Origin of the sequence: Streptomyces kaniharaensis (assembly GCF_009569385.1) — a bacterium.
Taxonomy (GTDB): Bacteria; Actinomycetota; Actinomycetes; order Streptomycetales; family Streptomycetaceae; genus Kitasatospora; species Kitasatospora kaniharaensis.
Genome location: NZ_WBOF01000001.1, coordinates 1,870,001 through 2,098,764, shown reverse-complemented (window position 1 = coordinate 2,098,764; position 228,764 = coordinate 1,870,001). Strand labels below are relative to the sequence as shown.

The 228,764-nt window shown below is 72.6% G+C and carries 185 protein-coding genes, 7 tRNA genes, 3 rRNA genes, 1 other RNA gene and 5 pseudogenes (1 of these 201 cut by a window edge); 116 read left to right on the top strand and 85 right to left on the bottom strand.

Features of this window, described 5'->3' with window-relative positions; genetic code table 11:
* From F7Q99_RS09470 to F7Q99_RS09460, 3 genes are all read right to left on the bottom strand, one after another.
* Positions 1-760, bottom strand: the 5' portion of a protein-coding gene (locus F7Q99_RS09470; RefSeq protein ID WP_326846465.1) for a coenzyme F420-0:L-glutamate ligase. Its footprint begins 533 nt before the window's first position; 760 of the gene's 1,293 nt are visible here — the first part of the coding sequence; the start codon lies at positions 758-760; its stop codon lies beyond the left edge, outside the window.
* Positions 757-1,767 carry a 2-phospho-L-lactate transferase gene (gene cofD / locus F7Q99_RS09465; RefSeq protein WP_153460860.1) on the bottom strand — a complete coding sequence of 337 codons (1,011 nt, stop codon included), beginning with the start codon at positions 1,765-1,767 and terminating at the stop codon, positions 757-759. The genes F7Q99_RS09470 and cofD overlap by 4 nt, the downstream gene beginning before the upstream one ends.
* A gap of 76 nt (positions 1,768-1,843) precedes the next feature.
* Complete coding sequence (locus F7Q99_RS09460) at positions 1,844-2,521, bottom strand: cysteine dioxygenase (RefSeq protein ID WP_326846464.1); 678 nt, start codon at positions 2,519-2,521, stop codon at positions 1,844-1,846.
* Between the two features lie 623 nt (positions 2,522-3,144).
* Between F7Q99_RS09460 and F7Q99_RS09455 the strand changes: the two genes are divergently transcribed.
* The 3 genes from F7Q99_RS09455 (at position 3,145) to F7Q99_RS09445 (ending at position 9,265) form a co-directional block, all read left to right on the top strand.
* A complete protein-coding gene (locus F7Q99_RS09455) occupies positions 3,145-3,417 on the top strand; it encodes a WhiB family transcriptional regulator (RefSeq protein WP_030062195.1) in 273 nt (90 codons plus the stop codon).
* Between the two features lie 256 nt (positions 3,418-3,673).
* A complete protein-coding gene (locus tag F7Q99_RS09450; RefSeq protein ID WP_153460859.1) occupies positions 3,674-7,543 on the top strand; it encodes a glycosyltransferase family 2 protein in 3,870 nt (1,289 codons plus the stop codon).
* Positions 7,544-7,549: 6 nt separating this feature from the next.
* Positions 7,550-9,265, top strand: a complete 1,716-nt coding sequence (locus F7Q99_RS09445; RefSeq protein ID WP_230210180.1) for a DUF5719 family protein — start codon at positions 7,550-7,552, stop codon at positions 9,263-9,265.
* Between the two features lie 53 nt (positions 9,266-9,318).
* On the opposite strand, the gene F7Q99_RS09440 is transcribed toward F7Q99_RS09445, so the two are convergent.
* Entirely contained in the window at positions 9,319-9,771 is a 453-nt protein-coding gene (locus F7Q99_RS09440; RefSeq protein ID WP_153460858.1) for a metallopeptidase family protein, read from the bottom strand.
* A gap of 231 nt (positions 9,772-10,002) precedes the next feature.
* Between F7Q99_RS09440 and F7Q99_RS09435 the strand changes: the two genes are divergently transcribed.
* From F7Q99_RS09435 to ahcY, 6 genes are all read left to right on the top strand, one after another.
* A complete protein-coding gene (locus F7Q99_RS09435; protein WP_280686050.1) occupies positions 10,003-10,368 on the top strand; it encodes a DUF3499 domain-containing protein in 366 nt (121 codons plus the stop codon).
* A 165-nt stretch (positions 10,369-10,533) separates the two neighbouring features.
* Positions 10,534-11,919 (top strand): phosphomannomutase/phosphoglucomutase, encoded by a 1,386-nt coding sequence (locus tag F7Q99_RS09430; protein WP_326846463.1) that lies wholly within the window; start codon positions 10,534-10,536, stop codon positions 11,917-11,919.
* 100 nt (positions 11,920-12,019) lie between these two features.
* The gene (locus tag F7Q99_RS09425; protein ID WP_153460857.1) at positions 12,020-12,202 is read left to right on the top strand and encodes a Trm112 family protein; all 183 of its coding nucleotides are present in this window, start codon (positions 12,020-12,022) and stop codon (positions 12,200-12,202) included.
* Positions 12,203-12,288: 86 nt separating this feature from the next.
* Positions 12,289-13,536, top strand: coding sequence for an SIS domain-containing protein (locus tag F7Q99_RS09420; RefSeq protein WP_153460856.1), 1,248 nt, complete (start codon positions 12,289-12,291; stop codon positions 13,534-13,536).
* A 76-nt stretch (positions 13,537-13,612) separates the two neighbouring features.
* Positions 13,613-14,590, top strand: a complete 978-nt coding sequence (locus tag F7Q99_RS09415; protein ID WP_153460855.1) for a cation diffusion facilitator family transporter — start codon at positions 13,613-13,615, stop codon at positions 14,588-14,590.
* 264 nt (positions 14,591-14,854) lie between these two features.
* Positions 14,855-16,303 carry an adenosylhomocysteinase gene (gene ahcY, locus F7Q99_RS09410; RefSeq protein ID WP_153460854.1) on the top strand — a complete coding sequence of 483 codons (1,449 nt, stop codon included), beginning with the start codon at positions 14,855-14,857 and terminating at the stop codon, positions 16,301-16,303.
* A 78-nt stretch (positions 16,304-16,381) separates the two neighbouring features.
* Here ahcY and F7Q99_RS09405 read toward each other — a convergent pair whose 3' ends face one another.
* The gene (locus tag F7Q99_RS09405; protein WP_153460853.1) at positions 16,382-17,458 is read right to left on the bottom strand and encodes a hypothetical protein; all 1,077 of its coding nucleotides are present in this window, start codon (positions 17,456-17,458) and stop codon (positions 16,382-16,384) included.
* Complete coding sequence (locus F7Q99_RS09400) at positions 17,455-17,970, bottom strand: SigE family RNA polymerase sigma factor (protein WP_153460852.1); 516 nt, start codon at positions 17,968-17,970, stop codon at positions 17,455-17,457. The genes F7Q99_RS09405 and F7Q99_RS09400 overlap by 4 nt, the downstream gene beginning before the upstream one ends.
* Before the next feature lie 118 nt (positions 17,971-18,088).
* Here F7Q99_RS09400 and F7Q99_RS09395 point away from each other — a divergent pair, with 118 nt between their 5' ends.
* Positions 18,089-18,739: a hypothetical protein gene (locus tag F7Q99_RS09395; protein ID WP_153460851.1), complete on the top strand. Its 651-nt coding sequence runs from the start codon at positions 18,089-18,091 to the stop codon at positions 18,737-18,739.
* Positions 18,740-18,757: 18 nt separating this feature from the next.
* Here F7Q99_RS09395 and F7Q99_RS09390 read toward each other — a convergent pair whose 3' ends face one another.
* Complete coding sequence (locus tag F7Q99_RS09390) at positions 18,758-19,726, bottom strand: RDD family protein (RefSeq protein WP_153460850.1); 969 nt, start codon at positions 19,724-19,726, stop codon at positions 18,758-18,760.
* Between the two features lie 264 nt (positions 19,727-19,990).
* Here F7Q99_RS09390 and F7Q99_RS09385 point away from each other — a divergent pair, with 264 nt between their 5' ends.
* From F7Q99_RS09385 to rrf, 4 genes are all read left to right on the top strand, one after another.
* Positions 19,991-20,995 carry a stage II sporulation protein M gene (locus F7Q99_RS09385; protein WP_153460849.1) on the top strand — a complete coding sequence of 335 codons (1,005 nt, stop codon included), beginning with the start codon at positions 19,991-19,993 and terminating at the stop codon, positions 20,993-20,995.
* Positions 20,996-21,583: 588 nt separating this feature from the next.
* Positions 21,584-23,107, top strand: a 16S ribosomal RNA gene (locus F7Q99_RS09380).
* Positions 23,108-23,384: 277 nt separating this feature from the next.
* Positions 23,385-26,504 (top strand): 23S ribosomal RNA (locus F7Q99_RS09375).
* Between the two features lie 72 nt (positions 26,505-26,576).
* Positions 26,577-26,693, top strand: a 5S ribosomal RNA gene (gene rrf, locus F7Q99_RS09370).
* Together the 16S, 23S and 5S rRNA genes form the textbook arrangement of a ribosomal RNA operon.
* A 260-nt stretch (positions 26,694-26,953) precedes the next feature.
* Here the strand turns inward: rrf and F7Q99_RS42495 are convergent.
* The 6 genes from F7Q99_RS42495 to F7Q99_RS09340 all read right to left on the bottom strand — a co-directional run bounded on the left by F7Q99_RS42495 (position 26,954) and on the right by F7Q99_RS09340 (position 32,567).
* Positions 26,954-27,082: a hypothetical protein gene (locus F7Q99_RS42495; protein ID WP_268267538.1), complete on the bottom strand. Its 129-nt coding sequence runs from the start codon at positions 27,080-27,082 to the stop codon at positions 26,954-26,956.
* 30 nt (positions 27,083-27,112) lie between these two features.
* Positions 27,113-28,423, bottom strand: a complete 1,311-nt coding sequence (locus F7Q99_RS09360) for a DUF58 domain-containing protein (RefSeq protein WP_153460848.1) — start codon at positions 28,421-28,423, stop codon at positions 27,113-27,115.
* Positions 28,424-28,463: 40 nt separating this feature from the next.
* A complete protein-coding gene (locus F7Q99_RS09355; protein WP_153465991.1) occupies positions 28,464-29,384 on the bottom strand; it encodes an AAA family ATPase in 921 nt (306 codons plus the stop codon).
* A gap of 92 nt (positions 29,385-29,476) precedes the next feature.
* Positions 29,477-30,697 carry a DUF4350 domain-containing protein gene (locus F7Q99_RS09350; RefSeq protein WP_153460847.1) on the bottom strand — a complete coding sequence of 407 codons (1,221 nt, stop codon included), beginning with the start codon at positions 30,695-30,697 and terminating at the stop codon, positions 29,477-29,479.
* Complete coding sequence (locus F7Q99_RS09345) at positions 30,694-31,365, bottom strand: DUF4129 domain-containing protein (protein ID WP_153460846.1); 672 nt, start codon at positions 31,363-31,365, stop codon at positions 30,694-30,696. Before F7Q99_RS09345 ends, F7Q99_RS09350 begins: the two co-directional genes overlap by 4 nt.
* Before the next feature lie 5 nt (positions 31,366-31,370).
* Positions 31,371-32,567, bottom strand: a complete 1,197-nt coding sequence (locus tag F7Q99_RS09340; protein WP_153460845.1) for a glycerophosphoryl diester phosphodiesterase membrane domain-containing protein — start codon at positions 32,565-32,567, stop codon at positions 31,371-31,373.
* Positions 32,568-32,853: 286 nt separating this feature from the next.
* On the opposite strand from F7Q99_RS09340, the gene mtrA reads away from it, so the two are divergent.
* From mtrA to F7Q99_RS09325, 3 genes are read left to right on the top strand one after another with little or no spacing between them, the layout of a single operon-like run.
* Positions 32,854-33,531: an MtrAB system response regulator MtrA gene (gene mtrA, locus F7Q99_RS09335; protein WP_030061806.1), complete on the top strand. Its 678-nt coding sequence runs from the start codon at positions 32,854-32,856 to the stop codon at positions 33,529-33,531.
* A 1-nt stretch (position 33,532) separates the two neighbouring features.
* Positions 33,533-35,644, top strand: coding sequence for an MtrAB system histidine kinase MtrB (mtrB, locus tag F7Q99_RS09330; protein WP_407697761.1), 2,112 nt, complete (start codon positions 33,533-33,535; stop codon positions 35,642-35,644).
* Entirely contained in the window at positions 35,622-37,478 is a 1,857-nt protein-coding gene (locus F7Q99_RS09325) for an LpqB family beta-propeller domain-containing protein (protein ID WP_153460844.1), read from the top strand. Before mtrB ends, F7Q99_RS09325 begins: the two co-directional genes overlap by 23 nt.
* 7 nt (positions 37,479-37,485) lie before the next feature.
* Here F7Q99_RS09325 and F7Q99_RS09320 read toward each other — a convergent pair whose 3' ends face one another.
* Positions 37,486-38,208 carry a ComF family protein gene (locus tag F7Q99_RS09320; RefSeq protein ID WP_326846462.1) on the bottom strand — a complete coding sequence of 241 codons (723 nt, stop codon included), beginning with the start codon at positions 38,206-38,208 and terminating at the stop codon, positions 37,486-37,488.
* 370 nt (positions 38,209-38,578) lie between these two features.
* On the opposite strand from F7Q99_RS09320, the gene hpf reads away from it, so the two are divergent.
* Positions 38,579-39,271, top strand: coding sequence for a ribosome hibernation-promoting factor, HPF/YfiA family (gene hpf / locus F7Q99_RS09315; protein WP_326846461.1), 693 nt, complete (start codon positions 38,579-38,581; stop codon positions 39,269-39,271).
* Positions 39,272-39,485: 214 nt separating this feature from the next.
* Entirely contained in the window at positions 39,486-40,244 is a 759-nt protein-coding gene (locus tag F7Q99_RS09310) for a response regulator (protein WP_407697760.1), read from the top strand.
* A 13-nt stretch (positions 40,245-40,257) separates the two neighbouring features.
* On the opposite strand, the gene F7Q99_RS09305 is transcribed toward F7Q99_RS09310, so the two are convergent.
* Together F7Q99_RS09305 and F7Q99_RS09300 are read right to left on the bottom strand one after the other, a co-directional pair.
* Positions 40,258-41,463, bottom strand: coding sequence for a winged helix-turn-helix domain-containing protein (locus tag F7Q99_RS09305; protein WP_153460842.1), 1,206 nt, complete (start codon positions 41,461-41,463; stop codon positions 40,258-40,260).
* A gap of 74 nt (positions 41,464-41,537) precedes the next feature.
* Entirely contained in the window at positions 41,538-42,095 is a 558-nt protein-coding gene (locus F7Q99_RS09300) for a GNAT family N-acetyltransferase (protein ID WP_153460841.1), read from the bottom strand.
* Positions 42,096-42,337: 242 nt separating this feature from the next.
* On the opposite strand from F7Q99_RS09300, the gene secA reads away from it, so the two are divergent.
* Complete coding sequence (gene secA / locus F7Q99_RS09295) at positions 42,338-45,100, top strand: preprotein translocase subunit SecA (protein WP_326846460.1); 2,763 nt, start codon at positions 42,338-42,340, stop codon at positions 45,098-45,100.
* A gap of 80 nt (positions 45,101-45,180) precedes the next feature.
* Here secA and F7Q99_RS40975 read toward each other — a convergent pair whose 3' ends face one another.
* Positions 45,181-45,774 carry an Rv3235 family protein gene (locus tag F7Q99_RS40975; RefSeq protein ID WP_153460840.1) on the bottom strand — a complete coding sequence of 198 codons (594 nt, stop codon included), beginning with the start codon at positions 45,772-45,774 and terminating at the stop codon, positions 45,181-45,183.
* A gap of 342 nt (positions 45,775-46,116) precedes the next feature.
* Between F7Q99_RS40975 and F7Q99_RS09285 the strand changes: the two genes are divergently transcribed.
* The 5 genes from F7Q99_RS09285 (at position 46,117) to F7Q99_RS09265 (ending at position 55,508) form a co-directional block, all read left to right on the top strand.
* Positions 46,117-47,178 carry a patatin-like phospholipase family protein gene (locus F7Q99_RS09285; protein WP_153460839.1) on the top strand — a complete coding sequence of 354 codons (1,062 nt, stop codon included), beginning with the start codon at positions 46,117-46,119 and terminating at the stop codon, positions 47,176-47,178.
* Between the two features lie 106 nt (positions 47,179-47,284).
* Positions 47,285-47,794 (top strand): DUF6912 family protein, encoded by a 510-nt coding sequence (locus F7Q99_RS09280; RefSeq protein ID WP_153460838.1) that lies wholly within the window; start codon positions 47,285-47,287, stop codon positions 47,792-47,794.
* Between the two features lie 70 nt (positions 47,795-47,864).
* Positions 47,865-48,521: an HAD family hydrolase gene (locus tag F7Q99_RS09275; RefSeq protein ID WP_326846459.1), complete on the top strand. Its 657-nt coding sequence runs from the start codon at positions 47,865-47,867 to the stop codon at positions 48,519-48,521.
* A 127-nt stretch (positions 48,522-48,648) separates the two neighbouring features.
* On the top strand, positions 48,649-50,274 hold the full coding sequence (gene pruA / locus F7Q99_RS09270; RefSeq protein ID WP_326847184.1) for an L-glutamate gamma-semialdehyde dehydrogenase: 1,626 nt from the start codon (positions 48,649-48,651) through the stop codon (positions 50,272-50,274).
* A gap of 287 nt (positions 50,275-50,561) precedes the next feature.
* The gene (locus F7Q99_RS09265) at positions 50,562-55,508 is read left to right on the top strand and encodes an NAD-glutamate dehydrogenase (RefSeq protein ID WP_153460835.1); all 4,947 of its coding nucleotides are present in this window, start codon (positions 50,562-50,564) and stop codon (positions 55,506-55,508) included.
* A gap of 604 nt (positions 55,509-56,112) precedes the next feature.
* Here the strand turns inward: F7Q99_RS09265 and F7Q99_RS09260 are convergent.
* On the bottom strand, positions 56,113-58,923 hold the full coding sequence (locus F7Q99_RS09260) for an FtsK/SpoIIIE domain-containing protein (protein ID WP_153460834.1): 2,811 nt from the start codon (positions 58,921-58,923) through the stop codon (positions 56,113-56,115).
* A 380-nt stretch (positions 58,924-59,303) separates the two neighbouring features.
* On the opposite strand from F7Q99_RS09260, the gene F7Q99_RS09255 reads away from it, so the two are divergent.
* From F7Q99_RS09255 to prfB, 3 genes are all read left to right on the top strand, one after another.
* Positions 59,304-61,169, top strand: coding sequence for a serine/threonine-protein kinase (locus F7Q99_RS09255; RefSeq protein ID WP_326846458.1), 1,866 nt, complete (start codon positions 59,304-59,306; stop codon positions 61,167-61,169).
* A gap of 218 nt (positions 61,170-61,387) precedes the next feature.
* A complete protein-coding gene (locus tag F7Q99_RS09250) occupies positions 61,388-62,647 on the top strand; it encodes a serine/threonine-protein kinase (protein WP_153460833.1) in 1,260 nt (419 codons plus the stop codon).
* A 79-nt stretch (positions 62,648-62,726) separates the two neighbouring features.
* Complete coding sequence (prfB, locus tag F7Q99_RS09245) at positions 62,727-63,842, top strand: peptide chain release factor 2 (RefSeq protein WP_326846457.1); 1,116 nt, start codon at positions 62,727-62,729, stop codon at positions 63,840-63,842.
* Between the two features lie 202 nt (positions 63,843-64,044).
* On the opposite strand, the gene F7Q99_RS09240 is transcribed toward prfB, so the two are convergent.
* Complete coding sequence (locus F7Q99_RS09240) at positions 64,045-64,239, bottom strand: hypothetical protein (RefSeq protein ID WP_153460832.1); 195 nt, start codon at positions 64,237-64,239, stop codon at positions 64,045-64,047.
* Positions 64,240-64,588: 349 nt separating this feature from the next.
* Here F7Q99_RS09240 and ftsE point away from each other — a divergent pair, with 349 nt between their 5' ends.
* The 8 genes from ftsE (at position 64,589) to F7Q99_RS09200 (ending at position 73,609) form a co-directional block, all read left to right on the top strand.
* Positions 64,589-65,278: a cell division ATP-binding protein FtsE gene (gene ftsE / locus F7Q99_RS09235; RefSeq protein ID WP_063349173.1), complete on the top strand. Its 690-nt coding sequence runs from the start codon at positions 64,589-64,591 to the stop codon at positions 65,276-65,278.
* A 77-nt stretch (positions 65,279-65,355) separates the two neighbouring features.
* Complete coding sequence (ftsX, locus tag F7Q99_RS09230) at positions 65,356-66,267, top strand: permease-like cell division protein FtsX (RefSeq protein ID WP_153460831.1); 912 nt, start codon at positions 65,356-65,358, stop codon at positions 66,265-66,267.
* 129 nt (positions 66,268-66,396) lie between these two features.
* On the top strand, positions 66,397-67,542 hold the full coding sequence (locus F7Q99_RS09225; protein ID WP_153460830.1) for a S41 family peptidase: 1,146 nt from the start codon (positions 66,397-66,399) through the stop codon (positions 67,540-67,542).
* A gap of 43 nt (positions 67,543-67,585) precedes the next feature.
* Positions 67,586-68,062, top strand: a complete 477-nt coding sequence (gene smpB / locus F7Q99_RS09220; RefSeq protein WP_153460829.1) for an SsrA-binding protein SmpB — start codon at positions 67,586-67,588, stop codon at positions 68,060-68,062.
* A gap of 86 nt (positions 68,063-68,148) precedes the next feature.
* Positions 68,149-68,530: a transfer-messenger RNA gene (gene ssrA, locus F7Q99_RS09215) on the top strand.
* Between the two features lie 150 nt (positions 68,531-68,680).
* A complete protein-coding gene (locus F7Q99_RS09210; protein ID WP_153460828.1) occupies positions 68,681-70,984 on the top strand; it encodes a HelD family protein in 2,304 nt (767 codons plus the stop codon).
* 355 nt (positions 70,985-71,339) lie between these two features.
* Entirely contained in the window at positions 71,340-72,812 is a 1,473-nt protein-coding gene (locus F7Q99_RS09205) for an NAD-dependent malic enzyme (RefSeq protein WP_153460827.1), read from the top strand.
* A 512-nt stretch (positions 72,813-73,324) separates the two neighbouring features.
* Positions 73,325-73,609 (top strand): HU family DNA-binding protein, encoded by a 285-nt coding sequence (locus F7Q99_RS09200; protein ID WP_030242980.1) that lies wholly within the window; start codon positions 73,325-73,327, stop codon positions 73,607-73,609.
* 90 nt (positions 73,610-73,699) lie between these two features.
* On the opposite strand, the gene murA is transcribed toward F7Q99_RS09200, so the two are convergent.
* Positions 73,700-75,040: a UDP-N-acetylglucosamine 1-carboxyvinyltransferase gene (murA, locus tag F7Q99_RS09195; protein WP_153460826.1), complete on the bottom strand. Its 1,341-nt coding sequence runs from the start codon at positions 75,038-75,040 to the stop codon at positions 73,700-73,702.
* 290 nt (positions 75,041-75,330) lie between these two features.
* On the opposite strand from murA, the gene F7Q99_RS09190 reads away from it, so the two are divergent.
* The 5 genes and pseudogenes from F7Q99_RS09190 (at position 75,331) to F7Q99_RS09170 (ending at position 81,038) form a co-directional block, all read left to right on the top strand.
* On the top strand, positions 75,331-75,921 hold the full coding sequence (locus F7Q99_RS09190) for a YqgE/AlgH family protein (RefSeq protein ID WP_407697759.1): 591 nt from the start codon (positions 75,331-75,333) through the stop codon (positions 75,919-75,921).
* Between the two features lie 61 nt (positions 75,922-75,982).
* Entirely contained in the window at positions 75,983-76,258 is a 276-nt protein-coding gene (locus F7Q99_RS09185) for a DUF3039 domain-containing protein (RefSeq protein ID WP_153460824.1), read from the top strand.
* 414 nt (positions 76,259-76,672) lie between these two features.
* Complete coding sequence (locus F7Q99_RS09180; protein WP_153465985.1) at positions 76,673-77,539, top strand: FAD binding domain-containing protein; 867 nt, start codon at positions 76,673-76,675, stop codon at positions 77,537-77,539.
* Positions 77,540-77,610: 71 nt separating this feature from the next.
* Positions 77,611-78,064 (top strand): annotated as a pseudogene (locus tag F7Q99_RS09175) ((2Fe-2S)-binding protein); the annotation flags it as partial.
* Positions 78,065-78,710: 646 nt separating this feature from the next.
* Complete coding sequence (locus tag F7Q99_RS09170; protein ID WP_153460823.1) at positions 78,711-81,038, top strand: xanthine dehydrogenase family protein molybdopterin-binding subunit; 2,328 nt, start codon at positions 78,711-78,713, stop codon at positions 81,036-81,038.
* 151 nt (positions 81,039-81,189) lie between these two features.
* Here F7Q99_RS09170 and F7Q99_RS09165 read toward each other — a convergent pair whose 3' ends face one another.
* Together F7Q99_RS09165 and F7Q99_RS09160 are read right to left on the bottom strand one after the other, a co-directional pair.
* A complete protein-coding gene (locus tag F7Q99_RS09165; RefSeq protein ID WP_153460822.1) occupies positions 81,190-81,681 on the bottom strand; it encodes a hypothetical protein in 492 nt (163 codons plus the stop codon).
* Positions 81,682-81,880: 199 nt separating this feature from the next.
* A tRNA-Cys gene (locus F7Q99_RS09160) sits at positions 81,881-81,955 on the bottom strand.
* Between the two features lie 179 nt (positions 81,956-82,134).
* Here F7Q99_RS09160 and F7Q99_RS09155 point away from each other — a divergent pair.
* Positions 82,135-83,571, top strand: coding sequence for an MFS transporter (locus F7Q99_RS09155; RefSeq protein ID WP_153460821.1), 1,437 nt, complete (start codon positions 82,135-82,137; stop codon positions 83,569-83,571).
* A gap of 3 nt (positions 83,572-83,574) precedes the next feature.
* Here the strand turns inward: F7Q99_RS09155 and F7Q99_RS09150 are convergent, their stop codons facing one another.
* Positions 83,575-84,873, bottom strand: coding sequence for a polysaccharide deacetylase family protein (locus F7Q99_RS09150; protein WP_153460820.1), 1,299 nt, complete (start codon positions 84,871-84,873; stop codon positions 83,575-83,577).
* Positions 84,874-85,291: 418 nt separating this feature from the next.
* Between F7Q99_RS09150 and F7Q99_RS09145 the strand changes: the two genes are divergently transcribed.
* The 8 genes from F7Q99_RS09145 to F7Q99_RS09110 all read left to right on the top strand — a co-directional run bounded on the left by F7Q99_RS09145 (position 85,292) and on the right by F7Q99_RS09110 (position 94,791).
* Positions 85,292-85,936 carry a class F sortase gene (locus F7Q99_RS09145; RefSeq protein ID WP_326846456.1) on the top strand — a complete coding sequence of 215 codons (645 nt, stop codon included), beginning with the start codon at positions 85,292-85,294 and terminating at the stop codon, positions 85,934-85,936.
* Positions 85,933-87,258: an alpha/beta hydrolase gene (locus F7Q99_RS09140; RefSeq protein WP_153460819.1), complete on the top strand. Its 1,326-nt coding sequence runs from the start codon at positions 85,933-85,935 to the stop codon at positions 87,256-87,258. The genes F7Q99_RS09145 and F7Q99_RS09140 overlap by 4 nt, the downstream gene beginning before the upstream one ends.
* Positions 87,255-89,804, top strand: coding sequence for a bifunctional lysylphosphatidylglycerol flippase/synthetase MprF (locus tag F7Q99_RS09135; RefSeq protein ID WP_153460818.1), 2,550 nt, complete (start codon positions 87,255-87,257; stop codon positions 89,802-89,804). The genes F7Q99_RS09140 and F7Q99_RS09135 overlap by 4 nt, the downstream gene beginning before the upstream one ends.
* 266 nt (positions 89,805-90,070) lie before the next feature.
* Positions 90,071-91,903 (top strand): DEAD/DEAH box helicase, encoded by a 1,833-nt coding sequence (locus tag F7Q99_RS09130; RefSeq protein WP_153465983.1) that lies wholly within the window; start codon positions 90,071-90,073, stop codon positions 91,901-91,903.
* A gap of 267 nt (positions 91,904-92,170) precedes the next feature.
* Positions 92,171-92,461: a TM2 domain-containing protein gene (locus tag F7Q99_RS43095; RefSeq protein ID WP_407697758.1), complete on the top strand. Its 291-nt coding sequence runs from the start codon at positions 92,171-92,173 to the stop codon at positions 92,459-92,461.
* Between the two features lie 2 nt (positions 92,462-92,463).
* Positions 92,464-92,901, top strand: a complete 438-nt coding sequence (locus F7Q99_RS09120) for a DUF2752 domain-containing protein (RefSeq protein WP_153460817.1) — start codon at positions 92,464-92,466, stop codon at positions 92,899-92,901.
* 394 nt (positions 92,902-93,295) lie between these two features.
* A complete protein-coding gene (locus tag F7Q99_RS09115) occupies positions 93,296-93,946 on the top strand; it encodes an IclR family transcriptional regulator (protein WP_326846454.1) in 651 nt (216 codons plus the stop codon).
* Positions 93,947-93,984: 38 nt separating this feature from the next.
* Positions 93,985-94,791 (top strand): hypothetical protein, encoded by an 807-nt coding sequence (locus F7Q99_RS09110; RefSeq protein WP_326846453.1) that lies wholly within the window; start codon positions 93,985-93,987, stop codon positions 94,789-94,791.
* Between the two features lie 43 nt (positions 94,792-94,834).
* Here F7Q99_RS09110 and F7Q99_RS09105 read toward each other — a convergent pair whose 3' ends face one another.
* Entirely contained in the window at positions 94,835-95,395 is a 561-nt protein-coding gene (locus F7Q99_RS09105; protein ID WP_230210179.1) for an Lrp/AsnC family transcriptional regulator, read from the bottom strand.
* 173 nt (positions 95,396-95,568) lie between these two features.
* Positions 95,569-96,093, bottom strand: coding sequence for a hypothetical protein (locus tag F7Q99_RS09100; protein WP_153460815.1), 525 nt, complete (start codon positions 96,091-96,093; stop codon positions 95,569-95,571).
* 130 nt (positions 96,094-96,223) lie between these two features.
* On the opposite strand from F7Q99_RS09100, the gene F7Q99_RS09095 reads away from it, so the two are divergent.
* The 4 genes from F7Q99_RS09095 to F7Q99_RS09080 all read left to right on the top strand — a co-directional run bounded on the left by F7Q99_RS09095 (position 96,224) and on the right by F7Q99_RS09080 (position 101,755).
* Positions 96,224-96,928: a response regulator transcription factor gene (locus tag F7Q99_RS09095; protein ID WP_153460814.1), complete on the top strand. Its 705-nt coding sequence runs from the start codon at positions 96,224-96,226 to the stop codon at positions 96,926-96,928.
* Positions 96,929-96,945: 17 nt separating this feature from the next.
* Positions 96,946-98,361, top strand: coding sequence for a sensor histidine kinase (locus F7Q99_RS09090; RefSeq protein WP_153465979.1), 1,416 nt, complete (start codon positions 96,946-96,948; stop codon positions 98,359-98,361).
* Positions 98,362-98,571: 210 nt separating this feature from the next.
* Positions 98,572-100,176 carry a cellulose binding domain-containing protein gene (locus F7Q99_RS09085; protein WP_153460813.1) on the top strand — a complete coding sequence of 535 codons (1,605 nt, stop codon included), beginning with the start codon at positions 98,572-98,574 and terminating at the stop codon, positions 100,174-100,176.
* A gap of 178 nt (positions 100,177-100,354) precedes the next feature.
* Positions 100,355-101,755, top strand: coding sequence for a glycosyltransferase 87 family protein (locus F7Q99_RS09080; RefSeq protein WP_326846452.1), 1,401 nt, complete (start codon positions 100,355-100,357; stop codon positions 101,753-101,755).
* Between the two features lie 50 nt (positions 101,756-101,805).
* Here F7Q99_RS09080 and F7Q99_RS09075 read toward each other — a convergent pair whose 3' ends face one another.
* A complete protein-coding gene (locus F7Q99_RS09075) occupies positions 101,806-102,249 on the bottom strand; it encodes an SsgA family sporulation/cell division regulator (RefSeq protein WP_153460812.1) in 444 nt (147 codons plus the stop codon).
* Positions 102,250-102,684: 435 nt separating this feature from the next.
* Here F7Q99_RS09075 and F7Q99_RS09070 point away from each other — a divergent pair, with 435 nt between their 5' ends.
* Complete coding sequence (locus F7Q99_RS09070; RefSeq protein ID WP_153460811.1) at positions 102,685-104,001, top strand: RDD family protein; 1,317 nt, start codon at positions 102,685-102,687, stop codon at positions 103,999-104,001.
* 90 nt (positions 104,002-104,091) lie between these two features.
* Positions 104,092-104,787, top strand: a complete 696-nt coding sequence (locus F7Q99_RS09065; protein WP_153460810.1) for an RDD family protein — start codon at positions 104,092-104,094, stop codon at positions 104,785-104,787.
* A gap of 31 nt (positions 104,788-104,818) precedes the next feature.
* On the opposite strand, the gene F7Q99_RS09060 is transcribed toward F7Q99_RS09065, so the two are convergent.
* Entirely contained in the window at positions 104,819-105,049 is a 231-nt protein-coding gene (locus F7Q99_RS09060) for a hypothetical protein (RefSeq protein ID WP_153460809.1), read from the bottom strand.
* A gap of 203 nt (positions 105,050-105,252) precedes the next feature.
* Here F7Q99_RS09060 and F7Q99_RS09055 point away from each other — a divergent pair, with 203 nt between their 5' ends.
* Both F7Q99_RS09055 and F7Q99_RS09050 read left to right on the top strand, forming a co-directional pair.
* The gene (locus tag F7Q99_RS09055) at positions 105,253-105,957 is read left to right on the top strand and encodes an endonuclease V (protein WP_326846451.1); all 705 of its coding nucleotides are present in this window, start codon (positions 105,253-105,255) and stop codon (positions 105,955-105,957) included.
* 109 nt (positions 105,958-106,066) lie between these two features.
* Complete coding sequence (locus tag F7Q99_RS09050; RefSeq protein WP_153460808.1) at positions 106,067-106,639, top strand: DinB family protein; 573 nt, start codon at positions 106,067-106,069, stop codon at positions 106,637-106,639.
* A gap of 16 nt (positions 106,640-106,655) precedes the next feature.
* Here F7Q99_RS09050 and F7Q99_RS09045 read toward each other — a convergent pair whose 3' ends face one another.
* The gene (locus tag F7Q99_RS09045; RefSeq protein WP_153460807.1) at positions 106,656-107,111 is read right to left on the bottom strand and encodes a hypothetical protein; all 456 of its coding nucleotides are present in this window, start codon (positions 107,109-107,111) and stop codon (positions 106,656-106,658) included.
* 430 nt (positions 107,112-107,541) lie between these two features.
* Positions 107,542-108,156 carry a hypothetical protein gene (locus F7Q99_RS09040; protein ID WP_153460806.1) on the bottom strand — a complete coding sequence of 205 codons (615 nt, stop codon included), beginning with the start codon at positions 108,154-108,156 and terminating at the stop codon, positions 107,542-107,544.
* Positions 108,157-108,412: 256 nt separating this feature from the next.
* On the opposite strand from F7Q99_RS09040, the gene F7Q99_RS09035 reads away from it, so the two are divergent.
* A complete protein-coding gene (locus F7Q99_RS09035; RefSeq protein ID WP_153460805.1) occupies positions 108,413-109,417 on the top strand; it encodes a hypothetical protein in 1,005 nt (334 codons plus the stop codon).
* 15 nt (positions 109,418-109,432) lie between these two features.
* Here the strand turns inward: F7Q99_RS09035 and F7Q99_RS09030 are convergent, their stop codons facing one another.
* Complete coding sequence (locus F7Q99_RS09030) at positions 109,433-110,023, bottom strand: isochorismatase family protein (protein ID WP_153460804.1); 591 nt, start codon at positions 110,021-110,023, stop codon at positions 109,433-109,435.
* 172 nt (positions 110,024-110,195) lie between these two features.
* On the bottom strand, positions 110,196-111,512 hold the full coding sequence (locus F7Q99_RS09025) for a nicotinate phosphoribosyltransferase (RefSeq protein WP_153460803.1): 1,317 nt from the start codon (positions 111,510-111,512) through the stop codon (positions 110,196-110,198).
* 152 nt (positions 111,513-111,664) lie between these two features.
* Between F7Q99_RS09025 and clpS the strand changes: the two genes are divergently transcribed.
* The 7 genes from clpS to F7Q99_RS08995 all read left to right on the top strand — a co-directional run bounded on the left by clpS (position 111,665) and on the right by F7Q99_RS08995 (position 116,487).
* A complete protein-coding gene (clpS, locus tag F7Q99_RS09020; protein WP_326846450.1) occupies positions 111,665-111,958 on the top strand; it encodes an ATP-dependent Clp protease adapter ClpS in 294 nt (97 codons plus the stop codon).
* Positions 111,959-112,016: 58 nt separating this feature from the next.
* A complete protein-coding gene (locus F7Q99_RS09015; RefSeq protein WP_153460801.1) occupies positions 112,017-112,589 on the top strand; it encodes a DUF2017 domain-containing protein in 573 nt (190 codons plus the stop codon).
* 221 nt (positions 112,590-112,810) lie between these two features.
* A complete protein-coding gene (locus tag F7Q99_RS09010; RefSeq protein WP_153460800.1) occupies positions 112,811-114,289 on the top strand; it encodes an amino acid permease in 1,479 nt (492 codons plus the stop codon).
* A gap of 54 nt (positions 114,290-114,343) precedes the next feature.
* Positions 114,344-114,775 carry a Mov34/MPN/PAD-1 family protein gene (locus F7Q99_RS09005; RefSeq protein ID WP_153460799.1) on the top strand — a complete coding sequence of 144 codons (432 nt, stop codon included), beginning with the start codon at positions 114,344-114,346 and terminating at the stop codon, positions 114,773-114,775.
* A 139-nt stretch (positions 114,776-114,914) separates the two neighbouring features.
* Complete coding sequence (locus F7Q99_RS43090) at positions 114,915-115,034, top strand: putative leader peptide (RefSeq protein ID WP_326846449.1); 120 nt, start codon at positions 114,915-114,917, stop codon at positions 115,032-115,034.
* 115 nt (positions 115,035-115,149) lie between these two features.
* Positions 115,150-115,428 (top strand): MoaD/ThiS family protein, encoded by a 279-nt coding sequence (locus tag F7Q99_RS09000; protein WP_153460798.1) that lies wholly within the window; start codon positions 115,150-115,152, stop codon positions 115,426-115,428.
* Between the two features lie 90 nt (positions 115,429-115,518).
* The gene (locus F7Q99_RS08995; RefSeq protein ID WP_153460797.1) at positions 115,519-116,487 is read left to right on the top strand and encodes a PLP-dependent cysteine synthase family protein; all 969 of its coding nucleotides are present in this window, start codon (positions 115,519-115,521) and stop codon (positions 116,485-116,487) included.
* Positions 116,488-116,493: 6 nt separating this feature from the next.
* Here the strand turns inward: F7Q99_RS08995 and F7Q99_RS08990 are convergent, their stop codons facing one another.
* Positions 116,494-116,961: a type II toxin-antitoxin system PemK/MazF family toxin gene (locus F7Q99_RS08990; RefSeq protein WP_153460796.1), complete on the bottom strand. Its 468-nt coding sequence runs from the start codon at positions 116,959-116,961 to the stop codon at positions 116,494-116,496.
* 290 nt (positions 116,962-117,251) lie between these two features.
* Here F7Q99_RS08990 and F7Q99_RS08985 point away from each other — a divergent pair, with 290 nt between their 5' ends.
* Together F7Q99_RS08985 and F7Q99_RS08980 are read left to right on the top strand one after the other, a co-directional pair.
* Positions 117,252-117,998: an MBL fold metallo-hydrolase gene (locus tag F7Q99_RS08985; RefSeq protein ID WP_153460795.1), complete on the top strand. Its 747-nt coding sequence runs from the start codon at positions 117,252-117,254 to the stop codon at positions 117,996-117,998.
* A 216-nt stretch (positions 117,999-118,214) separates the two neighbouring features.
* Positions 118,215-118,679 carry a hypothetical protein gene (locus tag F7Q99_RS08980; RefSeq protein WP_153460794.1) on the top strand — a complete coding sequence of 155 codons (465 nt, stop codon included), beginning with the start codon at positions 118,215-118,217 and terminating at the stop codon, positions 118,677-118,679.
* A 170-nt stretch (positions 118,680-118,849) separates the two neighbouring features.
* On the opposite strand, the gene F7Q99_RS08975 is transcribed toward F7Q99_RS08980, so the two are convergent.
* Both F7Q99_RS08975 and F7Q99_RS08970 read right to left on the bottom strand, forming a co-directional pair.
* The gene (locus F7Q99_RS08975) at positions 118,850-120,127 is read right to left on the bottom strand and encodes a PTS transporter subunit EIIC (RefSeq protein ID WP_153460793.1); all 1,278 of its coding nucleotides are present in this window, start codon (positions 120,125-120,127) and stop codon (positions 118,850-118,852) included.
* Positions 120,128-120,481: 354 nt separating this feature from the next.
* A pseudogene (locus F7Q99_RS08970) lies at positions 120,482-121,329 on the bottom strand (PTS transporter subunit EIIC); the annotation flags it as partial.
* Positions 121,330-121,690: 361 nt separating this feature from the next.
* Between F7Q99_RS08970 and F7Q99_RS08965 the strand changes: the two are divergent.
* The 4 genes from F7Q99_RS08965 (at position 121,691) to rdgB (ending at position 123,973) form a co-directional block, all read left to right on the top strand.
* Positions 121,691-121,924 carry a glucose PTS transporter subunit EIIB gene (locus tag F7Q99_RS08965; protein ID WP_030284095.1) on the top strand — a complete coding sequence of 78 codons (234 nt, stop codon included), beginning with the start codon at positions 121,691-121,693 and terminating at the stop codon, positions 121,922-121,924.
* A 106-nt stretch (positions 121,925-122,030) separates the two neighbouring features.
* A complete protein-coding gene (gene rph / locus F7Q99_RS08960; RefSeq protein WP_153460792.1) occupies positions 122,031-122,756 on the top strand; it encodes a ribonuclease PH in 726 nt (241 codons plus the stop codon).
* A gap of 134 nt (positions 122,757-122,890) precedes the next feature.
* Entirely contained in the window at positions 122,891-123,280 is a 390-nt protein-coding gene (locus F7Q99_RS08955; protein ID WP_153460791.1) for a hypothetical protein, read from the top strand.
* 87 nt (positions 123,281-123,367) lie between these two features.
* On the top strand, positions 123,368-123,973 hold the full coding sequence (rdgB, locus tag F7Q99_RS08950) for an RdgB/HAM1 family non-canonical purine NTP pyrophosphatase (protein WP_153460790.1): 606 nt from the start codon (positions 123,368-123,370) through the stop codon (positions 123,971-123,973).
* 66 nt (positions 123,974-124,039) lie between these two features.
* Here the strand turns inward: rdgB and F7Q99_RS08945 are convergent.
* The 3 genes from F7Q99_RS08945 to bcp all read right to left on the bottom strand — a co-directional run bounded on the left by F7Q99_RS08945 (position 124,040) and on the right by bcp (position 125,679).
* A tRNA-Leu gene (locus tag F7Q99_RS08945) sits at positions 124,040-124,114 on the bottom strand.
* A gap of 62 nt (positions 124,115-124,176) precedes the next feature.
* Entirely contained in the window at positions 124,177-125,049 is an 873-nt protein-coding gene (locus F7Q99_RS08940) for an HNH endonuclease (protein WP_153460789.1), read from the bottom strand.
* A gap of 153 nt (positions 125,050-125,202) precedes the next feature.
* Complete coding sequence (bcp, locus tag F7Q99_RS08935; RefSeq protein ID WP_326846448.1) at positions 125,203-125,679, bottom strand: thioredoxin-dependent thiol peroxidase; 477 nt, start codon at positions 125,677-125,679, stop codon at positions 125,203-125,205.
* Positions 125,680-125,846: 167 nt separating this feature from the next.
* Here bcp and F7Q99_RS08930 point away from each other — a divergent pair, with 167 nt between their 5' ends.
* The 4 genes from F7Q99_RS08930 (at position 125,847) to F7Q99_RS08915 (ending at position 128,216) form a co-directional block, all read left to right on the top strand.
* Positions 125,847-126,164 carry a DUF3618 domain-containing protein gene (locus F7Q99_RS08930; protein WP_153465976.1) on the top strand — a complete coding sequence of 106 codons (318 nt, stop codon included), beginning with the start codon at positions 125,847-125,849 and terminating at the stop codon, positions 126,162-126,164.
* A gap of 182 nt (positions 126,165-126,346) precedes the next feature.
* A complete protein-coding gene (locus tag F7Q99_RS08925; RefSeq protein WP_153465975.1) occupies positions 126,347-126,649 on the top strand; it encodes a GroES family chaperonin in 303 nt (100 codons plus the stop codon).
* A 2-nt stretch (positions 126,650-126,651) separates the two neighbouring features.
* On the top strand, positions 126,652-126,966 hold the full coding sequence (locus tag F7Q99_RS08920; protein ID WP_326846447.1) for a hypothetical protein: 315 nt from the start codon (positions 126,652-126,654) through the stop codon (positions 126,964-126,966).
* A gap of 71 nt (positions 126,967-127,037) precedes the next feature.
* The gene (locus tag F7Q99_RS08915) at positions 127,038-128,216 is read left to right on the top strand and encodes a winged helix DNA-binding domain-containing protein (RefSeq protein ID WP_153460787.1); all 1,179 of its coding nucleotides are present in this window, start codon (positions 127,038-127,040) and stop codon (positions 128,214-128,216) included.
* A gap of 64 nt (positions 128,217-128,280) precedes the next feature.
* Here F7Q99_RS08915 and F7Q99_RS08910 read toward each other — a convergent pair whose 3' ends face one another.
* Positions 128,281-130,614 carry a transglycosylase domain-containing protein gene (locus F7Q99_RS08910; protein ID WP_195911026.1) on the bottom strand — a complete coding sequence of 778 codons (2,334 nt, stop codon included), beginning with the start codon at positions 130,612-130,614 and terminating at the stop codon, positions 128,281-128,283.
* Between the two features lie 243 nt (positions 130,615-130,857).
* Between F7Q99_RS08910 and F7Q99_RS08905 the strand changes: the two genes are divergently transcribed.
* From F7Q99_RS08905 to F7Q99_RS08865, 9 genes are all read left to right on the top strand, one after another.
* Entirely contained in the window at positions 130,858-131,670 is an 813-nt protein-coding gene (locus F7Q99_RS08905) for an ABC transporter permease (protein ID WP_153460785.1), read from the top strand.
* The gene (locus F7Q99_RS08900) at positions 131,663-132,490 is read left to right on the top strand and encodes an ABC transporter permease (RefSeq protein WP_407697757.1); all 828 of its coding nucleotides are present in this window, start codon (positions 131,663-131,665) and stop codon (positions 132,488-132,490) included. Before F7Q99_RS08905 ends, F7Q99_RS08900 begins: the two co-directional genes overlap by 8 nt.
* Positions 132,491-132,517: 27 nt before the next feature.
* Positions 132,518-133,477: an ABC transporter ATP-binding protein gene (locus F7Q99_RS08895; RefSeq protein WP_153460784.1), complete on the top strand. Its 960-nt coding sequence runs from the start codon at positions 132,518-132,520 to the stop codon at positions 133,475-133,477.
* 67 nt (positions 133,478-133,544) lie between these two features.
* Positions 133,545-135,050, top strand: coding sequence for a DUF445 domain-containing protein (locus tag F7Q99_RS08890; protein ID WP_407697844.1), 1,506 nt, complete (start codon positions 133,545-133,547; stop codon positions 135,048-135,050).
* Positions 135,051-135,135: 85 nt separating this feature from the next.
* Entirely contained in the window at positions 135,136-136,197 is a 1,062-nt protein-coding gene (locus F7Q99_RS08885) for an adenosine deaminase (protein WP_326847183.1), read from the top strand.
* A 147-nt stretch (positions 136,198-136,344) separates the two neighbouring features.
* Positions 136,345-136,890 (top strand): toxin-antitoxin system HicB family antitoxin, encoded by a 546-nt coding sequence (locus F7Q99_RS08880; protein WP_153460783.1) that lies wholly within the window; start codon positions 136,345-136,347, stop codon positions 136,888-136,890.
* 87 nt (positions 136,891-136,977) lie between these two features.
* Entirely contained in the window at positions 136,978-137,814 is an 837-nt protein-coding gene (locus tag F7Q99_RS08875; RefSeq protein ID WP_153460782.1) for a DUF4097 family beta strand repeat-containing protein, read from the top strand.
* On the top strand, positions 137,814-138,740 hold the full coding sequence (locus tag F7Q99_RS08870; protein WP_153460781.1) for an ATP-binding cassette domain-containing protein: 927 nt from the start codon (positions 137,814-137,816) through the stop codon (positions 138,738-138,740). Before F7Q99_RS08875 ends, F7Q99_RS08870 begins: the two co-directional genes overlap by 1 nt.
* Positions 138,737-139,507, top strand: coding sequence for an ABC transporter permease (locus F7Q99_RS08865; protein WP_153460780.1), 771 nt, complete (start codon positions 138,737-138,739; stop codon positions 139,505-139,507). Before F7Q99_RS08870 ends, F7Q99_RS08865 begins: the two co-directional genes overlap by 4 nt.
* A 138-nt stretch (positions 139,508-139,645) precedes the next feature.
* On the opposite strand, the gene F7Q99_RS40345 is transcribed toward F7Q99_RS08865, so the two are convergent.
* From F7Q99_RS40345 to F7Q99_RS08845, 4 genes are all read right to left on the bottom strand, one after another.
* On the bottom strand, positions 139,646-140,035 hold the full coding sequence (locus F7Q99_RS40345) for a hypothetical protein (protein WP_195911025.1): 390 nt from the start codon (positions 140,033-140,035) through the stop codon (positions 139,646-139,648).
* A 175-nt stretch (positions 140,036-140,210) separates the two neighbouring features.
* Positions 140,211-140,603 carry a hypothetical protein gene (locus tag F7Q99_RS08855; protein ID WP_153460779.1) on the bottom strand — a complete coding sequence of 131 codons (393 nt, stop codon included), beginning with the start codon at positions 140,601-140,603 and terminating at the stop codon, positions 140,211-140,213.
* A 107-nt stretch (positions 140,604-140,710) separates the two neighbouring features.
* Entirely contained in the window at positions 140,711-142,489 is a 1,779-nt protein-coding gene (locus F7Q99_RS08850; RefSeq protein WP_153460778.1) for a hypothetical protein, read from the bottom strand.
* A 231-nt stretch (positions 142,490-142,720) separates the two neighbouring features.
* Positions 142,721-143,488: a CDP-alcohol phosphatidyltransferase family protein gene (locus F7Q99_RS08845; RefSeq protein WP_153460777.1), complete on the bottom strand. Its 768-nt coding sequence runs from the start codon at positions 143,486-143,488 to the stop codon at positions 142,721-142,723.
* Positions 143,489-143,624: 136 nt separating this feature from the next.
* Between F7Q99_RS08845 and F7Q99_RS08840 the strand changes: the two genes are divergently transcribed.
* Positions 143,625-144,047: a GNAT family N-acetyltransferase gene (locus F7Q99_RS08840; RefSeq protein WP_153460776.1), complete on the top strand. Its 423-nt coding sequence runs from the start codon at positions 143,625-143,627 to the stop codon at positions 144,045-144,047.
* Positions 144,048-144,137: 90 nt separating this feature from the next.
* Here the strand turns inward: F7Q99_RS08840 and F7Q99_RS08835 are convergent, their stop codons facing one another.
* From F7Q99_RS08835 to F7Q99_RS08815, 5 genes are all read right to left on the bottom strand, one after another.
* Positions 144,138-144,827, bottom strand: coding sequence for a YidC/Oxa1 family membrane protein insertase (locus F7Q99_RS08835; protein ID WP_153460775.1), 690 nt, complete (start codon positions 144,825-144,827; stop codon positions 144,138-144,140).
* 79 nt (positions 144,828-144,906) lie between these two features.
* Positions 144,907-145,200, bottom strand: a complete 294-nt coding sequence (locus tag F7Q99_RS08830; RefSeq protein ID WP_153460774.1) for a DUF6412 domain-containing protein — start codon at positions 145,198-145,200, stop codon at positions 144,907-144,909.
* 98 nt (positions 145,201-145,298) lie between these two features.
* Positions 145,299-145,664, bottom strand: coding sequence for a hypothetical protein (locus F7Q99_RS08825; protein WP_153460773.1), 366 nt, complete (start codon positions 145,662-145,664; stop codon positions 145,299-145,301).
* Between the two features lie 164 nt (positions 145,665-145,828).
* Complete coding sequence (locus F7Q99_RS08820; protein WP_153460772.1) at positions 145,829-147,298, bottom strand: hypothetical protein; 1,470 nt, start codon at positions 147,296-147,298, stop codon at positions 145,829-145,831.
* 4 nt (positions 147,299-147,302) lie between these two features.
* The gene (locus tag F7Q99_RS08815; RefSeq protein ID WP_153460771.1) at positions 147,303-147,722 is read right to left on the bottom strand and encodes a WXG100 family type VII secretion target; all 420 of its coding nucleotides are present in this window, start codon (positions 147,720-147,722) and stop codon (positions 147,303-147,305) included.
* A gap of 122 nt (positions 147,723-147,844) precedes the next feature.
* On the opposite strand from F7Q99_RS08815, the gene F7Q99_RS42490 reads away from it, so the two are divergent.
* Positions 147,845-148,129 (top strand): type II toxin-antitoxin system Phd/YefM family antitoxin, encoded by a 285-nt coding sequence (locus F7Q99_RS42490; RefSeq protein ID WP_063349249.1) that lies wholly within the window; start codon positions 147,845-147,847, stop codon positions 148,127-148,129.
* Positions 148,122-148,544 carry a type II toxin-antitoxin system VapC family toxin gene (locus tag F7Q99_RS08805; protein WP_326846445.1) on the top strand — a complete coding sequence of 141 codons (423 nt, stop codon included), beginning with the start codon at positions 148,122-148,124 and terminating at the stop codon, positions 148,542-148,544. Before F7Q99_RS42490 ends, F7Q99_RS08805 begins: the two co-directional genes overlap by 8 nt.
* Before the next feature lie 25 nt (positions 148,545-148,569).
* On the opposite strand, the gene F7Q99_RS08800 is transcribed toward F7Q99_RS08805, so the two are convergent.
* Positions 148,570-149,637, bottom strand: coding sequence for a Gfo/Idh/MocA family oxidoreductase (locus F7Q99_RS08800; protein ID WP_195911024.1), 1,068 nt, complete (start codon positions 149,635-149,637; stop codon positions 148,570-148,572).
* Positions 149,638-149,846: 209 nt separating this feature from the next.
* Between F7Q99_RS08800 and F7Q99_RS08795 the strand changes: the two genes are divergently transcribed.
* From F7Q99_RS08795 to F7Q99_RS08785, 3 genes are all read left to right on the top strand, one after another.
* The gene (locus F7Q99_RS08795) at positions 149,847-150,626 is read left to right on the top strand and encodes an HAD-IIA family hydrolase (protein ID WP_326846444.1); all 780 of its coding nucleotides are present in this window, start codon (positions 149,847-149,849) and stop codon (positions 150,624-150,626) included.
* 211 nt (positions 150,627-150,837) lie between these two features.
* A complete protein-coding gene (locus tag F7Q99_RS08790; RefSeq protein ID WP_326846443.1) occupies positions 150,838-151,566 on the top strand; it encodes a uracil-DNA glycosylase in 729 nt (242 codons plus the stop codon).
* A 300-nt stretch (positions 151,567-151,866) separates the two neighbouring features.
* On the top strand, positions 151,867-152,799 hold the full coding sequence (locus F7Q99_RS08785; RefSeq protein WP_230210178.1) for a glycoside hydrolase family 6 protein: 933 nt from the start codon (positions 151,867-151,869) through the stop codon (positions 152,797-152,799).
* A gap of 27 nt (positions 152,800-152,826) precedes the next feature.
* Here the strand turns inward: F7Q99_RS08785 and glxA are convergent, their stop codons facing one another.
* The 4 genes from glxA to F7Q99_RS08765 all read right to left on the bottom strand — a co-directional run bounded on the left by glxA (position 152,827) and on the right by F7Q99_RS08765 (position 159,394).
* Positions 152,827-154,758 carry a radical copper oxidase GlxA gene (gene glxA, locus F7Q99_RS08780; protein ID WP_456114930.1) on the bottom strand — a complete coding sequence of 644 codons (1,932 nt, stop codon included), beginning with the start codon at positions 154,756-154,758 and terminating at the stop codon, positions 152,827-152,829.
* Between the two features lie 27 nt (positions 154,759-154,785).
* On the bottom strand, positions 154,786-156,831 hold the full coding sequence (locus F7Q99_RS08775; protein ID WP_153460769.1) for a glycosyltransferase family 2 protein: 2,046 nt from the start codon (positions 156,829-156,831) through the stop codon (positions 154,786-154,788).
* Positions 156,832-157,263: 432 nt separating this feature from the next.
* The gene (locus tag F7Q99_RS08770) at positions 157,264-158,538 is read right to left on the bottom strand and encodes a polysaccharide deacetylase family protein (protein ID WP_153460768.1); all 1,275 of its coding nucleotides are present in this window, start codon (positions 158,536-158,538) and stop codon (positions 157,264-157,266) included.
* A gap of 268 nt (positions 158,539-158,806) precedes the next feature.
* On the bottom strand, positions 158,807-159,394 hold the full coding sequence (locus tag F7Q99_RS08765; protein WP_326847182.1) for a DedA family protein: 588 nt from the start codon (positions 159,392-159,394) through the stop codon (positions 158,807-158,809).
* Between the two features lie 567 nt (positions 159,395-159,961).
* On the opposite strand from F7Q99_RS08765, the gene F7Q99_RS08760 reads away from it, so the two are divergent.
* Positions 159,962-161,053, top strand: coding sequence for an LLM class flavin-dependent oxidoreductase (locus tag F7Q99_RS08760; protein ID WP_153460766.1), 1,092 nt, complete (start codon positions 159,962-159,964; stop codon positions 161,051-161,053).
* Between the two features lie 30 nt (positions 161,054-161,083).
* Here F7Q99_RS08760 and F7Q99_RS08755 read toward each other — a convergent pair whose 3' ends face one another.
* The gene (locus F7Q99_RS08755) at positions 161,084-163,021 is read right to left on the bottom strand and encodes a putative bifunctional diguanylate cyclase/phosphodiesterase (RefSeq protein ID WP_326846442.1); all 1,938 of its coding nucleotides are present in this window, start codon (positions 163,019-163,021) and stop codon (positions 161,084-161,086) included.
* A gap of 397 nt (positions 163,022-163,418) precedes the next feature.
* The gene (locus F7Q99_RS08750) at positions 163,419-163,844 is read right to left on the bottom strand and encodes an OsmC family protein (RefSeq protein ID WP_326846441.1); all 426 of its coding nucleotides are present in this window, start codon (positions 163,842-163,844) and stop codon (positions 163,419-163,421) included.
* A 247-nt stretch (positions 163,845-164,091) separates the two neighbouring features.
* Between F7Q99_RS08750 and F7Q99_RS08745 the strand changes: the two genes are divergently transcribed.
* Together F7Q99_RS08745 and lepB are read left to right on the top strand one after the other, a co-directional pair.
* Positions 164,092-164,427: a chorismate mutase gene (locus F7Q99_RS08745; protein WP_153460765.1), complete on the top strand. Its 336-nt coding sequence runs from the start codon at positions 164,092-164,094 to the stop codon at positions 164,425-164,427.
* Between the two features lie 120 nt (positions 164,428-164,547).
* A complete protein-coding gene (gene lepB / locus F7Q99_RS08740; protein WP_153460764.1) occupies positions 164,548-165,315 on the top strand; it encodes a signal peptidase I in 768 nt (255 codons plus the stop codon).
* Here the strand turns inward: lepB and F7Q99_RS08735 are convergent.
* From F7Q99_RS08735 to F7Q99_RS08725, 3 genes are all read right to left on the bottom strand, one after another.
* Positions 165,278-166,336 carry an EamA family transporter gene (locus F7Q99_RS08735; protein ID WP_326846440.1) on the bottom strand — a complete coding sequence of 353 codons (1,059 nt, stop codon included), beginning with the start codon at positions 166,334-166,336 and terminating at the stop codon, positions 165,278-165,280. The genes lepB and F7Q99_RS08735 overlap by 38 nt on opposite strands.
* 109 nt (positions 166,337-166,445) lie before the next feature.
* Positions 166,446-168,752, bottom strand: coding sequence for a transglycosylase domain-containing protein (locus F7Q99_RS08730; RefSeq protein ID WP_195911023.1), 2,307 nt, complete (start codon positions 168,750-168,752; stop codon positions 166,446-166,448).
* A gap of 402 nt (positions 168,753-169,154) precedes the next feature.
* A tRNA-Lys gene (locus F7Q99_RS08725) sits at positions 169,155-169,228 on the bottom strand.
* Positions 169,229-169,409: 181 nt separating this feature from the next.
* Between F7Q99_RS08725 and F7Q99_RS08720 the strand changes: the two genes are divergently transcribed.
* Complete coding sequence (locus F7Q99_RS08720) at positions 169,410-170,291, top strand: alpha/beta fold hydrolase (protein WP_153460762.1); 882 nt, start codon at positions 169,410-169,412, stop codon at positions 170,289-170,291.
* 64 nt (positions 170,292-170,355) lie between these two features.
* Here F7Q99_RS08720 and F7Q99_RS08715 read toward each other — a convergent pair.
* From F7Q99_RS08715 to F7Q99_RS08700, 4 genes are all read right to left on the bottom strand, one after another.
* A tRNA-Lys gene (locus F7Q99_RS08715) sits at positions 170,356-170,429 on the bottom strand.
* Positions 170,430-170,494: 65 nt separating this feature from the next.
* Entirely contained in the window at positions 170,495-172,582 is a 2,088-nt protein-coding gene (locus tag F7Q99_RS08710; RefSeq protein ID WP_326846439.1) for an ABC transporter ATP-binding protein, read from the bottom strand.
* The gene (locus tag F7Q99_RS08705; protein WP_326846438.1) at positions 172,579-173,493 is read right to left on the bottom strand and encodes an ABC transporter permease; all 915 of its coding nucleotides are present in this window, start codon (positions 173,491-173,493) and stop codon (positions 172,579-172,581) included. Before F7Q99_RS08705 ends, F7Q99_RS08710 begins: the two co-directional genes overlap by 4 nt.
* 16 nt (positions 173,494-173,509) lie before the next feature.
* On the bottom strand, positions 173,510-174,490 hold the full coding sequence (locus tag F7Q99_RS08700; protein WP_153460760.1) for an ABC transporter permease: 981 nt from the start codon (positions 174,488-174,490) through the stop codon (positions 173,510-173,512).
* A gap of 326 nt (positions 174,491-174,816) precedes the next feature.
* Here F7Q99_RS08700 and F7Q99_RS08695 point away from each other — a divergent pair, with 326 nt between their 5' ends.
* Both F7Q99_RS08695 and F7Q99_RS08690 read left to right on the top strand, forming a co-directional pair.
* Complete coding sequence (locus F7Q99_RS08695) at positions 174,817-176,520, top strand: ABC transporter family substrate-binding protein (RefSeq protein ID WP_153460759.1); 1,704 nt, start codon at positions 174,817-174,819, stop codon at positions 176,518-176,520.
* A gap of 454 nt (positions 176,521-176,974) precedes the next feature.
* Entirely contained in the window at positions 176,975-178,177 is a 1,203-nt protein-coding gene (locus F7Q99_RS08690; protein WP_153460758.1) for a low temperature requirement protein A, read from the top strand.
* A gap of 152 nt (positions 178,178-178,329) precedes the next feature.
* On the opposite strand, the pseudogene F7Q99_RS08685 reads toward F7Q99_RS08690, so the two are convergent.
* Positions 178,330-179,202, bottom strand: a pseudogene (locus F7Q99_RS08685) (LysR family transcriptional regulator); the annotation flags it as partial.
* A gap of 217 nt (positions 179,203-179,419) precedes the next feature.
* Between F7Q99_RS08685 and snpA (F7Q99_RS08680) the strand changes: the two are divergent.
* From snpA (F7Q99_RS08680) to F7Q99_RS08665, 4 genes are all read left to right on the top strand, one after another.
* Positions 179,420-180,046: a snapalysin gene (gene snpA / locus F7Q99_RS08680; RefSeq protein WP_153460757.1), complete on the top strand. Its 627-nt coding sequence runs from the start codon at positions 179,420-179,422 to the stop codon at positions 180,044-180,046.
* A gap of 311 nt (positions 180,047-180,357) precedes the next feature.
* Positions 180,358-180,978 carry a snapalysin gene (gene snpA, locus F7Q99_RS08675; RefSeq protein ID WP_153460756.1) on the top strand — a complete coding sequence of 207 codons (621 nt, stop codon included), beginning with the start codon at positions 180,358-180,360 and terminating at the stop codon, positions 180,976-180,978.
* Positions 180,979-181,095: 117 nt separating this feature from the next.
* Positions 181,096-181,755 carry a pentapeptide repeat-containing protein gene (locus F7Q99_RS08670; RefSeq protein ID WP_153460755.1) on the top strand — a complete coding sequence of 220 codons (660 nt, stop codon included), beginning with the start codon at positions 181,096-181,098 and terminating at the stop codon, positions 181,753-181,755.
* A gap of 195 nt (positions 181,756-181,950) precedes the next feature.
* The gene (locus F7Q99_RS08665; protein WP_153460754.1) at positions 181,951-184,038 is read left to right on the top strand and encodes a phosphocholine-specific phospholipase C; all 2,088 of its coding nucleotides are present in this window, start codon (positions 181,951-181,953) and stop codon (positions 184,036-184,038) included.
* Positions 184,039-184,047: 9 nt separating this feature from the next.
* On the opposite strand, the gene F7Q99_RS08660 is transcribed toward F7Q99_RS08665, so the two are convergent.
* Complete coding sequence (locus F7Q99_RS08660; RefSeq protein WP_195911022.1) at positions 184,048-184,857, bottom strand: phosphoribosyl-dephospho-CoA transferase MdcG domain-containing protein; 810 nt, start codon at positions 184,855-184,857, stop codon at positions 184,048-184,050.
* Between the two features lie 172 nt (positions 184,858-185,029).
* Between F7Q99_RS08660 and F7Q99_RS40340 the strand changes: the two genes are divergently transcribed.
* Positions 185,030-185,242 carry a hypothetical protein gene (locus F7Q99_RS40340; protein WP_195911021.1) on the top strand — a complete coding sequence of 71 codons (213 nt, stop codon included), beginning with the start codon at positions 185,030-185,032 and terminating at the stop codon, positions 185,240-185,242.
* Positions 185,243-185,315: 73 nt separating this feature from the next.
* Here F7Q99_RS40340 and F7Q99_RS08655 read toward each other — a convergent pair whose 3' ends face one another.
* From F7Q99_RS08655 to F7Q99_RS08645, 3 genes and pseudogenes are all read right to left on the bottom strand, one after another.
* Positions 185,316-188,552: a S41 family peptidase gene (locus F7Q99_RS08655; RefSeq protein WP_326846437.1), complete on the bottom strand. Its 3,237-nt coding sequence runs from the start codon at positions 188,550-188,552 to the stop codon at positions 185,316-185,318.
* Positions 188,553-188,658: 106 nt separating this feature from the next.
* Positions 188,659-188,732, bottom strand: a tRNA-Lys gene (locus tag F7Q99_RS08650).
* Between the two features lie 73 nt (positions 188,733-188,805).
* A pseudogene (locus F7Q99_RS08645) lies at positions 188,806-188,985 on the bottom strand (zinc-binding dehydrogenase); the annotation flags it as partial.
* A gap of 397 nt (positions 188,986-189,382) precedes the next feature.
* Between F7Q99_RS08645 and pgi the strand changes: the two are divergent.
* Positions 189,383-191,044 carry a glucose-6-phosphate isomerase gene (gene pgi, locus F7Q99_RS08640; RefSeq protein ID WP_153460752.1) on the top strand — a complete coding sequence of 554 codons (1,662 nt, stop codon included), beginning with the start codon at positions 189,383-189,385 and terminating at the stop codon, positions 191,042-191,044.
* A 160-nt stretch (positions 191,045-191,204) separates the two neighbouring features.
* Here pgi and F7Q99_RS08635 read toward each other — a convergent pair.
* From F7Q99_RS08635 to F7Q99_RS08625, 3 genes are all read right to left on the bottom strand, one after another.
* Positions 191,205-191,278 (bottom strand) — tRNA-Lys (locus tag F7Q99_RS08635).
* 68 nt (positions 191,279-191,346) lie between these two features.
* Positions 191,347-192,009, bottom strand: coding sequence for a bifunctional DNA primase/polymerase (locus F7Q99_RS08630; protein ID WP_153460751.1), 663 nt, complete (start codon positions 192,007-192,009; stop codon positions 191,347-191,349).
* A 58-nt stretch (positions 192,010-192,067) separates the two neighbouring features.
* Positions 192,068-192,442 carry a hypothetical protein gene (locus F7Q99_RS08625; protein WP_195911020.1) on the bottom strand — a complete coding sequence of 125 codons (375 nt, stop codon included), beginning with the start codon at positions 192,440-192,442 and terminating at the stop codon, positions 192,068-192,070.
* 268 nt (positions 192,443-192,710) lie between these two features.
* Here F7Q99_RS08625 and F7Q99_RS08620 point away from each other — a divergent pair, with 268 nt between their 5' ends.
* Positions 192,711-193,025, top strand: coding sequence for a hypothetical protein (locus tag F7Q99_RS08620; protein ID WP_153460750.1), 315 nt, complete (start codon positions 192,711-192,713; stop codon positions 193,023-193,025).
* A 34-nt stretch (positions 193,026-193,059) separates the two neighbouring features.
* Here F7Q99_RS08620 and F7Q99_RS08615 read toward each other — a convergent pair whose 3' ends face one another.
* From F7Q99_RS08615 to F7Q99_RS08605, 3 genes are read right to left on the bottom strand one after another with little or no spacing between them, the layout of a single operon-like run.
* Positions 193,060-194,412, bottom strand: coding sequence for an AAA family ATPase (locus tag F7Q99_RS08615; protein ID WP_153460749.1), 1,353 nt, complete (start codon positions 194,410-194,412; stop codon positions 193,060-193,062).
* Between the two features lie 8 nt (positions 194,413-194,420).
* Positions 194,421-196,052: an ATP synthase subunit B family protein gene (locus F7Q99_RS08610; RefSeq protein WP_153460748.1), complete on the bottom strand. Its 1,632-nt coding sequence runs from the start codon at positions 196,050-196,052 to the stop codon at positions 194,421-194,423.
* Entirely contained in the window at positions 196,049-197,233 is a 1,185-nt protein-coding gene (locus F7Q99_RS08605) for a hypothetical protein (protein WP_153460747.1), read from the bottom strand. Before F7Q99_RS08605 ends, F7Q99_RS08610 begins: the two co-directional genes overlap by 4 nt.
* 224 nt (positions 197,234-197,457) lie before the next feature.
* Between F7Q99_RS08605 and F7Q99_RS08600 the strand changes: the two genes are divergently transcribed.
* The gene (locus F7Q99_RS08600) at positions 197,458-198,114 is read left to right on the top strand and encodes a histidine phosphatase family protein (protein ID WP_153460746.1); all 657 of its coding nucleotides are present in this window, start codon (positions 197,458-197,460) and stop codon (positions 198,112-198,114) included.
* Between the two features lie 60 nt (positions 198,115-198,174).
* Here the strand turns inward: F7Q99_RS08600 and F7Q99_RS08595 are convergent, their stop codons facing one another.
* Positions 198,175-199,773, bottom strand: a complete 1,599-nt coding sequence (locus F7Q99_RS08595; protein WP_153460745.1) for a tetratricopeptide repeat protein — start codon at positions 199,771-199,773, stop codon at positions 198,175-198,177.
* A gap of 380 nt (positions 199,774-200,153) precedes the next feature.
* Between F7Q99_RS08595 and F7Q99_RS40965 the strand changes: the two genes are divergently transcribed.
* From F7Q99_RS40965 to F7Q99_RS08580, 3 genes are all read left to right on the top strand, one after another.
* Positions 200,154-200,669: a hypothetical protein gene (locus F7Q99_RS40965; RefSeq protein WP_230210177.1), complete on the top strand. Its 516-nt coding sequence runs from the start codon at positions 200,154-200,156 to the stop codon at positions 200,667-200,669.
* A 112-nt stretch (positions 200,670-200,781) separates the two neighbouring features.
* Positions 200,782-201,711 (top strand): spermidine synthase, encoded by a 930-nt coding sequence (locus tag F7Q99_RS08585; RefSeq protein ID WP_195911019.1) that lies wholly within the window; start codon positions 200,782-200,784, stop codon positions 201,709-201,711.
* 154 nt (positions 201,712-201,865) lie between these two features.
* Positions 201,866-202,330: a GNAT family N-acetyltransferase gene (locus F7Q99_RS08580; protein WP_153460743.1), complete on the top strand. Its 465-nt coding sequence runs from the start codon at positions 201,866-201,868 to the stop codon at positions 202,328-202,330.
* Positions 202,331-202,337: 7 nt separating this feature from the next.
* Here F7Q99_RS08580 and F7Q99_RS08575 read toward each other — a convergent pair whose 3' ends face one another.
* The 5 genes and pseudogenes from F7Q99_RS08575 to F7Q99_RS43085 all read right to left on the bottom strand — a co-directional run.
* On the bottom strand, positions 202,338-203,201 hold the full coding sequence (locus tag F7Q99_RS08575; protein WP_153460742.1) for a hypothetical protein: 864 nt from the start codon (positions 203,199-203,201) through the stop codon (positions 202,338-202,340).
* A 109-nt stretch (positions 203,202-203,310) separates the two neighbouring features.
* On the bottom strand, positions 203,311-203,757 hold the full coding sequence (locus F7Q99_RS08570; RefSeq protein ID WP_153460741.1) for a DUF4442 domain-containing protein: 447 nt from the start codon (positions 203,755-203,757) through the stop codon (positions 203,311-203,313).
* 210 nt (positions 203,758-203,967) lie between these two features.
* Positions 203,968-204,043 (bottom strand) — tRNA-His (locus F7Q99_RS08565).
* 142 nt (positions 204,044-204,185) lie between these two features.
* Positions 204,186-204,788 (bottom strand): oligoribonuclease, encoded by a 603-nt coding sequence (orn, locus tag F7Q99_RS08560; RefSeq protein ID WP_326846436.1) that lies wholly within the window; start codon positions 204,786-204,788, stop codon positions 204,186-204,188.
* An 872-nt stretch (positions 204,789-205,660) separates the two neighbouring features.
* Positions 205,661-206,656 (bottom strand): annotated as a pseudogene (locus F7Q99_RS43085) (helix-turn-helix domain-containing protein); the annotation flags it as partial.
* A 956-nt stretch (positions 206,657-207,612) separates the two neighbouring features.
* On the opposite strand from F7Q99_RS43085, the gene F7Q99_RS43080 reads away from it, so the two are divergent.
* Positions 207,613-208,413, top strand: a complete 801-nt coding sequence (locus F7Q99_RS43080) for a GNAT family N-acetyltransferase (protein ID WP_153460739.1) — start codon at positions 207,613-207,615, stop codon at positions 208,411-208,413.
* Between the two features lie 44 nt (positions 208,414-208,457).
* Here the strand turns inward: F7Q99_RS43080 and F7Q99_RS08545 are convergent, their stop codons facing one another.
* Positions 208,458-209,630, bottom strand: coding sequence for an HAD family hydrolase (locus tag F7Q99_RS08545; protein ID WP_195911018.1), 1,173 nt, complete (start codon positions 209,628-209,630; stop codon positions 208,458-208,460).
* A 792-nt stretch (positions 209,631-210,422) separates the two neighbouring features.
* On the opposite strand from F7Q99_RS08545, the gene F7Q99_RS08540 reads away from it, so the two are divergent.
* Positions 210,423-210,950: a universal stress protein gene (locus F7Q99_RS08540; protein WP_407697756.1), complete on the top strand. Its 528-nt coding sequence runs from the start codon at positions 210,423-210,425 to the stop codon at positions 210,948-210,950.
* A 166-nt stretch (positions 210,951-211,116) separates the two neighbouring features.
* Here F7Q99_RS08540 and F7Q99_RS08535 read toward each other — a convergent pair whose 3' ends face one another.
* The 4 genes from F7Q99_RS08535 to F7Q99_RS08520 form a co-directional block, all read right to left on the bottom strand.
* A complete protein-coding gene (locus F7Q99_RS08535; RefSeq protein ID WP_326846435.1) occupies positions 211,117-212,307 on the bottom strand; it encodes an acyl-CoA dehydrogenase family protein in 1,191 nt (396 codons plus the stop codon).
* A 138-nt stretch (positions 212,308-212,445) separates the two neighbouring features.
* Positions 212,446-213,396: a hydroxymethylglutaryl-CoA lyase gene (locus F7Q99_RS08530; RefSeq protein WP_153465958.1), complete on the bottom strand. Its 951-nt coding sequence runs from the start codon at positions 213,394-213,396 to the stop codon at positions 212,446-212,448.
* 38 nt (positions 213,397-213,434) lie between these two features.
* Entirely contained in the window at positions 213,435-215,708 is a 2,274-nt protein-coding gene (locus F7Q99_RS08525; protein ID WP_153460737.1) for an acetyl/propionyl/methylcrotonyl-CoA carboxylase subunit alpha, read from the bottom strand.
* 160 nt (positions 215,709-215,868) lie between these two features.
* Positions 215,869-217,578 (bottom strand): carboxyl transferase domain-containing protein, encoded by a 1,710-nt coding sequence (locus F7Q99_RS08520; RefSeq protein ID WP_230210176.1) that lies wholly within the window; start codon positions 217,576-217,578, stop codon positions 215,869-215,871.
* A gap of 133 nt (positions 217,579-217,711) precedes the next feature.
* Here F7Q99_RS08520 and F7Q99_RS08515 point away from each other — a divergent pair, with 133 nt between their 5' ends.
* Both F7Q99_RS08515 and F7Q99_RS08510 read left to right on the top strand, forming a co-directional pair.
* Entirely contained in the window at positions 217,712-218,353 is a 642-nt protein-coding gene (locus tag F7Q99_RS08515) for an SACE_7040 family transcriptional regulator (protein WP_153460736.1), read from the top strand.
* A 339-nt stretch (positions 218,354-218,692) separates the two neighbouring features.
* On the top strand, positions 218,693-222,616 hold the full coding sequence (locus F7Q99_RS08510; RefSeq protein WP_153460735.1) for an ABC transporter ATP-binding protein: 3,924 nt from the start codon (positions 218,693-218,695) through the stop codon (positions 222,614-222,616).
* 29 nt (positions 222,617-222,645) lie between these two features.
* Here F7Q99_RS08510 and F7Q99_RS08505 read toward each other — a convergent pair whose 3' ends face one another.
* Positions 222,646-223,548: an ATP-grasp domain-containing protein gene (locus F7Q99_RS08505; RefSeq protein ID WP_153460734.1), complete on the bottom strand. Its 903-nt coding sequence runs from the start codon at positions 223,546-223,548 to the stop codon at positions 222,646-222,648.
* 124 nt (positions 223,549-223,672) lie between these two features.
* On the opposite strand from F7Q99_RS08505, the gene F7Q99_RS08500 reads away from it, so the two are divergent.
* Entirely contained in the window at positions 223,673-224,206 is a 534-nt protein-coding gene (locus F7Q99_RS08500) for an NUDIX hydrolase (protein WP_230210175.1), read from the top strand.
* A gap of 21 nt (positions 224,207-224,227) precedes the next feature.
* Here the strand turns inward: F7Q99_RS08500 and F7Q99_RS08495 are convergent, their stop codons facing one another.
* Entirely contained in the window at positions 224,228-225,163 is a 936-nt protein-coding gene (locus F7Q99_RS08495) for a hypothetical protein (RefSeq protein WP_153460732.1), read from the bottom strand.
* A gap of 420 nt (positions 225,164-225,583) precedes the next feature.
* Between F7Q99_RS08495 and trpS the strand changes: the two genes are divergently transcribed.
* The 3 genes from trpS to F7Q99_RS08480 all read left to right on the top strand — a co-directional run bounded on the left by trpS (position 225,584) and on the right by F7Q99_RS08480 (position 228,464).
* Positions 225,584-226,648: a tryptophan--tRNA ligase gene (gene trpS, locus F7Q99_RS08490; RefSeq protein WP_153460731.1), complete on the top strand. Its 1,065-nt coding sequence runs from the start codon at positions 225,584-225,586 to the stop codon at positions 226,646-226,648.
* A gap of 153 nt (positions 226,649-226,801) precedes the next feature.
* A complete protein-coding gene (locus F7Q99_RS08485; protein ID WP_153460730.1) occupies positions 226,802-227,758 on the top strand; it encodes a S66 peptidase family protein in 957 nt (318 codons plus the stop codon).
* Between the two features lie 31 nt (positions 227,759-227,789).
* Positions 227,790-228,464 carry a nucleoside/nucleotide kinase family protein gene (locus F7Q99_RS08480; protein ID WP_153460729.1) on the top strand — a complete coding sequence of 225 codons (675 nt, stop codon included), beginning with the start codon at positions 227,790-227,792 and terminating at the stop codon, positions 228,462-228,464.
* Positions 228,465-228,764 lie beyond the last annotated feature (300 nt).

The window sequence follows — 228,764 nt, the reverse complement described above, 5'->3', positions numbered from 1 at the left end:
GGTCGACGGGTTCGGCCGTGAAGGAGCGGACGGTGCGCCGCAGGGTGACGGCCTGCCGGAGGGCCTCCGAGGTGCCGAGCCGGAACATGTCGTCGGCGGCGGGGCGGACCAGCGGCCGGGTGCCCTCGCCGTCCTCGGTGGTGACGAGGTGGCCGAGGCCGCGCACGACGGCGACCGGCACTCCGGTGGTCTTGCCCTTCACCAAGTCGGCGGCGGCGGCGAGTTCGTCGGCGGTGGCGGTGACGGTGAGGGCGAGTCCGTTGCCGTGGCTGTCGGTGCGGCCCCGGTGGTCCGCCAGGGCGGGGAGCCCGGCCGCGCCGATGGCGACGTCGGTGAGCCCGTTGCGCCACGGCCGGCCGAAGGTGTCGGTGACGACGACGGCGAGCCGCCGCCCGGTGAGCCGCTGGAGCCGGGCGCGCAGGGCGCGGGCGGAGGCGTCGGGGTCCTCGGGCAGCAGCAGGACGGTGCCGGGGGCGGTGTTGGAGGCGTCGACGCCGGCGGCGGCCATGACGAAGCCGTTTCGGTTCTCGACGATCCGGGCGGGGCCGCGCCGGGCGACGACCCGGACGGTCTCGGCGTCGATCGCGGCCTCGCGGTCGGCGGCGTGCAGCAGCCGGCCCTCGGCCTTGCTGACGATCTTCGAGGTGACGAGCAGGATGTCGCCGTCCTCGTAGCTGCCCGCCTTGGCGAGCAGCGCGGCGAGGTCGTCCCCGGCGTCGATCTCCGGCAGCCCCTCCACCGGCAGGATGTGCAGCGTCACTTCCGTACCTGCTCCGCCAGGGAGAGCGCGGCCCGCGCCATCTCGGCGGTGGCCTCGACGTCGGTCATCAGCAGTGGGACGGCCCGGCAGGCGATCCCGGCGGCCTCGACGGCGGCGACGGCGCCCTCGTCCGCCGTGTCGACCAGCCACCCGTCCAGCAAGCCCTCCTGTCGCCCACCACCACCGTTGCCCGAGCTGCTTCGCAGCGCTGTCCTGTTTCCGTAGTGGAGCGCGACCGCCTCGGCGGTGGCCTCGACGCCGACGGCGGCGAGCACCTTGTCGGCCATGCCCCGCACCGGCGCCCCGCCGATGATCGGGGAGAGCCCGACGACCGGCGCGGGGGCGGCGGCGACGGCCTCCCGGATGCCGGGCACGGCGAGGATGGTGCCGATCGAGACGACCGGGTTGGACGGCGGGAAGAGGATGACGTCGGCCCCGGCGAGGGCCTCCAGCACGCCGGGCGCGGGCTTGGCGGTGTCGGCGCCGATCGGGATGATCGCCTCGGCGTCGACGGCGGCGTGCAGCTTGACCCAGTACTCCTGGAAGTGGATCGCCCGGCTGCCCTGTTCGTCGGTGATCCGCACGTGGGTCTCGACCCGGTCGTCACTCATCGGCAGCAGCCGCACGCCGGGCTTCCAGCGCACGCACAGTGCCTCGGTGACCTGGCTGAGGGTGTACCCGGCGGTGAGCATCTGGCTGCGGACGAGGTGGGTGGCGAAGTCGCGGTCGCCCAGCCCGAACCACTCGGGGCCGATGCCGTACTCCTTCATCTCGGCCTTGATCGACCAGGTCTCGTCGGCCCGGCCCCAGCCCTGTTCCTCGTGGATGCCGCCGCCGAGGGTGTACATCACGGTGTCGAGGTCGGGGCAGACCTTCAGGCCGTAGAGGTGGATGTCGTCGCCGGTGTTGCCGATGACGGTGATCTCGTCCTGCGGGCCGACCGCCGCGAGGAGTCCGCGCAGGAAGCGCGCTCCGCCGATTCCGCCTGCCAGTGCCACGATGCGCATACGCCCATCCTGCCACGGTCCGACTGCCCGTCAGCCCGGCCGTCAACCGCGTGACGGCCGGATGACGGGTGTGCGCTCAGTGCGTCCGGGCGCGGTCGTGCGGGTGCTGCTCGGGGACGGCGACGGCGCCGCCGTACTGGTTCATCTCGGTGAGGCCCGGGCTGTAGAGGTGGATGGAGACGGCGGGCTCCAGCGTGCCGTTGACCATCTCGTGCAGGTAGCCGGGGGAGAAGACCCTCCCCCAGCCTCCGGCCTGGGGGACCCCCGTGCCCCCCGAGCGCAGGATTCGGGAGGACTCGCCCGCGCCGGTGAGGGAGCGCTCGATGAGTTCACCCTGGACGACGGTCATCACGCCGGAGGAGGCGCCGTGGTCGTGGAAGCCGCTGCTCTGGCCGGGCAGCCAGCTGAGCAGCCAGACCTCGTAGCCGGGGCCGGTCTCCAGCCGGGCGTACCAGCGGGTCAGCGCGTCGTAGCGGACGAGCGGCTCCCAGCGGGCGCGGTCGGCGGCGATCTCGCGGACCAGCCGGGCGTAGTCGGCGACGGTGGTGGGGTGGCCGGGCAGGTCGGTGCGGGCGAGGTGCGGGAAGGCGAGCGGGTCGCCGGCGATGGAGACGTCGCTGAGGCCGTCGGCCCAGCCGCCGGTGCGGGCGGTGGCGGTTGTGAGGCTCCCCAGGCCTTGCGGCTGGGAGGTACCTGCACGGCGGGCGAGCTTGTTGCGGTCGCGGTTCCGCTTGCGGATGCGGGTCATGCGCACGGGAGTCGTCCTCGGAGTGGAGGCTGGTTCGTCAGGGGATCAGCCGGATCCGGGATGTCCTGGGGCGGGACTCGCGGGCGGCCTCTGTGCTTCCTTGGGGCGGCGCGCGGTGGGACGCGGGCGCCTAGATACAGCAGGAACAGAGGCGACAACAGGAGTTCGCGGCACGGCGGAGCGCGGAACCGCTCCGGGGGCTGGCGAACTCTGACATGGGTGAAAGGAGAACGCATCGGTGGGGGCGGTGTCAAACCAGGAGATGCGGCATTCGGGTGGGTTAGATCCAGAAGTACCGGATGGGGTGATTAATCACGCTCTATGTTTCGATGAGAAGATCGCCGGGAAGGGACGGCGATGACCGGCCTGTGACAGTGATCGAGCGTCACACGGCCGATGGTTGCGGATGGTTCGACGCTGTCCGATGCATCCGGGCGAAAAGTCCGATGTGTCCGGATATGTACACTATTCGTAACGGCTTGGTGCCGAGGAGTGAATCCTGGCCCCAATACCAGAGCTCGGCTTGACTGAGCCAGAGTGACGCAACTGTAATTTCACTCGTGTCGTCGGCTGCACGAGGCGACGACACCCACGGGGACGCCAAGTACGGGGCAGAGGAGGCGCGCCACATGAGCGAGCTCTTTGAGCTGTTGATCGGTGACGGCATCGCGGAGGACGAGGAGGAACTCGGCTGGCAGGAGCGCGCGTTGTGCGCCCAGACCGACCCCGAGTCCTTCTTCCCCGAGAAGGGCGGCTCCACCCGCGAGGCCAAGAAGGTCTGCCTCGCCTGCGAGGTCCGCTCAGAGTGCCTGGAATACGCCCTCGCCAACGACGAGCGCTTCGGGATCTGGGGCGGCCTCTCCGAACGCGAGCGCCGTCGGCTCAAGAAGAGCGCGGTCTGACAGTGGCCCCCGATCCCCGCTGACCCTCCGGCAGCGACGGACGACCACGGACGGACAACCACACAGCTGTACGGGCGCCTCACCGCGGTGGTGGGGCGCTTTCGCGCTCCCGGCCCCTCTTCACCGGTTCTGCACGCGCTCACCGGCCCCGCGCGGACTCCGCGGACGAAGGCGCCACCCGGAGCCGTTAGTGTGGTGCGCCATCCGGTTGCCGTTCACCGGCTGTGTCCACCGAGAACTGGGGCCCGCGCACTCGATGACCGTCTACAGCCACCAGAGCGGCTTCACCGCTGCCAGGCCGCCCGCCTATCCGCGCCATCTGGTCACCGCCGTGATCGTCTCGCACGACGGCGCCCGCTGGCTGCCGCAGGCCATGGCCGGCCTGCTCGGTCAGGACCGCCAGGTCCAGCGGGTGCTCGCCGTCGACACCGGATCCACCGACGACTCCCCCCAGCTGCTCGCCGACACCCTCGCCGACTGGCTGCCCGACAGCGGCCCGCTGATCCTCGGCCGCCGGGCGGGCTTCGGCACCGCCGTCGCCGAGGCCGTCCTCAACAGCCCGCCGCTGCGTGCCGAGGACCTGCCCTACCGGCTCGACCCCTCCGGCTACGACCCGGTCACCGGCGGCTGGGACGACTTCGGCGACCCGCTCGCCCAGGAGGACGACCTCGTCCGCGGCGGCCCGCGCGAGACCCAGCCGGTCGAGTGGCTGTGGCTGCTGCACGACGACTGCGAGCCGCAGACCGACGCACTGCGCCGGCTGCTCCAGGTCGCCGACTCCACCCCCAGCGCCGCCGTCGTCGGCCCCAAGCTGCGCAGCTGGTACGACCGCCGACAGCTGCTGGAGGTCGGCGTCACCATCGCGCGCTCCGGCCGCCGCTGGACCGGGCTGGACCGACGGGAGCAGGACCAGGGCCAGCACGACCAGGTCCGCCCGGTCCTCGCGGTCTCGTCCGCGGGCATGCTGGTGCGCCGGGACGTCTTCGAGGAGCTCGGCGGCTTCGACAAGGCGCTGCCGCTGATGCGCGACGACGCCGACTTCTGCTGGCGGGTCAACGCCGCCGGCCACCGCGTGGTGATCGCCCCCGACGCCGTGCTGCGGCACGCCGAGGCGGCCAGCCGCGAGCGCCGCGCCATCGACTGCGGCTCCTCCCACCCGCACCGGGTGGACAAGGCCGGCGCCGTCTACACCCTGCTCGCCAACTGCAAGGGCGCGCTCTTCCCGTACGTCCTGCTGCGCCTGGTGCTCGGCACCCTGCTGCGTGCCCTCATCAACCTGCTGGGCAAGGACCCGCGGCAGGCCTTCGACGAACTCGCCGGCCTCGGCCACGAACTCGTCCGCTTCCCCCGGCTGCTGCTCGCGCGCAAACGACGCGCCCGCACCCGGGCCGCCGACGCCCTGGACGACCGCTCGCTCTTCCCGGCGCCCGGCGCCACCACCCGGCTCGCCGTCGAGGGCGTCGTCAGCTCGCTGGGCATAGGCGGCGGGGACGACTCCGGCGGCCGGCACGGTTCGGCCGAGGCCGGCGGCGACGAGGACTCCGAGGACCTGGTCGTCGAGCAGTTCGCGCTGGTCAAGAAGCTGGCCCGGCGCCCGGCGCCCGTCCTGTTCGCGGCCCTGCTGGTGTTCGCGCTGGTCGCCTGCCGCAGCCTGCTCGGCAGCGGCGAGCTGTTCGGCGGCGCCCTGCTGCCGGCCGCCGACGGCGCCCGCGGCCTCTGGTCGATGTACGCCGACGCCTGGCACCCGGTCGGCACCGGCTCGACCGCCGCCGGACCGCCCTACCTCGGCGTGCTCGCCGTCCTGTCCTGGATGTTGTTCGACCACGCCGACCTGGCGATCACCCTGCTGCTCGTCCTGACGGTGCCGCTCTCCGCGGTCAGCGCCTACCTGGTCTCCCGGCCGCTGCTGGACTCCAAGCTGGTCCGTGCCTGGGCCAGCGCCACCTACGCGCTGCTGCCCGCCGCGACCGGCGCGCTCGCCCAAGGCCGGATCGGCACGGCCGTACTCGCCGTCCTGCTGCCACCGCTGGCCCGTGCCGCCGCGATCACCGCAGGCCTCGGCATCCGCGACGAGAGCGCCGCCAAGGGCGCCCGGCCCGGCTGGCGGCCGGTCTGGATGACCGTCCTGCTGCTCGCCCTGGCCACCGCCTTCGTCCCGCTGACCTGGGCGCTCGCCGTGCCGCTCTGCCTGGCGACGCTGGTCGTCGCGGTCGTCCGCGGCGGGGCCTTCGGCTCCGGCGGCGCGGCGCTGCGAGGGCTCGGCCTGCGCGTCCTGGTGGTCCTCGCGGTGCCGGTCGCGGTGCTCGCGCCGTGGTCGCTGAAGGTGTTGTCGCACCCGCAGTCGCTGCTGCTGGAGGCCGGTCTGCCGGGCCTGAACGGCGGCGGCGCGAGTGCGCTCGGCCTCGTCCTGGTCAACCCGGGCGGCGCCGGGGTGCCGCCGGTCTGGCTGTCGGCCGGTGTGGTGCTCGCCGCGCTCGCCGCGCTGCTGCGCGCCGACCGTCGCCGCGCGGTGCTCGCCGCCTGGGGCGCGGCCGGCGCGGGCATGGTCTTCGCCGTCGTCGTCGCCGGCACCTCCGTCACCCCCGCCTCGGGCGGCCCGACCGTGCCCGCCTGGGCCGGCCCGGCCTCCCTGATCGGCGGGATCGCCCTGCTGGCCGCCGCCGCGATCGGCGCCGACGGCGCCAACGCCCGCGTGGCCGGCATCGCCTTCGGCTGGCGCCAGCCGGTCGCCGCCCTGGTGGTGGCCGCCGCGGTGCTCGCCCCGCTGGGCACCGGCCTCTGGTGGGCCGTCACCGGCGCGGACGGGCCGCTGCACCGTGGCCAGATGGGCCAGGTGCCCGCGTTCATTGCCGAGGAGGCCGGGACGACCGACCGCGCCCGCACCCTGGTCGTCACCGGTCAGGCGAGCGGCGGCGCGGTCCGCTACACCGTCGTCCGCGGCGCCGGTCTGACGCTCGGCCAGGCCGAGTCCACCGTCGACCCGGCGACCGGCACCGAGGACGGCCTGAACAAGGTGGTCGGCAGCCTGCTGGCCGGTTCGGGCGCGGACCAGGCCGGTGCGCTGTCCGGTTACGGCATCGCCTACGTGGTGGTCGAGCAGCCGGTGATCGCCACGTTCAAGGACGTCCTGGACACCACCCCCGGCCTGGTCAAGGCCAACCAGGACGGTGCGGCCGCGCTGTGGCAGGTCAACGGCACCCCCGCGGTCCGCGCGGTGATCACCGCCCCGGGCGCCACCCCGGTGGTCGTCCCGTCCGGCGTCCGCGACCTCGACACGACCGTCCCGGCCGGTGCCGACGGCCGGGTGCTGCGGCTCGCCGAGCCCGCCGCCCCCCAGTGGAAGGCCACCCTGGACGGCACCGCGCTGGAGCCGACCACCGTGGACGGCTGGGCGCAGGGCTTCAAGCTCCCGTCGAGCGGCGGCAAGCTGGCCGTCACCCGCGAGGGCAGCCTGGTGCACACCGGCTGGATCTGGGCGCAGGCGCTGCTCGGCCTCACCATCCTGGTGCTCGCCCTGCCCGGCCGCCGCAGCCACAAGGACGACGACCTGCCCGAGGAGGTGGTGGCCGCCGCGCAGGTCGCCGCGGCCCAGGCCCCCGCCCCCGGCAGCCGCCGGGCGCGCCGGATGGCCGAGCGCGGCGAGGGCGGAGAGCCGGGCGCCGAGGAGGCCGGAGTGTACGAGGGGCGGCCGGGCGCGATCCCGCCGCAGCCGGCCGGCGAGCCGGCGACCGGGGCCGTCGAGGCGGCGGCCGCCGTCCAGGAGGCCGAGCCGTACGCCGACCCATACCAGACGTATCAGCAGGCCGACCCGTACAGCTACGACGCTTCCTCGGGCTTCGGCCTGGGGGCACCTCCCGGCCGCCAGGCTGGGGGCGGGTACCCGCAGCAGGCGCCGACGACCGAGCCCTACGGCGGCCAGGGTTACGACGGCTACCAACAGGCGTACCCCCAGCAGGACTACGACCAGCAGTACCCGCAGGACCCGCAGTACGGCTACGGCGCCTACCAGCAGACGGAGCACCAGCAGCCGTGGGCGCCGGGGCAGCCGCAGGCCGAGCCCTACTACGACCCCAACGACCCCAACGGGACGGGCCGGTACCCGCACCACCACGGATCGGGGAGCTGACCCGCGATGAAGAAGCCCGCTTTCAGGAAGAAGTCCGCGCCCGAGGCCTTCGAGCCGACCGAGGCCTACGAGGCCGAGGAGACCGGGTACGCCCCGGCCGAACCGCTCGCAGCGGCAGGGCCCGCCGCGCGCTCCGGCGGCAGCCGGCCCACGAAGTCCCTGCTGGCCGCCGTCGCCGTGCTCGCGGTGGTGTTCGGGATCGCCGAGGTCCGCCCGCCGGCCGCCCCGGCCACCGGCGAGCAGGGCGCCGCGGCGACCGTCGCGCAGGTCGAGCGGACGGCGGCGGTCTGCCCGCAGCCGCTCCAGGGCCTGACCGGCTCGACCAGCCTCACCGCCTACACCCCGCCCGGTGCCGGCACTCCCACCGGCGGTGCCGGCTGGCTCTCCGACGCCGCCGCGCCCGCGACGCCCCCGACCACGGCTCCTTCGGCCACCCCGGCCCCGACCGCGTCCGCCACCCCGGCGCCTACCGGCTCGGCCGCCCCCGGCAAGGGCACGGACAAGGGCGCTGCGCCCGCCGACGCCCGGCTGACCGTGGCCAAGCCCGGCACCCCGGTGACCGCCCCCGCCGCCAACGGCGATACCGCGCCCGGCACCGGCGCCGTTGCCAACGGCGCGCTCGCCCCCGGCTTCACCGTCACCCAGACCACCGTCGTCACCGAGCAGCGCGGCCTCGGCATGTCCGGCCTCACCTGCACCCCGGCCGGCACCAGCTTCTGGTTCGCCGGTGCCAGCACCGCCGGCGACCGGGTCGACTACCTCAGCCTGGTGAACACCGAGTCCTCCGCCGCCGTGGTCGACATCAAGCTGTACGGCGACAAGGGCCTGATCGAGAACGACGCCGCCAACGGCATCACCGTCGCGCCCGGCAGCTCCCAGTCCGTCCTGTTGTCGACCCTCACCAAGGGCGCCGTCACCGACCTCGCCGTGCACGTCGTCGCCCGCAGCGGACGGCTCGGCGCCGCCCTGCACGCCGCCGACGGCAACAAGGGAGCCGACTGGGTCCCGGCCTCCGTCGAGCCCGCCCCCACCCAGGTGCTGCCCGGTCTGCCCGCCGACACCTCGGCCGCCCGGCTGGTGGTGTGGGCGCCGCCGGAGGACGACGCCGACCTGAAGATCCAGCTCGCCGGCAAGAACGGCTGGTTCACCCCGGCCGGCAACGAGTCCATCCACGTCAAGGCGGGCCTGGTGGCCGCCGTCGACCTCGGCAAGATCACCCGCGACGAGGTCGCGGGGCTGCGGCTGTCACCCAGCGACGACAAGCACGCCACCCCGGTCGTCGCCGGCCTGCGGGTCGACCGGGCCGGGTCGAACGGCAAGAGCGACGCGGCCTGGCTCACCGGCAGCGCGCCGGTCGGCACCCGCGCCACCGTGGCCGACAACCGGGCCGGCGCGTCCACCCTGTTCCTGACCTCCACCGGCGACGCCGCGAGTGTCAAGGTCACCGCCTCGGCGGGCACCGGCGGCGGCACGCCGGTGACCAAGGAGGTCCAGGTGCCGGCCGGCGCCACGGTCGCCCTCCCGGCGCCCGAGCCCGGCGGGCTGAACGGCAGCTTCGCGCTCACCGTGGAGACCGTCTCCGGCGGCCCGGTGGTGGCCGCCCGGATGCTCGCCGTCACCACCAAGGACGTGCCGATGTTCACCGTCCAGGCGCTGCGCGACGACCACAGCAGCGTCAAGGTGCCGCGGGCCGCCCAGGACCCGGGCGTCGTCCAGCGCTGACCGGCCGTGGGAGGCGGCACCCGGAGGCCCGGGTGCCGCATCCCGGCACGGCGTCAGTCCTCGTCGTAGCGCGGGTCGATGGCGTCCGGCGACAGCCCCAGCAGCTCCGCCACCTGCTCGATCAGGATCTCGTGCACCAGCGCCGCCCGGTCCTCCCGGGTCTTCGCCCGGATCTCCACCGGCCGCCGGTACACCACGATCTGGCTCTTGCGCCCCTGCTTGCCCGGCGACACCCGGCCCAGCGGCACCCCGTCCTCGCTGCGCGCGCCGTCCGGCTCGTGCAGCGGCACCTCCTGGACGGCGAACTCCACCTCGATCAGCTGCGGCCAGCGCCGCTCGAGGCGCTCCACCGACTCGCGCACGTAGTCGTCGAACAGTTCGGAGCGGGTGAGCGAGATCGGCACCTGGGGCGGCGCCAGCGGGCCGCGCAGGCCCCTGCCGTGCCGGTCGCGGTGCCGGGGACGGCGCGAGGGTCCCGTCGATGACTGCGGTGCAGAGCTGTCCATATCACTGCCGAGGGTAGTCCTTGGACGGTGGGAAGTGGACCATTCCGGTGGGGAATCACCCGGGGCGGCAGGGGCGCACCCGAGCGACCGGAGCAGAGCGGGGCGCGCCTCGCGAAGCGCCCGCCGGGTGCGGCGAAGGACGGTGTCAGGAGCGCGCGGACGGCGACACGGCACACCCGCCGGGCAGGCGGTCTTCGCTCCCCGGCGAGGAGTGCGGTACCGTCCACCCTCGTGAGCTCTGTACGTCGTTGTTCGCGGACCGCGTGCGGCCGGCCGGCCGTCGCGACGCTGACGTACGTCTACGCGGACTCCACCGCCGTCCTGGGCCCGCTCGCCACCTACGCCGAGCCGCACTGCTACGACCTGTGCGCCGAGCACGCCGAGCGCCTCACCGCGCCGCGCGGCTGGGAGGTCGTCCGGCTCGCCGCCGAGGCCGGACCGCTGCGCCGCAGCAGCGACGACCTGGAGGCCCTGGCCAACGCCGTCCGCGAGGCCGCCCGCCCGCAGACGCCCCGTCAGGGCCGCGCCCCCGAGGGCGAGTCCACCGAGGGCGGCCGCCGCGGCCACCTCCGGGTCCTCCGCTCGCCCGACAACTGACGCCTCACCCGGCGCAGGACGTTTCCCCGGCCCGGGTACGCTGCCCGTCGGCCGTCACCGCACACCGTCGACCGGACGGGTGGTGACCCGACGTATCGTGACCGGGGGCGGACAGCCGCCGATCACACGCACACCGATCAGTACAGAGACCAGGGTGGAGCCGCAGTGCGCGACCTCAAGCAGCTCGTGAAGGCGTACGACGTCCGAGGCGTCGTCCCGGACCAGTGGGACGAGAGCCTGTCCCGGGCCTTCGGCGCCGCGTTCGTGCAGGTCACCGGCGCGTCCGCGATCGTGGTCGGCCATGACATGCGCCCCTCCTCCCCGTCGCTCAGCCGGGCCTTCGCCGAGGGCGCCGCGGCCTACGGCGCCGACGTGGTCCTGATCGGCCTCTGCTCGACCGACCAGCTCTACTACGCCAGCGGCAAGCTCGACCTGCCCGGCGCGATGTTCACCGCCAGCCACAACCCGGCCCAGTACAACGGCATCAAGCTGTGCCGGGCCGGTGCCGCCCCGGTCGGCCAGGACACCGGCCTCGCCGAGATCCGCGAGCTGGTCGAGTCCTGGACCGCCGAGGACGACACCGTCACCGTCCCCGCTAAGGACGTGAAGCCCGGCGAGCTGTCCGTCCAGGACACCCTGCGCGGCTACGCCGACCACCTGCTGGGCCTGGTCGACCTCTCCGCGATCCGCCCGCTCAAGGTCGCCGTCGACGCCGGCAACGGCATGGGCGGCCACACCGTGCCGACCGTCTTCGCCGGCCTGCCGATCGAGCTCGTCCCGATGTACTTCGAGCTGGACGGCACCTTCCCCAACCACGAGGCCAACCCGCTCGACCCGAAGAACATCGTCGACCTGCAGGCCAAGGTCCGCGAGGTCGGCGCCGACCTCGGCCTCGCCTTCGACGGCGACGCCGACCGCTGCTTCGTCGTCGACGAGCGCGGCGAGCCCGTCTCCCCGTCCGCCATCACCGCCCTGGTCGCCGCCCGCGAGATCGCCCGCGCCCGGGCCGCCGGCGAGGCCGAGCCGACCATCATCCACAACCTGATCACCTCCTGGACCGTCCCCGAGGTGGTCCGCGAGCTCGGCGGCACCCCGGTGCGCACCCGGGTCGGCCACTCCTTCATCAAGCAGGAGATGGCCGTAACCGACGCCGTCTTCGGCGGCGAGCACTCCGCCCACTACTACTTCCGCGACTTCTGGCGCGCCGACACCGGCATGCTCGCCGCCCTGCACGTGCTGGCCGCCCTCGGCGGGCAGCCGGGCGCGCTGTCCGAGCTCACCGCCGAGTACGACCGCTATGCCGCCTCCGGCGAGATCAACAGCACCGTCGCCGACCAGGCCGACCGCACCGCCGCCGTCCGCGCCGCCTACGCCGGCCTGGAGGGCGCCGCCGTCGACGAGCTGGACGGCCTCACCGTGGCCGGCTCGGACTGGTGGTTCAACCTGCGCGCCTCCAACACCGAGCCGCTGCTGCGCCTCAACGTCGAGGCCAAGGACCCGGCGAAGATGGCCGAGCTGCGCGACGGCGTCCTCGCGATCGTCCGCGCCTGAGCGGCCGTCCGCGCCTGAACGGAACGGCCGGTGCCCCGGCCGGTAGGGTTGCCTATCGGCCGGGGCACCGCCGTGCCACCCCCGACGTCTGGAGTCCGCCATGAAGCTCGAATCCTTCCTGCTGGAGATCCTGGTCTGCCCGCAGTGCCGGGCCGCGCTCACCGAGGGCGGCAGCGAGGAGCGGCCCGAGCTGGTCTGCACCGGCACGGACTGCGGCCTCGCGTACCCTGTCCGCGACGGCATTCCGGTCCTTCTGGTGGACGAGGCCCGCCGCCCGGCCTGATCCTTGGGGCAAAGCCCCACATCCCTGGGGGCGAAGCCCCACCCGCCAGCCCAGCGCTCCCCGGACAGCCGTCGGAGGCCCGCCGCATGCTCGACGACACCCTGCTCGACGACCCGGCCGCCCTCCAGCGCGCCGACCGCGACCGCGCCCTGCTCTCCCTGGCCGGCTCCGGCGCCCGGGTCCGCACCGCGCTGCGGCTCGCCGACGCGGCCGGCCTCGACCGGCTGCGCCCGGACGGCCGTCCGCGCGCCGTCCTGGTCGCCGGGCACGGCAGCGCGCTGACGGCGGGCGACATCCTCGCCGCGCTGGCCGGCACGGGCAGCCTGGTCACGCCGCTGCCGCCCACCGAGGCCACCGCCCCGCACGCCGACCGGGCCGGCATGCCACCCGCCTTCACCGCCGGGCTCGGCTGGCAGCTGCCCGGCTGGGCCGGCCCGCTCGACCTGCTGGTGATCAGCTCCGCCGACGGCGACGAGCGGGGCCTGATCGGCCTCGCCGAGCAGGCCTACGCGCGCGGCTGCCCCATCGTCGTGACCGCTCCTGCGGGCAGCGCGCTCGCCGATGCCGCCCTCCAGGTGCGGGCGTTGCCGCTGCCGTACGTGTCGTCCGCGCTGCCCGAGGGCGAGGCACCGGCCGCCGCCGCCGAACCGGACCTGCCCGCCGAGGACCCGGCCGCGCTCTGGTCCCACCTCGCCCCGCTGCTGGCGCTCGCCCAGAAGATCGGCCTCACCCAGCTGCCGTACGACGCGTTGCCGGCCACCGCCGACCTGCTGGACGCGAGCGCCGTCCGCTGCCGCCCCGACGCCGCCGCGTACACCAACCCGGCCAAGGGCCTGGCCGCCCGGCTGGCCGGGACCGTCCCGCTGCTGTGGGCCGAGGGGCCGGTCGCCGGGGCCGTCGCCGCCCGCTTCGCCGCCCAGCTCGCCGACCGGGCGGGCCGCCCGGCGCTGGCCGGGCTGCTGCCGCAGGCGCTCACCGCGCACCGCGGCATGTTCACCGGCCAACTGGGCGCGGGCGCGGACCCGGACGACTTCTTCCGCGACCGCGTCGAGGAGCCGGACCCGCTGCACCTCCAGGTGCTCCTGCTGCGGCACACCCCGGGCACGGCCGGCGGCCCCCTCGACGAGGACCAGGGCCCGGCCGAGGTGCCGGAGGGCGACGAGGGCCCGCGCAGCTTCGGCGCCGCCCGGGCGCACCGGCTCGCCGCCGCCCACGACGTCCGGCTCACCGAGTACGCCAGCGCGCGGCCCGACCCGCTGCACGCGCTGGCCGACCTGGTCGCGCTGACCGACTTCGCCGCCGTCTACCTGGGGCTCGCCGCCGCCCAGTCCTGAGGCCCCCGGTTCCGAGGCCCCGAGGGCCCTGAGGCGGAATGTGTGCCGGGGTGTGCGGGGCCGCTACGGTGTGGCCATGAGCGCTGAAGGCGGTACCAAAGCCCTGGTCGCGGCCCTGTCCGCGAATCTCGCGATCGCGGCGGCCAAGTTCACCGCCTTCGGGTTCACCGGGTCCTCGTCGATGCTGGCCGAGGGGGTGCACTCGGTCGCCGACTCCGGCAACCAGGTGCTGCTGCTGGTCGGCGGCAAGCGGGCGCGCCGGGCGGCCGACGAGGAGCACCCCTTCGGGTACGGCCGCGAGCGCTACGTCTACGGCTTTCTGGTGGCCATCGTGCTGTTCAGCGTCGGCGGCCTGTTCGCGATCTACGAGGGCTGGCACAAGGTCAGCCACCCGGAGAAGCTCGACTCCTGGTACTGGGCGGTCGGCGTGCTGCTGTTCGCGATCGTGATGGAGGGCTGGTCCTTCCTCACCGCGATGCGCGAGTCGGCGAAGGAGAAGGGCGGTCAGGGCTGGGTGCAGTTCATCCGTACCGCGAAGGCGCCCGAACTGCCGGTGGTGCTGCTGGAGGACACCGGCGCGCTGATCGGCCTGGTGCTCGCGCTGCTCGGCGTCTCACTGACCGTCATCACCGGCGACGGCGTCTGGGACGGGGTCGCCACCCTGTGCATCGGGGTCCTGCTGGTGGTGATCGCCGTGGTGCTCGCGCTGGAGACCAAGTCGCTGCTGCTCGGCGAGTCCGCCGACCGCGAGTCGGTGCGGCGGATCCGCGAGGCCCTGGTCGACGGGGACGCCGTCACCGGCGTGATCCACATGCGCACCCTGCACCTGGGCCCGGAGGAACTGCTGATCGCCGCCAAGATCGCCGTCAACGCGGAGGACAGCGCGGCCCGGGTTGCGGCGGCGATCGACGCGGCGGAGGTCCGGGTGCGGGCGGCCGTCCCGATCGCCCGGGCGATCTACCTGGAGCCGGACGTCTACAGCGCCGAGAAGGCGGCGGCCGGCGAGGACCCGGCGGCCACCCCGGGCGGGCCCGGGCCCGAAAACCCCCGTTAGGGACCGGCGGATGGGCCATCGGTGTAGATTCGTCACAGAGCCAGAACGTCGCTGCTGATGGCGGTCGATCGGCGGTCCGCACCCGTAGGGTGTGCTCCGGTCGAGGGAGAGAGGTCCTCCGACGGTTTGTGCCGAGCACAGGGAGCCTGGTCCGCTACGGGCCTGGTAGCCCCGGCGTAGTCGTCCACCCGTACGGCGCCGCCGCGCTGCGACGCACATCCAGGACCTTGGCCGTGCCCCACCCCATCAGCGAGGAGCAGACGCATGTCGACCGACATCACCGGTGACTTCAAGGTCGCCGACCTTTCCCTGGCGCCGTTCGGCCGCAAGGAGATCCAGCTGGCCGAGCACGAGATGCCCGGCCTCATGTCGATCCGCGCCGAGTACGCGCAGTCGCAGCCGCTGGCCGGCGCCCGGATCACCGGCTCGCTGCACATGACCGTGCAGACCGCGGTGCTGATCGAGACCCTGACGGCGCTGGGCGCCGAGGTCCGCTGGTGCTCGTGCAACATCTTCTCGACCCAGGACCACGCGGCCGCGGCGATCGCGGTCGGTCCGGAGGGCACCCCGGAGAACCCGCAGGGTGTGCCGGTGTTCGCCTGGAAGGGCGAGACGCTGGAGGAGTACTGGTGGTGCACCGAGCAGGCGCTGACCTGGCCGGACGGCAAGACCCCGAACATGATCCTGGACGACGGCGGTGACGCCACGCTGCTGATCCACAAGGGCGTCGAGTTCGAGAAGGCCGGCGCCGCGCCGGACCCGTCGACCGCGGACAACGACGAGTTCCGGATCATCCTGGAGCTGCTGAACCGCACCCTGAAGGACACGCCGAACAAGTGGACCGAGGTCGCCGCCACCATCAAGGGCGTGACCGAGGAGACCACCACCGGTGTCCACCGCCTGTACGAGATGCACCGTGACGGCAAGCTGCTGTTCCCGGCGATCAACGTCAACGACTCGGTGACCAAGTCGAAGTTCGACAACAAGTACGGCTGCCGGCACTCGCTGATCGACGGCATCAACCGCGCCACCGACGTGCTGATCGGCGGCAAGGTCGCGGTCGTCTGCGGCTACGGTGACGTGGGCAAGGGCTGCGCGGAGTCGCTGCGCGGCCAGGGCGCGCGCGTGATCGTCACCGAGATCGACCCGATCTGCGCGCTGCAGGCGGCGATGGACGGTTACCAGGTCACCACCCTGGAGGAGGTCGTCGAGACCGCCGACATCTTCATCACCACCACGGGCAACAAGGACATCATCCTGGCCTCCCACATGGAGCGGATGAAGCACCAGGCGATCGTGGGCAACATCGGCCACTTCGACAACGAGATCGACATGGCCGGTCTGGCGAAGCTGCCGGGTGTGGTGAAGACCGAGGTCAAGCCGCAGGTGCACGAGTGGCGCAAGGCCGACGGCCGCACGATCATCGTGCTGTCGGAGGGTCGTCTGCTGAATCTGGGCAACGCGACCGGCCACCCGTCGTTCGTGATGTCGAACTCGTTCGCGAACCAGACGATCGCGCAGATCGAGCTGTTCACGAAGACCGAGCAGTACCCGATCGGCGTGTACGTGCTGCCGAAGCACCTGGACGAGAAGGTCGCCCGTCTGCACCTGGACGCGCTGGGCGTGAAGCTGACCACGCTGACCCAGGACCAGGCCGACTACATCGGCGTGGCGGTCGAGGGCCCGTACAAGCCGGAGCAGTACCGCTACTGATGCGGTGACAGGCGAACGCCGGTGGCCGGCACCCCCCGTGGGTGCCGGCCACCGGCGCGTTCGGGTGAGTCGGGTGACTCAGGGGACGACGACGTTCGTCGTCCAGTTGGCGTCGTCCGGGCCGAGGGACTTGATGTGGGAGAGCAGCCAGGGGAGGCCGCCGAGCTGTTCCAGACTGGCGGGCACGCCGGAACCAGCGCCGACGGAGATGTTCAGCCCGTTCTGGACGGTGGTCAGCGGCGGGTGCGGGTCGATGTAGGGGGACCCAGCCGTGTCGGTGTAGGTGGGGGTGGGGAGGGACCCGTCGAACTGCACGCCGACCGAGACGGTCTTGTCGCCGTCCCGCAACATCAGCCACAGGCTCCAGCCGTTCGACCCGTTCGTGTCCGGCCGTGTGAACTCCGCGTCGGTGACCTTGAACGCCTCGGGCAGGCCGGTGATCTGCACCGGCAGGGGGACGTTCCACTGACCGAAGTGCACGTCGGCGGCCGCCTTGTGGAGGACCTCCTGGGTGACGTCCTCGGGATCGCTGCCGTAGCCGGTGATCTCGGCCCAGCGACCCGACGCCGTCTGCCAGCGCAGCGTGGGCTGGGAGTGCCAGGATCCGTCGGGGACCACCCAGTAGGCCGTCCGACCGTCGATCGGGTCGGCATCGACCTTGACGAGCTTCCCGTTGGCCGTCGTGGTCATCGGCGGCTCGGAGCCGGCCGGGTACTGCCGGACGATGATGCGCGAAGGGTTGTCGCGGCCGACTGCGCGGGCCTGCGCCTCGTGGCCGTGGTAGCTCTCGATGTAACCGACCCCCTTCTCGCCGCCCGCCCAGTCGGGCAGCCAGCCGAAGTGGACCTCGGTGGTCAGCGGGTCGATTCCGGCCCGGGTCGGGGTGGGGGTGGCGGACGGGGACGGTGAGGTGGTCGCCGTGGGTGCGGCGGGCGGTGCGGGGGTCGCGGAAGTGCCCCCGGGGGCCAGCAGGGCGGTGGTCGCCACCACCGCGACCGTCACGGCGGCGATGGCCCCGACCGTGGCGCGCTTGCGGCGGCGCAGCCGGGTGGTGCCCTCGGTGATGGACGTGGCGGTGGTGAAGCGGGGCGGCGGCGCCGACTCGTCGGCGAGAGCCGCCAGCCGGGCGGCGAGGTCGTGATCGTTGGTGGTCATGGCGTCCTCTCTGCGGCGGCGGGACGGGGGGTGAGCCTGCTGCGCAGGGAGTCCAGGGCACGGGAGCTCTGGCTCTTCACGTTGCCGGAGGAGCAGCCCAGAGCCTCAGCGGCCTGTTCGACCGTCAGGTCGCAGTAGTAGCGCAGCACGACGGTGGCGCGCTGGCGCGGCGGCAGGGTGGCCAGGGCGCGGCGCAGGTCGAGGGAGGTGTCCAGGTCGGTGCCGGTGACCTCGGCGACGTCCGGTTCGGTGCCGGTGCGGACGGTCCGGCGCCACCAGGAGGTGCGCTGCTCGCCCAGGAACACGTTGACCAGCGTCCGGCGGGCGTAGCCGTCGAGGTTCTCCATCCTTGCGGCCCTGGACCAGTTCACGTACAGCCTGGTGATCGTCTCCTGGACCAGGTCGTCGGCCCGGTGCCAGTCCCCGCACAGCAGATAGGCGACCTTCCGCAGCCAGCCGCTCCTGGAGGCCACGAATTCCGTGAACTCCGCGTCGCGTGTCTGCTTCGCCATCTGCACCCCCTCTCGTCGTCTCGACGGCGCATCTCCCGCGCCGTCCACCCCCCTAATGCGGGCACCCGGCCCTAACGTTGCATGCGAGTTGTGAGGGCCGTCCACGTAGGCTTCGGGCATGCCCAACGGCCGGTACTCGCTCCACACAGGTACGACCCCTCTTGGCCACGACCACGAACTGCTCGGCGAGGAACGCTTCAGCTGTGCGCCCGGGCCGGCCGGCTGGCGGTACGTCTCGAAGACCTACGCCCCGGACGGCCGGGTGATCGGCACCGTCGACCTCACGCTGGACTCGCGCGCCCGCCCGCTGCGCATGGAACTGCGCGCGGGCGGCTGGCAGGTCCGCGGGGGTGCGGTGGACGGCGTGGCGTGGGTGCGGACGGACGCGGCCGACCCGGGCGGCGAGCACGCGGTGGAGGGGCACGACCGCGCCCACGGGTTCACAGGCCGCTCGCCGGCCTTCCTGGTCGCCACCGCCCGGCTGCTGCGGCTGCGGGAGGGCGCGAGCGCGCGGGTGCGGCTGGTCGCCTTCACCGAGCCCGTGCTGGCGCCGCGCACGTTCGACCAAGGGTGGCTGCTGGAGGGCGTCGACACGCACCAGACGGATTCGGGGCCGCTGGTGGTCGAGCGCTACCAGGTGGCGGACCTGGAGACCGGCGAGCAGCAGGTGGTGCACCTCGCGGGGGACGTGGTGCTGGCGGCCGACGGGATCGAGCTGGAGGAACTGGAGTCGCCGCCGAACCCCTGGCCGGTGGAGTTCGGGGGCTAGGTCCGTCCTGGGGCCGGTCTAGGCGGGCGGGGCGAAGCCCATGTCGGACGGCCGCTGGTCGGCGGGCGGCGTGGGAGGTGCGGGCGGCGCGGTCGGGGTCGAGGTGGCCAGAGTCGGAGGAGCCGGGGCCGGGGTGGGCGGGGCCGTCGGCGTCGGGCCAGGGGCGGCCATCGGGTGGACGGGCGCCGGCTGGACGGGCAGCTGCGGGGTGGCTGTCTGCAGGTACCCCTGGGCCCGCGTCCACTCGCGCCGCTGGCGCTCGGTGAGCACCGCGCCGAGGTACGCCGCCGGGTGCAGTCCGGCCGGCACCGGGTGGCCGGTCCGGGCGGCGAGGTCGGCGGCCAGCCGGGTGGACAGCTGGTGGGCCACGGCCTGGTCCAACTGCGTGATCCTGCCGAGCAGTTGGCGGATGGCCAGCCAGAGCGGCTCCGGGACGGCCGACAGGTCCAGCGCGACCAGCTCGTGGCCCATCGCCTGGAGCAGCTGCGGGTGCACCGGCGGCAACGCGACCGCGGTCCCGCTACCGCCCGGAGCGCGCTCGCGGACGACCAGCGTCCCGGCGAAGATGTCGCCCAGCCGCTTGCCCTCCGAGGACACCACCGAGCAGATCACCGCGGGCGCGCCGCTCAGCGCGATCAGCTCGAAGAAGCCGGTCAGCCCGCGCACCAGCGAGTGCCGGAACCGGACCGGACCGCCGTCGCCGCGCACCACCCGCAGACCGAGCGCGGCCTTGCCGAGCGAACGCCCGTGACTCAGGGTCTCGACCATCACCGGCACGCCGACCAGGAAGAAGACGGTCAGGCCGAGCATGATGGCGGTCATCGCCGCGCCGTCGAGGTCGATCAGGGTGACGCTCAGGACCAGCGTGGTCACCAGCAGAGCGGCGAACTCCACGGCGAGGTCGAGCGCGATCGCCAGCGCCCGGCTCGGAAGCTTCGCCGTGCGCAGGCCGAGGACGACCGCCTCGCCCGTCACCAGGTCGCTCAAGACAGCCGTCCGTTCCCGCTCGTCGAGGTCGCCGGGGTCGTTGACGTCGTGCTGGGACGCATCCCGGACCGGCCCCCCGCGACCCGCTCTGTGCAGTCCGATCCGCAGTCGCCAACATACGGGGCCCAGTGCTCGCACGGGAAGTGAGATCCCGACGGCCGGGGCGTCGGTCCTTCCTGGCATGCTGGGCCCGCACGTGTCCGTACGTACCCGCCAGCCCGCGCGTGCGCGCTCCGCGCCCCGCGCCGACCATGGAGCCGCCGAATGGACCTGGACGTCTTCGTCGCGACCCACCAGGGGGAGTGGAACCGGCTGGACGCCCTCGCCCGGAAGCGCCGGCTCGGCGGGGAGGAGGCGGACGAACTGGTCACCCTCTACCAGCGGGCCACCGGCCACCTCGCCAAGGTGCAGGCCGCCGCACCCGACCCGACGCTGGTGGGCCGGCTGACCGCGCTGGTCTCACGGGCTCGCGCGGCGGTCACCGGCTCCCGCAGCAGCGGCTGGCAGGACGTCGCGCGCTACTACGTGGTGAGCTTCCCGGCCGCGCTGTACCGGTCGCGCCGGTGGTGGCTGCCGGTCGCGGTCGTCTCGCTGATCGCCACCGTGATCGTCGCCTGGTGGATCGCCACCCACCCCGAGGTCCGCAACAGCCTGGCCACGCCGCAGGCGCTGCGGGAGATGACCCGGCCCGGCGGCGAGTACGAGGCCTACTACTCGGACCGCCCGGCCAGCTCCTTCGCGGCGCAGGTCTGGACGAACAACGCCTGGATCGCCGCGCAGTGCCTGCTGTACGGGATAGCCCTGGGCATTCCGGTGCTCTTCGTGATGTGGACGAACGTCCTCAACCTCGGCGTGGGCGTCGGCCTGATGGCCTCCGCCGGGCGGCTCGACGTCTTCCTCGGCCTGCTGATCCCGCACGGCCTGCTGGAGCTCACCGCCGTCTTCGTGGCCGGCGGCCTCGGCCTGCGCCTCGGCTGGACGATCATCGACCCCGGTCCGAGGACTCGCGCCACGGCTCTGGCGGAACAGGGCCGGTCCATCATCGGCATGGCCATCGGCCTGGCGACGGTGCTCGCCGTCTCCGGCATCCTCGAAGCCTTCGTGACCCCGTCGGGCCTGCCCACCTGGGCACGCATCTCGATCGGCGTCGGGGCAGAGGTCGCGTTCCTGCTCTACGCGCTGGTGCTGGGCCGCAAGGCCGCCGGGGACGGCGAGACCGGCGACCTGGACGCGGTCGACCGGGAGGACCTCCAGCCCGTCGCCGCCTGAGCCGATGTGATCAACAGGCCCCTGACCTGCTACTCTTCTCGCATCCCGGCCAAACCATTGACGTGGTGGGGGCGGGCTAGTAGGTTTGAACGGTTGGGACTGACTGGACAACGGTCGGGCCCTGGCGTTAGTGTCTACGACACCGCCGAATCGAGGCGAGCGCGTTTCACGAAATGTGCGCCCTCCGACGAAGCGAATCCCGCGGAACGAGCACAACGAAAGCTTTGATAAGCTTCGTGGCGAAGTCGCAGGAAATCCCGCCAGCGGGAAATTCGGAGAAACAAAGCCGGTAAGAACGGCCGCGAAGATCTGATAAGCTGGAAACACGAAAGAACGAAGCGCCCGGAGGGCCCGCTGGAAGGCGGCCTGAAGGAAGTGTCCGTTCCTTGAGAACTCAACAGCGTGCCAAAAGTCAACGCCAGATATGTTGACATCCCCGGCCTCGGTCATCTGATCGGGGTTGGAGATTCCTTTTGAAATAAACACTAGCGAGGACGCAGTGCGCGGGGCCGCCCTATTCCGGTGGTTGCCGTGCCGCTCAACGCGGGTGTCGACCCGGCGCTTTTAATTGAGCGCTGTGGGTAAACATTCACGGAGAGTTTGATCCTGGCTCAGGACGAACGCTGGCGGCGTGCTTAACACATGCAAGTCGAACGGTGAAGCCCTTCGGGGTGGATCAGTGGCGAACGGGTGAGTAACACGTGGGCAATCTGCCCTGCACTCTGGGACAAGCCCTGGAAACGGGGTCTAATACCGGATATGACCTTCCTCCGCATGGGGGTTGGTGGAAAGCTCCGGCGGTGCAGGATGAGCCCGCGGCCTATCAGCTTGTTGGTGGGGTAATGGCCTACCAAGGCGACGACGGGTAGCCGGCCTGAGAGGGCGACCGGCCACACTGGGACTGAGACACGGCCCAGACTCCTACGGGAGGCAGCAGTGGGGAATATTGCACAATGGGCGAAAGCCTGATGCAGCGACGCCGCGTGAGGGATGACGGCCTTCGGGTTGTAAACCTCTTTCAGCAGGGAAGAAGCGCAAGTGACGGTACCTGCAGAAGAAGCACCGGCTAACTACGTGCCAGCAGCCGCGGTAATACGTAGGGTGCGAGCGTTGTCCGGAATTATTGGGCGTAAAGAGCTCGTAGGCGGCCTGTCGCGTCGGATGTGAAAGCCCGGGGCTTAACCCCGGGTCTGCATTCGATACGGGCAGGCTAGAGTGTGGTAGGGGAGATCGGAATTCCTGGTGTAGCGGTGAAATGCGCAGATATCAGGAGGAACACCGGTGGCGAAGGCGGATCTCTGGGCCATTACTGACGCTGAGGAGCGAAAGCGTGGGGAGCGAACAGGATTAGATACCCTGGTAGTCCACGCCGTAAACGTTGGGAACTAGGTGTTGGCGACATTCCACGTCGTCGGTGCCGCAGCTAACGCATTAAGTTCCCCGCCTGGGGAGTACGGCCGCAAGGCTAAAACTCAAAGGAATTGACGGGGGCCCGCACAAGCAGCGGAGCATGTGGCTTAATTCGACGCAACGCGAAGAACCTTACCAAGGCTTGACATATGCCGGAAAACCGTGGAGACACGGTCCCCCTTGTGGTCGGTATACAGGTGGTGCATGGTTGTCGTCAGCTCGTGTCGTGAGATGTTGGGTTAAGTCCCGCAACGAGCGCAACCCTTGTTCTGTGTTGCCAGCATGCCTTTCGGGGTGATGGGGACTCACAGGAGACTGCCGGGGTCAACTCGGAGGAAGGTGGGGACGACGTCAAATCATCATGCCCCTTATGTCTTGGGCTGCACACGTGCTACAATGGTCGGTACAAAGGGCTGCGATGCCGTGAGGCGGAGCGAATCCCAAAAAGCCGGCCTCAGTTCGGATTGGGGTCTGCAACTCGACCCCATGAAGTTGGAGTTGCTAGTAATCGCAGATCAGCATGCTGCGGTGAATACGTTCCCGGGCCTTGTACACACCGCCCGTCACGTCACGAAAGTCGGTAACACCCGAAGCCGGTGGCCTAACCCGTAAGGGGAGGAGCCGTCGAAGGTGGGACCAGCGATTGGGACGAAGTCGTAACAAGGTAGCCGTACCGGAAGGTGCGGCTGGATCACCTCCTTTCTAAGGAGCATTTATGCCGGTTGCAGGCGAGTGTCCTGCACGGTTGCTCATGGGTGGAACGTTGACTATTCGGCACAGTGAGAGATTGGACGTTAGTACTGCCTTCGGGCGTGGAACGCGGTCCGGGATCGGCTGTGTCGGGCACGTTGTTGGGTCCTGAGGGAACGGAAACGTTGTCTCAGTGGTTGCCGGCCTCACTTGAGGCAGCCCGGTTGGGTTGTTGAGGGTGGGTGACTGGTCGTTGTTTGAGAACTGCACAGTGGACGCGAGCATCTGTGGCCAAGTTTTTAAGGGCGCACGGTGGATGCCTTGGCACTAGGAACCGATGAAGGACGTGGGAGGCCGCGATAGGCCCCGGGGAGCTGTCAACCGAGCTTTGATCCGGGGGTGTCCGAATGGGGAAACCCGGCAGTCGTCATGGGCTGTCACCCGCTGCTGAACACATAGGCAGTGTGGAGGGAACGCGGGGAAGTGAAACATCTCAGTACCCGCAGGAAGAGAAAACAACCGTGATTCCGGGAGTAGTGGCGAGCGAAACTGGATGAGGCTAAACCGTTTTGGTGTGAGACCCGGCAGGGGTTGCCAATGCGGGGTTGTGGGAATGAGCTTCAGTCGTCTGCCGGCGGCTGGGCGAGTCAGAAACCGTATGGGTAGTCGAAGGACATGCGAAAGGTCCGGCGTAGAGGGTAAGACCCCCGTAGACGAAATCTGTACGGCTTGCTTGCTCATCTCCCAAGTAGCACGGGGCCCGAGAAATCCCGTGTGAATCTGGCGGGACCACCCGCTAAGCCTAAATATTCCCTAGTGACCGATAGCGGATAGTACCGTGAGGGAATGGTGAAAAGTACCGCGGGAGCGGAGTGAAATAGTACCTGAAACCGTGTGCCTACAAGCCGTGGGAGCGTCGTTCATCAGCTTGCTGGTGGGCCGTGACTGCGTGCCTTTTGAAGAATGAGCCTGCGAGTTTGCGGTGTGTAGCGAGGTTAACCCGTGTGGGGTAGCCGTAGCGAAAGCGAGTCCGAATAGGGCGTTTGAGTTGCATGCCCAAGACCCGAAGCGGAGTGATCTAGCCATGGGCAGGTTGAAGCGCGGGTAAGACCGTGTGGAGGACCGAACCCACCAGGGTTGAAAACCTGGGGGATGACCTGTGGTTAGGGGTGAAAGGCCAATCAAACTCCGTGATAGCTGGTTCTCCCCGAAATGCATTTAGGTGCAGCGTCACGTGTTTCTTGCCGGAGGTAGAGCACTGGATAGGCGATGGGCCTTACCGGGTTACTGACCTTAGCCAAACTCCGAATGCCGGTAAGTGAGAGCGTGGCAGTGAGACTGTGGGGGATAAGCTCCATGGTCGAGAGGGAAACAGCCCAGAACACCGACTAAGGTCCCTAAGCGTGTGCTAAGTGGGAAAGGATGTGGAGTCGCAGAGACAACCAGGAGGTTGGCTTAGAAGCAGCCACCCTTGAAAGAGTGCGTAATAGCTCACTGGTCAAGTGATTCCGCGCCGACAATGTAGCGGGGCTCAAGCACATCACCGAAGTCGTGTCATTGCAGCATAAGGGCCAACGCCTGCTGTGATGGGTAGGGGAGCGTCGTGTGCCGGGTGAAGCGGCGGTGGAAACCAGTCGTGGACGGTATACGAGTGAGAATGCAGGCATGAGTAGCGATACAAGAGTGGGAAACTCTTGCGCCGATTGACCAAGGGTTCCTGGGTCAAGCTGATCTGCCCAGGGTAAGTCGGGACCTAAGGCGAGGCCGACAGGCGTAGTCGATGGACAACGGGTTGATATTCCCGTACCCGCTTTGAAGCGCCAACGCTGAACCAGGTGATGCTAAGGCCGTGAAGCCGTCCTGGATCCTTCGGGTGAAGGGGAGTGGTGGAGCCGCTGATCCAAGTCTGTAGTAGGTGAGCGATGGGGTGACGCAGGAAGGTAGTCCAGCCCGGGCGGTGGTTGTCCCGGGGTAAGGGTGTAGGGCGTTGCGTAGGCAAATCCGCGCAACACGTAGCCTGAGACCTGATGCCGAGCCGATTGTGGTGAAGTGGATGATCCTATGCTGTCGAGAAAAGCCTCTAGCGAGTTTCATGGCGGCCCGTACCCCAAACCGACTCAGGTGGTCAGGTAGAGAATACCGAGGCGTTCGGGTGAACTATGGTTAAGGAACTCGGCAAAATGCCCCCGTAACTTCGGGAGAAGGGGGGCCATTCCTGGTGATAGCACTTGCTGCTTGAGCTGGGGGTGGCCGCAGAGACCAGCGAGAAGCGACTGTTTACTAAAAACACAGGTCCGTGCGAAGCCGTAAGGCGATGTATACGGACTGACGCCTGCCCGGTGCTGGAACGTTAAGGGGACCGGTTAGCTCCATTTCGGTGGGGCGAAGCTGAGAACTTAAGCGCCAGTAAACGGCGGTGGTAACTATAACCATCCTAAGGTAGCGAAATTCCTTGTCGGGTAAGTTCCGACCTGCACGAATGGCGTAACGACTTCTCGACTGTCTCAACCATAGGCCCGGTGAAATTGCATTACGAGTAAAGATGCTCGTTTCGCGCAGCAGGACGGAAAGACCCCGGGACCTTTACTATAGCTTGATATTGGTGTTCGGTTCGGCTTGTGTAGGATAGGTGGGAGACTGTGAAGCGGCAACGCCAGTTGTTGTGGAGTCGTCGTTGAAATACCACTCTGGTCGTGCTGGATGTCTAACCTGGGTCCGTGATCCGGATCAGGGACAGTGTCTGGTGGGTAGTTTAACTGGGGCGGTTGCCTCCTAAAGGGTAACGGAGGCGCCCAAAGGTTCCCTCAGCCTGGTTGGCAATCAGGTGTTGAGTGTAAGTGCACAAGGGAGCTTGACTGTGAGACTGACGGGTCGAGCAGGTACGAAAGTAGGGACTAGTGATCCGGCGGTGGCTTGTGGAAGCGCCGTCGCTCAACGGATAAAAGGTACCCCGGGGATAACAGGCTGATCTTCCCCAAGAGTCCATATCGACGGGATGGTTTGGCACCTCGATGTCGGCTCGTCGCATCCTGGGGCTGGAGTAGGTCCCAAGGGTTGGGCTGTTCGCCCATTAAAGCGGTACGCGAGCTGGGTTTAGAACGTCGTGAGACAGTTCGGTCCCTATCCGCTGTGCGCGTAGGAGTGTTGAGAAGGGCTGTCCCTAGTACGAGAGGACCGGGACGGACGAACCTCTGGTGTGCCAGTTGTTCTGCCAAGGGCATGGCTGGTTGGCTACGTTCGGGAGGGATAACCGCTGAAAGCATCTAAGCGGGAAGCCTGCTTCGAGATGAGCACTCCCACCTCCTTGAGAGGGTAAGGCTCCCAGTAGACGACTGGGTTGATAGGCCGGATATGGAAGCCCTGTGAGGGGTGGAGTTGACCGGTACTAATAGGCCGAGGGCTTGTCCTCAGTTGCTCGCGTCCACTGTGTTGTTCTGAAACAACGACTGCCCTGTCGGCGGGTCGAATAGTTTCATAGTGTTTCGGTGGTCATAGCGTGAGGGAAACGCCCGGTTACATTCCGAACCCGGAAGCTAAGCCTTACAGCGCCGATGGTACTGCAGGGGGGACCCTGTGGGAGAGTAGGACGCCGCCGAACAATTATTCAGAAGAACCCCCATCCGATTCCGGATGGGGGTTCTTCGCGTTTCCTGCTGTGCGACATGCTGCCGTGCGTCAGCATGTCGCGAGGACGGGTGAATTACAGGGCCCTGAGAAGGGCCTACAGGGCCCCTCTCCGACGTCCGAACAGGGCTGGGGAGGGGGGGTGCAGGCCTGATTCCCGCAGCTCCTCAGGAGCGTTTCACGCCACGACAAAGGGCACCTCACATGAGGTGCCCTTTCGTCTTTCAGGGGAGCTCAGAGGCGGCCGGCGGCCTTGAGGGCGAGGTAGGTGTCGGCAAGAGCGGGGGCGAGCTTCGCGGGTGGGGCGTCGAGGACGGTGACGCCGCAGCCGGTGAGGCGGTCGGCGGTGTAAGGGCACCTCACATGAGGTGCCCTTTCGTCTTTCAGGGGAGCTCAGAGGCGGCCGGCGGCCTTGAGGGCGAGGTAGGTGTCGGCAAGAGCGGGGGCGAGCTTCGCGGGTGGGGCGTCGAGGACGGTGACGCCGCAGCCGGTGAGGCGGTCGGCGGTGTGGCGACGGTCGGCGCGGGTCTGCTCGGCTGCGGCGGCGCCGTAGACGGCCTCGACGGTGCCGCGGCCGGCGGCGAGAACGTCGAGGTGCGGATCGGCGACGGAGGCCAGGACGACCTCGTGACGCTTGACGAGCTGCGGGAGCAGCGGGAGCAGGCCCTCTTCGACGGGGCCCGCGTCGAGACCGGTGAGCAGGACGATCAGGGAGCGGTGCGGCGCCATCTTCAGGGCGGTGGCGACCAGCGAGCGCATGTCGGTCTCGTGGAGCGCGGGCTCCAGGAGGGCCATCGCGTTGGTGAAGGCGGGCAGGATCTCGCTGGGGGAGCGGCCCGCTACCGAGGCGCGCTGGCGGAGGTCGTGGGCGAGCAGGTCGACGCGGTCGCCGGCGCGGGTGGCGAGGGCGGTGAGCAGCAGGGCGGCGTCGAGTGCGGCGTCGAGGCGGGGTGCGTCGCCGACTCGGCCGGCGGAGGTGCGGCCGGTGTCGAGGACGATGAGGATGTGCCGGTCGCGTTCGGGCCGCCAGGTGCGGACGGCGACGGTGTGCCGGCGGGCGCTGGCGCGCCAGTCGATGGAGCGGACGTCGTCGCCGGGCAGGTACTCGCGCAGGGAGTCGAACTCGGTGCCCTGGCCGCGGGTCAGCACCGAGGTGCGGCCGTCGAGTTCGCGCAGCCGGGCGAGCCGGGAGGGCAGGTGCTTGCGGCTGGCGAAAGGGGGCAGCGCGCGGACCGTCCAGGGGGCGAGGTGGGAGCCCTGACGGCCGGCCAGGCCGAGCGGGCCGAGGGAACGGATCGTCACCTGGTGGGCGTGGTGGTCGCCGCGGCGGGTCGGGGCGAGGACGGTGGTGGCGCGGCGTCGTTCGCCCCCGGGGATGCGCAGGGTGTGCCGGGAGGCGGCGGTGGCGGTGCCGGGTCGCCAGGCGGACGGGGCCCAGGCGTCTCGGAGTTGGGCGCGGAGGAGGCGTCCGGAGGGGTTGGTGACGGTCAGTTCGACGGTCGCGGGCTCCCCGAGCCGGACGGTGGTGGCGCCGCCCCGGCCGAGCGCGAGGCCGCGGACGGGGGCGGCGAGCACCAGGTCGACGACGACGGCGAGCAGGACGGCGCCGGTGACGGTGCCGATCCCGGCCCAGGACGGCAGCAGCAGGCCCACGACGAGCGCGCCGAGCGCGGCGATCAGGGCGGTTCGCCCGGTGAGGGCCATGTGGTGCGCTCCTTCGGGTACCCGGGACGGGTGCGGTGGGTCAGCGGGGGGCGGGCGTCTGGGCGAGCACGGCCTGGATGACGGAGTCGGCGGTGACGCCCTCCATCTCGGCCTCGGCGCGCAGCGCGACGCGGTGCCGCAGGGTCGGCAGGGCGAGCGCCTTGACGTCGTCCGGGGTGACGTAGTCGCGGCCGGCCAGCCAGGCCCACGCGCGGGAGGCGGCGAGCAGGGCGGTGGCGCCGCGCGGGGAGACGCCGATGGACAGCGACGGGGACTGCCGGGTGGCCCGGCAGAGGTCGACGATGTAGGCGAGGACCTCGGGGGAGACGGTCAGCGCGGCGATCTGCTCGCGGGCGGCGGCGATGTGCTCGGGCCCGGCGACGGGGCGGACGCCGGCGGCGGTGAGGTCGCGGGGGTCGAAGCCGGCGGCGTGCCGGGAGAGGACCTGGAACTCCTGGTCGCGGTCGGGCAGCGGCAGGATCAGCTTGAGCAGGAAGCGGTCGAGCTGGGCCTCGGGCAGCGGGTAGGTGCCCTCGTACTCGACGGGGTTCTGGGTGGCGGCGACCAGGAAGGGGACGGGCAGCGCGCGCGGCTCGCCGTCGACGGTGACCTGGCGCTCCTCCATGGCCTCCAGCAGGGAGGCCTGGGTCTTCGGCGGGGTGCGGTTGATCTCGTCGGCGAGCAGCAGGTTGGTGAAGACCGGGCCGGGCTGGAAGGAGAACTCGGCGGTGCGGGCGTCGTAGACGAGGGAGCCGGTGACGTCGCCGGGCATCAGGTCGGGGGTGAACTGGATGCGCTTGGTCTCCAGGCTGAGCGCGGTGGAGAGGGTGCGGATCAGCAGGGTCTTGGCGACGCCGGGAACGCCCTCCAGCAGCACGTGGCCGCCGCAGAGCAGGGCCACGACGACGCCGGTGACGGCGGCGTCCTGGCCGACCACGGCCTTGCCGATCTCCGCGCGCAGGGCGGTGAGCGCCTCGCGCGGGTCGGTGGTGGTGCCGGGGGTGGCGGGTGCCGTGCCGGGGGTGGTGTGGAGCGGGGCGGTGGCCTGTTCGGTCACGGCTTCCGTACCTGCCTTTCGAGGGCGTCGAGGTCGTCGGCGAGCCGCAGCAGCGCGGCGTCGTCGGTCGGGTCGGGGCCGTACAGGAGGGCCCGTACGTCCGCGGCGGGGCGCGCGGCGAGGCGGTCGGCGACGGCTGCGCAGAGTGCGTCGGGGTCGGCTGCTCCCGCCCTGAGCGGGACGCCCAGGGCGGGGGCGAGGCGGTGGGCGGTGGCGCGGCGCAGGGCCTGGGCGGCGCGGCCGCGGGCCTTGGCGCGGTGGTAGAGCCGGGCGCGGCCTTCGGTGGTCTCGGCGGCGCGGACCACGACGGGCAGGTTCTCGCTGATCACCGGGCCGAGGCGGCGGCCGCGCCAGAGGGCGGCCAGGGCGGCGGCGATCGCGAGTTGGAGGGTGGCCCAGCGCCAGCCGGCCGGGATGTAGTCGGTGGGGTTCTTGCGGTGGGTGTTCTCGGCGATCGGCGAGCCGTAGTCGGGCAGGTGCCAGGTGAGGTGGGGCTGGGAGCCGAGCAGGCCGAGGGCGAGGGAGGCGTTGCCGTCCTTGGCGAGCAGCTGGTTCTGGAGGAGGTCGCCGCTGCCGAGCACGATCACGTCGCCGCCCTGGGTGCGGGTGCTGACCAGCGAGAAGCCGTGGTTGTGCGGGTAGCAGCCCTCGCCGCGGCTGCCGCTGGTGTAGAGCTGCCCGCCGAGGTGGGCGCTGCCGGCCCGGGTGGCTTCGGCGAGCGAGCACTGCGGGGCGGTGCTGCGGACGGAGGCGTACGACGAGGCGGGGTGCTCGTCGGCGGGGCGGATGCCGGGAGCGAGCGCGCTGAGGGCGGCCGGGCCGGGGGCGACGAGGACCAGCCGGGTGTGCCGGGCGGCGGCGACGGCGCGCAGTTCGGCGGCGCTGAGCAGGTCGGGCTCGGGGATGACCAGGGTGTCGGCGCCGGTGGGACGGCCGGTGGCGTCGGTGGTGAGGCTGGTGGTGACGCCGCGCTGTTCGAGCAGCGCGATGACGGCGTGGGCGCCGTCCTGGTCGTATGAGCGCGGGTCGAGCGGCGGGTAGCGGTGCTCCTGGCTGAGGCCGGCCACGACGACGGCGCCGAGCAGGAGGAACGCGACGGCGAGCAGGTACCAGCGGGCGCGGCGCCAGAGGCTGCGCCCGGTGGGCGCCAGGCTGCTGGGGCTGACGATGCCCGAGGGGGCCCGGTCGACGGCGGGGGCGGGGGCGGTGCTGGTCATGCCGCGCCTCCCGGGGCCGGAGCGAGGGTCGGGCGGGTGCGTTCCAGGGCCCGGTCGAGGTCGCGCAGCGACTCGTACGCGGCCTGGTCGGCGGTGCGCTCGCCGAAGGCGATGTCGTCGAAGGTGCGGGCGGCGGCGGCCAGCGCGGTGGCGTGCTCGGGCAGGGCCCGGCCGGCCTCGGCGGCGGCCTCGTCTGCGGTGCGGCCGGGGCGGACGTCGAGCAGGGTGCGTTCCTCCAGGGCGCGGACCAGCGCGCGCATCTGTTCGCGGACGGCGTCGGCCCAGCGGCCGGCGGCGGCGTGCCGGTCGGCGTCGGCGCGGTGCTGGTCGGCGGTGCGCGGTCCGTCGGTGCCGTAGACGCCGAGGACGGTGCGGGCGGCCCGCTTGGGCGCGCCGAGGCGCCACCAGACTCCGGCGGCGATCAGGACGGCCACGACCAGGAAGAAGATCAGGCCGGTGGTGCCGCTGGTGCCGCCGCCGGAGAGGGTGCTGAGCGCGTCGGTGAGGTGCTGGTTCACCCAGTCGAGGACCCGTTGCAGGAGGCTCGGGTCGTGCCGGTGGTAGTCGGCGTTGAGCAGCTCGTCGCGGGCGGCGTCGCGCGCCGGGTCACGTGGGACGGTGACCGGGGCGCCGCCCGCGGCGAGAAGCCTGTCCCCCCAGATAGGCATGCGGCTCAGAGCTTCGTCGGGTTGGGGCCGGACTGGCCGCTCCAGCCGGTGCCGCCGTATTCGGGCAGCCCGGCGGCGCGGGCGAGCTCGATGTCCAGGGCCTCGCGGCGGATGCGCTGGTCGACGTAGAGCAGCACGCCGATGCCGGCGGTGAAGGGGATGGTGAGGGTGGCGGAGATGACCCCGGCGATCGCCGTGGTGATCAGCATCGCCATGGGCAGCCCAGCACCGCCGCTCGCGACCTGCCGCTGGAGGTCGCCGAGGCCGAGCACCAGGCCGACCGTCGTGAACGGGATGGCGATGACGCACGAGACGACGAAGGCGATCAGCTGGCTGAGCAGGGTGATGCCGAAGATCCGCCACCACTCGCCGCGGACCAGCCGGCGGGAGCGGGACAGCGCCGTCATGACGCCCTGCTTCTCCAGCATCAGGGCGGGCGCGGCGAGGCTGAGCCGGATCCAGAGCCAGACGGCGGCCGGGAGGCTCAGCAGGCCGACGATCACCAGCAGGCCGATGATCGCCGGCTGGGCCGCGCCGGCCACGGCGTAGCCGATCAGCGGGGCGAAGCCGAGCAGGGTGACGCCGCCGACGATCAGCGCGGTGAGCAGCGTCAGCCCGAGCAGCTGGAGCATGCGGGGGCGGGCGTCGCGCCAGGCCTCCCGTATGGTCACGGACTGCCCGAGGATGGCGCGGCTGACGACCACGGTCAGCAGCGCGGTCGCGATGACGCCGAGCAGCAGGTCGACGGGCAGGCTGACCAGCGAGACCAGGACCGAGGTGAAGTCGCCGGTCTTGCCGCCGACCAGCAGTTCGGCGCCGATGCCGCCGGCCTGCTGGAGCACGGCGATGCCCAGCGAGAGGCTGAGCGCGGTGCGCCAGTGCTTGCGGATGGTGGCGACGGAGCCGTCGAGGAGTTCGCCGAGGCCGAGCGGGCGCAGCGGGATGATGCCGGGCTTGGGGCTCGGCGGCGGGCCCCAGCCGTACGGGGGCTGGCCGTACGGTCCGTACGGGCCCTGCGGGCCGCCCCAGCCGGGCTGGGCGGGCGGGACGTGCGGGCCGCCCCACCCCGGGGGTGGGACGGGGGCGCCCTGTGGCGGTGCCGACTGCCCGGGCACGGCGGCGGACGCGTCGGCCGGGGGCCGGGTGTCGTCGCGGGGCGGCTCGGACGAGCTGGGCGAGGCCCAGCCCGGAGTGTCGGTCATCACTGCTCCTCGGAGGGCGTCCTGGGGCGCGGTTCCGGGTGATCTTTCACCCGCACGCAGCGCCCATCGTGCCATGGGGCGCGGACAGGCCCCAGGGGTATCCGGTTCCTGAACGGAAACAGGGGTGTCACGGGGGTCGGGGGGTGGCTCCGGGACGGTTCGGGGCGTTCCGTCGGGGAGCATTCGCCCGGTATGGCCTGAATTCGCCGGGGAGTTGAGTTGGCCGTTGTGGAGCAAAGGCACTGCTGTGCGGCAGGTCACAATCCGGTAATGAGAAGATGGACGCATGAAGGGACGCGTCCTCGTCGTTGATGACGACTCCGCACTGGCCGAGATGCTCGGCATCGTGCTGCGTGGTGAGGGTTTTGAGCCGTTTTTCGTCGCGGATGGGGACAAGGCGCTAGCCGCGTTCCGGGAGACCAAGCCCGACCTGGTCCTGCTGGACCTGATGCTGCCCGGCCGGGACGGCATCGACGTCTGCCGCCAGATCCGGGCCGAGTCCGGCATTCCGATCGTCATGCTGACCGCGAAGACCGACACGGTCGACGTCGTGGTGGGCCTGGAGTCGGGTGCCGACGACTACGTCACCAAGCCGTTCAAGCCCAAGGAACTGGTGGCCCGGGTGCGCGCCCGGCTACGCCGCGCCGAGGAGCCGACTCCGGAGCAGCTGACCATCGGCGATCTGGTGATCGACGTGGCCGGCCACTCGGTGAAGCGGGACGGCCGGGGCATCCCGCTGACCCCGCTGGAGTTCGACCTGCTGGTCGCGCTGGCCCGCAAGCCCTGGCAGGTGTTCACCCGCGAGGTGCTGCTGGAGCAGGTCTGGGGCTACCGCCACGCGGCGGACACCCGGCTCGTCAACGTCCACGTGCAGCGCCTGCGGTCCAAGATCGAGAAGGACCCGGAGCGCCCCGAGATCGTGGTGACCGTCCGCGGCGTCGGCTACAAGGCCGGACCCAGCTGACGTGACGCACCGGGCTGACGACTCCCCGTCGGGTTCCGCGACCGACGGGGCGGGCGCCGTGCGCGGGGACGTGCTGAGTTCGACCACCCGCCGCCGGCGCGGGCTCGCGGCCGTGACCACGCTGGCGGCCCGTCAGCTGCGTCGGCCCACGCACCGGGTGACGGCGCTGTACCGCCGCTCGATCCAGCTGCGCGTGGTCGCGGTCTCCCTGCTGGCGTCCATCGCGGTCGTGCTGGTGCTCGGCGTGGTCGTGGTGGCGCAGGTGCGCACCGGCCTGCTGGACACCAAGATGGCCTCCGCGCGCGAGCAGGCCAGGATCGGCTTCCAGGCCGAGCTGAAGAAGATCGACGAGGCCAAGGACCAGCGGTTGCGGGTCGGCGCCACGGCGGACCCGAGCACCGAGGAGATCGGCACCTGGCTGCTGCGGCAGGTCAACGACCTGGCGGCGAGCGGGCAGACGGTCTACTCGGTGATCGCGATGATGCCCGGCACCGGCCAGACCGTGATGCCCGACGCGGTCGGCTTCGGCCCGCGCTACTCGGGCGACATCCTGCCCAACAGCGTCCCCGACAGCCTGCGGGCCAAGCTGTACGCCGAGCCCGGCCAGATGTTCGACCAGCCGACCCGGATCCACCGCTCCGCCGAGAGCGGCGGGCACACCGAACCCGGGCTGGCCCTCGGCATGCAGTTCGTCGGCCCGGCCGGCACCAGCTACCAGCTGTTCTACCTGTTCTCCTTCGGCCAGGAGACGGATACCCTCAACCTGGTCACCGGCACCCTGGCGACAGCCGGCGTGTTCGTGGTGATCCTGATGGGCGGCATCGCCTGGGTCGTGGTGCGTCAGGTGGTCACCCCGGTCCGGATGGCCGCCGGCATCTCCGAGCGGCTGGCCGACGGGCACCTCGAAGAGCGGATGAAGGTCACCGGCACCGACGACATCGCCCGCCTCGGCGAATCGTTCAACCGGATGGCCAACGCGCTCCAGGCGCAGATCCGCCAGCTGGAGGAGCTGTCCCGGGTGCAGCGGCGCTTCGTCTCGGACGTCTCGCACGAGCTGCGGACCCCGTTGACGACGGTCCGGATGGCCGCCGACCTGATCTACGACAGCCGCGAGGACCTGGACCCGATGGCGGCCCGCTCGGCCGAGCTGCTCCAGGGCCAGCTGGACCGCTTCGAGTCGCTGCTCGCCGACCTGCTGGAGATCAGCCGCTTCGACGCCGGCGCCGCGATCCTGGACGCCGAGCCGGTGGACCTGCGCGAGATCGTCGGCCGCGTGGTGGAGGCCGCCGACCCGCTGGCCCAGGCCAAGGGCAGCACCGTGGTGATCCGCGGCGACGGCGAGCCGGTGCTGGCCGAGGTGGACTCCCGCCGGATCGAGCGCATCCTGCGCAACCTGGTGGTCAACGCGCTGGAGCACGGCGAGGGCCGCGACGTCGTGGTCCGGCTCGGTTCGGCCGACGGCGCGGTCGCGGTCGGCGTGCGCGACTACGGCATCGGCCTCAAGCCGGGCGAGGCGTCCCGGGTGTTCCACCGCTTCTGGCGGGCCGACCCGTCCCGGGTGCGGACCACCGGCGGGACCGGCCTCGGCCTGTCCATCGCGGTCGAGGACGCGCACCTGCACGGCGGCTGGCTCCAGGCCTGGGGCGAGCCCGGCGGCGGCTCGCACTTCCGGCTCACCCTGCCGCGCACCCGCGGCGGCGAGATCAGCCGGGCGCCGTTCCGGCTGGAGCCGGAGGACTCGCGCAACAACCGGGGCCTCGGCACCTACGGCATGCCGTACCGGCGGGCGATCAGCCCGGCCGGCGCGACCGCGCTGTCCGTCGCCGAGGAGCAGGCCGAGACGCCGGAGAGCGCCGGCAACGGCTTCGGCAGCGGCCTCGGCGGGGTGCTGAACATCGGTCCCGGCCTCGGCAAGGCGCGGCTGCCCGAGGGCCCGCGCGCGGACCCGTCGGACGTGCGTACCGCGGGCGCCGGGTACGGTGCCACCGGGGCCCAGGTCATGGTGGACCCGACGCCCGGACGGCCGTCGGTGGCACAGCGCACGGCGGAGCCCGACCTGACGGGCGGCACGGACACGGAGGGGTCGCAGCGTGCGAAGGACGACCAGGACTGATCCGCGGGTCGCGACGGTGGCCGGCGGGGTGCTCGGCGCCCTGCTGGTCAGCGGCTGCGCGGCCATGCCGGACTCCGGCGGTGTCAGCAGGGTCGAGCTGTCGCAGGGGTCGTCCGACAAGAACCTCCAGGTGCGGGTCTTCCCCGTGGCGCCGGCCAAGGGCGCCAGACCGCGCGACCTGCTGGCCGGGTTCCTAGACGCGGTGACCGCCGACGAGGGCTACGACACCGCGCGGAAGTACCTCACCGAGGAGGCCGCCGCGGCCTGGAACCCGGACGCGAAGATCCAGGTGCTCTCCGCCACCTCCATGCAGGCCGGCCAGGACGTCTCGGACACGGACACCACGGTGTCGGCGTCCGTCACCGGGCAGGTGGTCGCCACGGTCGACGAGCAGCACTCGTACCGCCTGGAGGAGGGGCAGCACACGATCTCGCCGGTCTTCACCTTCGTCCGGCGCAAGGACGGGGAGTGGCGGATCGACAAGCTGCCCCCCGGTCTGATCATGAACGAGACCAGCTTCCGCAACAGCTACCGGCAGGTGGACCGGTTCTTCTACACCGCGAAGGACCCGTCGGCCGCCGGCGGGGCCGTCGCGCAGTCGGCGCTGATCGCCGACCCGATCTACTTGCGGCGGCGAATAGACCCGCTGACCTCTGCCGCGAAGGCCCTGGTCGGCGGGCCGTCGAGCTGGCTCGCACCGGTCGTCCAGACCGCCTTCCCGAACGGCGTGAACGTCGACAAGGTCACCGTCGACGACAGCCGGGGCGCGCACGTGCAGCTCTCCGGCACCGACCTCACCGAGGCGACGTCCTGCCGGCGGATGGCGACCCAGCTCTTCTACACCCTCGCCGACCAGGGCAAGGGCCAGGTCGAGAGGCTGGAGCTGAAGGGACAGCGCGGCAGCTGCAACGTCAGCCGCAGCGACACGCCGTTCATCGGCCCCGGTGCCCTGGCCGGGTCGGAGGGTGGGCAGCAGTACTTCCAGCGCGCCGACAACGGCGTCCTGATGGAGATCAACGACACGTCGAACAACACCGTCCACGGCGTGCTCGGCAAGCCGCAGCCGGCCGGCCGGCTTCCGCTCGGCACCATCGCGGTCCGCCGGGACGGCGCGCAGGCCGCCGCGATCAGCCGGGACGGCCACCAGCTCTTCTCGGTGCCGCTGTCCGACAGCGCGGTCGCGATGCCCGATCCGGTGCTCACCTCGGCGGCCCGCTCCGGGGACGACGGGCTTACCTCGCCCAGCTGGGACGGCCGCGGCGACCTCTGGGTGGTGGACCGCAACCCGGACGCCCCGCGCGTGGTGATGGTCCGCGGCAACAAGAGCTACACCGTCCCGGTCGACGACCTGGGCGGGCAGAGCGTGCAGATGCTCAAGGTCTCCTCGGACGGCGCCCGGGTCGCGTTGGTGGCGAAGGGCCCGGGCAGCCCCAACCAGTCGCTGATGTTCGGCCTGATCGTGCACGGAGGCACCCCGGAGGCGCCGACGGCCCGGATCGTGGGGTTGCGCCGGACCGCCCCGGCGCTCGCCGACGTGTCCTCGCTGTCCTGGGCGGAGGCCGACCAGCTGCTCGTGCTGGGCAAGGAGGCCGACCGGCCCCACCAGCTGCACTACATCAGCACCGACGGCACCCAGAGCACCGACGCCCCGCTCCAGGTCGGTGAGGGCATGGCCGCCATCGCCGCCTCGGAGGCCCGCGGGGACGTACTGGCCCAGGCTTCGCCGGTGCTCGCGATCCAGGCGTCGGACGGCAAGCTCTACCGGCTGACCGGCGGTCAGTGGCGTGAAGTCACGCTGGCGGACCGGGCCAGCGCGTTCTTCTACCCCGGCTGAGCCGGTTTCAGCCGCTCCGGAGCGGGCCGGCCGCCGCGACGGTGGCCGCCGCCCTGACCGGCAGGCCGGCCGCGGCCAGCGCCCGGGCGGCCTCGGCGAGGCTGGCGCCGGTGGTCACCAGGTCGTCCACCAGGACCGCCTGACGGCCGGCCAGGCCGCGTCGTGCGCGCGGCAGGACGGTGAGCGCGCCGTGCAGGTTGCGGCGGCGCTCGGCCGCGGTCAGTCCGGCCTGGTCGGCGACGGGCCGGGTGTGCCGCAGCAGCGCCGCGGCCCGGGCGTCCAGGCCGGCCCGGCGCAGTGAGCGGACGGCGGCCGCGGCCAGCCGGAGCGTCGGATCGTGGCCGCGGGCGCGGACGGCGGCCGGGGTCGAGGGCATCGGGACCAGCAGGAGCGGCGTGAGCGCGGCGCGCGGTCCCAGCGCGGAGCGGACCGCCCGGCCGAGCGCCTCGCCGAGGGGGCCGGCCAGCCGCAGGGCGCCCCGCTCCTTGTGGGCGAGCAGCAACTGCCGCACCGGGTCGGTGTAAGGAGCGGCGGCGTGCGCCCACGGCAGCACGGTGGGGCCGGGCCGGGCGGTGGCGAGGGTGTGCCGGCACGCCGGGCAGAGCTGGGTGCGGTCGGTGCCGCAGCCGGCGCACCGGGCGGGCAGCAGGACATCCAGCAGATCGGCCAGTGCGTGGCCGAAGGGCCCTTGGGCGCAGGGCGGACGGACGGGGTCGCTGGTGGGCGGCACGGCTGCTCCTGGCGGCGGCAGGCACGAAGAGTGAGCAAAGGATGCGCCGTACGGGGGGTGTTGTCCAGGTATTCACCCGTGCTTCACTCCTAGGAGGGTAGACAGGGTGCAACAGCTTGACCGTTCGCCCACAGCACCGGGTCATACCCACGTCCCTGCCCGGGGAGGCGAAAACCCCGCGTGAGGTGTTCGATAAGGCTCCAGGGGGTTTCAACCGTCCCTGGTGGGGAGGAAGTGAGGTGAGGGCCAGCCGTTTCCTGCCGCTGGCGGCGGGGGCGGGGGGCCGGCAGTGGATGGGCTGGTCCAGCTGGGTCTCAGCCCGATCCGGTAGCACCCGGATCGGCGTCAGCACGAGGGATCGGAGTTCTGCGTGGACATCGTCGTCAAGGGCCGCAAGACCGAGGTGCCCAAGAGGTTCCGGGATCACGTGGCCGAGAAGCTGGAGAAGGTCCAGAAGTTCGACACCAAGGCGATCAGCCTTGATGTCGAGGTGTCCAAGGAACACAACCCGCGGCAGGCCGACCGGTCCGACCGCGTGGAGATCACTCTCCGTACCCGTGGTCCGGTGATCCGGGCCGAGGCCGCCGCCGCCGACCCGTACGCGGCGCTCGACCTGGCCTCGGCGAAGCTCGACGCGCAGTTGCGCAAGTCCGCGGACCGGCGCCGGGTACACAAGGGCGGCAACGGCCGCACCCCCATCAGCGTCGCCGCGGCGACCGCGGCCCTGGCCGGGCTGCAGGAGCCGGCGGAGCGGGAGGGTGAGACCAACGGGTCCGTCCGCAAGACCATGATGGGATCCCTGGAAGTGGAGGGCGAAGGCCCGCTGGTGGTCCGGGAGAAGACGCACCCGGCCGCCCCCATGGCGTTGGACCAGGCGCTCTACGAGATGGAGCTGGTCGGCCACGACTTCTACCTCTTCGTGGAGAAGGACAGCGGCCTGCCGAGTGTCGTCTACCGCCGGCACGGCTACCACTACGGTGTCATCCACCTGCAGACCGACGCTGCCGCCGGTGCGGGCAGTGGTGCGGGCGGTGCGATCGGCGGGCCGGACGACGAGGACTGACCGTCAGAGCAGTGAAAGTCGGTGACCCCGGCGGCCGTTGCCGCCGGGGTCACCGTTTTCGGGGGCCGTCCGTGCCCGAACCCGGGCCGGTCGCGGTGGCGGGCCGTGGCCGAGAGATCACCCGTTGCGGGGGATTCGGCGTCGGAGGGTGACCGTGGCGGAGCCGGGGCGTGGAATGATTGGCGCACGACGTCCCGCGAAGGGGGAGGAGCGGATGGGGGATCACTTCGGGCTGGGGCCCGGTACGGGGCCGGTTTCCGGACTGTCGCCGGGGCCGGGGGAGGAGCCCGCGTACGAGCCGCGCCGGGGTGAGCCGATCCGCGTGCTGGTGGTGGACGACCACGCGCTGTTCCGCCGCGGGCTGGAGATCGTGCTCGCGGAGGAGCCGGACATCAAGGTCGTCGGCGAGGCGGGGGACGGCGCCGAGGCCGTGCTCAAGGCCGCCGACCTGCTGCCCGACATCATCCTGATGGACGTCCGGATGCCGCGCCGCAGCGGCATCGAGGCGTGCACGGCGATCAAGGACGTGGCGCCCAGCACCAAGATCATCATGCTGACGATAAGCGACGAGGAGGCCGACCTCTACGAGGCGATCAAGGCGGGTGCCACCGGCTACCTGCTGAAGGAGATCTCCACCGACGAGGTCGCCACCGCGATCCGCGCCGTCGCCGACGGGCAGTCGCAGATCAGCCCGTCGATGGCGTCCAAGCTGCTCACCGAGTTCAAGTCGATGATCCAGCGCCGCTCCGACGACCGGGACCTGGTGCCCGCACCCCGGCTCACCGACCGGGAGTTGGAGGTGCTCAAGCTGGTGGCCACCGGGATGAACAACCGGGAGATCGCCAAGGAGCTGTTCATCAGCGAGAACACCGTGAAGAACCACGTGCGCAACATCCTGGAGAAGCTCCAACTGCACTCCCGGATGGAGGCCGTGGTGTACGCGATGCGCGAGAAGATCCTCGAAATAGGGTGACCGACGCCGCGCGTCAGTCCGCGAGCAGCTTCTCCAGGGCCGGGCGCAGCCGCTCGTCGTGCAGCGCCTCGACCCGGACACCGTCACAGCCCACCCACGCGGCCGCCTCGCGCAGCGCCGTCGCCAGCGCCTCGACGTGCCTGACGGAGTCCAGCGAGACCTGACGGGCGACCAGGGTGCGCCCCTCGCGGGCCGGGTCGACCCGGCCGACCAGCCTGCCGCCGGTGAGCAGCGGCATCGCGAAGTAGCCGTGCACCCGCTTGTGCCTGGGCGTGTAGGCCTCCAGCCGGTGCGTCATGCCGAAGATCCGCTCGGTGCGCGGGCGGTCCCAGATCAGCGAGTCGAACGGCGAGAGCAGCGTGGTGCGGTGGCGCCCGCGCGGGGGCGCGGCGAGGGCGGCCGGGTCGGCCCAGGCCGGTGCCGCGGTGCCGTCCGGGCCCCAGCCGGCGACCTCGACCGGCACCAGGCCGGAGTCGGCCAGCACCGGGTCCAACTCCTCGGCGCGCAGCCGGTGGTAGTCGAGCAGGTCGGCCCGGGTGGCGACGCCGAGGGCGGCGCCGGCCTGGGAGACCAGTGTGCGCACGCACTCCTCGCCGGACCGGTCCTGGCCGAACAGGGCGTCCGGGACGGCCTGTTCGGCCAGTGCGTAGACGCGCTTCCAGCTCCGGCGCTCGGTGCAGACCACGTCACCGAAGGCCAGCGCCCGTTCGACCGCGATCTTGGTGTCGGACCAGTCCCACCACTCGGCGGTCTTCTTGGCGCCGCCCAGCTCGGTGGAGGTCAACGGCCCCTCGGCGCGCAGCTTGTCGAGCACGTGCCGGTACGTCTCCGGCGAGACCTGGTGCCCCCAGAGGTGGCCGCGGTCGCGGTACCGGCGGCGCCGGAAGGCGAACAGCGGCCACTCCTCGACCGGCAGGATGCAGGCCGCGTGCGACCAGTACTCGAAGCTGGTGCCGTGGCCCCAGTAGGCCGCCTCGATCGCCGGGCGGCCGACCGCGCCGAGCCGGGCGTACGGGACCAGTTCGTGCGAGCGGGCCAGCACCGAGATGGTGTCCAGCTGGACGGCGCCCAGGTGCCGCAGCACCCCGCGCACCCCGGCCCGGCGGTCCGGCGCGCCGAGCAGGCCCTGCGCGCGCAGGGCGATCCGGCGGGCGTCGTCGGCGCCGAGGACGGTGACGGGGGACGGCGCGGGGGAGCTGTCGGCAGGCACGGCGGTCATGCCGGCGAGCGTAGCCGCGGGCACTGACAGTGGTCCCTGAGAGCGGTCGCTGAGCGCGGTCACTGAGCGCGGGATCAGCCCAGGTCGGACGGCAGCAGGGAGGCGACCCAGGAGTCGCGGAAGACGCCGCGCTGCTCGGCGTACGAGCGCAGGGTGCCCTCGAAGCGGTAGCCGACCCGCTCGGCGACCGCGCGCGAGCCGTCGTTGCCGACGTACGCCAGCCACTGGAGACGGCGGATCCCCAGGTCGGTGAGGGCCCAGCGGGCGACCTCGCGGGCCGCCTCGACGGTGTGGCCGCGGCCGCGCTTCTCCTTCACCGTCCACCAGCCGACGGACGCGGCCGTCGGGTCCGCGGCGAAGCGGGTGACGGCCTGGGTGCCGACCAGCTGCCCGGTCGCGCGCTCGGTGACGCACCAGATGAACTCGGTGCCCTTGCGCAGCCCCTCCGGGGCCAGTGTGCGGACGAAGAACTCCGCGTCCTCGCGCCGGTACGGAACCGGCACCACCGTCCAGCGCTGGATCTCCGGGTCCTGGCAGGCGGCGAAGATCGCGTCGATGTCCGACTCCTGCGGAGCCCGCAGGAGGAGGCGCTCGGTCGTGAGGGTGGGGGGCTGGGTGAAGGGTTCTTCCATGCCCGGATTATTCCGGGCGAAGAAGAGGCCGGGCATCCGATTAGCGTGCCAACTCCCCGGGTCGGGGAGCGATTTGCCCCGGTGAGCGGTGCTATCGGGTCATGTGCCCGCACGGGTGACACGGGAATACCGCGCTGACGCACCTCCCGGGGCATTGGACTCCTCGCATACGATGGCCCGTGCGGTGGGGTGGACCTGCCGTGCAGTCGTCCAGTGCCAATACAGGCAAGGAGCCCGCTCAAGTGTCCGTCTTCGACAAGATCCTGCGCGCCGGCGAAGGGAAGATCCTTCGCAAGCTGCAGCGGATTGCTGCCCAGGTCAACTCCATCGAAGAGGACTTCGTCAACCTCACCGACGCCGAGCTGCGCGCGCTGACCGACGAGTACAAGCAGCGGCTCGCCGACGGCGAGACCCTGGACGACATCCTCCCCGAGGCGTTCGCCACCGTCCGCGAGGCCGCCAAGCGCGTGCTCGGCCAGCGGCACTACGACGTCCAGCTCATGGGTGGCGCGGCGCTGCACTTGGGCTACGTCGCCGAGATGCGCACCGGTGAGGGCAAGACCCTCGTCGGTACCCTGCCCGCGTACCTGAACGCGCTCACCGGCAAGGGCGTTCACCTGATCACCGTCAACGACTACCTCGCCGAGCGCGACTCGGAGTGGATGGGCCGGGTGCACCGCTTCCTCGGCCTCGAAGTCGGCGTGATCCTCGGCAACATGACGCCCGCCGAGCGCAAGCACCAGTACGCGATGGACATCACGTACGGCACCAACAACGAGTTCGGCTTCGACTACCTGCGCGACAACATGGCCTGGTCGAAGGACGAACTCGTCCAGCGCGGCCACAACTTCGCGGTCGTCGACGAGGTCGACTCGATCCTCATCGACGAGGCCCGCACCCCGCTCATCATCTCCGGCCCGGCCGACCAGGCGACCAAGTGGTACGCCGACTTCGCCAAGCTGGTGCTGCGCCTGAAGATCGACCGCGACTACGAGGTCGACGAGAAGAAGCGCACCGTCGGCATCCTGGAGGAGGGCGTCACCCGGGTCGAGGACTACCTCGGCATCGACAACCTCTACGAGTCGGTGAACACCCCGCTGGTCGGCTTCCTGAACAACGCCATCAAGGCCAAGGAGCTGTACAAGGCGGACAAGGACTACGTCGTCATGAACGGCGAAGTCATGATCGTCGACGAACACACCGGCCGCATCCTGGCCGGGCGCCGCTACAACGAGGGCATGCACCAGGCGATCGAGGCGAAGGAGGGGGTGGAGGTCCAGAACGAGAACCAGACCCTGGCCACGATCACCCTGCAGAACTTCTTCCGTCTCTACAGCAAGCTCGCCGGCATGACCGGTACCGGCACCACCGAGGCCGCCGAGTTCCACCAGATCTACAAGCTCGGCGTCGTGCCGATCCCGACCAACAAGACGCCGCTGCGCATCGACCAGCCCGACCTGATCTACAAGTCGGAGCCGGCCAAGTTCGCCGCCGTGGTCGAGGACATCGCCGAGAAGCACGAGAAGGGCCAGCCGGTGCTGGTCGGCACCGTGTCGGTCGAGAAGTCCGAGTACCTGTCGCAGGAGCTGCGCAAGCGCGGCATCCCGCACGAGGTGCTGAACGCCAAGCACCACGAGCGCGAGGCGCAGATCGTCGCGCAGGCCGGCCGCAAGGGCGCCGTCACCGTCGCCACCAACATGGCGGGCCGCGGCACCGACATCATGCTGGGCGGCAACGCCGACCACTTGGCCGCCGCCGAGCTGGCCCAGCGCGGGCTCACCCCGACGGACACCCCGGAGGAGTACGAGGCCGCCTTCCCGGCCGCGCTGGAGAAGGCCAAGGCCTCGGTGAAGGCCGAGCAGGACGAGGTCAAGGAGGCCGGTGGCCTCTACGTCCTCGGCACCGAGCGGCACGAGTCCCGCCGGATCGACAACCAGCTGCGCGGCCGCTCCGGCCGTCAGGGCGACCCGGGCGAGTCCCGCTTCTACCTGTCGCTGGGCGACGACCTGATGCGCCTGTTCAAGGCCGGCATGGTCGAGCGCGTGCTCTCGATGGCCAACGTGCCCGAGGACGTGCCGATCGAGTCCAAGATGGTCACCCGCGCGATCGCCTCCGCGCAGACCCAGGTCGAGCAGCAGAACTTCGAGATCCGCAAGAACGTCCTCAAGTACGACGAGGTGCTGAACCGCCAGCGCGAGGTCATCTACGGCGAGCGCCGCCGCGTCCTGGAGGGCGAGGACCTGCAGGAGCAGGTCGGCCACTTCATGGACGACACCGTCGAGGCCTACGTCCGGGCGGCCACCGGTGAGGGCTACGAGGACGACTGGGACCTGGAGAAGCTCTGGTCCGCGTTCAAGCAGCTCTACCCGATCACCGTGGACCTGGAGGACCTGGAGGAGGAGGCCGGCGGTCCCGGCGGCATGACCCCCGACTTCCTGATCAAGGTCATCCAGGAGGACATCCAGGCCCAGTACGGCGCCCGCGAGGACCAGCTCGGCGCCGAGATCATGCGTGAGCTGGAGCGCCGGGTCGTCCTGTCGGTGCTGGACCGCCGCTGGCGCGAGCACCTCTACGAGATGGACTACCTCCAGGAGGGCATCGGCCTGCGGGCCATGGCGCAGCGCGACCCGCTGGTCGAGTACCAGCGCGAGGGCTTCGACATGTTCACCGCGATGATGGAGGGCATCAAGGAGGAGTCCGTCGGCTACCTGTTCAACCTGGAGGTCCAGGTCGAGCAGCAGGTCGAGGAGGTCCCGGTCGAGGACGCCGAGGTGGTGCTCGACAAGCTGGAGAAGGACGCCGCCCGCCCGGAGATCAAGGCCAAGGGCCTGGAGGCCCCGAAGCCGCAGCGGCTGCACTACACGGCCCCCTCGGACGAGGTCGGCGGCGGTGTGGTCGAGGGCGACTTCGACGACCTCGCGCCGGAGGACGAGGGCGACGGCCTGACCCGCGCCGAGCGCCGCAAGGCCGCCAAGTCGGCCAAGGGCCGCCGCCGCAAGAGCTGAGCGACCGCTCGCAGCACGCCGCACAGGGCGCCGTTCCCCGACGGGGGCGGCGCCCTGCGCCGTTGCGTGGCCCGGGGGCGTCATCGGGCCTCCACGGCGGTGCACTGCCACTGCCCGGCCGGGCCGCGCTGCTCCAGCCGGAAGGCCACCATGTGGTGCCGCCGCCCGAGGTCGACGCGGACGCAGGCCTCGACGGCGTCCGGCGAGGGCGAGCGGTCGTGCACCGGGCCGAGCCGCGGCCGCACGGTCGCTCCGCCGCGGCGCAGCGCGCCGGACCGGACCAGGGAGGCGAGCTGGCCGTAGCCGTCGAGGCTGGTGTGCCGCATCAGCTGGCCGGACGGCCGCGCGCCGGTGAGCACCTCGACCAGCCGGTGTGCGAATCGGGCCGCCAGGGCGCGGGAGTCGTGCCCGGTCTGCGCGGCGGTGCAGGCGGCCCGCGGCTGCCGGGGGCTGCGCCCGGCGGGGTGCGGGGCGGTGTTGCTCAGGTGGCGGTGCGGGCGGGCGGTGAGCGGGGCGAGGCCGGGGCTCTCCTCGGCGCGGTGGTACGGATGGGGCCTTCGCACCACCGGATGCGGGGCGGTTCCGCGCAGGTGGCCGTGCGGGCGGGCAGGGGCGGTCCGGGCCGCCTCGGGCCGGCTGTGCGGGCGGGCGGTGAGTGACTCGGGCGTGGTCACGGGTGCCTCCTCGGGGCGGTGGTGCGGGTACGGACGGGTCCTTTGCTAGCGGCGGCGCACGTCGGGCGGCAAGGGCTTTGGGCGGCGGCCGGGAAGGCGCGGGAAGTTCACCTATCCGGGTGAATTGGCCGGTGTGGCGCCGGGTGTCCGGCCGGTCGCCGAGGCGCGCGGTTGACGTGTGGGGACGGGCCGGAGAGTCCGAAAGGGGACGGTCCGGTTCGGCGGACCGGGTGGTGTCGGCCCGGGCAGGCGTTGCGCTGGTCGGCCGTCGGCGCGCAGGATCGGATCCTGACCGGGAACCGCAGGAGCGGGCGCGACGCCCCACGACGACAGGCGGCCGGTATGACGACACGGGTGGCCGCGGCGCAGGCCCCGGCCGAGGCGGGCGCAGCCCCGGGCACGCCCCGGCGCGGCCTGGTGCTGGGCGGCGGAGGAATGCTCGGCGCGGCCTGGACGGTCGGCGCGCTGTGCGCCGTCGAGGAGGCGACCGGTCGGCCGCCGGGCGACGCCGAGGTGCTGCTCGGGACCTCGGCGGGCTCGATCCTCGGCGCGTTGCTGGCCGCCGGGGCGCGTGCCGAGCAGTTGCGCGACCACCAGCGCGGCCTGCCGATCACCGACGGCCCGCTGGCCGAGGTGGCCTTCGACTACGACACGGCCGTCGGCGGCGCCCTGCCGCCGCGCCCGCGGGCCGGGATCGGCTCGCCCGGGCTGCTGCGGGACGCCGTGCGGCACCCGCGCGAGTACCCGTTGCTGACCATGGTGTCGGCGGTGGCACCGCACGGCCGCGGCTCGCTGGCCCCGGTCGGTGAGCTGGTCCGCGGCCTGCTGGGCGCCGACGGCTGGCCGGAGGGCTCCGCGCTGCGGGTGGCGGCGGTGGACTACCGCAGCGGCCGCCGGGTGGTCTTCGGCGACCCGGACGCCCCGGCGGCTGACGTCGCGGAGGCCGTGATGGCCTCCTGCGCGATCCCGGGCTGGTTCGCGCCCGTCCGCCTGAACGGTTCGGCGTACGTGGACGGCGGCTGCTGGTCGGCCACCAACGCCGACCTCCTGCTCGGCCGCGGCCTGGACGAGGTGTACGTGCTCGCCCCGATGGCCCTGCGGCTGCATCCCCGCGCCGAGCGGGCCGAGCGCGGCAGCGTCGCCGCGCTGCGCGAGTGGCGTGCCCGGGACCGCCCGCGCGGGGTGCTGGCCCAGCTGGTCAGCCGCTACCGCCGGGCGGTGACCCGGCAGCTGCTGCGCGAGGCCGCGCTGCTGCGCGCCGAGGGCGTCCGGGTGCGGCTGCTCGCGCCGACGCTCGCGGACCTGGCCGCGATGGGCCCGAACATGATGGACCCGGCCCGCCGGGGCGCGGTGCTGGAGAGCGCCCTGCGCACCAGCCGGGAGGCCCTGGCGGCGGCCCGCTGATCCTGGCGGGCGTGATCACGGCCGGCCGTCCGGCGCTTATTCTTGGGGGCGCTGGAAGCTGTGCCGCTGGACGAACCCCCGCAGGACGAACCGGAGAGTGCCACCGATGCGCGTGTACGTGCCCACCACCCTGAACGGCCTGGCGGCGGCGCACCCGGGCGGCGCCCTGGAGCAGTCCGCGGCCTACGCGGTGACGCCCGCGCTGCGCGAGTGGTACGTCAGCGACGACATCGAGGAGCTGGAGTACGCGGCGCTGAACCGGGCCGCCCAGTCCTCCCTGCGGCTGCTGGCCGCCGACCCGGACGCGCCGCGCCGCCGGGTCGTGGTTGCGCTGGACGTGGCCGACTCCGCGGTCCGGCCCTTCCTCGGCGACGAGTACCAGGACCAGGCCTCGCTGGGCCGGGTGGTGCTGGCCGGCCCGGTGAAGCTGGCCAAGGCGGCGTCGGTGCACGCGGACGTCGCCGACGACGACGTGGTCGCGGACGTGACGGCGGCCGTGGCCGCGGTGGCCGCCGCCGACGCGGGCGACCAGGATGCCCAGTTCACCGTGGACGGCGCCGAGGACCATGACCTGCTCTGGTTCGCCACCCAGGAGATCCCGACGCTACTCGCGTAGCACAGGGGCGGGACGGGCCCGTGAGCTCCGTCCTACCGGCCTGTCGGCGCCCCGAGTTACCGTTCCTTGCGTGCGTAATCACATCGTGTGGGACTGGAACGGCACGCTCTTCCAGGACATGGAGGCGGTGCTCGGGGCGAGCAACGCCGCGTTCGCGACCGTCGGCATCGGGCCGATGACCATGCAGGAGTACCGCGAGCAGTACGAGATCCCGATCCCCCGCTTCTACCAGCGCCTGCTCGGCCGGATGCCGTCCGAGGCCGAGTGGCTGCTGCTGGACGACGCCTTCCACGACCGCTACCGCGAGCTGAGCCCGGCCTGCGGGCTCACCGAGGGCGTGCGCGAGCTGCTGGACGGCTGGCGGGAGGACGGGCACAGCCAGTCCCTGCTGTCGATGTACGTGCACGACAAGCTGGTCCCGCTGGTCGAGGCCTTCGGCCTGACCGGCCAGTTCCTGCGGGTGGACGGGCGCGACGGCCCGTCCGGCGGCCAGAAGGCGGACCTGCTGGCCGCGCACCTGACCGCCCTCGGCGAGCGCGTGGACCCGGCCCGCACGGTCCTGATCGGGGACGCCGCGGACGACGCCCTGGCAGCGCTGAGCGTGGGTGCGCACGCCGTGCTGTACACCGGCGGCTCGCACACCCGGGAGAAGCTGGAGCCGGTCGGCGTGCCGGTCGTGGACAGCCTCGCCGAGGCCGTCGAGCTGGCCGGGCGGATAGCGGGCTGAGCTGCGCCGATTCCGCGCACGTGGCGGGCGCCACGTGCGCGGACGGCGTGTCCGAACGGGCGGATCCGCCGGTTGCTGGTCAGGCTGGACTGACAGCGGACAGCCAGCGGACGGAGTCGCCATGCCCATCGACGCAGTCACCCGGGTGCCGACCCCGGTCAACGAGCCGGTGCGGGCCTATGCGCCCGGCAGTCCGGAGCGGCAGTGCCTGGTGCGGCGGCTGGACGAGCTGGCGGCCGAGCAGATCCCGCTGCCGATGACCATCGGCGGCGAGCAGCGGTTCGGCGGCGGCGACCGGATCGACGTCGTCCAGCCGCACCACCACGCCGCCAAGCTGGGCGTGCTCGGCAACGCCACCCGGGAGGACGCCCAGGCGGCGGTGGACGCGGCGCTGGCCGCCGGGCGGCAGTGGCGTTCGCTCTCCTTCGACGACCGGGCGGCGGTCTTCCTGCGCGCCGCGGACCTGCTGGCCGGGCCCTGGCGGGAGACCCTCAACGCGGCCACCATGCTGGGCCAGTCGAAGACCGTCCAACAGGCGGAGATCGACTCGGCCTGCGAGCTGATCGACTTCTGGCGGTTCAACGTCCAGTTCGCCCGGCAGATCCTGGCCGACCAGCCGATCTCCTCGCCGGGCGTGTGGAACCGGACCGACCACCGCCCGCTGGAAGGTTTCGTCTGTGCGATCACCCCGTTCAACTTCACCTCGATCGCCGGGAACCTGCCCACCGCCCCCGCGCTGATGGGCAACACCGTGGTCTGGAAGCCCGCGCCGACCCAGACCCTGGCCGCCCACCACCTGATGCGGCTGCTGGAGGCGGCCGGCCTGCCGCCCGGGGTGATCAACCTGGTCACCGGCGACGGCCTCCAGCTGTCCGCGGTCGCGCTCGCCGATCCGGCGCTGGCCGGGCTGCACTTCACCGGCTCCACCGCCACCTTCCAGTCGCTCTGGCAGACCATCGGCGCCAACATCGGCACCTACCGGACGTACCCGCGGATCGTCGGCGAGACCGGGGGCAAGGACTTCCTGCTCGCCCACCCCTCGGCCGACCCGGAGATCCTGCGGACGGCGCTGATCCGCGGCGCCTTCGAGTACCAGGGCCAGAAGTGCTCGGCGCTCTCCCGCGCTTACCTGCCGCGCAGCCTCTGGCAGAAGATCAAGGACGAGTTCCTGGCCGAGGTGGACGCCCTCGCGGTCGGCGACGTCACCGACCTCTCGAACTTCATGGGCGCCCTCATCGACCGGCGGGCCTTCCAGAAGAACCGGGACGCCATCGAGCGGGCCAAGCGCGAGCCGGGCGTCGAGCTGGCGGCCGGCGGCCAGTACGACGACGCCATCGGCTGGTTCGTCCGCCCGACCGTGCTGGTCTCCTCCGCCCACCGGGGCGAGATCTTCCGCACCGAGTACTTCGGCCCGATCCTCGCCGTCCACGTCTACGAGGACGCCCGCTGGGAGGACGTGCTCGGCCGGGTCGACTCCGGCGCCCCGTACGGCCTGACCGGCTCCGTCGTCGCACAGGATCGTTACGCGATCGCCCAGGCCGTGGAGGAACTGCGCTTCGCCGCCGGAAACTTCTACATCAACGACAAACCGACCGGCGCGATGGTCGGCCAGCAGCCCTTCGGCGGCGGCCGGGCGTCCGGGACCAACGACAAGGCGGGCGCCGCACAGAACCTGCTCCGCTGGACCTCGGCCCGTTCGATCAAGGAGACGTTCGTCCCACCGACCCAGCACGGTTACCCGCACATGGGCTGATGGCGAACATCGGGGTCCGGTTTGGACATGGTGTCCAGGACCGACCCGTCTTCCTGCAGGTTTGTGCCTCCCTGTCCCTGTCCACCTTCGATTGATCCGGTTAGGCTGGCTGGCGTCGTCGGGTGGCTTCGCAGGCCGAATGACTCGTCCTACCCGCTGCGAAGGACTTTCATGCTTGCCATGAGGCCCTTTCAATCGGATGGTGCGGCAGGATTGCGTGTGACCCGTCGGTGTACATCCACACACCACCGAGTCACGCAACGGCGCGCGACAGGAGCCAAGAAGTCATGCAGACCAAGCTGGACGCAGCCAAGGCCGACCTGCTCAAGAAGGCAGCCGCAGCCGCTGAGAACAGCCAGGTGGGGGGAGCGGCGCCGGGGGAGGGTCTGAGCAACGGCGCTCTGACCGCGTACCTGCACCACTACTACCTCCACACCGCGCCCGAGGACCTCGTCGACCTCGATCCGGTCGACGTCTACGGCGCGGCGGCCTCCCACTACCGGCTGGGCCTCAAGCGCCCGCAGGGCACCGCCGAGGTGCGGGTCCACACCCCCTCGGTCGAGGAGAACGGCTGGTCCTGCGGCCACACCGTGGTCGAGGTCGTCACTGACGACATGCCCTTCCTGGTCGACTCCGTCACCAACGAGCTGTCCCGCCAGGACCGCGCGATCCACATCGTCATCCACCCCCAGCTGGCCGTCCGCCGTGACATCACCGGCAAGCTGCTGGAGATCCTGGACGTCGACGCCTGCTCGCGCAGCCAGGCCGCCGGCGCCGAGTGGCCCGCCGACGCGACCGTCGAGTCGTGGATGCACATCGAGATCGACCGCGAGACCGACCGCGAGGACCTGCGCGCGATCGAGACCGACCTGCGCCGGGTGCTCGGCGACGTCCGCGAGGTCGTCGAGGACTGGGGCAAGATGCGCGAGAGCGCGCTGCGCCTGGCCGACGAGCTGGCCGAGGAGCCCCCGACCGGCCTGCCCGAGCAGGAGGTCGGCGAGGCCTGGGAGCTGATGCGCTGGCTCGCCGACGACCACTTCACCTTCCTCGGCTACCGCGAGTACGACCTGGTCGAGCACGAGGGCGAGGAGGTCCTGAAGGCCGTCGCCGGCACCGGCCTCGGCATCCTGCGCGCCGACCCGCGCAGCCACGACGACCGCCACCACTCGGTCAGCGAGGCCTTCGGCCGGCTCTCCGCACCGGTGCGCGCCAAGGCCCATGAGAAGAAGCTGCTCGTCCTCACCAAGGCCAACAGCCGCGCCACCGTGCACCGCCCGGCCTACCTGGACTACGTCGGCGTGAAGAAGTTCAACGCCGCCGGCGAGCCGGTCGGCGAGCGCCGCTTCCTCGGCCTGTTCTCCTCCGCCGCGTACACCGAGTCCGTCACCCGGATCCCGGTCGTGCGCCGCAAGGTCCAGGCCGTCCTGGACGGGTCCGGCTTCTCCACCGAGAGCCACGACGGCCGCGACCTGCTGCAGATCATGGAGACCTTCCCCCGGGACGAGATGTTCCAGACGGCGGCCTCCGAACTGCTCTCCATCGCCACCAGCGTGCTCTACCTGCAGGAGCGCCGTAAGCTGCGCCTGTTCCTGCGCCAGGACGAGTACGGGCGCTACTACTCGGCGTTCATCTACCTGCCGCGCGACCGGTACACCACCCGCATCCGGCTGCTGCTCACCGACATCCTCAAGGAAGAGCTGAACGGCGACGCCATCGACTACACGGTGTACGCCACCGAGTCGGTGCTGACCCGCCTGCACTTCGTCGTCCGGGTCGCCCCCGGCACCGAGCTGCCGCAGCTCAGCGACACCGACATCGAGCGGATCGAGAACCGCCTGGCCGAGGCCGCCCGGTTCTGGATGGACGGCTTCCACGACCAGCTGCACATCGAGCTGGGCGAGGAGAAGGCCGCCGAGCTCGGCCACAAGTACGCCAACGCCTTCCCCGACGGCTACCGCGCCGACTTCCCGCCGCGCACCGCCGTCTCCGACCTCAAGCAGATCGAGTCGCTGCACGGCGAGGGCGACTTCCGCCTCAACCTGTACCAGCCGGTCGGCGCCGGCGACGACGAGCGCCGCTTCAAGATCTACCGGGTCGGCGGCCCGATCTCGCTCACCGAGGTCCTGCCGGTGCTCCAGCGCCTGGGCGTCGAGGTGCTGGACGAGCACCCCTACGCGCTGCGCCGCTCCGACGGCACCACCGCGTGGGTGTACGACTTCGGCCTGAAGCTGCGCGAGGCCACCGAGCTCACCGACGAGGCGCGCGAGCGCTTCCAGGAGACCTTCGCCGCCACCTGGACCGGCAAGGCCGAGAACGACGGCTTCAACGAGCTGGTGCTCACCGCCGGGCTGACCTGGCGGCAGGCGATGATGCTGCGCGCGTACGCCAAGTACCAGCGCCAGGCGGGCTCCACGTTCTCCCAGGACTACATGGAGGACGCGCTCCGCAACAACACCCACACCACCCGCCTGCTGGTCAACCTGTTCGAGGCCCGGCTGAGCCCGAGCCACCAGCAGGGCGCCGGCGAGCTGACCGACGCCATCCTGGAGGAGCTGTCCGGCGCGCTGGACGAGGTCGTCTCGCTGGACGAGGACCGCATCCTGCGCTCCTTCCTGCACCTCATCAAGGCCACCCTGCGGACCAACTTCTTCCAGCACGACGGCTCCGGCGCGTGGCACTCCTACGTGTCGATGAAGTTCGACCCGAAGGCCATCCCGGACCTGCCGGCCCCGCGCCCGGCGTTCGAGATCTGGGTCTACTCGCCGCAGGTCGAGGGCGTGCACCTGCGCTTCGGCAAGGTCGCCCGCGGCGGTCTGCGCTGGTCCGACCGGCGTGAGGACTTCCGCACCGAGATCCTCGGCCTCGTCAAGGCGCAGATGGTGAAGAACACCGTCATCGTGCCGGTCGGCGCCAAGGGCGGCTTCGTCGCCAAGCAGCTGCCGGACCCGTCGGTGGACCGCGACGCCTGGCTGGCCGAGGGCGTCTCCTCGTACAAGACCTTCATCTCGGCGCTGCTGGACATCACCGACAACCTAGTCGGCGGCGAGGTCGTCCACCCGGCCGACGTCGTCCGCCACGACGAGGACGACACCTACCTCGTCGTCGCCGCCGACAAGGGCACCGCGACCTTCTCCGACATCGCCAACGGCGTCGCCGAGTCGTACGGCTTCTGGTTGGGCGACGCGTTCGCCTCCGGCGGCTCGGCCGGCTACGACCACAAGGGCATGGGCATCACCGCCCGCGGCGCCTGGGAGTCGGTCAAGCGCAACTTCCGCGAGCTCGGCGTCGACACCCAGACCGAGGACTTCACCGTCATCGGCATCGGCGACATGTCCGGCGACGTCTTCGGCAACGGCATGCTGCTCAGCGAGCACATCCGGCTGGTCGCCGCCTTCGACCACCGCCACATCTTCCTCGACCCGAACCCGGACGCGGCCGTCTCGTACGCCGAGCGCCGCCGCCTCTTCGAGCTGCCGCGCAGCTCCTGGGACGACTACGACAAGTCGCTGATCTCGGCGGGCGGCGGCGTGTTCCCGCGCAGCGCCAAGTCGATCCAGCTCAGCGCGCAGGTCCGGGCCGCCCTCGGCATCGAGGTGACCCGTGTCACCCCGGCCGAGCTGATGAAGGCGATCCTCCAGGCGCCGGTCGACCTGTTCTGGAACGGCGGCATCGGCACCTACGTCAAGGCCTCGGCCGAGACCAACGCCGAGGTCGGCGACAAGGCCAACGACGCCATCCGCGTCAACGGCGAGCAGGTCCGCGCCCGGGTCATCGGCGAGGGCGGCAACCTCGGCTGCACCCAGCTCGGCCGGATCGAGTACGCCGCGTCCGGTGGCCCCGAGGCCACCGGTGGCTGGATCAACACCGACGCGATCGACAACTCCGCCGGTGTGGACACCTCGGACCACGAGGTCAACATCAAGATCCTGCTCAACCAGATCGTCGCCGAGGGCGACATGACGGTGAAGCAGCGCAACGTCCTGCTGGCCGAGATGACCGACGAGGTCGGCCACCTGGTGCTGCGCAACAACTACGCGCAGAACGTGGTGCTGGCCAACGCCGTCGCCCAGGCGCACAGCATGGTCAACGTCCACTCGCGGATGATCAACCGGCTGGAGGCGGCCGGCCAGCTCGACCGGGCCCTGGAGTTCCTGCCCACCGAGCGCCAGATCCGCGAGCGCCAGCAGAACGGTCGCGGGCTCTCGCAGCCCGAGCTGTCCGTCCTGCTCGCGTACACCAAGATCACGCTGGCCGACGAGCTGCTCGCCACCGACCTGCCCGACGACCCGTACTTCCGCACCGCGCTGCACGAGTACTTCCCGAGCGCACTGCGGGCCCGGTTCGCCGACGCGATCGACAGCCACGCGCTGCGCCGCGAGATCATCACCACGCTGATCGTCAACGACACGATCAACCGTGGTGGCTGCACCTTCGCCTTCCGCCTGAAGGAGGAGACCGGCGCGACCTACGAGGAGATCGCCCGGACGCACACCGCCGCGCGGGCCGTGTTCGGCCTGGAGGAGATCTGGTCCGAGATCGAGGGCCTGGACAACAAGGTCCCGGCCCGCGGCCAGACCAAGATGCGGCTGCACTCGCGGCGCCTGGTCGAGCGCGCCACCCGGTGGATGCTCAACAACCGCCGCCAGCCGCTCGACATCGCCGGCACCATCGAGTTCTTCCACGACCGGGTCAACCAGGTCTGGGGCTCGCTGCCCAAGCCGCTGCGCGGCGAGGACCTGACCTGGTTCGAGTCCGTCTACGGCGAGCTCGCCGCGGCGGGCGTGCCGGAGGAGCTGGCCACCCGGATCGCGGGCCTGTCCTCGGTCTTCCCGACCCTGGACATCACCGAGGTCGCGGACCGCTCCGGCAAGGACGTCGCGGACGTCGCCGAGCTCTACTACGACCTCGCCGACCGCCTGCAGATCACCCACCTGCTCGACCGCATCATCGAGCTGCCCCGGACCGACCGCTGGTCGTCGATGGCCCGGGCCGCGATCCGCGAGGACCTCTTCGCGGCGCACGCGGCGCTGACCGCCGACATCCTGGCCTGCGGCCCGGAGGGAGCCACCCCGGAGGAGCGCTACAACGCCTGGGCGGACCTCAACGCCACCCTGCTGAACCGCGCCAAGAGCACCCTCGACGACATAAGGGGTTCGGACAACTACGAGCTGTCCAGCCTCTCGGTCGCGATGCGGGTCATCCGCACGCTGCTGCGCACCGGTTCGATGCGCTGAGCGGACGGCTCCTCAGCCGACGGCTCTTCAACGGCGGGCCCGCGTCCATCCCGGACGCGGGCCCGCCGCGTTCGTGCTGTCAACAGGTTGGACCGATCGGGAACTTCGGCCGGGTCGCGGACAGGCGGGGGTGTGGAGTTGTCGACATGGCCCGGGTGCTGGCCGGGGATCAGCCTGGCGACTGCGGGGGAAGTTGCGGGAGGGTGAGGCTGCGCATCAGCAGCCGGGGACCACGGGGAGGGCGCGCCCGCGCAGGGCCGCGCGGGCGCGGGCGACGCCGCTGGGGGTGGCGGCGGCACCCGTGCCGACCATGAGGGTTCTGCTGCCAAGTCCTGCGCAGGGGCGGCAGATTCCCGGTTGGGGCACCGGATCGTGGCAGCGGGCGCACTCGGGGTGGGCGGCCGGCGGGGTTTCTTCACGCGCGGGTGGGAGTTTGCGTTGGAGACGGCTACGGAGGATCGCCGCCGGGGAGTGCAGGGGTGAGGGCAGGCCGGGGATTCACCAGGCTCGGTACCACTACTCCCGCTGAGAAACCCGCCGGGCGGCGTGTTTCCGGGCGGCACGGCCGACAGCGGCCGTGCCGCCCGGGTCTTTGCCCCGGGCTCTACGAGCGGGCCGCGCGTTGGAGGGCGCTGGCGAGGAGGGCGAGGTCGGTGGGGCCGTTGCCGAGTTCGCGGACCGGGCGGCGGGCGGGCGGGGCGCCGAGCTGGAGCGGGTCTATCGCGACCACGGTCGGGCGCAGGGTCGCGGTGCGGGGGATGCGGCCGCTGATCCGGGCGGCCTGGAAGGCGGACACGCCGCCGTCCGGCAGGCGCAGGTAGCCGCGGCCGGGGGTGTCCTCGGGGAGGGCGGCGGCGTCGCCGAGGTGGATCAGCAGGTCGGAGTCGGCCGGGTCCTCGGTGCGCAGGGCGATCCGGAGCAGGGCGGCCTCGTCGACCACGGTGCCGGCACTGTCCTCCGGCCGGCCGGTGGTGACCGCGAGGTGGACGCCGAGCGGCCCGCCGCGGCGGGCGACGGCTGCGAGGGCGCGGGCGAGAGGGCGGCCGGCCGGGGATGTGGGGGCGAGCAGGGCGTCGTAGTCGTCGACGACGACGATCAGGCGGGCGGGGACGGGAGCGGCGGGGGCGCCGCCCGGCCGGGGTTCCTCAGCGCTGCGCTGCGGGACGACCCGGCGCGCCAGGGCCGATGCGGCTCCGACGGTGGCGGGCACCGGCATCTGTGGGCGGTCGGCGTCGACGCCCGCGTCCAGGATGCGGGCGGCGTGCCAGGAGGCGAAGTCCAGGCCGTCGAACAGCCGCTCGCGCAGCGCGAGTTCGTCCTCCAGGGCCTCCGCGGTGAGCAGCGCCTGGCGCGGGTCGGTGGCGGCGTTGACCCGCCCGGTGACGTGCGGCAGCTCGGTGCAGCCGTCCAGCCCTTCCTCGGTGGCCCGGCCCTCGATGATCGTGACGGCCAGCCGTTCGGGCCGCTCGGAGACGGCGAGCGAGGCGACCAGGGTGCGCAGCAGCTCCGTCTTGCCGGAGCCGCGCGCGCCGCCGATCAGCAGGTGCGGGCCGCCCGGGTCGGGGGAGGGGAGGGTGAGTTCGGGGTCGGCGAGGTCGAGCGTGCAGAGCTCGTCGCGGGTGGTGCCGAGCAGTGCGGTGGCGGCGCCGATGCCGCCGGCGTGGGCGTCCCAGCGGGCGGACAGCTTGGCCGGGGTGACGGTGTCGAGCTGGAGCAGGTCGAGCAGCCGCAGGGCGTCGGGCAACGGGCCGCGGGTGGTGGGGGCGGCCTCGCGCAGCGGGGCGAGGACGCGGGCCAGCCGTTCGGCCCAGGCGTCGGAGACGGCGTCCAGCGAGATCTCGTGCAGGCTGTCGCGGCCCCGGGCGCCGGGGCGGTTGAGGGAGAGGTGGGTGCCGACCTCGCCGGTGATCAGGGCGGTGGCGCCGAGGCCGCGGGGGAGCAGTTCGGGCTGCTCGGCGAGGCAGATCGGGAAGATGCCGACCGCCGGGCCCTGGCGCAGCAGCAGGTCGAGCGCCTGCCGGGCGGCGTCGGCGGCCGGGCGGCCGTCGACCACGACGACGGTGGCGGGGTGGCCGCCGAGGCCGATCGGGCCGCTGAGCCGGCTGGTGAGCTCGGTGAGCCGGGCGGTGGCCTGGTCGTCGTCGAGGCCGAGCAGGAGGCGGCAGTCCTGGCTCTCGGTGGGGCGCAGGTGGGGCAGCCAGAGTGCCCAGGCCCAGGTGTCGGCGCGGTCCTGTGCGCTGCGCGCGGGGTCGGCGTCGACGACGACGAGGCTGAGGCCGCTCGGCGGGTGCAGGGCGGCGAGCTGGGCGACGACGGCGCGGGTGAGCGCGTCCAGCCGCTCGCGCGGGCCGCAGAGGCCGAGGCTGCCGGCGGTCTGCAGGTCGAGGGTGACGGGGACGGCGGGCAGCAGCGTGCCGGGCGTGGTGCCGGGGCCGGCGGGGAGGTCGGCGGTGCCCAGCCGCAGGGTGAGCGCGTCGGGGTGGCCGGGGCCGCGCTCCCAGAGCCGGGGGCCGGGGCCGATCGCGTTGAGCAGCAGGGTGGCGAGGTCGGGCCAGCGCTCGCGCTGGGCGGCGGCCTGGCGGATCCGGACGGCGGCGTGGTGGCGCTCGGCGCTCTCCTGGCCGGGCGGTTCGGCGGTGCGGCCGAGCCGCAGCGAGAGCAGCCCGCCTCTGCGGCCGGTGGCGGGCTCGGGGGCGGCGGGCGGCTCGACGACGGGCGGCGCGGGCCGGACCGGGCCGGGGGCGGAGAGCTGGAGGTGGCCGTGGCCGTCGGGCAGGGCGGCCCGGGCGGGCTCGGCGGCGGGCTCGGGGGTGGCGAGCAGCAGGGTGGACTCGCCGATCCGCACCAGCGCGCCGGGGTCGAGCGGGACGGCCTCTTCCGCGGGGCCGGGCGGGACGATCCGGCCGTCCAGGGTGGTGCCGTTGGTGGAGCCGAGGTCGCGGACGCCGACCCGGCCGTCGTCGGCGAGGTGCAGGGACAGGTGCAGCCGGGAGACGTCCGGGTCGTCGAGCGGGACGTCGGCCTCGCCGGAGCGGCCGATCCGGATCTCCCGGCCGTGCAGCCGGTGCACGCCGCCGGCGTCGGGCCCGCCGACCACGCGCAGTTCGGCGGCCGCGGGGGCGTCGTCGGGGTCGTCGGCGGTCGGGTCGGGCTCGTTCAGGCTGAGCACGGCGCCGTCGAGCAGCGGGGGATGGCCGAGCAGGGTGTGCTCGTCGACGCGGTGCGCCCCGGCATAGAGGTGCACGTGGGTGGCGGACCGGGGTCCGCGCACGCCGACGGCTCCGGCGAGGGCCCCGGCGAGGGCGCCGAGCGTGGTGCCGACGGGCGCGGTGACCAGTACGTCCACGTAGGGGATGGCGGTGCCGGCGGCGGTCGGGCCGCTGCGCGGTCGGAGGACGGTCAGCCGGATCTGCATCTCGCCCGCGGGTCCCTTCTGCTGATGTGAAGCCTGGTACCGCTGCAGCCATGCGGCTGCGGCCCTCTTGTAAGAGTGGCGAGTGTCCATCCTGCCATCCGTCACGGACGGTCCGCGCACCGTACCGGATTTGACGATCTTGCGATCATCGCCATGTTGGAGGCGACGGACAGTCAGGTCAACCGGCGCCCCCGAAGGCCCCTTCGACGCATCCCTAGGGGATCTCCCCCAACCCGTCCCCCAGACCGTGCAGACGGCCTGCCGGTCGCCTCTGAAACGGGCACCGGCACCGTTAGAGTGGCCGCAAACAGGGGCCCGGCAGGCTCACCGCACCGGCGGAGGAGCGCCCCGCGCGGGCGGCACGGCGAGGAGTGCGACAGGTGCGGCCAGTCGGCAGCAAGTATCTGCTTGAGGAGACCCTCGGACGGGGGGCCACCGGCACCGTCTGGCGCGGTCGGGTGCGCCCCGATGTCGAGCTGCCCGGCAGCGAGCCCGGGCAGCTCGTGGCGATCAAGGTGCTGCGCGAGGAACTGGCGGCCGACCCGGACGTCGTGATGCGCTTCCTGCGCGAGCGCGCCCTGCTGCTGCGGCTCACCCACCCCAACATCGTCCGGGTCCGCGACCTGGTGGTCGAGGGCGAGCTGCTGGCCCTGGTGATGGACCTCGTCGAGGGCCCCGACCTGGCCCACTACCTGCGCGCCAACGGCCCGTTCAGCCCGATCGCGGGCGCCCTCCTGATGGCCCAGGTCGCGGACGCGCTCGCGGCCAGCCACGCGGACGGGATCGTCCACCGCGACCTCAAGCCGGCCAACGTCCTGCTCGCCTCCACCCTGGTGGACGGCACCGAGCAGATGCACCCGCTGCTGACCGACTTCGGCATCGCCCGCCTCGCCGACTCCCCGGGCATCACCCGCACCCACGAGTTCGTCGGCACCCCGGCCTACGTGGCCCCGGAGTCCGCCGAAGGCCGGGCGCAGACCTCCGCGGTGGACGTGTACGGCGCCGGGATCATGTTGTACGAGCTGGTCACCGGCCGCCAGCCGTTCCAGGGCGACGGCGCGCTCGCGATCCTCCAGGCGCACATGGCGCAGGAGCCGCAGCGGCCCAGCACCATGCCCGAGCCGCTCTGGACGGTGATCGAGCGCTGCCTGCGCAAGGACCCCGCGCAGCGGCCGAGCGCCACCTCGCTGGCGCAGGCGCTGCGGGTGGTCGCGGGCGGCGTCGGCGTGCACGCCTCCCCGGCGGCGGTGGACGCGGCGCTCGCCGTCGGCGCGCTGCTGCTGCCGGACCCGCAGCCGGCGTCGGTGCCGGGCACCGCCCCGGCCGCGCCGGCGGCGAGCGAGGACCGCACCCAGGTGCTCCCGGCCGGCCAGGGCGGCCCGCAGTACGACCCGGCCGCGGCGACCCAGATGATGGGCACCCAGCCGCCGCCGGCCGCCCCGTACGGCGCCGCGGACCGCACCCGGGTGATGCCGCCCACCGCGGTGCCCCCGCCCCCGCCCGGCCCGCCGCAGGAGCAGGCGCCGCACCCCTGGCAGACGCAGCTGCGCGCCGCCCGGGACCGCAACCAGCAGACCCAGGTCGGCTACTTCGGGCCGGAGGACTTCGAGGACCCGCAGGTCGCCCCGCCGCCCTTCCAGGCCGGACAGGGGGGGCAGCACGGGCCGGGGGGCTACCAGCCGCAGCCCCCCGGCGGCTACCGCCAGGCCCCGCCGCCCGGCTACGCCCAGCGCCCGCCGGTCGCCCCGCCGCCCTTCCAGGTCGGGCAGAGCGGCCAGGTCGGGCAGGGGGCCCAGGGCGGCGGCCGTCCGCAGCCGCCGGGCGGTTACCGGCAGGCCCCCGCCGGCTACGGGCAGTCGCAGGCCGGCTACCCGCCGCCGCCCCCGCCCACCCCGGTGCCGCGCCGGGCCGAGCCGCCCGCGCCGCAGCGCCGGGAGCCCCCGCAGCGCCGCGAGGAGCCGCCCGCACCGCCTCGCCGCGAGCCCGCACCGCCTCGCCGCGAGCCCGCGCCGCCCCGCCGTGAGCCGGCCCCGCCGCGCGAGCGCCGCCCGCGCAGCCGCAACCGGATGTACATCCCGGGGCTCGGCTGCCTCAAGGGCTGCCTGATGGTGCTGCTGGTGCTGGCCGTCGCCGCCGTGGCGCTGTGGAACTTCACGCCGCTGCCGCACTACTGGGACAACGTGCAGAGCTGGTACCACACCGCGAGCGACTGGGTGACCAGCATGTTCGCCAGCGCGAAGAAGTGACGCCGCGCCGGGCGGCCGTCCGTTCCCCGGACGGCCACCCGGAATGCAGGATTGACGCTTTGTCGACAATTTCGAAGATTTCTCGCCCGAGAGTGCCGGTCGAGGGCCGTCAGGCGGCCCGCGAGGGGGGCCGGGGCGCGTAGGTTGGTCGCTGTTGTCCCGCCCCACCGAGCGCGCCGGAACCCCCGGAGCGCTCCCGCGCCGCCCACGGAGCAGCATTGGCACGCAAGATCGGCAGCCGGTACACCGTCCACCAGGTGATCGGCCGGGGTTCGGCCGGGACGGTCTGGCGCGGTGAGGGACCGGACGGCCCGGTGGCGGTCAAGCTGCTGCGCGAGGACCTGGCCTCCGACCAGGTGCTGGTCGGCCGCTTCGTGCAGGAACGCGCCGCGCTGACCAGCCTCGACCACCCCCGGGTGGTCGGCGTCCGCGACATGGTCGTCGACGGCAGCGACCTCGCCCTCGTCATGGAACTCGTCCAGGGCACCGACCTGCGCTCCCGGCTCGAACGCGACGGCGCCCTGCCCCCGCAGACCGCCGCCTCGATCATCGCCGACGTCGCCGACGGCCTGGCCGCCGCGCACGCGGCCGGCATCGTCCACCGCGACGTCAAGCCGGAGAACGTCCTGCTCGACCTCGCCGCCGCGCCCGGCCCCGGCGGCGCCCCGCGCGCCAAGCTCACCGACTTCGGCGTGGCCCGCCTGGTCGACGCCCCGCGCCGCACCCGGGCCACCCGGATCATCGGCACCCCCGACTACCTCGCCCCCGAGATCATCGAGGGCCTGGAGCCGCGCGCCGCCGTCGACATCTACGCCCTCGCCACGGTGCTCTACGAGCTGCTGGCCGGCTTCACCCCCTTCGGCGGCGGCCACACCGGCGCCGTGCTGCGCCGCCACGTCACCGAGCAGGTGCCGCCGATCCCCGGCCTGCCGGACGGCCTGTGGCGGATCATCTCCGAGTGCCTGGCCAAGGCCCCCGCCTCCCGGCTGCGGGCCGCCGAACTGGCCGCCCGGCTGCGCGAGCAGCTGCCCGCGCTGGCCGGCCTGCCGGTGATCGCCGTCCCCTCCCAGGGCCGCGCCCCGGCCGAGGAGGCGCTCACCCCCGGCGAGGCCGTCTACGCCGAGGTGGACGCCGGGCCCGGCGTCCACAAGCGCCGCCGCGGCCCGGCCGTCCCGCTGGTGCCCGGCGCCGTCCCGGACTCCACCCGGGACACCCACACCAGTCTGCGCCGCCCCTCCGCGGACGAGCTGGCCGCGTACGCCGCGGAGTCCCGCGCCCAGCGCACCGCCCCCGGCACCGCCCACCGCCGAGACCGGCAGGTCCTGCTGCGCCGCCGCCGGCTGCTCGCCGTCGTGCTCGCCACCGTCCTGCTGCTGGCGGGTGCCGCCGCGGCCTGGACGGCCTTCGCGGCCGCCGCCCCGGACGCCGGTCACCCGGCCCGCCCGGCCGTGCACAGCACCGCCCCACGGGCGCCGTAGCGCCGGATCGGAGCGGGGCGAGAGGCCGGAAGACCCCGGTGTCGTCAGGACCACCCCCGGAACCATTACCCTGGGGGGCGTGGCAGCCGTCGATCCTTCCGAAGAGCTCAAGAACCTCGATACGACCATGGGGTCGATCGAGGCCGTCCTCGACCTGGACAAGATCCGGGCCGACATCGCGGTCCTGGAGGAGGAGGCAGCCGCCCCCACCCTGTGGGACGACGTCGCGAACGCGCAGAAGGTGACCAGCCGGCTCTCCTTCCTCCAGGGCGAACTGCGCCGCGTCGAGGGCCTGCGCGGCCGCATCGACGACCTGGGCGTGCTGTTCGAGCTGGCCGAGGCCGAGGACGACGCGGACACCCGCGCCGAGGCCGAGACCGAGCTCGTCGCCCTCCAGAAGGCCGTCGAGGAGCTGGAGGTCCGCACCCTCCTGTCCGGCGAGTACGACGCCCGCGAGGCGCTGATCAACATCCGCGCCGAGGCCGGTGGCGTCGACGCCGCCGACTTCGCCGAGCAGCTGATGCGCATGTACCTGCGCTGGGCCGAGCGGCACGGCTACCCCACCGAGGTGTACGACACCTCGTACGCCGAAGAGGCCGGCATCAAGTCCGCGACCTTCACCGTCAAGGCGCCGTACGCCTACGGCACGCTCTCGGTCGAGCAGGGCACCCACCGCCTGGTCCGCATCTCGCCGTTCGACAACCAGGGGCGCCGGCAGACCTCCTTCGCCGGTGTCGAGGTGCTCCCGGTCGTCGAGCAGTCCGACCACGTCGACATCGACGAGGGCGACCTGCGGGTGGACGTCTACCGCGCCTCCGGCCCCGGCGGCCAGGGCGTCAACACCACCGACTCGGCGGTGCGCATCACGCACCTCCCGACCGGCATCGTGGTCTCCTGCCAGAACGAGCGCTCGCAGATCCAGAACAAGGCGTCCGCGATGAACGTCCTCCAGGCCAAGCTGCTGGAGCGGCGCCGCCAGGAGGAGAAGGCGGCGATGGACGCGCTCAAGGACAGCGGCAGCTCTTGGGGCAACCAGATGCGCTCCTACGTGCTGCACCCGTACCAGATGGTCAAGGACGTCCGCACCGCGTTCGAGGCCGGCAACCCGCAGGCCGTCCTGGACGGCGACATCGACGGCTTCATCGAGGCCGGTATCCGGTGGAGGAAGCAGCGGGAAACCGCGAACCAGGCGTGAGGACGCCGGCCTCGATGACGATCAAGCACGGCATCGAGGCCGGCATCCGCCGGCGCGAGCAGCGGGAAACCGCCGCGCAGTGAGCACGGTGAGCACCGAAGACTGAGCACCGAAGACGAAGAAGGCCCCCGACCGAAGCGGTCGGGGGCCTTCTCGTATGTCTCGGAGTGTCCCGGGGTGCTCCCGGGGTCGTCCTCGGGCCTCAGGCCAGCGCCTGCCGGGCGATCAGCGCCACTGCGAGCAGTCCGGCGAGCAGGGCCAGCAGCATCGCGGGCGAGAGCGCGGCGAACGGACCGTGCTGCTCCTGCAGCCGGGCCCGGTTGGCTCGGCACACCGGGCAACGGCCATCGCTCACGCGGCCGTTGCAGTTGGCGCACACCAGATGGTCGCAGGTCATGCGATCTCCTCCTCGCTGCTGAGCCAACGCACCGGACGGGGCTTTGGTTCCACTTCTTGCCCTGTGCGGGGGAGCGGCCGGAACGCGGTCGCTTCCTCCACTCTGCCAGGTTCTGAACGTTCCGGCTCCCGCGCTGTGAGAAGCCCCAAAATTTTCAGGGCATAACCGGGCATTCTCCCCCAACTCCCGGCCGATGTCGCGGCCCGGCCCTGCAGGCCGTCGGCGGATTCGCGTATGGTCCCAAGCCGGGAGCGCCCTTTCCGCTCCTTTCGCCCGCCCCCGGACCCGGGCCGCCGGGGCGGATCGACCGAGGACTGGCGCCGCCTAGGATGGCCTCCGTGATGCAGCCGTGATCAGATTCGACAACGTCTCCAAGACCTATCCCAAGCAGAACCGTCCCGCCCTGGACAACGTCTCGCTGGAGATCGAGAAGGGTGAGTTCGTCTTCCTGGTCGGCTCGTCCGGCTCGGGCAAGTCCACCTTCCTGCGCCTGTGCCTGCGCGAGGAGCGCCCCTCGACGGGCGAGGTGCACGTGCTGGGCAAGGACCTGGGCAAGCTGTCCAACTGGAAGGTGCCGCACATGCGCCGCCAGCTGGGCACCGTCTTCCAGGACTTCCGCCTGCTGCCCAACAAGACCGTCGCGCAGAACGTCGCCTTCGCGCTAGAGGTGATCGGCAAGCCCAAGAGCGCCATCAACAAGGTGGTGCCCGAGGTGCTGGAGCTGGTCGGCCTCGGCGGCAAGGAGGACCGCATGCCGGGCGAGCTCTCCGGCGGTGAGCAGCAGCGCGTGGCGATCGCCCGGGCGTTCGTGAACCGTCCGATGCTGCTGATCGCGGACGAGCCCACCGGTAACCTCGACCCGCAGAACTCGGTCGGCATCATGAAGCTGCTCGACCGCATCAACCGCACCGGTACCACGGTGCTGATGGCCACCCACGACCAGGCCATCGTCGACCAGATGCGCAAGCGCGTCATCGAACTCGACAAGGGGCTGCTGGTCCGCGACCAGGCCCGCGGCGTCTACGGATACCAGCACTGATCCACCGGCGCTGAACCGTAGGGCCCGCCGGCCCGAGCCGTCCGACCAGCAGTACCGACCCTGGAGTTGTTACACGCATGCGCGCCCAGTTCGTCCTGTCGGAGATCGGTGTGGGTCTCCGCCGCAACCTGACGATGACCATCGCGGTCGTCGTCAGTGTCGCGCTCTCCCTCGCCCTCGCCGGTTCCTCGCTCCTGGTCCGCGACCAGGTGAACTCCATGAAGGGGTACTGGTACGACAAGGTCGAGGTGAGCATCTACTTCTGCACGAAGTCCGACGCCCGCAACTCGCCGCAGTGCGACAAGGGCGCGGCCACCGACCAGCAGGTCAAGGACATCAAGGACTCCCTGGACAAGATGGACTCGGTGGTCCAGTCGGCGACCTTCGAGAGCTCGCCCGAGGCCTACAAGCACTGGAAGGAGATGAACCCGGACAACCCGCTCATCTCCGTCCTGGGCCCGGACGCGATGCCGCAGTCCTGGCGGGTGAAGCTCAAGGACCCGACCAAGTACGACGTCATCCAGAGCGCCTTCGCCGGCAAGCCGGGCGTCAAGTCGGTCGAGGACCAGCGGAAGATCCTCGAGAACCTGTTCGGCCTGCTGAACGGTCTGCAGACCGCGGCCTTCGTCATCATGGTGCTGATGCTGTTCGTCGCACTGCTGCTGATCGTCAACACGGTCCGCGTGTCGGCGTACAGCCGACGGCGTGAGACCGGGATCATGCGCCTGGTCGGCGCCTCGAACTTCTACGTGCAGATGCCGTTCATCGCCGAGGCCGCGTTCTCCGCGCTGCTCGGCGCCGTCATGGCCTCGGGCCTGCTGCTCGGCGGGCACTTCTTCGTCCAGAACTGGCTGGCCGACCGGGTGCAGTTCATCCACTTCATCGGGCTCAGCTCGGTGCTCGCGGTCATACCGCTGCTGGTCGTGGTCGGTATGGGCATGGCCGGTGTCGCGGCGTTCTTCACGCTGCGCAAGTACCTCAAGGTCTGACCCCGCAGGGTCCAGCGGTCACCAACGACCCGGACGGCCCCGGACGGCACTGCGCCGTCCGGGGCCGTCGCCGTTTCGCACTCGCGTTCCGGCCCGCCGCGGCGCGTCCGGTGTCTACACTCCGATGCCATGCCAGAAACTCCGCGCAGGGCACGTCAGGTGGCCACCCTCAGCCTGGTGTTCGGCGCCGTGGTGCTGGCCGGGGCCGCCACCGGCGCCTGGGGCGACCCCAGCGATCCGCCGCGCCGCCCGTCCACCGAAGCGGCCCCGCCGAGGGCCGTCGCCGCCGGGGTCAGCGCGGACCCGGCCGGCAGCGCACTCTCCGAGCAGCAGGCCGAGCACCTGCTCGGCGCCAACGGCGACCGCTGGGGCGCCTACTACAGCGCCCAGGAGTACGCCGAGTTCAGCCAGGGCCTGGGCGGCCGCTACCTCGGTGTGGGCCTCTCGGTCGGCCGCGGCGAGGACGGCGCCACCGCGGTCTCCCAGGTCGCGCCCGCCGGGCCGGCCGCCGAGGCCGGGATCGCCCCCGGCGACCGGCTGCTGCGGATCGACCAGGACCAGACCGACCACCTGCCGGTCACCGAGGTCGTCGCCCGGCTGCGCGGCCGCGACGGCGAGCGCAGGGTCGGCTCCGAGGTCACCCTCGCCGTCCAGCGCGGCGACGGCGCGGTGCGCGAACTGCGGCTGCGTCGCGCCCTGCTGGACAGCCAGCAGGTCACCGTGGAGCACCTGGACACGGGCGTGCTGCGGATCACCGTGCGGGCCTTCACCAGCGGCGTGGCCGAACAGGTGCGCGCCGCGCTGCGCGCCCCGCACACCGGCGTGGTGCTCGATCTGCGCGGCAACTCCGGCGGGTTGGTCGAGGAGGCCACCGGCACCGCCGGGATCTTCCTGGACGGCGGTTCCGTCGGCTCGTACCAGGAGCGCGGCGGGACCAGGGAGTTGACCGCCCCGCCCGGCGGCGACCAGCGGACGCCCCTGGTGGTGCTGGTGGACGGCGGCACGATGAGTGCCGCCGAACTGCTCACCGGCGCGCTCCAGGACCGCAGCCGCGCCGTCGTCGTGGGCTCCCGCACCTTCGGCAAGGGCACCGTCCAGCAGCCCAGCCGGCTCGCCGACGGCGCCGTGCTGGAGATGACCGTCGGCCGCTACTACACCCCGGCCGGCCGCTCCCCGGACGGCACCGGCCTCACCCCGGACGTCCCCGCGGCTGCTGCCGAGGACGCCGGCGCGCTCGCACTGCGTGTGCTCGCGGGCCTCGGCACGCGCGCCTAAAGGGGCTGCCCCGCCCGCCCCGAAGTGCGACAATGACCGCGCTATGGCAAAGGAAACCGGACAGAAGCTGATCGCGCAGAACAAGAAGGCGCGACACGAGTACACGATCCTCGACACCTACGAGTGCGGCCTCGTGCTCACCGGCACCGAGGTGAAGTCGCTGCGCGAGGGGCGGGCCAACCTGGTCGACGGCTACGCCTACATCCAGAACCACGAGGCCTGGATCGACAACGTCTTCATCCCCGAGTACAGCCAGGGGACGTGGACCAACCACGCCGCGCGCCGCAAGCGCAAGCTGCTGCTGCACAAGCTGGAGATCCGCAAGATCGAGACCAAGGTCCGCGACGCGGGCCACACCCTGGTCCCGCTCTCGCTGTACTTCAAGGACGGCCGGGTGAAGCTCGAACTCGCGCTCGCCGTCGGCAAGAAGCTGTACGACAAGCGGCAGACGCTGCGCGAGAAGCAGGACACCCGCGAGACGGCGCGCGCGGTGGCGGCGGCCCGGCGGCGCCAGGGTTAATCCGCTGGACCCTCGCCCGTCGCCTCGCGTACTATGGCGCCAGCAACACGGACGGTCACCGTCCGAGCTGTTTCTCAACAAAACATGGGGATGATCGGTTTCGACAGGGGATGTTGAAACAGGGGAAGCGAGCCGAGGAACGCGGCAATGATCTCGTTAACCACGTGTCGCAAAAAAATAATCGCCAACTCTAAGCGCGATTCCCAGCAGTTCGCTCTCGCTGCCTAATAAGCACCGATAGCGCTTGGGTGTCAGACCGGGGGGTTCCCGACCCGGACCCTGGCATAATCTAGGGAACTCAACCGTCCGCCCGGGCTGCGAGGGTGGATGGGAAATCAAACAGCAGCTGGGCCTGTTGGCGGCTTGTCCGTGTGACCGCCAGGGCCGAGAAAAGCACAGCGGACTGCGCTCGGAGAAGCCCTGAATTAACTCCACTGGACCCGGGTTCGATTCCCGGCATCTCCACCACCCCATGTTCATACCGAAGGCCGTCCACCGCTCCGCGGAGGGCGGCCTTCGGCTTTCCCGCTCCCGGTGCTCCGCAGCCGCGCCGCCGGGGCGTAGGATCATCTGTCCGCTCGTTTTCCGGAGCCGGATTCCGCCGCAACCACCGAGGCCATGCAGAGCAACACGGACACCACCGCCGCCACCGACCACGAGACCGTCCGCGAACGCGAGATCGCCGGTGAGCAGCAGCACCTCGACACCGTCTACCACCGGCTGGAGGAGAAGCTCGCCGAGGCCGAGTACATCCTGGAGGACGCCGCCAAGCGGGTCCAGGTCGGCACCCCCGGCGCCCTCGCCGAGCGCGACGCCCAGGTCTACCGGGCCGGCGCGCACCTCCAGCGCCTCAACAACGAGTTCGAGGACTTCCTGTTCGGCCGGATCGACCTCCAGCAGGCGGACGCCCCGGAGGAGCACGGCATCCCGTCCAACACCCCGCTCGACCCGGCGGACCCGGCGGTGGCCGAGACCCTGCACATCGGCCGGCTCGGCGTGCTGGACGCCGAGTACGGCCCGCTGGTGATCGACTGGCGGGCGCCCGCCGCCGCGCCGTTCTACCGTGCCACCCCGGTCGAGCCGGGCCGGGTGATCCGCCGCCGGGTGATCCGCTCCAAGGGCCGCAAGGTGATCGGCGTCGAGGACGACCTGCTGCGCCCCGACCTCACCCCCACCCTGGACGGCCGCGAGCTGGCGGTGGTCGGCGACGGCGCGCTGATGGCCTCGCTCGGCCGCGCCCGCAGCCACTCGATGCGCGACATCGTCTCGTCCATCCAGAAGGAGCAGGACGAGGTGATCCGCGCCGCCGCGGGCGGCGCCACCCTCGTCACCGGCGGCCCCGGCACCGGCAAGACCGCCGTCGCCCTGCACCGCGCCGCGTACCTGCTGTACCAGGACCGCCGCCGCTACGCCGGGGGCATCCTGGTGGTCTCGCCGACCCCGCTGCTGGTCTCCTACACCGAGGGCGTGCTGCCCTCGCTCGGCGAGGAGGGGCAGGTCGCCATCCGCGCGGTCGGCTCGCTGGTGGACGGCATCGAGGCGGGCACCTACGACACCCCGGAGGCGGCCCGGGTCAAGGGCTCGGCCCGGATGGTGCAGCTGCTGCGCCGGGCCGCCCGGGCGGCGCTGGAGCTGGGCGCGCCGCAGGAGCTCAAGGTGGTCGCCCGCGGCGAGGTGCTCCGGCTGGACGCGGGCCGGCTCAAGGCCGTCCGGGCCAACGTGGTGGGCTCCGGCGGCACCCCGCTGAACCTGCTGCGCCCGCGCGCCCGCCGGCTGCTGCTGGACGCCCTGTGGCAGGAGGCCACCAGGCACCTGCCCAAGCCCACCGACCACTACGCCCGTGAGCAGCGCCAGGAGGAGAAGGAGTCCTTCGACGAGTACGTCTCGGACGAGGCGCCCTTCCTGGACTTCCTGGACGCCTGGTGGCCGGCCGTGACCCCGCGCCGGGTGCTCGGCACGCTCAAGCAGCCCCGGCACACCAACCGGATCGCCCGCCGCGCGATCACCCCGGACGAGGCGAAGCTGCTGGCCGCCTCCTGGCGCCACCTGTCCCGGGAGGGCGAGGGCGCGCTGTCCGCGCACGACGTGGCGCTGGTGGACGAGCTGCAGGTGCTGCTGGGCGAGCCGGTCCGGCCGAAGGTCCGCGAGGTGGACGCGGTGGACCTGCTGAGCGGCCTGGAGGAGGTCACCACCTTCGCCGACCGCTCCGCCCGCCAGCGCGAGCGTCAGCCGGTCGAGCGGACCGAGTACGCGCACGTGATCGTGGACGAGGCGCAGGACCTCACCCCGATGCAGTGGCGGATGATCGGCCGCCGGGCCCGGATGGCCACCTGGACGATCGTCGGGGACCCGGCGCAGTCCTCCTGGCCGTTCCCGCAGGAGGCGCAGGCCACGTTGGACGAGGTGCTGTCCGGCAAGCAGCGCCGCCGCTTCACGCTGACCGTCAACTACCGCAACCCGGCCGAGATCGCCGAGGTGGCGGCCAAGGTGCTGGCGCTGGCCGCGCCGGGCACGCCGTCGCCGAGCGCGGTGCGCCACGTCGGGGTGGAGCCGCGCTTCGCGGCCGTGGGCGACCCGTCGCCCGAGGCCTTCGGTGCGGCGGCCCGGGCCGAGCTGGAGCGGCTGCTGACCGAGGTGGACGGCACCGTGGCGGTGGTGGTGCCGATGGACCGCCGGGAGGAGGCTGCGGGCTGGGCCGAGGGCCTGGGCGAGCGCGTGGTGGCGCTGGGCAGCCTGGAGGCCAAGGGTCTGGAGTACGACGCGACCGTGGTGGCCGATCCGACCGGCATCGCCGGTGAGTCGGAGGCGGGCCTGCGGGTGCTGTACGTCGCGCTGACCCGGGCGACCCAGCGGCTGACCGTGCTGTCCGGCCCGGACGACCTGCCGGACGCGGCGGGCGTGCCCGCACTGCTGCACGGCTGACGGTCGGTCCGCTGCGTTCGACGCACGAAGAAGGCCCCTCACCGGATGGTGAGGGGCCTTCAGACGTTGGCGACACCGACCCGCCATGCTCGCCTCGCGGCAAGTGGTCCCTCGAAGGGACGAAGGTTGGGCCCGGGGGCTTGGATCGAGCCGGTGTCCCGTCCAATGTAACGCATCGGTCCCGGGAGGCAAGAAGTCCGTGACGCCGCCGTCGGCCCGGTTGTCGGATTCGCACACTCTATGAACGATATTTCTGGCTATCCCTTGGAAGGTGCGACGATCGAGGTCTAGCATGCGCAGGCGATGCCTTCAACAAAATGTTGAGCCTGCCGGAAGAGGGAAGAAGGAAGCGTCGATGGCGACGGTGCCCAGTGTCTCCAACTCGATCACGGTACGGCTGGAGGTCCCGGCCCGGGGCAACGCGGTCAGCGCGATCACCACGGCCGTCGAGTCCTCCGGCGGCTCGGTGACCGGCCTCGACGTCACCGCCTCCGGTCTGGAGGCCCTGCGGATCGACGTGACCGTGGCCGCCGCCTCGGTGGCGCACGGCGAGGAGATCGTCGAGAAGCTGCGGGCGATCGACGGCGTGTCGATCGGCAAGGTCTCGGACCGCACCTTCCTGATGCACCTCGGCGGCAAGATCGAGATGTCGTCCAAGCTGCCGATCCGCAACCGTGACGACCTCAGCATGATCTACACCCCGGGGGTCGCCCGGGTCTGCATGGCGATCGCCGAGAACCCCGAGGACGCCCGCCGCCTCACCATCAAGCGCAACAGCGTCGCCGTGGTCACCGACGGCTCGGCGGTGCTGGGCCTGGGCAACATCGGCCCGGCCGCCGCGCTGCCCGTCATGGAGGGCAAGGCGGCCCTGTTCAAGCGCTTCGCCGGCATCGACGCCTGGCCGATCTGCCTGGACACCCAGGACACCGACGAGATCGTGGCCATCGTCAAGGCGATCGCCCCCGGCTTCGCCGGCATCAACCTGGAGGACATCTCCGCGCCGCGCTGCTTCGAGATCGAGGCCCGGCTGCGCGAGGCCCTGGACATCCCGGTCTTCCACGACGACCAGCACGGCACCGCGATCGTGGTGCTGGCCGCCCTTACCAACGCGCTGAAGGTGGTCGGCAAGGAGATCAGCGACATCCGCGTGGTGATGTCGGGCGCCGGCGCGGCCGGTACCGCGATCCTCAAGCTGCTGATGGCCGCCGGTGTCGAGCACGCCACCGTGGCGGACGTGCGCGGCGTGGTCCACCAGGGCCGGGACGACCTCAACGACAACCTGCGCTGGATCGCCGACCACACCAACCGCTCGGGCCGCACCGGCAGCCTCAAGGAGGCCGTGGCGGACGCGGACGTCTTCATCGGCGTCTCGGCCCCGAACGTCCTGGACGGCGACGACCTGGCCACCATGGCCGACAACGCGATCGTCTTCGCGCTGGCCAACCCGGACCCGGAGGTCGACCCGGCCATCGCCCGGCAGACCGCCGCCGTGGTGGCCACCGGCCGCAGCGACTTCCCGAACCAGATCAACAACGTGCTGGTCTTCCCGGGCGTCTTCCGCGGCCTGCTGGACGCGCAGAGCCGGACCGTCAACACCGAGATGATGATCGCCGCCGCCCGGGCGCTGGCCACCACCGTCGCCGACGACGAGCTGAACGCGAACTACATCATCCCGAGCGTCTTCCACAAGGACGTGGCCAAGACGGTGGCCGCGGCCGTGCGCGAGGCGGCCCTGGCCGGCGCCCAGTCGGCCCCCGCGCCGGCCCGTCCGACTCCGGGCATCGTCGGCACGCTCGACACGGCGTCCTTCCCCACCGTCAAGCTCTGACCGGGGGGCCCGCGGCCGTGTCGCGGATCGGTCAAATGACCGGATAGTGCCCCGTACCCGCCCAAGCTCGCCCCGAACCCTTGCGACACAAGGGCGAGGGGCGTGTTTGGGCTTGTCGGGGCTAGGGCGTACGGTAGCCCTGCACGGGGCAGGCGTGTCCGACAAGTACGGAACGTCCCCCTGGTCTTCCGGCGTGTCGTCCCGACCGCCGCCCGCGCCCGGTCAGCCGGAGCCGACGGAGCGTCACACCTCCAACGGGCGGGCGATGTTCGGGCTGGCTCGGCCGAGGCCCGATTGGCTTTCTCGGGGCCGGTCGGGGCAGGATTCGTATCCAGGCAGGCGGGCGGGCCTTTCGAGGGTTCCGGCGCGCGGCACAGGGTGCGGACCCGGCCTGCGACCACGCATTGCCTGCATGAGCACAGTGTGCGGACCTGCGGCCCATCCGGGGTGCCCCCGGTGGGAGCACCGATGGGCCCCCGCACACCGCAAGCGAACAGACCACAGGAGTACACATGAACCGCAGTGAGCTGGTGGCCGCGCTGTCCGAGCGCGCCGAGGTGACCCGCAAGGACGCCGACGCCGTTCTGGCCGCCTTCGCCGAGATCGTCGGCGAGGTCGTCGCCAAGGGCGACGAGAAGGTCACCATCCCCGGTTTCCTGACCTTCGAGCGCACCCACCGCGCTGCCCGCACCGCCCGCAACCCGCAGACCGGCGAGCCGATCCAGATCGCGGCCGGCTACAGCGCCAAGGTCAGCGCCGGCTCCAAGCTGAAGGAAGCCGCCAAGGGCGCTGCCTGAGCCACCCCTTGAACGCCCGAGAGGCCGGGCTCCCCGCGGGGAGCCCGGCCTCTCGCCGTTTTTCGGTCGCCGGAGAAACCGGCGACCTGGTCAGGCGCGGACCAGCTGCTCGCTGGGCAGCTCGACGTGGGCGCCGAGGTCGCGCAGCTTCTCCATGAAGTTCTCGTAGCCGCGGTTGATCAGGTCGATGCCGTGCACGGTCGAGGTGCCCTCGGCCGCCAGCGCCGCGATCAGGTACGAGAAGCCGCCGCGCAGGTCCGGGATGACCAGCTCGGCGCCGATCAGCTTCGACGGGCCGGAGACGACCGCGGAGTGCAGGAAGTTGCGCGCGCCGAAGCGGCACGGGGTGGCGCCCAGGCACTCGCGGTAGAGCTGGATGTGGGCGCCCATCTGGTTGAGCGCGCCGGTGAAGCCGAGCCGCGACTCGTACACCGTCTCGTGGACGATGGACAGGCCGGTCGCCTGGGTCAGTGCGACCACCAGCGGCTGCTGCCAGTCGGTCTGGAAGCCCGGGTGCACGTCGGTCTCCAGGGCGATCGCCTTGAGCTCGCCGCCCGGGTGCCAGAAGCGGATGCCCTCGTCGTCCACCTCGAAGGCGCCACCGACCTTCCGGAAGGTGTTGAGGAAGGTCATCATCTCCAGCTGGCGGGCGCCGCGGACGTAGATGTCGCCCTTGGTGGCGAGCGCCGCGCAGGCCCAGGAGGCGGCCTCCAGCCGGTCCGGCAGCGCGCGGTGGGTGTAGCCGCCCAGCTCGTCGACGCCGGTGATCAGGATGGTCCGGTCGGTGCCCATCGCGATGATCGCGCCCATCTTCTGCAGCACGCAGATCAGGTCGACGATCTCGGGCTCGATGGCGGCGTTGCGCAGCTCGGTGACGCCCTCGGCGAGCACGGCGGTCAGCAGGACCTGCTCGGTGGCGCCGACCGACGGGTAGGGCAGCTCGATCTTGGTGCCGCGCAGGCGCTGCTGGGCGACCAGGTAGGTGCCCTGCGGGTGCTTCTCGATGGTGGCGCCGAACTGGCGCAGCACCTCGAAGTGGAAGTCGACCGGCCGGCCGCCGATGTCGCAGCCGCCGAGGCCCGGGATGAAGGCGTGGCCGATGCGGTGCAGCAGCGGGCCGCAGAACAGGATCGGGATGCGCGAGGAGCCGGCGTGCGCGTCGATGTCGGCGACGTTGGCGCTCTCCACGTGTGACGGGTCGAGGATCAGCTCGCCGTCCTCGTCGCCGGTGCGCACGGTCACGCCGTGCAACTGGAGCAGCCCGCGGACCACCTTGACGTCGCGGATGTCCGGGACGTTGCGCAGTCTGCTGGGGCCCTGCCCGAGCAGGGCTGCGACCATGGCCTTGGGGACCAGGTTCTTCGCACCGCGGACCCGGACCTCGCCTTCGAGCGGGTTTCCGCCGTGGACCAGCAGGACGTCGTCGGTCATCGTTCTCGCAATCCGGGGTGCCAGAGGAAAAGGGGAAGGGCTCCGGGAGAGCCGCTGGTGGAGCAGTCGTACGGGCGCGTCGGGCCCCCGGCGAAACCGAGTCGGCACCGTGTAAGGGCGTCCACCATCCGTAGATGGTAATAGGCGCGTCGTCGGTTCCTTCGCGCCTCTCCCGTGATGGTGCTCTCTCGGGGTGGAGACGCGCCCGCCGGTGCGGCCGTACGGGTGTTCGCGCGGCGTGGCGAGGTTTCGTGTGTTGCGGTGTCCGCGCCCGGCCGTTCTGCGGGATCATGTGTGGCATGACGGCGGCCCAATCGCACGGAGGCCGGTCCCACACCGGCCGTCTACTCGTCGCGACGCCCATGCTCACCGATCCGAACTTCGCCCGGGCGGTGGTGCTCCTCCTCGACCACGACGTCGAGGGGGCGCTCGGCGTCGTGCTGAACCGGCCGACGCCGGTCGAGGTGGGCAGCGTGCTGGACGGCTGGGGCCGGCTGGTCGGGCAGCCGGCCGTGGTGTTCCAGGGCGGGCCGGTGGCGCTGGACTCGGCGCTCGGCCTCGCGGTGGCGCCGGGGGAGGGCACCGGCGAGCCGATCGGCTGGCGGCGGGTGCACGGCGCGATCGGGCTGGTGGACCTGGAGGCGCCGCCCGAGGTGCTGGCCGGCGAACTGGGCGCGCTGCGGATCTTCGCCGGGTACGCGGGCTGGTCGCCCGGGCAGCTGGAGGCGGAGATCGAGAGCGGCGCCTGGTACCTGGTGGACTGCGAACCCGGGGACATCTCCAGCCCGGAACCGGAACGGCTCTGGCGCTCGGTGCTGCGCCGCCAGCGCGGCCCGCTCGCGCTGCTGGCGACCTACCCGGACGACCCGACACTGAACTGACGGGCGGGCCGCCGGTGCGACACTGGCCCGGTTTCCCGGGGCGCCCATAGACTTGGCACCCATGAGCACTCTTGAGCCCGAGCGCGGCCTCGGCACCGGCACCCTGGTCGAGCCCGTCCCGCAGGTGTCCAACGGGGACGGCGACCACGAGCGCTTCGCGCACTACGTCCAGAAGGACAAGATCATGGAGAGCGCGCTCTCCGGATCCCCCGTGGTGGCGCTCTGCGGCAAGGTGTGGGTGCCCGGACGCGACCCGAAGAAGTACCCGGTCTGCCCGATGTGCAAGGAGATCTACGACGGCATCGGCAAGCCGCAGGGCGGGGACGGCGACAAGTAGTCCGCGGCGTTCCGCGCGACGCCGTTCGCCCGGCGCCGCGTCTCCGCGGTGGTCCCGTCCCGGTCGCGCCGTCGCCCGGCCCGGGCCGCCGTCGGCGCCGTGACGGCCGCGGTCGCGCGCGGTCCGCGGGAACTTCTGAGTGGTCGTCGGACGTCAAGAACTGATGAACATCTGCCCCGGCCCGTTTCGAGTCGGGGCAGATACCGCCCGGTATCAGTCCCAATCGGGCAGTCCCGTTCACCGGTCCGAAATGATCATCGAGCATTGTGTGCCAGAGTTGCCCAACCCGGCCCGATCGCCCGTACCCTACGGGCCAGGCCGGGCTGCTGACGCGGACACCACGGCCGAAGGCCGCGGGCGGCCGCGATCGATGAGCAAGTGGAGCACGGTGGGACCCAGGTGAACCGGACGATCATGCTGCCGGCCTCGCTCGACGAGGCCGTCGACGCGCTGGCCGCCGCCCCGGCCGCGGTACCCGTGGCCGGCGCCACCGACCTGATGGAGGCCGTCAACGCCGGACGGCTGCGCCCCGCCGCCCTGATCGGCCTCGGCCGGATCACCGAACTGCGCGGCTGGCGCTACGAGGACGGCGGCACCGCCGTGCTCGGCGCCGGGCTCACCCACGCCCGGATGGACCGTCCCGACTTCGCCGCGCTGATCCCCGCCCTCGCCGACGCCGCCCGCACCGCCGGCCCTCCGCAGGTCCGCAACGTCGGCACCCTCGGCGGGAACATCGTCACCGCCGCCCCGGCCGGCGACACCCTCCCGGTGCTCGCCGCCCTGGAGGCCAGCGTCACCCTCGCCCGGGCCGGCGCCACCCGGGAGGTGCCGGTCAGCCACCTGCTCACCGGCCTCGACCCGGTGCGCCCCGGCGAACTGCTCACCTGGGTGCGCGTCCCGCTGCTGCACGCGCCGCAGGTCTTCCTCAAGGCCACCGGCCGCAGCGGACCGGCCCGCGCCATCGCCTCCGTCGCCCTCGTCCTCGACCCCGCCCGGCGGGCCGTGCGCTGCGCCGTCGGCGCCGTCGCTCCGGTGCCGCTGAGACCGCTGGAGGCCGAGGCCTGGGTGGCCGGCTGCATCGACTGGGACGGCAGCCGGGAGATCGACCCCGCCGCGGCCGCCGCCTTCGGCGAGTACGTCGCCGCCGCCTGCGTCCCCGACGGCTACGGCGCCGAGGGCGCCTGGGAGGCCGTGACCGAGGGGCCGAGCGCGGCCGCCCTCCGGCTACGGCGTACCGTATCGGTGCTGGCCCGACGGGCACTGGGAAGGGCGCTGAAGTGACCACAGACCCCATCGAGACCCTCGACGCCGACCCGCTCGGCCTCGCCCCGCAGGTCAGCCGCGAGCTGCGCCCCTGCGCCTCCTACACCCTGCGGGTCAACGGTTTCGAACGGCCCGTCACCGACGCCTGGATCGGCGAGAGCCTGCTCTACGTGCTGCGCGAGCGGCTCGGCCTGGCCGGGGCCAAGGACGGCTGCGAGCAGGGCGAGTGCGGGGCCTGCTCGGTGCAGGTGGACGGCCAGCTGGTGGCCGGCTGCCTGGTGCCCGCCGCACTGGCCGCGGACAGCGAGATCAACACCGTCGAGGGCCTGTCGTCGGCGGGCGGCGCGAGCGACGTCCAGCAGGCGCTGGCCGAGTCCGGCGCGGTGCAGTGCGGCTACTGCACCCCCGGCATGGCGATGGCCGTGCACGACCTGCTCCAGCGCAACCACCGGCCCACCGAGGTCGAGGCCCGGCAGGCCCTCTGCGGCAACCTCTGCCGCTGCACCGGCTACCGCGGGGTGCTGGCCGCCGTCCAGAGCGTCGCCGACGCGCGCGCCCTGGAGGCCGAGGAGGCAGCCCTCGCCGAGGAGGTCGCCGCCCCGGCGGCCGAGCAGGCCACCGTGCCGCCGGCCGCGCAGCCCGTCGAGGAGCCCGCGCCGATCGCCGAGCCGCCGGTCTACACCGACGCCGACGCCTGGATCGAACACGTCCCGCAGCCGCCCGCCGAGCAGGCCCCGACCACCGCCGGCACCGGCCTCGGCCTGCCGTACGGCGCCGACGGCCACGGCGGCTACGACACCGGGATGTACGACACCGGAGCCCTCCAGCAGGCTCCGGGCATCCCCGCCCAGGTGGCCGACGACCAGGTCTACTACCCGCCGCAGGGCTACCCCGAACAGTCGTACCAGGCCACCCCCGCGCACGGCACCTACCTGCCCGGCACCGGCTACGACGGCTACCCGCAGCAGCCCGGCCACGACGGCGGTTACGACGCCCCGGTCTACGAGCCCACCCCCGCCCACGGCACGCCACTGCCCGGCGCCGCCTTCGACGGCACGCCCGCGCACGGCACGCCGTACGTCCCCACGCCCCCGCACGGTGTCCCGGCCGAGGGCAGCGCCCCGGCCGGTGTCCCGTACGGCGCCACCCCCGCCCACGGCATCCGGCTCCCCGAGGACGACCACGCATCATGACGTCGCCTACCGACATCGGCGCAGCACCCCAGCAGGACGGCGACGCGGGCGAAGCACCGGAGCCGTTCGGTCTGGGCAGTTCACCGCTGCGCAGTGACGCCCTGCCGAAGGCGCTCGGCATCTACCCGTACGCCGCCGACCTGTGGGCCGAGGGGCTGCTGTGGGGCGCGGTGCTGCGCTCGCCGCACCCGCACGCCCGGATCAGGAACATCGACACCTCCGCCGCGCTCGCCCTGCCAGGCGTGCACGCCGTGGTCACCGCCGCCGACCTGCCGCCCGGCCCGGACGGCACCCCCGACGGCGCCCCGGCCGGGCCGATCGTCGCCGACCGGCCGGTGCTGGCCGCGGGCGTGGTGCGCCACCACGGCGAGCCGGTCGCCGCGGTGGCCGCCGACCACCCGGACACCGCGCGGCTCGCGGTCGGGCTGATCACCGTCGAGTACGAGCCGTTGGAGGCCGTCACCGACCCCGAGCAGTCCTTCACCGCCCCGGAGCTGCACCCGGACGGCAACCTCTTCCGCCACCTGCCGCTGCGCAGCGGGGATCCGGAGGCGGTCGGCGAGATCGTCGTCGAGGGCCTTTACCAGGTCGGCCGGCAGGACCCAGCCCCGCTCGGCACCGAGGCCGGGCTGGCCGTGCCGCGCCCGGACGGCGGAGTCGAACTGCACCTGTCCTCGACCGACCCGCACGGCGACCGCGACCGCACCGCGGCCTGCCTCGGCCTGGAGCCGGACCGGGTGCGGCTGGTGGTCACCGGCGTGCCCGGCGCCACCTCGGACCGCGAGGACCTGTCCTTCCAGGTCACCCTGGCGCTGCTGGCGCTGCGCACCGGCCGCCCGGTGAAGATGACCCTCACCCGCGAGGAGTCCTTCCACACCCACACCTCGCGCCACCCGGCACTCCTGCGCTACCGCCACCACGCCGACGCCGAGGGCACGTTGGTGAAGGTCGAGGCACAGATCCTGCTGGACGGCGGTGCGTACGCGGACGTCTCCGCCGAGGCGCTGGCCGCCGCGACCGCGTTCTCGGCGGGCCCGTACGTCTGCCCGAACGTCTTCGTGGACGCCTGGGCGGTGCGCACCAACAACCCGCCGGCCGGGCGGATGCGCGGCGAGGGCGCGCTGCAGGCCTGCTTCGCCTACGAGTCGCAGATGGACCAGCTGGCCGCCCGGGTGGGCGTGGACCCGATGGAGATCCGCCGCCGCAACGCGATGGCCACCGGCGACCCGCTGCCCACCGGACAGGCCGTCACCTGCCCGGCGCCGGTGGGCGCGCTGCTGGAGGCCGTCGCCGCCGAGCCGCTGCCCGCGCTGCCGGTGGACGACCCGGACGCCGAGTGGCTGCTGCCGGGCGGGCCCGGTGGCGCCGGTGACCCGGCCGCGGTGCGGCGCGGGATCGGCTACGCCGTCGGCATGGTGCACATGCTCGGCGCCGAGGGCGAGGACGAGGTCTCCACCGCGACCGTGCGGGTCAGCGGCGGCCACGCCACGGTGATCTGCGCGGCCGTCGACTCCGGCCAGGGCTTCGCCACGCTGGCCCGGCAGATCGTGCAGTCGGTGCTGGGCGTCGACGAGGTCTACATCGCGCCGGCCGACAGTGACCAGTCGATCGCCGGGCCGTCCGCCCGCGGGCGGCACACCTGGGTCTCCGGCGGTGCGGTCGAGCGGGCCGCGCTGATGGTCCGTCACCAGCTGCTCCAGCCGATCGCCGCCAACTTCGGGATGTCGGTGGAGCTGCTGCAGATCTCCGACGGCAAGATCACCTCCTACGACGGCGTGCTCGGCATGCCGGTCGCCGAGGCGCTGGAGGGCAAGGAGCTCTGGGCCACCGCGCAGTGCCGCCCGCACCCCACCGAGCCGCTGGACGACGCCGGGCAGGGCGACGCCTTCGTCTCCATCGCGTTCTGCGCGATGCGCGCGGTGGTGGACGTGGACATCGAGCTGGGCGCGGTCCGGGTGGTCGAGATGACCGTCGCCCAGGACGTCGGCCGGGCGCTGAACCCGCGGCAGATCGAGGACCGGATCGAGGCGGGCGTGGCCCAGGGCGTCGGCCTGGCGCTGCTGGAGGACCTCCGCACCGAGGGCGGGGTGCTGCAGAACACGTCGCTCACCGGCTACCGGCTGCCGACCGCGCTGGACACCCCGGAGGTGCGGATCGCGGCCCTGCTGGAGGAGCGGGACGTGGTCGCCACCTTCGGCGCCAAGGCGGTCAGCGCCGTCCCCGCCGTGGTCGCCCCGGCGGCCGTCGCCGCCGCCGTCCGGGCCGCCACCGGCCTGCCGGTGGGCCGGCTGCCGATCCGGCCGGAGGACGCCATCGCGATGTGACGGCCGGGCGGCCCCCGGATCGATACGGAGAGTCATCGTGCCGCAGGTCTGCCCCAGGACTGGTCGGCCGCCGACAGTCCTGGAGCCGACCGCGGACAAGGGAAACCCGCGAGCGGTCCGGGGACCGGTCACGGGTCAGTGTTCCCACTGATCAGGCCTGGATCTTGAGGCCAGTGAGGTCGATGTTGAACGGGGTGGCGTTGATGGTGTCGCCGGCCGCACCCGTCAGCGAGATTCCGTCATAGGAGACCGCGACCAGGAACCGAGTCTGTCCGTTGGGGCACTTGAGAGTCGATGTGGGCGGGCCCCCGGAAATGGTGCCGGTGGTCTGTCCGTTGCGCACCGGGAAGGTACCGGTGGTGGTGAGCACTCCCGGCCCCGTCTTGTTGGCGGCCGCGGGGTGGTTGTTGCCGTTGTTGAAGCACTGGTAGACGGCGCTTGCGGAGGCCACGTTGAGGGTGATCGTCTCGGTGGAGACGGTGGTCCCCAGGCCGGTCTCCTTGAAGGAGACGCTGAGCGCACCGGTGGTGCTACTCACGCTGGAATTGGCGAAGTGGAAGTTCGGGCTGTCGGCGAACACCGCTGTAGTGGCCAGCACGAGCCCGAAGAACGCCGATAGGAGGACGGAGATGAGTCGGCGCATGATGAATTTTCCCTTCTGAGCGACGACCCGCTACTTTCTGCTACTCCCTTCCGAGTTGGATTTTCAGGCTCCCTCCAAGTCTGGCCCTGTGACGGCCAATTGCGCCACCTCCTTCAGCTGCACGTAGACATGCCACTACAAGCCGTCACAGCGTCTGGGTAACGGCGTGTCACTTCGCCATTTCCCGTCGGCTCGCGTGTGGAGGCCATGACGCGAATCGAACCCGTGCGCACCGTTTTGCATACGGTTCCCTAAGCCACTCGGGCGCACGGCCGATGACTTTTGGTTGCCCCAGTGGCTCCGGTGAATTCATGGCGGCGAGGGGGCGTCAACGTTCCTTTTGTAAATTCCGTATGGCAGCCGGCACCGACCCCGGTCCTAGGTCTCGCGACCGATCGGGCCACCGACCCTGGTCAGGGGCCATGACGTCTTACGGCTCTTACGATGTTACGTATGACCACTGCCTCCCCCACCTCGGTCGACTCCGCTCCGCCACCTCGTGAGAACGATCCCGGCGGCGGGGTGCTCAGCGGCCGCTACCGCGCGCTGACGCTGGGGATCGTCTCGGTGGTCCTGCTGCTCGCCTTCGAGGCGACGGCCGTCAACACCGCGATGCCGGTGGCGGCCCGCCAGCTGAACGGCATCGGGCTCTACGCCTTCGCCTTCTCCGGCTACTTCACGACCACGCTGTTCGCGCTGGTCGTCTCCGGCCAGTGGTGCGACCGGCGCGGCCCGCTGCAACCGCTGTTCACCGGCATCGTCGTGTTCGGCGCGGGCCTGGTGGTGGCCGGGACGGCGCCGGGGATGTGGCTCTTCGTGGCCGGGCGCGCGATCCAGGGCCTGGGCGGCGGGCTGGTCATCGTCGCGCTGTACGTGGTGGTCGGCCGGGCCTATCCGCAGCGGCTGCGTCCCTCCGTGTTCGCCGCCTTCTCCTCGGCGTGGGTGCTGCCCTCGATCGTCGGCCCGCTGGTCTCCGGGGCGGTCACCCAGCACCTGGGCTGGCGCTGGGTGTTCCTGGCCGTGCCGGTGCTGATACTGCTGCCGCTGGCGGTGATGGGCCCGGCGCTGGCCAGGTCCGAGCGGGAGCACCCGGTGCTCAGGGGCGCGGACATCGACCGGCGGCGGACGGTGCTGGCCGCGGGGGCGGCGCTCGGCGCGGGCCTGCTGCAGTACGCGGGCCAGCGGCGGGACCTGGTCGGGCTGCTCCCGGCGGTGGCCGGGGCGGCGCTGCTGCTGCCCGCCGTGCTGGGGTTGCTGCCCGCCGGGACGCTGCGGGCCGGGCGCGGGCTGCCGACGGTGATCCTGCTGCGCGGGGTGGCCGCGGGGGCGTTCTTCGCGGCGGAGGCGTTCATCCCGCTGATGATGGTCACCCAGCGCGGTCTCTCGCCGACGCTGGCCGGGCTCACGCTGACCAGTGGCGGTCTGTCCTGGGCGCTGGGCTCGACGCTGCAGGGCCGGCCGGGGGCGGAGCGCTACCGCGAGGCGATGATCCGGGGCGGGTTCGTGCTGACCGCGGTGGCGATCGCGGGGGCGGCGCTGGTGCTGGTCCCGGCGGTGCCGGCCTGGGTGGCGGCGGCGGCCTGGGCGGTCGGCGGCATCGGGATGGGGCTGTCGGTGGCGAGCCTCAGCGTGCTGATGATGAAGCTGTCCGCGCCGGAGGACGCCGGGGCCAACTCGGCCTCGCTGCAGATGAGCGACGCGCTGGGGAACGTGCTGCTGGTCGGCCTCGCCGGGGTGCTGTTCTCGGCGCTGGGCGGCGGCTCGCCGGCCGCCGCCCACGAGGGTGCCGAGGCCGCCGGCTCGCCCGCCGCGTTCGCGGTGATCTTCCTGACCATGACCGGGGTGGCCCTGCTGGGAGCGCTGGTCTCCGGCCGGGTCCGCAAGGCCTGACGGTCAGCCGGCGGCGGCGGCCTGGGACGGCACCGGCGCCGCGGCCGGGGTGGCGAGGAAGCTCTCCCAGCCGCCGGCCGGGGCCTGCCCCGGGCCGAGGCTCTGGAGCTTGCGCAGCACCGCCGGGTCCTGCCCGTCCAGCCAGTCCACCAGCTGGCGGAACGAGACCAGCCGGACCTCCGGCTTGCCCGCGATGGCCCTGAACGCGTCCTCGACGGCGTTCATGTAGATGCCGCCGTTCCACTCCTCGAAGTGGTTGCCGATGATGTACGGCGCCCGGTTGCTGTTGTAGGTGCGGTCGAAGCCCATCAGGTAGGCGTCCCGGGCCTGGGTCTGGAAGCCCGGGTGGAGCGCCGGGTCGGCCTTGGTGTTGGGGCCGCACTGGTTGTACATGATGTTGTAGTCCATCGACAGCACCTGGAACGTGTGCCCGGGGAAGGGGATGGACTGCAGCGGCAGGTCCCACAGCGCGCCGCCCTGGATCTTCTGCGGCCACACCTGGGTGCCGTTGCCGCTGCTGTCGTAGCGCCAGCCGCGCTTGACGGCGGTGGGCAGCAGGTTGCGCTGGCCCTCCAGGCACGGGGTGCGGCTGCCGATCAGCTCCTTGCGGTAGTCGAAGGGCAGCGCCGGCAGGTCGGTGTAGCCGGTGTTGGTGCGCCAGTTCGTCACGAACTCCATCGCCTGCTCGATCTCGCTGTCCCACTCCTCCGGGGACCACTTGCCGACGCCGGTGGCGCCGCAGAAGTGGCCGTTGAAGTGGGTGCCGATCTCGTGGCCCTCCAGCCAGGCGGCGTGCACGTTCTCCAGGGTGTCGCGGATGTGCTGGTCGCTGAGGTAGCCGATGTCGGAGGCGCCGGCCTTGTGCTGTGGCGGGCGGTACTGGTCCTTCTTGGACTCGGGCAGCAGGTAGAGGCCGCTGAGGAAGAAGGTCATCGACGCGTCGTGCTCCTGGGCCAGCCGTCGGAACCGGGCGAACAGGCCGTTGTCGAGCTCGCCGGCGCCGTCCCAGGAGAAGACCACGAACTGCGGCGGGCGTTGGCCGGGCCCCAGCCGCTCGGGGGCGGGCTGGCGGGGCTGGGTGCCGGTGTCGGAGGTGGAACCGTCGCCGATCAGGACGACCTGCGGCGCGGGGGCCGGCGGCGCCGGGGTGGCGGTCGGCTCGCGGGCGCTGCCGCCGGCCGGGGTGGCGCCACCGGCCGCCTGCTCCCCGCCGCTGCGGGCCTTGCTGCCGCAGCCGGCCGCCAGGGCGGCCGCGGTGGCCGCGCCGGCGGCCAGCAGGGTGCGGCGGGGGAGAGCGTCCATGGTCATTCCGTTCAGGAGGCGTCCGGCAGGCGGGCAGGCGCGGCGTGCGGGCATGCGAAAGCCCGGTCGGACCAGTGGGGGGACAGAACCCGTGGTCGGGTCAGCATGGCACCGCGAACGCGTTCGGTCGGTGATCCACCACGGACGGTCGCAGGCGATCGCCCGTTTGGTGCAACCGGACCGGTGACGGCTGTCGTCGATGGTCGTGCGGAGCCGGACAGGCAATGCCGGTGCGTGGTTTCCGGCTCTCGCGCTCCGTGACCGGGGACCCACTCGGCGCAGGGAAGGCGGCTGCGGCCCTGCCGATTGGGGGGGATTGGTATGACCATCGTATTGACGTGCCCTAGGGTCCGGTCCGATTGAATTGTTCCCAGGAAACTCCCAGGAACCGGGAAGTCGTCAGCAGAGGGGAGCGCCCGTGGGCGCCCAGCAGAGCAGGAGCCCGTGGCCGGGCACCCTCGCGGCCGGAGCCGCGCTCGTCCTCGGCGCCTGGCTGCTGCACGACGGCGGGCCCGGAGAGCTGCCGCCCCTCCCCGGAGCCGGGCAGGGCCTGTCCGGGTTCGCCCCGGTCTCGGTCGTCCCGCCGCTCGGCCCGTCCGCCCCGACCCGGATCCGCATCCCCGCCGTGAAACTCGACGCCCCCGTCACCGGCCTCGGCCTCGACGCCGACGGCCACCTCCAGGCGCCACCCGCCACCGACCGGAACCTCGCCGGCTGGTACCGCGGCGGCGCCACCCCGGGGCAACGCGGGACCGCTATCATCGCGGGCCACGTGGACAACAGGAGCGGCCCGGCCGTCTTCTACCACCTGGGGGCGCTCCACCGCGGCGACCGGATCGAGATCGCCCGCGCGGACGGCGCCACCGCCGTCTACCAGCTCTACGCCATCGAAGTGCACGACCGAAAGGACTTCCCGGACGACCGGGTCTACCGTCAGGCCGCCGACGCGCAGCTGCGGGTGATCACCTGCGGCGGCACGTACAGCGAGGAACACGGCTACGAGGGCAACGTCGTGGCCTACGGCTTCCTGGCCGACACCACCCGGCCGGGGAAAGCCGCATGACCCCCATCACGCTCGCCACCCACTGGAACCCGATCGACTGGCCGCTCACCACCGGCCCGATCCCGTACGCCGTGCTCGCCGCCGGCTGGGGCGCGCTGCTCGCGCTCGCGATCGGCCGGGGCCGCTCCTGGTGGCGCTTCCGGCTGCCGGCCGCGCTGCTCACCGCCGCGGCGCTCAGCCTGCTGCTCGACGCGGTCGTCGACGGTTGGTGGCACCCCTTCCCCGAGGGCACGCCACGGTACGTCACCTGGTGGACAGCCGTCGCCCTGCTGGGCTTCAGCCTGGTCGGCTACCGGTTCGGCCGGCTGTCGTGGCGGCGCAGGGGGCTCGCGGTCGGCCTGGGCGCGCTCGTCCTGCTGATGGCGGCCTCGCAGGTGAACAGGGGCTTCGGCCAGTTCCCGAGCGGCCGGGTCATGCTCGCGCCCTGGCTGACCAAGACCGATGCGCTGATAGCCCCGAAGGCCAGCCGGACGGCGAGCACGCCGCCGGACAAGGCGCTCTCGGAGGTCTGGGCGCCGCCGGCCGACCTGCCGGCCAAGGGCACCGTGTCGGTGGTGCCGATCCGCGGCGTGAAGTCCGGCTTCGCGGCCCGCGACGCGTACGTCTACCTGCCGCCCGCCTACCAGGCCAACCCGCGTCCGCTGCTGCCGGTCGTCGTCCTGATCACCGGTCAGCCCGGCAACCCGGGGGACTGGGTGCTCGCCGGCCAGGTCAACGAGGCGCTGGACGCCTTCGCGGCCGAGCACGGCGGCCTCGCGCCGATCGTGGTGATGCCCGATCAGCTGGGCTCGACCTGGCGCAACACGCTCTGCCTGGACTCGAAGATCGCCAAGGCGCAGACCTACCTGGCGGTCGACGTCCCCAACTGGATCCACCAGAACCTGCAGACCGCCAGGGGGCGCGGCTCCTGGGCGGTCGGCGGCGCCTCGATGGGCGGCACCTGCGCCCTCCAGCTCGCCGTCAACGCCCCCGACGTCTTCGGCACCGTCCTCGACATGTCCGGGCAGGAGGAACCCACCCTGGGTACCCGAGAACAGACCGTCAAGGCCGCCTTCGGCGGTGACGGGGCGAAGTTCGACGCCGTCGACCCGCTCCAGGTGATGGCCCGCAGGCGCTTCCCGGACACCGCCGCGGCGATCGTCGTCGGCCAGGGCGACGGCGAGTTCCGGCCGCAGATGGAGAAGGTGTTCCAGGCCGTCCAGGCGGCAGGGATGAAGGCCAAGTTCGACCTGATGCCGGGTGGCCACGGCTGGGTCGTGTTCCGCCCCGGCATCGCCGCGCAGATACCGTGGCTGGCCCAGCAGACCGGACTGATCAGGTGATACGGGCCGACACCGCGCCCGCCCTGATCGGCCAGCGGGAACGGGAGCGGGACCGCGGCGCCGACCGCGCGCCGGTCACCCGCACGCCCGAACCCGGGCCGCAGCGGGCCCGGCGGACGGCCCGGCTCGTCGGCGCGTGGCTGCGGTCCGCGCCGCTGACGCTGCTCCTGCTCGTCCTCCTGTGGGGCGTCGGCGCGGCCAGCGGCAGCCTGTCCGGCCCGTCCGAGCGGCTGCTCGACCGGGCCGGGGTCGGCGTGCCGACGCTCGCCGAGGGCCGCTGGTGGACGCCGTTCACCTCGCTGTTCTGGTGCTCCGGGCCCGGCGCGTACGTGTTCACCACCCTGCTGCTGCTCCTGGTCGGCCCGGCCGCGGAGCGCCGGCTCGGCCGCCGGCGGACCCTCGCGGTGCTGGTCGTCGGGCAGCTGGCGGGCACCCTGCTCGGCACCGGGCTGGTCGCGGCCGGCTCCCGGGCCGGCGAGCAGTGGACCGAGTCGGTGGCCGACCAGGTCGCGATCGGCCCCGGCGTCGGCCTGTTCGCCCTGGCCGGGGTGCTCGGCTACCGGCTCACCGTGCTCTGGCGCCGCCGGCTGCACCTGCTGGTGCTGCTCGTCCCGCTGCTCATGACGCTGTACGTCGGGCACCTGCAGAGCGTCCAGCGGTGCGCCGCCGCGCTGCTCGGGCTGGGCGTGGGCGCGCTGCTCTCGCGCGGCCGGCTGCACCTGCGCACCCGCCGCTCCTCGCACACCGAGACCCGGGTGCTGGTGGCGCTGTGCCTGGTCGCCGCCGCGTTCGGCCCGCTGATCGCCTCCTTCTACGACAACGCGACGGGGCCGTTCAACACCTTCTCCGAGCTGTACTTCTCGCACCGGCTCAGCCCGGACGAGGTCGCCGAGTTCTGCGCGATGTCGGCGCACGACTGCGCCCGCGCGCACGCCGTCGAGCGGATCTTCGACACCCCCGGCCGGCTGATGGCGGCACTGTTCCCGGCGCTGCTGCTGGTGCTGGCCGAGGGGCTGCGCCGCGGGCTGCGGTTCGCGTGGCGGATCACCGTCGGCGCCGAACTGCTCTGGGTGGCGCTGCTGGTGTGGCTGTACAACGACGCCGGGCCGGTCTCCGGGGACGTGATCCAGTACTTCGTCGAGGCGCTGCTGCTGCCGCTGCTCACCACGTGCCTGCTGCTGGTCACCCGGCAGCGGTTCCGGCTGCGGCTGCCCGGCCGGACGGTCCGCCGGCTGGCGGCCGTCCTGGGCGGAGCCGCGGTGGCGGCCTCCGCCGCGTACGCCGGCCTCGGGGTGCTCGCCGCCGACCAGTTCGAGCCGGGGGCGACCTTCCGCGGGCTGCTGCACGGGCTGCCCGCGCAGTTCCTGCCGCCCGCCTACAACGACCTGCTGCCGGACTACCCGATCGCGGTCGGCCCGGTGGCCCGCTTCCTGGAGACGTACAGCGGGCTGGCGTTCTGGGCGGTCGCGCTCAGCGCGCTGCTGCTGGCCTTCCGGCGGCCGGTGGTGCACACCGACGCCGCGGCCGCGGCCCGGGCCCGGGCGCTGCTCACCGCCCACGGCGGCGGGACGCTGTCCTTCATCACCACCTGGGACGGCAACCACTACTGGTTCGACGAGGAGGGCCGGGCGGCGGTCGCCTACCGGGTGCTGGGCACGGTGGCGCTGACCACCGGCGACCCGTTCGGTGAACCGGCGGCCCGCGCCCGGGCGGTGGCCGGCTTCGCCCACTACTGCGACGCGCGTGGCTGGACGCCGTGCTTCTACAGCGTCTCCCGGGACACCCGGGCCGCCGCCGCGCAGCTCGGCTGGCGCTCGGTGCAGGTCGCCGAGGACACCGTGGTCGCGTTGCCCGAACTGGCCTTCACCGGCCGCAAGTGGCAGGACATCCGGACGGCCCTGAACAAGGCGGGCCGGCAGGGCATCACCGCCGAGTGGTGGGCCCACCACGAGGCGCCGCTCGCGCTGAAGGACCAGATCCGCTCGATCTCGGAGGAATGGGTCTCCGAGAAGGGCCTGCCCGAGATGGGCTTCACCCTCGGCGGGCTGGAGGAGCTGGACGACCCGGACGTGCGGGTGCTGGTCGCGGTGGACGAGCAGCGCGTCGTACACGGGCTGACCAGCTGGATGCCGGTGTACGAGGACGGCGTGCCGGTCGGCTGGACGCTGGACTTCATGCGCCGGCGCTCGGACGGCTTCCGCGGGGTGAACGAGTTCCTGATCGCCTCGGCCGCGCTGGGCTTCAAGGAGGAGGGGGCGCGCTTCCTGTCGCTGTCCGGCGCGCCGCTGGCCCGTTCGGGCCAGGACGAGGAGCCCACCGGGCTCCAGCGGATGCTGGACTGGATGGGCCGGGTGCTGGAGCCGGTGTACGGCTTCCGGTCGTTGCTCGCGTTCAAGGCGAAGTTCCAGCCGGAGTACCGGCCGATGTACATGGCGTACCCCGACCCCGCCGCGCTGCCCGGCATCACGAGGGCCATCGGCAAGGCCTATCTGCCGCACCTGACGGCCGCCCAGGGCGTCCGGCTGATGCGCCGGCTGTCGGGCTGACGCCACGCGGTCGGCGGGGCCCGGCCCGGACGGTCGCCGGTCCGCGACTGCCCGGTTTCGACGGGTATCCGGTGTGACCCACATCGCATCGATTTCCGGCCGTGGCGGCCCCGCGCGGGGCCGGGTCGGAGCGTCCGAGGGGCGGCCGGACCGGTAGGCTGGGCGGGTTGTCCGATCGCCGCCCGACCGCGGGACGGGGCCGCCAAACCGCCTCTGACCTGCGACGATCCCCTTCGGAGCCCGTGAGTACCGCCGCCGCTTCCTCGATGCCGCTCTTCTCCGACGCGCCCGAGCCGCACGCGCCCAACCGGGCCGCCGGCCACGCCGCACCCACCTCCTCGCACCACCTCTCGCCGGCCTTCCCCGGCCGTGCCCCGTGGGGTACCGCGGGCAAGCTCCGGGCCTGGCAGCAGGGTGCGCTGGACAGGTACATCGAGACGCAGCCGCGCGACTTCCTCGCGGTCGCCACCCCGGGCGCAGGCAAGACGACCTTCGCGCTGACCCTGGCCTCGTACCTGCTGCACAACCACCTGGTGCAGCAGGTGACCGTCGTCGCGCCGACCGAGCACCTGAAGAAGCAGTGGGCCGAGGCCGCCGCGCGGATAGGCATCAAGCTGGACCCGGCGTACTCCTCGGGCCCGCTCTCCCGTGAGTACCACGGCATCGCGATCACCTACGCGGGCGTCGGGGTCAACCCGATGCTGCACCGCAACCGGACCGAGTCCCGCAAGACCCTCGTCATCATGGACGAGATCCACCACGCCGGTGACTCGAAGTCCTGGGGCGAGGCCTGCTTCGAGGCCTTCGAGCCGGCCACCCGCCGGCTGGCGCTGACCGGAACACCGTTCCGCTCGGACACCAACCCGATCCCGTTCGTCCAGTACGAGGCGGGCAGCGACGGCATCCGCAAGTCCGTCGCCGACTACACCTACGGTTACGGTAACGCGCTCGCCGACCACGTCGTCCGGCCGGTGATCTTCCTCAGCTACAGCGGCAACATGCGCTGGCGCACCAAGTCCGGGGACGAACTGGAGGCCCGGCTCGGCGAGCCGATGACCAAGGACCTCATCGCCCAGGCCTGGCGCACCGCGCTGGCCCCGCAGGGCGAGTGGATCCCGGCCGTGCTGCAGGCCGCCGACCGCCGGCTGACCGAGGTCCGCAAGGCCATCCCGGACGCCGGCGGGCTGGTCATCGCCACCGACCAGACCGTGGCCCGCGCGTACGCCAAGATGCTGCGCGAGATCAGCGGCGAGAAGGTCACCCTCGTCCTCTCCGACGAGGCCGAGGCGTCCAAGCGCATCTCCGAGTACTCGGAGGGCACTTCCCGCTGGATGGTCGCTGTCCGGATGGTGTCCGAGGGCGTCGACGTGCCGCGGCTGTGTGTCGGGGTGTACGCGACCTCGATCTCCACCCCGTTGTTCTTCGCCCAGGCCGTCGGCCGCTTCGTGCGCGCCCGCAAGCGCGGCGAGACGGCCTCCGTGTTCCTGCCGACCATCCCGATGCTGCTGGGCTTCGCCAACGAGATGGAACTGCAGCGGGACCACGTCCTGGACCGCCCCAAGAAGGAGGGCGAGGGCCTGTTCGACGAGGAGGACCGGCTGCTCGCCGAGGCCGAGCGGGCCAACGACGGCCCGGACGGCACGGGCGGCGAGGAGTTCTCCTACGAGGCGCTCGGCTCCGACGCGGTCTTCGACCGGGTGCTGTACAACGCCATGGAATTCGGCATGCAGGCCCACCCGGGGAGCGAGGAGGAGGAGGACTACCTCGGCATCCCGGGCCTGTTGGAGCCGGACCAGGTGCAGATGCTGCTGCAGAAGCGTCAGCACCGGCAGATCCAGCGCAGCAAGGGCCGGCCCGCCGACGAGGCCGACCTGCTGGAGCTTCCGGCCGAGCAGCGCCCGGTCGTCACCCACCAGGAACTGCGCGAGCTGCGCAAGGAGTTGAACGCGCTGGTGGCCGCGTGGCACCACCGCACCAGCCAGCCGCACGGCACCATCCACAACGAGCTGCGCCGGCAGTGCGGCGGTCCGCTCACCGCGCAGGCGACCGTGAATCAGCTGAAGGCGCGGATCGCCCGAATCCGGGAATGGGCGAAGTAACGGTATGTCAGTGGATTCCTCCGGCCGGTAAGGGTAATCCGGGATGCAGTAACGTGATATGACATTCCGGTATACATGCGGGAATTGTTGAGACGTCCGATGTGATCATCCGCTAGTGTTCCGCGTGCCGCGCCGCCATCGGACCGCCCGTGCCGCGCGCCGACCCTCCCGGGCCGGCCGCCGGCATCGGTGGGACGGCAGGCGACCTCAACACCCGGCCCGACCGACCGTCGCCGCCGGACCTGTCACACAAGGAGCACAGCGAACGTGTCGTACCCCCCTCAGCCCGGCCAGCAGCCGTACCCGGGCCAGCCGTACCCCGGCCAGCCGTACCCGGGCCAGCCGGAGTACTCCGACAAGTCGAAGATCGTCGCGGGCATCCTGCAGCTTTTCCTCGGCGGGTTCGGCATCGGCCGCTTCTACACCGGTCACATCGGCATGGGCATCGCCCAGCTCCTGACCTGCGGTGGTTTCGGCTTCTGGGCCCTGATCGACGGCATCATGTTCCTGGTCAGCAACGACCGCACGGACGCCCAGGGCCGTCTGCTGCGCGGCTGACCTTGCGCACGCCAAGCGCGGCACGCCGCCCCGGCTCCGGCCGGGGCGGCTTCGCCGTGCCCGCGCGCCTGCGCATCGCGGGCCCGCCGCTGGCGGTGCTCGCCGGCGGCCTGGCCGGCTCGGTCTACCTGTGGTCGCGCAACCCCCACCTGGCCGGGCAGGCACTGCCGTTCTGCCCCTGGCGGCGGATCACCGGCCTTCAGTGCCCCGGCTGCGGCGGCACCCGGATGGCGTACGACCTGATGCACGGCGACCTGGCGGCGGCCTTCCACGACAACGCGCTGCTGCTCATCTCGCTGCCGCTGGTCGTGCTGCTGTACCTGACCTGGCTGCGCGAGGGGCTGGCCGGGCGGAGCTGGCGCCCGCCGCTCGGGCGGCGCGGCACGGCGGTGCTGCTGGGCACGGCCGTGGCCTGGACGGTCGTGCGCAATCTCTGGTGAGGGGCGGGCGGCCGTGTGTGCCGCCGGTAAGGCCCGCACGGCTTGCGACGGCTGACCCCCCTCCGGCCCGAAGCGTCCGGACTTCGGACTGTGTTCGAACTTGCGCCCGGGTTGACCCGTGGGAATGTGGCTATTTGCCCCGATTTGCTCCCGGTCATGCAATCGATCACGACCGAATTTTGGACAACCACTTCCGCAGCGACATTTCCTTCACTACCTTTCCCACACGCTCTTCCGCCGGGTGACCCCCGCGAGACGGGCGCCGCAGGGACCGCACGGCCGTCGAGGGCGACACCGCGTGGCGCCCGAGTGCGGCCACCCCCCACCTGCGTGCGACACGGACCCCTGACCGGCGTCGCCCGGTCCGCGAGCGCCGCGGAAAGGAATGCCCGTCGTGACAGCCGAGACCTCCCAGACCCTGGACCGTGGCGTCCGGGTGCTCAAACTCCTCGCCGACTCCGAGCGGGGCCTCACCGTCACCGAACTGGCTGCCCGGCTGGCCGTCAACCGGACGGTCGTCTACCGGCTGCTGGCCACCCTGGAACAGCACGGGCTGGTCCGCCGCGACATCGGCGGCCGGGCCCGGGTGGGCCTCGGCGTGCTGCGGCTGGCCCACCGGGTGCACCCGCTGCTGCGCGAGGCCGCCCTGCCGGCCCTGCGGAGCCTGGCCGAGGACCTCGGCGCCACCGCCCACCTGACCCTGGTGGACGGCAACGAGGCGCTCGCCGTCGCCGTGGTCGAACCGAGCTGGACGGACTTCCACGTCGCCTACCGCACCGGGCTGCGCCACCCGCTCACCGAGAGCGCCGCCGGCCGGGCGATCCTGGAGGCGCGCACCTTCCCCAGCCAGCGGCGGCCCGAGCAGGGCTTCGTCATCGCCCGGGCGGAGGAGCAGTCCGGGGCCTGCGGCGCCGCCGCCGCGCTGCTCGGGCTGAGCGGCATCGAGGGCAGCGTCGGCGTGGTGATGCTGAACGGGCTGGTACCCGAACGGGTCGGCCCCCGGGTGGTGGAGGCGGCGACCGAGGTGGCCGACGCCCTGCGGTAGTGCCCGCGTCCCGCGTCCGGTGTGTTTGGATTTCCCCTGTGTACGACACCAAGCTGCCCAAGGCCCTGACCTCCCCGCGGACCCGTGCGCTCGCGCTCTGCGGGGCGCTGGTCGTCGCGCTGTTCGCCGTGGCCGCGTTCGTCCCGCTGCCGTACACGCTGACCTGGCCCGGCCTGACCGCGGACACCCTCGGCACCTACCAGGACAAGCCGGTCCTCACCATCACCGGGGCGCCGCTGCGCACCACCCGGGGCGAGCTGCGGATGGTCACCATCTCGGCCACCAACCCGGGAGAGCGGACGACCTTCTGGCGCTCCCTGCAGGCCTGGTTCGACACCGACGAGGCGGTGCGCCCGACCGAGTCGGTGTACCCGCAGAGCAACCCGGCCAAGGCCGAGGAGGTCACGGCGCAGCAGATGGCCGAGTCGCAGAACAGCGCGACCACCGCCGCGCTCGGCTACCTCCACCTGTCGCCGGACCAGGTGAAGGTGAAGGTCGACCTCGGGGACGTGGGCGGCCCGAGCGCCGGCCAGATGCTGGCGCTGGGCATCGTCGAAAAGCTCGCCGGCGACGGCAAGGGCGGCGACCTCACCGGCGGGATGAAGATCGCGGGCACCGGCACCATCGACGACCAGGGCACCATCGGCGCGGTGGGCGGCGTCCCGCTGAAGACGCAGGCGGCCGCCCGGGACGGTGCGACGGTGTTCCTGGTGCCCAGGGGCGAGTGCACGGACGCCAAGGTGAACAAGCCCGCGTCGCTGCGGCTGGTGCCGGTGGGCACGCTCGGCGACGCGGTCTCGGCGCTGGATGCGCTGAAGAGCGGCGGCAGCGTCCCCTCCTGCTGAGCGGGACCTGGACTCGTCGAGCGGTGAGCGTCCGCCCCGGGCCCTATTCGGCGGCGGCCTGGTCCACCAGCGGCAGGATGCGGTACGGCACCGGGTTCTCCAGGGCGATCGCCGTCGACGAGCGGACGATCCCGTCGAAGCCCACCACCCGGTCGATCACCCGTTGCAGGTCGGCGTTGGAGCGGGCCACGATCCGCACCATCATGTCCCCGGCCCCGGTGATCGTGTGCAGCTCCAGCACCTCCGGCACGCTCGCCAGGTGGGCCCGCACGTCGGCGCCCTGGCCCTGGGAGATCTCCAGGGTGGCGAAGGCCGTCACCGGGTAGCCCAGCGCGGCCGGGTCGACCTCCGGGCCGAAGCCGCCGATCACCCCCTTGGCCTGGAGCCGGTCCAGCCGGGCCTGCACGGTGCCCCGGGCCACCTGGAGGCGGCGTGAGCACTCCAGCACGCCGATCCGGGGCTCCTCGGTGAGCAGCCGGATCAGCCGGCCGTCCAGCGCGTCGATCGTGTCGTTCCCGCCGGCGGCCGTGGCGGTGCCGGAACCGCCGTGTGGGGCGGGGGAGTTGGGCGAGCCGGGGGAGCTCGGGGAGTGGGCGGGGGGCATCGCGGCTCCGTCCTCCGGTGGGCATTCTGTACAGCTGTGCCATCGATTCTCCCGCCCCGGTGCACACCTTGACCAGGAGGAGGCGGAACGGTTGCGCGGTGGTCGGCCCGGCGCCAGGTGTGCCCGGCCCCGCACCGGCGGGTGCGTGCCATGCGAGCGGTGGTGAGGGCGCGCTACCGGACGGCGGTCTCGACGATCGGCGGGTGGCCGTTCCAGTAGACGAACACCGAGTTGGCCTGGGTGCCCCTGGTGAAGTCCACCCGCATCCACTGGTCGCCGTTCCACACCTGCATCTGCCAGCCCGGGTCCGGGGTGGCGGAGACGAGCGAGGCCCTGTCCTGGCGGATGTCCAGGGCGACGCGGCCACCGGGCACCGGGTAGCTCTTCACCGAGGAGGTCGTGCCGGTGGGCTCGGGCGCCGGACGGCGGGAGGTCGACGGAGTGGCGGTGGGCGTGTGGGGGGTGGCGGTGGTCGGGGAGGCCGGCTGGGTGGACGCCTCCGCCCGGGTGCTCTCCGGGGGCGGGGTCGCGGACGGTGTCCGCGGTGCGCCGTCGGCGGCCGGGGAGGGCAGCGGCAGCGCGGCGGGCTGCTCGAACGCGGCGCCGGTCAGCACCGCGTGCACGCCGAACCAAGCCAGCGCCACCGCCGCCCCGGTGGCCGCCGCCCAGGCGCCGAGCTGTACCAGTCCGTTCCGCATGTGCGCACATCCTGCCGTACTCCGGACGCCGGCGGGCCGGCACCCCCGTTGCCGGCCAGGGGAGTTGCGCGATGCCCGGAGCCACCCGAGGTACAGACCACTGCCCGCCGATGGCGTACCGTGCAGGCCCATGGCAACAGTGCTCGTGGTCGAGGACGACCCCTTCGTACGGTCCGCGCTCATCCGGCACCTGACCGACACCGGTCACGCCGTCCGCAGTGTGGGCACGGCACTGGAGGCGCTGCGCGAGGTCGCCCAGGTCGGCTGCGACCTGGTGATCCTCGACCTGGGCCTGCCCGACCTGGACGGCGGCGAGGCGCTCAAGATGATCAGAGGGCTGACCGACGTGCCGGTGATCATCTCCACCGCCCGCGACGACGAGGCCGAGATCGTCCGGCTGCTCAACGCGGGCGCCGACGACTACCTGGTGAAACCTTTCTCCGGAGAGCACCTCAGCGCCCGGATGGCCGCCGTCCTGCGCCGGCTCGGCGGCGGCGCCGCGCCCGCCGCCCAGGTGCTCCGGGTCGGCGGGCTGGCCATCGACCTCCAGCGCCGCGAGGCCGTCCTGGACGGGCGACTGCTCGACCTGACCCGCCGTGAGTTCGACCTGCTGGCCTTCCTCGCCGCCCGCCCCGGCGTGGTGGTGCCGCGCAAGGAGATCCTCGCCGAGGTCTGGCGGCAGACCTACGGCGGCGACCAGACCATCGACGTCCACCTCTCCTGGCTGCGCCGCAAGCTCGGCGAGACCGCCTCCAGCCCCCGCTACCTGCACACCGTGCGCGGCGTCGGGGTGCGCCTGGAGGCCCCCGGGGGTGCGGCGGAGCACCGGACGTGAGGCGGTTCGGGCACTCGCTGCGCTGGGCCCTGATCAAGGCCGCCGTCGCCGGGACCACCATGGTCGCGCTGGCCTTCCTCATCCCGCTCGGCCTGATGGTCCAGCAGACGGCCCGGGACCGGGCGTTCACCGCGGCCGAACGGCAGGCCGCGGCGCTCGGGCCGGCCCTCGCCATCACCACCGACCAGGACGCCGTCAACCGCGCCCTGGCCAGCACCGACGCGGGCGCGCAGAACCGGATGGCGGTCCACCTGCCCGTGCCGGCGGCATCCGCGACCGAGCCCGGCGCGGGCGGCGCCGGCGGGCCGACCATCGGCGTGGCCCGCGCGGCCGCCGCCGACGTCGCCACCGCGAGCGGGCAGGGCCGCTCCTTCACCGTCGAGGTGCCCGGCGGCTACACGCTGCTCCAGCCGGTCGCCGTGGACACCGGCCGGACCGCCGTCGTCGAGGTGTTCGTGGCCGACGGCGACCTCACCCGGGGCGTCTCCACCGCCTGGCTGGTGCTCTCCGCGGTCGCGCTCGCCCTGGTCGCCATCTCGGTGCTGGTCGCCGACCGGATGGGCACCCGGATCGTCGCCTCCGCCCGCCGGCTCGCCGCCGCCGCCCGCTCGCTCGGCGCCGGCGACCTCGCCGTCCGGGTGCCGGTCGACGGCCGGGCGGCCGCCGGCAGCCCCGAGGAACTGCGCGAAGCCGCCCACGCGTTCAACACCATGGCCGACCGGGTGGTCCAACTGCTCGCCGCCGAACGGGAACTGGCCGCCGACCTGTCCCACCGGCTGCGCACCCCGCTGACCGTGCTGCGGCTCAACGCCGAGTCGCTCGGCGAGGGCGACGCCGCCGACGCCACCCGGCACGCCGTCTCCCAACTGGAGCGCGAGGTCGACCAGATCATCCGCTCGGCCCGCCGCGCGCCCGAGGACGCGCCCGCCGTCGCCGTCGGCTGCGACGCCGCCGAGGTGATCCGGGAGCGGGTCGGCTTCTGGTCCGCGCTGGCCGAGGACGAGGGCCGGCCCTGGCAGCTGGCCGGGGCCGAGCGGGCCACGCCCGTCCCGGTCCAGCGCGGCGACCTGGCCGCCGCCGTGGACGCGCTGCTCGGCAACGTGTTCCGGCACACCGCCGTCGGCACCGCCTTCTCCGTCGACGTGCTGGCCACCGGCTCCTCGGTGATCGTGCTGGTCGGCGACGCCGGGCCGGGCTTCAGCGACCCGGCCGTGGCCCTCAAGCGCGGCGAGGGCCACGGCGGGGAGGGCTCCACCGGCCTCGGCCTGGACATCGTCCGCAAGTTCGCCGAGGCCACCGGCGGCGACCTCGGGCTCGGCCGCTCCGCCGTGCTCGGCGGCGCCGAGATCCGGCTCCGGCTGCGGACCCGCCCGGACGGCGGGGCCCCGCGCGCGGGCCGGCGCCGCAACCGGGGCGCGCTGTTCCGGAGATGACCGGTGCGGGTGGGGAGTTCGGAGGGATCTTCCTTAACGGCGTCCTAAGGGAGCTTCACCCCTCCCTCAGCAGGCCCGTTCCGGCCCTCCGGCGCCGCTAGCGTCGGTCCCGCCGGTCACCCGACCGAGCCGGCCCGGCCGCCCGGACGTCCGCACGGACCCGCGTCGGCCGCCGGTCTCCCCGTAGGCACCCGCGGAGGTAGCGCACCCATGACGACCCAGCCCGATCGCCGTTCCGGCCACCACAGGCGCAGCCGCAGGGGCGCCCTCATCGGAGCCTCGGCGGTCGCCGCCGCACTGGTCGCGGGCGGTGTCGTCGCCCTCGCCTCCTCGGCCAGCGCAGCCTCGCTCGGCGCCGTCTACAGCCGGACCAGCACCTGGGACTCCGGCTACACCGGCCAGTACCTGGTCACCAACCCGGACGCCAAGGCGATCGACGACTGGACGCTCTCCTTCGACCTCCCGGCCGGGGCGAGGATCGACTCGCTCTGGAACGCCACCTACACCGCCGCCGGCCAGCACATCACCGTCCGGCCGGAGTCGTGGAGCAAGCGGCTGGAGCCCGGCAGAAGCGTGGTGGTCGGCTTCGTCGCGCGGGGCGCCGGCGCCTCCCAGACCGAGCCGGTCAACTGCCTGATCAACAGCGTGTCCTGCAAGGGCGGCGACGGCACCGTGCCCACCCCCTCGGGCCGCCCGACCGCCACCGCGACGGCCACCGGCGCGCCGACCCCGACCAAGGCGCCCACCGGGACGGCCACCGCCACCACCAAGCCCAGCCCGACCGCGACGGCCACCGTCACGACCAAGCCCGACCCGACCAGCCCGGCGCCGACCCTCACGCCCACCCCGACCGCCACCCCCACGGCGACCGGTGTGCCCGTACCCCCGGCCGGCGCCGGGGCCGGCTTCGCCCCGTACGTCGACACCTCGCTCTACCCGCCCTACGACCTGGTCGCCACCGCCGAGGCCACCGGCGTCAAGCACTTCACCCTCGCCTTCGTGGTGTCCGGCGGCGGCTGCACCCCCAAGTGGGGCGGAGTCAGCGACCTCTCCACCGACGCGGTGGCCGTCCAGATCGGCGCGCTGCGGGCGATCGGCGGCGACGTCCGGGTCTCCTTCGGCGGCGCCAACGGCACCGAACTGGCCGTCGCCTGCTCCTCGGCCGCCGACCTGGCCGCCGTCTACCAGAAGGCCGTCGACGCCTACGGCCTCACCAAGCTCGACTTCGACGTCGAGGGCGGCGCGATCGCCGACAGCGCGGCCAACACCCGCCGCGCCCAGGCCATCGCCCAGCTCCAGAAGAACGCCGCCGCCAAGGGCAAGGCCCTCGACGTCTCCTTCACCCTGCCCGCGCTGCCCTCCGGCCTGACCCAGGACGGCGTCAACCTGGTCGCCGACGCCAAGCGGGGCGGCGTCGCGATCGGTGCGGTCAACATCATGGCGATGGACTACGGCGACGGCGTCGCCCCGAACCCGCAGGGCCGGATGGGCACGTACGCGATCGCCGCGGCCACCGCCACCCAGGCCCAGGTCAAGAGCGTGCTCGGGGTGGACGACGCGGCGGCCTGGCGCAAGGTCGCCGTCACCCCGATGATCGGCGTCAACGACGTCGCCACCGAGGTCTTCACCGTCGCCGACGCCAAGCAGCTCGCCGACTTCGCGGCCGGCAAGCACCTGGCCTGGCTGGCCATGTGGTCCGGCACCCGCGACAAGGCCTGCGCCGGCGGTGCCAAGGCCTACGCCGACGCCACCTGCAGCAGCATCGTCCAGCAGCCGCTGGACTTCACCCGGACCCTCGGCGCCTACACCGGCTGACCGGGTGGTCCGTACGGACCCCTTCCCGCCCCCACGCCCCGGCCGGCCGTGCTCCGATCCACGACGGAGCACGGCCGGCCGGGGCTGTTCGTCACTCCGCGTGATCGGTCGTCCCCGGGCCGGGTGGGCGGGCATCCGGTATCGTCGCTGGTTGGCCGAGCGGTGGACGGAGTGAGCGGTGACAGCGGTGCAAGACGAGCGCAGCCCGGTGCGGATCGCACCCGACCCCTCGCCCGCGCCCCTGTCGGACCGGCTGAAGCACACGATCGGCGCACCCGTCCGCGCCCTTCGTGAGGCCCCCCGCCGGCCGCTGCTGGCCGCGTCGGCCCTGGCGTTGTTCTCCCTGCTCGTCTATGCGGTGGTCCGGCACTTCGTCCACACCTCGATGGTGGACATGATCGTCTACCGGGCCGAGGGCGGCGCCGTCGCCGACGGCGGCGACCTCTACGGGCTGCGCGTCACCGAGTGGAACCTGCCCGCGACCTACCCTCCGTTCGCGGCCATGCTGTTCGTCCCGACCACCTGGTTCGCGGTCCCGTTCCTGCGCGTGGCGATCACTCTCGGCAACCTCGGGCTGCTTGCGGTGTTCGCCCACCTGTCCTTCAAGCTCGTCGGCTGGCCGCGCCGCGAACTACGGCCGATCGGCGTGGTCCTGGTGACCGGCTGCGGGGTCTGGCTCGAACCCGTCTTCACCACGCTCCGGTACGGCCAGATCAACCTCGCGCTCGCCTGCCTGATCCTCTGGGACCTGACCCGGTCGGACGCGCTGCGCAGCAAGGGCATGGCGATCGGCATCGCCGCCGGCATCAAGCTCACGCCCGGCCTGTTCGCCGTCTACCTGCTGATCACCGGCCGGATCCGGGCCGCCTTCGTGGCCGGCCTCACCTTCCTCGCCACCTTCCTGATCGGCGCGGTCACCCTGCCCGACGCCACCTGGGGCTTCTGGACCACGTACCTCTACGACTCCTCCCGGGTCGGCAAGACCGAGATCGTCGACAACCAGTCGCTACGCGGCGCCGTCGCCCGCCTCCTGCACACCGCCGACCCCGGCACCGTCGCCACGGTCGCGGCCGGCCTCACCGCCGTCGCCGGGCTCTTCATCGCCGCCTGGGCCGCCCGCAGCTCCCGCTGGCTGCCCCGCGCCGAGGCCTGGGGCGTCTGCTGCGCCGCCATCACGGCGGTGCTGATCTCGCCGATCAGCTGGACCCACCACTGGGTGTGGTGCGTCCCGGTGCTCGTGCTGCTCGCCGCCGAGGCCTCGGTCGAGCACGCCCGCCCGGCGGCCGTCCGCAGGGTCCGCTGGCGGGCCGTCTTCTGGGCCACGCTGCTCGCCTTCTTCTCCTTCGCCATGTGGGCCGCCAAGCCGCACGGCCCGGCCGTCCTCCACATGTCAGCGATGCGCCAGCTGCCGACGTCCGTGTACCCGTGGGTCGGGCTCTGCTTCCTGCTCGCCGCCGCGATCCGGATCCAGGCCCGGCGCAAGGCCGGCGGTGCGCCGGTCGTCCTGCTGCCCGGGCAGCGTGACGGCGGCGGCACCGGCGCCGCGCGCCGGCGTCAGCAGGCCCCCGCGGCCCGCTGAGTCGGCGGGGGCGCCGCTCCCGCTCCCCAGTCGCTCTCCGGGGCGGCCGCTCATGCGAGCAGCTGGGCGAGCGAGCCGTCCATGTCCAGCGCCGCCATCTCGCTGCCCGGCGGGACGAGCCGGTGCGCCCGCTCCAGCCAGGCCGCGACGGCCGGCAGCGGCGCCTCCAGCAGCGCGTCCCCGGCCGGGGAGCTCAGTGCCAGGCACAGCACGCTGCGCCGGCCCTTGGAGGCACCCCCGGCGGAAGGCTGGGGGACGGTCGGCCAGATCCGCACGTCGCCCTGGCCGCACGGGCGGAAGGTGCCCTCGACCAGCAGCTCGCGGGCGAACACCCAGGTCACCGGCGAGCCGGTGTCCAGGTGGAAGGTGATGTGCACCGCGTACGGGTCGTGGCTGCCGTAGGACAGCCGCGCCTGGACGGGGACGCTGTGCTCCGGGGAGAGCACCAGGTTGAGCTCCAGCTCGTGCTCGACCACGCTGACGGGCTGCTCCATGATCGTCTTCCTCTCTGTCGTCGGTTTCGTGCCCGGTTCCGGACCCTGTGACCTTTGAGAGCGCGGTCGGTACCGGCTCTTACTCGTGTTTCCGGAAATTTCTTCGGGCACGTCGTCGAGGGGCGAGGAGGAGCGGCGAGAGAGGGTGGACGGTCGGGGCGGGGCGTGCGGGCGGTCCCGTGCGCCGGGCGGCGCCGTCCGCGCACCGCGAGCTCCCATACCCCGGGCGGCCCCTCGCTGTCCGGGGATTGGCCAACTTCCCGTCACCGACCCGCCGAGGTACTACCCTTTGTGACTGCCCGGCGACCGTCCACCCAGCCGGTGATGCCCCCGCCGAGCCCCTGGCCGCCCGTCTCGCCCCGGGCCGCCCGTGGGACCGCCGGGCGGGCGCACCGCGGCGGCCCCGCCAGGACCTGCCGAGGAAAGAGGACCCCCATGACGGACCGGCCCTTCGCCGGCGGCGCGGAGACGGCCGTCGGGCCCACGCCTGGCTACTACCCCGACCCCTCGATCCCCGGCTTCGTCCGCTACTGGGGCGGTTCGGCCTGGGTACCGGGCACCACCCGGCCCGCGCCGGCCGAGGGGGAGGTGCTGGAGCCGCCCCGCTTCGCGGCCCGGCGGCCCGGGCCTGCGCCCGGGGTGGGGGCGGGGGCGCGGTACGTGCCCCCGCCGGCTCCGGTGCCGGCGGCTCCGGCCGACGGGGGTGGCGGGGCCGATGGTTCCGACGACACCGGGCCGGTGTACCTGGACCAGATGGAGGGCGGGGCGTCGTTCGTGCTCGGGCCCGTGTTCCGGGAGGCGGGAGCGGGGGCCTCCGAGGTTCCGGAGCCCGAGGTGCCCGGGCCTGGTGTGCTCGGATCGCAGGCGCCGGTGCCCGCGGCCCCGGAGATGTCCGACGCGTCCGGGTGGCAGGCGGATCCGGGGGCGCAGCGGGGGCTGATGGAGACGGGCGAGGCGCCGCGCTGGGTTTCGTGGGGGGTGCTGCCGGGGGCGCCCGAGCCAGAGGAGGGGCGCGCGGACGAGAACCGCGCTCCGATTGCCGCGGAGGTGTCCGCGGTCGCGTCGGCGCCTGCTCCGGTGGTCGTGGCACAGGCCGTTGCCGTGGCGGTGGAGGTGCCCAAGCGGGCCGAGCCCGCCCGGCCGGCCGAGCCCGATGCGCGCACCACTGAGCCTGCTGAGCCCGTCCCCGCGCTCGCCCCGGCCCCCGCCGCTCGGCCGCGCCAGTCCGCCGCCCGGAAGCGTCCCGCCCCCGCCGTCCCCGCGGGGCTCGGCCGCCGGCTCGCCGCGCGGGCCGTCGACACGGCCGTCCTGGTGGTCGTCGCCGCCGCGGCCGCGATCCCGCTCGGCCACGCGGCGGCCGACCACGTCCGGCAGAAACTCGACCAGGCCCGGATGGCCAGCGCCCTCAGCCGCCGCCAGGTCCAGGTGTGGCTGGTCGACGACGTCGTGGTCGGCAAGATCGCCGTCCTGATCGGCATCCTCGTCTTCGTCGGTCTCCTCTACGAGGTGCTGCCGACGGCCCGCACCGGCCAGACCTTCGGCAAGCGACTCGCCGGGATCAGGGTGGCCGACGCCGCCTCCCCCCGCGCCGCGGTCCGCACCCGGCTGAGCCTCGGCCGCTCCCTGCTCCGATGGCTCGTCGGACAGCTGGCCGTCCTGTTCCCGATCGGCTTGTTCTGGCCGCTGGTCGACCGCCCGGCCCGGCGCGGCTGGCACGACCGGGCGGCGCGCACCCGGGTCGTCCGGGTCTGAACGCCCGGCCACGGCCCGTTTCGGCCCTCGCCCGGCAAAACGGACCGAATGTCCCGAACCCTATGAATGTGTGATGTTCTACTCAAAGGCATGAGTACCCACGACCCCTCGGGCCCCCAGCCGGAGGGGGGCGGCGAGCAGCCCTCCTTCGACAAGCAGCCCCCGCAACCGGGTGGCGGCACGCCGGAAGACCGGCCGTCCGAGCCGTACGGGCACCCGCCGGCCGACGGCTCCCACGAGCGCCCCGGCGCGTACGGCGGCACCTACGGTGGACCGTCCTACGGCCAGGCGCCGTACGGTCAGAGCCCGTACGGCCAGGACACCACCGGATACGGCACCCCCGGCGGCGGACCCGTCCCCGGGATGCCGCCCCTCGGCAGCTGGCCCAACCGGATCCTCGCCCGGCTCATCGACTACGCCCTGGTCCAGGTCGTCGCCGTCCTCATCGTGCTGCCCTTCGCCAGCCTCGGTGACCGCTCCGGCTCTGCCGGCGCGTTCTGGCTCGCCGGCGCCCTCTACCTGGTCTACGAAGGCCTCATGCTCAGCCGGGACGGCCAGACCCTCGGCAAGAAGGCGATGAAGGTCCGCGTCGCCATGCTCAGCGACGGCAACTCGCCCACCCAGTCCGCCGCCTGGACCCGCGCCGCGGTCTTCGTCCTGCCCGCCGTGCTCTGCTGCGCCGGCTTCTGGTGGCTCGCCGACGGGTTCTTCGGTGTCTTCGACAAGCCCTACCGGCAGTGCATCCACGACAAGGCGGCGAAGACCGTCGTGGTCACCACGGCCTGACCGGGGCGGCGCCGCGACGCCCGGCAGCGGATCAGCGCTGCCGGGCGTACTCGTGCCCGGGCGACGCCGGAGCAGGCACCCGTGAGGACCGGGCCGAGACGGACGAGAGCACCGTCACCAGCGTGCCGAGCGCCAGCGCGAACACCACCAGCACCCCGACCTCCAGGACGCCCTCGGCGCCCGAAACGGCCAGCAGCGCCACGGCGGACGCGACGACGGTGAACGTGCCGAGGCACAACTGAGCAGCGGATGGACGCGGCATGGCGGGGCTCCTTCGCACGTCGGGGGAAACGGGCGGGAATGGTGCCGGTTCCAGGATCCTTACCCGGCAAGGGAGTTCGACAGGTCCAGACTAACCTCCCGGGTCCGGGGCGCAGGGGGCGCACGGGCTCACCCCGAGGTCGTCCGCCCCGCTAGGTACCGTGGCGGGGATCCGACCGTCGAACGCCCCGGAGGGAACCGCCCGTGCCCGTCCCCGCCCACTGGCCCACCACCGAAGCCCAGGCCCTCGCCGAGCAGGAACGCCTCCGGCCCCTCGTCCAGCCCCACGACGACCCCGACCAGCCCGCCGCACAGCTCGTCGCCGGCGTCGACGTCGCCTACGACGACGACCACGACCTCGTCGTCGCGGCCGCCGTCCTGCTCGACGTCGACACCCTCGCCGTCGTCGAGCAGGCCACCGCCGTCGGGCACATCCCCTTCCCCTACGTCCCCGGGCTCCTCGCCTTCCGCGAACTCCCCGCCGTCCTCGACGCCCTCGCCGCCCTGACCCGCACCCCCGACCTCGTCGTCTGCGACGGCTACGGCCTCGCGCACCCCCGCCGCCTCGGCCTCGCCAGCCACCTGGGCGTCCTCACCGGTCTGCGCACCCTCGGCGTTGCCAAGACCCCCTTCACGTTCGACCACCACCAGCCCGACACCCCGCGCGGCTCCACCACCCCCCTCACCGACCCGGCCACCGGCGAGGAGGTCGGCCGCACCGTCCGCACCCAGCCCGGCATCAAGCCCGTCTTCGTCTCCGTCGGCCACCGCATCGGCCTCGACACCGCCGTCCGCACCACCCTCCACCTCGCCCGCCGCTACCGCCTCCCCGAAACCACCCGCCACGCCGACCACCTCTGCCGCCGCGCCCTCGCCGACGCCCTCTCCACGAGGACGGCCACGAACTGACCGAGCACCCGGCGGACGGACGTCAGGAGGCGGGGGCTGGCAGCATTTCGGCGGTGGCTGGCGTCAATGCCGCTGGTGGGCGAGGTGCGCCGGGCGCCATTCTGGGCGCATGAGCACTCCTGAGAACGCCACTGCCACGAGCCCCGCCGACGCGATCGTCCCGGACAGCAAGGACTGGACCTGGGTGCTGGAGCGCGCCTGCCCGGACTGCGGTCTGGACACGCCGTCCGTCGTCCGCGAGGACGTCGCCGCCATGGTCCGTGCGAACGCGGCGAGTTGGCTGGCCGTGCTGGCGGGGGACGAGGACGGGCTGCGCCGCCGTCCGAGCCCGGAGGTGTGGTCCGGCCTGGAGTACGCGTGCCACGTCCGGGACGTGTTCCGGCTGTTCCACGTCCGGCTGAACCTGATGCTGGACCAGGACGACCCGCTGTTCCCGAACTGGGACCAGGACGAGACTGCCGTCGCCGAGCGCTACGGGGAGCAGTGGCGGTCGGTGGTGGCCGAGGAACTGGCGCAGGCGGCGGACACGTTGGCGGCGGCGTTCGAGCGGGTGGCGGGCGAGCAGTGGCAGCGGACCGGCAACCGCAGCGACGGGGCGCGGTTCACGGTGGAGTCGTTCTCCCGCTACCTGATCCACGACCCGGTGCACCACCTGTACGACGTGACCGGCGCGAAGGTCTGAGGGCCGGGGGCCGGGATCACCAGCCGGAGGCCTCGCGCAGCATGGTGCGTCGCAGCCGGCCGGCCACGCTGGCGGTGTCGGTGCCGATGACGTCGGCGATCTCGGGTGCGGCGAGGCCGACGACGTAGTGCAGGATCGCCAGGTCGTCGTCGGCGGGGTGGCGATCCGGGGCGGCGGGCACGGGATGCCGGGTGCGTTCGGCGACGGTGCCGCGCAGGATCTGCCAGGCGTGCGCGGTCGGGTTGGAACTGCCCAGCAACTCGCGCCAGTGGACGGCGATTTCGGCGAAGGCCTGCTGGACGGCGGCGGCCGCCTCGGCGCGTTCGGGCAGCCAGACGCGGGCGTAGCTGAGGTACCGCGGACGGTGGAGTTCGCAGAACGCGGCGAACTCCACCGGGACGTCCGGCGGCAGGTCGGCCGGTTCGCCGGGCCTCGGGGGCGGCTCGGCGGAGCGCGGGTTGCGGTCGGTCATCTCGGCTTCTCGGAAAGGGAGATGGATTTCTGATGGTCGATCATCTGTGCTCACTCTACGGTAGGCCCTCGGTGCGCTGGGTGACCAATCGGATTGAATGCCCGGATCCCGTCGCCGCTCGGCCGGTTCCGGTGTCGGCCGGTGCGGCTCGGTGCATGGGCGGTCGGCGGGAGGATGGTGCGCAGTGCTGCGGGGGACGCGCGGGTGAGCGTGTCGGGGCTGGTCAGAGCGTGGAGCGGAGTCGGTCGCGCGGCAGTTGATGTGCCACCGTAGGCCTTGTGGCGGCTCACGTCCACGCCCAGGGCGCGAAGTCCCGTGCGCACAACCACTCGTACGACCATGGCGCCCGCGAGGGTGACATGCGGAGTGCGCCGAGTCGACCACGCCCCTGGCGGCATGCTGCCCGGGGCGTGGATTGGTTGACGACTCGTCAGTGGTGTGGGTGGGCCTCCATGGAGGAGATCCGGTCGGCCGTGGCGGTATTGCGTTCGACCTGCGAGGGGAAGGCGTCGACGGTTCTCCGCCGGGCGGGTTGCGCCGCCGTGGTCGTCGCGGCGGCGGAGGAGGCGGTGGTGCCGGGGGCGCCGGGGGCACCGACTGCCGTCGCGGCGGCGTTCTCCTCGCACGAGCGGGCCGGACGCGCGCTCGTGCCGTGCCCCGCGTTCGTGCCGTGCCCCGCGCCGGTGCCGCGTCCGGCCGGGGCGCCGCGCCGCCGGCGGCCGAGGGCGGTGCGGGCGGCGTGTTCCTCGGCCGCCTGTCTCGCGGCCAGGTAGGCCTGGACGGCGGCCATGCCGTAGACCGGCTGGATGAGCTGGTGGCCCTTGAAGAAGGGTCTGGCGGGAGCGAATCCGGCGGCGACCACGAGGTCGCGGATCTCCGCTATCTCGGCTTCGCTGCGTGCCGTGAAGCGGACCTCCCAACCCTTCTTGTACGTATGGCCCTGATCGCCGCTGCGGCGGGCCGGGTCCGGGCGGCGGACGTATCCGGGCAGGCGGCCGAGGCGGAGCTGGGCCGCGCGGAGGCCTGCGGTCTCGTCACGTGACATGACGTAAGCCTAGGCAATCCCACGGGCGGGAGTGACGTCCGGAGGATATCTCGGCGTATGCCCTTGGTCACCCTCGGTCAGACGGCCTGGTCGACGATCGCTTTCGATCAGATACGAAAAGCGTATTGGCGTCTATTGCTCCAAAAGGGTGAGGGTATGGGGACTTTAGTGCAGGCTGATCCCGGTTTCGCGACGGTTGTGTAACAGTGCGTCAGGCAATCGGTCGCCGGTCCGGGGGGTTGGGGATGGTGTCGGCATGAGCTACCGGATTCCCTCACCGCCGCCGTCGCTGGAGGAACTGGCGAGGCGTCAGCAGAACGTCGTCACCGCGAGCCAGCTGCGCGCCCGCGGCGTGCCCGCCAGGGTCATCACCGAGCACTGTCGGCGGGGAGGCCCCTGGCAGCGGCTGCTTCCCCGGGTCTACCTGCTGCAGGCCGGGGAGCCCACGCCGGAGCAGCGGATGTGGGCCGCCCTGCTGTACGCGGCGCAGAACGGCCGCGAGGAGGGCCGCCGCGAGGGTGCGGTGATCACCGGGACGGCCGCGCTCGCCCTGTACGGCTTCGCCGCCGTCCCCCGGCTTCCCGCCCTCACCGGGGTGGACGTCCTGGTGCCCCGCCAGCGCCGTCTGAAGGACGCCGGCGAGGTGCGGATCCGGCGCACCGAACGGGAGTTGGTGGCGCGCTCGGTGCAGGGCCTGGCCTGCGCGCCGGTCGCCCGGGCGGTGGCCGACGCGCTCTGCGAGTGGACGGCCGCGGGGGAGGCCCCGGCGCCCGTCCGGGAGGTGCTGCGCGAGGCCGTCCTGCGGCCCGAGGGCCGGTGCACGGTACGGGAGTTGGCGACCGAGCTGACCGAGTCCGGGCTGACCGCCGAGCCCCGAGTGCGGGCCGCGCTGGACGAACTGCTCGCTGCCGAACGGGACTCGGTGCTGGACCGGCTCGGCCAGCTGGTGGACGAGTGGCTGCTGCCCGTCCCGCTGGCGGGCCCGGAGCTGCGGATGCGCGGCGGCACCTACATCGCCGTTCCGGACCTGTACTGGCCGGAGCGGGGTGTCGCGGTGGAGGTGGACTCCGACCTGCGCTGCGTCAGCGAGGGCGAGGCCGCCTGGGTGCGCGGCGGCCAGCACCGGATGGAGTACCTGGGGATTCGGGTGGTCTACGTCGACGGAGCGCGGCTCGCCGCCGACCCGGAGGCGGTCGGCGGCGAGCTGCGCGAGGCCTTCCGGGAGGGCGGGACGGACGTCGTGGAACTCCTGATGGCCTAGTGCCGCGACAGTGCTTCAGTCGCGCACCACGGGCGTGCCGACCAGCTCGACCCCGGCCGCCCGGAGCTCCTCCAGCGCGGCCGCGGTGGTGTCGGCCGCTACCCCGGCGGTGAGGTCCAGCAGGACGCGGGTGGTGAAGCCGGCCCGGGCCGCGTCCAGCGCGGTGGCCCGGACGCAGTGGTCGGTGGCGATGCCGACCACGTCGACCTCGTCCACCTGCCGTTCGCGCAGCCACTCCACCGGCCCGCGGTTGTTCTCGTCCAGCCCCTCGAACCCGCTGTACGCCGCCGAGTGGGCGCCCTTGTCGAAGACCGCCTCGACCGCGCCGGAGATGACGGACGGCGCGAAGTTGGGGTGGAAGCCCACGCCCTCGGTGCCGGCCACGCAGTGCGCCGGCCAGGTGGTGACGTAGTCGGGGTCGTCGGAGAAGTGGTCGCCGGGGTCGATGTGGTGGTCGCGGGTGGCGAGGATGTGCCGGTAGCCGGGGGAGGACTCGGCGATCAGGTCGGTGATGGCGGCGGCCACCTCGGCGCCGCCGGCGACGGCCAGGCTGCCGCCCTCGCAGAAGTCGTTCTGCACGTCGACGACGATCAGTGCCCGGTGCATGGCTCGCATCCTCGTGTGTGGGGGCGGTGTGCCCCGGTGGTGGGGCCCTCGGGAGTTCTCTGCTCTCGGGAGTTCCGGGGCCCACGGGAACTCTACGGCTGACTCTAGGGACAGGCGCGCGGAGGCGGAAGGCCTGTGGCCTGCCGCCGGTCCGCGCGCCGCTCCCGTCGGGTCAGATGATCAGCTCGGTGGGGAGGACCGGGTCGCCCTTGGAGAGCTGAGTGGCCGACAGCGGAAGCGCGGCCCGCGCCCGGACGTGCCGCTCGCGGGCGGCGCTCAGTGACTCGCGGCCGACCGTCTCGCCGGCCCGGACGAGCGGCACCTGCATCAGGTACGGCTCCAGCTCGGCCGGGACCGGCCCGGTGCCGACCACCTCGGCCTCGGCCACGCCGTCCGCGTCGGGCCGGCGGGCCGCCCACTTGCGTCCGCCGATGCTGGTCTTGCCGCCGGCCGCGCGCTTGGCGACCGGCACCAGCGGTCCGTCCGCGCTCTCGGCGCGGGCGACCAGCTTGTAGACCATCGCGCAGGTCGGGTGGCCGCTGCCGGTGACCAGCTGGGTGCCGACGCCGTAGCCGTCGACCGGGGCGGCGGCGAGCGCGGCGATCGCGTACTCGTCCAGGTCGGAGGTGACGATGATCCGGGTCCGCTCCGCGCCGAGCTCGTCGAGCTGGCGGCGGACCCGGTGGGCGAGCAGGGTGAGGTCGCCGGAGTCGATCCGGACCGCGCCCAGTTCGGGGCCGGCCACCTCGACCGCGGTGCGGACGGCCTCGCGCAGGTCGAAGGTGTCGACCAGCAGCGTGGTGCCCTTGCCCATCGAGGCGATCTGCGCGCGGAAGGCGTCGCGTTCGCTGTCGTGGACGAGGGTGAAGGCGTGCGCGGCGGTGCCGGTGGTGGGAATGCCGTGGGTGAAGCCGGCCTCCAGGTCGGAGGTGGCGGCGAATCCGGCCACGTAGGCGGCCCGGGCGGCGGACACGGCGGCCCGCTCGTGGGCTCGGCGGGCGCCCATCTCGATGACCGGGCGGCCACCGGCGGCGGCGGTCATCCGGGAGGCGGCCGCGGCGATCGCCGAGTCGTGGTTGAGGATCGAGAGGATCACCGTCTCCAGGATCACCGCCTCGGCGAAGGTGCCCTCGGCGGTGAGCAGCGGCGAGCCAGGGAAGTAGACCTCGCCCTCGGGGTAGCCGTGGATGTCGCCGGTGAAGCGGTAGTCGGCGAGGTAGCGCAGGGTGTCGTCCTCGACCACGCCCTGGTCGGCCAGCCAGTCCAGCTGGGCGCGGGTGAAGCGGAAGTTCTCGACCGCGTCGAGCACCCGGCCGGTGCCGGCCATCACGCCGTAGCGGCGCCCGCTCGGCAGGCGCCGGGTGAACACCTCGAAGGCGGAGCGGCGGTGCGCGGCCCCGCTGCGCAGGGCGGCCTGCAGCATGGTGAGCTCGTAGCGGTCGGTGAGCAGCGCGGTCGAGCCGGCCGCGGGCACGGAAGTGGCGTCCATGCGGATGATGCTACTACCACTTAGCGTCAGAGTGACGATTTCTCATGGCGAGGGGTGGGGCGAAATCGCCTGGGGGTCCCTCGGATGGCAGCATGGGGGCTGTAGGGACAGCTGACGACACGCGTGGAGAGCGCGGCGAGGAGGACCCAGCGGTGAGTGTCGCGCCCGTGGAGATCGAGCGCCCGGAGGTCGAGGGACTTCCGGTGGCGGAGCCCGACACCCCCTGGGTGACCATCGTGCACAACGACCCGGTCAATCTGATGAGCTACGTCCAGTACGTTTTCCAGGCCTACTTCGGGTACCCGAAGGACAAGGCCCGGAAGCTGATGATGGACGTGCACACCAGGGGCCGGGCGGTGGTCTCCAGCGGTTCCCGCGAGGAGATGGAGCGGGACGTCCAGGCGATGCACGGCTACGGCCTCTGGGCCACGCTGCAGCACGACTGACCGCGGGACGGCGACGGCCGCACGACCGAAGACGACGAAGACGGGCTGACCGATACAGATGGCTGGGTTGTTCGAGAGCACCGGCGGCGGGAACGCGGCGATCGCGCTGGACGAGGTGGAGGCCTCCATCCTGCGATCGCTGGAAGTGCAGATGCTGGAGCTGATCGGCCCCGGCCCGGGCGGGAACGGCGGTGACCCGCTGGCGGCGCTGTTCGCCGAGGGGCCGACGGAGGCGCCCGCCGACCCGGCGCTGGCCCGGCTCTTCCCGGACGCCTACGGGGACCCGACCGAGCTGGACGACCCCGAGGCCCGGGCCGCCTCCGGCGAGTTCCGTCGCTACACCGAGCTCGACCTGCGGGCCCGCAAGCGCGAGGACGCGCTGCTCGTCGTCCGGACGCTGGACGGCCTCGGCGACGGCGGCGTGCTCAAGCTGACCGCCCCCGACTGCCTGCGCTGGCTGGGCGCGCTGAACGACCTGCGGTTGACCCTGGGTGTCCGACTGGAGGTCACCGAGGAGGACGAGCAGGGCCTCTACGACCTGCCGGACAGTGACGAGCGCAAGCCCCTGGTGATGGCGTACCTGTGGCTGGGCGCTCTTCAGGAGTCGCTGCTGGAGGCGATCGCGGACTGATTCCGCCCGCTTTCGTCCGCTTTCCTGTGTCGATCCTGCCCGGTTACGGGCAGGCCTCGGCCGTTTCGTCCAGCATGTGGACGGATGGCCTGGGCATTTCTGTTCGAAATCGGACGAACCATGCCAGGCCATGCTCAAATAACGCTCAGATGATCACCGGTATCCGGACGCTGCGTGGTACGACTGCTCCACCCCACGAGACCCAGCCAGAACGGTGCATCATGGCCGAGCAGTTGAACGCCGAGCAGTCGTCCCACGAACTGGTCGACACCGGACCGGACGAGGAGGGCGACGAGGGCTACGAGCGAGGACTCGGCGGTCGCCAGATCCAGATGATCGCGATCGGCGGCGCCATCGGCACCGGCCTGTTCCTCGGCGCAGGGACGGCGATCTCCAAGTCCGGCCCGAGCCTGATCCTGTCCTACGCCGTCGCCGGCGTGGCGATCTTCGCGATCATGCGGGCCCTCGGCGAACTCCTCACCTACCGCCCGGTCTCCGGCAGCTTCGCCGAGTACGCGCGGGAGTTCCTCGGCCCCTTCGCCGGCTACGTCACCGGCTGGACGTACTGGCTGTTCTGGGTCGTCACCGGCATGGCGGAGACCACCGCCGCCGCCGTGTACGTGAAGTTCTGGGCGCCCGGAATCCCGCAGTGGCTCAGCGCGTTGACCTTCCTGGTGGTCCTCTACGCGGCCAACCTGATCTCGGTGAAGCTGTTCGGCGAGATCGAGTTCTGGTTCTCGATGGTCAAGGTCACCGCCATCATCGGCATGATCCTGATCGGCGTCGGGGTGCTGACCCTCGGCTTCAGCAAGGCCGGTGACACCGCGTCGATCACCCACCTCTGGCAGGACGGCGGCTTCTTCCCCAAGGGCATCGGCGCCACCGTGATGACCCTGCAGATCGTCATGTTCGCCTACCTGGGCGTCGAACTCGTCGGCGTCACCGCGGGCGAGAGCGAGAACCCCGAGAAGACGCTGCCGCGCGCCATCAACACCCTGCCCTGGCGCATCGCGCTGTTCTACATCGGCGCCCTGGTGGTCATCCTCGCGCTCGTGCCGTGGACCGAATTCCAGCCCGGCGTCAGCCCGTTCGTCGCCGCCTTCGGCAGGATCGGCATCCCCGCCGCGGCCGGGATCATCAACTTCGTGGTGCTCACCGCCGCGCTGTCCTCCTGCAACTCCGGCATGTACTCCACCGGCCGCATGCTGCGCGACCTCGCGCTGCGCGGCCAGGCCCCGGCGCGGCTCACCAAGCTGAACTCCCGCCGCACCCCCGCCTTCGCCATCACCGTCTCCTGCCTGCTGATGGGCGCCGGCGTGGTGCTCAACTACCGCATCCCGGAAGAGGCGTTCCAGTACATCACCTCGGTCGCCACCGTCTGCGGCCTGTGGACCTGGGCGGTGATCCTCATCTGCCAGATCCGCTACCGCAAGGCCTGGAAGGGCGGCCGGCTGCCGGCACCCGCCTTCAAGGCGCCCGGCGGCACCTGGGTCAGCTGGGCCGCGCTCGGCTTCCTCGCCCTGGTCGTGGTGCTGATCGGCCTGGACGAGGACAACCGGATCTCGCTGTACGTCTTCCCGGTCTGGGCCGTGCTGCTGGCGGCCGGCTACCAGGTGCTCAAGCGCCGCAGCCCGGAGGCCGTTCACGCGCCCGCCCACGACCACCCGCACGCCCCGGCCGGCGAGGACGCCACCCGCTGACCGGCCCTCGGACGCCCCGGCGGACACCCGCCGGGGCGTGGCTATCCTGACCGCATGCTGACCATCACCCGAGAACTGCGCGACCGGATCGTCGCCCACGCCCGCGCCGACCACCCGGACGAGGCCTGCGGCGTGGTCGCCGGACCGGCCGGCAGCGGCCGGCCCGAGCGGTTCATCCCGATGCTCAACGCCGCCCGCTCGCCCACCTTCTACGAGTTCGACTCGGGCGACCTGCTCAAGCTCTACCGCGAGATGGACGACCTCGACGAGGAGCCCGTGATCGTCTACCACTCGCACACCGCCACCGAGGCCTACCCCTCGCGCACCGACGTGAGCTACGCCTCCGAGCCGTTCGCCCACTACGTCCTGGTCTCCACCGCCGAGGGCAACGGCGAGGGCGACCCCTACCAGTTCCGCTCGTTCCGCATCGTGGACGGCGAGATCACGGAGGAAGACGTCCAGGTCGTCGAGGCCTACCCGGCCTGACCAGCACCCCCCTGGGCGCGGCCCGCCGACCGTCCGCGAACGGCCGGCAGGCCGGCGTTGTCTCAGCACCAGGGACGAAAACATCCGGATCCCGAGACGGTCATGTCGGAGCGGGCCTGGGAATCTATACGATGAGCCCATGCGTTCCGTCGATGTGAGTACTCAGGCCCCGGGCACCCGCCTCGTGGCGCGCCTGCACATCGACCTGTGCCGGCTCGCCAGTGCGATCTGTCCCGGCACGCCCGCGCGCTCGCGCTGAGCCACCCACGCCCCACCCGGGCCCGCCGCCGCACGCCGTGCCGCGACCCGGAACCGTCCGCCCTGCCGCGCCCGCTGCGGCCCACCCACCTCACGACTCGCACAGGAGCGCACCCATGGCCATCGAGGTCCGCATCCCGACCATCCTCCGCACCTACACCGACGGCGCCAAGGCCGTCGAGGGCACCGGCAGCAACCTCGGTGAGCTCTTCACCGACCTCGACGCCCGCCACCCGGGCATCGCCGCCCGGCTCGTGGAGGGCGGCGAGCTGCGCCGCTTCGTCAACGTCTACCTGAACGACGAGGACGTCCGGTTCCTGGAGGGCATCTCGACCGCCGTCGCCGACGGCGACAGCATCACCATCCTGCCCGCCGTGGCCGGCGGCGCCCGCTGACCTCACGCCCTCCCGTCCGCGCCCCGCTCCGGGAAGGACGGACGGGAGGGCGACCTTCCCCATCCACACCGCCGTGGCCGGAGGCCTCCCTTGCGTTACGACAGCCCGCTCGAAGCCGTCGGCAACACCCCGCTGGTCCGCCTGCCGCGGCTGTCCGCCGCCGTCCCCGGCAACTCCGAGGGCCTGGTCAGCCTCTGGGCCAAGCTGGAGGACCGCAACCCCACCGGGTCCATCAAGGACCGCCCGGCGCTGCACATGATCGAGCGCGCCGAGGCCGACGGCCGGCTCACCCCCGGCTGCACCATCCTGGAGCCCACCAGCGGCAACACCGGCATCTCCCTCGCCATGGCCGCCAAGCTCAAGGGCTACCGGATGGTCTGCGTGATGCCGGAGAACACCAGCGAGGAACGGCGCGAACTGCTCCGCATGTGGGGCGCCGAGATCATCTCCTCCCCGGCCGCCGGCGGCTCCAACACCGCCGTCCGGATCGCCAAGGAGACCGCCGCCGAGCACCCCGACTGGGTCATGCTCTACCAGTACGGCAACCCCGACAACGCGGGCGCCCACTACGCCACCACCGGCCCCGAGATCCTCGCCGACCTGCCCACCGTCACCCACTTCGTGGCCGGCCTCGGCACCACCGGCACCCTCATGGGCGTCGGCCGCTACCTGCGCGAGAAGGTCCCCGGCGTGCGGATCGTCGCCGCCGAACCGCGCTACGACGACCTGGTGTACGGGCTGCGCAACCTCGACGAGGGCTTCGTCCCCGAGCTATACGACGCCTCGGTGCTCACCACCCGCTTCTCCGTCGGCTCCGCGGACGCCGTCCGCCGCACCCGCGAACTCCTCCAGCAGGAAGGCATCTTCGCGGGCGTCTCCACCGGCGCCATCCTGCACGCCGCGATCGGCGTCGGCCGCAAGGCCGCAGCGGCGGGCGAGCGCGCCGACATCGTCTTCGTCGTCGCGGACGGCGGGTGGAAGTACCTGTCCACCGGCATCTACACCGCGGAATCCACCGAAGCGGCCGTCGAGGCGCTCCACGGCCAGCTCTGGGCCTAGCCGGCCCTAGCTCAGCACCTGCTGCGTCCGGGCCCAGACCTGCCGGTCCACCGTGCCGGCCCGGCGGCGGAAGGCCGACAGCGGCACCTGGCGCAGCTCGTCGGTCTCCAGCCAGCTGGTCCGGCCCTGCCGGTCGCCCACCGAGCCCGGCGGCAGCGGCAGCACGCCCGGACGGTCGGCGTGGTGCTTGCTGGTGATCTTCGCGACGGTGGCGGTGCGGCCGTGCACCCGCAGCACCAGGCACGGGCGGTCCTTCGACCCCGGGCCGTCCTCGAACGGCACCTCGGCCCACCAGATCTCCCGCGGCGCCGGCCCCGGGCCGCCCTTCGTCGCCGGGCGCGGCCGAGGACCGGTCGGCCCGGCCGGGCGCGGGGCCGGGCGTGACGCCGGACGGGTCCGCCTCGACAGCGCCGTCCCGACGGCCACCAGGACCACGACGGCAGCCACCACCAGGACCACCCAGATGCCAGTCATGCGGCGAACCGTACCGGGCCCATGGTGAACCCCACCACTGTGGGTGCTGTGACAGTTGAGTACGCGTCCGTCAATGGCCCCCGGTTGGTCACGGAACGACAAGTCGCGAGCTCGGGCGCAGCGCCCCACGCGTTCTGGTGATTCCAGCCACAGCCCGGCACGGGGACGGGGGCAAAGTGCCGCTCGGCCCTTACCCTCGACAACGCGAACGCAGTGCTACCGGCCGGTCCACCGGCCTGCCCTGCCTTTTTCCAGCAGCAGCCAGGACGTGTCGGGGCGGAGGGGCTCGGATGAAACTGACCGTGGTGGGGTGCTCGGGGAGCTTCCCGTCCGCCGACTCGCCCTGCTCCAGCTACCTCGTCGAGGCCGACGGCTACCGGGTCGTGCTCGACCTCGGCAACGGCGCGCTCGGCACCCTGCAGAAGTACACCAGCCTCTACGAGGTCGACGCCGTGCTGCTCAGCCACCTGCACGCCGACCACTGCATCGACCTGTGCGCCTACTGGGTCGCCCGCAACTACCGCGCCGAGGGCTGCCCCGACCCGATGCCCGTCTACGGCCCGGCCGGCACCGCCGAGCGGCTCGCCCGCGCCTACGACATGCCGGAGAACCCGGGGATGAAGGAGGTCTTCGACTTCCGCACCCTCACCCCGGGCGGCTTCGACCTCGGCCCGTTCAGAGTCGGCGTCGCCCAGGTCAACCACCCCGTGGACGCCTTCGCCTTCCGGCTCGAATACGGCGGTCGCTCGCTGGTCTACTCCGGCGACACCGGGGAGAGCGCCGAACTCGTCGAACTCGCCCGGGACGCCGACCTCTTCCTCTGCGAGGCCGCCTACCTCGACGGCCGCGACACCTACCGGGCCGTCCACCTCAACGGGCGGGAGGCCGGCGAGCACGCCGCCGCCGCCCGCGCCCGCCGGCTCGTCCTCACCCACATCCCGCCGTGGACCGACGCCGAGCGCAACCGCCGCGACGCCGCCGCCGCGTACGCCGGACCGGTCGAGCTCGCCCGGCCCGGCGCGGTGTACGAGATCTGACCTGGTCAGAGGGTGTTCGCCGGGCGTCGAAAAAATATTCTCGGAACACCTGCAACCTCCTCGGGCCCCGCACGTCCATGTAAGTGAGCGGCGGGGGAGCCGCTCGGAACGGCCGGCCCGTCGGGTGCGGTCACCATCAGCCTCACTCGTCAGGCTTTCTTCGTGCTGCCCGGAAACCGATCCCGTCGGCCCGGGTGGAAACCCAGGGGGGTATTCATGCGCCAGATCAACCGCGCCCTGCGCCAGGTCCGTGCCGTCGTCCCGGCGGTCGCGCTCACGGCCGCACTGCTCGCAGGTGGCGCCGTGACCGCCCCCCCGGCGTTCGCCGACGCCGCTCCGCTCACCCTCGCCGTCCAGCCGCCGGCCGGGGTCGGTGCCGCGGGCGGGCCGGTGGAGTCCACCACCCCGGCCGCCCCCGCGCCCGAGCCGGCCGACGACGTCACCAGCGCCCCGGCCGCGCCGACCGCCACCGCCTCGCCGAAGGCCGACGCCCCGGTGCCCGCCGCCGATGGCGGTGTCCACGCTGACGACCTCGTCAACGCCGCCCCGGCTCCGGCCGGTCAGCTCGCCACCACGGGGGCCGACGGCGACCGCACCGGCCTCCTCGCCGGCGCCACCGCGCTGCTGGCCGGCGCGGGTGTCGCGACCTTCGCCCTGATCCGGCGCCGCCGCGCCAACTGACGCGTTCGGGGCACCGTCCGTGGTCCGGCCCTGCTCCACGGCCGGGGCCGGGCGGACGCGTGTCCGGCCACCGGCCCCGGGCCCGGGGTGAGGAACGCGCAAGGCCCCGCCCCGCCGCTCTCGGGGGAGGAGCGGCGGGGCGGGGCCGTGGGGTGCGGACGGGCGGGGCGTCAGGCCTTGGTCACGTCCTCGATCTCCTCGTCGTCCTCGCGACCGGGGGTCTTGAGGTCGAACCTGGTGATCGCGAAGCGGAAGAGGAAGTAGTACAGCGCGGCGAAGGCGAGGCCGATCGGGATGATCATCCACGGGTCGGTGGCCTTGTTCCAGGCCAGCACGTAGTCGATCAGGCCGCCGGAGAAGGTGAAGCCGTCGTGCACGCCGAGCGTCCAGGTGACGGCCATCGAGACGGCGGTGAGCAGCGCGTGGATGACGTACAGGGCCGGGGCGATGAAGACGAACGCGAACTCGATCGGCTCGGTGACGCCGGTGACGAACGAGGTCAGGGCCAGCGACATCATCATGCCGAGGACGGCCTTGCGGCGGTGCGGCTTGGCGGCGTGGGCGATGGCCAGCGCGGCGGCGGGCAGCGCGAACATCATGATCGGGTAGAAGCCCGACATGAACTGTCCGGCGGTCGGGTCGCCGGCGAAGAAGCGGGTCAGGTCGCCGTGGACGACGGTGCCGTCCGGCTTGGTGAAGTCACCGGTTTGGAACCAGGCGAAGGAGTTCACGAACTGGTGCATGCCGACCGGCAGCAGACCGCGGTTGACCAGGCCGAACGCGCCCGCACCGAACGCGCCGGCGCCGATCAGGGTGTCGTTGAGGCTCTTGATGGCGTCGCCGATCGGGCCCCAGGTCAGGGCGAAGAAGACACCGACGGCGGTGCCGACGAAGGCCATGAGGATCGGCACCAGGCGGCGGCCGTTGAAGAAGCCGAGCCAGTCGACCAGCCTGGTGCGGTGGTACTTCTGCCAGAGCACGGCGGCCAGCAGGCCGATCACGATGCCGCCGAGCACACCCGGGTTCTGGTAGGTCGGGGCCACCCACTTGCCGTCGGCGATGTGCCCCTCGGTGATCGGGAACGCGGTGAGCACGTTCTTGTACACCAGGAAGCCGACCAGCGCGGCGAGCGCGGTCGAGCCGTCCGCCTTCTTGGCGAAGCCGATCGCGATGCCCACCGCGAACAGCAGCGCGAGGTTGTCGAAGACGCCACTGCCGGCGGTGTTGAACACCGCGGCGACCTTGTCCCAGCCGAGACCGTCCTTGCCGAAGACGTCGTCCTGGCCGAGGCGCAGCAGCAGACCGGCGGCGGGGAGTACGGCGATGGGCAGCTGGAGGCTGCGGCCGATCTTCTGCAGACCCTGGAGGAGGTTCTGCCCGAACTTCTTGGCGGGGCTTGGCGTGGCCGGAGCCGTGGCGGGCGCCGGTGCCTGCGCAGACTGACTCATGGGGGTGGCTTCCTAACGGCATGGCGGTCGGACGAGGGGAGGTGCACGGTGGCCGAACCGCGAACTGGTCTACACCACGCGTGGTGTAGACCAGTTTTGTAGCACGGGTGGAGAAGGGGAGGAACCCTGGAAAGCGGCGCTGCCGGGAAGCGCTATGAAATCGAAACCTACTTACCGGACGTCGATCATGCCCGGCTGTCACGACCGGGATTTTGGCCAATTGCGCAACAAAAAGACCCCGGCTTCACGAAGTCGCGCGGGCCAGGGCGTTGGCACAGCTCGGAAGGGGTGGCGGCCTCCGAACCCGGGCCATTGCCGGTGCTGCGGGGTGACGCTCGGTCCAGGTTTCCGTCACTACGCCTTCGTGACGTCCTCGACTTCGCTCTCGGCCTCCCGGCCGGGCGTTTCCAGGTCGAATTCGACGATGATGAACCGGAAGACCGCGTAGTAGACGACGGCGAAACCGAGTCCGATGACGATGATCAGCCACGGCTTGGTGGCCAGCCCCCAGTTGATCACGTAGTCGATCAGTCCGGCCGAGAAGCTGAACCCGTCGTGCACCCCGAGCCCCCATGTGACGGCCATCGAGGCGCCGGTCAGCAGCGCGTGCACGCCGTACAGCGCCGGGGCGATGTAGGCGAAGGAGTACTCGATCGGCTCGGTGACACCGGTGACGAGGGAGGTCAGACCCACCGAGAGCATCAGGCCGTAGATCTCCTTGCGGCGGTGCGGCCTGGCCGAGTGGGCGATCGCCAGTGCGGCGGCCGGCAGTGCGAACATCATGATCGGGAAGAAGCCTGACTGGAACTGCCCGGCCGTCGGGTCGCCGGCCAGGAAGCGCGGGATGTCGCCGTGCACGATCGTGCCGTCCGGCTTGGTGAACTCCCCGAACTGGAACCAGACGGGGTGTTCAGCAGCTGGTGCATGCCGATCAGCAGCAGCACGCGGTTGACGATGCCGAAGATGCCGGCGCCGCCCGCGCCGAGGTCGGCCAGGGTCTGGGAGAAGTCGTTGAGGCCGCGGCCGATCGGCGGCCAGACCCAGAGCGCGACGACCGCGGCCACCATGCCGACCAGTGCCGTGATCATCGGCACCAGGCGGCGGCCGTTGAAGAAGCCGAGCCAGTCGACCAGCTTCGTGCGGTGGAAGCGGACCCACAACCAGGCCGACATCAGGCCGATCAGGATGCCGCCCAGCACACCTCAGGAGCGCCCGGGGTCCTTTCCGCGTTCACCGGAGTACACATATATTGGTGTAGACCACACTTCGGGGGGCGCAGGCCGCACGCCGAGGCGCAAGTCCCGCTGCCCGTCATCCTCGGGCGACCGTCCGGGACACTGCGCGCCGGACTGGGCCGAACGTGGACTGCCGAACGTGGACTAACGTGGCAGACCGGACCGACCCGGGTGATGCTTGTCGCGCTGCCCAGCAGCACCACGGCAGCTGAACCCGCGTCAGCACCGGCGGCGACCACGCCGGCCAACGGCCGGGTGGTAACCCCCAGCACAGCGCAGGACGGCGACCGGCAGAGCAGCCGGCAGGCCGAGACAGAGGAGAAACCAGATGGCCAGCAAGGCTGAGAAGATCGTCGCCGGTCTGGGCGGCATCGACAACATCGAAGAGGTCGAGGGCTGCATCACCCGCCTGCGCACCGAGGTCAAGGACGCCGCCCTGGTCGACGAGGCCGCCCTCAAGGCCGCCGGCGCCCATGGCGTCGTCAAGATGGGCACCGCGATCCAGGTCGTCATCGGCACCGACGCCGACCCGATCGCCGCCGACATCGAGGACATGATGTGAGCTGAGCCGATCCGGCCCACCGCGACCCGGGCCCGCCGACCCACCCCGGGGCGGCGGGCCGAGGCGCATCCGGAACACCCCTCCCGAGCGACTACGCTCGATGCCTATGTCACGCATCGACGGCCGCACCCCCGACCAGCTCCGCCCCGTCACCATCGAACGGGGCTGGAGCAAGCACGCCGAAGGCTCCGTCCTCATCTCCTACGGCGACACGAAGGTGCTGTGCACCGCCAGCGTCACCGAGGGCGTCCCCCGCTGGCGCAAGGGCAGCGGCGAGGGCTGGGTCACCGCCGAGTACTCCATGCTCCCCCGCGCCACCAACACCCGCGGCGACCGCGAGGCCGTCAAGGGCCGCATCGGCGGCCGCACCCACGAGATCAGCCGGCTCATCGGCCGCTCGCTGCGCGCCGTCGTCGACCACCGCGCCCTCGCCGAGAACACCATCGTCCTCGACTGCGACGTCCTCCAGGCCGACGGCGGCACCCGCACCGCCGCCATCACCGGCGCGTACGTCGCCCTCGTCGACGCCGTCGCCTGGGCCCGCGACCGCAAGCTCCTGCGCGCCAAGGGCCAGCCGATCACCGGCGGCGTCAGCGCCGTCAGCGTCGGCATCATCGACGGCGTCCCGATGCTCGACCTCCAGTACGAGGAGGACGTCCGGGCCGAGACCGACATGAACATCGTCTGCACCTCCGACGGCCGCTTCGTCGAGGTCCAGGGCACCGCCGAGGGCGCCCCGTTCGACCGTGCGCTGCTCGACCAGCTGCTCGACCTCGGCACGCTCGGCTGCGCCGAACTCGACGCGATCCAGCGCAAGGCGCTGGAGGGCTGACGCGCCGCCGCCTGTCACCTCCTGTACAGGCCGGGCCCGGAGCCCGTACGGTTCCCGCAGCACACCCGTTGCGGGAACCGTGCCCCACCGGGGCGCGTCCTTCCCCACGGAACCCGCGCCCCGAGGAGGACCGGATGCCGTCGAGCATCGCCCGTCCCGCCGCGCTCGCCGTGGCAGGTCTGATCATCATCCTCCCGCTCAGCGCGGTCAGTTGCTCCGCCGCCCAGAAGGCCCTCGACTGCGGCACCACCGCGGCCCGCGTCACCGGCGACATCGCCGACGTCACCAGCGCCTACAGCAATGCGAGCAACGACTCGGCCACCGCGGGCAAGGCCCTGCAGAAGCTGAAGAACGACCTCGACCAGCTGGGCCGCAACTCCAAGAACACCGACGTCGTCAAGGCCGTCAACGACTTGAAGACCCAGGCCGACAAGGTCCAGCAGGCCGTCGACAAGAAGGAGGTGCCCGACCTCAAGCCGCTCGGCGACGCGGCCGGGAACCTCACCTCCGTCTGCACCGGCTGACGGCTGTCCACCGCCGGCCGACCACTGGCGGCCGTCCACTGCCGGCTTTCCGATGCCGGCCGTCCACCGGCGGATAGGGTGGGCGATATGTCCACGCGATTGATCCTCGCCACCCGTAACCAGCACAAGGTCGCCGAACTCCGCGCCATCCTCGGCGAGGCCGGCCTGGACGTCGAACTCGTCGGTGCCGACGCCTACCCGGAGATCCCGGACGTCCCCGAGACCGGCGTGACCTTCGCCGAGAACGCCCTCCTCAAGGCCCGTGCGCTGGCGCGCGCCACCGGCCTGCCCGCCGTCGCCGACGACTCCGGCCTCTGCGTCGACGTCCTCAACGGCGCCCCCGGCATCTTCTCCGCCCGCTGGTCCGGCAAGCACGGCGACGACCGCGCCAACCTCGACCTGCTGCTCGCCCAGCTCGCCGACATCGACGCCGCGCACCGCGGCGCCCACTTCTACTGCGCCGCCGCCCTCGCCCTCCCCGACGGCACCGAACGCGTCGTCGAGGGCCGCCTCCTCGGCACCCTGCGCACCGCCCCCGCCGGCGACGGCGGCTTCGGCTACGACCCGATCCTCCAGCCCCTCGGCGAAACCCGCACCTGCGCCGAACTCACCCCAGCCGAGAAGAACGCCATCAGCCACCGCGGCCAGGCCTTCCGCGCCCTCGCCCCGGTCGTGAAGGACCTCGTCGCCTGACGATCCGCAGGAATGGCAATGGCCCGCTGCCCTTCGATTCGAAGGGCAGCGGGCCGATCCGCTTAGTACGCCCGGTGGGACTCGAACCCACGACAATACGGACCTAAACCGTACCTCTCTAGCCAGCTGGAGTACGGGCGCACGCCGTAGCAAGCCTACCGGTAGAAGACTCCCGCCGCGGCCGCATTTCCAAGTCGGAACAGCTACGCGGCGGTATCGGTCCGGGCGCCGGTGCGGTTCCTGTTTCGACCGCAGTAGGTCGGCGTGATGGAGTGACAGTTGGGGCAGAGCAGGCGGAGGTTCTCCCGGCGGTTGTCGAGCCAGTCGCCGTTGACGTGGTCGACCTCCAGGGTCATCGGACGCCCGAGCCAGGTCGGTGGAGTGCCGCACAGCTCGCAGACATCGGGATGCCCGATGCGTACGAGCATGGCGCGAAGCCGGTCACCCGGGACGCGCTGGCTTCCCGGCGGGCGTCGCACCAGCAACTCCTCGGCCGTACGCCGCGGCCCGGTCCTCTGCCCTTTGTTGTGCGCCCGTCCCGTGAAGTGGCTGGTGTCGAGCCGGTGGAAGTCGATGGCCTCCCGCACCAGCGTCCGCGAGTTGCCGCAGTCGGTCATCCCGAGGGCCAGGATCACGGCGCGGATGCTTCGGTGTGCGGCCACGGCCCGTGCCAGTGCCTCCTCCGGGAGGGCTTGGGCCCTGATGCGGCCGTCGCCCCTGAACGTGAAGTGCGCCGTGTCGATGCCGAACTCGGCCAGGCGCTTCTTCAGGTACAAGTAGAGGCTGTCGTACGGGGTGACGCCCAGGTAGGCCATCATCGCGTTGATGCTGTCGCTGTTCGCGGCGGCCTCGGCCAGAACGTCTCGTGGGTAGCGGCGGCGCCCGTAGTCGGGTCGGCCCTCGTTGAAGTGCGAGGTGTCGATCCCGTAGTGCCTGAGCCGCTTGCTCAGGTAGCTGTGCGTACCACCGGCCATCGGCACGCCGAGCCTGCGCATCATGTCGTTCACGCTGCTGGACTCGGCCGCCAGCGAGGTGAGCAGTTCACGGGTGTACTTGACCGGCATGTCGTCCCCCATCGGGCTGGTGTGCGCCCGTCCCCCGGTGTGCGAACGACCGGCGAGCGGATTGGTTACGGCCCGCGGGGTGTTCGGGAGTTGACTGCCAATTGGCGCGGTGGCGGTGCACCCTGGTCAGGGGTGCACCGCCACCGTTGCGTTGTGCGTACGGATCTACGCCGCTTCGACCTTCAGGTCGCGCAGCAGCTTGGCGACGTGGCCGGTGGCCTTCACGTTGTACAGCGCGTGCTCGACCTTGCCCTGCTCGTCCACGATCACCGTGGAGCGGATGACGCCGGTGACGGTCTTGCCGTACAGCTTCTTCTCGCCGAACGCGCCGTACGCCGCCAGCACCTCCTTGTCCGGGTCGGACAGCAGGGTGACCTTGAGGTCCTCGGCCTCGCGGAACTTGCCGAGCTTCTCCGGCTTGTCCGGCGAGATGCCGATGACGTCGTAGCCGGCGCCCGCGAAGGCCTGCAGGTTGTCGGTGAAGTCGCAGGCCTGCTTGGTGCAGCCGGGGGTGAGTGCGGCGGGGTAGAAGTAGACGATCACCTTGCGGCCCCGGTGGTCGGCCAGTGACACCTGGTTGCCGTCGGCGTCGGGCAGGGTGAAGGCGGGCGCGGTGTCGCCGGGCTGGAGACGCTCACTCACGGTCGGACTCTCCTGTTGCTGGGGCGGGGTCGTACCACGGCAAACTTACCTCCGTTGGTGGGTGGGGCCGCGCGGCCGTGCCAGGCAGCTGACAGACTGGGTCAGTCGCACAGGACAGCATCAGTGAAGTGAATGGGGTGGCCCGAGTGGGCGAGGCGAGCAAGGACATGTCGGCGCGGACGACCGCCCAGATCGAGGCGGACATCGTCCGGACCCGCACCCAGCTGGCGGAGACCCTGGACGAGCTGGCCATGCGCGTGCACCCGACCACCATCAGCGCCCAGGTCAAGGCCAAGGCCGTCGCCGCCGTCGAGGAGAAGGCCGGCAAGGCGTACGTGGCCGCCAACGGCGCGGTGGAGAAGCTGCGGGCGCAGTTCGTGGACGAGAAGGGGCAGCCGCGCGCGGAGCGGATCGTCCCGGCTGCGCTGGTCGGTGTCGGCGTGGTGCTGCTGATCGCCTCCGCCCGCAAGCGGCGCAAGGGCTGAGCGGGTACGACCACCGGGGCCGGGCGCGGTGCGCGCCCGGCCCTCCGCGTGCCGGGCCAGCGTCACACTCCGCGCCCCGGAGCGGTACCTTCGGGACCGTGAGTACGAACGACGAACCGACCGCACAGCCGATCCCCGATGCGCCCCGGCACGACCGTCTCGGCGAGAAGCTGCCGATCAGGATGCTGCACGACCGCGTCCTGGTGAAGATCGACGCCGGTGAGGGCGAGCGCCACTCGACGGGCGGGATCATCATTCCGGCCACCGCGGAGCTGTCGAAGCGCTGCGCCTGGGCCGAGGCCGTCGCGGTGGGCCAGAGCGTGCGCGCGGTGGAGCCGGGCGACCGCGTGCTGTACGACCCGGAGGACAAGCTGGAGGTCGAGGTCCGCGGCGCGACCTACGTGCTGCTGCGCGAGCGCGACCTGCACGCCGTCGCCGCGACCCGCTTCGGCGACACCGAGGGTTCGACGGGGCTTTACCTCTGACCGTGGAGCCGCTGCGGTACTTCTTTGAGCCGGGCGTCGTCGGTACGGCGCTGTGGCCGTTCGACATGGACAGCCCGTACGGCTACCCGACCGAGCCGGGGCGCCTGCCGGTCAGCGCGGCGCTCGCGGCCGAGCTGGACGAGCTGTCCGCGTGGTTCCAGTCCTCGATCGACTGGGACTACCCGCCGGACCCGTCCCCCTGGTCGCAGGACGAGAAGGACCGCTTCAACACCCGGGCCCGGGCCGCCCTGGACGCGCTGCGCCGGGAGCTCGGCCCGGGCTGGACGGTCGTGGACGAGTTCCTACCGGTCCGCTGAGGCGGCTGACCGTCGCCCCCGGTGCCCTGGCAGAGCACCCGCCTGTCGGTGGCGGGCGTTAGGGTCCGGGCATGAGCAGGCGTGTGCCGGTGATCGGGGACGAGGAGCGGCGGGCCCGGGTGGGGCGGCGGCACCTGTTGGTGCCGTCCGGGCGTGTGGCGCGGGTGGAGGAGGCGGCCGACGCGGTGGTCGGGCTGCATGCGACGGACGCCGCGACGGTGTACCTGTCGGCGTGCGCGCGGCTGGCGGAGCCGTCGGCGGCCGCGGTGGAGCGGGCGCTGTACGAGGACGTCTCGCTGGTGAAGCTGCTGGCGATGCGGCGGACGATGTTCGCGGTGACGGAGGAGTTCGCGCCGTACGTGAGTTCGTCGACGGCGCGGGCGATCGCCGCGAAGGAGCGGGCGACGCTGCTGAAGCACCTGCGGGATCTCGCCGAGGGCTGGGACGAGCAGCGGCTGGCGGCGGCCGAGCGCGCGGTGCTGGCCGCGCTGGAGCGGCGAGGCGAGGCGACGACGAAGGAACTCGGCGACGACGTCCCGGAGTTGCGCGAGCAGATGGTGATGTCGGCGGGCAAGCCGTACGAGAACAAGCAGAGCGTCGGCAGCCGGCTGCTGCGGCTGCTGGCCGCGGACGGGCACGTGCGGCGGGGGCGTCCGCGCGGGTCGTGGCTGAGCAGCAGCTACCCGTGGGCGCCGGTGCCGCAGTGGCCGGACGTGCCGGTGCGGGAGGCTAAGGCGGAGGTGGTGCGGCGCTGGCTGGCGTCGTACGGGCCGGCCACCGTCGAGGACGTGAAGTGGTGGACGGGCTGGACGCTGGGGGACACCCGCAAGGCGCTGGCGGACGTCGGCGCGGACGGCGTGGAGCTCACGGGCGGGGCGGCCGCGCTGGTGCTGCCGGGGGACGCGGAGCCGGTGGGCGAGCCGGAGCCGTGGGCGGCGCTGCTGCCGGCGCTGGATCCGACGGTGATGGGCTGGCGCGGGCGGGACTGGTACCTGCGGCCGGAGGACGTCCCGGCGCTGTTCGACCGGGCGGGCAATGCGGGGCCGACGGTGTGGTGGTGCGGCCGGGTGGTGGGCGGCTGGGCGCAACGCTCCGACGGTGAGGTGGTGTGGCGGCTGTTCGCCGGTGTCGGGGCGGAGGCCGAGGCCGCGATCGCGGGGGAGGCGGCGCGGTTGGCGGGCTGGCTGGGTGAGGTGCGGGTGACGCCGCGGTTCCGGACGCCGCTGGAGCGGGAGTTGGTCGCGAAGTAGCCCGGCGGGCGGTCCCGGCTCCCGGCCCCTCGGCTCCCGGCCCCCGGTCACCGGGCTGCCGGCGTCACGGCACCGCGGGCGGAGTCGCCGTGCCGCTGACGGGCGGTGCGGTGGCGGTGGGCTGGGTGGTCGGCTTGGGCGGGCGCGTCGGGGTGGGCCGGGCGGTGGCGGTCGGCTGGTCCTGGGTGGGGGTCGGGAGCGGCGCCTGCGGGCTGGGGACGACCGGGGCGGGGGTGGGCTCGCCGGTGGCGGTGGGCTTGGCCGGGGCGGGGCCGGTGGGTGCGGGGGCGCTGCTCGGCGGCGCGCTGCCGGCCGTGGGGCCGGGGGTCGCGCTGGGGGTGGCGGAGGCGGAGGCGCTGCCGGTCGGCCAGGTGTACTGGCTGCCGTTGCCGCGGCCGGTCTGCAGGTCGAACTGCTGGACCGCGGTGCCGTCGAGGGCGTCGGTCATGTAGGCGGTCCAGATCCTGGTGGGGAAGGTGCCGCCGTTGATCCGGGTGAGGCCGGCGGTGCCGGCCAGCGGCTCCTTGGCGTGGGTCTTCGGGTTCTCGCGGAACAGGCCGACGGTGGTGGTGAGTTCGGGGGTGAAGCCGGCGAACCAGGCGGAGAGGTTGGAGTCGGTGGTGCCGGTCTTGCCGGCGGCGGGCCGGCCGAGGTCGAGGGCGGCGGCGCCGGTGCCGCGCGGGCTGACGACGTCGCGCAGGACGTCGGTGACGGTGTCGGCGGTGGTCCGGTCGAGGGCGTCGGTGGGGGTGTGCTCGGGCATCTTGGGGACGTCGATCGAGCCGGAGCCGGCGTTGGCGCGTTCGAGCTTGAGGACGGACCAGGGGGTGTGCGCCTGGCCGTGGTTGGCGATGGCGGCGTAGGCGCCGGCCAGGTCGAGGGCGCTGGGGGTGGCGGTGCCGAGGGTCATCGAGGTGTTGGCCGGGTCCATGCCGGGCACGTTGTCGGGGATGCCGAGCTTGACGGCGGTCTCGCGGACGCGGGCGAGTCCGGCGTCCACGCCCTCCTGCGCGTACACCGAGTTGACGGACTTCACCATGGCGTAGCGCAGGGTGATGTTGCCGTAGTCGACGTTGTCCTCGTTGGGCGGCGCGTACGGGGTGGGGCCGCCGGTGACGGGGCGTTCACTGGTGCCGTCGTAGCGGGTCTCGGGGGTGATCGGGCGGCCGTCGAGGGTGTGTTGGGCGATGAGGCCGGCGGCGAGGTCGATGGGCTTGAAGGTGGATCCGATCTGGTTGTCCTGGCGCAGGGCGTCGTTGTAGGGCTGCTTGGCGTAGTCGGCGCCGCCGTAGACGGCGACGACGCGGCCGGTGGCGGGTTCGACGGAGGCGCCGGCGACGCGGACGTCGGTGTCGGTGGTGGGGCGGGCCTTGGGGTCGAGTTCGCCGGTGAGTTCCTGCTGGACGGCCTTGGTGAAGGCGTCCTGCCTGGGCTTGTCGAAGGTGGTGGTGATGCGCCAGCCGCCGGCTTTGAGGGTGGGGGCGTCGATGATGCCGGTGGAGGTGAGGTAGTCGTCGGCGACGCCGACGAGGTAGCCGGCCTGGCCGGCGAGGCCGGTGGCGGGCTGGGGGTCGATGGGCTCGGGGAAGGTGGTGGCGGCGCGGTCGGCGGCCTTGAGGAAGCCGAGTTGGACCATGCCGTCGAGGGCGTAGTTCCAGCGCGCGATGGCCTTCTCGCGGTTGGCGGGCTTCGCGGTCTTGACGTCGTAGGCGCTGGGGGCCTGGAGCAGCGCGGCGAGGTAGGCGCCCTGGGCGACGGTGAGCCCGGAGACGTCGACGCCGTAGTAGGCGTGGGCGGCGCTCTGGATGCCGTAGGCGCCGCGGCCGAAGTAGCTGCTGTTGAGGTAGCCGGCCAGGATCTCCTTCTTGTCCCGCTGCTGGTCGACCTTGAGGGCGATGAAGAGTTCGCGGCCCTTGCGGGAGATGGTCTGGTCCTGGGTCAGGTAGTAGTTCTTGACGTACTGCTGGGTGATGGTGGAGCCGCCCTGCATGCCCTTGCCGATGAGGGTGTTCCAGCCGGCCCGGACCATGCCCTTCAGGTCGATGCCGCGGTTGCGGTAGAAGGTGCGGTCCTCGGCGGAGACGACGGCGTGCTGGGTGTCGAGGGGGATCTGGTCGATGGTGACGTCGGTGCGGTTGACGGCGCCGGTATGGGCGATCTCGGTGGTGCCGTCGGAGTAGAGGTAGATGTTGTTCTGGGCGACGGCGTGGGCGTTGGGGTCGGGCACCGGGACGATGACGTAGAGCACGGCGAAGGCGCCGACGGCGAGCAGCAGCAGCGCGGTGAGGGTGCCGAGGGTGACCCGCCAGGTGGGCAGGAGCCGGCGCCAGAGCGGGAGGGCGCGGCGGGCCTCGCGGCGGGCGGCCCGTTTGGCCTGGCGTCGGGTGCTCACGGTCATGGCGAGATTATGTGCTATTTGACCGGCGCTCAGGGTCGGTTGGGTGGTGTGGGCCGGGGAAAACCGGGTGCGGCTGCCGGGGGCCGGCGGTACGGTGAAAGGTGCAAACCACATAGCGCACCCAGTTCTTGCAGCTCCGCCCGTCCGGCCCGGCACCCCCGGGTTCGGCCGGTCGGAGCTACTGCGGCGTGCGCGGATGCCAGCGGGCACCCGTCTGCCCGCAATTGTCGATAAGGAGACAATATGCCGAATGCGCCCGGGCTTTACGCCGCCGTCGCGCGCGGCGCCTTCCGCCGCTACTCCACCTACCGCGCCGCCACCCTGGCCGGCGCCTTCACCAACACCGTCTTCGGCATCATCCTGGCCTCCTCCTTCCTCGCCCTCTGGCAGGCCCGCCCGAACCTCGGCGGCTACGACCAGAGCCAGGCCGTCACCTACATCTGGGTCAGCCAGGCGCTGCTGGTCACCGTCGCCGTGTGGGGCGGCGGCTTCCAGGACGACCTCCAGGACCGCTTCCGCAGCGGGGACATCGCCGTCGACCTCTACCGCCCGGTCGACTTCCAGGGCTGGTGGCTGGCCACCGACCTCGGCCGGGCCGCCTTCCAGCTGCTGGTCCGCGGCACCGTGCCGCTGCTGGTCGGCGCGCTGGTGTTCCGCACCCGGATGCCGGAACAACCGCTGACCTGGGCCTTCTTTTTGCTCTCGGTACTGCTCGCGGTCGTCGTCAGCTTCGGGCTGCGCTTCCTCGTCTCGATCACCGGCTTCTGGCTGCACGACTCGGAGGGGGTGCGGTCGGTGATGCTCGTGGTCTCGATGTTCTTCTCCGGGATGCTGCTGCCGATCGGGCTCTTCCCCGGCCTGCTCGGCGACGTCGCGCCGGTGCTGCCCTGGGCCGCGCTGGTGCAGGTGCCGACGGACGTCTTCCTGGAGCGCCGGACCGGCGCCGGACTGCTCGGGGCGCTCGGCTTCCAGCTCGCCTGGGCCGTCGCGCTGCTCGGCGCCGGCCGGGCCGCCCAACTGCTGGCGACCCGCAGGGTGGTGGTCCAGGGTGGCTGAGCCCCTGATCGCCCGGACCCGCTGGGCGGTCCGGTCCTGGCGGCTGTGCGCCGCGATGTGGATGCGCTCGACGATGGCCTACCGGGCCTCGTTCGCGCTGACCCTCGGCGCGAGCCTGGTCACGCAGTCGCTGGACTTCGTCGTGCTGGTGCTGATGTTCCAGCACACCGACCGGCTCGGCGGCTGGACCCTGCCCGAGCTGGCCTTCCTCTACGCCACCGCGACCTTCGCCCTCGGCATCGCCAACCTGCTGGTCGGCTCGATCGACGGCCTCGGCGCGCGGATCGTCAACGGGACGCTGGACACCATGCTGATCCGGCCCGCGCCGGCCCTCTCCCAGCTGTGCGCCGAACGCTTCTCGCTGCGCCGGCTCGGTCGCCCGATCCAGGCCCTGGTCGTGCTGGTCTGGTCGCTGGCCGCCCTGGACGTGACGTGGACGTGGGACCGGGTGCTGCTGGTGCCCGCCCTGCTGCTCTGCGGCTGCGTCATCTTCGGCGCGATCTGGATCGGCACCGCGACCGTCCAGTTCTGGTGGGGCGAGGCCAAGGAGATCCAGAACTCCGTCACCTACGGCGGCGCCACCCTGCTGCACTACCCGCCGACGATCTTCGCCAAGGAACTGGTCGCCGGCGTGGTCTTCGGCGTCCCGCTGGCCTTCGTCAACTGGCTGCCCGCGCTGCACGTCCTCGGCCGTCCCGACCCGCTCGGCCTGCCCACCGCCTTCCAGTACGCCTCCCCGCTCGCCGCCGCGCTCTGCGCGGCCGCCGCCGGGCTCGCCTGGCGCACCGGTCTCCGGGCGTACCGGGGCACCGGCAGCTGAAATCACCTCCCACAGAAAGCACTTCCCATGGCACTGATCGAACTCGAAGACGTCCGCCGCACCTTCACCGTCCGCGCCCGCACCGGGCGGTTCAGCCGGGAGAAGCGCGAGGTGCGCGCGGTGGACGGGCTCAGCTTCACCGTCGAGGCCGGCGAGTGCGTCGGCTACATCGGCCCGAACGGCGCCGGCAAGTCGACCACCATCAAGATGCTCACCGGCATCCTCGTCCCCAGCGGCGGCCGGCTGCGGGTCGCCGGAGTGGACCCGGCCCGCGAACGCGTCGCGCTGGCCCGCCGGATCGGCGTGGTCTTCGGCCAGCGCACCACCCTCTGGTGGGACCTCCCGCTGCGCGACTCCTTCGAACTCGCCCGCCGGATCTACCGCATCCCCGACCGGCGATATCGCGAGAACCTCGACCGATGCGTCGAGCTGCTCGACCTCGACGGGTTGTTGGACACGCCCGTCCGGCAGCTCTCGCTCGGCCAGCGGATGCGCGGCGACCTCGCGGCGGCGCTGCTGCACGACCCGCAGGTGCTGTACCTGGACGAGCCGACCATCGGCCTGGACGTCGTCAGCAAGGGCCGGGTGCGCGAGTTCCTGCGCGCGGTGAACCGCGAGCGCGGCACCACCGTGCTGCTCACCACGCACGACCTGACCGACATCGAGCAGCTGTGCGGCCGGGTGATGGTGATCGACCACGGCCGGGTCGTGTACGACGGCGGGCTGGACGGCCTGCACGAGGCGGGCGAGAGCGAGCGGACGCTGGTCGTCGACCTCGCCGAGTCACGGGCGGCCATCGTGGTGCCCGGCGCCCGGGTGGTGAAGGTCGAGGGGCCGAGGCAGTGGCTGGCCTTCCCGGCGCAGGAGAGCGCCGCGCCGATCGTGGCGGCGGTGGCCGCGCGGTACCCGCTGGTGGACCTGTCGGTGCGCGAGCCGGCGATCGAGGACGTGATCGCCCGGATGTACACGGAGGTCGCGATCGGCTGAGCATGCGCGCCGTGGCGTTCGTCCCGCTGTCGTCGTCCGCCGGGGAGCACGTGTGGCTCCCCGGCGGGTGGTCGAGTTGACGCTGCATCGCCCGGCGGCGTCCAGAGGCGGACCACGCAGAGGTGCGATAGCTGCACCGGGAGCCGGGCGGGGCGTAGGGAGGCGTTGGTCCCGCGCGCGATCGCCGGGAGCGCGGGGCGTGCGAGCCGGAGTCCGCAGGGCGCGTGATTGCGGGGCACGCCGTCCGCTCGCGCCGGGCAGCGGGCAGACTGGCGGGGTGAGTGACGAAGCCTTCAGCGGGACCGGCCCCGGGGTCCGGTTCACCGCGGCCGACGAGCAGAAGAGACGCGGCGTCCGCCGGATGAAGACCATCGCGACCGGCCTGCTGGCCTTCGCGACCCTGGTCTTCGCCCTCGCCACCTGGGCCAAGGCGGCGGGTGCGGGCGCCTGGGCCGGGTACGTGGCGGCCGCAGCCGAGGCGGGCATGGTCGGCGCGCTGGCCGACTGGTTCGCGGTGACGGCGCTGTTCCGCCGCCCGTTCGGCCTGCCGATCCCGCACACCGCGATCATCCCGACCAAGAAGGACGCCTTCGGGCGCACGCTGGGCGAGTTCGTCGGGGAGAACTTCCTCTCCGGCCACGTGGTCCGCGGCCGGCTCGCCGCGCTCGGCATCGCCCGCCGGCTGGGGGAGTGGCTGGCCGCGCCGGGCAGTGCCGAGCGGGTCACCAAGGAGGCCTCGGCGGCGCTGCGCGGGGTGCTCGCGGTGCTCCGGGACGACGACGTGCAGGCGGTCGTCGGGGAGGCGGTGACCAGGCGGGCCGCGGCCACCTCGGTGGCCGAGCCGATGGGGCGGATGCTGGGCAAGGTGGTCGCGGACGGCGGCCACCACGGCGTGGTCGACCTGGTCGCGGTCCGGGCGCACGGCTGGCTGACCGCCAACCACGAGGAGGTCGTCCAGCGGGTCTCCCAGAAGACTCCCGGCTGGACGCCCAAGTTCATCGACCACCAGGTCGGCGAGCGGGTCTACAAGGAGCTGATGCGGTTCGTCACCGACATCCGGGACGACCCCGACCACCCGGCTCGCGGCGCGATCGACAACTTCCTCGCCGACTTCGCGACCGAGCTGCAGACCGACCCGGAGACCATCGCGCGCGTCGAGCGGGCCAAGGTGGAGCTGCTGGCCCGGCCCGAGGTGCAGGACCTGATCGCCTCCACCTGGGCGGCCGTGCGCACCCTGGTGCTGAACGCGGCCGAGGACGAGGACAGCGAGCTGCGCCGGCGCATCCGCGAGGGCGTGAGGAGCTTCGGCGCACGCCTGGCCACCGATCCCAAGCTCCAGGCCAAGGTGGACGGCTGGCTCCAGGACGCCGCCCAGTACCTGGTGGAGACCTACCGCGCCGAGATCACCTCGCTGATCTCCGAGACGGTGGCGGGCTGGGACGCCGACGACGCCTCCCGCAAGATCGAGGCCAACGTCGGCCGTGACCTGCAGTTCATCCGGATCAACGGCACCGTGGTCGGCGCCATGGCCGGCCTGCTCATCCACACCGTGGCCGTCGCGCTCGGCGGCTGAGCATATCCTTGCCAGCACGCCGATACGCGCGTAGAAGCGCTGAAGGAAGAAGGGAACCACCGTGGTCCAGCCGGACGGAAGTCGGATCGGAAACCCCAGCGGTCAGGGCGGCGCCGCCCAGGGCGGCATCGAGGCGTTCATCGCCGGGATGCCCAAGGCGGAGCTGCACGTCCACCACGTCGGCTCGGCCTCGCCGCGTGTCGTCGCCGAACTGGCCGCCCGGCACCGGGGCCAGTCGAAGGTGCCGACCGACCCGGCGGCGCTCGCCGAGTACTTCACCTTCACCGACTTCGCGCACTTCATCGAGGTCTACCTGAGCGTCGTGGACCTGATCCGCGACGCCGAGGACGTCCGTGCGCTCACCTACGGCGTGGCCGAGGACATGGCGCGGCAGAACATCCGCTACGCCGAGCTGACCATCACGCCGTACTCCTCGGTCAAGCGGGGCATCCCGGACGTCGCCTTCATGGAGGCGATCGAGGACGCCCGGGTGCGCGCCGAGAAGGAGCTCGGCGTCGTGCTGCGCTGGTGCTTCGACATCCCGGGAGAGGCCGGCCTGGAGGCCGCCGAGGTGACCGCGCGGCTCGCCACCGAGCTGGGCCCCGAGGGCCTCGTCAGCTTCGGCCTCGGCGGCCCTGAGATCGGGGTGCCGCGCCCGCAGTTCAAGCCGTACTTCGACCGGGCGCGCGCGATCGGACTGCACTCCGTCCCGCACGCCGGCGAGACGACGGGGCCGGAGACGGTCTGGGACGCGCTGCGGGTGCTGGGCGCCGAGCGGATCGGGCACGGCACGCACGCCGTCAAGGACCGGGCGCTGCTCGACCACCTCGGCGAGCACCGGATCCCGCTGGAGGTGTGCCCGACCTCCAACGTCGCCACCCGGGCCGTGGAGCGGATCGAGGACCACCCGATCAAGCAGATGGTGGACGCCGGGGTGCTGGTCACCGTCAACAGCGACGACCCGCCGATGTTCGGCACCGACCTGAACACCGAGTACGCGGTGGCGGCGCGGCTGCTGGGCCTGGACGAGACCGGGGTGGCTGCGCTGGCGCGCAACGCGGTGGAGGCGTCCTTCCTGGACGCGGCCGGGAAGAAGCGGCTGACCGGGGAGATCGACACGTACCTGGCCGGGTGGCAGCAGAGCTAGTTGCTCGCGTTTTCCCTGGTGAACCGCCCTGTCGGCCTCGGCCGGCAGGGCGGTTCTCCGTTGTGCGGCACCACTCGTTCAGGCAGTGGCGCCATCGTGGCGCCAAAAGGGCTCGACATGGCGCCACTGCCGTGCCATGCTTGAGCCATGGACCTCACGCCGTACGTCGAAAACCTTCGGAACGAGCTCGCGGTGGCCGCGGGCGCGGGCGGGGAGGAAGCCCGTGCGCTGGCCGAGCGGCTGACGCTGCCGCTGGAGTCGGCCGTGCGGCTCACCCTGCTCAACGCGCTCTCGGCCGCCATGGGCGAGATCACCCGTGAGCTCGCGCCGGGCTCCGTGGACGTGCGGTTGCGCGGGCTCGACCCCGAGTTCGTGGTCACCGTGCCGCCCGGCGCCGACCAGTTCGTCCATGAGGTGCCGCCCGTGGTGCCACCGATGGTGTCGGCGGTGCCACCCGTGATGCCGTCCGCAGTGCCGGAGCCGGAGGAGGGCGGCACCGCCCGCATCAACCTCCGCCTCCCGGCCCACCTCAAGGCCCGGGCCGAGGAGGCCGCCGGGCAGGAGGGCCTCTCGCTCAACGCCTGGCTGGTCCGGGCCCTGACGGGCGCGCTGGAGGGCGGTGAGCCGGTCGCCAGGCCGGCCGCCCAGCCCCGGCGCGGCCGCGGGCAGGGCTACACCGGCTGGGTCCAGTAACGCTTCTCCGCGCCACGACGTCACCCCCGCTCCGACCAGCGGGAACACCCTTCAGAACCACCACAGAGCCACAAGGACGGGACTACCATGCCTACGTACGAGACCACCGGACCGATCACCGCCGTCATCGAGTTCGACATCGCCTCGGTGCGGGTCAGCGCGAGCAAGCGCACCGACGTCGTCGTCCACGTCGCGCCGGCCACCGCCGACGTCGAGCTGGACGTCAAGGCCGCGCAGCAGACCAAGGTCGACTTCGCCGGCGGGCGGCTCACCCTGAAGGGCCCCCGCAAGCGCAACGTGTTCGGCAGGGTCGGTTCCGTCGAGGTCCTGATCGAGCTGCCGGCCGGCTCGGAGGTCCACGGCGACGCCCCGCTGGCGAACTTCGTCACCGAGGGTCCGCTCGGGGACTGCCGGCTGAAGACCTCGCTCGGCCGGATCCAGGTGGAGCACGCGGCGAACGCGTGGCTCAAGACCGACCACGGGGACGTCCGGCTGGAGTCGTCCGACGGGGACGCCGAGGTCTCCGGACTCGGCCGGATCGAGATCGGCACCGTCGGGGGCACGCTGACGGTCAAGAACAGCAACGGCGACACCGAGGTCGCCGAGGTCCACGGAAACCTCAAGGTCAACTCCTCCTTCGGCCGGATCGAGGTCGGCACCGCGCACGCGGGGGTGGACGCCAAGACGGCGAACGGCCCGATCCGGATCGGCCGGGTGGAGCGCGGCCAGGTCACGCTGCAGACCAGCCTGGGGGACCTGGAGGTCGGCATCGCGGAGGGTACGGCGGCCTGGCTCGACATCCACAGCAAGGTCGGCCGGCTGCGCAACCAGCTGGGCGCGGCGGCCGGCCCGGGCGAGGCCCGGGAGACCGTCGAGGTCCGCGGCCACACCGAGCTGGGCGACATTGAGATCCGGCGTTCGTGATGGCGGCGATCTCGACGGTCGGACTGACCAAGGCGTACGGGGACAAGGCGGTGCTGAAGGGCGTCGACCTGGAGATCCCGGAGGGCAGCGTGTTCGCGCTGCTGGGGCCCAACGGGGCGGGGAAGACGACGACGGTGGAGATCCTGTCCACGCTGATCCCGGCGGACGGCGGGGCGGCCCGGGTGGCCGGGCACGACGTGGTCCGCGAGGCGGACGCGGTACGGGCGGCGATCGGGGTCACCGGGCAGTTCTCGGCGGTGGACAACCTGTTGACGGCCGAGGAGAACCTGATGCTGATGTCGGACCTCAACCACCTTCGCCGTCGGGAGGGGCGGAGGCGGGCGGAGGAACTGCTGCGGCGGTTCGATCTCACGGAGGCGGCGCGCAAGCCGGTCACCACCTTCTCGGGCGGGATGCGGCGCAAGCTCGACCTGGCGATGACGCTGGTCGGCGATCCGCGGGTGATCTTCCTGGACGAGCCGACGACGGGCCTGGATCCGCGGAGCCGGCGGACGATGTGGGAGATCATCCGGGGGCTGGCCGCGGACCACGGGGTGACGATCTTCCTCACCACGCAGTACCTGGAGGAGGCGGACCAACTCGCCGACCGGATCGCGGTCCTGGACGGCGGGCGGATCGTCGCGGAGGGCACGGCCGAGGAGCTCAAGCGGATCGTCCCGGGCGGGCGGATCCGGGTGCAGTTCGCGGACGCCGGCCAACTCGACGCGGCGGCAGCGCTGTTCGGGTACGCGACGGCGGATCCCGAGGCGCTGGGGCTGGATATTCCCGGCGACAACTCGGTGCTCACGGTGAAGGCGGTTCTGGACGCGCTCGACAACGCGTCGGTGCGGGCGGAGTCGCTGGTCGTGGAGACGGCGGACCTGGACGACGTGTTCCTCACGCTGACGGGGGAGGGTGCGCGATGAGCGCTTCGATGAGCTACGTGGTCAGCGACTCGCTGACCATGCTGCGGCGGAACCTGAAGCACGCGCTGCGGTATCCGGCGATGACGTTCTCGGTCGTGTTGATGCCCGTGATGATCCTGCTGCTCTTCAACTACGCCTACGGGGACGCGTTGGGAGCGGGGATCGGGGGCGGGAGCTACATCGACTACGTCACGCCGGGGATCGTGCTGATGGCGGCGACGGCGGGGTCGGTGGCCACGGCGGTCGGCGTGTGCGTCGACATGACCGAGGGGATCGTCAACCGGTTCCGGACGATGGCGATTTCGCGGTCGGCGTTCCTGACGGGGCATGTGGTCGGGAGCCTGATACAGACGGTCATCGCGCTGACCCTGGTGATCGGCGCGGCCTTCGCGATGGGGTTCCGGTCGAGTGCCGGTCCGGTGGAGTGGCTGGCGGCGATCGGGCTCCTGGTCTTCGTGATTCTGGCGCTGACCTGGATCTCGGCGGGGATCGGCCTGGTGTCGAAGACACCGGAGAGCGCGAGCAACACGCCGCTGCCCCTGACGTTCCTGCCGTTCATCGGCAGCGCGATCGTGCCGCCGGACTCGATGCCGACCGCGCTGCGGTGGTTCGCCGAGTACCAGCCGTTCACGCCCATCATCGAGACCCTGCGGGGGTTGTTGATGGGGACGGAGATCGGGAACAGCGCGTGGAGCGCGCTGGCCTGGTGCACCGGGCTGACGCTGGTGGGCTTCTTCTGGTCGAGGAGTGTCTTCTACCGGCGGTGACAGGGGTACGGCCGGTAGGAAGCGGGGCCCGGGTGACTCAAACGTCGCCCGGGCCTTGGTCGCGTTCGGGCCCGAATTGGCAGGGGAGGCAGACGCCCGCACCCGGGGAGGGCGCGGGCGTCCGGGAAACGGTGAGAGTTACCAGCGGTCGATGCCCATGGTCTTGGCGGCGCTGTGGATGGCGTTGTAGTGGGCGATCGACATGTCGGACTTCTTGTCCTTCGGGGGGAGGTTCTTGTCCGCGGCACGGAACTCGTCCCGGGCGGAGGCGAGGAGCGACGTGCCGTAGGAGACGGGGACGTCGGGCTTGCCGTGGACGGGGTGGGACTTGGCGGCGGTCTGGCTGCCGGCCTGGGCGAGGATGCTGCGGGCCTGGTTGTAGGCGGCAGCCTTGACGGTGCTGGGGTTACGGGTCTGGGCGTGCGTGGAGGCGGAGGAGGGAGCGGCGACGGCAGCCGGGGCGGCGGCGGCACCGAGGGCCGCCACGGTCGCAACGGTCACCAGCACGTTTCGCATGGTCGTGTTCATGATGGGTTCGCTACCCCGGAGTTGGTGGTCGAACTCGCCCGCCCTGATGGCAGCGACGAGATCGCGCCATTCGGAGGGGGGTGAGTCGGGCGACGGCAGCCGGCTGGAGGCTGCTGCGCATGTAGATGCCATCGGAGGTGATCGCTACCTCCGGCAGTTGTTGCCGGTGTCTGGGTCAGCCGCAGTCCACGTACATCGAGGCGACCGCGATGGGCGCGTTGCTGCCGGGGTCGGTCAGGTTGGTGGCGCGCCCGTTGGCCCACTTCGCGTCGCCGCCGAGGCCGGATCCGGGGAACAGGCCCACCGAGCAGTCGCCACCGGCAGGCAGCGGCGTGCGCACCGACGCCGCCTGCACCGTCGGCTTGACGTTGGTGATGTCGGAGCCCTGGATCTGCGAGAGCGGAGCCTGCCAGACGATGGTGCCCCGCGCGTTCTTGGCCGAGTACAGGCACACGTTGCCCTTGGCGCACCCGTCCGCGGGCGCAGCCGCAGCCTGCGCGACTGGCCCGAACGCGAGCGGGGCGCCGAGCAGGGCGGCGAAGGCCGCGGAGGCGGCGAGAGTGCGCATGCGTCGCATAAGGATCGTCACTCCTCAAGATGGCGGGCCCCATAGCGAGCCCACGAACCCTCATCTTGTCATGTCCACACCCTCATGTGTGCAGCGCATGCCTCATGTCAGTGCTTCCGCCAGATCATCCACCCCTGCTGCCGGTCGATCCGCTCGACGTACCACGCGGCGGGGCGCTCGGGCCAGGAGGAGTCCGGCTCCTTGCCCTCCGGGGCGGGCGCGGTGACGACCACCGTCGCTGCCGCGGGGATCGGCTGGGTGAGCGGGTCCCGGAACCAGACGCGGCCGCGGTAGACCTCGAAGGCCTGGGTACCGCGCAGCGCCCAGTCGGTGTCCCAGCTGAACACCACGCTGTCGTCCGGGCGGATCCCGGCGCTCCGGGTGAAGCCGGTGGCGGTGCCCTTGCGCCAGTTCGAGTGCGGGTAGCTGATCTGCTCGGTGATGGTGACCGTGGCGTACCCGGCGAACAGCGCCAGCGCGACACCGGCCCAGACCGCCCGGCGCCGGGCGAGCAGTCGCAGCAGCACCACGACGCCGAGCACGGCGAACGCCGCGGCGGTCGTCCGCATGATCCGCAGTGCGCCCCAGTCGTCGGCGAGGAACAGGGCGTCGGGCATGCCCCAGGGGATGAAGAGCTGCGTCCTGAGCAGCGAGCCGGCCGACCGGATCACCGCCTCGCCGAGCACCAGCGTGAGCCCGGCCGCTCCGGCCAGCGCCCCGCCCAGCGTGCGGCGCCGGAACCGGCACAGCACCGCGGCGCCGACCGTGAAGGCCGCCGGGACGAGGTAGGACGCGTAGCGGGCGTACACCCAGTCGTCGATCCGCTTGTCGTCCGGCAGTGCGGCCGCCGCGGCCAGCGCGGTGCCGGCCAGCAGTGCCACCATGACCCCGCCGGTGATCCGGTGCGGGCGCGGGAAGCGCTTGCTGAAGACGGCGAACAGGCAGACGGCGACGGCCAGTCCGCCGATGCCCCAAGTCGAGATGATGAAGTACCAGATCTGGCCGACCGTCCGGGTCAGGGTCCGCCGGGTGGCCTCCGGGTCCGTCAGGCCCTTCCACAGGAAGCCGCCGACGTCGCTGGCCGGCACCGTGAACTGCGCGTGCAGCCACGCGTTCAGCAGTTTGCCGCCCGCGAGGCCCGTGCCCAGCGCGCCGAGGCCCGCGACGACTGTGCGCCAGGGCGCCCAGCGCAGCAGCAGGACGCCGACGAACACCACTGCGGTGACGGCGACGACGACTCCGCCGCGGTCGTGCGTGGCCATCGCGTAGGCGGCGGTCGCGCCCGTCCCGGCGGCGTACCAGGCGCGGCGCCGCAGCGAGCCGTCGCTCAGCCAGCCGTGCATGCAGAGCAGCCACGCGAGGATCAGCACTGGCATGACGGTGTCCGTCATCGCGAACTCGGAGTAGAAGATCAGCGGTGGCAGCAGCGCGGTGGCGGCGGCGAACGCGTAGGCCTGCGGCCGGTCCAGGCCGAGGCGGCGCAGGCCGAGCCAGGCGATGGGCAGGATCAGCGCGTTGAGCAGGGCGTTGGTGCCCAGCACCAGGTGGTAGGCGGTGACGGGGTCGTCGGCGATCCGCAGGGCCGGGGAGACCAGGAGCGGGTAGCCGCCCGGGATGACGACGCCGACGGGCATTTCGGTGATCTGGTGGCCGGCCAGGACCCGGGCGAGGACGAGGTAGGACTCCTCGTCGGGGTGGATGGACGGGTAGCTGAGCTGACGCACGAGGTGGAGCCGGAACAGGACTTCGGCGGCGTACCCGGCGAGCAGGGCCCCCGGCCAGAACCAGCGGCGGGCCGGTCGTCTTCCGGTGGGCCGTTCCGCCGGTGGTGGCGGCTCGGCTGCGGTGGTTGTGGCCGGGCTTGTGCGTACGGACGTCTGAGGCACTGGACTTGACCCCTCCCTGTACGGCGGGCTCCCGGAGGAGCACCCCCCAAGTCGCACGGCTATATATATCGCCAACCTGCATATGCAGTCCAAAGGATCTTGGGGGTGGGGTGACGGTGAAGTGCGGCTCGGCGTCGCCCAGTCCTGGCGCCACCCCTGATTGTCGAAAAGGCCGGAGCCCGCCACCCGGAAAGGGTGACGGGCTCCGGCCGTTGCCGATCTGTCGGACCGTCAGCGCAGTCGCGACGACGAGAGGATCGACGCGAGGTGCGCCACGACCATCCCCCACGTGATCACCGTGATCCCCGCCACCGCCGCCCGGGTCGGCCCGAGGCCGCCGGCCGCGGCGTCCGCGACGGCCGCCGCGAGCAGCACCAGTGAGGCCTCGATGCCGTTCGTCACCCGGTGGATCTTCAGAACGGACGCGAGCCGACGGGCCGTCGCGATGCCCTGCGAGCGCGGCTGGGTCGACTCCTCGTCGGCCGGCGGCATGCCGCTGCGGGCGCGGGCCACGTCCACCAGGTCCGTCGAGGCCTTCAGCAGCACCACGCCCAGCGCCGCCGCCAGGCCCACCGACACCCACAGCTCCGACCCGCCCCGGGCCGCCCGCACACCCGCGCCGATCATCAGCGCCGCGTCCGCCAGGTAGGCGCCGAGCCGGTCGACGTACACCCCCGCCATGCTGAACCGGCGCTTCCAGCGCGCCACTTCGCCGTCCACACAGTCGAACAGCAGGAACAGCTGGAACAGCACCGCCGCCAGTACGGCCCCCGCCGGGCCGGGTATCAGCAGAGCCGCCCCGCCGCCGACCCCGCAGACCACCATGACCCAGGTGAGGGTGTTCGGCGACACCGAGGTCCGCACCAGCTGCCGGGTCGTCCGCAGCGACAGGCGGCGCATGTACAGCCGGCCCGCCCAGTGCTCACCGTTGCGACTCTGCAGCTTGGCCTGCGGCTGGCACACCTCGCGCAGTTCCGAAAGCGCCGGAGCAGCCACCATGACGATTCCCTCCACCTGTCCCGAACCCTGTCCTGATCCCCGTCCCGAAACGATCACCGTGGAGCGGCGACCGGGAACGATCACACAGGGTAGGGCCTGTCTTGACCTCCTCCGCACGCGGACCTTGGATCGTGGCATGGAGATCCGACGCATCACCGACGCCGCCGACGTCCACGCCGCCGGGCACCTCTTCGACGCGCCCCCGCTGCCCGACGCGACCGCCCGCTTCCTCGCCGACGACCGCCACCACCTGCTCATCGCCTACACCGACGACGGCACACCGGCGGGCATGGTCACCGGCGTCGAGACCACCCACCCCGACAAGGGCACCGAACTCTTCCTCTACGAGCTCGGCGTCGACGAACCGCACCGGGGCCACGGCATCGGCCGCGCCCTGATCGCCGCGCTCGCCGACCTCGCCCGCGAGCGCGGCTGCCACGCCATGTGGACCGTCACCGAGGAGGACAACCCGGCCGCCCGGGCCACCTACCGCGCCGCCGGCGGCGATCCGGAGCCGCGGCAGGTGGTGTACGCCTGGGACTTCACGGCCGGGCGCTGACCGTCCGTGCTCCTACCGTCCGAGCTCTGACCGTGCCGACGCCGATCGTTCCGGCGCTGATCGTCTGTGCTGTGATCATCCGTGCTGTGATCACGCCATCACCACGGACGGCACCGGCGCGCCGCCCCGGTGCAGCCACGCCCGCTCGGCGGCGGACCAGACCCCCGAGGTCAGCAGGTACAGCGCCGCCGCCAGCGGCACCAGCGCCGCGAACAGCACCGTGCCGAACGACAGGTACGGCAGGAACGCCGTCCCCGCCTGCGCGCTCGGCTGCGCCGCCGCCGCACGCCGGGCCCGCCGGAAGTTGATGTACGCCACGGCCGCCAGCCCGGCGTACAGCACCCCGAACACCGCCAGCTGCCCGGCGCCCTGCGCGCTCCCGACGTGCAGGCCGAGCGGGGCGCCGAACAGGGTGTGGTCGAGCAGGTCGTTCGGGGTGGTGAACAGGCGGTACATCACCGAGAAGAACGGGATCTGCACCAGCGCCGGCAGACAGCCCGCGGCCGGCGACACCTGCTCCTTCTGGTGCAGCTCCGCCAGCGCCTCGCGGAGCTTCTCCGGGCGGTTCTTGTGCTTGCGGTTCAGCTCGGCGATCTTCGGCGCGAGCCGCGCCCGCGCCTTCTCCCCGCGCGCCGCCGCCCGCGCCAGCGGGTGCAGGGCGAGGCGGACGGCGACGGTGAACAGGACGATCGCGAGCGCGGTAGGGACGACGTGGGCGAGCGCGGCGACGACGGTGTGCGCCACGGCGACGGCCGGGTCGAGAACGGCGAGAACGGACATGGTGAAGCGAGCCCTCCGGGGTCTCGGGAATGAGTGATCGGCGGAGGGCGGCCGCGCAGGACGGCGGAAGAACTGAGGACTACGCGGCCGCCTGGGCCGCACCCGGTGCCCTGGGGCGTCGCCGGCCCCGGGCGTCCGGATCACGCTGCGACAGGAAGGCCGTACGGAACGCCCGGCGCCGCAGCACACCGTCGCGCACCGCCGCGGGCGCCCGCGCCCCCAGCAACCGTGCCCCGGCCAGCGTCCCCGCGACGGCCCCGGCCAGCAGCACCACGGCCGCGACCGCCGCCGCCGACGCGAGCGTCCCGCCTTCGGCAGACATCTCCCCGGTCAGCACCCGGAGCAGGCCGAGCAGCATCGCGACAACCGCCATGACGCGCTCCCTCCTCGGTCTCTGCCGGCTTCATTGGGTTCCGGACGTTGATGACGATCCTACGATCTGCCGGGTTCCCCCTTCGAACCGTAAATCCCTCACGGGGCATCCATCGCGTACACCCACGCGCGCGTGCCGCCGTCCGCCTCCGACGCCAGCCACACCGTGGCGCTGAGGCGCTTGCTGTGACCGGGCAGCGGCTCGGCGAGGAACGACCCGTCCCGCAACGCCCCGGCCCCACCCGGATCCGGCGCCCCGGCCTGCTGGAACCCTCGCCGCGGGAGGTCGTCGAGGGGCCGCTTGCCGCTAGGCCTCACCGTGATCCCCAGCCCGGCCAGGAACCCCGCCTCCTCACCCGGCGGCAACCGGAACGAGAGCACGGCCAGGTCGTCCTGGAACCCCTTCTGGTACGCCCACCGCAACTCGCTCGCCGACCCGGGCGGCCGAACCCGCGTGAACTCCACGACCTGGGACGACGGCCCTTCGCTGCTCCAGCCCGTTCCCCGCGTGGAATCGGTGAACAACCACACCGACACCGCCACGCATGCACCTGCGACCGCCACCACCGTGAGCGAGAGCACGACGAGGACGCGAACCCACCGACGCCCCCGCTGCCGCGAACCCGTCCTCACCGAGCCTGCCTCCCCGGATCCGAGACCGTTCCGTCACGGTCCGCGTTCCGCTCACCGGTGCCGGCGGGCTGGACGGGCGAGCCGCCGCTGCCGGTCCAGGTCGACGGGGTGCTTCGCCCGTTGACGTCGTACTCCTGAGCCAGACCGGTTTGGTGAAGCTTCGCCATGTCGGCATCCGTGATGTTCATACCTGCGATGTCCGTCGACTTCCCTGGATCCCAGTTGTAGCGGTCCCACACGTTGACCTGGTACTGCGTGGAAACCACCGGTTTCCCGTCCTGTCCCGGCTTCACCGTGACAACGCCCGAGACGACACAGGCCTGACTGCCTATGGCCTTGAACCAGTTCGACTGCTGCTCCGGGTCGAAGGTGAAGTCGTTCGCGTGGTTGCGCTCCGTCTCCACGGGTATCGCGACCGGCGAACCGCCTGCCTTCTGGTAGGCGTCCAGGGCAGTCTGCCGCCACTCGGACTCCTTCTCGGACAGGAGACCCTCGATGTGCGCGCGAAATCTCGGGTCGTCGCGCATCATGCGGTCCACGTCCACGGTCAGCGGCTGCCCGCTGCCGTCGAGGTAGTGGAGCATGTGCCGCGCCGCGTCCTCGTTCCCTGAGAACGTGCCGCCCGCGACGAGCCCGTAGGCCGTCAGCTGGGCTTTCCGGTCGTCTGCGCCGGGCTCCCGGACGTGGTACGGCCCGGCGCCGTCATTGGGTGCCCTCCACTGGTACGTCGGATCGAGCACCCCCTTCGCGACCAGTCCGTTCGGGTCCATTTCGAGGAGCTGCGCCCGAACAGCGGGGTCGAGGGCGGCCCACCAGCCCGGCACGTCCTTGCGGTCCCCGGGCATGCCGATCGCACGTATGACATCGTCCTTGGCGTTCTGCACGCCGTCGGGATGCGTCGCCGGATCGACCTCCTCGGGGTTGAGGGCGCGCAGGGCGGTCGCCATCGCGGAGTCCGCTTCGGTGGCCGCGGCCACGGCGGCGGTCATGACCTGGACGTGGTGCTGGACCTCGTCCCACTTCCGCTTCTGGTACGCGATCGCCTCGGGGTCGTTGCGCTCCTCTGGCGGCAATCCGGGCAGCGTGACCGCGCCGCCCTCGGCCACGGTCGCTCCCAGGGCCTCGGCGTCGCCGATCGCCCGGAGCAGATTCTGCTTGGCTTCGGCGAAGGCCGTCTTGGCGCGGTGCAGTGCGGCGGAGATGGCCAGCGCCTCGAAGTGAAAGGCGTGCAACTCGTCAGCCAGCAGCTCGATCTCACGCACCGCCTCGTTGGCCGCCGCGCCGGTCCACGGCCGGTTCGCAGCGGACGGGGAGGAGTAGGGGCCGCCGCCCGCCAAGGGGTGGAGGACGCCGGACCGGACCTGGGAACCGAGCTGTTCCACGTGGCCGGATACGCCGCTCCAGGTGTCGCCCGCGTGGTCGAGGGAGTCGAAGGAGGCTTGACGGAGCTGGGCGAAGGTCACCACGGGCTCACGGTCCCTTGAACGAGGTGGCGGCGGAGTTGTCGGCGGCACGGTAGCCCCGGGCAGTGGCGTCGAGACGATCGGCGGCCAGGCCGAGCCGGTTGTCGAGGCTGGTCCAGCGGGACTTCCACCAGGTGAGCGCCTGCGACAGGGCGGGTCCGCCGGCCCACCCGTCCGCCAGCGCCTGGACTGCTGCCGCCGTGTCCGGCTCGGCACGGGTGACGGAGCTCTTCAGCTCGCCGCGCAGCCGGCGCGATTCGCTGGCGGCCTGCTGGAGTACCGCCGGCTGTACGAGGACGGGGGCGCCCGAGCTCTCGGCGCCCGCCCACGGTCCGGTGGTGCGGTGCGGGGCGAGCGGTCCCGCTGTCGGTGGACTGTCCTGGCCGTACAGCCAGGGGTTCTGGTCCTTCTCGCTGGTGTCGGCCACGGCAGGGCCCCCCTCAAATCGAACGATTGTGCCTGAACCTATCGGACACATCGGGGCCGGGAGGCGGAGTTGCGCGGACGCGAGGTGTAGCCGTGTGTGCTACGCGGGGCTACCGTGGAGGGATGAAGACGATTACCCAGCGGGAGTTCCGGAACAACTCCGCCGCGGTGATGGACGCGGTGGAGGCGGGGGAGACCTTCCACATCACCAGGAACGGGGTCGAGGTCGCGGAGCTGCGCCCGGTGTCGGGACGGCGCCGGCTGACGGCGGAGGAACTGGTGGCGCGGCACGTGAAGCTGCCGCGGGTGGACTACCAGCAGATGCGCAAGGAGGCCGAGGAGTACTTCGGCCCGGAGGAACTGGTGGGGGACGAGGGCGACGACCCGTTCGAGCGGCGTCGTGGCTGAGCGTCGCCGGTCGGCCCGGCGGCGGCCGGCCGGCGTGCTCGACACCTGCGTGTACATCGACCTGGCGCTGCTCAGCCCGGCCGATCTGCCGGCCGTGCCGGAGCTGACCGCGATCACCTTCGCCGAACTGCAGCAGGGCGTGTCGATGGCCCGCGACCCGGTCAGCCGCGCGTCCCGGCTGGAGGTGCTGGGCGCGGCGATGGCCGACTTCGACCCGCTGCCGTTCGACGCGGCCGCCGCCGCCCGGTACGGCACCCTCGTCACCCTCACCATCGCGGCAGGCCGCCAGCCGCGGCCGCGCCGGATCGACCTGATGATCGCCGCGGTCGCCTCCGCGCACGGCCTGCCGCTGTACACCCGCAACGTGGCGGACTTCCGGGGCCTGGGATCCGCGGTGGAGATCATCGGCGTCTGACGGCCGCCGCCGCGCTCGCCTCCGTTCAGGCCAGCCGGACGGTCGAGCCCGTGGCGGCGGAGGTGCGGGCGGCTTCGAGGATGGTGAGGGTGGCCACCGCGTCGCGCGGGTCGACGGGCGGCGGGGTGCCGGGGGCGGTCAGGGCGGTGGCGATGGCGGCGTAGTAGGCGGGGTAGTCGCCGGGGTCGGTGGGGAGGGTGATCGCGGACTCGTCGGTGCCGAGGGTGCCGTAGTGGACGGGCTGGTCGACGCCCCAGGGGTGGGTGCCGTCGGGGCGGAGGCCTGCGCGGAGGTCGGACTCCTGCGGGTCCATGCCGGACTTGACGTAGCCGGCGGTGTCGCCGAGCACCCGCATCCGGGGGCCGAGCAGCGGGGTGAGGGCGCTGGTCCACAGGTGTGAGCGGGTGCCGGAGGCGTGCGTGAGGGCGAGGAAGGCGTCGTCGTCGACTACCGCGCCGTCCCGGAGGACGTCGATCTCCGCGTACACCGACTCGACCGGCCCGAACAGGGTGAGCGCCTGGTCGACGAGGTGGCTGCCCAGGTCGTACAGGGTGCCGCCGGCCTCGGCGGGGTCGGCGAGCTCGCGCCAGCCGGGCTTGGGCTTGGGGCGGAACCGTTCGAAGCGGGACTCGAAGCGGTGCACCCGGCCGAGCGCGCCGCCGCGGACCAGCCGGGCGGCGGTGAGGAAGTCGCCGTCCCAGCGCCGGTTCTGGAAGACCGACAGCAGGACGTTCTGCGACTCGGCGAGCCGGCACAGCTCCAGCGCCTCGTCGGCGGTGCCGGCCAGTGGCTTGTCGACGACGGTGGCCAGCCCGGCGCGCAGGGCGGCGCGGGCGAGCGGGGCGTGGGTGCGGTTGGGGGTGGCGATGACGACGAGGTCGAGCGCGGCCGGATCGGCCAGCAGCTGCTCGGGGGTGTCGACCGCGCGGGCGTCGGGGTGTTCGCGGTGCAGCTGGGCGCGGCGCTCCGGGTTGGCCGTCACCACGGCGTCCAGCCGCAGCCCGGGCGTGGTGGCGATGAGCGGGGCGTGGAAGGCGGAGCCGGCCAGGCCGTAGCCGATCAGGCCGACGCGGATGGGGGTCTCGGGGCTCATGCGCCCACTCAATCACGTGGTGCCCGGTTGCTCCCGGTTTCACCGGAGGGGTCGGGGAAGACGGCCTGCGCGTGGTCGGGGCGGTCCAGGCGCAACTGCCTGGCCGTATTCCGGCGGGCGGGACGTGATGCCGTCGGCCTGGCGTGCGGATTAGGCTGTGCCGCGTCAGGGCCATCGCAAGACGTTGCAACACTTCGGGAGACACGCACGTGGCAGAGCGCAAGCCCATCGAGTCCTGGCTGACCGACATGGACGGGGTCCTCATCCACGAGGGCACGCCCGTCCCCGGCGCGGAGGAGTTCCTGCGTCGGCTGCGGGAGTCCGGCAAGCCGTTCCTGGTCCTCACCAACAACTCGATCTACACCCCGCGCGACCTCAGCGCCCGCCTGGCCGGCATGGGCCTGGAGGTGCCGGAGGAGTGCATCTGGACCTCGGCCCTGGCCACCGCCAAGTTCCTCAAGGGCCAGCGCCCGGGCGGCACCGCGTACGTGATCGGCGAGGCGGGCCTCACCACCGCGCTGTACCAGGCCGGTTACGTGCTGACCGACAACAACCCGGACTACGTCGTCCTCGGCGAGACCCGCACCTACAGCTTCGAAGCGCTGACCAAGGCGATCCGCCTGATCAACCAGGGTGCCCGGTTCATCTGCACCAACCCGGACGAGACCGGCCCGTCCACCGAGGGCGTGCTGCCGGCCACCGGCTCGGTCGCGGCGCTGATCACCAAGGCGACCGGCGTCGAGCCGTACTTCGTGGGCAAGCCCAACCCGCTGATGATGCGGGAGGCGCTGAACACCGCCGGCGCCCACTCCGAGTCCGCCGTGATGATCGGCGACCGGATGGACACCGACATCGTCGCGGGCATGGAGGCCGGCATGGAGACCATCCTGGTGCTCACCGGCCTCACCGCCGCCGCCGACGTGGAGCGCTTCCCGTACCGGCCGACCCGGGTGGTCAAGTCGGTCGCGGACCTGGTCGACCTGGTCTAGCGTCCGCGCTGCCGTCACGGGCCCCGTTCCGGCCGATGGCCGGGGCGGGCCCCGTTCGTCCGGTTCCGCACCGAGTTCCGCGCCGAGTTCCCCGTCGAGTGGGCCACTACCACCGAACCCACCTACGACCGTCAGTGTCAGTGGGCCTGTGTAGCGTTCGGGGTGAAAGAGGGCATGCGGCCCGAAGGCCGCGGTGTGGGAGGTAGATGTCGTGACGGACACGGTCGAGGCGGGCGTGGTCGAGGCCGGCGCGGGCGGCGGGCTGGAGCTGCCCGAGTCGTGGCGCGCGGTGCTGGGCGCCGAGACGGAGAAGCCGTACTTCGCCGAGCTGGCGGCCTTCGTGGCGGCCCAGCGCGCGGAGCACCAGGTGTTCCCGCCGAGCGGCCAGGAGTTCGCCGCGCTGGAGGCCACGCCGTACGAGAAGGTCCGCGTGCTCGTGCTCGGCCAGGACCCGTACCACGACGACGGCCAGGCCCACGGCATGAGCTTCTCGGTGCTGCCCGGCACCAAGACGCCGCCGTCGCTGCGCAACATCTTCAAGGAGCTGGACGCCGACCTCGGCATCCCGGCGCCGGACAACGGCTACCTGATGCACTGGGCCGAGCAGGGCGTGCTGCTGCTCAACGCGGTGCTCACGGTGCGCGCGCACGAGGCCAACTCGCACAAGGCGAAGGGCTGGGAGAAGTTCACCGACGCCGTGATCAAGGCGGTGAGCGAGCGCGACGAGCCGGTGGTCTTCGTGCTGTGGGGCAACTACGCGAAGAAGAAGCTGCCGCTGATCGACACGTCCAAGCACGTGGTGGTGCAGGGCGCGCACCCGTCGCCGCTGTCGGCCAAGCTGTTCTTCGGCAGCCGTCCGTTCTCGCAGATCAACGCGGCGCTGGACGGGTTCGGCGTCGAGCCGATCGACTGGCAGGTGCCCAACATCAAGCAGAGCTGACCACGCGGCGCACCGGGCGGAGGGACGGGCGGGGCGAACGGGCGGGCGTCACCCGTCCGTTCGTGGTCATCCGTTGTTCACCGACGGTGGCCGCCGGCCTGCGCGCGGTGTGCTTAGCTGGTGCCCGACCCTGTCGCCGGACGGGGTCTGGGAGGGCGGATCGTGCGCCGAGTAGGGCGGATTGCGGGTGTCCGATGGGCCGTGGGGGCGGCCCTGGTGGGGTTGTTGGCGGGTGCCGCGGGCTGTGGCGGGTCGACGGGGGGATCGGCCGGCGGCGCGACGGCCGCGCCGAGCGCCGCCATGCCGATGCCCACGCCCACCCCGGCGGACGGCGACGGCTCCGGCCTCGCGCAGCTCCCCGGCCAGGCCTTCTACGTCTCCGACCGGACCTCCGCCGCCCGCCAGTTGGCGGATCTGCGCGGCCAGGGCCGGACGGCGGAAGCGGACGCGCTGCTCAGGATCGCCGCCCAGCCCTCCTCGCAGTGGCTCGGCGAGGAGGCGGCCAGGGGCATCGCGGAGCAGGTGAGCCGCCGAGCCGCCGAGTCGGACCGGACGCCGGTCTTCGTCGCCTACAACATCCCGCACCGCGACTGCGGCCTCTACTCGGCCGGCGGCGCGGCCGACGCAGCCTCCTACCGGTCCTGGATCACCGGCGTCGCGGAGGCGCTCGGCGACCGCAGGGCCTGGGTGGTCCTGGAGCCGGACGCGGTCGCGCACACCTTGGACTCCTGCGGGGTCAAGGGCGACGTCGCCGCCGAGCGGTACGGCCTGCTGGCCTTCGCCGTCCAGGAGTTGAAGAAGCGTCCGCAGGTGCGGGTCTACCTGGACGCGGGCAACCCCGGCTGGGCACAGGATCCTTCGGCGATGGCGGAGGCGTTGCGCAGGTCCGGGATCGGCGCGGCGGACGGCTTCGCGGTGAACGTCTCGAACTTCTACGGCACCGACCGCGACGCGGAGTACGGCGGCCGGCTCTCCGCCGCGCTGGGCGGGAAGCACTTCGTCATCGACACCAGCCGCAACGGCAACGGCCCGCTGGGCGGCGACGCCTGGTGCAACCCGCCGGGCCGTGCGCTCGGCGATCCGCCGACCGCCGACACCGGCCGGCCCGGGGTGGACGCCTACCTGTGGATCAAGAATCCGGGCGAGTCCGACGGCGAGTGCGGCCGCGGCGAGCCCCGGGCGGGCGAGTTCTGGCTGCCGTACGCGCTGGGGCTGGCGAGGGCGGCCCGCTGAGCAACGCCGACGGGCCGCCCTGAACGCCTACCCGGTGACCTGGATCCAGCGCGCCAGCGACGGCGTCCCGGCGGCGTCCGTCAGGAACAGCATGTACCAGCCGGGCGGCAGCAGATTGGGGTTGTCCGGCAGGGTGAGCGAGACGCCGTCGGCCGTGCGCCCGGTGATGTCCAGGGCCACCGAGCGCTGGTCGACGTCGGTCACGTGGGTGACCGAACTCGGCCGGATCAGCTTGGCGGTGGCGACCGCCTCCGGCCGCGCGGCGCCGACCCGGACGGTGCTGCCGAGCTTCGCGCCCTCCGGGACGGCGGTGAGCTGCGGGCGGTCACCGTGGAACAGGTACGCCGGGGTGTAGATCTCGATCCGCTGCTCGAAGCCGCCCGGCGTGGTGTTGGCCTCGTCCGCGAAGAGCGGGTTGGAGCCGAGGACGGCGACCCGGCCGTCCGGGAGCAGCAGCGCCTCGGAGTGGTAGTTGCGGCCGACGGCCGGCTCGGCGGCGGTGGTGAAGGCGTTGGTGTCCGGGTGGTACACCTGCGCCTTGAGCAGGTCGCTGCCGCTCTTGCCGCGGTAGCCGCTGGAGCCGCCCGTGGTGAACACGGTGTCGTCCGGCAGGATCACGCTGTTGAGGTAGCGGGTGCCGCCGGCCGGCAGGTCCGGGCCGGGGGTGAAGGCGGGCTTGGCGGCGGAGAGGTCGGCGATGTCGGTGCGGGCGGTGGACAGCGGCGACTCGCCGACGCCCCCGCCGCCGAGCACCATGACCTTCTGCGCCTGCGCGGGCGGCAGCAGCACCGAGGAGGAGGTCTCGGTCAGGGCCGGGTCGCGCAGGCCGGGGACGGGCTGGAAGGTGTTGTCCGCGAGGTCCCACAGGCCGGGTTCGCGGCCCTTGTCGGCCGGGCCGTAGCCGGCGTTGGAGCCGGAGTAGAAGAGCTTGCCCGAGGTGGTCAGGAAGATCGAGGGGTAGGTGGGGAAGTACCGGTCGGGGGCCTTGGCCCAGGTCTTGTTCTTCGGGTCGTAGATCTCGTTGTCGTTGCCGTTGAGGATCTGCCCGGTGTCGTCCAGCCCGGAGACGGTGACCACCCGGCCGTCACCGAGCCCGGTCAGGGTCGGGTACCACCGGGCGTGTGCCATGTCGGTGACCTGCTCGTACAGTTCGGTGTCCGGGTTGAACTCGAACGCCGAGCGGATGCCCTGGTACTCCTGCTTCTCCAGGGTCATCTTGTCGCTCATGCCGTACAGGTTGTGGGCGTCGACGGAGGTCAGGCCCTTGATCCGGTACTGGGCGCGGCCATCGGTCACGTAGTCCCCGCCCTCGCCGACGGCCTCGACGAAGACGTGCTGCTCGCTGGCCGTGACGACGGTCCGGCTGCCGGAACCGGTCTTGACCGCGGCCGGGACGGTCACCGGGGCGGTGGTGGCGTACTCGCGGCCGTTCGAGGCGACGAAGACGGTGCCCTTGGGGAACGTCCGGGCGCGGTCGGGGCTCTCGTTGCGCACCCGCATGGTGCCGGCGGCCTTCTTCACCGCGCCGTCGAGCTTCTCGTAGCGCTGGGTGCCGCCGGCGACCAGCAGCCGTCCGTCGGGCAGCGAGGTGTGGCCGCCGCAGAACATGTCGTCCGGGGTGGGTATCAGCTTGTAGGTGTTGCCGGCAGGATCCCAGAGCAGGCTCTTGAAGGTGCCCGCGTTGAAGTGCTTCTCGTCGTTGCCGGAGCCGGCCACGATGAGCACCTTGCCGGTGCGCAGCAGCGAGGCGTGGACGGCGTTGACCCGGAAGTCGGCGGGCAGGGTGAGGGTCTGCCAGTGGCCGTACTCGGCCTTGTACTCGGCGCGGTTGATCACGTACTGGTGGTACTGGTCGGTGGCGAAGCCGAGGACGGCCGGCGCGTTCATCCCGGCGACGGTCAGTGCGACCGTGCTGCCGAGGGCGTAGCGCCTGGTCCGGCCGGCGTTGTGGATCTTCACGGTGGTCGGTCCCCTCGTGAGGCGGGCTCAGCGGATGGTGGTGGGCGCGGCGTGCTCGGGCGTGCCGGGCAGCGGCGGCTTTCTGAGCTCGACGGTGGGCTGGTCGAGCGGGGCCGCCGGCCTCCGGAGCTCGACGGTGGGCGAGTCCAGCGGGCCCGGCCGGTCGGGACGGCCGCGTCGGTTGTGACGGTCGAGTCGGACGACCGGGGCCGCCGGGTGGCCGCCGGTGACGGTGAGGGTGGCGGTGGGCCGGGCGCGGCGTCGGCGGACGGCGTCGGCGGCCAGCACCAGCATCGGCAGCACCGTCAGGAACACGGCGATGAACGCCCAGGTGCGCATGGCCGCATGGTCGTACCCGGTGAAGAAGGACGCGGTGATCGCGCCGCCGAACACCAGCGTCCAGAACAGGTGCAGCCGGAAGGTGGCGAACCGGTCAGGGCTGGCCGCGTCGCCCTTCGGTGTGACGACGAAGCGGCTGCGCCGCCGCAGCACCGCCTGCACCAGCGAGGCCGCGTAGACCGGGCCGCAGAGCGCCGACATCACCATGCCGGCGACCCCGGAGGAGCCGGCCGGCTCGTGCGGGCTCACGTTGTGCTTGCGGTTCCAGGTGTAGAGCAGGACCTGGAGGGCGGCGGCGTCGCTGTAGAGCATCATCCAGATCTCGGAGGAGACGTGGACGCCGGAGGCCCCGAAGACCAGGTAGAGCACGCTGGACAGGCCGCCGAGCAGCCAGGTCAGCGCGGCCATCGGGTAGAAGCACACCATCAGCGTGTAGTTGAGCAGCCGCCCGGGCGAGAGCTTCCAGAGCACCCGCCAGTACTGGGTGAGCAGGGTCTCGTAGGTGCCGCGGCTCCAGCGCAGTTGCTGCGAGAAGAAGTCGGTCCAGGAGGACGGGCCTTCGCCGACGGCGAGAACGTCCGGGGTGTAGACGGACTTCCAGCGTGCACCGCTGTCGGGGTTTCGGCTGTGGTGGAACTCCAGACCGGTCGCCATATCCTCCGTGATGGAGTCGGACAACCCGCCGATCGACTGGAGCGCGCGGATTCGTACCGCGTTGTTGGTGCCCACGAACATCGGTGCGCCGTAACGGTTTCCGGCGCGCTGGATGAGCGCGTGGAAGAGGTACTGCTGGCTCTCGGAGAATTTGGTGACCGACGAGCCGGAGCTCCGGTAGTTCCCGTACACCTGGGGTCCGACCACGAATGCCACGTCGGGATCCCGGAAGTAGCCGAGCATGCGTTCGCAGATGTCCGGCAGCGGGACGTGGTCGGTGTCGACGGCGACCCAGAAGTCGTAGTCGTCGCCGTGCGCCTGGAGCCAGGCGTTGTAGTTGCCGTGCTTGCTCTTGGCGCGAAACCGGCCCTTGGGCTGGTTCCAGTGCGGCCGGCCGAGGCGGCTGAAGTGGCGGACGCCCAGCTCGGCGCAGAGCGCGCGCATCGTGGGATCGTTCCCCTCGTCCAACAGCCAGACGTCGTACGGGCCTTCGTGCCGCACGTTGCGCGCGGCGAAGAGGGTGGCCCGGACCATCTCCGGCGGCTCCTTGCCGGGCACGCAGGTGGTCAGGAACGCGACCCGGGTGCCCCGTTCGGGCGTGACGGGTACCGGGTCGCGGGCGACGAGGGTCGCGTGGGTGTTGGAGACGACGTTGACCAGCCGGAACACCTCGACGACGGCGATGATCCCGATCATCACCTTGTCGCAGACCAGCACCCAGGCGTGCTCCTCCCCGGGGCGCTCGGGCCAGTGCTCCGGTAACAGCAGCCAGATGAGCAGCACCGCCTCCACCACCGGGGCGGCCATCAGCAGCAGGGCCGCGCGGATCCGGTGCGGCTCGCGGCGCAGCAGGCTGCGGTACCGGACGCGGTACGGTTCGCCGTCCGCTCCGCTCGTGGGGCCGTCGTTCGGGTGGACGCCTTCGTCGGGGTCGACGGCCGCGCCGGCGAGTCGGCTGAAGTGGGCGTAGTCGTAAGGGGCTTCGGGGACGGGAACGGTGGCCAGGGCGCCGTCGGCCTCTGCGCCGTCTCGTCCGTGGGCCGTCCCGGCGTTTCGCTGGCGCGAGAACGGCATCGTCATGTTCTACTCCCCCCGGAGTGCTGCTTGGTCTTGCTGTGCCGTGCCGTCGAGTCGCCCGGGCAGAACACGGCCCGGCGAACTGCGGTCTTTCAGGCAGTTTCCGGGCCGTTCAGCGCGTGAATGCGTGGGCAATCGATTGAATTGTGCGGCGGTGCGGTGGCTGCGAAATGCAGGATCCCGCGCACTCCCAGCTTCCCCTCCGGGTGCGCGAGATCCTGGACATGCCCAACTCTCGCTGAGGGCACCGGAGATCGCAACCGGTACTGGAAATGATCAGCACGCAAGCATGAAGATACTATGGTTCTAAGCCAACCTGGGGGCGGGTGGTGATATTGACACCGGTTTAACACTCCGAGCGCGCCCCGGGTGTCGAAAGGACATGCGAAGGCCGGACCTCCGAGGAGGTCCGGCCTTCGCATCAGTCGGGCTCGGTCAGCCGGCCGTGCCCAGGAACGCCTCCCACCCGCCTGCCGGCGCCTGGCCGACGTTGAGCGTGCGCAGCTTGCGCAGGGTGGACTGGTCCTGCACCTCCAGCCACTCGACCAGCTGCTTGAAGGAGACCAGCCGCACGTCCGGCTTGGCGGCGACGGCCTTGAGCGTCTCCTCGACGGCGTCCATGTAGATGCCGCCGTTCCACTGCTCGAAGTGGTTGCCGATGAAGAACGGCGCCCGGTTGCTGTTGTAGGCGCGCTCGAAGCCGGCCAGGTAGGAGTCCCGGGCCTGGGTGCGCCAGTCGTTGTACTTGGCCGGGTCGCCCTTGGTGCTGCCGCCGGACTGGTTGGCCAGGATGTTGTAGTCCATCGACAGCACCTGGAAGGTGTGTCCGGGGAAGGGGATGGACTGCAGCGGGAAGTCCCAGACCTTGCCGTCCTGCACCTTCTGCGGCCATATCTGCAGCCCGCCGGAGGAGCTGGCGTCGTACTTCCAGCCCAGCTTCGCGGCGGTCGGCAGAAGCGCCTTCTGCCCCTCCAGGCACGGCGTACGGCCGCCGATGAGCTCCTTCTTGTAGTCGAACGGGAGCGGATCGACGTCGGTGAAGCCGGTGTTGGTCTTCCACTGCGTCACGAACCCGATCGCCTGGTCGATCTCGCTCTGCCAGTCCTCCGGGGTCCACATGTTGACCCCGTTCTTGTCGGGGCGGCTGGAGCAGAAGTGCCCGTTGAAGTGGGTGCCGATCTCGTGGCCGGCCAGCCAGGCCTGACTGATCAGCTTGAGGGTGCTCTTGACCGCGCCCTCTGACAGGAACGGGATGTCGGAGGCGCCGACCGAGTGCTTCGGCGGGTGGTACAGGTCGGCCTTGCCCTTGGGCAGGGCGTAGATCCCGGAGAGGAAGAAGGTCATCGTGGCCTTGTACTGCTCCGCCAGCTTGAGGAAGCGGGGGAACTGGCCGTCGTCGGTGCCGCCCGCGCCGTCCCAGGAGAAGACGACGAACTGCGGCGGCTTCTCACCCGGCTTGAGCTTCTCGGGCTTCGGCTGGTTCGGCTGCGGGCCGGTGTCCGCGTTCGAACCGTCACCGATCGGCGTGCCCTTGGGGACCGTGACCTTGGTCGGGTCCGGGGTGGCCGGCGGGACGGGCTCGGTGTTGCCGCCGGTGGGTGAGGAGCCCGGTCCCGAGCCGGTCCCGCCGCTGGAGCAGGCCGTGACTGCGCCGAGAGCCGCGGTCGCCGCGGTGGCACTGAGCACGGTTCTGCGCGAGATGCTGGTCATGGTCTCCCCTGGGTGCCGACGGCCGGTGGTGCGGGCAGCGCCGGGCGGTACCGGTCGAATCGGGCAATTGACAAGTATTCCGGCGCTGCTTGGCATGCGGACGCGACGGCTGCCGAGGTCGCCGGTCCGACGAGAGTCAACACGCCGACCGCACCCGACCCGGCTGCGGGAACGCGTGCTCTGTTGCGGTCCTGTGACGCTCGGCGCCTTCGCGCACTGCCAGATCAGTACGGTACCGCCGGGCGACCGGGGCCGGTCAGAGCTCCGGTCAGAGCGCGGCGAGTCGCCGGTTGCGTCGTACTATTCGCGCGATGGCGGTGCTGACGGTGGTGGCGGCCGCGCAGGAGACCCCCATGCTCAGCCACGCGGTGTCGAACCAGTGGCTGTTCAGCCAGCCCAGCGTCACGATGTACGCGGCCCAGACCAGCGCCGCCAGCGCCGACCAGTGCAGGAACCGGTGCGGATGGGCGCAGGAGTGGCCGATCGCCAGGTCGAGGACGGTCCGCCCGCCCGGCACGAACCGGGCGATCACCACCATCGCGGCGGCCGCCCCGCGCGGCCGTTCGACCAGCGCCTGCTGGACCCGGGACACGCTGGCCGCGAGCTGCGGGCGCCGGGTGAGCCGCCGCTGGAGCAGCGGGGCGCCGCGTCGGGCGAGGTGCAGCATCAGGAGGTCGCCGAGGAACGACGACACCGCCACCCCGAGGCCGAGCAGCACCGGGGCGCCGTCGATCTGCGCCGTCTTGAGCACGGCCAGGATGACCAGCGTGCCGCTCGGGATGAAGGGGAGCAGGGCGTCGCCGAGTACGGCGAACAGCGCCAGGGCGCAGATCCACGAGGATCCGATCGCCGCCACGAAGTTCAAGGCCCGTACTCCCTCCACGCCGCCCGGGGGAGCAGGTGGCTGCTGGGGTCAACGCTAGCGCCTCGACTGTTGACGCCATGAAGCACCCCGGGTATGCGCGGGATCACGGTGAGGAGACGAACGCGCCGCCGCCGGCGGCACCCGGGGTGGTCGTGATCCGTGTCACACTCCGCGCGGAATGGAAGTGGAATGGAACGAGCCCCCGGAGCGGGGTTGCCACTCCGGGGGCTCGCATGGATCGATCGGCACTGGTCCAGCCCGACGACCTTGTCGACGGAGCGCGGATCCCATCGAGCCTCGCTCCTGGTCACCAGCCTGCCGGACTCCGGCCGCCGATCGCGAGCCCTGCGGGTGGCGACTTCCCGCTCTGGCGTGAAGTCGCCACCCGTGTTCACCCGCTGGCTCTCCGTCAGCCGAACGGCCGGTCGGCGGCACGCCGGCCGTACGTCCGCCCGCAGGGGTGTGCTGCGGCACACCCCCGGACGGGAACAGCGAACCCGGACGCACGGTTGACGCCGATCGGCAGCAGTGACCGACACGACCGGAAGGGCGGACGGCATGACCACCGAGGACCAGCAGGCACACGACACCGAGCCGCCCGCCCACCCGGCGATCCGCGGCACAGCCCGCGGCACCGCGCCCGCCCCGCTCTCGATCCTCGACCTGGCCACCGTCGGTGTCGGCTACACGCCCGCCGAGGCGCTGGCCGCCACGACCGCACTGGCCCGCAGCGCCGAGCAGTGGGGCTACCACCGCTTCTGGGTGGCCGAGCACCACGGCATGCCCGGGATCGCCAGCTCCACCCCGGCCGTCCTCCTCGCCCACCTCGGCGCGCACACCACGACCCTGCGGCTCGGCTCCGGCGGGGTCATGCTCCCCAACCACGCCCCGCTGGCCGTCGCCGAGCAGTTCGGCCTGCTGGAGGCCCTGCACCCCGGCCGGATCGACCTCGGCCTCGGCCGCGCCCCGGGCACCGACCCGGCGACCGCCCGGGCGCTGCGCCGCGGGCTCACCGAGGGCGCCGACGACTTCCCGCAGCAGCTCGCCGAGCTGACCCACTTCCTCGACGGCGACTTCCCGGCCGGCCACCCCTACGCCCGGCTGACCGCCGTCCCCAAGGGCGAGGGGCGCCCGCCGGTCTGGCTGCTCGGCTCCTCGGGTTTCAGCGCGCAGCTGGCCGGCCGCCTCGGTCTGCCGTTCGCCTTCGCCCACCACTTCAGCAGCGCCAACACCCTCCCGGCGCTCGACCTCTACCGGGAGTCCTTCCGCCCCTCCGCCGTGCTCGCCGAGCCGTACGCGCTGATCGGTGTGAGCGCGGTCGCCGCCGACGACGCGGACTCCGCCCGCCGCCTGGCCCGCTCGGCCGCCCTCGGGATGCTCCGGCTGCGCCGTGGCAACCCCGGCCCGATCCCCACGCCCGAGGAGGCCGAGGCCTACCCGTACAGCCCGGCCGAGGCGGACTTCGTCGACGGCTGGCTGGACAACGTGGTGCTGGGCGCCCCGGGCGAGGTCGCGGACGGGCTGGAGGCGCTGCGCAAGCGGACCGGCGTGGACGAGCTGATGGTCACCTCGCACATCCACGGCCACGAGGCCCGGCTGCGCTCCTACGGCCTGATCGCCGAGGCGTACGGCCTGACCGCGGCCTCCTGACCGCCGTCCGACGGCTCCCGACCGCCCCGGCTACCGGCCGGGGCGGCCCTGGCGGAGCATGGCGGAGACGAGGTCGGCCCCGCCCGGCCGGGCGAAGTACCAGCCCTGGGCGGTGTCGCAGCCGGTCAGCCGGAGCCGCTCGGCCTGCGCGGCGTTCTCGATGCCCTCGGCCGTGACGGTCAGGCCGAGGGCGTGCGCGAGCCGCACCATCGCGCCGACGATCTGCTCGTCGGCGTCGCTGCGGCGCGCGTCCGGCTCGGCGAGCTCCGGGCGGCCCGCCGGTGCCGGGTCGCGGAAGCCCTCGATGAACATGCCGTCCAGCTTGAGCACGTGCACCGGCAGCCGGGAGAGGTACGCGAGGTTCGAGTAGCCGGTGCCGAAGTCGTCGATCGCGATCCGCACGCCCATGTCGGCGAGCGCCTGGAGGGCCTGGAGCGGGCGGCCGCCGGGGCCCAGCAGCGCGCTCTCGGTGATCTCCAGCTGGAGCAGCCGGGCGGGCAGGCCGGTGTGTTCGAGCGCCCGGGCCACGTCGGCGACGACGTCGGAGTCCCAGATCTGGCGAGCAGCCAGGTTGACGCTGACGAAGGTCTCGGTGTCGGGGAACTCGGTGAGCCACTGCCGGGCCTGGCGGCAGGACTCCTCCAGCACCCACGTGCCGAGCGGCACGATCGCGCCGGACTCCTCGGCGAGCGGGATGAAACGGTCCGGCGAGAGCGTCCCGTACCGGGGGTGGCGCCAGCGGACCAGGGCCTCCGCGCCGTGCACCGCGCCGTCGGCGAGACCGACCAGCGGCTGGTACTCGATGGTGAACTCGCCGCGCTCCAGGGCCGGTCGCAGCGCGGTGGCGAGCAGCTGGCGGGTCAGCTGGTGGGCGCCGCGGTCCGGGTCGTAGAGGGTCCAGCGGGCCCGGCCGTCCGCCTTGGACCAGTAGAGCGTGGCGTCGGCGTCCTTGACCAGGTCGATCGGGGTGGTCTCGTGCACGGACCGCTCGACGACGCCGACGCTGGCGGTGATCGCCAGGCGGTGTCCGGCGACGTCGAAGGGACGTTCCAGCACGTCGAGGATGCGGGCGGCCAGGTCGGTCAGCTCCGCGCTGCCCGCGCTGTCGGTGACCAGGACGGCGAACTCGTCGCCGCCCATCCGGGCCACCAGGTGGGCGTCGTGGCCCGAGAAGCCGCGGCGCAGCCGGGCGGCGACGGCGATCAGCAGCTGGTCGCCGATGTGGTGGCCGAGGGTCTCGTTGATCGCGGCGAAGCCGTCGAGGTCCAGGTAGCACAGGCCCACCCGGCGCCCCTCCGTCGGCGTGGCCTCGGTGAGGCAGGCGGCGTCGAGGCGTTCGAAGAAGTAGGTGCGGTTGGGCAGCCGGGTCAGCGGGTCGTGCAGGGCCTGGTACTCCAGGCGGTCGCCGAGCCGGCGCTGCTCGGTGATGTCCTCGACCAGGGCGAGGGTGTAGAGCGGGCGCCCGGCGCCGTCCCGGATCAGCGAGACGGTCACCTTGCTCCAGACCGTGCGGCCCTCGCGGTGCTTGAGCTGCTTCTCCACCCGGAACCGCTCGCGCCCGCCGTCGACGAGTTCGGGGAAGAGCCGGAGCGGCATGCCCTCCGGGTCGATGATGTCGTGCAGGTGGGTGCGGACCAGCTCGCCGACGCTGCGTCCGATCAGCGCCGCGAAGGCGGGGTTGACCTCGATGATCCGGTCGTCGGGGTCGATCAGCGCCATGCCGATGACCGCGTCGCAGAATGCGGCCCGGAAGCGGGACTCGCCGTCGCCGGCCCGGTGCGCGCCGTTGGTCAGCGGCGCCGAGCAGGTGGGGCAGCGGACCACCTCGGCGACCACCTCGTGGACCACCTCGGCGACCACCTCGTGGACCACCTCGGCGACCGGCTCCGGGACGGGGTCGGGCTCGCGCGGTTCGTCCAGGACCACGCCTGGGTGGTGAGCGTCGGCCCCCTCGTTCTGGCCCGGCACGGCATGCTCCCGTCCGCTGCTGACGCTTGCTGCTGGTCCGCCCGGTCACCCGGGACTGCGGCGGCCGGCTCCGCACTCTGTCGCGGTCCTCGGAGTCGGTCCGGCGCGGGGCGCCCGGCGGGGGCGCTGTCGCGTGGAGACCCGCGTGAAGAACAGGGCGCTGCGGCAGATCATAGGACGCGGTGGCAACGCGCGGTGACCGCCGCCAGGGTGATTCGACCCTCTTTGGGAGCAAGTGTGGCGGTACATGCGGACGCCCCCGGTACACATCACATGATGTGCGCCAGGGGCGCGAGCGCCAACCCTGCGCCCCCGGGCGCCGGTTGCGCGCCGGGGGTGGGAACGGGGCGCGGAGGAACGCCGGCGACGACGGAGAACGCCGAGAGCCGCCGGAGCGTCAGGCCAGCCTGGCCGTCAGGGTGATGGTGGTGCCGGTCAGGGCCTTGCTGACCGGGCAGTTCGCCTTCGCGTCCTCGGCGGCCTTGACGAAGCCGGCCTCGTCCAGACCGGGGACCTCACCGGTGACGGTGAGGTGGACGCCGGTGATGCCGGTGCCGGGCTGGAAGGTGACGTCGGCCTGGGTGTCCAGCCTGGTGGGCGGGGTGCCGGCGCCGGCCAGACCGTTCGACAGGGCCATCGAGAAGCACGCGGAGTGCGCGCCGGCGATCAGCTCCTCCGGGCTGGTCTTGCCGCCCGGCTGCTCGGCGCGGGCCGGCCAGGAGACGGGGAACTCGCCGATGCCGGACGAGGCGAAGGTCACCTGCCCCTTGCCGTCGACCAGGTTGCCTTCCCAGGCGGTGCGGGCGGTGCGGGTGGTTGCCACGATCGGTACCTCCGTTGCTGAGGAACTGGTGATGCGTCACTTCCGGTCATGCACGCACCAGCCTACGGGCAGGCCCGGGTGCGCTCCGGTGCACCGCGGGCGCCGGGCGGTGCGTACGCCGTCCGGATCGTGGACGGTTGGACCGAATGGTGCGGGTCCGCCCCGGGGGCCCTGTTAGATTGACCCGGGCCCGAGCCCGGCCGCCGTACGGCCGGGTGTCCACCACCAGCCTCCGGGAGCCGCCGCGATGACGGACCACCCCACGACCCCCGACGTCGGCCTGCCCGAGGGGATCGACGATGCCGTACGGGCCGAGCTGACCAGCCTGCGCGAGAGCATCGACAACATCGACGCCGCGGTGGTCCACATGCTGGCCGAGCGTTTCAAGGCGACCCAGCGGGTCGGCCGGCTGAAGGCCGAGCACAAGCTGCCCCCGGCCGATCCGGCGCGGGAGCGGGACCAGATCCGGCGGCTGCGCGAACTCGCGGCCGGGGCCAAGCTGGACCCGGTCTTCGCCGAGAAGTTCCTGAACTTCATCATCGCCGAGGTCATCCGGCACCACGAGGCGATCGCCCGCTCCTGAGGGGGCCGCGCCCCTGGCCGCACCCGATGATGTCGGGTTGGGCTAAATGCCGGATTTCACGAGGCTCCACGGTTGGCGTAGCGTGCAGATTTCCGCAGCCGGAGAGGTGGAGCAGCGACGATGGCGGTGAACCTGCCCGAAACGCCCAGCGAGGCCGGGGCCGGTCCGGCCCCCGCCCCCGGCGGCCGTGCCGAGGCCCGTCGCCGTGCCCGCGGCGGGCGGGGCCGCGGGGTCCGGCGCACCGGACACAGGTCCCGGCCGTGGTGGATCGAGGTCCCGGCGATGCTGGCGGTCGGCCTGGGGGTCGCGCTGCTGATCAAGACCTCCCTGTTCCAGGTGTTCACCATCCCCTCCGGCTCGATGGAGAACACGCTGCGGGTCGGCGACCGGGTCGGGGTGAACAAGCTGGCGCCGCTGACCGGCTGGAAGCCGGAGCCGGGGCAGCCGGTGGTCTTCAAGGACCCGGGCGACTGGCTGCCGCCGCAGCCCATCGACGGCAACCCGGTCACCCACGCGATGACCTCGGCGCTGAGCTTCGTCGGGCTGGTGCCGCCGAAGGACAACTACCTCGTCAAGCGGGTCATCGCGACCGGCGGCCAGACCGTGCAGTGCACCGGCACCACGCTGACCGTGGACGGCAGGAAGGTCGACGAGCCGTACCTGCACGCCGGGGACGACTCCTGCGCGCACCTGAACTTCGGGCCGGTGACGGTGCCCGCGGGCCACATCTGGGTCGAGGGCGACCACCGCAGCGACTCGGCCGACTCCCGCTACCACCGGAGCGGCCCGGGCGGCGGCGCCGTGCCGGTGGACGACGTGGTCGGGCCGGTGTCGGCCGTCGTGTGGCCGCTCAACCACCTCGACTGGTTCGGCTGGGTCGGCCGCTGACCGTGCGCTCGGCGGCCACCGGCTCCCGGGCTTCCAGCGTCGATCCGACGGGCTCCGGCGTGGCCGCGGCGACATCCGGGGCCACCTCCTGCTCCGGCGGCTTGCCGGCCTGGGCCGCGAACGCCCCGGCGAGCACCAGCAGGCCGCCCGCCAGCTGCGGCAGGCCCAGGTGCTCGCCGAGCAGGACCCAGGCCAGCACCGTGGCGACGACGGCCTCCAGGTTGGCCACCACGCCGGCGACCGGGGGCGAGAGGTGCCCGACGGCGATCACGCCGGTCAGGTAGGCGATGACGGTCGCGACCAGCACCATCCAGGCGGCCGGGACGAGCGCGGGCACCGAATGCCCGTTCATCAGCACGTTCCCGCCCAGCGGGCTCCAGTCGGCCTCCCAGGGCCGGGTCAGCACGGTGAGCACGACCGAGCCGATCAGGAGGCCGTACGCGCTGACCGCCATCGGGTCGACCGGGCGTTCGCCCCGGCGGCCGGCGTCGGCCAGCACGAAGTAGCCGACCTGGCAGCAGGCCGCGCCGAGGGCGAACAGCACGCCGAGCGCGTCGAAGCTCAGGCCGTTCCAGACCTCCACCACGCAGGCCAGCCCGGCCACCGCGACCCCGGCGCCGATCGCCGCGCCCCGGCTGATCGGCCTGCGCTGAACGAACCTGACGTAGCCGATGAGCAGCGGCGGCCCGAGGTACTCGATCAGCAGGGCCACGCCGACCGGGATCCGGGAGATCGCCGCGAAGTAGCAGGCCTGGACGCCGGCCACGGCGAGCAGGCCGAAGCCGAGCAGCAGTCCCGGCCGGCGGAGCACGGCGCCGCGGTGGCGGTAGGCGATCGGCAGCAGCGCCACGGCGGCGCCGGTGACCCGTAGCCAGACCACGTGGAGCGGCGAGAGGCCGGCCTCGATCAGCGGCTTCGCGGCGGTGCCGGAGCCGCCGAACGCGACTGCGGAGGCCAGCGCGAGGCCGAGGCCGAGGGTTCGGCCCGAGGGGCGGGTGGGCGTGGCCGTTGATTGGTGCACCGACGCATTGTGACAGTCATACCGGCGATCCGGTAAGGCGCCATTTCGCTATTCGGTCCTGCGCAGAACTGTACGCAACGGCGTATTCACCCACCCCACGGGGCCAGGGTCACTGCCCGGGCGCGGCCCCCGCCCCGATGAGGGCGTTCGCCCCGCCCGTGGGCTGGGTGGTGGGCTGCGCCGGCGGGGCCGTCGTCGGCTCCGGGGTCGGCGTGGGCTTCGACGTCGGCCGGCCGGTCGGCTGCGACGTGGGCGGGGCGGTCGGCTGCGTCGTCGGCTCCGTGGTCGGCGCGGTGGTCGCACCGCCGGAGTTCGAGCCACCGGAGTTCGGGCCACCGGAGTTCGAGCCACCGGAGTTCGAGCCGTTCGAGTTCGAGCCGCCGTTCGACCAGCCGGAGCCCGACCAGCCGCTCGGCGGGGTGGTCGGGCCGCCGGGGTTCGCGCCGCCCGTGGGCGTGCTCGTCGACGGGGCGGTGGACGGCGCGGACGGGGTGGCGGGCTCGTCCGCGGCGCCGGAGCCGTCGCCGTTCGACGGCGCCGGGAAGTCGCTCACCGGCAGGCCTTTGAGCGCGGCCTTCATGTAGCCGGTCCAGATCTGCGCCGGGTACTGGCCGCCCGCCGCGCCGTCGATCCCGCCGACGCCGTTCAGGCTGACCTGCGAGCCGTTGGCCGGGTCCTGACCGAACAGCGCCACCGAGGTGACCAGCTCGGGGGTGTAGCCGACGAACCAGACCGACTTCTGGTCGTCCGTCGTACCGGTCTTGCCGGCCACCGGGCGGCCCAGCGCCTTCGCACGCCAGCCGGTGCCGCCCGGGTCGCTCACCACGCCCTGGAGTATCGAGGTGACCTCGTTCGCGGTGTCCGCGCCGATCGCCTGGGTGGTCTTGTGCGCGGGCAGCTGCACGGCCTCGCCCTCGCGGTCCACCGACTGCACCAGCCACGGGGTGATCTGCTTGCCCCCGTTGTCCAGCGTGGCGTAGACGCCGGCCATGTCCAGCACGCTCGGGGTGGCCGCGCCCAGCGTGATCGACGGCACCGGGTCGAACCCCGGGGTGTTGCCGGGCAGACCCAGCGCGACCCCGGTGTCCTTGACCTTCTGCAGCCCGGTGTCCTGGGCGAGCTGCGCGAACGCGGAGTTCACCGACCAGTCGGTGGCCTGCTGGAGGGTGATCGGGCCGTAGCTCCTGTCGCCCTCGTTCGGCGGCGCGTACGGGGTGCCCGTGCCGCCGCGGACCTTGCGGCCGCTGGTGCCGTCGTAGATCGTGCGCGGGGTGACGGTCCGGCCGTCCTGGGTCCTGGCGTCGTTCTCGAACGCGGCGGCGAGCGTGATCGCCTTGAACGTCGAACCGGCCTGGTAGTCCCGCCGGGTCGCGTTGTCGACGAAGTGCTTGACGTAGTCGACGCCGCCGTACAGGGCGACGACCGCGCCGGTCTTCGGGTCCACCGAGACGGCGCCGGCCTGGGCCGCCGCGTCCTTCTTCCGCTTGTCAGGGTTCAGGGTGTCGTGCAGCTGCGTCTGCACCGCGCCCTGCAGCGCCTGCTGGCGGGCCGGGTCGATGCTCAGCTTGATCGTGTAGCCGCCCTTGGCCAGTTCGGTCTCGCTGATGACCCCGGTCGAGGTGAGGTACTGGGTCGCCGCGTCCACCAGGTAGCCGGACTGGCCGGACAGACCCGGGTTGGGCTGCGGGTCCTTGACCTCGGGGAAGGAGGCCTTGGCCCGCACGTCGGCGGACAGCCAGCCCTCCTTGACCATGCCGTCCATGACGTAGTTCCAGCGGTTGACGGCGTTCTGCTTGCCCGCCGGGGTCGCGGTGGCGACGTCGTAGGCGCTGGGAGCGTTCAGCAGGGTGGCCAGGTAGGCGCCCTGGGCCGGGTCGAGCGCGGAGGCGTCGACGCCGAAGTAGGCCTGGGCGGCGGCCTGGATGCCGTAGGCGCCGCGGCCGTAGTAGGAGGTGTTGAGGTAGCCGGAGAGGATGTCGTCCTTGCTCTCGGTGGCGTCCACCTTGATCGCTATGAAGAGTTCCTTCACCTTGCGGGTGATCGACTGCTTCTGGTTCAGGTACGTGTTCTTCACGTACTGCTGGGTGATGGTGGAGCCGCCCTGGGTGCCCTCGCCCGTGGCGGTGTTGAGGGCGGCGCGGACCAGGCCCTGCGCGTCGACGGCGCCCTCGTGGTAGAAGCTCCGGTCCTCGGCGGCCAGCGCGGCGTGCTGGGCGACGGGGGAGACCTTGTCCAGGCCGACGTTCTGCCGGTTGGTCTGGCCGGTGCGGGTGATCACCGAGCCATCGGCGTAGAGCCAGGTGTTGCTCTGCGCGGTCGCCGCGGCGTGTGCGTCCGGGACCTTCACGAGCGCGACGCCGAGCGCGAAGAGGCCGACGCCGAGCAGGATCGCGCAGGCCAGACCGAGCAGCGTCATCCGCCAGGTCGGTATCAGCCGGCGCCAGCCGGTGCGCTTCGGGCGGCGCGGCTTGTCGCCACCGGCCGCGGGCCCGTAGGGAGAGGGCGCAGAGGGCGAGGAATCAGTGCGCGTCAGGCGCTTGAGCGGCCCGAGGCCGATCGATGGCACACGACGGCCGCTCTGGGCATCTCTGGACAAGGCGCGGCCTTTCCTGCGGCCGGACCGGGCCAGCCTGCACAGACGGGGACAAGGCGGTTGGTGGCCTTTGTCCCGATTCCGGGTTACTGCCCAGGACGAGCGGTACGGGCCGGTCGACTCCGTCGGAGCGGCAATCGAGACCGACATCACACGCAAAACGGACGCCGCAGGGCAAAAAAGTTGGGGAGCCCCTCGCTGTCGCGAGAGACTCCCCACTGTCTGTGCGCCGCCAGGGACTCGAACCCCGGACCCGCTGATTAAGAGTCAGCTGCTCTAACCAACTGAGCTAGCGGCGCCTGCTGACCTGGAAAACAATACACGCTTCCGAGGGGTGCCCCGTACCCCGGAGCGCCGCTGTGGAGCCGGCTGCCCCGAAGGTGTCCGCTTCCTCCCGGTTGGGGGCGACTTCGCCGCCGGTTACGGTGGAAACGTGCCAAGCCCCACCGCCGGACGCTTCGCCCCCGGCCGGGAGCCGGTATGACGGCGGCCGGCACCACGCCCGTCCGGGCCGCCTTCCTGCGCATCGACGGCATCCCGCTGCATGTCCGCACCGAAGGCGACGGCCCGGTGTGCCTGCTCACCGGCGGCCTCGGCAGCAGCTGGTTCGACTGGGACCTCGTCGTCCCCTTCCTCACCCCCTACCGCACCGTCGTCCGCTTCGACCGGCCCGGCTACGGGCTGAGTGCACCCGAGCCCGCCACCGGCCGCCCCGCCCCGACTGCGGCCGGCGAGGCCGAGCGCATCCGGGCCGTGCTGGACGCCCTCGGGATGCGCGAGCCGTGCACCCTCGCCGGCCACTCGCTGGCCGGGTTCCACGTGGAGGCGTTCGCCCGGCTCCACCCGGACCGGGCGGCCGGCCTGGTCCTCGTCGACGGCAGCGTCGAACCCGCGCCCCGGCCGCTGCCCGCCCCCGGGCTGCGCGACCTCGCGGCGCGGACGGCCGCGGGCGCCGCCACCGCCCTCGCCGTGCCCTACCTGTTCGGCCCGCTCGGCCGGCGGCTGACCGCCCGGCTCTCCACCGTCCGCGGCGAGGACCTCGCCCCGGCGCCGCTCGTCCGGCACTGCTACCGCACCGGCCGGGCCCTGCGCGCGCTGCTCCGGGAGAATGCGCGCTACCTGGACGTCGCCGCCGAGCTCGACGTGCTGCGCCGCACCCGGCCGCTGCCCGAAGGCCTGCCCGTCACCGTGCTCGCCGCCGACGACGGCCTGCGGACCCGCCGCACCGAGGACTGGCTCGCCGGCCAGCGGGAGCTCGCCGCCCTGCTCGGTGCCGACTTCCGCACCACCGCTCCGGCCGGGCACCTGGTGATGTTCGACCGGCCCGACGCGGTGGCCTCGGCGATCCTCGACACGCGCTGAGCCCGGGCGGAGCCGGAAACACCGGAAGGCCCCCCGCTCTCGCGAAGGGCCTTCCGGCTGTCTGTGCGCCGCCAGGGACTCGAACCCCGGACCCGCTGATTAAGAGTCAGCTGCTCTAACCAACTGAGCTAGCGGCGCCTGCTGACCTGGAAGACATTACACGGCGCCGGGGCGATCCGCCGAATCGCATTCGAGTGATAACCCTACGTGACGAGAGGCTCTGGGAAGTGGCAGGCCGCCTGGTGGCCGTCCCCCGCGAGCGCCGGCCTCTCCTGCTCGCACCGTGCCCGTGATCCCGGCTCCGCCAGACGCGCGTAGACCGGGCAGCGGGTGCGGAAGGGGCAGCCGGCGTGCCGCCGGGTGGGGGAGGGCGGGTCGCCGGCGAGGAGGATCCGGTCCCGGGCGCGTTCGGCGGCGGGGTCGGGGATCGGGACGGCGGAGAGCAGCGCGCGGGTGTAGGGGTGGCGGGGGCGGTCGAAGACGGCCGAGACCTCGCCCTGTTCGACGGTCCGTCCGAGGTACATGACGCTGACCCGGTCGGCGAGGTGCCGGATCACCGAGAGGTCGTGCGAGACGAACAGGTAGGAGAGGCCCAGTTCGGCCTTGAGCGACTGCAGCAGGTTGAGCACCCCGGCCTGGATGGAGACGTCCAGCGCGGAGACCGGCTCGTCCAGCACCAGCAGCTTCGGTCGCACGGCCAGGGCGCGTGCGATGGAGATGCGCTGGCGCTGCCCGCCGGAGAACTGGTGGGGGTACCTCGCGGCGTGCTCCGGGTCGAGGCCGACCTGGCGCAGCAGTTCGGGCACCCGGCGGGCGATCTCCTCGCGGGCGGCGCGCTGGGCGCGCAGGGGCTCGGCGACGATGTCGCCGACGGGCATTCGCGGGTCCAGGCTCGCCATCGGGTCCTGGAAGACGATCTGCAGTTGGGCCCGCAGTCGGTGGGCCTCGGCGCGGGTGAGCGTTGCGGTGTCGTGTCCGAGGAGTTCGATCCGGCCGGTGCCGAGAGCGGCGAGGTTCAGCAGCTCGAACAGCGTCGTGGACTTGCCGGAGCCGGATTCGCCGACCAGGCCCAGGGTTTCGCCCTCCCGGATGTCGAGGTCGACGCCGTCCACGGCGTGCACCTCGCCGACCTTGCGCTTGAACACGGTGCCCTTGAGGAGCGGAAACGTTCTGCCGAGCCCGCTGACCGAGAGCACCTGCGCCCGTGCGTCCCGGTCCCCGGTCACGGCGGCGGGCGGCACCCGCGGCACGGGGTACACCTCGGTCGGCGCGGGCCGCCGTTCGGCGAGCTCCGCCGCCCGCACGCAGGCCGCCAGGTGTTCGCCGTCCCCGGCCGGCCGTGTCCCCGCCGGCTGTGTCCCCACCAGTGGGGGCTCCGCCACCGAGCAGCGTGCCTCCGCGAGCGGGCAGCGCGCGGCGAACGGGCAGCCGGGCGGCAGGTCGGCGGGCTGCGCGGGCGTGCCGGGGATCGGGACGAGCGGGCCGCCGCGACCGTCCAGCCGGGGTACCGCACCGATCAGGCCGAGCGTGTACGGGTGGCGGGGGGCCGCGAACAGTTCGTCCACCCCGGCCGTCTCGACCACGCGGCCCGCGTACATCACCGCGACCCGGTCGGCCGTCCCGGCGATCACCCCGAGGTCGTGGCTGACCAGCACCAGCGCCGCGCCGGTCTCCCGCCGGGCGGTGCGCAGCACGTCGAGCACCTGGGCCTGGATGGTGACGTCCAGCGCGGTGGTGGGTTCGTCGGCGAGCAGGATGTCGGGCTCGTTGGCGACGGCCATGGCGATCATCGCGCGCTGGCGCATGCCGCCGGAGAACTCGTGCGGGAACCTGTCCAGGGCCTGCTCGGGGGCCGGGATGCCGACCAGGTCCAGGAGTTCGGCGCCGCGGCGGCGGGCGGTGGCCCTGTCGACCGGCTGGTGGATGCGGATCGCCTCGGCGATCTGGTCGCCGATCCGGTAGACCGGGGTGAAGGCGGAGAGCGGGTCCTGGAAGACCATCGCGACGCGCCGGCCGCGGATCGCGGCGAGTTCCCGACCGGGCAGCCCGACCAGCTCCCGCCCGTCCAGCCGCACCGATCCGCGGATGCTCGCCGTCCCGGGCAGCAGGCCGAGGACGGACAGCGCGGTGACGGACTTGCCGGAGCCGGACTCGCCGACGATGCCGAGGGTTTCGCCGCGCCGCAGGGTGAGGTCCACCCCGCGGACGGCGGGGACCGGGCCGCGCGGCCCGGCGAAGTCCACCCGCAGGTCGCGGACGGCGAGCAGCGGGGTTTCGGTGGTGGTGGTCACGGCTTCTTCCTGCGGACTCGGCGGGGCGTCCCGGCGGTGGGGTCGAGGGCGTCGCGCAGCCCGTCGCCGATCAGGTTGACGGCGAGGACGAACAGCACCAGCAGCCCGGCGGGGAAGTAGAACAGCCAGGGGAACACCGGGGCTTCGCTGGTGCCGGCGGCGAGCAGGGTGCCGAGCGAGACGTCCGGCGGTTTGACGCCGAAGCCGAAGTAGGAGAGCGCGGTCTCGCTCATCACGGCGCCGCCGACGGCGATGGTGGCGTCGATGATGAGGAAGGAGGCGACGTTCGGCAGGATGTGCCGGCTGATGATCCGCAGCGGCCGGACGCCCATGAACCGTGCGGCGCGGACGAATTCGCGCTCGCGCAGCGAGATCGTCATGGAGCGGACCACCCGGGCGGTGATCATCCAGTTGAACAGGGCGAGCAGTAGGACGAAGGCGAGCCAGCCGGTGCTCTTCAGCCGGGGCGAGACGATGGTGATGATCAGGAAGCTGGGGAAGACCAGCAGCAGGTCCACCAGGAACACCAGCGCCCGGTCGGTCCAGCCGCCGAAGTAGCCCGCACAGGCGCCGACCAGACCGGCCAGCACGGTGGAGAACAGCGCCACCAGCAGACCGATGATCAGCGACTTCTGCAGCCCGCGGACGACCTGGGCGAAGACGTCCTGCCCGATCCCGTTGGTGCCGAACCAGTGCTGGGCGGACGGCGGTTGGTGCAGCGCGGTGAAGTCCGGGGTGGCGTAGTCCCAGGGCGTCAGGTACGGGCCGCCGAAGGCGAGCGCGAACAGCAGCAGGACGACGGCGGCCCCGGTGACGGCCGCGCGGGCGGCGAGCAGCCGGGTGAGGACGAGCCGGCCGCGCCCGGTGGCCCGGGGCGCCGTGACGGGTTCGTCCGCGACGATGGTGGTCACGTCAGGTCACCTCCGGTCAGGACCGCACGCGCGGGTCGAGGGCGGCGTGGAGGGTGTCGGCGAGGAAGCCGGAGCCGAGCACCACGACGGCGGTGAACAGGTTGACCGCCACCACGGAGTTGACGTCCTGTTCGTTGATCGACTGGATCAGCCACTCGCCCATGCCGTGCCAGCCGAAGATGGTCTCGGTGAACACCGCACCCGTGAAGATGCCGAGGAAGCTGTAGGCGAACATGGTCGACATCGGGATGACGGCCGTCCGCAGCCCGTGCCTGAGCAGGGCGCGGCCGCGGGTGAGGCCCTTGGCCTCGGCGGTGCGCAGGTAGTCCGAGCCGAGCACGTCGAGCATGATGCCGCGCTGGTAACGGCTGTAGGTGGCGAGGCCGTGCAGTGCCAGCGACATGGTGGGCAGCAGCAGGTGGAGCGCCCAGTCGGCGAGGTGGGTGCCGAGGCCGCCGGCGAGCCCCGGGGTCTCGTAGCCGGTGAACGGGACGACCTCGTGACCGGCCGCGTCCTTGGCGGCGATGGCGCCGTTCTTGAGGAAGAGAGCGACCAGGAAGACCGGGGTGGAGAGCAGGACGAAGGACAACAGGGTGAGCAGCCGGTCGGAGATCCGGTACTGCCGCACGGCGCTCCAGGCCCCGGCCGCGACACCGAGCACCATGCCGAGCAGGCTGCCGATCAGCAGCAGTCGCAGCGAGACCCACACCCGCCGGCCGAAGTCGTCCGCCACCGGGGTGTCGTGGATGGTCCGGCCGAGGTCGCCGTGGAGCATGCCGCCGGCCCAGTGGCCGAAGCGGACGACCACCGGGGTGTGGTCGTTCAGGTTGAGGTCGGTGAGCTGACGCTCGACCGATTCGGCGGCGGGCCGGGGGACCTTGGCCTCGAAGTAGGTGCGCGGTTGGAGGGCGGTCGCGGATATCGCGTACGCCAGGAACACGGCGGCGATCAGCAGCACCGCGTAGTAGCTCAGCCGCTTCGCCAGGTAGCGGAGCATCAACGGCCGCCCGGGGTGGGGGCGGGGCCGACGCGTCTGGTGGGCATCGGGTGGTGGCCTTCGGTCGGTGGCCCGGTGCGGGCCGGTCTGGGAGGCAGCAGGTCAGAGTGTTGCAGCGGTGTACGGCCGTGGCGTTGCGGGAGTGTTGCGCCGTATGACGTCTGGATCAGATGTCAACTCCTGCCTCTGGTCGTAGAACTGAGTGGCTGTTACGTTCTGCTGGCCCGGTGCCGAATTGGCTGCCCACGCTCAAGCCCCGCCACACCTCGCGGGGCGCAACTCCCCTTCCCGCTCCCGTTCCTGTCGACCACATCAGGGGGACACCCATGGACGCTGCCAGCACGGTCCGCCGCCTCGGCCGGGCCACCGCCCTCGCCGTCGCCGTTGCTCTGGCGGTGACGTCGTGCACCTCGGCCGGCGGAGGGTCCGTCGGCGACGTCGCCAAGAGCGAGCCGCCGAGACTGGACGCGAACGACATCAACCCCAAGCCGCTGGACCAGCTGAAGGACGGCGGCGAGGTGCGCCTCCCGCTGTACCAGTGGATCACCCAGTGGAACCCGTTCCAGGTGGACGGCCGCTACGGCGACGCCGTGGACATCATGCGGGCCCTGGAGCCGGACCTCTTCACCACCGACGCCTCCGGCACCTTCCGGGCGAACCCGGACTACCTGGTGGAGGCCGGGGTCACCTCGACCGCCCCGCAGGTGATCACCTACAAGCTCAACCCGAAGGCCAGGTGGTCGGACGGAAAGCCGCTCGGCTTCCAGGACTTCAAGGCCGACTGGGAGGCCAGCAACGGCAAGAAGGATGGCTACAACATCGCCGACTCCGCCGGCTACGAGCTGATCTCCTCCGTGGAGCAGGGCGCCGACCCGACCGAGGTCAAGGTCACCTTCGCCGAGCCGTACGCGGACTGGCAGAACCTGTTCCGCCCGCTGATCCCGGCGGCCGGGATCGCCACCGCCGACGACTTCAACAAGGGCTGGGTCGAACGGATCCCGATCACCGCGGGCCCGTTGAAGATCGGCGTCGCCGACAAGACCGCCCAGACGCTCACCCTCGTCCCCGACGAGAGCTGGCGGGGCACCAGGCCCAAGGCGGCGAAGATCACCTTCCGGGTGATGTCCCAGTCGGCGACGACCCAGTCGTACCTCAACAACGAGATCGACCTCGCGGCGGCCGCCACCGCGACCGCGTACGGCCAGCTCAAGGACGCCAAGGACACTGTGATCCGCAGTGCCAGCCCGTGGGACGAGGTGCACATCTCCTTCGGCAGCGGCGGTCCGCTGGCGGACCGGAAGGTGCGCCAGGCGCTCGGCAAGGCGCTGGACCGTTCCGCGCTGATCAAGATCGCCAACAACGGTGTGCCGGTGGAGTTCAAGCCGCTCGGCAATCACATCTTCATGCCCAACCAGGTGGGCTACCAGGACAACTCGGGCGAGTGGGGGAAGTTCGACCTGCCCGCGGCGAAGAAGCTGCTGGACGAGGCCGGCTGGAAGGACACGGGCAGCGGCCAGCCGCGCACCAAGGACGGCGGGCAGCTGGAGCTGCACTTCGTGATCAACGACTCCACCCCGCAGGCCCAGATCGACCTGGCCACCGCGGCCGCGGCGATGTGGCTGGCGGCCGGGGTGAAGGTCGACCTGGACAAGGTGCCCAAGAACGACTTCTTCACCAAGTACGTGGACCCGGGCAAGTTCGACATCGCCAGCTGGCGCAACACCGACTCGTTCCCGCTCTCCACCAGCCTGCTCAACTTCCGTCTGCCGGTGGGGGACAACGTCTTCGGCAACTACTCCAAGCTCGGCACCCCCGAGATCGACGCGCTGCTCAAGAAGGGCGCCGGGACGATCGACCCGGTCGAGGCCGCGAAGTACTACAACCAGGCGGATGCCAGGATCTGGGAGCTCGGCCACACCGTCGAGCTCTACCAGCGGCCGACCGTGGTGGCGGTTCGCAAGGGCCTGGCCAACTACGGCGCGTTCGGCCTGGCCACGACCGACTACACCAAGATCGGCTGGGAGAAGTAGTCCCCGCCGCGGACGCGGCGAGACCGACACCGTGGCAGGCGCTGGCGAGCAGCGCGGTGATCACGAGGCAGGTGGTGGGGACACGGACCGGTCGGCGGCTGCGCCGCCCCCGCTGTCCCACCACCCGCCTTGACCTTCCGCGTTGCTCGCAGGCCACCCGTGTCGTGGGGCCCCGGGGGGCCCGCGCTCTTCCAACCGGGGACGAATCTAGCGGGGCGGTCCGGCGGGTCGTGCGGTACGGCGCGGGGCGCGCCCGGAACCCGCCGCGCTGTCACCCGGTTCGCGCACCGGAACGTCAACTACGGCTGACGAAAAGGGGAAAAGCGGGCAAAGCTGGCGGTAACGGTCGTGCGGCGAACCGGGTGCCGGTCGCGCCGGTGCGTGCGCCGCGCGCGGTCCGCTGCCAGGATGCGCGGAACAGTCCAGCGTCCGTCCCGCACTCCGGAGCAGCGCCATGACCAGCGACAACTCCGCGGCACGCCACCCGCGTCCCGGCCCGCATCCCGCTGAGTTGCGCCCGGTGCGCCGGATGGTCCCGCGCGACCGGAACGAACCGCACCGGGTCGCCACGCCGCTGGAGCTGTTCTTCGACCTCTGCTTCGTGGTCGCCGTCGGCCAGGCCGGGCGCGAACTCGCCCACGCCCTCGCGACCGGGCACTACGGCGAGGGCCTGCGCGGCTACGTGCTGGCGTTCTTCGCGATCTGGTGGGCCTGGATGAACTTCACGTGGTTCGCCTCCGCGTACGACTGCGACGACGTGCCCTACCGGCTCACCACGCTGGTGCAGATCGCCGGGGTGCTGATCCTCGCGGCCGGTGTGCCACGGCTGTTCGCCACCCAGGACCTGGCGCTGCCGGTGGCCGGCTACGTGGTGATGCGCCTCGCGATGGTCACCCAGTGGCTGCGCGCGGCCGCGTCCGAACAGGGCGAGGCGCGAAAAGTGGCCCTGCGGTACGTGGCGGGGATCACCGTGTGCCAGGTCGGCTGGGTGGTGATGCTGCTACTGCCGCACGGCGCCCGGCCGTTCGCCATCGCGCTCGGCGTGCTGGCCGAGCTGGCCGTGCCGGTCGTCGCCGAGCTGCGGACGCAGACCAGCTGGCACCCCCACCACATCGCCGAGCGGTACGGACTGTTCACCCTGATCGTGCTCGGCGAGACGGTGGCGGCGGCGACCGTCGCGGTGCAGTCGGCGGTGGACGAGCACGGCGAGGTGGGCCGGCTGGTGCCGGTGGCGATCGGCGGTCTGCTGATCTGCTTCACGGCGTGGTGGATCTACTTCGCCCGGCCGGTGCACGAACACCTGCGATCCAATCGGCAGGCGTTCGCATGGGGTTACGGCCACTACGTGGTGTTCGGCTCGGCGGCCGCGATCGGCGCCGGGCTGGAGGTGGCGGTGGAGTCGGCCGTGCACCAGGCGGAGATCTCCGCGACGGCCGCCACCGCGACGGTCACCGTGCCCACCGCGCTCTACCTGTTCACGGTCTGGCTGCTGCACTCCCGGCACACCAAGACCGGCATCGTGCAGACGCTGGCGCCGGGCGGTGCGGTGCTGGTGCTGGCGTGCACGGTGCTCGGCGGTTCCGGGGTCCTGGCCGCGGGCCTGGTGTGCGCGCTGCTCGTGGCCGTGGGCGTGGCGCTGCACGCCCGGGAGGGCTGAGCGCCGTCCGGGCGCAGCCCGAGCAGCCGCGGCTCGTGCCGGGCCAGCCAGTCCAGGTAGGCCGGGTTGACCCGGGCCAGATCCAGGTAGGCGGCGCGCAGTTCGCCGTACAGCGCGTCCAGGGCGTGCGGGCCGATCGTGCGGGGCCGCCAGGCGAGCAGCAGCCGGACGGCCAGCGGGTCCCCGTGCACCGGGCGCACCACCGTGCCGGGGCCGGGTAAGGAGGTCGGCTGGCAGGGGCGGACCGCCTCGCCGGAGGCGACCAGGTCGGCGGCGGTGGTGTTGTCCCGCACCTGCACCACCCGGGGGTTGAGCCCGGCCTCGGTGAACACCCTTCGCATCGCCGCGTACTCGTGGTCGGCGGTCGGGTCCACCATCCAGGTGTCCTCGGCGAGGTCGGCGAGGTGGACGACCGGCCGGGCGGCGGCCGGGTGGCCGGCGGCGAGCGCGACGAACTGCGGCTCGCGGGCCATCAGCACCCGGTGCTCGGCGTCCGCCGGCACCCGCAGCGGGAAGCCCTCGCTCTCGTGCACGAAGGCCACGTCCAGCTGGTCGGCGGCGACCATCCGCAGCAGCGCACTGGCGGAGACGTCGACGTGGATGGTCGTGTCGGTGTCCGGCAGCCGCTCGTGGACCCGGCGCAGCCAGGCCGCGACCGTCCGGCTGCCGACGCTGCCGATCCGCAGCCGCCGCCGGCTCCCGGCGCCGGTCGACTCCCGGGCCTCCTGGCGCGCGGCGGCGACCAGCGCCGCCATCTCGGCGATCACCGGCCGGGCCCGGGACAGCACCGAGTGGCCGAGCGCGGTGGGCCGGCTGCCGGTCTGCTCGCGGGTGAACAGGGTGCCGCCGATGGTCCGTTCGATCCGGTGCAGCTGGGTGGTGAGCGAGGGCTGGGTCATGCCGAGCTGGAGCGCGGCCTTGCGGAGGCTGCCCGTGTCGGCGATCGCGCACAGCACCCGTAGGTGTCTCACGTCGAGCTCCACGTCGGGAGCATAGACGCCGCCGACCCGCTTCGCCAAGGACATGACACCGGCCGACGTGGCGTCAACACGCGACACTCCCACGGTATTGGGCAGACCTATCGCCGGTTGACATCATCCGCGACGGGTCCGGGCGGGTCGAAGCTCTGGGGCAGCGCACACACTCCCGGCCCCAACCGGGAGCCCCCACACGCCCGCCGTCGCCGCGTCCGGCCCCCACCGGCATGCGCGGTCCGGCGCGTCCGCGAATCGGAGCCCCCACATGAAGCGATCCGTGCTGTCCGCCGCGCTCGGTCTGGCCCTCGCCGCCGGCCTCGCGGCCCTGCCCACCACCGCGAGCGCCGCGCCCGCCGGCTCGGCCGTCCAGGGCTACAGCGCCTCGACGTACGCCGGTTCGGCCGCCGAGGCCGCCGACAACCAGGCGTTCTTCCAGGCGGTGATGGCCTCCGCGAAGGCCAAGCAGGCCGCCGACCCGACCCTGACGACCGTCACCGTCACCTACGACACCGGCAACGCGCCGTCCTTCAGCGGCGAGATATCCGAGGCCGCCCGGATCTGGAACAGCTCGGTGCGCAACGTCCAGCTCCAGGAGAGCAGTCAGGGCGACTTCTCGTACTACGAGGGCGACGACCCGCGCGGCTCGTACGCCAGCACCGACGGCCACGGCCACGGGTACATCTTCCTCGACTACCAGCAGAACCAGCAGTACAACTCGGTGCGCGTCACCGCGCACGAGACCGGCCACGTGCTCGGCCTGCCCGACCACTACTCCGGCCCCTGCAGCGAGCTGATGTCCGGCGGCGGCCCCGGCCCGTCCTGCACCAACCCCTACCCGAACAGCACCGAGCGCAGCCGGGTCAACTCGCTCTGGGCGAACGGCGTGGCGTAGCCGAAGGCCCCGACCGGGGCGCAGCGGGCCGTCCGGCCGCGATCGGTCGGGCCCGCCGTCCGGGTGCTTCCCCGCGGCGGAGCCCGACCGGCCGCGGAACGGAATGCCCCGGGGAAGGCCCTGGTCAAGTCGAGTCAAAGTCGATTCAAAAGTAGGCGATTCCAGGGGTATTGGACCGTGCTATCGCCGGTTGACATCATCCGCCCCGCCGCCGCGCTGTCCGAAGCTCGGTGAACACACACACCCGTTCACCAGGTGCCCCCCACGGCCGGCCCCCACCGGCCACGCACCCCAGGAATCGGAGCCCCCACATGAAGCGATCCGTGCTGTCCGCCGCGCTCGGTCTGGCCCTCGCCGCCGGCCTCGCGGCCCTGCCCACCACCGCGAGCGCCGCGCCCGCCGGCCCGGCCGTCCAGGGCTACAGCGCCTCGACGTACGCCGGCTCGGATGCCGAGGCCGCCGACAACCAGGCGTTCTTCCAGGCGGTGATGGCCTCCGCGAAGGCGAAGCAGGCCGCCGACCCGACCCTGACGACCGTCACCGTCACCTACGACGCCAGCAAGGCCCCGACGTTCCGCACCCAGATAGCACGGGCAGCGCAGATCTGGAACGGCTCGGTGCGCAACGTCCAGCTGCGCTCCGGCTCCGCCGCCGACTTCCGCTACTACGAGGGCAACGACGCGCGCGGCTCGTACGCCAGCACCGACGGCCACGGGCGCGGGTACATCTTCCTCGACTACCAGCAGAACCGTCAGTACAACTCGGTGCGCGTCACCGCGCACGAGACCGGCCACGTGCTCGGGCTGCCCGACCACTACTCCGGCCCCTGCAGCGAGCTGATGTCCGGCGGCGGCCCCGGCCCGTCCTGCACCAACCCGTACCCGAACAGCACCGAGCGCAGCCGGGTCAACTCGCTCTGGGCGAACGGCTGATCCGCTTCGCGTCGACCGGTCCGGCCGCTAGCGCAGCGGCCGGACCGCGCCGGTCTGTCAGTGCCGCGTGCGAGCATGCGGGCGAGACCGACCATCCGACCGCGAGGTGCCACCGCCATGCCGTACTCCGCCCCCGACGAACTCGGCGACCTGCCCTACGCGGAACTGCTGCGCCCGCACTCCGGGCCGCTGCGCAGCGACGAGCGGTACGACACCGTGCACTTCGACGGCGGCGAGTACGCCGAGCAGTCGGCCGCCGGGGCGACGTTCCTGGAGTGCGCCTTCACCGGTGTCGCGCTCAGCGGCGTCAAGCTGCGCCAGGCCCGGTTCACCGAGGTGTGGGCGCAGTCCGGCCGCTGGGTGGCCTGCGACCTGAGCGACAGCGAGTGGCAGGACAGCGCGTTCACCGGCGGTGTGCTGGCCGGGATCGCCGCGCACGGCTCGGCGCTGCGCCGGGTGGTGTTCCGGGGCTGCAAGCTGGAGGCCGTCAACCTGCGGGCGGCCGTCCTGCGGGACGTCGTCTTCGAGGACTGCCTGCTGCGCGACGTGGACTTCGGCGAGGCGAAGCTGACGGAGGTGTCCTTCCCCGGCTCGACCCTGGAGGAGGTCCGCCTGCGCGGCGCCACCCTGAGCAAGACCGACCTGCGCGGCGCCGCCCGGCTCGATCTGCCCGACGGACACCAGGGTCTGCGCGGAGCGGTCATCAGCTCCACCCAACTGCTGGAGCTCGCGCCGCAGTTCGCCCAGGCGCTGGGGATCACCGTCAAGGACCGCTGACGTCCCGTTCCGGCCCGTCCCTTCCAGGAGTTTCGGCCGTTCAGCCCCGTGTCGCTCGGTGACGGCCGGGCGAACAGTCCGCCAATCCTGCCGCGGGCATCTGGTGGCCCGGCCGGCGCCGGTGGAAACTGCTGCGCGATCGATGAGCCCCGACTTGTGCACACAACACCGCCAGCGAAGGGACGGGCCGGGCTGATGGCCGAGCTGAGTCGTAGGAAGTTCGTCACGCTGTCCGGCGCCGCCGCCGCGGGTCTGGCCGTGGCCGGGGCCGGACGTGCGGGAGCCGTCCCGGGCGCGTCGGGCGCGGCGTCCACCGCCGCCTCCACCGCGGCGCTGCCGCAGAGCGGCACCATCACCGACGCGCGGCACGTGGTGATCCTGATGCAGGAGAACCGCAGCTTCGACCACTACTTCGGCATGCTGCGCGGCGTGCGCGGCTTCGCCGACCGCAGCGCGATCCAGATCGCCGGCGGCTACAGCGTGTTCAACCAGCCGAACCTCCTGTTCGGCCGTCAGTACCCGTGGCAGTTCAGCCTCACCAAGCCGGCCGGCGGCGCCGACCCCGAGCGCCTCGCCCAGTGCAACGGCGACCTCGCGCACGGCTGGACCGACCAGCACACGGCCTGGAACGGCGGGAAGCTGGACTCCTGGGTCCTCGCCAAGGGCAATGTCCGCACGCTCGGCTTCCTCACCCGCCAGGACATCCCGTTCCACTACGCGCTGGCCGAGAACTGGACCATCTGCGACGCCTACCACTGCTCGGTGCTCAGTGCGACCGGGCCCAACCGCACCTACCACTGGTCCGGCCAGATCGACCCGGCCGGCACCGCGGGCGGCCCGGCCTACGACGGCGGCGACGAGAAGGGCCTGCGGTGGCAGACCTACGCCGAGGCGCTGGAGACCGCCGGCGTCAGCTGGAAGGTCTACCAGAACGCCGCCGACAACTACGGCGACAACGCATTGGCCTACTTCACCCAGTTCGCGGGCGCCCCGGCCGGCAGCCCGCTGGCCGTCAAGGGCATGAGCTCGGTGCCCGCCGTCACCGGACGGACCCCGGACGACATCGTCGCCGCGATCAAGGCCGACGTGCTGGCCGGCACCCTCCCGCAGGTCTCCTGGATCGTCCCCGACCAGGCCTCCTCCGAGCACCCGTACGCCACCCCGGCCGACGGCGCGCACTTCGTCCACAACGTGATCGACGCGCTGGGCGCCGACCCGGACGTCTTCAACTCCACCATCCTGTTCCTCAACTACGACGAGAACGACGGCTTCTTCGACCACGTCCCGCCGCCGGTCGCCCCGGCCGGCACCCCGGGCGAGTTCTACAACGGCACCAACATCGGCCTCGGCTTCCGCGTCCCGCTGATCGCGATCTCGCCCTGGACCCGCGGCGGCTGGGTCAACTCCGAGACCTTCGACCACACCTCGGTGCTGCGGTTCCTGGAGACCTGGACGACCGCCCTCGGCACGCCCGCCCCCTGTCCGAACATCACCGACTGGCGCCGCCGCGTCTGCGGCGACCTGACCAGCGTGTTCGACTTCGCCAACCCGGTCTACGGCCTCCCGGCGCTGCCCGACACCTCGCAGACCATCGGCCTGTCCGCCTGCGGCCCGCTGCCCAACCCGGCCCCGGTGAACAACCAGCTGCCGGTACAGGAGTCCGGTGCCCGGCCGGCCCGCGCGCTGCCCTACCAGCCCAACGCCAACCTGGACCACCTGGAGTTCGGCTCCGCGGGCGTGATGAAGGTCTGGATCACGATGGCCAACGAGGGCACCGCCGCCACCAAGTCCGCGCACTTCGCCGCCTACGCCAACGCCTACCGCGGCGGCGGCCCGTGGCAGTACACCGTCGACCCCGGCGGCAGCACCGGAGACTTCTTCAACTGCGGCCTCGGCTTCGGCAACGGCCCGTACGACCTCACGGTGGTCGGCCCCAACCGCTTCCTGCGCCGCTTCAAGGGCGACGCCACCAAGGCGGGCAAGAACGCGAAGGTCACCGCCTCGTACGCGGTCGAGCCGGGCACCGGCAAGCCGGCCGTCTACTTCAAGCTCGCCAACTCCGGCAGCACCCCGCTGACCTTCACCATCGCGTCGAACAACTACCGCACGGACGGCCCCTGGACGTACCAGGTGCCCGCCGGCGGCAGCGTGAGCGACTACTTCAACGCGGTGGCCTACACCAACGGCTGGTACGACTTCACCGTCACCGTGGACGCCGACGGCAGCTGGTCGCAGCGGTTCACCGGACACCTGGAGACCGGCGCGCCCAGCGTCAGCGGCTGAGCGGCGCGGTCAGACGAACGGGCCCCGGGGGAACCACGGATCGTGGACCTCCCGGGGCCCGTACGGCGTCAGCAGGGTGAGCGTCATCGGCGCCGCCGCGTAGTCGGCCAGCAGCACCGCGCCGTGCCGGGTCTCCAGCTCCGCCTGCACCGGCACGGGCAGCTTGCTCAGCGAGCGCCGCAGCTGGAGCGCGTCCCGCCGGCTGACCGGCTGCGGGGCGCGCAGCACCAGCCGCAGCGGGCTCATCGGCCCGGTCACCGGCGCGCCCGTGCCCAGCTCGAAGCCGACCGCGCCGATCGGCCCCCAGGTGAGCCGGTGCTCCGCCACCAGCGCGCCGACCACCGGCAGCAGGGCCAGCGCCGGGACCGCCGCCACCCGCTCGGGCGCCAGCAGCTCCCGCCGGGCGGCCAGTTGCTCGGGCCGGAAGGTGCGGGCCACCGCCGCCCAGGGCGCCAGAGCGTTCAGCAACTGCCCCCGCTGCGGGCCGCGTACCGTCACCGGGATCCACTGCTCGGGCGCCGCCGTGACGTCCCGGGGGCAGCGCACGGGGTGCGGGGTGTCGGTCGGGGAGCCGACCACGGTGGGCGCCCGGCCTACCGTCACCCAGGGCTGCGCCCGCAGCACGGCCCGCGCCCAGTCGGGGAGTTCACCGCCGTCGAGCGGGCGCAGCGAGCTGGGGCACTGCATCAGCAGGAGGTCGTGCGGGCCGGGCAGCCGCCCGTCCAGCGCGGCGAGCGGTCCGACCAGGCGGCGCGGCCCGCCGTGCGGTTCCTCGGCTGCGGCTCGTCGGGCGGGGGAAGCGGAGTGGACGGCAGTCACCGCAGGCCTCCTGGGCGAAGTCGGACTGGCTGACGGATCCACCCTCCGCCGGCTCCGGGTCGGGCCGCCACGGTCCTTGGACGCTTTCCGCCGGGACCAACGGCCCAAGGTGCGCGGCCCTGGCCACGGTGTGAGAGTGGGGGCAGCCCGGTATCCGTCCGGAGGAGGAGTCATGGGCATCTTCGACAGGTTCCGCCACAAGGCGCACGAGGCCGCCGGGCCGGACGCCACCGAGCGCGCCGCCCTCGCCCACGACGAGGCTGCTGACGCGTACAGCGACGAGGTCGAGCGGACCCGTGAGACGCGCGAGACGCAGAGCGTCCAGGCGGAGGCCGACCGGCGCGCCGCCGAGGACATGACGGCAGAGGGCGACCCCTGGGACTGACCCCTCGGCAACACCCATCGAACGCGGCGACCGAACTCGGCAACGCCCCCTGAACGCCGCTGCCGCCCCGGGCTCAGCGGGCCCGCGGCGGCAGCGGCGGGCGTCGCAGGTCAGGCCGGGGGGTGTCGGCCGGCGGGGGCGCCGCGGCGGGGACGTCCTCCAGCAGCTCCAGCGCCAGCTGGACGGCGGCGACCAGCTCCGGGTGCCGCCCCCGGGCCCAGTCCTGGGGCGCCCGCAGCACGTGGACGTCCGGTTCGACGCCGTGGTTCTCCACCGACCAGCCGAGCCCGCCGGTGAACCAGGACGCGTTCTTCGGCACCGAGATCTGGGTGCCGTCGCCGAGCGTGTGCCGCCCGGTCATCCCGACCACCCCGCCCCAGGTGCGGGTGCCGACCACGGGCCCCAGCCCGAGCAGCTTGATCGCGGCGATGATCACGTCGCCGTCCGAGCTGGTCGCCTCGTCGGCGAGCGCGACCACCGGGCCGCGCGGGGCGTTGCGCGGCCACCGCACGGGCTGCCGGTCCCGGCTGAAGTCCCAGGCGAGGACCTGCCGGGTGAGCTTCTCCAGCACGAGTTCGGAGACGTTGCCCCCGGCGTTGCCGCGCACGTCCAGGACGAGCGCGGGCTTGTCCAGTTCGCGGCGCACGTCGCGGTTGAACTGCGCCCAGCCGGAGCCGCCGAGATCCGGGATGTGCAGGTAGCCGCACCGGCCGTCGCTGAACTCCCGTACCAGGGAGCGGCGTCTGACCACCCAGTCCTGGTAGCGGATGGGCCGCTCGTCGGTCAGCGGGGTGACGGTGATCCGCCGCACGGGGCCGTCCGGGCCGCTGCGCAGGGTCAGTTCGACGGTGGTGCCGCCGGTGCCGGCCAGCAGCGGGAGCGGGCCGCGGAGCGGGTCCAGCGGGCGGCCGCCGATCTCCAGCAGTTCGTCGCCGTCCCGGACGCCCTGGGCGGCCAGCGGGGCGCGGGCGCGCGGGTCGGAGGACTCGCCGGGCAGGATCCGGTGGACCAGCCAGCGGCCGTCGGGGGCGCGGTGCGCGCCGGCGCCGAGCAGGCCGAGCGGCTGCTGGGCGAGCGAGGGGCCCTCGCCGCGGCGGGACGGAGTGACGTAGGCGTGCGAGGTGCCGAGTTCGCCGAGGAGCTCGCGCAGCAGGTCGGCGAAGTCGTCCGGCCCGGCGATCCGGTCGAGCAGCGGCTCGTACTGGGCGACCAGGGCGGGCCAGTCCAGGCCGGACATCCCGGCGTCCCAGAACTGGTCCCGGACGATCCGGGCCGCCTCGTGGTAGGCGTGGCGCCACTCGGCGGCCGGGTGCACGGTGTGGGTGATCCGGCGCAGGTCCACCGGGGTGCCGGCGGAGGGGGCGCCGACCGGGAGGATCCGCAGGGTGCCGGCCGAGTAGACCGCGATCGAGCCGCCGTCGCCGGAGACGGCGTAGCCGTCCAGCTTGTCGACCAGGGTGGTGCGGGTGCCCCGGGCCAGGTCGAAGTACTCCAGTGAGGGGCGGCCGGAGGTTTCCTCGGGGCTGGCGAAGGTCTGCCCGAGGGTGCCGGAGATCGGCCAGCGCAGCCAGACCAGGCCGCCGCGCACCGCGTCGGTGGCCGAGTACTTGGAGGCGATCACCGGGAACTGCAGCAGCCGCTCGCCGATGCCCTGCGGGTCGACCCGCACGGTGCCGTCGCCGCCGCCGTCGCCGTGCGGGGCGCCGTCCTCGGCGGGCGCTGCGAACGGGGACGGGGTGTCGGCGGTGAGCGGGACGAGGTAGGGGCGGCAGCCGACCGGGAAGGAGAGGTCGCCGGTGTGCACGTCGTGGACGGGGTCGAAGCCGCGCCAGGACAGGAAGGCCAGGTAGCGGCCGTCCCGGGTGAACACCGGCTGCTCGTCCTCGAACCGCCCGTTGGTGACCTCGGTGATCGGCGCGGGCGCCTCGGTGCGGGTGAGCCGGATGCGGCGCAGCGAGCGCCCGGCGGCCGGCTGCGACCAGGCGATCCAGTGCGAGTCGGGGGAGAACCGGGCGCTGGAGACGGGCCCGTAGCCGGAGGCGGCGAGTTCGCGCACCTCGCCGTCGGCGGTGGCGACCAGCAGCAGCCGCCCGTCCGACGTGGCGACGGCGAGGTGGGCGCCGTCGGGGGAGGCGGTGAGCTCCAGGACCCGCCCGAGCCGTCCGGCGGCGAGCACCCGGTGGCGGTGCCGCCCGCCGGTCTCGAGCGCGTGGCCGGCCTCGTGCCCGGGCAGCGGCATCACCTCGACGGCGTCGGCGCCCTCCGCGTCGGTGATCCAGGCGGCCTCGCCGGTGTGCCCGAGCACGACCGGCAGCCGGGTGCGCACGCCCGGGGTGTCGGCGAGCGTGCGGGCCGGGCCGTCCTTGTGGGTGAGCCAGTACTGGCTGCCGCGCACGGTGATCACCCCGGCCCGGCCGGACTGGTCGCAGGCCAGGTCCTTGACCTGGGAGGCGGCGCTGACCTGGTACGGGCGGCGGCCGGCCCGTGAGCCGCCGAGCGGCACGTGCAGCCGCCGCGGCCCGGGGGCGTCCAGGCTCTCCAGCAGCCAGAGGTCGCCGCCGTGCTGGTAGACGATCCGGGTGCCGTCGGTGGCGGCCTCGCGGGCGTAGTAGGAGGCGTGGTCGGTGTGCCGGCGCAGATCGGTACCGTCGGGGCGGCAGGAGTAGAGGTTGCCGATGCCCTCGTGGTCGGAGAGGAAGGCGATTCTCCCGTCGGGGGGTTCGCCGACGGGCATGGGTGAGGCGAGGTGCCCGGGATGGCCGGCCAGGATCTGCAGGCCGTCGACCCAGAGCCGGCCGGTGGCGCCGCCGCGGTAGCGCTTCCAGGCCGCGGGCTCGTGCGGGGCGGCGCCGGTGAGCAGCACGGTGCGCTCGCGGCTCATCTGGGCGTCGCCGACGGGCCCCCAGGGCATCCGGCGGTCGGGGGCGCCGTCCGGCGGCAGGGCGTGCGCCCAGGTGTAGTGGCCGAAGGGCTCGTGGTAGGAGGTGACGGCCAGGACCTCGCCGTCCGGCAGCCAGCCGCGCACCCGGGTGTCCTGGCTGCCCCAGTAGCTGAGCCGCCGGGCCTCGCCGCCCGCGGTGGGGGCGGTCCACACCTCGGGGGTCAGGCTGAGCCAGCTGGTCCAGGCGAGGGTGTGGCCGTCGGGGGAGAACCGGGGGTGGCTGACCCGGGTGCGGTCGCAGCTGACCCGCCAGGCCCGGCCGGCCTCGGGGCCGGGCTCCAGCGGGGCGAGCCAGACGTCGTCCTCGGCGGTGAAGGCGAGCAGGTCGCCGTGCAGGTGGGGGTAGCGGAGGTAGCCGGGCGAGGTCACCTCTCCATCCTTCGACGGGGTGTCACACCCGGCAACCGGGGCGGCCCGCGGGGCGCCGAAACGCCGGAAGGCCCCTCGCTCTCGCGAAGGGCCTTCCGGCTGTCTGTGCGCCGCCAGGGACTCGAACCCCGGACCCGCTGATTAAGAGTCAGCTGCTCTAACCAACTGAGCTAGCGGCGCCTGCTGACGTGGAGAACATTACCTGGTCAGCGGCCGAAACACACAATCGGCCCGGACGGGCGTGCGCGGAGCGTCACGGAGCCAGGACGACCGTGCCCCGGACGTGCCCGGTGCCGACCATCCGGTGGGCGTCGGCGGCGCGTTCCAGCGGGAACGTCCCGGCGACCTCCAGCCGCAGCCCGCCCGCCTCCCACAGCTCGACCAGCTCGGCCAGCCGGGCCGCCGTCCGCTCGGCGCGCAGTGCTTCTCGATCATTCGGGCGTGCTGCTTCTCGATCATTCGACCTGAAGCGCCCTTGAGGTCAAGCCCCGCCCACGTGTCGCCACAAATGGGCACCTTGTCAGATTCGCGATCGTCACCCCCGGCGAGAGATGCTCGCCGGCCACGGCGGGGGCCGGCGCCGATCCCGAGCCCGTCGATGAGGTGCCGTGCGGGCTCGGCCGGCGCCCGAACGGACATGACGCGCCGTCCGGCCCGGTCACTCCGGACGTGACCGAACGGAATGTGCGCGGTCCCGTCGGACGTTGCATAGGCTGGCCCCGGGCAGGCCGTCAACGGAGTCGGCGCACCACCAGTACCTGCACGACCTCGCGAATCCCTCACCGCCTGGCCCTGCCGGTATCTGCACCCAGATGAAACGAGGAACACCGATGTCGGAGACCCGCGCCGACGCCCGCACCCCGCTCGACCGCACCCCGCAGTGGGCCGCCCTCGGCAAGCACCGGGCCGAGCTGGGCGACACGCACCTGCGCGAGCTGTTCGCCGCCGACCCGGAGCGCGGCCGCCGCTACACGCTCCAGGTCGGCGACCTGCACGTCGACTACGCCAAGCAGCTGGTCACCGACGAGACGCTGGAGCTGCTGCGCGAGCTGGCCGCCGCCACCGGCGTCGCCGAGCTGCGGGACGCGATGTTCCGCGGCGAGAAGATCAACAACACCGAGCAGCGCGCCGTCCTGCACACCGCGCTGCGCGCCCCGCGCGGGGCCGTCGTCGAGGTCGACGGCGAGAACGTCGTGCCCGGCGTGCACGCCGTCCTCGACAAGATGGCCGCCTTCGCCGACCGGGTCCGCAGCGGCGAGTGGCGCGGCCACACCGGCAAGCAGATCCGCACCGTCGTCAACATCGGCATCGGCGGCTCCGACCTCGGCCCCGCCATGGCCTACGAGGTGCTCCGCTCCTACACCAAGCGCGACCTCGACGTCCGCTTCGTCTCCAACGTGGACGGCGCCGACCTGCACGAGGCCGTCCGCGACCTGGACCCGGCCGAGACGCTCTTCATCGTCGCCTCGAAGACCTTCACCACCATCGAGACCATCACCAACGCGGTCTCCGCCCGCGACTGGCTGCTGGCCGGCCTCGGCGCCGGCACCGAGGCGGTCGCGAAGCACTTCGTCGCGCTGTCCACCAACGGCCGGGGCGTGCAGGACTTCGGCATCGACACGGCCAACATGTTCGAGTTCTGGGACTGGGTCGGCGGCCGCTACTCCTACGACTCGGCGATCGGCCTCTCGCTGATGATCGCCATCGGCCCGGACGCCTTCCGCGAGATGCTGGACGGCTTCCACCTCGTCGACGAGCACTTCCGCACCGCCCCGCCGGAGCAGAACGTCCCGCTGCTGCTCGGCCTGCTGGGCGTCTGGTACGGCGCGTTCTTCGACGCCCAGGCGCACGCGGTGCTGCCGTACTCGCACTACCTGTCGAAGTTCACCGCCTACCTCCAGCAGCTGGACATGGAGTCCAACGGCAAGTCGGTGGACCGCGCCGGCAACCCGGTGAACTGGCAGACCGGCCCGGTGGTCTGGGGCACCCCCGGCACCAACGGCCAGCACGCCTACTACCAGCTGCTGCACCAGGGCACCAAGGTCATCCCGGCCGACTTCATCGGCTTCGCCAAGCCCGTCGCCGACCTGCTGCCCGGCCTGGTCGCCCAGCACGACCTGCTGCTCGCCAACTTCTTCGCCCAGACCCAGGCGCTCGCCTTCGGCAAGACGGCGGAGGAGGTCGCGGCCGAGGGCGTGCCGGCCGAGCTCGTCCCGCACAAGACCTTCAAGGGCAACCACCCGACCACCACCATCCTGGCCGGCGAGCTGACCCCCTCGGTGCTCGGTCAGCTGGTCGCGCTGTACGAGCACAAGGTGTTCGTCCAGGGCGCGATCTGGAACATCGACTCCTTCGACCAGTGGGGCGTCGAGCTGGGCAAGGTGCTCGCCAAGCGGATCGAGCCGGTGCTGCTCACCGGCGAGGGCGCCGAGCGGCTGGACAGCTCCACCGCCGAGCTGGTCGCCCGCTACCGCGCGCTGCGTGGCCGCTGAGCCCTGGGAGCCCGGGGCCGTCCGCCTTTCGGCGGGCGGCCCCGGCTCTCGGGTGCCGCCTTCTCGGGGCCGCCGCGGAAGACGCCTGCCACTGCCGGAATACGTCGCCGGAATACGCCGAGAGGCCCCTCGCTTTCACAAGGGGCCTCTCGGCTGTCTGTGCGCCGCCAGGGACTCGAACCCCGGACCCGCTGATTAAGAGTCAGCTGCTCTAACCAACTGAGCTAGCGGCGCCTGCTGACGGGGAAGACTCTAGCAGCGTCCCCGGCCCGAACCAAAATCGAATACCGGTCGCCCGGCGTTCACCCGCCGGTCACCGCCGCCGCCCCGGCGGATTCGGCCGCGACGGGCTCGCGCGCCGCCCGGACGCACGCCCACAGCACCACGGAGGCGCCCGGCAGCCACGGCTCCCGGTCCTCCGGCGCGACGATCCACCGGCCCGCACCCAGACCGGGCGACTGCGGGCCGTTCATCATCCGCTGCACCGGCGGCACCGTCACCGCGTCCCCCCTGCCGTGGCACAGCAGCGGCGGCACGTCCCGGGCCCACTCCTCCCAGGCCAGCAGCCGCCGCAGCCGGGCCGCCGCGCCGGGCTGGACGAACAGCAGGATCCGACCCCGGTAGACGGCGACCGGCCCGCAACCCGGCCCGGAGGCCCACAACTCGTCCAGCACCCGGCGGCCGAACAGGGACGGCATGCTGATCACGTCGAAGACCCGCCCGCAGGGCAGCACCGAGGGCGCCCACGGGCGCGACTCCCACAGGGCGCGCATGCTGCGCGGGTACTCGCTCGCGGAGGCCAGCCAGGCCTCCCCGGCGACGGTGACGTACTCCACCGACTGATGCGTCGTCCAGATGTCCACGCACAGCAGGGTGCGCGGCGCGCGGGACCGGTGAGAGGGAAAACGCCGTTTGCCGGACACGGCGACGGGGAAGGGCGTACCCTTCCCGCGCGCATATGCCAGAGGCCTGTTTTCGCCGCCTGTTCTCGCCGCCTTGTTTCGCCGCCTTGTTCTCGCCGGTTCAGTCCTCGTGGCGGCGCGGCTGGAGCAGGCCGCGGCCGTACTCGATCATCTTGGCGGCGTAGTCGGGGGTCCAGTCCGCCCGCTCCGCGATCTCGGCGTCCGACAGCGCGTCGAACCGGCGGGGGTCCGCGAGCTGCGCCGCGGCGACCGCCTGGAAGTCCGTGGCCCGCTCGGCGGCGGCGCGGAAGGCCAGCGCCAGCTCGGTCGAGCGGCGCAGCAGCTCGGCCGGGTCGTCGATCGACTCCAGGTCGAAGAAGCGCTCCGCCTCCGGCTCGGCGGCCTGCGGCTCGAACAGCAGGTGCGCCGGGCGCTGGCGCCGGGCGGACGCGGACGGACCGCCGGGATCGGACGCCATCGCGTGGGAGTCGGGCATGGACGGACACCTCCGGGTGCTCGATGAGGGGGCGGACGGCGGTTGCTCCGGGCCGCGCCGCCCGGTCGGGGCCGTCGTCCATTGTCGCGCGGCGGCCGCCGATGACGGAACGGTGCACGTGCGGGCGCTATTCCCCGGGGCGCGCCCCCGGCGCACCCCGGACACCTTCGGGTGATCCCGGACTCGCGGCGTCATCGCGGCCCGGGCTGCGGCGTTGTCCCGGGTGATCCGTCCCCTGCCGGCTACCGGCAGCAGTCCAAGGAGAACCATGCGCGCACGGAAGGCCCTGCCGGCCCTCGCTCTGCCCCTTGCCCTGCCCCTCGTTCTCGTGGCGGCCCCCGCCGCCGTCGCCGCCGAGACCACGGTCGTGGTGACCGGCGCGAGGAGCGCCCCCGGCGGCTGGTCGACCGCGACCTGCCCCGCCCACACCCACCTGACCGGCGGCGGCTACACCTTCGCCCCGGCCGCCCCGGGCGACACCGTCCTGGTCAACGCCCCGGTCCCCAGCGACCCCGGCACCTGGTCGGCCCGCGCCGAGCTCGGCGTCGTCACGGCCTACGCGCTCTGCGAGACCGAGGGCTGACGCCTGGGCCCGGGGGACTGACCCCGGGGCCCGCTCAGCGCAGGTGCACCCGGTGCCCGGTCAGGTGGTGCAGCACCTGGTGGTTGGCCTCCCAGCCGTCCGGGAACCTGACCGAGACGCCCAACTGCACCGGCTCGGTGGACGGATGCTCGTCCAGCAGCTCGGCGATCCCGGCCCGGGCCACCACGATGCACGCGTGCCGGTGGCGGGAGGCGAGCACGCAGAGCCGGCCCGTCTCCAGGTGGAAGGCGGTGGCGTCGGGCCGCCCGGAGAGCGGGTGCAGGACGACGGTGACGTCGTACTCCCGGCCCTGCAGCCGGTTGGCGGTGTCCACGGTGACCGCCGGGCCGGCCGCGCCGTCCACCGGGACGCCCGCCTTGAGCAGTGCCGCGCGCACGGCGGCCGCCTGGTCCCGGTGGGCGGTGCCGACCGCGATCCGGTCCGCGGTGAGCGGGGCCTCGCCCTGCTCGGAGTGTGCGGTCAACCCGCGCTCCAGCAGCCGGCGGACGGTGGCCGCGACGGCCGCCACCGCCTGCGGGTCGGTCCGCACGGTGTGCCGGGCGGGCAGCTCCAGCAGCGCCCAGCCGTGCTCGGCCGCCCGGTCGATCGCCGCGTCCAGCGCCGAGCCGTCCGTCCGGACGGCGGCGGTGAGCCGGCGCTCGTCCGGGCCGGTGCCGGAGCGGAACGGCGTGTACGGGTAGAACGCGTCCGAGATCAGCGGCGCCGCGCTGGCCGGCAGCCGCCAGGAGACCGGCAGCCGGTGCGGCTCGATCTGCGGGTTGTGCGCCAGCATGGTGACCACGGCGCTGCTCGACGGGTCGTAGGACAGGCCCGCCCACTGCTCGGTGCCGACCACGGTGAACGGGTCCAGCTGGCCCGGGTCACCGACGAACAGCGCCCGTTCGAACAGCCGGGCCACCGCGAGCAGCGCGTCCGAGCGCATCTGGTACGCCTCGTCGACGATCGCGTGCCGCCACGGCGCCTCGGCCCGCACCCACTGCCACTTGGCGGAGGTGGAGATCACGACGTCGTGCTCGACCAGCTCCGCGACCTTGTCGGAGGGCGTCACGTTGGCGTGCCGCAGCACCTCCGGGCCCGGCCGGGAGTCCGCGGCGTGCAGCCGGCCGATCGTCAACTCCGGTGCCTTCTCGGCCAGTCGACCGACCAGGTCGTCCACCTGGCCGTTGGTCTGGGCGACGATCATCAGCCGCTCGCCGGACTCGACGAGCTCCCGGGCTGCGCGTACCACGAGCGTCGACTTGCCGGCGCCGGGCGGCGAGTCCACCACCACACCGCGCGGGGCGCCGGCCGGCGGGCGGACGGTCGCCGCCAGGATCCGGGCCACCGCGGCGTCGGCCGCCGCGCCCGGGGCCTCCTCGGTGCTCATGTCGCGGCTCACTCCCACTCGTCGAAGGCGGATGCGGACGGGGCGGACTCGGGCGCCGAGCCGGGCGGGCCGCCGTGCGTCCACGGGGTGTCGTCCGGCTCGGGCAGCGGCGCGGACTGGCGGACCGTCAGCTCGAACAGGGTGAACAGGACCGCCTCGCCGGGCTCGGGCACGCTGCCCGGCTCGGGCTCCTTCCGGCGGCCCATCCCGGACAGGATCCGCAGCGTGACGGTGCCCTCGGCCGGGTCGACCGCGACGATCTCGGCCTTTTGTGCGGACGGCCCCGCGCCGGCCTCCGGCCGGGGGGACGCCCACACCCGGTGGGCCTCCCGGCCGAGGTCGGCGTGCGGGCGGTCGGCGGTCCGGAGGGTGACCAGCGGGCGCGGCTTGGGGGAGCGGCCGGTGGTGTCGTACTCCGGCACCACCTCGGTCACCACGCCGGCGAACGCCTCGCCCGCCAGCCGGTGTTCGGCCATCGCCAGCGGGTCGTCCAGCGCCTCCTGGACGTCCAGCCGGGCCTGCTCGCGCTCGCGCTGGGCCAGCTTGCGGGCGGCCGTCACCGCGTCGTCCTGCCGGGGCTGCGGCGGCTCGCCGGCCGCCAGCCGGTCCCGGTGGCCGGTGTACGACCAGCGGTCGCCGGTCCAGCGCTCCGCCAGGTGTCCGGCCGGCGGCAGCGTGCGAAGCAGGTCGATGCCGCGCCAGACGTCGTGCCAGGTGGGCAGCAGGACGGCGGTCAGTTCCTCGCGGAGCCGCTCGACGGCGTCCCGGACGGCCTCCCGGGCGCGCGCGGCGCCCGCGTCGTCCCGCTGGTCGGTGCTGTGCAGCAGGGCGGAGGCGGCGGCGTCGTAGCGGGCGATCGCCGGGCCGAGCACGACCTCGTCGAACCGCGGGTCGGTGGCCGGGCCGGCCGGCGGGTGCAGCAGCTGGCCCCGCTCGTCCCGGGCGGACTCGGCGCGCTCGGCAGCCTCGGCGCCGGTCAGGCCGTCCGGCGGGAAGTGCCAGGCCAGCCGGGCGGCCAGGTGCTGGTCCTCCAGGTGGCTCTGGCCGGTCGCCCAGTGCCGGGCCAGCAGGCCGGTCATCGGGAGCAGCAGGCTGGAGCCGGGCACCTGGGCGCGGTCGGTGAGGTGGGTGAGCCAGCGGCCGAGCAGCGGCACCCGCACCGGCGCCGGGTACGGGCCCGGCTCGTCGTCCTCGACGGTGCGTCGGAACCGGGTGGAGCGGCCGAGCAGCGCGAGGTGGTGCACGCCCGCGCCGTTCGGCACGATCAGCTGCGGCGCGTCGGCGCACAGCTCGTGGAACACCTGGGTCTTCTCGCCGGTCTCCGGATCCTTCTCGGAGCCCTCGATCTGCTCCACCTCGGTGCCGAAGGACTCCAGGTAGGGCAGCAGATCGGCGGCCAGCTCGGCCAGGTAGTCGAAGCGCAGAGTGCGGTTGAGCGGCTGCGGCACCACGTGCAGCCGGGGCGCGTCCCGGTCGGTGCCGAGCAGGACGGCCAGCGGCGCGCCCGCCTCACCGGCGGCGGTCAGCGGGACGACCACCATCGGGCGGTCGGAGAGGTGCCGGTGCCGGACGGTGGCCAGCGGCTCGGCCCGCCCGCTGCGAACGGCCTCCAGCCGGGCGAGGGTGGTGAGGAGGCTCATCGGCCGGACCCGAGGGCCTCGGCGCGCAGGGCGGCGGCGTACGCGAGCCGCTCCGCCGCCTCGTCGGTGCCGCTGCCGGTGGCGGCGGCCAGTGCCTGCGTCACCGTGCGGATGCTGCCCAGTTCGCCGCGCACGCCGCGGCCCAGTTGCTCGACCCGGTCGCCGCAGCGGGCCCGGGCGCGGCAGTGGAAGCCGAGCTCGCAGGTCGAGAGGCAGTCCGGGCTGTACGCGGCGGGCACCGCCTCGACCGATGCGGCCAGCTCCTCGGCGGAGCGGGTCGGCCCGCCGTCCTCGTCCACCGCCAGATCGAAGCCGGCACCCGCCGGCAGCGCGTCCAGCAGCCGGCCGATGCCGGTCATCCGGCTCAGCTGGCGGCGGGTGGTGGCCAGCTCGCGGCGGACGTCGACGGCGACCGCGGTCGGCCGGTTGCTGAAGTCCTTCGGGCAGACCAGCAGCACGCTCAGCCGGGGGCTGCCCGGCAACCGCTGCTCGGTGTACGGGTCCGGCGCGAGTGCCTCGCCGGCGAGCGCGGCGGCGGCGTGCTGGAGCGCCAGCACGTACACGGCGGCCTGCCGGGCGGCGGCGCCGACCTTGGCCGGGTCCGCGCTGCCGTCCAGCACCGGGAAGGACTTGATCTCGACGACCGTGCACCGCCCGCCGTGGACGACGACGGCGTCCGGCTCCAGGTAGGCGGTGCTGCCGGCCACGTCGAGCCGCAGCAGCGGGTGGTCCAGCAGCGTCCAGGCGTCCGGGTCGGCGGCGGCCGCGGCCAGCGCCTCGGCCGTCCGGTCCGCCCGGACGGCGGGGCCGGAACGGCGCAGCAGGTCCGGCACCACCAGCGGGGCGTCGCCGTCCGCCGGGACGCCGAGATGGCGGCGGAGCGGTTCCAGCAGGGCCGCGTAGCCGTCCGCCTTCAGCCGGGACTCGAAGATCACGCCGCGGGCTATCGCGAACGGGGACTGCCCGAACGGCGCCGGGTGGCCCAGCCGGGAGGCCAGCGCGGACTTGTCCACCCCGGCCGCGTCGAGCACGGCGCGGCGGTGACAGCCCGGATTGGCTGCCAGCGCGGCGAGGGACCGGGCGTTCAGACTGCGCTGCGGCGCCGGACCGCGCAGCTCGGCGAGCCGCTGGGCGAGCGGCTCGGAGTGCGCGCGGGACGGGGCGTTCGTCGAGACGTTCATGGTGCGGCCCAGTGTCGCATCCGGGTCCGACAATTCGGCGCGGCCCGACGCGTTCCGGACCGTTCCGGAGCTTTCTCGGCCCGTACCCTTCCCGCTGCTGCTCCCACCCCGCGTCCGCTCCTTCTCCTGCCCCGCATCGTGCCCGTCGTGCGGGTGAGAGATCATGGGACCCGGTGCTCAAGGGTGAGACCGACCGTTGCCGCCGCCCCCTGCGAGGAGCCCCCATGCCCGCCCGAATCGTGCTGGTCCGCCACGGCGAGACCGAGTGGTCCGCCACCGGCCGCCACACCGGCCGCACCGACATCCCGCTCACCGAGGAGGGCCGCGCGATGGCCAGGGCGCTCGGTGCCCGGCTGGCCAAGGCTCCCTGGAACGGGCTGCCCGACGCGCTCGTCTACACCAGCCCGCTCGACCGCGCCGAGGAGACCTGCGCCCTGGCCGGCTTCGGTGACCGCGCGGTGGAGCGCCCGGAACTCATGGAGTGGGACTACGGCCGGTACGAGGGCCGGACCGGCACGGACATCCGGGCCACCGACCACCCCGGCTGGCTCATCTGGCGCGACGGCGTGCCCGGCGGCGAGAAGCTCTCCGAGGTGGCCGCCCGGGTGGACGCCTTCCTCGCCGACCTCAACGACGAGCACGGCGTGCCGGACCCGGACACCACCGTCATGCACTGCGCCGACCGGGACGTGATCCTCTTCGCGCACGGGCACCTGCTCCGCATCCTGACCGCCCGCTGGCTCGGCCTGCCGCCCGAGTTCGCGCAGCGGTTCAAGCTCGGCACGGCGGCGCTGTGCGTCCTCTCGTGGGAGTACGGCGCGCCCGCGGTGGAGGTCTGGAACGACCTCGGCCACCTGGAGGGCCTGACCGCCGGTCACTGACGCGCGGTCACATCGCCTGAGCCGACCCGGCCCGACCCGGTCAGGCCATGCCCGGCCGGCTCAGGCGGCGGTGGCGAGGTCGTACGCGGTCAGGAAGCCGCCGACCTCGGGCACCGTGGCGTGCGGGCGCAGCCGTTCGGCCGTGTCCGCCAGCATGCTCCGGATCCGGGCGGAGCGGACCTCGCCGAACAGTGCCACGGCGGCCGAGCCGTGGTGCGCCGCGCCCGCCAAGTCCCCGCGGCCGAGCCGGTCGTGGGCCAGCTCGGCGGTGTAGAGCACCCGGTTGCGGACGAAGTGCGGCTCCTGGAGCGCCATGGCCAGCATGGCCTGCTCGCCGGCCCGGTCCCAGTCGCCGAGCGCGGACCAGCACTGCGACTGGAGCCCGGCGATCTCGGCCTCGCCGAAGAAGGACATCCACTCCGGGTCGGCCTCGGAGGGGCCGCGCTCGAACAGCGTGTACGCCCGGACGAGCGCCCGTTCGCAGGAGGCGCGGTCCTGGAGCATGGCCCAGCCGCCGGCCTCGCGCATCGCGAGCAGGGCGAGCAGCCGGTCGGAGTCCAGGTACCGGGCGGCTGCCTGCCCGGCCTGGGCGGCGCGCAGCGCCTCGCGCGGCCGGCCGGCGTCGCGGGCGAGGAAGGCGCTGTTGGAGAAGACGTGTGCCTCCAGCGCGGAGTCGCCGGCCATCCGGGCGGTGGCGAGCGCCTCGGCGTAGAGCGAGCGGGCGTCCGCGAGCCGGTTCGAGTCGTGCGCCAACCAGCCGACGGAGATGGCGAGTTCACCGGCCCCGGCCTGGAGCCGACGCTCCGTCTCGGCGTTGTACTCGCCCTCGTTGAGCAGCGCGTACGCGTTTCTCAGCGACTGCCCGGCCAGCTCGAACAGCGCGTCGCCGCCGTGCGCGTCGTCGGCCAGCCGGATGTCCCGGATGGCTTGCTCGACGCCCAGCACCTCGGCGGCGCCGACCCTTCGCAGCGGCGGAACCGGGCCGGGTCGGCCGGGTACGAAGGCGGCGACCGGGCCGAACAGGCCCGGGGCGGTGGCCGAGCCCGAGCCCGAGCCCGAGCCCGAGCCCGGGCCGGAACCGGTGGCGGCTCCGGCGGGCCGGTCGATGCCGATCACGGTGGCCAGGGCGGCGGAGCCGCCGGCCAGGAACGTACGGCGACGCACGTCGTCGTTCTCCTCGTCGAGATGGTGCGATCCGGCGCGCCCCCGGTGCACCGCCACGGCGCCCGGCCGCGGAGAGCCGTCCGGTGCGGGCGGATCCGCGTACGGCGAGGCGGCGTACGGGAGTTGGGTGGAGAGTGGCGGGCGCGGGGCGGGCAGGGTCGGGAACGTCTGGTGGAGCGGAGGTGCCCCGGTGCTCCCGTCGCCGTCCGCCGGGCGGCGGCGCACGGCGGTCCTGGGGGAGAAACCGAGGTCGGTGAGCGAACGGCCCGGCCACATGTGCCGGAACACCCGCTCGTAGGCGTAGTTGGGGCAGCGGATCTCGCCGGACTCCACCCGCCCGACGTAGCGGGCGTCGCAGGACACGTGCTCCCCGATCTCGCGAGCGGCCCGGCGCACGGCGGTGGCGAACTCGCCTGGTGAGCGGTCGCCGCGCAGTGCGCGCATCACGGTGTTGGGTGACGGGCGGGTCGGCTCGGCCGGCGGGGTGGCTGCCATGGTGCGCTCCGTGGTGGTACGGGTGTGGTGTCCGGGGCGGTCCGAATGGATCACCGCGGCCCGCCACCGACAGTACCCGGAGTCACCGACCGGACACACTGGGTTCGTGGTCGATGTGGTGTCAATTCAGGGCAAAACGGGCGGTGTTGCAGAGATCTGCCATGAAATGCCATGCCTTGCTGTAATGCGCCCCGTGGCCTGAGGCGCGGATGCCGCGTTGTCCTGGTACGTGGAAGCCCAGGCCGCGCCCCGGCCTGCCGCCCGCCCCGGCGGCCCCGGTCTCCCGGGACAACCCCGGGGAGTCCCGGGACCTCTCGGGACCTCTCGGGACGCCCCGGGCGGCCTCGGCTTCGAAACGACGAGGTGACAGGAGGGCCAGGATGGCCACCGGACTCCCGCAGTACCGACCGGTCGTCGGAGGCGTGCTCGCCGGAGCCGTCCCGGCTCTGATCCCCGACCTCGCCGACGACCGGATCCCCGGCCGCGGTCCGGTCGAGGGCGGCCGCGCCTCCTGCGGCGGCCGGGGCCTCGGCCGCCGCCCCGGCCCCGACGAGGGCACCGTGCTCACCGCCTACGACACCGTGACGGTCGCCCTGCGCCACGGCCTGGAAGCGGTCGACATCCTGCGGCTGCGTCGCGCCTGCGGCGCCGTGCTGCAGAGCCCCAACGGCAGCACCCTCTCCTTCTTCGTCCCGGCCGGCACCAGTGATACCTGGCACCTGCCGGGCAGTTCCTGTACGGCCGGTGCCCTGCTGCTGCCCGCGACCGACCCGCGCTGGGTGATGCCCCCCACCGGCGCCGACCGCACCGCCCGCCCCACCGACGCGTGGGTCCTCCGCTCCGCCCTCTGCGAGGCCGCCTGCACCCTGACCGCAGGCGGCCTCGGCCCGTTCTAGCGGGCGTGCCGCGCGGATCCCGCCTGTCGCCGCCTGTCGCCGCCCGTCACTCCGGCCGGATCCACCCGGCACGCCCGCGGACGTCCCCGGGTCTGCGCCGATAATGGCTGCCATGGGACGAAGCAACAGAGCCGATCGAGGCACCGGCCGCGGCAGGACGGCGGCACAGCCGCAACCCGCGGCCACCGGACCGGGCGGCCGTACGCACGCCCAGGGCCCGCTCAGCCGTCCCGTCGGCTCCGGCCTGGCCGAGCTCCGCCCCGACCGCGACCGCCCCGCCGCCTGGTCCCTGCTGATCGACGGCGCCCCGCAGTCCATGGTCGACCTCGCCGACCCCTCCCACCTCGGCTTCGAGTACCAGCGCAGGCTCGGCCACCTGATCGACCTCGCCGCTCCGCCCGGCCGCCCGCTCACCGTCCTGCACCTCGGTGGCGGAGCCCTCACCCTGGCCCGTTACGTCGCGGCCACCCGGCCCCGCTCCCGGCAGCAGGTCGCCGAGATCGACACCGCTCTCACCGAGCTGATCCGTACCGAACTCCCGCTGGAACGCGGCTGGCAGATCAAGGTCCGCGGCGCCGACGCCCGCAGTGTGCTGGAGCGCACCCCCGAGGGCAGCGTCGACCTGGTGATCACCGACGTCTTCTCCGGAGCGCGCACCCCGGCCCACTGCACCACCGTCGAGTTCGCCGCCCTCGCCGCCCGCGCGCTCGCGCCTGGCGGCTGGTACGCGGCCAACATCGCCGACGGCTCCGCCCTCCCGTTCGCCCGCTCGCAGATCGCCACCCTCGGCGCCGTGTTCCCCGAACTCTGCCTCGTCGCCGACCCGGCCGTCCTGCGCGGCAAACGCTTCGGCAACCTCATCCTGGCTGCCGCTCACACCCCTCTCCCCATCGCCGACCTCACCCGCCGCGTCGCCACCGACCCCACGCTCGCCCGTGTCGAACACGGCCGCCCCCTCACCGACTTCGCAGCCGGCGCCGTCCCCGCGACGGACACCACCGCAACCCCGTCGCCGCTGCCACCCCCCACCGCCTTCAGCTGACCGGTCGGCCGAACTCGTCTACGGCCTTGGCACGTTCGTGCGGCGCACCATCCACCCTCCGCCCCATGACCACTGGTGCCCGCGCCGTTCCCGGCCGAGAATGGCCGCCGTCCGTCCGGAATGCGGACCTGGTCGTCGAGCGGAGGAACGCGTCATGCAGATCAGGTCCGCGCGGCCGGCGGAAGCCGAGCTGCTCTCCGGCATCGCGCTGCGGTCCAAGGCCTACTGGGGCTACGCCGACGCGTTCATGGCCGCCTGTCGCGACGAACTGACGCTGGACGCCGCCGCCATGGAGCAGGCGTGGGCGGTGGTGGCCGAGGACGGCGAGCGGGTGGTGGGCTTCGCGACCGTGACCGGCGGGCCGCCGGAGGCGCAGCTGGACATGCTGTTCGTGGAGCCGGACGTCATCGGCCGCGGTGTCGGCCGAGCACTCTTCGCACGTGCCCGTGGCCGCGCGGAGGAGCTGGGTTGTCGCCGTCTCACCATCGACTCCGACCCGAACGCCGAGCCGTTCTACCTCCTCGCGATGGGTGCGGAGCGGATCGGTTTCACGCCGTCCGGCTCTATACCCGGTCGTGAACTCCCCTTGCTGGCACTGGAGCTGCCCCAGGGGAGCTGAGCCCGGTTCAGTGTCCGCTCGGGAGGCCGCGGTGCTTCCACATCGCTGCGCCGGTGAGCAGGAGCCCGGCGGCGATGGGGGCGAGAACGGCGGTGGCCGTGCCGGAACCGTCCGCGCTGGCCGTCACGGTGGCGGTGTCGGCGAGCGCGACGGCCTCCGGTGCCCCGGGTACGCCGGGTGTGGGAGCGGCTGTCGCCTCGCCGCGCCCACCATCGGGCGAGCCGGCGGCGGCCGACGAACCCGCCACCGCCTCCTGGGCCGGGGGAGCAGCGGGCGACTCGGTCTGACGACCGGCAGCTGCGGAGCTCGTGGGGTGCCCCCTGCTACCGGCCCTGCCACTGCTCCTGGCCTGGTCGGGGGCGGTCGGCGGCGCGGTGGGCGCGTCCTCGCGGGAGGCGCGTGCCCCGGTGGGGCCGGTCCGGGCGGGCAGGGTGCCGATCAGGCCGGAGGCGAGCGCGAAGGCGTCGGGCACGGCCGCCCGCTGGCCGGGCAGCGGCAGACCGCCGGCCCGGATCCGGTCCTTGAGGCTTGCACTCACGGGACTCGCGGAGCCTGCGAGCCCGGGACCGGCGAGGTCGCCGACCAGTCCGGGCGCGGCCGGCGGTGCGGGCGTGTGCATGGGGTGCCCGGCTGACTTGCCGTCGTGTCCCGGCACACCGTGCAGGGCGCGACGGACAGTGGCCGAGGGCGGCACCGGCAGCGGGTCGGCGGTCGCCGCGTACGCGCCGGGGGCGCCGATGCCCCAGAGTTGTGCGAGCAGTGCCCCGCCGGCCGCGACAGTGTGGGGGAGCCACCGGCCAGCCTGGTGGCGCGCGCCGGTGACGCCGCGAGGGACGGGTTCCTGGGGCTTCGTCGCGTGATTGGCTCGCACGTGAGTTGAGAACGAGCGGACGGGGCGTGAGGTCACGCCCGTCGTCACGGACAGTCATCGCGCCGGTGGCCCCGGGTCGGCGCCCGCGGGGCCACCGGCCGCCGCGCGGTCAGGAGTTGGGGCGCAGGGTCCAGGTGACCGTCATCACACCGGTTACGGCGCCGTCGGCGCGGGTGATCTCGACGGTGACGGGGAACTCGGGGCGCCCGCCCTCGTCGAGTTCGGCGACGACCTCGGCGGCCGGGCGACCGAGCACGGCGGTGGCGGTGACCTCGCCCATGGCGAGCTTCTTGTAGGCGATCTCGGCGTTGACGGCGAGCGGCACGGCGCGCGAGAGCTGGTCGCCGAAGGCGGCGAGCACGATGCAGCCGCTGGCGGACTCGGCGAGGGTGAACATCGCGCCGGCGTGCGGCCCGCCGACGTGGTTGTGGTATTCGGGCTGGTCGGGCAGCCGGAGCACGGCGCGGTCCGGGGTGGTCTCCAGGTACTCGAGCTTGAGGGTGCGCGCCATCGGCACGGTGGAGTCGAGCAGCTCGCCGATCGAAGGTGTCGTCATGGCGGCTATGTTACTGCTCGGTAGCTTCTGGCGACAGGCCTGCGGCCGGCGGTTTCACCGCCCGACAGGTCCACAGTCGGAAGCCGCCCGGAAGTGCCACCCGCAAATGCCGCCCTTAAGCCGCCGAAGCCGCCCGGCGGAATGGGGATGTGAGGGAACGCGAAAACGCCCGAGGGGCCGACCTCTTGAAGAGATCGGCCCCTCGGGCTCTGGGGTGAGCGACGGGACTCGAACCCGCGGCCACCTGGACCACAACCAGGTGCTCTACCAACTGAGCTACGCCCACCATCTGTACGGCCCGTTCCCGCTCTTCGCGTTCCCGTTCCGACAGGAAGAACTCTACAGGATCCGAGAGGGTGCTCGCGCCAGGGTTTCGTTCGGGCAAGCGCGGGCACCCTCCGCGGGACCCGCGGAGGGTGCCCGGCCGGTCAGTCCGCCTCGGCCTGGTACTTCTCGGCGATGGCGCGCGCGGTGTCGCCGTCCGGGCCGGGCTGCGGGACGAACACCGCCTCGCGGTAGTACCGCAGTTCGTCGATGCTCTCGCGGATGTCGGCGAGCGCCCGGTGGTTGCCGCCCTTCTGCGGGCTGTTGTAGTACGCCTTCGGGTACCAGCGGCGGGCCAGCTCCTTGATCGAGGAGACGTCCACGATCCGGTAGTGCAGATGCCCCTCCAGCGCGGGCATGTCCCGCGCGAGGAAACCCCGGTCGGTGGCCACCGAGTTCCCGCACAGCGGCGTCCGGCCGGGCTCCGGCACGTGCTGGCGCACGTACGCGAGCACCCGCTCCTCGGCCTCGGCCAGCGTCACACCGTGCTCGAGCTCGTCGAGCAGGCCGGAGGCGGTGTGCATCGCGCGCACCACCTCGGGCATGTTCGCCAGCGCCTCGGCGGGCGGGCGGATGATGACGTCGACACCCTCGCCGAGGATGTTCAGCTCGGAGTCGGTCACCAGCGCCGCGACCTCGACCAGGGCGTCCCGGTCGAGGTCGAGGCCGGTCATTTCACAGTCGATCCATACCAAACGGTCATTCACGCCACTCACCCTACGGCGCGATCACGCGCTGCGGGGACCGGTGGAGCCGAGCGGGGCGCCGGGGCGCAGGCCTCGGCGGAGTGCTCGTCCTGGCCGAGGCCGTCCGTGTGGTCGTCCTCCCGGTCCGGGTGGACGGGGTGGCCGTCCCGTGCGGTCCGGTCCTCCCGTGCCGCGCGGGCGCCCTCGGCCACCGCACGTCCGCCCTGTGGACGGGCCTGCGGGACCCTGGCCTGGCGCGCCCGGACCTCGCCGGCGCCGGGCGCGGGCGGTCCGGGCACCCGGCCCGCGGCCGTGCCGTGTCCGCGTGCTGCCCCGCCGGCGCCGCCCGGTTCGTCCGCCGGCCGCTCGACCGCGCTCCGGTGGCCCTGGCCCTGGCCGCGCGCACCCGGCTGCGGGTGGCCGTCCTCGGCCGCCGCGTGCTCGGCGGTGCGCGGCGGGCGGCCCGCTCCGTGGCCCGCCTGCGGCGGTACCAGCGGCGGGCGTGCCGGACCGCGCGCCGCACCGTGCTGGCCGGGGTACGGCTGCTGGGCGGCTTGCTGGTGCGGGTACGCCTGCCCGGCGCGGGCGTGGTACGCCTGCTGGGCCTGCGACCCGGCCGGACCGGGACCGAACGAGCCGGGCTGGCCGTGCGGACCCGCCTGGCCGTGCGCACCGGGCTGGCCGTGTGCCGCCGCCTGGCCGTGCTGGGCGGGCGGCACCGGTCCGCCGGACGCGGCCGGGAACGGGTGCGCCGGCTGCGGGCCGTGCGCCCCGCCGAACACCGCCCCGCCCGCCGCCGTCGCGGCCGCTGCTGCGGCGGCAGCGTGCGGGAGCGCGCCGGACAGCCGGAGGTCGCCGCCGTGTGCCCCGGCCGGGCCGGCCGACGGCGGCCCGGGGCGGCGGGCCCGGTAGCTGGTCCGGTACGCGGCCGGCGAGACCCCGAGCTGGCGGCGGAAGTGCCCGCGCAGCGCCACCGGCGAACGGAACCCGCACCGGCGCGCGACGTCGTCCACCGACAGCTCCGACGTCTCCAGCAGCCGCTGCGCCTGGAGCACCCGCTGGGTGATCAGCCACTGCAGCGGCGCGCTGCCGGTGAGCGTGCGGAACCGCCGGTCGAAGGTGCGCCGGCTCATGTAGGCACGGGCCGCCAGCACCTCGACGTCGAACTGCTGGTTGAGGTTCTCCAGCGCCCAGGTGACGACCTCGGCCAACGGGTCGTTGCCGATCTCCTCCGGTAAAGACTGATCGATGTACTGGGCCTGTCCGCCGCCGCTGCGACGGCTCGGCACCACCAGCCGGCGGGCGAGCGCGTTGGCCGCCTCGGCGCCGTGGTCGCTGCGCACGACGTGCAGGCAGAGGTCGATGCCGGCGGCGGTGCCGGCGGAGGTCAGCACGTCGCCGTCGTCGACGAAGAGCTCGCGCGGATCGACGTGGACCCGCGGGTAGCGCTTGGCCAGGGTCGGCGCGTACATCCAGTGGGTGGTCGCCGGGCGGCCGTCCAGCAGTCCGGCGGCGGCGAGCACGAAGGCGCCGGTGCACAGCCCGATGATCCGCGCGCCCTCGTGGTGGGCCTTGCGCAGCGCGGTGATCGCCTCGACCGGCGGCGGCTGCGAGATCGAGCGCCAGGCCGGTACGACGATCGTGCCGGCCCGGGCCAAAGCCTCCAGGCCGTAGGGGGCGGAGAGGGTCAGGCCACCGGTGGTGGCGAGCGGACCCTCCTCGCCGGCGCAGACCAGCAGGCGGTAGCGCGGCACTCCGGCGTCCTGGCGGTCGACCCCGAAGACGGAGAGCGGGATCGAGCTCTCGAAGATCGGGGCGCCGCCGAAGATGAGCACCGCGACGGTCTCGCGGCGGCGCCGGCCGGACAGCTTGCGGGGTGCGGCGGTCATCACGGGGGTCGCGGAGCCGTTGGCGCCCGGGCCGGCGCCATGCGTGCTGCCGTGCCCGGCGATGTGCGGGCCACCGTGCCCGCCGGTGTGCGCGACTGGACCGTGCCCGGCGGCGACGCCCAGGCCGAGGCCGGCGAGCGGGCCGGTGGAGCCACCGGGGAAGCCGGGGTTGCCGGAAGTGGCGGAGCCGACGGGCAGGCCGGGGGTGCCGGAGTGGACCGGGTGGTCGCCGCCGTAGGTCTGGCCCGGGTTGACGGTGCCTCGGCTGACGGGCGGTCCACTGTTGGGCCAGCCATACGGTCCGCCGTGCTCCGGGGCCACGGTGTAGGAGGGGGCTCCGGGAGCGGCCGCGGGGGCGGAAGGCGCGGTGGGTACTGCGGGGTGGGAGGGGTGCGAAGCGGTGCCGGGGACGCCGACGGTGCGGGCGGTGGCGGCCATCGCGGAGGTGCCAGTGCTTCTCGCGGAACGACCCGCGGTGCCGGCCACCGCCTGGCCGCTGTCAGGACCCGCGTCGCTCCTGCTCACCCTGCTCAAGGCGCTCAAGCCCCCTCGGTGGTGTGGTGTGGGTGGTGCGGCACTGCTAGCCAAGATCGAAATCTATCGGGTGGACCGTTGCCGTTGTGACAAGTTCACCATCCGACGCTATGTCGACATGGCAATTTGGCGTGATGCATTCGATCACGAAGCGTGGCACTCGTCGACCCTTCTGGGAAGAGGGCCGGTGTCACGGTGGCCGGTTGTTGCGGGGCCCGTCCTGAGGCATCCGGCTTCGGGGCGCCCGGTCGGCCGGTCTGGGCTGCGGATATGCCCAAGGGGGAGGGGGCGGTCTGAGATTGACCGAAAATCGGCGGTGCGCGCAAGGGCGCACGAGGTGGGAATGTGCGCCTCCCTGGCTTCATCCGGCCAAGGCCGGGGCGGGTCGGGAGCGTTGCGCCGTACCGGGTTACGGTCCTGCCGTGAACATCCACCGCCGGCTCGAACAGGCCAACGACAACGCCGCCGCCTTCTGGCTCGCCCAGGCCCGCGCGCACGGCTGGCAGTCCCGCACCCGCCCCGGGTTCACGGCCGTCCACTGCGCCCGGACTCCGGATGATTCGCACCGCCTGCTGGTCACCCGTCCGTACGCCGAACCGGGCGCGGTGGAGGAGGAGTTGGCCGATGTCCTGGCCGCCTGGTCGACCGTCCGCTTCACGCTGGAGGACCCGTACGGCGGCCTCGACCTGACCCGCTTCGGCGCCACCCGCATGCCGGTCATGCCGGTGATGACCCGTGAGCCCGGCCCCGTCACGGGCGGGCCGCGTGCTCTCCCCGTCGTCTCCGAAGGGCCGGACCGCAGCCTCCTGACGGTCGATGAGGCGCGGGACGGCGACACCTTCGCCGAGGTCGAGCACGCGATCGTCGACGGCTTCCCGCTGCCCGCACGGCAGCCCTGGACCCGCGGCGGCGCACTCCCGGAACGACTGCTGGACGACCCCGGCTGCCGTGCCTGGCTGGGCCGGATCGACGGCACCACGGCGGGCGCGTGCCTGACCTATGACAACGGTGAGGCCACCGGGCTGTACTGGGTCGCCACCCTGCCCGCCCACCGTGGCCGGGGTGTGGCGCGTGCCGTGGTGGAGACCGCCCTGGCCCAGGCGCGACCCGACCGTCCGGCCACCCTGGTCGCCACCGCCCTCGGCGAACCGCTCTACCGCAAGCTCGGATTCTCCGTGCAGAGGAGCACCTGCTGGTGGACCCGCACCTCGGCGGAGAGCTGACACGGAGAGCTGACACGGAGAGCTGACATCCGGGCCCGGAGGCGCTACTGGGCGGCAGCCACGGGTTCCACCTCCAGCGCCACGGCATGGCGCCCACCGAACCCGGCCGACGCCACAGCTCGCCTGGTCCGCTCGGCCGTTGGACGTCCGACGGAGGCGGGACCGGTGCCGCTCGTGCCCGCGCCCGCGTCGGCCAGGTCCTCAGCGGCTGCAAGCTCGGCGACCGAGCGTTCGGCGACCGAGCGCTCGACGCCCGCAAGCTCGACGACCGCAAGTTCGGCGACCGCAAGGTCGCGGGAGCGGTTTCGGACAGCCGAACCCGCTTCCGGCCCCGGGGCGCCGGCCGTTCCGGCGTTCGCGGGAACAAGCGCGTACGACCCCTCCGGGGCGGCCGCTGTCGAACGCGCGCCGGACCGAGCGCCCACGAGCGCCGTCACGCCCGCCACCCCGCGCGCCGCCGCCGCGCCCGCAGTCGTTGTTGTACGGGCCGGGGCGGCTGCCGTCTTCCGCAGGGCCGGGCTGCCCGCGCGGATGCCCGACCGGGGCGACGGTGCGCTGCGCGCGGCGAGTACCTGCCCGACGGCTTCCGGCAGTCCGGCCGCCTTCAGCGTCGGCCGGTAGCCGGTCTCCGCCCAGGGCCGGCCGTGGTGCAGCCAGACGCTGCGCAGGCCGGCCAACTCGGCCCCGGCGATGTCGGCCGGCGCGTGGTCGCCGATCACCCAGGTGTGTGCGGCCCAGTCCCCGGTCGGCGCTATGCCGCACCGCTGGGCGGCGATCTCGAAGATCAGCGGATCCGGTTTGACGCAGGCGGCCTCCTCGGAGATGACCCAGCCGTCGACGAGCGGGCCGAGCCCGGTCCGGCGGATCTTCTCCAACTGCGCCCCCGTCCCGCCGTTGCTGACGATGCCGAGCGTCCATCCGGCCGCCCGCGCCGCCCGCAGCGCGTCGATGTGGCGGGACGGACAGTGGATGTGCGAGTTGATGCCGTGTCGGTAGTGGGCGAGCAGGTCGTCGGAGGAGATGTCCAACCCGTAGCGGCGCCGGACGGCGGACAGTACGGTGCTGCGCGGCACGTAGCCGCCACCGTCCAGGGTGACGAACCACTCGACGTCGCCGGGCGGCAGGTCGCGTTCGGACAGGAAGTCCTGCGCCCAGGACCGGAATGCGGCGTCCCTGGGGAGCAGCGTGTTGTCGAGGTCTAACAGGAGCAGGGGCATGCCAAGCATGGTGCCAGCGCTCGCGCCTATGCACTTGGCAAATGCCAGAGTGCGTCGCGAACCCGTACCAATTGGCTGAAACGGGTGGCAGCGCCCGGTATGCCCGTGAGGCGGGACAAGGTGGATGGGGCTGGCGATACGTGACAGGTCGCGACGGGCCGCAACGGATCGTAGCCGATCAATGACAGTCCGGTCACGGTGTCCCGGGGGCCTGTTGCGCCGCCCGGTCCGCTCAGTCAAGCTCCAGAGAACCTCTTTTCCGGAGGGGGCGCGACGGCCTGCGGGGAGGGCGCACTGCCTCGGCGGGCGCATCCTTCTTTTGCGGGAACAACGGCGCCCCGGGGCTTCGCCGCTGGGCTGGGCCTCATCCCCGTCGTACCCTGAAAGGAACAGGTCACATACGGTGCTGGGCGGCGCAGACCGACGTCATCCCGTGGACGGGCCTGCTCCCCGGGCAGCGTTGTCCCGTCTTGTCGGCCCCTCTCCCGCGAAGAGCCGTGAGCCATGGCTGGTTTTGAGTACTCCCGACCGGTTGAACCGGACGCGCCCCGCAGCTCGGGTCCCGCGGCGGGAGGTGACGCGGCCCCGCACGGCGGCGCCCACGGCCAGGGTGACGCCGGCCGTTCGGGCGTCGGCAGCGGTGGCCCCGAACACGCCGCAGAGGTCGGCGAACCCGTGCACGGCGGCGCCCAGGGCTTCGCGCGCACACTTCGTAACATCGCCCGCCGTGGCCGCCCCGGCGGTCCCCGTCAGCGCCGCGGCGAGCCCGCGGCCGACCGCACGGAGCCCCCGGTGACGGGCCGCCTGGGCCCGGGCGCCGACCGCCCGGGGGCGTCCGGCCTTCCCGGCGCGCACACCGAGCCGACTGTCCGGGACGAGCTGTGCCACCCCTGCGACCCCGTCTTCCAGCACGGCGTGGTCGTCGGCTTCGACGGCTCGCTGTCGAGCGAGCGCGCTCTCGCCTACGCCGTGGGCATGGCCCGCCGCTCGCAGTGCGGCCTTGTGATCGTGCACGTCGCCAACCGGTTGCCCGCCACGGTCTGGGCGGGCTGTGAGCCTCCCGTCTTCGTCGATCTCCCCGACCACCGGACCGAGGTCCTCGGCCTGGAGCTCGCCTGCGCCGACTTCCTCGCCGGAGTGCCATGGATCCTGGTCGAGCGAGGTGGCGACATCTGCCACGAGATCGAGGAGGTCGGCCGCGAGTACGCCGCCGACGCCATCGTTGTGGGTACGACGCACGGCCTGCTCGGCAAGATCTTCGGCTCGGTCTCCGGGCGGCTGGCGCGCCGGGCCAACCGTCCAGTGATCGTCATTCCCTGAATCCGATACGGATCTGATTCTGGATCCGATCGTGGATCGGATCGTGGATCTGATTCTGCGTGTGCATCTGAGTCCGGGTCTGAACCCGGTTCCACTGGCTCCGAGTTCACTGTCGCCCATCCCAACCATCCCTGCGGGGGTGGGCGTTACCCCCGCAGGGCGTGGCTCAGGACGTGACGCCCAACTCCCGGGCGATGAGCATGCGCTGGACCTCGGACGTGCCCTCCCCGATCTCGAGAATCTTGCAGTCGCGCCAGAAGCGTGCGACCGGGAACTCGTTCATGAAGCCGTACCCGCCGTGGATCTGGGTCGCCTCGCGCGCGTTGTCGACGGCGGCCTCCGACGAGTACAGCTTCGCGATCGCGGCCTCCTTCTTGAAGGGTTCACCGTGCAGCAGCCGGGAGGCGGCGTCCCGCCAGGCCAGGCGGGAGGTGTGGGCGCGCATCTCCATGTCGGCGAGCTTGAACTGGATGGCCTGGTTGGCACCGATCGGCCGGCCGAAGGCCCGGCGCGTGGCGGCGTACGCGACGGACTCGTCGACGCACCCCTGGGCCAGGCCGGTGGCCAGGGCTGCGATCGCGATGCGGCCCTCGTCGAGGATCCGCAGGAACTGGGCGTAGCCTCGGCCACGCTCGCCCAGCAGGTTGGCCGCGGGAACGCGGCAGTCGGTAAAGGACAGTTCGCGGGTGTCGGATGCGTTCCACCCGACCTTCGAGTACTTCTTCGACACCTGGAACCCCGGTGTCCCGGTGGGCACGATGATGGAAGAGATTTCACGCGTTGGCGAGCTGAATTCGCCCTCTTCACTCGAACGAGCGATCGGTTCCGTGAGGGCGGTGACGGTGACCAGACCCGTGATGTCGGTGCCGGAGTTGGTGATGAAGCACTTCGTCCCGTTGATGACCCACTCGTCGGTGGCCTCGTCGTAACGGGCCGTCGTGCGGGTCGCGCCGGCGTCCGAGCCGCCCTCGGGCTCGGTCAGGCCGAACGCGCCGAGGAGCTCGCCGGAGGTGAGCCGGGGCAGCCACTCGCGCTTCTGCTCCTCCGTCCCGAACCGGTAGATCGGCATCGCGCCGAGCGAGACCGCGGCCTCCAGGGTGATCGCCACCGAGGAGTCGACCCGGGCGAGCTCCTCCAGGGCGAGGCCGAGCGCGAAGTAGTCGCCGCCCATGCCGCCGTACTCCTCGGGGAAGGGCAGACCGAACAGGCCCATCCGCCCCATCTCACGGACGATCTCGTACGGGAACTCCTCCCGCTCGTAGAACTCGCCGATCTTCGGCGCCACCACGTCCTGGGCGAACTCGGCGACGGTGCGCCGCAGTTCCTCGTACTCGCTGTTCAGCCGGTGATCGAACACGGTGATCCTCCTGGGGCCCGGCCGGGGTGGCCGCGGGCAATGAGCGGGATGACCGGCGCCCGTCCGATGGTCCGACGGTCGCACGGTGTGGTCATGTGAAAGTGAGAGAACGCGCGGAGAGGCACGGCCTCGGGGCGGTCAGCCCCCGGCGGCGCCGAGCAGCGCCTGGACGGTACGGGACGGGCTGGGGCGGCCGAGTTGTCCGGCCATCCAGCCACTGGTGGCGACCAGCGCGCGCAGATCGACCCCGGTCCGGATGCCGAGGCCATGCAGCATCCAGACCAGGTCCTCCGTGGCCAGGTTGCCGGTGGCGCTCTTGGCGTACGGGCAGCCGCCCAGGCCGCCTGCCGAGGCGTCCACCGTGGTGACCCCCTCGCGCAGCGCCGCCAGGGTGTTGCTGAGCGCCTGGCCGTAGGTGTCGTGGAAGTGCACGGCGAGCCGCTCGGCCGGCGCTCCCGCCTCGGCGAAGGCCGCGAGCAGTGCGCCGACCTGGCCCGGGGTGGCCACGCCGATGGTGTCGCCGAGGCTCAGCTCGGCGCAGCCCATCTCCAGCAGCTGCATGCCGAAGCGGACCACCTGGGAGACGGGGACTGGGCCCTCCCACGGGTCGCCGAAGCACATCGACAGGTAGCCGCGGACCGCGACCCCAGCCTCGGTGGCGCGCTCGACGACCGGGCGGAACATCGCCATCGCCTCGTCCGCCGAGCGGTTGAGGTTGCGGCGGGCGAAGGTCTCCGTGGCGCTCGCGAAGACCGCGATGTTGCCGGCGTGATGGGCGAGGGCGCGGTCGAGGCCACGCTCGTTGGGCACCAGCACCGGCAGCCGCAGTGCGGGGTGCCGCTCGGGCAGGCCGGCGAGCCGGGGCATCAGGTCCTCGGCATCGGCCAGCTGGGGTACCCATTTCGGGTGAACGAAGCTGGTCGCTTCGACGGTCTTCAGCCCGGCGGCGGCGAGTCGGGCGATGAACTCGGCCTTAACCTCGACGGGTACCAGGGCGCTCTCGTTCTGCAGCCCGTCGCGCGGCCCGACCTCGTGGATCCGGACCTCCTCGGGCAGGCCGGGTGCCCGGACCGGGTCGGGCAGGCCCAGGTCGAGCGCGTCGGGGTCGTGGGCGGCGGAGGCGGCGGTCACGACCGCACCTCGGTCGGGTTAGCGGCGGGCGCGTCGGCCGCCACGGGGGCGTCTGCGGACGCGGGCGGTTCGGCGCCGCCGTCGTCCGCGGAGGTGACCACGACCAGCAGCTCCTCCATCGCGACGGTGGCGCCGGCGGTGGCCCGCAGTTCGCTCACGACGCCGTCGTGCGGGGCGGCGATCACGTGTTCCATCTTCATGGCCTCCAGGACGAGCAGGGGCTGGCCCTTGCGGACCGTCTCGCCCGCCGTCGTCTTGACGACGGTGACGGTGCCGGGCATCGGGGCGGTGAGGGCACCGTGGTGCGCGCCGGCTGCGGCGGCGCTCTCGACGACCGGGTCGTAGGCGTGCAGCGCCCAGGCGTCGCCCTCGATGCCGAGCCAGGTCACCGGGCCGGCGGCGAGCCCGGGGGAGCCGTCGACGGCGAGCGCGTACGTGGTCTGCAGGCCGTCGACGGTGAGGTGGAGCCGGTCGCCGGTGCGGACCGCCCGGGCCCGGTGGACCGGTCCGGAATCGAGTGCGATTTCCACCTCAAGGGTGACATCTGAGGGAATGTCGGTGGTGCCCGCTACGTTGCCCGCAGTGATCGGACGGATGCGCACCGGGACCGGCTCCTGGCCGGGGGTCCGGAGTCGGTGGGTGGTCCAGGCGGGTGCGCCGCCCAGGCGCCAGCCGGAGGGAAGGGAGAACGGGTCGGTCCAGCCGCCGGGGTCGGCGGCGGGGGTGAGGTCCGCGTGCCGTGCCAGCGCGGCAGCGTAGTAGAGGAGGTGGGCAGGTGTCGCGGAGCCGTCGGGGGCAGCGTTGCCCGCGTTGGCCGGCGAGTGCGGTGAGGCGAGCAGGGCCGGCTGCTGCTGGGCCGTCTGTTCCACCAGGCCGGTGTCCAGTCGGCCGGCGACGACCTCGGGGTGTGCGAGCAGCCGTCGCAGGAAGCCGGTGTTGGTGGTGACGCCCAGGATGCGGGTGTCGGCCAGCGCCGCGCGGAGGCGGCGGAGCGCGGTCGGGCGGTCGGGCCCGTACGCGATGACCTTGGCGAGCATCGGGTCGTAGGCGCTGGTGATGACGGTCCCGGGGGCGACCCCGGAGTCCACCCGGACGTCCTCGCCCTGCGGCTCGTCGAGGAGCAGGATGCGCCCGCCGGTGGGCAGGAAGTCCCGTTCCGGGTCCTCGGCGCAGATCCGGGCCTCGATGGCGTGGCCCAGGAAGGAGATGTCGGACTGACCGAAGGAGAGCCGCTCGCCCGCGGCGATCCGCAGCTGCCACTCGACCAGGTCCAGCCGCCGGGGCCGGCCGCCGGCCGGGTCGTCGACGGCGATGGCGAGTTCGGTGACGGGGTGTTCCACCTGGAGACGGGTGTTCATCTCCATGAAGAAGAAGTCCCGTACCCGTTCGGCGGGGGCGGGCGAGTCCGGGTCGATGCCGGGGACGATGAACTCCACGGTGCCGGCCCCGGTGTAGCCGCAGGACTCCGCGGCGCGGACGGCCGCGGCGCCCATCGCGGCACGCGTCTCGGCGTTGAGCAGAACGGAGGGAGCCTCTTCGATCAGTTTCTGATGGCGGCGCTGGAGGCTGCACTCGCGCTCGCCGAGGTGGACGGTGGTGCCGTGGGCGTCGGCGAGCACCTGCACCTCGATGTGGCGCGGACGGTCGACCCAGCGTTCCAGCAGCAGGGTGTCGTCACCGAAGGCGGTCCGGGCGACGCGGCGGGCGGCGGCGATCTCCGTGGGCAGGTCGGCCCGGTCCCGCACGAGACGCATGCCCTTGCCGCCACCTCCGGCGGACGGCTTGAGCAGGACGGGATAGCCGATCTCGTCGGCGGCGGCGACGAGATCGTCGTCGGTGGGCGCGGTGGCCTGGCTGCCGGGGACCACCGGGACGCCGGCGGCCCGGACGGCCTCCTTGGCGTTGATCTTGTCACCCATCAGCTCGACCGCACCGGGAGGAGGTCCGATGAAGACGAGGCCGGCGTCGGCGCAGGCGCGGGCGAAGCCGGCGTTCTCGGCGAGGAAGCCGTAACCGGGGTGAACGGCCTGGGCGCCGGTGCGGCGGGCGGCGGCGAGGATCTGGTCGGTCCGCAGGTAGGTCTCGGCGGCCGAGCTGTCGCTATGGTCGGCCGGGCCGAGTCGCACGGCGACGTCCGCCTCGCGGACGTGCGGGGCGTCGGCGTCCGCGTCGCTGAACACGGCGACCGAACGCACGCCGAGCCGCCGCAGGGTGCGGATCACCCGGAGGGCGATCTCGCCGCGATTGGCGACCAGAACTGTGTCGAACATGGGAGGCGTTCCTCCGGGTCGAGGGGGCCGTACGAAGGAGGTGGCGGTGGGTGAGAGGGCGCCGACCCGGAACGGTGGATCGGACGGTGGGTCGGCGCCGCGGGAGTCACACGTGCAAGGTCACGCATGCAGGAGAGGAGTCACACCCGGAAGAGCGAGGTCACATCCGGAACACGCCGTACGGGCCGGGCGGCGGGAGCGGCGAGTTGGCGCAGGCGGTGAGGGCGAGGCCGACCACGGTGCGGGTGTCCATCGGGTCGATCACGCCGTCGTCCCAGAGGCGAGCGGTCGCGTAGTAGGCATTGCCCTGGCGCTCGTACTGCTCGCGGACGGGGCGCTTGAACTCCTCCTCCGCCTCGGCCGGCCACTCCTCGCCGTGCGCCTCCAACTGGTCGCGGCGGACGGTGGCGAGGACGGAGGCCGCCTGCTCGCCGCCCATCACGGAGATCTTGGCGCCCGGCCACATCCACAGGAAGCGAGGCGAGTAGGCCCGGCCGCACATCGAGTAGTTGCCGGCTCCGTACGAGCCGCCGATCACCACGGTCAGCTTCGGGACGCGGGTGCAGGCCACGGCGTTGACCATCTTGGCGCCGTGCTTGGCGATGCCGCCCGCCTCGTACTGCCGGCCGACCATGAACCCGGTGATGTTCTGCAGGAAGAGGAGGGGGATGCCGCGCTGGTCGCACAACTCGATGAAGTGGGCGCCCTTGAGGGCCGACTCGGAGAACAGCACGCCGTTGTTGGCGACGATGCCGACGGGGTGGCCGTGGATCCGGGCGAAGCCGGTGACCAGGGTCGCGCCGTACTCGGCCTTGAACTCGGCGAACCGGCTGCCGTCGACCAGTCGGGCGATCACCTCGCGCACGTCGTAGGGCGTGCGCGGGTCGACCGGGACGGCCCCGTACAGGCCGGCCGGGTCCACGGCCGGCGGCTCGACCGGGGTGAGCGGCCACGGCCTGGCCGGGCGCGGGCCGAGCCCGGCCACGATGTTGCGGACGATGGAGAGGGCGTGGGCGTCGTCCTCGGCCAGGTGGTCCGTCACGCCCGAGGTGCGGGAGTGGAGCTCGCCGCCGCCCAGTTCCTCGGCGGTGACCACCTCGCCGGTGGCGGCCTTCACCAGCGGCGGCCCGCCCAGGAAGATCGTGCCCTGGTTGCGGACGATGACGGCCTGGTCGCTCATCGCCGGGACGTACGCGCCGCCGGCCGTGCACGAGCCGAGCACGGCGGCGATCTGCGGGATGCCGGCGGCCGAGAGCCGGGCCTGGTTGTAGAAGATCCGGCCGAAGTGGTCCCGGTCGGGGAACACCTCGTCCTGCATCGGGAGGAAGGCGCCGCCGGAGTCCACCAGGTAGATGCAGGGGAGCCGGTTCTCCAGCGCGACCTCCTGGGCGCGCAGGTGCTTCTTCACCGTCATCGGGTAGTACGTGCCGCCCTTGACGGTGGCGTCGTTGGCGACCACGACGACCTCGCGCCCGGCGACCCGGCCGATGCCCGCGATCACGCCGGCCGCGGGCGCGGCGTCGCCGTACATCCCGTCGGCGGCCAGCGGGGCCAGCTCCAGGAAGGGCGAGGCCGGGTCGAGCAGGGTGTCCACGCGGTCGCGGGGGAGGAGCTTGCCGCGCGCGGTGTGCCGGGCGCGGGCCTTGGTGCCACCGCCGAGGGCGGCCGTGGCGAGCTTCTCGCGCAGTTCGGCGACCAGGCCCCGGTGTGCCTCCGTGTTGGACCGGTAGGCCTCGGAGGCTGGGTCGACGGTCGTGCCGAGCCGGGGCGCGGGAGCGGCGGCTCCCGGCGGTACGGCTCCCGGCGTCGTGGTGCCGCCCGCTGCGCTGCCATGAACGCCGGTGGGTGCGCCGGCGGTTGAGATGACCATTCCCAAGAGCTCCCTTGCCCTCGGCACCAGGTAGGCGGGCGGCCAGGTCCGGCGCGCCCGCGAGCACGTTAATTAACGTTAACTTACGCGCCTAGGTTAACGGCCGATAACCCGACTGTCTACGATGGGCGGCATGCCGAACGTCCCCGAAGCCTCCGCGCTCCCACGCCGCGACCAGATCCGCCGGGAGGCCGCGCGGCTCTTTGCCGCCCGGGGCTTCCTCGGGGTGGGCGTGGACGAGATCGGCAAGGCCGTCGGCATCAGCGGCCCCGGCCTCTACCGGCACTTCGCCGGGAAGGACGCGATGCTCGCCGATCTGCTGATCGGCATCAGCGAGCGCCTGCTGGAGGAGGGCCGGCGCCGGGCGGGCGGCGGTGACGGTCCGGCCGCCGCGCTGGACGCGCTGATCAGCGGCCACGTCGACTTCGCTCTCGACGACCGCGACCTGATCACCCTGCACGACCGCGAGCTGCTGAACCTCAAGGAGGAGGACCGCCGCACCGTCCGCAGGCTCCAGCGCGGCTACGTCGAACTGTGGGTGGACGTGGTCCGGCAGGCGTACCCGCCGCTGGCCGGGCCCGCTGCCGAGCCGGTCGCCCGGGCCGCCGTGCACGCCGTCTTCGGCCTGATCAACTCGACCCCGCACAGCCTCGGCCCGAACCCGGCCCACGGTGAGCGCTCCGGCCTCCAGCGCGACGGCATGGCCGCCCTGCTGCACAGCCTTGCCCATGGCGCGTTCTCGGCTGCGGCCGATGCGGCGTCCGCGAGCGCCTGAGCCTTCTCCTGCAGTCCTTATCTGTCCACACCTAAGCCCGTCCTGTCCGCCCACACCTAAGCCCGTCCTGTCCGCGTCCATGAGCCGCTTCCCGGCCGTGACTGACCTCAGGGCCTAGGTCCAAAGGACCGCACCCGCCTACCCCGTGGCCGGTGGGCGTCCGGGCTGCCGTCGGCGACCCTGGATGGCAGGCGGGGTCGGTGGGCCGGCGAGTGCGTCCCGATCGGGAATCACCGCAGGCCTCGGGCTGTTGGCCACTCCGCCGGTGCCTGCGCCCAGCCTGGCCCGGCCGGAAAACGGCATGGCGGCGACCCGACGAAATGGTTAGCATCCCTAAATATGCCTGAGACTCACGGATCCACGGTGGAGCAATCCCCGAGCGGCTCACCGGCCCGCGACGCGAGCCCGGAGCCAGCCCCCGAAGCGACTCCGGGGGCGGCCGACGCGAGCCCCGAGGCGGCCGGCTGGCTGCGCCGCCTGGTCGGCTACTGCCTGCACTCGCGCCGCAGCCTGGTGCTCGCCTTCGGCGCCTCGCTCCTCGGCATGGCCGTCACCGCGCTGGTACCGCTGGTCACCAAGCTGATCATCGACGACGTCATCACCACCCACACCCGCCCGCTCGCCCCCTGGGCGGTCGTGCTGCTGCTCGCCGCCGCCGTGGTCTTCGGCTGCACCCAGGTGCGCCGCTACTACGGCGGCCAGCTCGCGCTCGACGTCCAGCACGACATGCGCAGCGACCTGTTCCGTTCGCTCGGCCGGCTGGACGGCCACCGCCAGGACCGGTTGGACACCGGCCAGGTGGTCGGCCGGGCGACGTCCGACCTCCAACTGATCAACGGTCTGCTGTCGATGCTGCCGATGATGACCGGCTACCTGCTGATGTTCGTCATGTCGTTGGCCGTGATGGTCTGGCTGTCCCCGCCGCTCACCCTGATCGCCCTGGTGATGGCCCCGGCGCTGTGGTGGGTCACCGTGCTCAGCCGCAAGCGCCTGTTCCCCTCGACCTGGGCCGCCCAGCAGGAGGCCGCCGCCGTCGCGGGCGTGGTGGACGAGGCCGTCGGTGGGGTCCGCGTCGTCAAGGGCTTCGGCCAGGAGGCGCAGGAACTGGACAAGCTGGAGGGCGCCTCCCGGCACCTCTTCGCCGCGCGCCTCCGCTCGATCCGGCTGAACGCCCGCTACAACCCGGCGATGCAGGCGATCCCCGCGCTCGCCCAGGTCGCGGTGCTGGCCTTCGGTGGCTGGCTGGCCGTCGACGGGCAGGTCTCGCTCGGCACATTTGTCGCCTTCTCCACCTACGTCGCCCAGATGACCGGGCCGGTGCGGATGCTCACCATGGTGATCACCGTCGGCCAGCAGGCGCGGGCGGGCGTCGAGCGCGTCCTCCAGCTGATCGACGAGCGCCCGCTGGTCCAGGAGCGTCCGGACGCGGCCATCCTCGACCTGACCCTCGACCGCACCCTCGACGCCGCCTCCGACCCGACGACCCGTACGACCCGCACGACCGGGACACCTGCCGGGACCGTCGTCGGCCCCCGCACCCCCGACGTCGCCCTGGAGTTCGACCAGGTTGAGTTCCGCTACGACGCCGACCACCCCGCGCCCGTCCTGCACGGTCTGAGCCTGACCCTCGCCCCCGGCGAGACCCTGGCCCTGGTCGGCGCCTCCGGCTCCGGGAAGTCGACAGTCGCGCAGCTGGTGCCCCGGTTCTACGACCCGGCCGCCGGCGCCGTCCGCCTCTTCGGCCACGACCTGCGCGACCTCACCCTCGACTCGGTCCGCGCGGCCGTCGGCATCGTCCCCGAGGAGAGCTTCCTGTTCTCCGAGACCGTCCGCACCAACATCGCGTACGGCCGGCCCGACGCCACCGACGAGCAGATCGTCGCGGCCGCCCGCGCCGCCCAGGCCGACGAGTTCGTCCGCGAGCTGCCGGACGGCTACGACACCAAGGTCGGCGAGCAGGGCCTGACCCTTTCCGGCGGCCAGCGCCAGCGCATCGCCCTGGCCCGGGCGATCCTCACCGACCCCCGGATCCTGCTGCTGGACGACGCGACCTCCGCCGTGGACCCGCAGATCGAGGCGGAGATCCACGACGCGCTGCGCTCCGTCATGACCGGCCGCACCACACTGCTGATCGCCCACCGCCGTTCGACGCTCCAGCTCGCCGACAAGATCGCCGTACTGGACCGCGGCCGGCTGCTGGACCTCGGTACCCACGAGGAACTCGAGGCGCGGTGCCCCCAGTACCGGGCGCTGATCACCGACCCGGAGGCCGGCCGGCCGCCCCGTCGCCCCGAGCCGGAGTCCGAGCCAGCCCCACAGCCCGCCGCGGAGACGGCAGCCGAGAAGACGGCTGAGACCCGGACCCCTGACCTCCCCACCCGCGCCCTGGTCAAGGCGGCCCGCACCGCCGATCCCGACCTGCTGGTCAAGGTCGCCGCCCTCCCGCCCGCCACCGACACCCCGGCCGTCGCCCGCGCCGAGGCCGAGGCGGGCGACCCGGACTTCACCCTCCGCCGCCTGCTGCGACCCTTCCGCCTCCCGCTCGCCCTCGCGCTGCTGCTGGTCGCCCTGGACGCGGGCGCCGGCCTGGTGCTCCCGGTCCTGATCCGGCACGGCATCGACGAGGGCGTCAGCAAGGCCATGATGTCCGGGGTCGCCGTGGCCGCGCTGGCCGCGCTGGTGATCGTCCTGCTGGACTGGCTGGTGCAGAGCGCGGAGAACCGGGTCAGTGGACGCACCGGCGAGCGCGTGCTCTACACGCTCCGGCTCAAGATCTTCGCCCACCTCAACCGGCTCGGCCTGGACTACTACGAGCGCGAGCTGTCCGGCCGGATCATGACCCGGATGACCACCGACCTGGACTCGCTGACGTCCTTCCTGCAGACCGGCGTGGTCACCGCCGTGGTCAGCCTGCTGACGTTCGCCGGCATCTTCGCCGCCCTGCTGATCATCGACGCCGGCCTGGCCCTGGTGGTCTTCGCGGTGCTGCCGCTGCTGGTGATCGCCACCCTGGTGTTCCGCAAGAAGTCCAGGGACCAGTACGAGATCTCCCGCGACCTCATCAGCACCGTCAACGCCGACCTCCAGGAGAACGTGGCCGGCATGCGGATCGTCCAGGCCTTCCGCCGCCTGGACGCCAACACCGACCGCTTCGTCGCCCGGGGCATCGCCTACCGGGAGGCCCGGGTCCGCGCCCAGCTGTACATCTCGCTGTACTTCCCGTTCGTCCAGTTCCTCTCCAGCGTGGCCGCCGCGCTGGTGCTGATCGTCGGCGCCGCCCGCGTCGACGCCGGCACCCTGACGGTCGGCGCCCTGGTCGCGTACCTGCTCTACATCGATCTGTTCTTCGCGCCGGTGAACCAGCTCTCCCAGGTGTTCGACGGCTACCAGCAGGCCGCGGTCGGCCTCGGCCGGATCCGGGAGCTGCTGCGCACCCCGACCACCACCGCCGAGGCGGCCGAGCCGGTGCCGGTGGAGAAGGGGCTGCGCGGCGAGATCTCCTTCGAAGGCGTCGGCTTCGCCTACAACGGCGGCGCGGACGGCGCCCCGAACGTGCTCACCGGCGTGGACCTGCACATACCCGCCGGCCAGACGGTCGCCCTGGTCGGCGAGACGGGGGCGGGCAAGTCGACGCTGGTCAAGTTGGTCGCCCGGTTCTACGACGCGACGAAGGGCACCGTCCGGGTGGACGGGGTCGACCTCACCCGGTACGACCTCGCGCAGTACCGCCACCGGCTCGGCGTCGTGCCGCAGGAGGCGTACCTGTTCGCGGGCACGGTGCGCGAGGCGATCGCGTACGGCCGGCCCGACGCCACGGCGGCGGAGGTGGAGGCGGCAGCCCTGGCGGTCGGCGCGCACGACATGATCGTCCGGCTGTCGGGCGGCTACGACCACGAGGTCACCGGCCGCGGGCGGAACCTTTCAGCGGGCCAGCGCCAGCTGATCGCCCTGGCCCGGGCCGAGCTGGTCGACCCGGACATCCTGCTCCTCGACGAGGCCACCGCGGCGCTCGACCTGGCCACCGAGGCTGCGGTCAACCACGCCGCCGACCGGCTCAGCGGCGGGCGCACCACCCTGGTGATCGCCCACCGCCTGACCACCGCCGAACGCGCCGACCGGGTCGTGGTGCTGGACCACGGCCGGGTCGTCGAGGACGGTACGCACGCCGAACTCCTCGCCCGGGGCGGGGCGTACGCCCGGCTCTGGCACGCGTTCATCGCGGACGGGCACCCGGTGGGCGAGGAGGCCGTGGCCGCCAAGTAGCCCGGACTGCCCGCCGCGACCGGGCTTCGTCAGGCGGCGATCAGCGAGGACAGCAGCCCGGATGCGTCGATCCCGTTCGCCAGGTCGCTCACCTGCCCGTCCCCGACCTCGACCACCCGCCAGCCGGAGCCGTCGGCCCGGCTGGCGAGGTCGGTGGTGACGAACCGGCAGCCGAGCCTGCGCACCAGCGAGCGGACGCCGGTCAGGTCGGGGTCGACCTCGTGGTGCGGCGCGTCCGGGTGCGGCCCGACCAGCACCGGCTCGCCGTCCAGCCACCACACCCGGGCCTCCACGGGCCGTACGTCCTCGCCCGCCCTGTCGGAAGCGCGCTCGAACTCCTCGTACCGGCGCAGCACCACCCCGCCGGCCAGGAACTCGCCCTGCAGCTCGACGAACCGCGCCACCACCTGCCCGACAGCCGCCGGATCGGCCAACTCCGGGATGTAGCAGGCCTCGTGCCACTCGTTCTTGCGGGACTTCACGTAGTCCTTGACGATCGCCGGCCCGTGCCCGCCCAACCGGGCCACGGCATCCGTCAGTTCCTGCGGCCCGGGTGCCGCGGCTCCGTCCGACGGAATCCACACGCTCGGCGGCGTCGCCCCGTCGAACACGCCGTACCAGCCGGGCAGTTCGTGCGCCGCCGCGTAGCCGGCCGGGGTGGTGAGCAGCTGCCCGCCGCGCCCGGCCAGCGCGGCGGCGAAATCCGCGTAGCGCGCCGACGGCAGCATCCACCCCCGGTACCAGAGCGGACCACTGCCCTGCGGCACCCGCCGGACAGCCTCCTCGGCCTGTCCGGCGACCAGCGCGTCGTGGTCGACCAGGTGGTGCTCACCGCCCAACTCCCGCAGCAGCCGGGCCTCCCGGGCGAAGTGCGGGTCAGGCCGCCGCGGGTTGAGCGGATCGGCAGGAAAGATGATCGCGGGTACGGGCATGGGCGTCAGCGTACGGCCACCAGCCGTGCCGGGCAGCGGCTTTCCGTGCCTCACCCGGCACCGGAGCGGACTGCACCCTCCGCAGGCCTCGACGGCCCCGGCCAGGCGCTGCGAGAGTGATCGGATGCGACGACTGCTTCGACCTCGCAAACGCGTTCCCCGGCAGGCGGCCCGGACGGTGGTCCTGGCCGAGGACGACTCGGTGTTCCTGCTCCGCTCGGACAACTCCGAGGTCGGCGTGCACTGGACCATGCCGGGCGGCGGGCTGGAGCCCGGCGAGACCCCGTGGACCGGCGCCCGCCGCGAACTCTGGGAGGAGACCGGGTGGACCGATCTCGAACCCGGGCCGCTGCTCTGCACCTGGGAGCACGACTTCACCTGGCACGGCACCCCGGTGCGCCAGCACGAGCACATCTACCTCACCCGCGGACCGCACCGCGGCCCGGTCGGCGACGTCAGCGCCGTCCACGCCGTCGACCGGATCCTCGACTGGCGCTGGTGGACCCCGGCCGACCTCGCCCACGAGCACGCCGACGCGCTCTGGCCGCCCCGGCTGCCGGAACTGCTCGTCCACGTCCGGACGGGCTGGGCCGTCGACGGCCGCACACCGACGCCCGTCAACCTCGGCTACCTCCCGAACGTGCCGGCGGCCCGTTGACGTCCGCCTGGGCTGTTGCCACTACGGCCGTTGATACGGTCGTCCGCTGCGCCGCCCGCGCCCGGCCTGCCAGTCGTGCAGGTCCAGCTCCCGGTCGTGCAGCGCACCGGGGTTGATCAGCACCGTCAGCTGCGCGCCGGCCAGCTGCTCGAAGGCGAGTCCGGTGGCGGACAGCAGTTGCTCGGTCGGTACCGAGACGGCGATCGCGGGCCGCCAGGAGGGCAGCACGACCAGACTGGTGCCGCGCCCGATCCGCACCGACTCCGCGGTCACCCGGACCGGTGCCCGCTCCTCGGGGCGGCCGACCGCCTCGGTCGGGTGCGGGCCGCCGCCGATCAGGATGCCGAGTGGTGTGTCGGCGTGTGCCGCCTCGGAGTCTGCGGACGGCTGTCGAGCCGTCAACGACCGTGCGAATCCAGCCGGTTCGGCCATGGACAGCATGGCCGAACCCCGGGCGGCCGAAGCACGCACCGTCCTGCTCGACGCAGCGCCGTCCCGCGTAGCCCCGGCCCGTGCGGCCGTCTCCCGTTCGGCCGCATCCGGTCCGGTCACGACGGCCTGCGGGTGCATCTGGCGCAACCGGCGCGACGGCGAGGGGCGTCTGGTCGCGACGGTCCGCACCTCCTCGCGGGCGGTCCGCAGTATCGGCACCGACCGCATGCCCTGCACCGGTACCGCGGGTACAGCCGGTACCGGCGACCGCGGGAGCCCCAGCTCTTGCCCGGCCGGAGTGTTCTCGCCCAGCAGCGTCCGTACCTCCGACACCGGCCGTCGGCAGGCGTCGGCCAGCTCGGCGATCGAGCGGCCCTGGTCGTACGCGGTCCGCAGCCGCTCGGCGAGCGCGGCCCGAACCCGGGCCGCCGTCCGGTCGCCCGGGGAGCCGGCCTCCGCTGCCGAGTCGCCGTCACCGTCGGCGCCGCGGCGCGGGCGCGGCACCAAGCCGGCTGCGCCGGGCATCGGCGGCCCTCCCGGCACACCGGCTGGGCTCGGGTCTGCGGCCGTCGCGATGGAGCAGCGCACGGCAGGATCGGTCGGGGTGGGATGGAGCGAGGTCATCGGCACGGGCCCTTCGGGGAACGGTGCCGATGATCCTCCCGCACCGCGCGATCAGCTCCAAGCGTCATCTCCCCGCATCCTCCCCTCGGCAGGCGGTGCCACGGCCCGGCCGGTACAAACGCGCTGACGGCGCTGGGGGACTGACGCTATCCTCGGCCGCATGAAGCGCTTCGTGGGCCTGAGCTGGTGGCCGTCCTAGGACGGCCACCACACGCGCCTGACCAGGGCCGTCCGGGATGGACGGCCCTGCTGCGTTTCTCCGCGGGACGGGCCCGCACCCCGGACGGTCACCATCACCGCCGTACCGAGGAGAAACCCCGCATGACCACCGCGACCATTCCCGCCGCCCCGGCGACCACCGCCCATACCGCCGCCCCGGCATTCACGGCAGATCCGACCGTCCACCGCGTCCTGACCGGCGACCGCCCCACCGGCCCGCTCCACCTCGGCCACTACTTCGGCACCCTGCAGAACCGGGTCCGCCTCCAGCGCCAGGGCGTCGAGATGTTCGTCGTCATCGCCGACTACCAGGTGATCACCGACCGGGACAGCGCCGATCGGCTCGCCGAACACACCGAGAACCTCGTCCTCGACTACCTCGCGGCCGGTCTCGACCCCGACCGCGCCACGATCTTCACCCACAGCGCAGTCCCTGCCCTCAACCAGCTGCTGCTGCCCTTCCTCAGCCTGGTCAGCGTCTCCGAGCTGAGCCGCAACCCCACCGTCAAGGACGAGATCGCCCACTCCGGCCAAGCCGCCGTCAACGGACTGATGTTCACCTACCCCGTCCACCAGGCGGCCGACATCCTCTTCTGCAAGGCCAACCTCGTCCCCGTCGGACAGGACCAGCTGCCCCACCTCGAAGTCGCCCGCACCGTCGCCCGCCGCTTCAACGAGCGCTACCCGCACGCCGACGGCAGCGCCGTCTTCCCCCGCCCCGAGGCCCTGCTCTCGGACGCCCCGCTGCTCCTCGGCACCGACGGCGGAAAGATGAGCAAGAGCCGTGGCAACGCCGTCTCCCTCGGCGCCACCGAAGACGAGACCGCCCGGCTGATCCGCGGCGCCAAGACCGACACCGACCGCCGGATCGGCTACGACCCGGTCAACCGGCCCGAGGTCGCCAGCCTCGTCCTGCTCGCCGCGCTCTGCCAGGACCGGACACCCGAGGAGATCGCCGCCGAACTCGGCGACGGCGGCTCCGCTGTTCTCAAGCGCACCGTCACCGAGTCCGTCAACGAGTTCCTCCGCCCGATGCGAGACCGTCGCGCCGAACTCGCCACCGACCGCGGCTACCTCCGGCAGGTGCTGCGTGACGGCGCCGAGCGGGCCAACGCCGTCGCCGACGCCACCCTCGCCGAGGTCAGGGCCGTGATGGGGTCGATCTGAAGAACCTCCCTCGCATCCTCGGTCCGCGGACATCGGCCCGTCGACGCGAGGGCATATCGTCACCGAGCGGCCTCGACTGCACATCGACAGCACCTTGACTGCACCGAGGCCGCCAGGTACCCCCACTGCCACCCCGGAAAGGCGACCCGGCCCATGGACCAGCACCCGACCACGCCCGGCCGAGGGCTGACCCGCCCGCCGCACCTGCGCCCCGGGGATCGCGTCGCCGTGGTCGCCCCCAGCGGACCCATCGACCCACAGCGGCTCACCACGGGCTGCGCGATCCTGCGCTCCTGGGGGCTGAGGGTCACCGTCGCCCCGCACGTCCTCGACACCCACCCTGCTCTCGGCTATCTCGCCGGCACGGACGCCGACCGCGCCGCCGACCTCCAGGCCGCCTGGATCGACCCCACCGTCGACGCCGTCATCTGCGCCCGCGGCGGCTACGGCGTCCACCGCATGGTCGACCTGCTCGACTGGCACGCGATGGCCGCAGCCCCGCCCAAGCCCTTCATCGGCTTCAGCGACGCCACCTCCCTGCACGAGGCCTTCGCCCAGCGCCTCGGCCTCGCCACGCTGTACGGGCCGATGAGCGCCGCCGCCTCCTTCATCGCCGACGGCCCCACCGCCGACCACCTGCGTCGCACCCTCTTCGACCCCGCGGCCACCACCGTGCTCACCGCACCCACCGCCACCCCGCTCGTCCAGGGCCGCGCCCGCGGCGTCACGGCGGGCGGCTGTGCCTCCGTCCTCGCAGCCGAACGCGGAACCCCGGCCGCCCGGGCGTCGTACGCGGGCAGCATCCTGATCCTGGAGGACGTCAACGAGCAGCCGTACCAGCTCGACCGCATCCTCACCCAGCTGCTGCGCTCCGGAGTGTTCGGCGGCGCCACGGGTGTCGCCCTCGGTTCCTGGGACGGCTGCGGACGGCCCGAGCGGGTGCAGGCCGTCATGCGCGACCGGCTCGGGCCGCTCGGCATACCCGTTCTCTGGGAGCTGGGCTTCGGCCACAGCCCGTCCACGCTCACCGTTCCGCTCGGCGTCCCCGCCCTGCTCGACGCCGACGCGGGCACGCTCACCCTGGAGGTGCCGGCCCTCGCGGCCCGGTGAGGGGACGGGCCCAGGTGAGTAGGGTGCGGCCATGAACGAGGACCGCCTCACCGACCTCGCCCTCGGCCTCCTCCGGGGCCCGGGCAGCAACGCCCGCACGATCCTCGGACTTGCCGGCCCACCCGGCGCCGGCAAGTCCACCCTGGCCCGGCACCTGGTCGCCGAGGTCGAGCGGTCCGAAGGCCCCGGCAGCGCGGCCTACGTCCCGCTGGACGGCTTCCACCTTTCGGCTGCCCAGCTCGATCGCCTCGGCCTGACCCACCGCAAGGGCGCCCCCACGACCTTCGACGCCCACGGTTACGTCGCCCTGCTCCGCCGGATCGCCACCGACCGCTTCCAGGACATCTACGTCCCCGACTTCGACCGGACCCTCGACGAACCGGTCGCCGCCAGCCACGTCATCCGCCCGCACACCCGCCTCGTCATCACCGAGGGCAACTACCTCGCGTCCATCGACACCCCCTGGCCGGACGCCCGCCGCCTGCTCCGAGAACTCTGGTACGTCGACACCGACGACGCCCTCCGCGAGGAGCGCCTGCTCCGCCGCCACCGCAACGGCGGCCGCGACGAGACCACCGCCCGGCACTGGGTCACCGGCAACGACCACCCCAACGGCGAGTACGTGAAGGCCGGCCGTCCGCTCTGCACCCGGATCGTCCCCGGGACGGGTTTGCCCGAGGCGCCGGACAGGGGTAGTGTTCTCTAGTCGCTCGACAGGGAGCACCGGACACGCGTCTGCGCGGACGGTCCCGGGGCGGCCAATCCTTCGAAACACCACTTCCCGGTTCGGGCTGGGTCGCGTCTTGTCGCGGCTCGGTGCGTATTCGGCATGCGTGTTTATGGGGATTGTGGCTGGATTCGCTTTTCGGAGCGGGGATCGGCTAGAGTTTGAAACGTCGGACGGGGCGTCAAGTCCTGGAAGACACCGGCGAGTTGGATGACGAAGCCCCGGAAAACGGAGCGGAAAACATCTGATAAGCTGGAAACACGAAAGAACGAAGCGCCC

What these genes read in the sequence shown, in the direction of transcription:
- cofD (WP_153460860.1), bottom strand. Translation starts at nt 1,767, where the DNA reads ATGCGCATCGTGGCACTGGCAGGCGGAATCGGCGGAGCGCGCTTCCTG.
- F7Q99_RS09455 (WP_030062195.1), top strand. Translation starts at nt 3,145, where the DNA reads ATGAGCGAGCTCTTTGAGCTGTTGATCGGTGACGGCATCGCGGAGGAC.
- F7Q99_RS09450 (WP_153460859.1), top strand. Translation starts at nt 3,674, where the DNA reads ATGACCGTCTACAGCCACCAGAGCGGCTTCACCGCTGCCAGGCCGCCC.
- F7Q99_RS09445 (WP_230210180.1), top strand. Translation starts at nt 7,550, where the DNA reads ATGAAGAAGCCCGCTTTCAGGAAGAAGTCCGCGCCCGAGGCCTTCGAG.
- F7Q99_RS09440 (WP_153460858.1), bottom strand. Translation starts at nt 9,771, where the DNA reads ATGGACAGCTCTGCACCGCAGTCATCGACGGGACCCTCGCGCCGTCCC.
- F7Q99_RS09425 (WP_153460857.1), top strand. Translation starts at nt 12,020, where the DNA reads ATGAAGCTCGAATCCTTCCTGCTGGAGATCCTGGTCTGCCCGCAGTGC.
- F7Q99_RS09420 (WP_153460856.1), top strand. Translation starts at nt 12,289, where the DNA reads ATGCTCGACGACACCCTGCTCGACGACCCGGCCGCCCTCCAGCGCGCC.
- F7Q99_RS09415 (WP_153460855.1), top strand. Translation starts at nt 13,613, where the DNA reads ATGAGCGCTGAAGGCGGTACCAAAGCCCTGGTCGCGGCCCTGTCCGCG.
- ahcY (WP_153460854.1), top strand. Translation starts at nt 14,855, where the DNA reads ATGTCGACCGACATCACCGGTGACTTCAAGGTCGCCGACCTTTCCCTG.
- F7Q99_RS09405 (WP_153460853.1), bottom strand. Translation starts at nt 17,458, where the DNA reads ATGACCACCAACGATCACGACCTCGCCGCCCGGCTGGCGGCTCTCGCC.
- F7Q99_RS09400 (WP_153460852.1), bottom strand. Translation starts at nt 17,970, where the DNA reads ATGGCGAAGCAGACACGCGACGCGGAGTTCACGGAATTCGTGGCCTCC.
- F7Q99_RS09395 (WP_153460851.1), top strand. Translation starts at nt 18,089, where the DNA reads ATGCCCAACGGCCGGTACTCGCTCCACACAGGTACGACCCCTCTTGGC.
- F7Q99_RS09385 (WP_153460849.1), top strand. Translation starts at nt 19,991, where the DNA reads ATGGACCTGGACGTCTTCGTCGCGACCCACCAGGGGGAGTGGAACCGG.
- F7Q99_RS09360 (WP_153460848.1), bottom strand. Translation starts at nt 28,423, where the DNA reads ATGGCCCTCACCGGGCGAACCGCCCTGATCGCCGCGCTCGGCGCGCTC.
- F7Q99_RS09350 (WP_153460847.1), bottom strand. Translation starts at nt 30,697, where the DNA reads ATGACCAGCACCGCCCCCGCCCCCGCCGTCGACCGGGCCCCCTCGGGC.
- F7Q99_RS09345 (WP_153460846.1), bottom strand. Translation starts at nt 31,365, where the DNA reads ATGCCTATCTGGGGGGACAGGCTTCTCGCCGCGGGCGGCGCCCCGGTC.
- F7Q99_RS09340 (WP_153460845.1), bottom strand. Translation starts at nt 32,567, where the DNA reads ATGACCGACACTCCGGGCTGGGCCTCGCCCAGCTCGTCCGAGCCGCCC.
- mtrA (WP_030061806.1), top strand. Translation starts at nt 32,854, where the DNA reads ATGAAGGGACGCGTCCTCGTCGTTGATGACGACTCCGCACTGGCCGAG.
- F7Q99_RS09310 (WP_407697760.1), top strand. Translation starts at nt 39,486, where the DNA reads ATGGGGGATCACTTCGGGCTGGGGCCCGGTACGGGGCCGGTTTCCGGA.
- F7Q99_RS09305 (WP_153460842.1), bottom strand. Translation starts at nt 41,463, where the DNA reads ATGACCGCCGTGCCTGCCGACAGCTCCCCCGCGCCGTCCCCCGTCACC.
- F7Q99_RS09300 (WP_153460841.1), bottom strand. Translation starts at nt 42,095, where the DNA reads ATGGAAGAACCCTTCACCCAGCCCCCCACCCTCACGACCGAGCGCCTC.
- F7Q99_RS09285 (WP_153460839.1), top strand. Translation starts at nt 46,117, where the DNA reads ATGACGACACGGGTGGCCGCGGCGCAGGCCCCGGCCGAGGCGGGCGCA.
- F7Q99_RS09280 (WP_153460838.1), top strand. Translation starts at nt 47,285, where the DNA reads ATGCGCGTGTACGTGCCCACCACCCTGAACGGCCTGGCGGCGGCGCAC.
- F7Q99_RS09265 (WP_153460835.1), top strand. Translation starts at nt 50,562, where the DNA reads ATGCAGACCAAGCTGGACGCAGCCAAGGCCGACCTGCTCAAGAAGGCA.
- F7Q99_RS09260 (WP_153460834.1), bottom strand. Translation starts at nt 58,923, where the DNA reads ATGCAGATCCGGCTGACCGTCCTCCGACCGCGCAGCGGCCCGACCGCC.
- F7Q99_RS09240 (WP_153460832.1), bottom strand. Translation starts at nt 64,239, where the DNA reads ATGACCTGCGACCATCTGGTGTGCGCCAACTGCAACGGCCGCGTGAGC.
- ftsX (WP_153460831.1), top strand. Translation starts at nt 65,356, where the DNA reads ATGCGCGCCCAGTTCGTCCTGTCGGAGATCGGTGTGGGTCTCCGCCGC.
- F7Q99_RS09225 (WP_153460830.1), top strand. Translation starts at nt 66,397, where the DNA reads ATGCCAGAAACTCCGCGCAGGGCACGTCAGGTGGCCACCCTCAGCCTG.
- smpB (WP_153460829.1), top strand. Translation starts at nt 67,586, where the DNA reads ATGGCAAAGGAAACCGGACAGAAGCTGATCGCGCAGAACAAGAAGGCG.
- F7Q99_RS09210 (WP_153460828.1), top strand. Translation starts at nt 68,681, where the DNA reads ATGCAGAGCAACACGGACACCACCGCCGCCACCGACCACGAGACCGTC.
- F7Q99_RS09205 (WP_153460827.1), top strand. Translation starts at nt 71,340, where the DNA reads ATGGCGACGGTGCCCAGTGTCTCCAACTCGATCACGGTACGGCTGGAG.
- F7Q99_RS09200 (WP_030242980.1), top strand. Translation starts at nt 73,325, where the DNA reads ATGAACCGCAGTGAGCTGGTGGCCGCGCTGTCCGAGCGCGCCGAGGTG.
- murA (WP_153460826.1), bottom strand. Translation starts at nt 75,040, where the DNA reads ATGACCGACGACGTCCTGCTGGTCCACGGCGGAAACCCGCTCGAAGGC.
- F7Q99_RS09190 (WP_407697759.1), top strand. Translation starts at nt 75,331, where the DNA reads ATGTGTGGCATGACGGCGGCCCAATCGCACGGAGGCCGGTCCCACACC.
- F7Q99_RS09185 (WP_153460824.1), top strand. Translation starts at nt 75,983, where the DNA reads ATGAGCACTCTTGAGCCCGAGCGCGGCCTCGGCACCGGCACCCTGGTC.
- F7Q99_RS09180 (WP_153465985.1), top strand. Translation starts at nt 76,673, where the DNA reads ATGCTGCCGGCCTCGCTCGACGAGGCCGTCGACGCGCTGGCCGCCGCC.
- F7Q99_RS09170 (WP_153460823.1), top strand. Translation starts at nt 78,711, where the DNA reads ATGACGTCGCCTACCGACATCGGCGCAGCACCCCAGCAGGACGGCGAC.
- F7Q99_RS09165 (WP_153460822.1), bottom strand. Translation starts at nt 81,681, where the DNA reads ATGCGCCGACTCATCTCCGTCCTCCTATCGGCGTTCTTCGGGCTCGTG.
- F7Q99_RS09155 (WP_153460821.1), top strand. Translation starts at nt 82,135, where the DNA reads ATGACCACTGCCTCCCCCACCTCGGTCGACTCCGCTCCGCCACCTCGT.
- F7Q99_RS09150 (WP_153460820.1), bottom strand. Translation starts at nt 84,873, where the DNA reads ATGGACGCTCTCCCCCGCCGCACCCTGCTGGCCGCCGGCGCGGCCACC.
- F7Q99_RS09140 (WP_153460819.1), top strand. Translation starts at nt 85,933, where the DNA reads ATGACCCCCATCACGCTCGCCACCCACTGGAACCCGATCGACTGGCCG.
- F7Q99_RS09130 (WP_153465983.1), top strand. Translation starts at nt 90,071, where the DNA reads ATGCCGCTCTTCTCCGACGCGCCCGAGCCGCACGCGCCCAACCGGGCC.
- F7Q99_RS09105 (WP_230210179.1), bottom strand. Translation starts at nt 95,395, where the DNA reads ATGCCCCCCGCCCACTCCCCGAGCTCCCCCGGCTCGCCCAACTCCCCC.
- F7Q99_RS09100 (WP_153460815.1), bottom strand. Translation starts at nt 96,093, where the DNA reads ATGCGGAACGGACTGGTACAGCTCGGCGCCTGGGCGGCGGCCACCGGG.
- F7Q99_RS09095 (WP_153460814.1), top strand. Translation starts at nt 96,224, where the DNA reads ATGGCAACAGTGCTCGTGGTCGAGGACGACCCCTTCGTACGGTCCGCG.
- F7Q99_RS09085 (WP_153460813.1), top strand. Translation starts at nt 98,572, where the DNA reads ATGACGACCCAGCCCGATCGCCGTTCCGGCCACCACAGGCGCAGCCGC.
- F7Q99_RS09075 (WP_153460812.1), bottom strand. Translation starts at nt 102,249, where the DNA reads ATGGAGCAGCCCGTCAGCGTGGTCGAGCACGAGCTGGAGCTCAACCTG.
- F7Q99_RS09070 (WP_153460811.1), top strand. Translation starts at nt 102,685, where the DNA reads ATGACGGACCGGCCCTTCGCCGGCGGCGCGGAGACGGCCGTCGGGCCC.
- F7Q99_RS09065 (WP_153460810.1), top strand. Translation starts at nt 104,092, where the DNA reads ATGAGTACCCACGACCCCTCGGGCCCCCAGCCGGAGGGGGGCGGCGAG.
- F7Q99_RS09060 (WP_153460809.1), bottom strand. Translation starts at nt 105,049, where the DNA reads ATGCCGCGTCCATCCGCTGCTCAGTTGTGCCTCGGCACGTTCACCGTC.
- F7Q99_RS09050 (WP_153460808.1), top strand. Translation starts at nt 106,067, where the DNA reads ATGAGCACTCCTGAGAACGCCACTGCCACGAGCCCCGCCGACGCGATC.
- F7Q99_RS09045 (WP_153460807.1), bottom strand. Translation starts at nt 107,111, where the DNA reads ATGACCGACCGCAACCCGCGCTCCGCCGAGCCGCCCCCGAGGCCCGGC.
- F7Q99_RS09040 (WP_153460806.1), bottom strand. Translation starts at nt 108,156, where the DNA reads ATGTCACGTGACGAGACCGCAGGCCTCCGCGCGGCCCAGCTCCGCCTC.
- F7Q99_RS09035 (WP_153460805.1), top strand. Translation starts at nt 108,413, where the DNA reads ATGAGCTACCGGATTCCCTCACCGCCGCCGTCGCTGGAGGAACTGGCG.
- F7Q99_RS09030 (WP_153460804.1), bottom strand. Translation starts at nt 110,023, where the DNA reads ATGCACCGGGCACTGATCGTCGTCGACGTGCAGAACGACTTCTGCGAG.
- F7Q99_RS09025 (WP_153460803.1), bottom strand. Translation starts at nt 111,512, where the DNA reads ATGGACGCCACTTCCGTGCCCGCGGCCGGCTCGACCGCGCTGCTCACC.
- F7Q99_RS09015 (WP_153460801.1), top strand. Translation starts at nt 112,017, where the DNA reads ATGGCTGGGTTGTTCGAGAGCACCGGCGGCGGGAACGCGGCGATCGCG.
- F7Q99_RS09010 (WP_153460800.1), top strand. Translation starts at nt 112,811, where the DNA reads ATGGCCGAGCAGTTGAACGCCGAGCAGTCGTCCCACGAACTGGTCGAC.
- F7Q99_RS09005 (WP_153460799.1), top strand. Translation starts at nt 114,344, where the DNA reads ATGCTGACCATCACCCGAGAACTGCGCGACCGGATCGTCGCCCACGCC.
- F7Q99_RS43090 (WP_326846449.1), top strand. Translation starts at nt 114,915, where the DNA reads ATGCGTTCCGTCGATGTGAGTACTCAGGCCCCGGGCACCCGCCTCGTG.
- F7Q99_RS09000 (WP_153460798.1), top strand. Translation starts at nt 115,150, where the DNA reads ATGGCCATCGAGGTCCGCATCCCGACCATCCTCCGCACCTACACCGAC.
- F7Q99_RS08990 (WP_153460796.1), bottom strand. Translation starts at nt 116,961, where the DNA reads ATGACTGGCATCTGGGTGGTCCTGGTGGTGGCTGCCGTCGTGGTCCTG.
- F7Q99_RS08985 (WP_153460795.1), top strand. Translation starts at nt 117,252, where the DNA reads ATGAAACTGACCGTGGTGGGGTGCTCGGGGAGCTTCCCGTCCGCCGAC.
- F7Q99_RS08980 (WP_153460794.1), top strand. Translation starts at nt 118,215, where the DNA reads ATGCGCCAGATCAACCGCGCCCTGCGCCAGGTCCGTGCCGTCGTCCCG.
- F7Q99_RS08975 (WP_153460793.1), bottom strand. Translation starts at nt 120,127, where the DNA reads ATGAGTCAGTCTGCGCAGGCACCGGCGCCCGCCACGGCTCCGGCCACG.
- F7Q99_RS08965 (WP_030284095.1), top strand. Translation starts at nt 121,691, where the DNA reads ATGGCCAGCAAGGCTGAGAAGATCGTCGCCGGTCTGGGCGGCATCGAC.
- rph (WP_153460792.1), top strand. Translation starts at nt 122,031, where the DNA reads ATGTCACGCATCGACGGCCGCACCCCCGACCAGCTCCGCCCCGTCACC.
- F7Q99_RS08955 (WP_153460791.1), top strand. Translation starts at nt 122,891, where the DNA reads ATGCCGTCGAGCATCGCCCGTCCCGCCGCGCTCGCCGTGGCAGGTCTG.
- rdgB (WP_153460790.1), top strand. Translation starts at nt 123,368, where the DNA reads ATGTCCACGCGATTGATCCTCGCCACCCGTAACCAGCACAAGGTCGCC.
- F7Q99_RS08940 (WP_153460789.1), bottom strand. Translation starts at nt 125,049, where the DNA reads ATGGGGGACGACATGCCGGTCAAGTACACCCGTGAACTGCTCACCTCG.
- F7Q99_RS08930 (WP_153465976.1), top strand. Translation starts at nt 125,847, where the DNA reads ATGTCGGCGCGGACGACCGCCCAGATCGAGGCGGACATCGTCCGGACC.
- F7Q99_RS08925 (WP_153465975.1), top strand. Translation starts at nt 126,347, where the DNA reads ATGCTGCACGACCGCGTCCTGGTGAAGATCGACGCCGGTGAGGGCGAG.
- F7Q99_RS08915 (WP_153460787.1), top strand. Translation starts at nt 127,038, where the DNA reads ATGAGCAGGCGTGTGCCGGTGATCGGGGACGAGGAGCGGCGGGCCCGG.
- F7Q99_RS08910 (WP_195911026.1), bottom strand. Translation starts at nt 130,614, where the DNA reads ATGACCGTGAGCACCCGACGCCAGGCCAAACGGGCCGCCCGCCGCGAG.
- F7Q99_RS08905 (WP_153460785.1), top strand. Translation starts at nt 130,858, where the DNA reads ATGCCGAATGCGCCCGGGCTTTACGCCGCCGTCGCGCGCGGCGCCTTC.
- F7Q99_RS08895 (WP_153460784.1), top strand. Translation starts at nt 132,518, where the DNA reads ATGGCACTGATCGAACTCGAAGACGTCCGCCGCACCTTCACCGTCCGC.
- F7Q99_RS08880 (WP_153460783.1), top strand. Translation starts at nt 136,345, where the DNA reads ATGGACCTCACGCCGTACGTCGAAAACCTTCGGAACGAGCTCGCGGTG.
- F7Q99_RS08875 (WP_153460782.1), top strand. Translation starts at nt 136,978, where the DNA reads ATGCCTACGTACGAGACCACCGGACCGATCACCGCCGTCATCGAGTTC.
- F7Q99_RS08870 (WP_153460781.1), top strand. Translation starts at nt 137,814, where the DNA reads ATGGCGGCGATCTCGACGGTCGGACTGACCAAGGCGTACGGGGACAAG.
- F7Q99_RS08865 (WP_153460780.1), top strand. Translation starts at nt 138,737, where the DNA reads ATGAGCGCTTCGATGAGCTACGTGGTCAGCGACTCGCTGACCATGCTG.
- F7Q99_RS40345 (WP_195911025.1), bottom strand. Translation starts at nt 140,035, where the DNA reads ATGAACACGACCATGCGAAACGTGCTGGTGACCGTTGCGACCGTGGCG.
- F7Q99_RS08855 (WP_153460779.1), bottom strand. Translation starts at nt 140,603, where the DNA reads ATGCGCACTCTCGCCGCCTCCGCGGCCTTCGCCGCCCTGCTCGGCGCC.
- F7Q99_RS08845 (WP_153460777.1), bottom strand. Translation starts at nt 143,488, where the DNA reads ATGGTGGCTGCTCCGGCGCTTTCGGAACTGCGCGAGGTGTGCCAGCCG.
- F7Q99_RS08840 (WP_153460776.1), top strand. Translation starts at nt 143,625, where the DNA reads ATGGAGATCCGACGCATCACCGACGCCGCCGACGTCCACGCCGCCGGG.
- F7Q99_RS08835 (WP_153460775.1), bottom strand. Translation starts at nt 144,827, where the DNA reads ATGTCCGTTCTCGCCGTTCTCGACCCGGCCGTCGCCGTGGCGCACACC.
- F7Q99_RS08830 (WP_153460774.1), bottom strand. Translation starts at nt 145,200, where the DNA reads ATGGCGGTTGTCGCGATGCTGCTCGGCCTGCTCCGGGTGCTGACCGGG.
- F7Q99_RS42490 (WP_063349249.1), top strand. Translation starts at nt 147,845, where the DNA reads ATGAAGACGATTACCCAGCGGGAGTTCCGGAACAACTCCGCCGCGGTG.
- F7Q99_RS08800 (WP_195911024.1), bottom strand. Translation starts at nt 149,637, where the DNA reads ATGAGCCCCGAGACCCCCATCCGCGTCGGCCTGATCGGCTACGGCCTG.
- F7Q99_RS08785 (WP_230210178.1), top strand. Translation starts at nt 151,867, where the DNA reads ATGCCGATGCCCACGCCCACCCCGGCGGACGGCGACGGCTCCGGCCTC.
- F7Q99_RS08775 (WP_153460769.1), bottom strand. Translation starts at nt 156,831, where the DNA reads ATGACGATGCCGTTCTCGCGCCAGCGAAACGCCGGGACGGCCCACGGA.
- F7Q99_RS08770 (WP_153460768.1), bottom strand. Translation starts at nt 158,538, where the DNA reads ATGACCAGCATCTCGCGCAGAACCGTGCTCAGTGCCACCGCGGCGACC.
- F7Q99_RS08760 (WP_153460766.1), top strand. Translation starts at nt 159,962, where the DNA reads ATGACCACCGAGGACCAGCAGGCACACGACACCGAGCCGCCCGCCCAC.
- F7Q99_RS08745 (WP_153460765.1), top strand. Translation starts at nt 164,092, where the DNA reads ATGACGGACCACCCCACGACCCCCGACGTCGGCCTGCCCGAGGGGATC.
- lepB (WP_153460764.1), top strand. Translation starts at nt 164,548, where the DNA reads ATGGCGGTGAACCTGCCCGAAACGCCCAGCGAGGCCGGGGCCGGTCCG.
- F7Q99_RS08730 (WP_195911023.1), bottom strand. Translation starts at nt 168,752, where the DNA reads ATGACGCTGCTCGGTCTGGCCTGCGCGATCCTGCTCGGCGTCGGCCTC.
- F7Q99_RS08720 (WP_153460762.1), top strand. Translation starts at nt 169,410, where the DNA reads ATGACGGCGGCCGGCACCACGCCCGTCCGGGCCGCCTTCCTGCGCATC.
- F7Q99_RS08700 (WP_153460760.1), bottom strand. Translation starts at nt 174,490, where the DNA reads ATGCTCCGCTACCTGGCGAAGCGGCTGAGCTACTACGCGGTGCTGCTG.
- F7Q99_RS08695 (WP_153460759.1), top strand. Translation starts at nt 174,817, where the DNA reads ATGGACGCTGCCAGCACGGTCCGCCGCCTCGGCCGGGCCACCGCCCTC.
- F7Q99_RS08690 (WP_153460758.1), top strand. Translation starts at nt 176,975, where the DNA reads ATGACCAGCGACAACTCCGCGGCACGCCACCCGCGTCCCGGCCCGCAT.
- snpA (WP_153460757.1), top strand. Translation starts at nt 179,420, where the DNA reads ATGAAGCGATCCGTGCTGTCCGCCGCGCTCGGTCTGGCCCTCGCCGCC.
- snpA (WP_153460756.1), top strand. Translation starts at nt 180,358, where the DNA reads ATGAAGCGATCCGTGCTGTCCGCCGCGCTCGGTCTGGCCCTCGCCGCC.
- F7Q99_RS08670 (WP_153460755.1), top strand. Translation starts at nt 181,096, where the DNA reads ATGCCGTACTCCGCCCCCGACGAACTCGGCGACCTGCCCTACGCGGAA.
- F7Q99_RS08665 (WP_153460754.1), top strand. Translation starts at nt 181,951, where the DNA reads ATGGCCGAGCTGAGTCGTAGGAAGTTCGTCACGCTGTCCGGCGCCGCC.
- F7Q99_RS40340 (WP_195911021.1), top strand. Translation starts at nt 185,030, where the DNA reads ATGGGCATCTTCGACAGGTTCCGCCACAAGGCGCACGAGGCCGCCGGG.
- pgi (WP_153460752.1), top strand. Translation starts at nt 189,383, where the DNA reads ATGTCGGAGACCCGCGCCGACGCCCGCACCCCGCTCGACCGCACCCCG.
- F7Q99_RS08625 (WP_195911020.1), bottom strand. Translation starts at nt 192,442, where the DNA reads ATGCCCGACTCCCACGCGATGGCGTCCGATCCCGGCGGTCCGTCCGCG.
- F7Q99_RS08620 (WP_153460750.1), top strand. Translation starts at nt 192,711, where the DNA reads ATGCGCGCACGGAAGGCCCTGCCGGCCCTCGCTCTGCCCCTTGCCCTG.
- F7Q99_RS08615 (WP_153460749.1), bottom strand. Translation starts at nt 194,412, where the DNA reads ATGAGCACCGAGGAGGCCCCGGGCGCGGCGGCCGACGCCGCGGTGGCC.
- F7Q99_RS08610 (WP_153460748.1), bottom strand. Translation starts at nt 196,052, where the DNA reads ATGAGCCTCCTCACCACCCTCGCCCGGCTGGAGGCCGTTCGCAGCGGG.
- F7Q99_RS08605 (WP_153460747.1), bottom strand. Translation starts at nt 197,233, where the DNA reads ATGAACGTCTCGACGAACGCCCCGTCCCGCGCGCACTCCGAGCCGCTC.
- F7Q99_RS08600 (WP_153460746.1), top strand. Translation starts at nt 197,458, where the DNA reads ATGCCCGCCCGAATCGTGCTGGTCCGCCACGGCGAGACCGAGTGGTCC.
- F7Q99_RS08595 (WP_153460745.1), bottom strand. Translation starts at nt 199,773, where the DNA reads ATGGCAGCCACCCCGCCGGCCGAGCCGACCCGCCCGTCACCCAACACC.
- F7Q99_RS40965 (WP_230210177.1), top strand. Translation starts at nt 200,154, where the DNA reads ATGGCCACCGGACTCCCGCAGTACCGACCGGTCGTCGGAGGCGTGCTC.
- F7Q99_RS08585 (WP_195911019.1), top strand. Translation starts at nt 200,782, where the DNA reads ATGGGACGAAGCAACAGAGCCGATCGAGGCACCGGCCGCGGCAGGACG.
- F7Q99_RS08580 (WP_153460743.1), top strand. Translation starts at nt 201,866, where the DNA reads ATGCAGATCAGGTCCGCGCGGCCGGCGGAAGCCGAGCTGCTCTCCGGC.
- F7Q99_RS08570 (WP_153460741.1), bottom strand. Translation starts at nt 203,757, where the DNA reads ATGACGACACCTTCGATCGGCGAGCTGCTCGACTCCACCGTGCCGATG.
- F7Q99_RS08545 (WP_195911018.1), bottom strand. Translation starts at nt 209,630, where the DNA reads ATGCCCCTGCTCCTGTTAGACCTCGACAACACGCTGCTCCCCAGGGAC.
- F7Q99_RS08525 (WP_153460737.1), bottom strand. Translation starts at nt 215,708, where the DNA reads ATGTTCGACACAGTTCTGGTCGCCAATCGCGGCGAGATCGCCCTCCGG.
- F7Q99_RS08520 (WP_230210176.1), bottom strand. Translation starts at nt 217,578, where the DNA reads ATGGTCATCTCAACCGCCGGCGCACCCACCGGCGTTCATGGCAGCGCA.
- F7Q99_RS08515 (WP_153460736.1), top strand. Translation starts at nt 217,712, where the DNA reads ATGCCGAACGTCCCCGAAGCCTCCGCGCTCCCACGCCGCGACCAGATC.
- F7Q99_RS08510 (WP_153460735.1), top strand. Translation starts at nt 218,693, where the DNA reads ATGCCTGAGACTCACGGATCCACGGTGGAGCAATCCCCGAGCGGCTCA.
- F7Q99_RS08505 (WP_153460734.1), bottom strand. Translation starts at nt 223,548, where the DNA reads ATGCCCGTACCCGCGATCATCTTTCCTGCCGATCCGCTCAACCCGCGG.
- F7Q99_RS08500 (WP_230210175.1), top strand. Translation starts at nt 223,673, where the DNA reads ATGCGACGACTGCTTCGACCTCGCAAACGCGTTCCCCGGCAGGCGGCC.
- F7Q99_RS08495 (WP_153460732.1), bottom strand. Translation starts at nt 225,163, where the DNA reads ATGCCCGGCGCAGCCGGCTTGGTGCCGCGCCCGCGCCGCGGCGCCGAC.
- trpS (WP_153460731.1), top strand. Translation starts at nt 225,584, where the DNA reads ATGACCACCGCGACCATTCCCGCCGCCCCGGCGACCACCGCCCATACC.
- F7Q99_RS08485 (WP_153460730.1), top strand. Translation starts at nt 226,802, where the DNA reads ATGGACCAGCACCCGACCACGCCCGGCCGAGGGCTGACCCGCCCGCCG.
- F7Q99_RS08480 (WP_153460729.1), top strand. Translation starts at nt 227,790, where the DNA reads ATGAACGAGGACCGCCTCACCGACCTCGCCCTCGGCCTCCTCCGGGGC.